Below are 229807 nucleotides of genomic sequence, written 5' to 3'. Positions count from 1 at the left end.
CTGGATCGCGCGTCAGGGAGCGGATGAGCTGCGGGGCGCCGATCTTGCCGGCGTCGATGGCGGCGCGACCCTCGGCAAAGGCCTGGTCCCAGCGCCGGTTGAACCCGACCTGGAGCGGCACGCCGGCCGAATGGGCCGCGGCAATCGCCCGGTCCGCATCTTCAAGGGTCAGGGCCATCGGCTTCTCGCAGAAGATCGCCTTGCCGGCTTCGGCAGCCTGCACCAGCACATTTGTATGGAACCGCGCGGGGGTGGCGATAACCACCGCATCGAGCCCCGGATGGGCAAGGAGTTCTGATACCTCAGCATATGCGGCGTCCACACCGAGCGTCTCTGCGAGCTTCGCTGCGGTGCCCGGCGCCGGATCTGCGATGGCGACAAGTTCCGCGTCCACCAGCCGGCGGGCGATGGATTGGCCATGGAAGGAGCCGATGCGGCCGGCGCCGATAAGGCCGACGTTGACGGACTTGATCTTGGGCATGGTTCGGGTCCTGTAGGATTGAAACGTCAGAGGGTGAATGCTGAGCGGAAGGCTTCGAGCGCGGCGTCGGAATCGCCGGCAGCCCAGGCTTCCAAGCCGACGGGACCGGCGTAGCCCATCGTCGTCAGCGCTTTGGCGACCCCTTTCCAGTTGACCTCGCCCGTGCCGGGTTCGCAGCGTCCCGGCACGTCGGCGACCTGGATCTCGCCAATCCATGGCAAGCACCTGCGGCACAGCTCGATCAGGTTCCCTTCGCCGATCTGGGCGTGATAGAGATCAAGGTTCAGGCGAAGACGGGGATGGTCGATGCTGGAAACGAGCGCCATCGTGTCCTCCGCGCGCCCGAACGGCACACCTGGGTGGTCGACCGGCAGGTTCAAATTCTCGAGAGTGAAGACGACATTCTCATCCTCCGCCAAGTCGACGATCCTGCGCAACGTGTCGCGCGCCTTCATCCACATCGCCCCCGTGACGACCTCTATCGGCTGAACCGGAAGGCCGCGGTCGCCAAGACCGGTGCCGTGAAGGTTCAGCCGCTGAACGCCGAGGCGCTTGCCGATCTCAGCAGTTTGGCGCGCCGTCCTCAGAAGTTCATCCGCGCCCTCGTCGTCGGTGAGCCGGCCAGTGAGATAGCCGTTCATGATGGTGAAAGTGGCGCCGGTCGCCTCCAGCTTGCGAATGTCATGTTCCGGCCAGTTCCAGAGACCGACGCCGAAACCCAGTTCCTTGAGCCGTGAGGCACGCCATTCGATGGGCCGATCGCGCCAGAGCATTTCGGCGCAAGCCGCCAATGGAAAGGGGGATGAGATGGAGTTGCTCATTGCGGGTTCTTCCCTGATCATGGGTATGAGTGTCCGTGGTCCGGCACGCAGGTGCTGGACCGAATTCGCTTTTTTGACGAGAGCGTCAAATCGTTCCGCCAAGCTCCTCGGAGATCGACTGAAGTTCCTTTCCTCCTTCAACCGTCCCCTCCACAGGAACGGACAAAACGAATACTACCGGGTGCAAAACGCTTGCTACCGGGTGCAAAGCAGGTGCATCATATGCAGGAATAAGCTAAAAGCAAGCATTCATTTCACCGGAATCAGAAAATGGAATGTTTATTCCATTTTCTTCGGGAGGCGTAATGCGCAAGCGGGCAACGGCAAAACAGGTGGCGGAGGCCGCAGGAGTATCGAAGTGGACGGTCATCAGGGCCTTCACACCCGGCGCGTCCATCACCGAGGAGAGTAAGCGGAAGGTGCTGGAGATGGCAGCCGCGCTCAACTACACGCCGAACCTTTTGGCGCGCAGTCTCGCGACCAACTCGACGCGCCAGGTGGCGGTGTTCGTCGACGATTTTGCCAACCCGCAAAAACTCCCTTTCCTCGAAACCTTGACGGAGCAGCTACAGGCGGCGGGGCTGGTTGCGATGCTCATCAACATCAACAATCACTTCGACCATGTGAACGCGCTACTCCATGCCGACCAGCGTCAGGTCGACGCCATCATTCTCTTCGGTACCGCGTTCCGCGATGAGACGCTGACCGACCTGCAGCTCGGCCATGGAATGCCTCCCATGTTCGTTCTGGCTCGAGACAGCCAGATCGACGGCGTCCCAGCCGTCGTATGCGACGCCGAACTGGCGCTTCGGGACATCGTCCGTCACCTTTATGAACGAGGCTATCGGCGACCCGGTTTCATGAGTGGGGCCGCCGCTCTCTCGACGGCGCTGAGGCGACGTCAGCATTACCTCGAGTTCTGGGCCCAGCACCGCATCCAAAACATCTCACTTCTTTCCGCAGACAGGTACAGTGCGGACGCGGGTGCGGCGTCCGTCCGGGCATATCTCGCGAGCACGCCGGCGAAAAAGCGGGTGGATGTCCTGATGTGCGAAAACGACATTCTCGCACTGGGAGCAATGGACGAGATTCGCGGAAACTTCGGACTGAAGATTCCCGAGGACATCGCTATCGTCGGCTTCGATAATTACGAACTCGGCGGATCATACGGATACGGACTGACAACCTACGAACAACCCAGGGAAGAGATGGTGCGGGCTGTCGTCAGCATGATTAAGGGCGCCGTCGAACCGGAGACTGTGACGCTGCCGGGCCGGCTCGTCGTCCGAAGTTCGACATAGTCGTCCGGGCGCTATGATACGGCCTGCGCGCCGGTGATCTCCACCAAAGAGCCGCACATGAACGCGGCCTCGTCAGAGGCGAGGAACGCGACGAGGGCCGCGACCTCTTCCGGACGGCCGATGCGGCCGTAGGGAACGAGCCTGTCGAGTTCGGCGATCGTCCGGCCGGAGCGCTTGACGCCGGCTTCGAGCATCGGCGTACGAATTTCGCCGGGGCACACGGCGTTGACGCGCACCTTGTCCGGCGCATAGTCGCGGGCGAGGTTCTGGGTGAAGGCGGCAACGGCCGCCTTCGTGGTGTTGTACGCGATGTGGTTCGGCGCGGGGTAAAGCCCCCATTGCGAGGCCGTGTTGATGATCGCGCCGCCACCGGCGGCGATCATATGCGGCAGGGCCGCGCGGCAGAGATGGAACATCGAATCCAGATTGACCGCGAAACTCAGCTGCCAGTCTTCATCCGAGAGCGCCAGCAGATTGCCGCGCCGGTTGATGCCGGCATTGTTGACCAGCACATCCAGCCGCCCCTTGATCGCAAAGGCTTTTTCGATAAGTTCCACACATTCCGGCTTGCGGGAGATGTCGGCCGCAATGGCGGTCGCCGATCCGCCCGCCGCCTCGATGAGCGACGCGACTTCGCCTGCGGCCTGAGCGTTGGCATCGGTCACCACCACCAGCGCGCCTTCCTCGGCCAACCTCTTCGATATGGCGGAGCCGATGCCACCGCCGCCACCGGTCACGACCGCGACCTTGCCATGAAATCTCTTCATCCCGTTCTCCTATCTGATGTAGCTGCCGCCATTGACGTCGAATGTCGCGCCGTTGACCGATGCCTGCGACGGACGAAGCAGGAAGGCGACCAGCTCGGCGATCTCGCCCGGCTCGGCCATCGCGCCGATCGGAATATCGCCAACCGCCGCCTCCTTGCCGTGCCTTGCCACGAAATCCTCGGCCATATCGGTGCGCACCCATCCCGGCGCGACGGAGACGGCGACCACTCCGTCGCGACCGAAGCTCCTCGCGATCGACTGTGTGAGATTGGTGAGCGCCGCCTTCGTCGCCCCATAAGGCATGGCGTCGGCGGCGTACCCGCGCTGACCGGCGCGGCTGGCCATATTGACGATCCGCCCGCCGCCATGCTGCTTGAAATGCACGAGCGCCTCTTTGCAGAGATCGGCCGCGGCAAAGAAATTCACCTGAAACTCTTTCTGCCAGGCTGCCCGCCAATCGGCCGGATCGGCATCGATCGAAATCTCGTTGCGGACCCCGGCATTGTTGACGACGGCATGGATCCGTCCCGCCGCCGAAAGCGCATCGCCCCAAAGCGCGAAGGCGCCGTCCGGACGGGAGAGGTCGGCCTGAACGATCAGGCCGTTTCCGCCAAGCTTGCAGAGCAGGGCTTCCGCACGTTGCCTGTCGCGGCCGTAATGGATGACCGGTCGCGCGCCTTCGGCCGAAAGGCGCTCGACGATGGCTGCGCCGATTCCGCCGGATGCCCCGGTGACGAGGACAGTCTGGCCGGCCAGAGGTTGAAGGTAAGACATTGCGGGCTCCTATCCGAGCAGGCCGACCTGCGGCCCCCATGTATCAGAGAGCGCAAAGCCCGCGGCGAAGGGATCGTCGTCGGACATACGCAGCTGCTCGCGGCCATAGACATAGGCGCGGCCGGTTATTCTCGGCAACACGGCGCGGCGGCCGCCCACCTCGGCTTCGCCGATCGCCTCCGCCAGAAACTCGCCGCCGATGATCGACCGGGACGTTCTCAAGTCTCCGACCGAGACTTCGCCACGGGCATAGAGCGTCGCCAGATTGGCCGAGCTGCCGGTTCCGCAGGGCGAGCGGTCGACGCGGCCGGGCTGCAGCGTCGTGCAGGTCCTGACCGCCCCGTCAGCCTCGCGCCCGCGGAACATCACATAGGCGATCTCGTTGACGCCGGTTAAAACGGGATGGGCGACAGAGACCTGCCCGGCAAGGAGCGACTTGAGCTCGATGCCGGCCTCTGCCAGCAGCCGGGCATTGGCCGGAGCGATATCGAGGCCGAGCTGGTCGACATCAACAAGCGCGTAATAGACGCCGCCGAAGGCGACATCGACCTTGATGCGGCCCCATTTCGGCGTCTCCACCTCACTGTCGAGCGCCTCGGCAAAACTCGGCACATTGTCGAGGCTGACCGAAAGGCAGCGGCCGTCGCGGCAGGTGGCGCGCGCGACGATCAGGCCGGCGGGCGTGTCCAGCCGCACCACCGTCTCCGGCTCCGACATCGGCACCCGGCCGCTTTCGAGCAGTGCGGTGACGACGCAAATGCAGTTGCTGCCGGACATCGGGTGGGCGCGGTCGGCCTGCAACACGATGAAGCCGGCATCGGCGTCGGCGCGGGTCGGCTCGACCAGCAGGTTCACCGACATGGCAACGTTGGCGCGCGGCTCGAAGGTGACAAAGCGGCGCAGGCTGTCGTCCACCGTGTTGATGTGGTTCATCTTGTCGAGCATGGTCGCGCCCGGTATTTCGGGCGCGCCTGCGACGATAACCTTGCCGATCTCGCCCTGGCAGTGGACCTGCAGCAGGTCGAGGCTGCGGTTCCAGTTCATTCGGCCGCCTCCGGCTTGATGTACCAGCCCCAGGGATCCTCGCCGACGAAGCGGGTGATCTGCTTGGTCTCGAGATAGTTGTCGAGGCCCCAGCGGCCAAGTTCGCGGCCGATGCCGGATTCCTTGTAGCCGCCCCAGGGCGCCTCGGTGAAGGTCGGCTGCGAGCAATTGATCCAGACGATGCCGGCGCGGAAGGCGGCGGCAACGCGCTCGGCCCTGATGTCGTCCTTCGACATGACAGCGGCGGCGAGGCCGAAACGGGAATCATTGGCGAGCTCGATCGCCTCTTCCTCGGTCCTGAACGGCCGGATGCAGACGACAGGCCCGAAGATCTCCTCCACCCAGGCGGCGCTGTCGAGCGGAACATCGGTCAGAACGGTCGGCTGGAGATAATAGCCCTTGTCGAATCCTTCCGGGCGGGCTCCACCGCAGGCGACCGTCGCACCGGCCTGCCGCGCCGCTTCGATCGCGGCAACAACCTGCTCGTGCTGGCGCTTGGAAACCAGCGGCCCAAGGAGAACGCCCTCGTCGAGACCGTTGCCGATCTTGATCTTCTTCGTCTCCTCGATCAGTCGTGCGAGCAGCCGCTCGTAGATGGTGTCCTGCACGAGGACCCGCGACGTTGCCGAGCAGACCTGACCCTGGTTCCAGAAAATGCCGAACATGATCCATTCGACAGCCTTGTCGATATCGGCGTCCTCGAAGACGACGAAGGGCGACTTGCCGCCGAGTTCGAGGCTGACCCGCTTGATGTCGCGGGCGGCCGCCGCCATGATCTTCGAGCCGACCGGCCCCGAGCCGGTAAAGGCGAGCTTGTCGACCTGCTTGTGATCGATGATCGCCTGGCCGGCGACCGACCCGGCGCCGGTCAAGATATTGAGCACGCCGGGCGGCAGCCCAGCTTCGTCGGCAACCACCGCCAGTTCAAGCGCCGTCAGCGATGTCAGCTCGGCGGGCTTCAGCACCACCGTGCAGCCGGCGGCCAGTGCCGGGGCGACTTTCCATGCCGCCATCAGCAGCGGATAGTTCCAGGGGATAATCGCGCCGGCGACACCGAGCGGCTCGCGTACCGCCTTGGAGGTAAAGCGCTGATCGGGAAGCGCGATCGTCTCCTCGGGATTGTTGTCGAGCTGTTCGGCGAGACCCGCGTAGAAATCGAAGCAGCCGGCGGCGTCGGCGACGTCCCAATCGGCCTCGGGGAACGGCTTGCCGTTGTCGAGGACCTCGAGGCGGGCGATCTCGGCCTGGCGGGCGCGGATGCCATCTGCGATGGCCCGGAGATATCGGGCGCGCTGGGCGCCCGTCAACTTCGGCCAGCCGTCCTTGTCGAAGGCCCGGCGCGCTGCCTTGACGGCAAGGTCGACATCCTCGGCCGTTGCGGCGCCGATCGTCTGGATCACCTCTTCCGTTGCCGGGTTCGTCACCGTGCAGACGCCGCCCTTGACCGGCTTCACCCACTGTCCATCAATGTAGAGTTCGCTTCGCATGTTCACTCCCTTTTGCCTTGCGTCGGCGCCGCGCTCAGAAGCGGTCGACGCGATAGGGTTTCATGTCCACGGGCGGTTCAACGCCCGTAACGAGATCGGCCATCAACCGGCCGGTCGTGGCGGCATAGGTCAGGCCGAGATGCCCATGGCCGGTCGCGTACCAAACGTTGCGGTGCTTGGCGGACAGTCCCATGACCGGCACGGTATCGGGCAGTGCCGGGCGATGCCCCATCCACTCCGTCACCCCTTCGGCCTTCAGCTCCGGCAATGCTTCCTGTGCCCGCTTCACCAGGATCTTTGCGCGCCGGTAATCCGGCGGGGCGTCGAGGCCGGCCATTTCGACCGTGCCGCCGACGCGGATGCCGCCCGCCGTCGGCGTCACCATGAAGGCGCGCGCCGGCCAGATGATCGAATGGCGCATCGAAATGCCGGGCTCCATGATCTGCGTGTGGTAGCCGCGCTCGGTTTCGAGCGGGATATGTTCACGCAGCAGCGCGGAAAGTCGGGCGGTGAAGGCACCGGCCGCGAGCACCACCTTCTCCGCCGCAAGGGTGCGCCCGTCCGCCAGACGCAGAGCCGAGACGCCGGCCTCGCTTTGCTCGAAGCCTGCGACGTCGGCCTCGACGATCCGGCCGCCGAGCGCCTGGAATTTTTCGATGAGGGCGGCGACGAGTTTGTACGGATCGGTGATCGACCGATTGTCGGGAAAGAGTACCGCCTTGCCAATCCTAGCGGTCAAGGCCGGCTCGAGATCCCGGATGGCGTTGCCGCCGAGGATTTCGTGCCGGAAGCCGAAACGCTCCAGAATATCGATATGTTCGCGATCCGCCCTGAATTCGGCGTCGTCAGTATAGAGGCTGAGGCAGCCCTCGGCCGTCAGCATATGCGCAAGACCGGTCTCCTTGAGCAGCACGTCAAGGTCTTCATAGACGCGGCCGCAGAGCACGGCGCCGGCCGCTTCCAGCTCCCTCAATTTTGAGGGGCGGCTGGCGGCGAGGAACCTCAGGAACCACGGCACCAGTTTCGGCAGATAGGCGGGCCGGATGCGCACCGGCCCCTCCGGGTCGAGCAGCCATTTCGGCATCTGCGCCCAGATGCCGGGACGCGAAGCCGGCATGAATTCGGTGACGGCGATGCTCGCCATATTGCCGTAGGAGGCGCCCATGCCGGGGGCAGCCCTGTCGATCAGGGTGACGTCGTTTCCCCGGCGCTGGAGTTCATAGGCGATGGTGGCGCCGATAATGCCGGCGCCGACGATCACGATGGATGACACGGCGAACCTCGTAAATTCAGAGATCCCGGGGCGGTTCGGCCGCCCCGGCCTGTTCCTGCTACCAGTTGAGGATCGGCTCCATCGCCGCCCTGAACTCGGCCTTTTCCTCCGAGGTCAGCTCGCCGAGCGGCGCGCGGCACGTCCCCACGGACAAGCCCTGCAGCTCGCAGCCATATTTGATCTTCTGCACGAACTTGCCGCTCTCCAGGATGTTCATCGCCCGATAGAGGGTCTTCATCATCTCGCGGGCTTTGCTGAGATCTCCCGCCTTGTAGGTTCGGTCGAGATCGCAGCACGCCTTGGCCATGCAGTTGGACGGACCGCAGATCCAGCTTTCCGCGCCCCAGAACATGAAATCTAGCGCGATATCGTCCGAGCCGCTGACGAGCTGGAGCTTGCCCTCATAGCGGCTGGCGATGTCGATGGCGCGCTGCAAAACGCCCGAGCTTTCTTTGATGCCGATCACCCGCGGATTATCGGCAAAATGATCCATCAGCTCGAAGCTGATGTCCGAACCATCCTTGGCCGGATAGGAATAGAGCACGAGGTTCACATCGACGGCACCGAGCACGGCTTCGTAGTGCTTGATGAGCTCCGCCTGCGTCGGACGGGTATAGAATGGCGGCGCCAGCAGGACCGTGTCATAGCCGATGTCGCGTGTCATCGCCGTCTGCTCGACCACCTCGCGGGTCGCCGGCGCATTGGTGCCGGCGATCAGAATTTCGCCCGGCCTGGCAAACTCCTTGACGAACTGCAGCACGTCACGGCGCTCTTCCCTGGATTGGCTGAAATATTCACCTGTGGACCCATTCGGAACCCAGCCGGTGACGCCTGCCTCACGCAGATGTGTCAGAAGCTTTTCGAACGCCTTGAAGTCAATCTTGTTGCTCGCGTCGAAGGGTGTGATGAGGGCGGGCATGACGCCGGAAAGTTTCATGGATTCTCCTGTCCTGGGAATGACGTTTTCAGATTGCGAGCTTCTTGAGGATGCGTCCCTCGATGAGGGAAACCGCCCGCGTCAGTGGGAAGGCAATGGCGAAGTAGATCAGCGCGACGACCGTCAGCACTTCGACCGGGCGGGCCGTGTTGTTCGAGATGTTCTGGCCGACGAACATCAGGTCCGCCATGCCGACGGCGGAGACGAGCGCGCTCTCCTTGAAGAGGCTGACGCAGTTCGACAGCAGCGTCGGAATGGCCCGCAGCACCGCCTGCGGCAGCACGACGTTGACGACCTGGGCGCTGCGCGGCAGGCCGAGTGCGACGCAGGCATCCAACTGCTCGCGGCCGATGGATTTGAGGCTGGCGCGGAAGGTCTCGCTGGTGATTGCGCCCATATAAAGTGTCAGCGCGATGACGCCGGAGGCCAGGTTCGAAAGCTCGACGCCGAGGATGAGCGGCAGGCAGAAGAATATCCAGAAAAGCTGGATCAGGACCGGCGTACCGCGGAAGAATTCGACATAGGCGCCGGAGACCGCTCGAAGCGCCAGATTGCCGGATGCTCGGGCAAGGCCGACGAGGAAGCCGAGAGAGCATCCGAGCACGATGCAGATGACCGTCAGTTTGATCGTCATCCAGAGACCGAGCAGCAGTGCGTGCTCGAAGCGCGGCAGGATCGAGAAGTCGAGCGTCATCATGCTGGCCTCCTAGCTGACGAGGATCTGGCGGCGGCGTTCGAGCAGGCCGACGATCTGGGTTATCGGGAAGGACACGGCGAAATAGATGAGTGCCACGACCGTGAAGGTCTCGATCGGGCGATAGGTCTCCGTCGCCAGAGTCTTGCCCTGGTACATCAGGTCCTGGATCGCCACGATCGCGACCAGCGCGCTCTGCTGGAAGATGACGATGCCGTTGGTCAGAAGCACCGGGATCGAGGCACGGAACGCCGTCGGGAAGACGATGTAGAGCACCCGCTGCAGTGGATTGAGACCGAGCGCGATGCCGGCATCGAGCTGCTCGCGCGGCACCGCCTGGATCGAGGCCCGGTAGGCCTCGGCATTGAACGCCATCAGATTGAGCCCGAGGGCCATGATGCCCATCGTCATCGGGTCGAGGAAGACGTCGAACAGCATCGGCACGCAGTAGAAGATCCAGACGATCTGGACGATCGCCGGCGTGCAGCGGAAGAATTCGACGAACAGCATGAACGGCAGCCGCACGATCTTGATCGAGCTCATGATCAGCAGCGCCAGTCCGAAGCCCAGGACGATGCCGAGGGCGTTCGCAGCCGCCGTCAGCTGCAGCGAAACCCACAGCCCCTGCAGCAGCGGAGCGATGGAGACGGCGTTGAAATCGAACGTGTAGTTCATCTGTGCCTCCTACTGTTTGATGTGGAAGACGCGGTCGATGAATTCCTTGGTGCGTTCCTCGCGCGGAGCGCCGAGCACCTGCTCGGGCGGGCCGTCCTCGACGACCACGCCGCCGGCGCAGAAGATGACGCGCGAGGCGATGTTCTTGGCGAACCACATGTCGTGGGTGACGATCATCATCGGCATGTCCTGGGCGGCGAGCTGCAGGATCACCTGCTCCACCTCGCTCACGAGTTCCGGATCGAGCGCCGAGGTAACCTCGTCGAACAGCATCAGCTTCGGATCGAGCATCAATGCGCGGGCGACGGCGACGCGCTGCTTCTGGCCGCCGGAAAGCTGTGCCGGATAGGCATTGGCCTTGGCGCCGAGCCCGAAGCGCTCGAGCAGAGCCTGGGCGCGAGCGGTCGCCTTCGACTTGCTTTCTCCGCGCACTTTGCAGGGTGCGAGGATCAGGTTCTGAATGACGCTCAGATGTGGAAACAGCGTGTAGTGCTGAAAGACCATGCCGATCGAGCGGCGGACATTGGTGTCGATCTGGGTCTTCCTGGCACCGCCATCGGAAGAAATATAGGCCTTGCCGTCGAATCTGACCGAGCCGCTGTCGATCTGCTCCAGGCCCATCATCACCCTGAGTAGCGTGCTCTTGCCGCCGCCGCTCGGACCGATGACGACGACGCGTTCGCCGCGCTTCATTTCAATGTCGATGCCTTTCAGCACCTGGATTGCTCCGTTGCCATAGCTTTTGTGGAGCGCCTGCATTTTCACGAGGGGAAGGCTGAAGGACGTGGTCATGGCCAATCTCCGATGATCGAAGCTGGAAGGGCCGGCGCGATCCCCGCACCGGCCCGGCGAGGTTACTTTGCGCCCTTGAGCACGTCGTCGACCGCCTTGCGGATCAGCTCATCGACGTGACCGGTGGCGACCTTCTCTTCGAGGAAAATATCGACCACTTCGACATCGGCGGCCGAAAGCTGATGCGGCAGACCGAAAGCGACACCCTGCTTGGCAAGAGCCGGCGTCGGGTTGAGCGCAACCGCCCAATCCGGGTTCGACTGGGTGAAGAGCTGATTGGTATCGGAGGCGTCGACCAGGATGTCGGCGCGCTTCGAGGTGACCGCCAGCCGGGTTTCGTCATTGCCGGGAAGGCGCATGATCGTGGCGTTCTTCACCGCAGCGGAAATGGCTTTGTCCTGCGCCGTGCCGGACATGACGGCGAGCGTCACGCCTGATTTGTCAATATCGGCCACCGAAGCGGCACCGGTGGTAATCTTCGGATTGTTTTTATTGTAGGCGAGCGAGATCTGGTACTCCATCGCCGGGATCGAGAACTGAACGGCCATGGCGCGAGTTGGTGTCCGGTTGAGCGCCAGCGACAGATCCCATTTGCCCGCCTGCAGACCGGCAACGATATTGTCCCAGGTGGTATCGACGAATTCAGGCTTCACCTTGAGGACGTCGGCAAATTCCTTGCAGAGATCGGCGAAGAAGCCGGTGTACTCGCCCGTCGCCGGATCGCGCATGACATAGGGCGGCGCAACGGCCGCGCCGCAGCGCAGCGTGCCTGCCTTCTGCACGCCCTGCCAATATCCGTCAGTGGTCTGGGCGTGTGCGGCGGTTGCGGAAAGACCTGCCATCAGGGCGAGCACGGGCAGCGCCCGCAAGGCGGACGTTATCAAAGAAAGCATTGGGCATTCCTCTTTTGCTGTGCGCGAAAGCGCGCGGTTCCACTCGTCGGCTCTGGCCGTTTCTATTGTTTTTTTGTCGGCTGCGTGTCGACTGGACAGAGCATGTCAACAGCGTGTCGACAAAGTCAAGCGGAAAAATTACATTGCCGACACGCTGTTTTTCTGGCCCAATGGGATCCGCGCCTGGAGAAAGGGACTTAAGTGTCTGATGAATCGGAAGTGAAACGCATCCGCGGGACCGGCTGGAAGAGCGTTTACGAAACGCTCCGCAACGAGATTTTGTCGCTTGCTTTGCCGCCCGGTCAGCTTCTCGACGAGATGACGCTTGCCGAACGCTTCGACATGTCGCGCTCGCCAGTGCGTGAAGCGCTGATCCGGCTCGGCGCCGACGAGTTGGTAGTGACGCTTTCCAACCGCAGCACGATCGTCGCGCCGATCGAAGTCGCGACCTTTCCCAAATATGTCGAGGCGCTCGACATCGCGCAGCGAATGAATACGCGGCTTGCCGCAGCGCTCCGGACCGAGGCCGACCTCAAGACCATCGCCAAGCGGCTGAAGATCTTCGAAGCGGCGGTTAAAACCGGCAATCATCTCGCCATGTCGGAGGCCAACAAGGAATTCCACATGGCGATCGCCCATGCCGGAAAAAATCAGTACCTCGCCTCCTTCTACGAGAAATTGCTGTCGCAGGGACAGCGCATGCTCCACCTGCATTTCGAATATCTGGAGCGGACCCATGAGGGCTATCTGCTGACCGACGAGCACACGCTGATGCTCGATGCCATCAGGGACAAGAACGTCGAGCTCGCCGATGAGCTCGCCCATGCCCATACGCGCCAATTCCAAGACAATTTCATCAACTTCATGCGCGAGAACTACACGACGGATGTCGCGTTGGGGCCGTTGCGGGCTGCGGAGTAACAGCGATGATCGACAGCATTGGATTCGTCGGCACCGGCGCCATCACCGAAGCCATGGTTCGCGGGCTTCTGGCCGCACCGGCTTACGCCTCCGAGGTCCACGTTTCACCGCGGAGCGCGCACATTGCCGCCACGCTGGCAGAAGAGTTCGCCTCGGTCAGGATTGCCGGGGACAACCAGACTGTCGTCGATCGCAGCGACATGGTGTTCCTGGCGATAAGGCCGCAGATCGCCGAGGAAGTCGTGCGGGCGCTGTCGTTCAGGACCGGCCAGACGGTCGTCAGCCTCGTCGCGGCGACGGAGCGGCAAGCCCTACTCGATTGGATCGGCGCCGATATCGATCTCGTCCAGGCCATCCCCCTGCCCTTCGTCGCACAGCGGCAAGGCGTTACCGCCATCTATCCCGCCAATGCCGCCATCGCGGCGCTGTTTGACACGCTCGGAACAGCCGTGCAATGTCAGTCGCGGAAGGAGTACGATCTCCTCGCGGCCGCAAGCGCTGTCATGTCGACCTATTTCGGCGTCATGGAGTCGATCACCGGCTGGCTGGAAAAAAGCGGCCTCGAAAGGGCAAAGGGCCAAGCCTACATCGCCCCACTGTTTGCAAGCCTGGCGCAGAAAGCCAACAACCCCGGCAACGAGCCGTTCAGCGCGCTGAGCCGCGAATTCGCCACCAAAGGCGGCCTGAACGAGCAGGTTCTTTCGGACTTCGACAAGCAGGGCGGTCTTGCCGCACTCACCGCCGCCCTCGACGGCGTGCTTGCCCGCATCGAGGGCCGCAGGAGCTGAGGCGCATGGCATCGGCATGGATGCGAACAGGTCTCGGCGCCGCCCTTGCAGCCGTCGCGGCCCTTCTCGGCGGAAGCGTCCTGGCGCATGCCGAGGCGGCAAGACCACCGGCCGTTTCCACCGTCATTCTCTCCCTCTCACCACGGACCATTCGTTGGGTCACCATCTACAAGGTTCCCGACCCCGCCGATCACGATCCCTATTACCATCTTGAAGTGATCGAGAAGGAGCGGCATACGCCACCCTGGCAATTCAAGCGGCTTGCCGCCCATCTCGTCGTGACGGCGGCGGCTTTGGACAGGAGCCGCCTGAGACGGAAAGCAAAGACCTATTTTTACAAGGACATCGAGTTCCGGATCGCCGACAAGGCCTGGCGTCAACAATCTCCGGCGCAAAGAGAGGCCATGGTTTGCCGCACGGCAATTCTCGAATGCATCGGCAGATCCGATTCAGAATAGATGTGACCTGCTAAATTAAAGAGTTAGAGCATGATGTCGTCCGAAAACCGCTCACACTTTTCGGCATCATGCTCTAGAACGTCGGCGGCGTGCAGGCGCTGATGACTTCGCAGGGCACCGGCCCGACGCAGCGGAACCGATGCGGCCGCCGGCTTTCGAAATAATAGGCATCCCCCGGCCCGAGGATACGCCGCTCGTCGTCGACGGTCACCTCAAGCCTTCCCGAGAGGACGATCCCGCCCTCCTCCCCCTCGTGAACAAGCGGAATCTTACCGGTGTCGGCGCCAGGCTGGTAACATTCCTTGAGCATTTGCAGGCTGCGCCCGAACAGGTTTTCTCCAACCTGCCTGTAGGAGATGGCGCCCTTGCCGATCTCCACCAGTTCTTCGGCCGCATAGAAAGCCTTCTTCGGACGCTCGGGCTCAAAGGCGAAGAACTCCGCCAGACCGATCGGGATACCGTCCAGAATCCGCTTCAAGGCCCCGACCGAAGGGTTGGAGGCGTTCGATTCGATCAGCGAAATCGTTGAATTGGGCACGCCGGTGCGCTTGGCCAGTTCACGCTGGGAAAGCTTATGAGCGATGCGCAGATGACGCAGGCGGCTGCCGATGTCGACTGACATGATGCGGTCCGTTTATGTTGTCCAGAATATCGAAAAACATATCCGCTCGTCTGTTCAGTTTCAATGACTTGTACCGCAGAAGAAAAGGACTTGTTTGACTGGGAGAAATTGCCATTCTCACCGCCAACCATAGGAGGCCAGCATGGACCAGATCAGCAAACCGAACGCGCCCATACTCGACAATTTCTGGATGCCGTTCACCGCGAACCGGCAGTTCAAGGCTACGCCGCGCCTCCTGGCCGCAGCGGAGGGCATGTATTACACCGACGTCGACGGGAACCAGGTACTGGACGGCACTGCCGGCCTCTGGTGCTGCAATGCCGGCCATGGCCGCAAGAAGATCGCCCAGGCAGTCGAACGGCAGCTTTCTACCATGGACTATGCTCCGACCTTCCAGATGGGCCATCCGATCGCCTTCGACTTCGCCGCCAAGCTGGCCGCGAACGCGCCGGGCGGACCGGACGGCAAGCTCGACCGGGTATTTTTCACGGGCTCAGGTTCGGAATCGGTCGATACGGCGCTGAAAATCGCCATCGCCTATCAGCGTGCCATCGGCCAGGGCACCCGCACGCGCATCATCGGGCGCGAGAAGGGTTATCACGGCGTCGGCTTCGGCGGCATTTCCGTCGGCGGCCTCGTCAACAACCGGCGGGTCTTTCCGCAGATACCGGCCGACCATATGCGCCATACGCTCGACGTCGAGCGCAATGCCTTTTCGAAGGGCCTTCCCGCCCACGGCGTGGAACTGTCCGACGATCTGGAGCGCCTGGTGCAGTTGCACGGCGCCGAAACCATTGCCGCCGTCATCGTCGAACCGATGTCGGGATCGGCGGGCGTCGTCCTGCCGCCGAAAGGCTATCTGGAAAAGCTGCGTGCAACCGCCGACAAGCACGGCATCCTGCTGATCTTCGACGAGGTCATCACCGGCTTCGGCCGTCTCGGCACGCCTTTCGCCGTCGATTATTTCGGCGTCGTGCCGGATCTCGTCACCACGGCAAAGGGGCTGACCAACGGGGCGATCCCGATGGGCGCAGTCTTTGCCAGCCGCAAGATCTATGACGGCCTGATGGTCGGCCCGGAAAATGCGATCGAACTCTTCCATGGCTATACCTATTCCGGCCATCCGGTCGCCTGCGCAGCCGGGCTTGCAACCCTCGAAATCTACGAGGAAGAAGGACTGCTGACGCGCGCGGCCGATCTGGCCGAGCACTGGCAGGAAGCCCTGCATTCGCTGAAAGGCCTCCCCAATGTCGTCGACATCCGTAATCTCGGCCTGGTCGGCGCGGTCGAATTGGCGCCTCGCAACGGCGCGCCGGGAACCCGGGCCTACGACGTCTTCGTCGACTGCTTCAACAAGGGCCTGCTGATCCGCGTGACCGGCGACATCATCGCGCTCTCGCCGCCGCTCATCATCGAGAAGAGCCAGATCGACACGATCGTCTCGACGATCGGCGATGCACTGAAGCGCGTGGTATAGACCTGCATCCGGTGTCCCTCGTCGGCGATTTGAATCGCCGACGGAACCGCCCGGCTGCAAGTATGGCGATCAGCGCTTGAGGGCCTGTGACGGCAGTTGACCGAAACGCTTCCGGTATTCTGCTGAAAATCGCCCGAGATGGGTAAATCCCCATCGGAGCGCGATGTCGGCGACGGCCTGTCGCGTGCCGGATTCGAGCAGATCGCGATGGGCGGCAAGCATCCGGATTTCATGCAGGTAGGCCATCGGCGTGGTATCTCTGAACTGCCGGAAACCCTGTTGCAAAGTGCGGACGCTGACCTTGGCTGCGGTCGCGATGTCGTTGAGCGAGATCGGCTCGGCGATATATTCCTGCATGAATTCGATCGCCCATTTCACATGGCGAGGAGCCGGGGCCGGAGCGGGAAGCGCAAGCGCCTCCGAATAGCGATGGGGACAGGTCTCCAGAAGCAGATAGATCGTCGCGTCGCAGAGTGCGTTCAGAGCCAGCGGCGACTGCAGCAGCGGCCCGTCGCCGCTGAGCCCATAATGGAGGTTCGCGGCGAGTTGCTGCAACACGAGCCCTGGACCGGTCGTCAGATCGATAGAGGGACGAAAATCCGTGTCGCCAATAATCGTTCGCTCGAACATCTGTGTCAGGTGCCTGTTGATCCTCGCTTGATCGATGAACAGGCCGAGATGACGGCGCGGGCCGAGCAGACGGGCACCCGAGACGCGGCCCGCCCCGAGAATGGCGCCGCGGCCGGGAACGGAATGGATATGCTCCTTGCCCGCATCGAAGAGGGCGTCCCCCTCCATCGGCAGGAATATGATGACCTTGCCACTGGGCGCCTCCCGCCGGATCGAGATTGTGCCTTCGTAGGCGCAGTCGGCAATGGCCAGCTCTTCCGTCGCGACGAAATTGCAGCGGTAGGCGATGGGTGCGTCGGCTTTCGCCTCAGCCTTGATCGGAGAGTTCGGCGTCGACAATATTTCCGAGAGTGCGTCCGGATCCGTGCCGCTGAACGCCGTCTCCCAAAACGGCGGGCTCTGCCTCGCCGGATCGTGGAGGGAGCTGCCATTGGCGGGCATAAGGGAACGACCGGACATTCATGACCTCGAAGACAAAGCCCATCGATAATAAGCGATGGCCGCAATCATTTCTTTGCATTTTGCGCCGTTTGACGGGTTTCAGCCATATCGATTGATGGCGAGATCCCGCGCGTCGATCTCAGGCGTGCGACCGCCGACCAGATCGCTGATCAGCCGCGCCGAACCGGTGCTCATCGTCCAGCCGAGCGTGCCGTGGCCGGTGTTGAGAAAGAGACCGCTGATCTTCGTCGGGCCGATGACCGGCGTGCCATCCGGCGTCATCGGGCGCAGGCCGGACCAGAAGGACGCCTTGGAAACATCGCCGCCGGGGAACAGATCGGTGACCGAATGTTCCAGCGTGCTGCGGCGGGCGAACCCGAGATCGTTGGTATAGCCCGAGATTTCAGCCATGCCGCCGACGCGGATGCGGTCCCCGAGCCGGGTGATTGCGATCTTGAAGGTTTCATCCATGACGGTCGATTCCGGAGCGCGCGTCGCGTCGGTGATCGGGATGGTGAGCGAATAGCCCTTCACCGGATAGACCGGCAATTTGATGCCGAAGGGCTTGAGCAGCAGCGGCGAATAGCTGCCGAGCGCAACCACCACCGCATCCGCACTCATCCGTTCGCGATCGGTGATGACGCCGCGTACGCGGCCGGCCTCGACATCCAGCGCCTTGATCGTCGTGTCATAGGCAAAGCGGACGCCGAGTGCCTCGGCTTTGGCCGCCAGCGCATTGGTGAATTTGAAGCAGTCGCCGGTTTCGTCCTTCGGCGTCAGCAGGCCGCCGACGATCTTGTCGCGCACGTGCTTCAATGCCGGCTCGAAGCGGATGCAGCCGTCCCGGTTCAGCACCTCATAGGGAATGCCGTCCGCCGCCAGCGCCTTGACGTCCTTGGCCGAGGCCTCGAGCTGCTGCTGCGTGCGGAAGAGCTGCAGCGTTCCCTGCATGCGTTCGTCATAGGCGATGCCGGTCTCGGCGCGAAGGTCGGCCAACGCGATGCGGCTGTAATCGGCAAGGCGCAGCATGCGGCTCTTGTTGATCGCGTAGCGCTCGGAGGTGCAGTTCGACAGCATCCTCGCCATCCAGGAGAGCATGGCCATGTCGAGCTTCGGGCGCAGGATGAGGGGCGCATGTTTCATGAACAGCCACTTCATCGCTTTCGCCGGAATGCCGGGCGCTGCCCATGGCGAGCAATAACCGAAGGAAACTTCGCCGGCATTGGCAAAGCTCGTTTCCAGCGCCGGGCCTGTCTGCCGATCGACGACCGTGACCTCATGGCCTGATTTGGCTAGCTGATAAGCGGATGTGACGCCGACGATACCGGCACCCAGAACAATGACTTTCATGATCTTCCCAAATGATGGAGCCGCCGGGCTCTCAGCGATATTGCCTGTCGTAACGATCGCCCAGAGCGGTTAGGATTTCGTAAGATATGGTGCCGGCATCGCCGGCGATGTCCTCGAGCGTCTGGTTCGGGCCAAGCACTTCGACCAGACTGCCCAGCGTCAGCGTGCCTTCGGGCAGTGCCGACACGTCGACGGTCACGCTGTCCATCGAGACCCGGCCGACGATCGGCAGGCGGATGCCGTTGACATAGACGGCGCCGCGGTCGCTGAGAGTCCGGGGCAGACCGTCGGCATAGCCGGCGGCGATGGTGGCGAGACGCATCTCCCGCTGGGTGACATGCGCGCCGCCATAGCCGACCTTGGTGCCTGCCGGCACGGTGCGGGTCTGCACCACGGCGACATCGAGGCTGACGACCGGCTCCATCGGGTTCGCCTCACCATTGTTGGGCGCGCCGCCGTAAAGCGCGATGCCGGGGCGGGCGAGCACACCATGATAGGCATCACCGAGGAAGACTCCGCCGGAATTGGCGAAGGACATGTCGAGGCCGGGAAATTCATCGGCAATGCGGGACATCTCGGCCAACTGTTCGCCGTTCTGGTCGCTCTCCATATCGTCGGCCGAAGCGAGATGGCTCATGATGAACAGGATTTCGACATTGCTGCCGTCGCCAAGCGCTGCCGCCAGTTCGGCTCGTTCTTCCCGGGGAAAGCCGAGCCGCGACATGCCGGTGTCGAATTGCAGCACGGCAGGCAGGCATCGCTTCAGCATCCGCGCCGTCGCCGACCATTGCCGCCACTGGGCCAGCGAGTTGACAACCGGCACGATGCCCCTCTCGGCGCCGGCGATCTCGTTGCCCGGCTGCAAGCCGTTCAGCACAAAAATCTGGGCGTCATGCGCAAGGGTCGGCCGCAGCCTGACCGCCTCGACGAACTGGGCGACGAAGAAATGCCGGCAGCCTTCGCCGTAGAGCGTTGCCGCGACCCGCTCGGCGCCGAGGCCGTAGGCGTCGGCCTTGACGACGGCTCCGGCGCGGACCGGCGCCAGCATCGATACGAGCTTGCGGTAGTTGCGGCCGAGCGCGGCAAGATCGATCGTCAGATGGCCCGTGGCTCCCTTTGCGGTCGTGGTGCGTGTGCGGGAAACCAAAATATCGCTATCCATGTCCATCCCTCTCGATCTCAGGAAAGTTTATGAAACAATGCGCGAAATTGCCTAGCATTCAGCAGCTTCTTACGGCATTATTTGCTTATTATCCGCATAATCGGCGAACTTTTGGTATAATCTATCATGACCGCTCTCGACTCGATCGATCGCAATATCCTGAGACTGCTGCGCCTCGACGCCCGCATGAGCAATGCCAAGCTCGCCGCCGAGATCGGCCTGTCGCCGTCCGCCTGCCTCAGGCGCATCAAGATCATGGAAAAGTCAGGGGTGATCCGCGGCTATACGGCGCTGGTGGACCCCGGCAATGCGGACGAGATGATCGCCGTGATCATCAACATCACGCTCGAGCGACAGACGGAGGACCATCTCGATCGCTTCGAGGCGGCGGTCCGCCGGCATCCCGAGATCCGGGAATGTTTTCTGATGACGGGCGGTTCCGACTATCTCCTGCGCGTGGAGGTCGCCAGTCCGGGCGAATTCGAGCGCATCCACAAGGAAATACTGTCGACCCTACCGGGCGTCCTCCGGATTCATTCCAGCTTCTCGATCCGCAATGTTCTGGCGACGCGCACCAGAGGCAGGCATTAAAACGCGATCACCAAACACGGCGTCGGTTTTGCCGCCATTCGAAATCCGGGTGGTCTGACTGCCTGCCAATGAAAGCCGAATTCCGGCTCGAAAACGATCCCTCTCTCCGTCTTGCGCGAAGGTTCGAGGCGGGGAGTTTTTGATTGCGCGACCGAGCACCATCAGCGGGCCTCTATCAATTCTCAACGCCGCAGCCTTGCGGATCGCTCGTCAGCGGCGGATTGTTGGGCTGCGGTGCCGGCTAGAGCCTGAATCTCTACGGAACAATCGGCAGCGTTCAGCGGTTTGGTAGCTTAAACGGGGAGGCTATCATGCGTGCTGTTCTGATCGCTGCTATATTCTCGCTGTCCTGCCTGCCTCACACAGCAAAGGCGTCGGAGTCGGGATTCTTGCGATCCCTGGCGGGCGATTGGCGCGGGACCGGTATGGTTCTCACCAAGATCGGCGGCACGAACTTCAATGTTTCCTGCACGCTCAAATCAGACGCGAGTGAATCCGCAGTCTCGATGAACGGGAAATGCCGCGGCCTTGCGGTTTTCACAAGAGCGTTCTCGGCCAACGTCAAGGCATTGGGACAACGATACACCGGCAACTACATCGGGCCATCGGGACAGCCTTCCAAACTGGTCGGCAGCAGGCAGGGCGACGCGCTCAATCTTCGAGTGACCTGGGCTCGCGTGGTCAATGGCGACCGAAACGCGACGTTGATGATCGAGAAAGTCGGACAGGACAGGCTTCGGCTTCAAACGGTCGATCAGGACCCGACGTCGGGCAAATCCGTGGTGACGAGACCGCATCGATTTGCAACGCCCCCCTGCAGCGGGAAGATAGGAATGTCCAGCCGGAGTGTCGGCGGGCGATGGGCATCCTGGCTGGTTTCAAACCGGCCATGCTTCCGGCATATCTGCTCGAAGGCACTATGTCCCTATCGGGACTTCGACTTCCGTCTTCGCTGCGGGTTCCCCGGTTAAGAAGACAACTTCGAAGACGAGCCCTTCGGACCTGTAATCCGATCTGGATTGCGCCTGCGCCTTGGAGGAAAAGGCCCGCTCTATGAGGACGGAGCCGAAGCCTCTTTTTGTCGGCGTCAAAACCGGCGGCCCGCCGGTTTCCGTCCATACAAGGAGGACGCGGCCGTCATCGTGCTTCCATTCGACGGCGACGGTTCCCTGCTCGCTTCCAAGGCTTCCGTACTTCGTTGCATTGGTCGCCAACTCGTGGAGCACGAGGGAAAGCGGCAGGGCGATATCGGCCGGAAGAATCACGTCGGGGCCATCGAGACGAATGCGTTCCTGCGAGGCGATGTGCGCCCGCAAGGCGGCGGAGATGATTTCCCGGATGGGGGCGGCCGACCCCTCCCGTGACAGGATGAGATCATATGTGCCGGCAAGTGCGGCGAGCCTTTCTGCAAAGGCGTTGTAGCTTTCCGGATTGGAGCGCGAAAAGGTCTGCCGGGCGATCGCCTGAACGAGAGCGAAGCCATTCTTGACCCGGTGCGCCATCTCGCGGACGAGCAGGGTTCGCTCCTCCTCCGCCTGTTCGTTCCGGCGTCTCCGCTCATCGAGTTCGTCGAGCAACCGGTCGAAGGTCGCGCCGACGATGTCCAGTTCGTCCGGCCCCGTCATGCCGGTGCGCGCCGTCGTCTGGCCATTGCGCCACTTCTCCATCACCTCCGCGATCCTGGAGATCGGCGCGAGAATGAAGCGGTTGCCGATGAAGATCGCGGCCAGAAAGGCGAAAAGTGCCCCGCCGATGATGGCGAGCGTATTCATCAGCGTCGCCCGGTTGATCGGCGCGAAAGCTTCCGGTTTCGAGAAGCCGGCGCTGACATAGAGGGGGCTGGACGGCAGCGCTATCGGGCGATAGCCGAGGATGCGCACGGTTCCGTCCTGGCTCGTCACCTCGATCACATCGGGCTGTTCAGCGTGGATCAGGTGCTGGTATTCGTCGGGTATGACCGTGCCGACGAACTGTTCCGGAAGGGGAACGCGCGCGACGATGGTTCCCTTGCCGTCGGCGATCGTCACCGCGTTACCGGGAGCGACGCCGCGCTCGGTGATGCGGTTTTGCAGCCAGTCCAGCCTGATACCGCTGACGATGAGGGCCTTGACGCTCTCGCCTTCGATCAAAGGCATTGCGAGCGGCAGGACGGGGCGGTCGGAAAGGCGGCTCTGCGTATAGGTGCCGACGGAAAAGTCTTTGGTCTCGAGCGTCTGCTTGAAGTAATCGCGATCGGAGAACACCACGCCGTCCGGAAAAGCCATGCTCCCGCAGACCGGCCGCCCGTCGAGCCTGACGACGAAGATGGTCCGGATGTTCGGAATGCTTTCGGCAACCGATTTGAGAGCCTCGTTGCACGCCTGGATGTCGAGATGCCGGACGGAAGGCATGGCGGACACCGACACCAGAAGGGCATGCAGGCCCTCCACGATCCGTTCGACTTCCGACGACGCCTGCCTTGCAGCCTGTGCTGCGGACGCGCGCACCTCTTCGTTGCGCTGATGGCGGAGCGCGACTTCGTTGTATGCGAGCATCGCGACCACGGGCGCCAGCGCCGCGACCGCAACTGCAACCAGCTTGAGTCTCATCCTGTTCCCTCTCGGACGAGGGTTCGTAGCATGATCGGGACGATCTGGCCCAGATCACGCAGGGAATCTTGTTTACAAAATATCAACATACGAATCAGGACATCCGGGCGTGCGCCTTGCCGAGCCTCCGATCGCGGCTACATAATCCAAGGATGAATGATGCCAAAAGCACGTCCTCCGAAGGTTCTGCCGCCGGATCCTTCTCGTTGCGGCCACTGAATGGTGCGATGGCCGATGAGGTCGAACGTCTTTTATCGGGCAGAACCCGCGATATCCGCCTGACGGGGGATCTGCGCCGCCGATATGACGAAAAGTCATGGCGGCAGACCGCGAAGGTCATCCGGTCCTGGATGATAGGGGTGGCATTCGTCGATATCCTGACGCTGGCGCTGAACGCTATTCTGCTTCCCCCACAGGTCGTGCTGTCGATGGTCGCTCCCGCCTGCCTTTTGCCGCCGGCGGCGATTTTGACAGCGCTCGTCTGGAGCAAGCCGCGCGCGGCGGTGGTACAGCGCGCATCGCTGCTTGTGGGAATGTGCCTTATTCTTCTATCGGTGGCACTTGTCGGCGTCTTTGCCGGCGGTGAATTTTACGAGCGGCATTTGAGCATCATGCTGTTCGTCGCGACGAGCGCAATCACCATCTTCAGCGTGCCGCTGGCGTGGACGGTTGCCATCGCCTGTTATGCCCTTTGTCTCTATTTCATCCTTCAATGGCACAACCCGATCCTGGACGCCGGCAGCGTCGCCGCCGCGACCCTGTTCTTTTCCTGCGGGATCATCGCCACCGTGGTTGCCCGGCGCACGATGAACATCCTGGCGCAGAAGACATTTCTGCTAGACTGCAGGGACCAGCGCCGGGTTGCAGAACTGGCCGATGCAAACGCCCGACTGGAGCGGCTGGCCAGAACCGATCCGCTGACGGGGATCGCCAACCGCCGCTGGATGATGGAAACGCTTGAGGGCCTGTGGCGCAACGACGGTGAAGCCGGCGTCGTCGCAGCCATGCTCATGTGCGATATCGATCACTTCAAGGCGCTGAACGATAAGCTCGGCCATGGCGAGGGCGACCGCTGCCTCGTCAAGGTTGCCGGCATCATCCAGAGCTGCGTGCGCGCCGATCGCGACCTGGTCTCGCGCCATGGCGGCGAGGAATTCCTGATCGTGCTTCCGGATGTCGACGAAGACGAAGCCATCGCGGTGGCCACGCGAATACGCGAGAGCGTGGAAGCCGCTGCCCTTCCGAATCCGTCCTCCGGTGTTGGCCCCTCGGTCACGTTGAGCGTCGGAGTCGCCTTGAAATCGGCGCTCGACACCGACATTTCGCTGGCCGCTCTCCAGCACGAGGCCGACATGGCTCTCTACCGCGCCAAGGAAGCCGGCCGGAACCAGGTCTGCGTCTTTCGCCGGCCGCACCAGGCTGCACCTTCCGCCACCGAGCAGATCGCCGCCCGACGCTAGAACAGGGTGTGGCCCGAATTCCGACCTGCCACCCGGCTGATCGACATTCATCGGATGACCAGGATCGCAACCATGGCAGCCGCCGAGACGAGGCTGGCAGCGTTGAGCCCGAAGATCAGATATCCCACTGCCTTTTGCCGATGACCGGGTTCCACATTTCCGAAGACGGCCGTCAGCCCGCCCGCGATCCAGCTCGCCAGCGTCAGAGCGCCGAGAAGAAGAGCCCACTGCGTTGCTATATCCATATCCTGCTCCCATGCGGTGCACGCCCGGCCAGGAATGCCTGCGCGGGTTCAGCGGTAACAGGCCGGGTCCGCTTTTGTTTCCGTGCGTGTCGCACTTTCACGTGAGCAACCCGCGATTTGCAGGCTCCGACACCCCCCAGAGCAATCAAGACTTGACGGCAACCGTATGTCTACATAATGTCTTCTAAAGAAATTATGAGGCAAGCTGAGATATGAATGCCGAAGTCGCCATTCCGGACCGCAAGTCCAGCCTCGAACTCGCACTGCGCAGGCGTATCCTGACGATGCAGCTGCCTCCGGGTGCGGTGCTTGATGAAGTGGCCTTGAGCGAGGAATTCGGGCTTTCACGTCCGCCGGTGCGCGAGCTGATGCGGCAGATGGCTGGCGAGGGCTATATCGAGCTTGAGGCGAACCGCGCCGCCCGTGTCAGCTCCATGAGCTACAACTCGCTGCGCGACTTTTTCCTGCTCGCGCCGATGATCTACATTACCGCCAACAAGCTCGCGGCCGAGAACCGGACGACTGCGGAACTGGAGGTTCTCAGAGAGATCCAGCGCGCCTTCCGGAAGGCGGTCGATGATTGCGATGTCGAGGGCCGGGTATTCTACAATGATCAGTTCCACCGCCAGATCGGCGAGATGGCTCACAATGTCTACGTCGTTCCGAGCCTGCGCCGCCTGCAGATCGACCACGCAAGGATCGGCAAGATCTTCTACCAGCACCCGAACACGCCGCGCATGCAGGAAGAACTGGAGTTGGCGTCGGCTCAGCACGACGAGATGATCGAGGTCATCGAGCGGCGTGACGCCGAGGCCTCCGGCGAGCTAGCGCGGCTCCATATCGAACTCTCCAGGCGGAACATGGCGATGTACGCCGCCCCTGAGGGACTGCAGGCGCCGACCCTCTAGGTCAGGCAATCAGACACGCAGCTCAAGACAATCCAGATCGACCTTCGGCCTAACGCAACGGGATTTCCATCAATGACCGCCTTTCCCTTTCCAGGACTCAATCTCGCAATCACCACCCCGTTCGACGATGCCGGCCGCATCGATTATGGACGGCTCGAAGTCAATGTCGAACACTATCTCGCCGCAGGCATCGACAGCTTCCTGTTCAGCTCGGGAACCGGCATGCATGTCTATCTCTCCAAACAAGAATCCGAGGAACTGGTCCGTCGCGGCGCGAAGATCGTCAATGGCCGCGCCAAGGTGATCGCCCAGGCCTCGGCGCTGCTGGTGGAAGATGTCGTCGAGCGGACCGCCCGCGCCCGCGACGCCGGCGCCGAAGGCGTCATGGTGCTTCCGCCCTTCTTCGAAGGGCCGACCGACGACCAGGGCATTCTCGATTTCTACGCCGAGGTCGCCAAGGCTGGCCTTCCGGTCATCGGCTATAACGTGCCCCAGGCGGTCGGCGTCGCCATCACGCCGGAGCTCTTGGATAAGCTGAACGACATTCCAGGCTTTTCAGCCGTCAAGGACAGCAGCGGGGATCTGGGAAAACAGGCAGCCCTCATACGCACCGGCCGCTTCGTCATGAACGGCGCCGACCCACTCGTCCCCTATGCGCTCTATGCCGGATGCGACGGCCTGATCTGGGGCGGCGCGAACTTCGCGCCGAAAACCTGCGTTGCGCTCGTTGCGGCGGCCGCTCAGCGCAAATGGGACGAGGTCCGCGCGCTCTGGAAAATCCTGGAGCCGGCCATGGGCCTGATCTGGGAGGGCGATTACGTGCAGTCCGTCTACGCAGCCGCCGAGCTGATCGGCTATGGCGCGGGCGCCCCGAGAAAGCCGCTGCGCGCCCTTGCCCCGGAAAAGCTTCCCGCTCTCCGGCACTCCCTCGAAACGCTTATGGAGCGGGAAGCGATCTGACGTGAGAGAGGCCGCAAAGAACGTCTTCGTCGCATCGAGGCTTCCCAAACGGGCGGGCCTGTCGGGATGGGTGGCGACGCTTGCGCCGCGCGCGCCGCGCCCGGCACTTTCCGAAGCGGTCAGCGTCGATGTCGCGATCATCGGCGGCGGCTTTGCCGGCCTGTCGGCGGCCCACCGCCTTTCGCGTCTCGACCCGACCGTCCGGGTCGCTGTTCTCGAAGCGGGCATTATCAGTGAAGGTCCGGCCGGCGCCAATTCCGGCTTCATCATCGACCTGCCCCACGAGGTTTCCTCCGACGATTTCAGCGGCGAGTTGGAAGGCAAGTTCCGCGACTCCGTGCTCCTGCAGCGTTCGGCCATTGCGCTCGCGACCGAACTCGCTGCCGAAAACGGCTGGGGAAGGAACTGTTCGACCCATGCGGCCGCTACAGCATCGCGATGAGCACGGAAGGCGACAAGCATCTCGAAGCCTATTCGCTGCAGCTTGGGAAAATGGGGGAAGCGCATCGCCTGCTCAAGGGGCAAGAGATCGAGGCAGTGACCGGATCGGGGGTCTTCACCTCCGCTCTGTTCTCGCCGGGCACCATCATCATCCAGCCGGCCGCCTATGTCAGAGGGGTGGCCGACTGTCTGAAGGAACCGGTGCGGCTGTTCGAGCGGACGCCGGCCCTGTCCTTCGAGCGCTCCGGCGATAGCTGGCTGGTGAAGACGCCGAAGGGATCGGTGCTGGCGGGCAAGATCATCCTCGCCAATAACGGCCATGCGGAAAGCTTCGGTTTCTTTCGCGGGCGTCTTCTGCATGTCTTTACCTATGCCTCCCTGACGGAGGAGTTCGATCCGGCAAGGCTTGGCGGCGAAAGGAAGTGGGCGGCGACCCCGGCGCTGCCGATGGGAACGACGGTGCGGCGCATCAACACCGGCGGCGGCGACCGGATCCTGGTGCGATCGCGCTACAGCTACAATCCGGGCATCGAGATCAGCGATGCCGCCATTCGCAGCGCCGGCCGTCTGCATGACAGCAAATTCGCCCGTCGTTTTCCTGGTCTCGCCGGTGTCGATATGCAGTATCGCTGGGGAGGCGCGATGGCGCTGACGCGCAACCATGTGCCGGCCTTCGGAGAAATCGAACGCGGCGTTTTCGCCGCCTGCGGCTGCAACGGCCTCGGCGCATCGAACTCCACCGCCGCCGGCATGGCCGCGGCCGAACGCGTGCTCGGGCACGATTCCGAACTCGGCCGTGTCTACAGCCGCCTGGCGGCACCGGTTTTACTGCCGCCACGGCCGCTGACGACAATCGGCGCGAAGATCCATCTCGCCTATCGCGAATGGCAGGCCGGGACGGAGTGAGGCGGAGCCGAGCCCTACGCTAAAACGTAAGCTGCACCTTACAGGCGGCCGTGCGATCGCCGGCAAGCGCGAAGGCTGCGGTGGCCTCTTCCAGCGGCAGGCTGTGGCTGATGATCGGCCGCACATCGATCTTGCGGGTTGAGATCAGCGCGACAGCGGTGGCGAACTCCTCGTGGAAGCGCTGCGTGCCGTGGATATGCAACTCCTTGCCGACGATGGCGTTGAGCGGGATCGGGATCTCTCCCGCGACCCCGACCTGCACGATCGTGCCGCGCGGCCGGATGGCCGCGATCGCACTGCGGATGGCCGGAGCGGCGGCCGAGCATTCGAAGACGAGGTCGAAATAGCCCTTGCCCGTCTCGAATTCGGCAAGTGCTGCCGCATCCCGGGAAACATTGATCGCGCGGCTGGCGCCCATCGCCTTCGCCCTCTCCAGCGCCGCGTCCGCAAGATCGGTCACCACGATCTCGGCGGCACCGTGATAGCGAGCGGCGGCAACCATCAGCGCGCCGATCGGGCCGGCACCAGTGATGAGGACGCGTTTGCCCATGATATCGCCGGCGCGTGATGCAGCGTGCAGGCAGACGGACAAGGGCTCGCTGCACGCGGCTTCCGCGGCCGTCGTCGCGGCACCCACTTCGAAGCATTGTTTGGCCGGCACGACCAGCCATTCCCGGAACATGCCCTGCTCATGCGGCAGGCGCATGGCGCTGCCCATGAAGCGCATCTCAAGGCAGTGGATCGGCAAGCCCTTCTCACAATATTCGCAATGTCTGCAGGGCTGGCTGGGATTGACCGCCACCAGCACGCCGGCTTTAAGGTCGACGCCCTCCCCCGCCTGGCTTACCGTTCCCGAGGCCTCGTGGCCTGGGATGATCGGCTCACGCACCCTGACCGGCCCAAAACCACCGTCCTGGTAATAATGCAGGTCGGAGCCGCAGATGCCTGCGGCTGCCATTTTGAGCAGCACCTCGCCTGGACCGGGGGCCGAAACGGTGTCGGTCTCGATCCTGAGATCGCCCTTCTGGTAAAGCCGTGCCAGACGTGTCTGCATCATATGCTCCTATCGCAGCAGCCCGAGCTGCTGCGGCAGCCAGAGCGACACGGCGGGGATGAAGGTAATCATAATCAGCGCCAGGAAGAGCGGCACCAGCCAGGGCAGGATCGCCATGGTGGTGCGTTCGACCGACAGTTTCGCGACCCTGGACAGCACGAAAAGCACCATGCCGAGCGGTGGATGCAACAGCCCGATCATCAGGTTCAGGGTCATGATCAGGCCGAACTGAACCGGATCGATGCCGAATTTGGCGACGATCGGCAGCAGGATCGGCACGAGGATGGTGATCGCTGCGATCGTATCCAGGAAGCAGCCGACGAAGAGCATCAGCAAGTTCACGAGGATCAGGAATACCCATTTATTGTCGGTGATCGACAGGATCGCATCCGACAGCAGCTGGGCGGCCTGGCTGACCGTCAGCAGCCATGCGAAGACCGAGGCGGCGGTGACGATGAAGAGAACCGATGCCGTCGTCTCGATCGTATCGAAGCTTGCCTTGGCGAGCGTCGAAAACGTCATGGTGCGGTAGCGTACCAGGCCGAGGAACAGCGACCAGAGCACGGCGGCAACCGCGGCCTCCGTCGGCGTGAACCAGCCCATCGTCATGCCGCCGATCAGGATGACCGGAGTCATCAGCGCCATGACGGCGGAAAAGCCGAAATACCAGTCGAGCGCCAGAAGCAAGAGAAGGGCGATGCCGGCCGCGGCATTCATCGATAGGCCGGCCCGCATCATCAGATAGATCGCCACAGGCACCATCAGGACAACGACGATTTCGATGCCAGCCGACAGCAGCTGCCTGATATCGAAGGGCGCGTCGGAGCCCCAGCGCTTCTTGTAGGCGAAGGCGGCAACGGTGATCATCATCAACAGCGTCATGACGACGCCGGGCAGGATACCGGCCATGAAAAGCGCGCCGATCGAGACGTTCGCCATCATGCCATAGATGACGAAGGGCAGCGACGGCGGGAAGATCGGCCCGAGCGTGGCAGAGGCCGCCGTCACGCCGACGGCAGCCTCGACGGGATAGCCGTGATCCTTCATCGCCTTGATCTCGATCGTGCCGATGCCGGCCGCATCGGCAAGTGCGGTGCCGGACATGCCGGAGAAGATGACGGAGCCAATGATATTGACCTGCGCCAGCCCGCCCTTCATCCAGCCGACGAGGGCGACCGCGAAGGAATAGATGCGGCCAGTCACACCCGCCGAGTTCATCAGATTGCCCGCCAGGATGAAGAAGGGAACGGCGAGCAGCGGGAAGCTTTCGACGCCGGCGATCATGCGCTGGGCGACGATAATGTCGGGCGCCACGCCGTAAAGGACGATATACAGCACGGATGCGACGGCCATCGAAATGGCGACCGGCACGCCGATCAGCATCAGCACCAGAAATGAACCAAGCAGCAGCAGCATCGGATCAACCCTCGACAGTCTGGAATTCTTCGGGGCGCTCCAGAACGGAGTAGCCGCGGCGCATATTGGCGATGAAGACGATGACCGCGCGGATCAGCATCAGCACGAAGGCGACGAGCACGGAGTAGAAGACGATGTTGCGCGGCAGCTCGACGGTAACCATCTGCTCGTCGGCGACGATATCGACATAGCGCCACATCAGGTGGCAGCCATAGGCGAAGAAGCCGATGCGGACGATGTCGACGAAAGTGGCGAGCACGCGCGCCAGCCCTGCCGGCATATAGTGATAGAACACGTCCACCTGGATATGCCGCGAGGTGCGCACGCACATGACGGCGCCTAAGAAGACGACCCCGATCAGGCAGTTGATCGCGATCTCCTCGGTCCATGCATAGCTGTCGTTCAGCACATAGCGCGTGAAGAACTGGAGGAAGACGCAGCCCGCCATCAGCCAGAAGACGATCAGCGTGATCCAGTCTTCAATGGCGTAGTCCGACATGTTCGCTGTCGGCGCGTGGCCCTCGAACTCGTGACCGATCTCCTCGGCCGTGATTGGCGTATGAATTTCTTGCGACATGATCGGCCTTTTCCGGTTGCGGAGGATGGGGCGCGGCGTGTAGGCGCGACCTTCGGTTTGTCGATAAGCCTTGTTCCTTGCTGGAGGCGTGGCCCCTCATCCGCCTGCCGGCACCGACCGGGGTCGAGCCACGGGTCTCGACCCGTCCTTCGGACCCCCGTAAACGGGGCGAAGGGGGTATGCGGCAACGTCTCCGTCCCTCGCCAACGTCTCGCAGGGCACGTCCCCTCTCCCCGTCAAAACGGGGAGAGGGTTAGGGTGAGGGGCGGCCGCAGGCGCGAACGGACCAGACCCTTACTGGATCGCGCGGATGGCTTCCCAATCGGCCTTCTCGTAGCCGAAGTCCTCGAACTTCACCTTTTCCATCACGTTCTTTTCGAAGTCTGATTTGTCGACCTCGGCAACGTTGAGACCCTTTTCCTTGAAGGTCGCGACGAGGCTGTTTTCCTTGCCGGCAATCGTCTTGGTCGTACGCTCGGCGGCCTCCTGCATCACCTCGCCGAAGATCTTCTTGTCCTCGTCGGAAAGCTTCGCCCACAGCTGTTTCGAGATCACGGTGTTGAGGTGATCGACGATATGGCCGGTCAGGATGATGTTCTTCTGGACTTCGTAGAACTTCTTCGCCTCGATCGTCGTCAGCGGATTTTCCTGCGCTTCGACCGTGCCGTTCTGCAGAGCGAGATAGACTTCGGCAAAGGCGATCGGCGTCGTGTTGGCGCCGCAGGCGCGCGGCATGGCGAGATAGGCCGGAACGTCGGGCACGCGGATCTTCAGGCCCTGCATGTCGGCGCATTTGGCAATCGGCTTGTTCGATGTCGTATGACGCGTGCCGTAATAGCTGACGGCAGCGATGTGATTGCCGGTCTTGTCTTCATAGCCTTTGGCGAGGCGCTTGAAGACATCGCTCTTGGTGTAGGCGATCAGGTGATCGGGGCCGCGGAAAATATAGGGGAAGTAAGTCACGCCGATCGGCTTGTAGTCGCGTGCGGCAAAGCTCGATCCCGAGATGATGATGTCGACCGTGCCGAGCTTGAGACCCTGATTGATGTCGGCTTCCTTGCCGAGCTGCGAGGCCGGATAGACCTCGATCTTGTAACGCCCGTCGGTGCGCTTGGCGATCTCTTCTGCAGCCCAAACGGAATCCGTGTGGAAGGGCTCGGAGGTTTCATAGACATGCGCCCATTTCAGTACCGTTTGGGCATGTGCGACCGCCGTCGTCGCCATGATCGCGGCTGCGGTGCAAAGTATCGTTGCTAGTCTGCTCTTCATCGCTCTCTCCTCCCGAGCTTGGGTTAAATCTTGTCGGTTCCTTTCGCGGGCGCCTTCTTGCGGCCACGCGCCTCCTCTCCCGAAAACTCCTCCCCGAAGCTCTCGGAAAACCTCTTCTGCGATAAGGTGAGATGGGCGCGCATGGCCGCCTTGGCGCCTGCCCCATCGCCGGCGGCGATCGCATCGCGAATGACCCGATGTTCGTCGACGGCGCTGCGCCATGTTCCCGGCCCCTCGAAGTGGCTGGCGAGCTTGGCAAAATAAGGGGTCATGCGCATGTCGAACATCTCGCCGGTCACACGGATCAGTGTCGCATTGCCGACGATGGCGGCAATGCCGGTGTGAAAGGCGCGATCGGCGGCAAGCACCGTGCTCGCATCGTTGACGCCGCCGCTCATGCGCGTCAGCGCTTCATCGAGCAGTGCGATGCCTTCCGGCCCGGCGCAGCCTGCCGCTTCTTCGGCAATGGCGCACTCGATGATGGCGCGCGCCTGCAGCAGCTCGAAGGGCCCTTCCACCGGCTCGCGCTCGTTTCCCGTCGCAGTCGCGGCATGCTGGCGCACCACGTAGATGCCGGATCCCATGCGGATATTGACGAGGCCCTCGACCTCCAGGACGATCAGCGCCTCGCGCACTGTTGGGCGCGACACCGACAGTTGCTCGGCCAGGTCGCGCTCGGCCGGCAGCCGCTGGCCGACGGCAAGTTCGCCGCGTGATATCATCAAACGAATCTGGTCCGCCACCTGCCGATAGAGGCGGCGCGATTCCACAGGTGAAAACATTTTGGCCTCCCCGGCGGTGCCTCCTCAAGCGCGCATCTGGTCAACTGGCCTGACCAATTGAGACATAGGTATCACCGTAGGGGTTGCGCGTCAATCCGCCGCATAAACGCAAAACACGAGCGTCCACAGACTGAGAAGAGTTCTGGGGTTCGGCCATTGCAGCGGCGTTTAATGCATGTCGCCGGAAAGTGTGCAGCGGTTCCCGGATAACGAGATGCATAAAAACAAAAAGCTAAGCGCGCCGCATGAATCAAGTTAACCGCGACGCGCTTTCGTATCGACGACAGGCTTCAATGCGCGGCGATCGGTGCGCGAGATGATTGATAGCGGATACCGGGAAGGTCGGGCCCGGATATGCCCGGAAGATTGTAGGCGTCGGCCGCGAAGCTTTCGAGGGCTATGCGATTGCGAACGATCACCAGGCCGCGGCTGGAATGAATGAGGCGCTCGCCTTCCAGAATATGTAAGGCATCGGTGACGCTCGATCGTCTCACGCCGAGCATGATCGCCAGATATTCGTGGGTGATCGCGATCTCTTCGCCGTCCAGGCGATCGTGGCACATCAGAATCCACTTCGCCAATCGCACGTCGATCTTGTGAACGGCATTGGAGAGCGCAGTGTGGGCGACCTGCGTGAAGAAGATATGGACGAAGTGCGAAAGCAGCGACAGGACTGCGGGTTGCTCGCGCAGGAACCCCGCCAAGGCAGCGGCTTCGACACGGCGTCCATGACCGGCGACCTGCATCGTCACCTGGAACGGCGATCGTTTCCCCTCCATGAGCAGGGTCGGCGGCGACACCCCGTCCCTGCCGACCAGGCCGACCTCCGCCCTTCTGCCCTCCGGACTCGTCGCCACCATCGAGGCGATACCGCTTTCCAGAAAGTAATAGTGACTGACCAGCATGCCGGTATGGACGAGATCGAGATCGCGCGGGAGGATGAGCGGTTCGAGAACCGTCTCCAGAGCCAGAAGCTCCGGAGCCGACAGATGCGCTAGGATGAGATTCTGGGTGTGGAGACGTCGCATGGCCCTGCCCTTTGGTTTGGCAAGAGCACACCGTCTCCCAGCCGCCAGCGCCGTGAAGTCTGCCAACGATGATGGGAATTATGGACCCCGGGCCGCCTGATTGCAAGGCGTATGACCCGGCCTCGCGTCGACGGCCGGACCGTGTCCGTCCGGCTTCTGGTCAACGAACTGGTGACGAATGCCTTCAAGCACGGCTATTCCGATATCGGCGGCGCTGTCTCCGTCATCGCGCGCAACGACTGCGGTGACATCCGCTCGCGTATCGGACAGTGGCAGGGGCCTGCCGCCGGAATTTTCATCAGACGAGAACGCCGGAAAAAGCCTGGGGATGAAGGTGGTGCGCGCGCTTGTGCAGCAGCTGGAGGGCGGAGCTTCAGATCGAAAGTCGTCGACCGGGCAGGGGTTTTGTCATCGATTGCCGAGAGATGCATAAGTACCCGCCTGACACATTGCTCTGTTGCAATTTACTCTTAATGCTATGATTTTTAACGAATAATCTTATTCTTCCCTCTCCACCGGTATTGTCAAAACCGCACAGAACCGCCCATCAATATGGCTATGCCGGCTGTTTTGACGCATAAGCTGTTCAATACCGCGATCATGAAGGCTGCTGGTATGAGCACGGGCTCCTCCCCGCAGGAGACCGTCCATGGCCGCAGCGGATCAGCGCAACAATCACAATCTGCTGTTGAAGGCCTTGCCTGCCGATGCCTTCGACATGCTGCTCGCCGCTGCGCAGGCAATCCAGCTGCCGGTGAAACATGTGCTGGTCGAGGCCGATCAGCCGATCGACCATGTGTGCTTCATCGAGGACGGTCTCGCATCGATGGTCGCTTCGAATGCCGAAGACGAGGCGGTCGAGGTCGGGCATATCGGCTACGAGGGCATGGCGGGGGCGCATATCCTCCTGAAGACAGATACGACGCCCAACCGGACCTTCATGCAGGTCGCCGGAACCGGGCTGCAGGTCTCTGTCGAGGACTTCGAACAGGTGCTGAAAGCCTTTCCCGAAATCAACGCCCTGTTCCTCAACTATGTGCATTGCTGCGACATCCAGCTGGCCCAGTCGGCCCTCGCCAACGGCCGCTACAACATGCATGAGCGGCTCGCCCGCTGGCTGCTGATGTGTCATGACCGGCTGGCCGGAAGCGACCTGCCGCTCACCCATGAATTTCTGGCGCTCATGCTCGGCGTTCGACGCTCCGGCGTAACCAACGAGCTGCATGTCATCGAAGGCCTGAGAGCCATCAAGTCGACCCGTGCCAATGTCAGGATTCTCGACCGGGAACGGCTGGAGGAGATTGCCGCCGGAAGCTATGGTGTGCCGGAACGCGAATATGAACGTCTGATCGGCCTACCGATCCGCCGGCCGGCCAAATCCGGATGATGTGAAATTAACCGGCCTGCGAACATCCGCATCCCAAACAATGAAATAGCGCAAGTCGTCTCAAGACCGCGTGGCGTATTGCTCTAATCCGAGCGCCGGACCGTCTCCACAAAGTGCACGATCAGAAGGACGCCTCCCAGTTCATCGCAGATATGGATCCGTCGCGCCGAGATGTCTTTTCCTGCAAGCACCGCCTGGCTCATCAGCGCCCTTGCATCCTGCACGGCTTCTCGTCTGGCATCGGCGAGCGTCGCCAGTTCCGAACCTTCCAAATCGACTACCACCGGGGCGTCCGACACGACGTTGAAATAAAACCTCGGGATGCGCTGCCTCACCGTCGCAGAATCAATGCCATAACGCGTGGCGCGCTTCCTCAGAAAAGAGCCCGCCTGTTACTCGGACAGCAACACTATCAGCGTCCTTCCCATCCGGGAAACCGATCAATGGCAATAACCGTTTCGGCTCGCAGACGCACCATCGTCGCCCGCAGTTGGAAGGGTTCCCGGATAATATCTTCCCAACAGTCGTCATCGGCTCCGGCGATCGATGTCATCGAAGCGCGGATCGTATGAAGCAGACGAAGGAGGATCGGGCGCGGATCGGGGGCGCCGTCGCAGAGTTTCCTGAAGTTCATCGACGATCTGTCTGAGAGCGATCTGCCGTTCCGGAAAGCTCAGACCGGAGGAACAGACCGAGAGGGAGGCTCGGAGAATTCTATCCATCCTGACGCTCTGACTGGCCCGCTTTCGCGGCTGGGCGCGAGACCGTTGGCCCATCCACGTGCATGTGGCGCATCAGGCCAGCGAGTTTATGCGGATTGCGAATGCCGCATTCGAACCAGGAGACAAGTTCCCGCGCAACATGTTGCGCTGCCGGACTGCCGATCCCGCATGATTTTTCCCGGCACCACTGCCTCAGCACTGCACTCAACATGGTTATGTCTTCAGGCTGCAGCGCCGGCTTCGTAATTCCCGAATGCTGGGTCATCCGCATTCCTCCCCAGTATGTAAGGAGATCCTAATCTTCGGATTTTCGATTTCAACTACGAGTACGGAAGCGTACCAATGCCGGCTTCCGTTCGATCCTTCCGCCGAGATGGTGGAACCGACGCGGCCGGATCAGGGCCGGCGAACCGCTTAACGCGCCAGATGCCTGCCGATCAGACGCCGGTATTCCTCCTCGGCAGACCGGATCCGTGCGCCTCTTCGATCAGTCCCCGCCGGTTGAGAATGGCGATCTGCCGCCGGTTCGCCGATTGGAAACCGCCGAGCACAACGGCGGCGCCGGTCATGCACTCGCGACCGACGATCCCCACTTCAATGTCGCGGCCGCCCGGAAATCTTGCCACGATCGAGGCAAGACCTGCCTCAAGCAGGTAAACGTCGCTAACCGGGGTATTCTCCGTTTCCAGGACCAAAGGACGTCCAGAGCGACAGGCTCCAGGTGAAGCAACAGAAGCTCGCGCTCTTGCGGCCCCATCGCGCATAAGAGTTCATTCCGGAAATTCAATTGCTCGTCGTCCATGTCAGTCCGCGCATCGATGTCGTTGTGGGCGAACCTAACCATCTAGAATCATTGAGCGTACAGAGGTACTTGGCGGCTTCTGCCCGCCAAGAATTTCCGTAGACGCCGGCAAACTCAGTTGATGAGCTTTGCGAACAGGCAGATCGGAGCCTGCCCGCAACTCATATGCCGGCATACCATTCGTAGCCGCGATCTTCCCAGAAGCCGCCATTGCCGCCATAAAGCCGACCGAGATCGGCCACCGCCTCAATGCGCGTCAGATATTTCGCCTGCTTGTAGCCGAGCTGCCGCTCGACCCTGAGCCTCAGCGGCGCTCCATGCGCCACTTCCAGGTCGCGGCCATTCATCGAATAGGCAAGGATCGTCTGCGGATGAAGCGCATCGACCAGATCGATGCTCTCATAATACCAGCCGCTGCCATCCAGCGTCTTTTCGTATTCGTCGGCGCAATGAAACACGATATAGCGCGCCTCGGGCTTCAGCCCGACCGATTGCAGCAAGGCGCCGAGCGGCAGGCCGATCCATTTGCCGATAGCGCTCCAGCCTTCGACGCAGTCGTGGCGGGTGATCTGGGTACGCGACGGCATCGCCTTCAGCTGCGCCAGCGAGAACTGCGACGGCTTTTCGACGAGACCGCCGACATCCAGTCTCCAGGTCGAGAACTGCCGGCTCATCCAGTCGAGATATTGCGGGTTATCGGGCATGCTGGTGCCGTTGGAGCGAAAGACCGGGGAGAGGTCCGTCTCGCTGAATTCGCGGGCCAGCGCGTTGTCGCCAAGCAGCAAGCGCTGCGTCTTCACGCTGAAGCCTTCGGCGATCTTCAACACCGACTTCGTCCGCTCGCTCTCGACCACTGCGTCGCAGCCGCTCAATCCCAATGCGGAGGCGGTGAGGGTCGAGCCGATCAGGAAGCGGCGGCGGGTGATCAGGCGGCTCATCATTCGTCTCCCTGTTCGATAGCGTAATAGCCGGTGATCATCGAGCGCAGATTGTTGAAGACACCCGACAGGATCACCATGGCGACATGCACCACAACGAAGGCGACGAGCGAGAAGGCGGTGAGGAAATGCAGGGTGCGGGCCGATTGCCGGCCGCCGAAGACATCGAGCAGCCAGGGCGCCACCGCGTTGAAGCCCGGCGACATGGTGAGACCCGTCGCAACCATCAGCGGCAACAGCAAAAAGATCACCGCAAGATAGGTCAGCTTCTGCAAAGTGTTGTAGTGGCGTGCCTCGGCTCCTTTCGGAAAACGCAGCCGGGCATGGCTGGCGACCTCATGCCCAAGATGGGCGAGCGTCAGTTCCTTGCCTTCAGGGGCGAGATCCCGGCGGAAATGCCGGCTGATCAGCCCATAGAGAAGATAGACGGAGCCGTTGAGAACGAAGAGCCAGGCGAAGAAGAAATGCCAGCGCCGGCCAGCCGATAGATCCTGGTAGCTTGGAAGCGTGAGCCAGCTTGGAAAACCTCTTGCTGTCGCCTCGCCATCGACATCCGAAAGACCGAGCACGCCTGTCGTATCGAAGGTGAGCGAACCGACATGCGTCAGCCCCTTCGCCTGGTCGCCGCCCTCGACGGCTTCCATGGCGATGAAGGACGGGTCGTTGTCGGCACCGTACTGGCCCCAATAGAGCGCCGGATGCGCATTGAATATCTGCAGACCGCTGAACAGCAGCACGGTGAGGCAGAACACATTCACCCAATGCGACAGGCGCACGGCAAGGCTGTGGCGGTAGATAAGCGTGCGGCCGGTTTTCGTGCCGGCATCGATCGTCGCCATGATGGTTCTCCGAAAGTCAGACGTTTCGAAAAGAGGGGACGCGGCCGCAGCAATCAAAAGTGCTACAGCGTCCTTTGCGCGTCTAAAAAGACGCGCGGCGCTGTAGAAAAGTTTCAGCGGCCGCGCAGACGCGAACGCTACTTCATCGCGTCGCAGGCCTTCATCATATCGGTCTTTTTCATCGCATCCTTTTCCATGCCGGCCTTGTGCATGCAGTCCGTCTTGGTGCCCGACATCTTCATGGCATCCTTCGACATGGCGCTGCTCTGCATCGTGTCCTTCTTCATCGTGTCCTTTTTCATCGTATCGGACTTCATGGCGTCTTCAGCCGAAGCGGCGCCGGCGAGCGAAAGACCGACGATGAAGGTGCAGGCTGCAAGGCTGGAAAAAAGCTTGGTCATGGAACTCTCCCGAAATGGATTTTCGTGTCCGCCGGCGGCCTGCCGATGGCTCACATTTGGCTATTCGGGGGAGCGTCGGGATGCGTTACAGCCTCACGCGCTTGTGATAGAGCTGTGATACCAACATTGTTTTCATCTTCCCTGTAACCGATCGGCAGCTTCCATCGAATGAAGTCTCTGACAGCATGACAACCGCCCATTCGGAAGAAGCCCTGAAAGCATTAATGCTTCTGTCCCTTGACGGGGACGAGGCGGCCTATCGGCGTTTGCTGGCGGCTTTGCGCCTGCTGCTTGTCGGTTATTACAGCCGCAGAATGGCGGCGGCGGCGAAAGCGGATATGGAAGACCTGGTTCAGGAGACATTGCTGGCGCTGCATTCGCGCCGATCCACCTATGACCGGGAAAGGCCATTCACGGCCTGGTTCTTCTCGATCGCCCGCTACAAGCTGATCGACCATCATCGCGGCCGCGGCGGACGCAGGCTCGCCGAGACCGAGCTTGGCGAGGAGATCGAAAGCGACTTCAGCGAGGATGCGCTGACGGCCAGCATGGATGTCGAGCGGTTGCTCCACGGGCTGTCACCGAGACAACGTGAGCTGATCCGGCAGGTGAAATTGGAGGGCCAGTCGGTCGCCGACACCGCAAGCCGCACGGGCCAGTCCGAATCGGCGGTGAAGGTCGGCATCCACCGGGCGCTGAAGGCGCTGGCAGAGAGAATGCGAGGCACATCGTGACAAAAACGGACGACCTCATCGAACGCCTGGCAGGTGACTTGAAGCCGGTGCCGAGCGATGCGCTGCGCCGCCGCTTCGCGCTCGGCATCGTGCCGGCGCTCGGGCTCTCCCTGCTGCTGATGCTGACCATTCTCGGTCCGCGGGTCGATATATCAGACGTGCTGATGCTGCCGGTCTTCTGGATCAAATCGGCCTATAATGCGCTGATTGCAGTCGTGGCGCTCCTCGCCGTCTATCGGCTTTCCCGCCCTGACGGTTCCGAGGGCCGTTTTTTCGATTTGCTTGCCTTAATCTTCGCCGCCATGGCGGCAGTCGCTGCCATCCAACTGATGATGGCTCCAACCGAGGCTTATCCGGTGCTGATCTTCGGCTCTTCGGCGCTCCATTGCCCGCTGCTGATCCTCGGCTTTGCCCTACCCGTCTATGCCGGCGCCGTCTGGGCGCTGCGCCAGGCGGCGCCAACCGATCTGCGGCTGACGGGCTTCGTCGCCGGCATTGCCGCGGGGGCCGCGGGCGCCTGGGTCTATTCGTGGTTCTGCACCGAGAACGGCATGCCCTTCGTGTTGATCTGGTATTCGCTGGGCATCCTGCTCACTGGCGCGCTCGGCGCCGTCACCGGCCCTCGCCTCCTCCGCTGGTAGATCCTTCGGTGCCGCCGGGCCTGAAAAGCCTTGCATAGAACGGGTCCTCTTGCGTCGATCGGGGGCATTGTTGTCGCGCGTTAGCGCGTCATTGCGCCGCCAGCGGCCAATAGATCGTCCGGCGTACCGACATCACGCTTCATCTTTGCATGGCGCGCCGCTGAGCGACCAGCCGGATCGGCATGTCGCTGTCGGAGCCCCGGCTGCCGTTCTCCACGCCCACCGTGCTTCTGTCGCCGTCCAACTGAAATTGATTGACCAGATGCCGCAGGCGGCCCGCCTCGGAGGACAGAGAGGCGGCGGCGGCCGTCGACTGCTCGACCATTGCCGCATTTTGCTGGGTCGCCTGGTCCATATGATTGACGGCGGTGTTGATCTCGGCAAGTCCGGTCGATTGCTCGCGCGCCGAGGTGGCAATCGCATCCATGAGCTGGTTTATCTGTATGACGTGCTCACCAATCGCTTTCAGCGACGTACCGGTTTCGAGAACCAGTTTGACGCCATTTTTGACGTCCGTCGAGGACTTCTGAATGAAGCCTTTGATCTCCTTGGCTGCTTGAGCAGCGCGTTGAGCAAGCTCACGGACTTCTTGTGCGACCACGGCAAAACCTTTGCCCGCCTCACCCGCACGGGCAGCTTCAACGCCGGCGTTGAGCGCCAGGAGGTTGGTCTGGAAGGCAATCTCATCGATCGCACCAATAATGTTCGATATCTGCTCCGAACTATCCTCGATGCGTCGCATGGCCTGTTCCGCCTCTGCTACGACAGTTGCCGACCGCTGAGCGCTGATATCGGCCTCCAGGGCCACATTGCGTGCCTCGTCGGTGCGTTTGGACGCCATCGTCACATTCGAGGTGATTTCGTCCAGGGCTGCGGCCGTCTCCTCGAGAGAGGCTGCTTGCTGTTCGGTACGTTTGGAAAGGTCCTGCGCAGCGGATGCGATCTCGCCGCTACCGCTATCTATGCTGTGTACCGTCTGGAGCACCGCCCCGATCGTCGTGCCCAATTGCCGGAGCGACGCGTTGAAGTCTTCGCGCAAGGTCTCGTATTCGGCGGCAAATTGATCCGAAAGCTGGAAGGATATGTCGCCTGCCGCAAGCCGTCGAAGGCCTCCACCCAAGGTCGTGGTTGCGAAGCGCAATTGTTCGGCCTCGCGTTCGGCGCGTTGCTGGGCTGCCGCGCGCACTGCCTCACTTTCGCTGCGGGAGAGAGCAGCTTCCTTCTCAAGCCTGACGACATTGAGAGCATTCTGGCGGAAGACTTCGACAGCACCGGCCATTTCCCCAACTTCGTCGGCGCGGCCGGCACCGGGTATGGCGCTATCAAGGTCACCGTTCGACAAACGCCTCATGGCCGATGCGATGCTTCGGATCGGGTTGGCGATGCCGAATACTGCAAAGGCGATACCAGCCATGGCGATGAGCACTGCCAGCGCTGCGATTGCGGCCGTCAACATGAAAGCGGACGTCGCGGAACCGTCGCTCGCGGCAACGAAGCCTTCGGCCTGGCCGAGAATGAAAGCAACCAGATCGCTGACGCCCTTATCCACTAGCACGGATTGCGGTTCCATATTCTCCTTGAAGAAGCGAGCCGCGTCGGATGCCTTGTCACTATTTTGCAGCGCAATCATCTGCTCTGCCAGCCCGCTATACTTGTCCAGTTCAGGCTTGATCTGATTGATCAGTTCGCGCCCGCGCTCGGTGCGGACACCCTTTTCGTATTCCGCAACAACTTTCTCAACCGCGGCCCGAGCGGTATCGATTTTCTGTTGTCCGGCCTTCAGTTCCTCCGCCGTATCTTCCAGGAGATACTGAGCGTAGACCAGTTTCAGATCGAGGAAGTTATCCTTGATCTCGCGCGCGGTCACAAGCCGGTGCATCCAGAAGGTCCCGATCTGCTCGGTATTGGCACGAAGCGTAGAAATCGTGCTCAGTGAGATGTAGGACAGACAAACCATGAAAAGGCTGATGATCGACAGCTTCACGATCAGGGCTTGCTTGATGCTCGGGCGCTTCATGCGGGTCTCCTCGAAGAGCTGGGACGACTGGCTTGCCGGTTGATGCAAAATCTCGCACCAGATTCAATAATTTAGTATTAACTAAACAATGGGCCCTGTTCGGTTTGCGGAAATCTTTTGCGCGGACAGTTACTTCCGCGTTCAATTCACGACGTCACGACCTCAAGTTACTGGAATCCCGCAGAAAAACAGCCATCGCGAGCAAAAATAACCCATGCTGAATCCTCTCGATACGATCGGGTGCTTGCGACGCGGTGTTGAGCAGAGATAATGGACCTATGCAGCAATCGGACAATCACCCTGCCGGAATTGAAATCGCGCTCTGGCAATATTCCAACAACGAACGCCACTGGAATTGCTGGATGGAGTCGCTTTCACAGGAGGAACGGGATCGGGCGGCGACCTACCGGTTCGAAGGAGATCGCGCCTCGTTCATGGCCGGCCGCTACCTCCTGCGACGGCTGTTGAGCTTATCTATCGGGACAGCGCCAGGCGAGCTGGTCTTGTCTGCGGACAAGGACGGCAAGCTGAGGCTCGATGGTCGTGATGCGCCGCAATTCAGCCTCGCCAATGCTGACGGGCTGGTGACGGTCGCTGTCGCTTCAGGATGTGATCACGTCGGAATAGACTGCGAACGCATCGACGTCGAGATCGAAGAGGCGGCGGTGGCTAGCTATTGCAGCGGGGACGAACGACGCTGGCTCGCGGAATTGTCTGCCCGCGAACGCGCGCAAGCGGCTGTCGCGCTCTGGACGCTCAAGGAGAGCCATCTGAAGGCGCTGGGCGTCGGGCTGCGCGAGGATCCTCGCAATATCGCTTTTGCCTGGAAGGATGGCGTCCCCGTCATGGTCGGCGGCGATCGCGATCGGCGATGGCACCACCGTCTCATCGAAAGCGGCAGCCGGCACGTCGTGGCGCTGGCTGCCTGCTCTCAATCCGGGCTCCCCGGCATTTCGACACGGATATTTCAGGACGACAGCATCCCGTCCGAATAGCCGGCTCTGAGCTGGTGCGGCATTGCGGACGCCGTCTCCGTTGCCCAGGCCAATTGCGCATTGTCCGGTTCCGCGTCGAAATGCTGCCGGCCGAGCAGCGTATTGACGATCGTCGCGCTGCGCCAAGCCATCAGGCTGAGCTGAGAGTCGGCGATACCGTGCGAGTATCGACCTGCATTCTGCGCCAGCAGCCGGTTTGCCCGCGGGCCTGTCCATTGCATCGTGTAATCGTCGTTGAGCATGGGATAGCCGTTTCTGTCGAGCGTTATCCGTTCACCCAGCGACGCGAGCGCATCCGGCAATCGGAACCGGTAGCCGGTTGCCAGCACCACCGCATCCGCATGCATCACCTCGATCCCGCCGTCGAATTGATTTCTGACGATGAGCCGATAGGCATTGCCGTTCCGTTCCATCTGGATCACGTCGCGGCTCGGCGACAGAGATGCGTTCAGCGTGCTCGGCTCGAGATAACGCAGCGCGTAGAGACGGCGGTAGATCGAATGAATCGTCGAAATCGACAGGCCGTCGCTGGTCAGGATCGAATTCTTCAAGGCTGCCTGCTTCTGTTCGCCGCCGAGCTTCAGATAGGCCTGCACATATTCAGGCGAAAAGACCTGGTTTGAAAACGGCGTGTCGTTGATCGGCTCGAAATTGTGTCGTCGGCTGATCCATGTAAGCTCTTTCATCGAACTCGGGTCCGCAAGCAAGGCTTCGACGACCTCGCCGCCGCTCTGGCCGCCGCCAACGACGACGATGCGGCCAGCACGCAGATCGGTGATACGCGATTTCGCCTCGCTGTTATGGAAGCAATCGGCACCCAGGAAGGGTTTTGCCCAGTCGGGCACGAAGGGCGAAGATCCCGTGCCGATCACCAGGTTCTTCGCTTCCTCCTGGCCGTTGTCGAAACGCAGGACGAAACGGTCGTCGCGGTGCTCGACATCGCGAATGTCAGTCCCAAAACGCAAACCCTCCACGCCCTTGGCGACCCAGGCGAGATAACGTGCGAATTCCTGCCGCGGAACGGCGTCATAATTGGCGTTGAGGAAGGCATAGAGCCTCTTATGCGCCACCAGATAGGAAACGAACGACCAGCGGCTGGTCGGCAGGACCGGCGTGACGAGGTCCTTCAGGAAGGACGATTGCAACTCGACGCCGGGCATCATCATGCCGGGATGCCAGTCGAATGCGTCCCGCCGCTCGAAGAAGCGGCTGCGAACTTCGGGCACCGATTCCAGCAGGCAGGCAAGGCTCAGATTGGAGGGTCCGATGCCGATGCCGGCAAGATCGAGCGGCTCGTTGACGGCATCCCTGCGGGTAAAAGCGACGGTCATGCGAAATCCTTCTCTGTTTCCTTGAGACGCAGGGCAAGCCTTGAATGGAAGGCGGGAGACCCGATCATGTGCAGATGGTTGGTGCCGGTGATGATTTCGGCCGCATGCGCCCGCGGCGACAGGCGGCGCCAGTCAATCAGGTTAAGGCCGCGATTGAGGCTGTCGTCGGCTGCCCAGGGATAGATCGGCACATCGTGAGGGACGAGCCGATGCTTGCGGAAGATCAGGGCATTGTCGATCAGCACCCAGAACGTATGCTCGCGGCTGCTGATGTCAGGCCCGTCGGTCGGAAGCGGATCCTTCTCGTCGCCGACGAAACGCAGGAACTGATCGTAGGTATCCGCGTCCATCGTCGACAACAGCCGGTCCCATTCGGGGCGCATCGCCGTTTTCTGCAGCCATGCCTGCACGTCCCGATGCAGCGCGTCGCGCTCGCCCGGCCGGAACCTCGGCTTGCCGCCGATCGCGAATTCAGAGCCGAGGTCGCAAACATCGACCATCGCCATCATCCTGACGTCGACCTCGTTGCCGAGCGTCCGGGCCGCCTCGTAGGCCAGAAGCCCGCCCCAGGACCAGCCGAGGAAGGTGCAAGGCGCGCCTTTGCTGTGGGTCCTGATATGATCGACATAGCTCTCGATGATCTCTTCGATCGGCGCGCCGACTTCCTTCTTTTCGGACAGCGAATGGCAAATGAAGCCGGTCGCCGGCTGGTCGGCGCCGAGATAATCGACCAGCTTCACATATTCGCGGGTGCTGACGAGAAGCCCCGGGAAGCAATAGAGCCGCGGCTTGGCGCCGGAAGCGCGCAGCACGATCACCTGCGACAGATCGCGTTCGGTCCCCTGCTCCATCACGCCGGCAAAGGCGCGGATGGTCGGATTATTGAAGATATCGGCGACGGTGAGCGGCGTTTTCGGCCGGCGCTGCCTGAGCTGCGAAAGAATGCGGATCGCGCCCAGCGAATTGCCGCCGATCGTGAAGAAATTATCCTCGACACTGATCGCTTCCAGCTTCAGAACCTGGCGCCAGACATCCAGTACCTCCTCTTCGAGTGTGGTCGCCGGCTCGACGATTTCGCGCCGGACCGGCTGGGGTGCGGGCAGCGCGAAGCGGTCGAGTTTGCTGTTCGGATTGGTCGGCATCTTTTCCAGTTCGACCACCGCCGCCGGCACCATGTAGGAAGGCAGGCTGCGTTCGAGGCCGGCGCGGACGGTCTCGACGTTCAACGTCTCGTCCTTCTTCGGAACGACATAGGCGACCAGCGCCTTCTCGCCGGCATCGTCATCGCGCAGCACGACCAGCGCTTCACCGACGCCGGGCTGCTGGAGGAGGGCCGCTTCGATCTCGCCGAGCTCGATGCGGTATCCCCGCAGTTTCACCTGATGGTCGACGCGGCCGACGAATTCGACGGTTCCGTCCTCACGCCAACGCGTCAGGTCGCCGGAGCGATAGAGCCGGCCGCCCTCCTTGGAGAATGGGTCGGGAATGAAGCGATCGGCCGTCGTATCCGGCTTGCCGAGATAACCGCGCGCAATGCCCTCGCCGCCGATGTAGAGTTCGCCGGTGACGCCGATCGGGCAAAGATTGAGATCGGGATCGAGCACATAGACGCGCCGCAGCCCGACGGCGCGGCCGAGCGGCGCATAGACGCCCTGGAACTTCGTACCGGCCCTCACCTTCCAGACCATCGGCGTCATGATGGTTTCTGTGGGACCGTAACCGTTGATCAGCCATTCCGCCTTCAGTGCCCGCGACAGAAGATCGAAGGTCGGTTGTGCAAGCCCCTCGCCGCCGAACGAGTAAAGCCGCATCGGCGGCGCCCCGTCGGTGATGTCAGCCCACTCCGCCAGCTGCTGCAGATAGGTTGTGGGAATGCTGGCATTGTTGGCGCCATGCTTGCGCATCGCCGTCAATGTCTCTTCCGGCGTCCAGAGCGGCTGATCGGGAAGGATGATGCTGCCGCCCTCCATCAACGGGTTCATCCACCGCTCATGGCCGCCATCCGAGCTGAAGGGCAGGAACGGCAGCTCACGAGATTCCGAGCTCATGCCGTAGACTCGCGAGGTGTTTTGCAGATGGTGCGTCAGCGGCCCGTGTTCGACGGCGACGCCCTTCGGCAATCCGGTCGAGCCCGACGTGTACATGACATAGGCGAGCTGATCCTTGTGCGTGGGACTATAGAGCGGCGTATCCGGCTCGCCGTCGAGGTCGATCTTGTCGAGTTCGAGAATAATGGCGTCGAGTTCTTCCGGCAGCCGATGGCGCAGCCAGCTATGGGTTAGGACGATCTTGACGCCCCCGTCGCGCAGGATGTGGTGGTTGCGTACCGGCGGGTGGTCGGGCTCGACGGGAATATAGGCGCCGCCGGCCTTCAGCGTTGCGAGAATGCCGACGATCGCCTCCGGCGAGCGCTTGATGAAGATGGCGACCGTCACCTCGGCGCGAACGCCGAGCTGCCGCAGCCGATGCCCGAGGCGGTTGGTGTTTGCTTCCAGCCAGCCATGGCTCCATTCCTCGTCACCGTAGACGATCGCGGTCTTCTCAGGCGTGCGGCGCGAATGGGCTGCGATCAGCTCATGCACCGGCCTGTCGTCGTTGACGGCATCATCCTCGTAAGGCGCCGACAGCCAGTCCAGCTCTTCGCTCCCCACCAGTTCGATATCCTTGATCCTCACATTCGGCTGGGCGACCATCTGTTCGAGTAGGAGGCCGAAATGCCTGGCGATGCGGGCAACCAGGGCGCCGTCATAAAGATCCTGCGCGTAGTCGATCAGCGCGGATGCGCCGCCCGAATGCGCCTCGACCACCAGGGAAAGCTCGCTGTCGGCGCGGGCGCCCGGCGGCTCCAGATTTGTGGCGTGGCTGGGCACCGCATAGCGTCCGCGGAATTCGAACAGCGCCTTGACCACGGCTTCCTGGGCGGCGGCTTCGTCGACGACCAGTTCCTGGGTGATGCGTTCCAGCGGCAGGAGCCGGCGTTGCCCCTCTTCGCTCGCCGACGAGATCGCCGCTATGATATCGTCGAGAGAATGTCTCGAGGTCAGCGACAGGATGATCGGGAGCACCTGCTCGGCACGGCCGCGGCTGGCAAAATGCTCCTTATGTGGCCGCGCAACGAGAAGGCCGGTCAGCAAAGCGTAGTTGCCGCTGTAGCGGGCCAGCAGGGCGCAGAAGGCGGCGTGAAGCACGCGCTCGACCGGAACGCCCTTCCCCGCCGCATCCCGTTCGAGTTTGCTCCAGAGGTCGGCCTCGATCGAAAATCGGTGCTGCGCGCGCGCCACGCCTGCCAGCCCGCCGCTGTTGAAGCGGGTGGGAAAAGTCGAGGCCGCATAGTCGAGACCGATGGTGTCGCGCCAATAGGCAAGCGCTTCCCGCGCTTCGTCCGTCTCCAGCCAATCGGCCTCCCGCGTCCCGGCCGAGATTTCCAGCGGATGCATGTCGCCAATGGGCTCGCCATCGAGAATTCGCGCCAGCGACCTGGCAAGAACGGATTTTTCGTGGTCGTCGCAGACAATCGGATGCAGCACGATCGTCAGCAGCGACTGCCCCTGGGCAAGCCGGATGATCTGGATGCGTGCACCGGGCTCCTCTAGCAGATCGAAGCGCTCGTCGCGGAAGGCTTTCCTTGCCGCCGACGCATCCGGCTCGGAAAGGGCCGCGCCGTCTCTGCCGAGGATCTCGATCGGCACCGCGCTCGATGCGCCGCGATATTGCTCGATCCGGCCGCCCGCCAGCCGGCGGAAGCGGCTAGCAAGCGACGCATTTTGCGCCATGAGCGCCCGGCAGGCGCCGACAATCATCTCGAGGTCGGTTGGCGGGCTCAAACGCAGCCCGATGATCTGGTCGGGAAAGACGGTGTAATTGCCGATCTGCTCCAGTGACCAGATGCGCTTCTGCGCGATCGTCAGCGGAAAGCTCTCGAAGACCGCATCCATTGCAGCATCGGTCGGGGAAGCATCGGCGAAATTTGTGATTTGCTTGTTCATCTTGGGGATCCGGACGTTATTCAGAGACGCGCATCGCCTGATATTGCCGAGCGCAGCGAGAGGGGACGCGGGTCCGTCCAGACGTCGCGGATATGGGCCAGGCATTTCTGACGTGAACCGGCAAAGCCGGCCGGCTCCCAGCCCGTGGGAATCCGCTTGTCCTGCGGCCAGACCGAGTAGTGGTGCTCGGTGTCGATGACGGCGATCCAGAGATCGTCGCGAGGCTCAAAACTGTCCATCGAAAGCTCCTGCGGTGATTGATGTCATGCGCAAATGACGAATTCCGATGGCTGCGGTTTAGAAAATTGCTGAGAATTTTTTTCTTCGTTCACCCCTAAATTCGCCCAGAGATGGATCGTCATTCTACCAAATCGGCAGAAGAGCGGGCTTCATGCTCGCCACATCAAAAGCCCGGTCGGTCAAGGAGAACATCATGGATTTCGACGCCGCCAAACAAAGGCGCGTTCTGCAGTCGCGCAGCTACATCAGCCTCGCACCCAATCTTATCCATCTGAAGACCGCGCACGGTCACCACGAGGCCGCATTCGAGGTCGAGGCCGACACCGCGACGCTGACCTTCTACCACGGCGATCCCGTGCGATCGGCCGAGCTTCTGATGGCGGCCGCCGAAGCCGTGACGGCGGAAGATCGCTCGATCAGATCAGTCGTCTTCGACGGGCATCAGGCGAGCCTCCCGCCGCATATTTCCGGCGCCGGCGGCACGCTGGATTCGGAGATCCTCTGGCAATGGCCGTCGCTCTGGCTGCCGCAGCTCAGCTACCCGCTGCCGCCGGTGCAGGAAATGACCGCCGGCCGTTATCATCCGCGCCGGCCGGCAAAGCCGAAGGGCACGGTCTACCGGCGATTCATTCCCTGGCTGGAACGCGACATCAGCTTCCGGGTGGCCGATCCCGAGACCGATCTTGCCGCCTTCCATCGCTGGATGAACGACGAGCAGGTCAATACGATCTGGGAGGATGCGGGCTCGCTCGACAGGCACCGGGAGATCCTGGAGGAGCGGATCGCCGATCCGCATGTCCTGCCGCTGATCGGCAGTTTCGCGGACATCCCCTTCGGTTATTTCGAGGTCTACTGGGCCAAGGAAAACCGGCTCGGCCCCTTCTACGATGCCGACGACTATGACCGCGGCTGGCATGTCGCGATCGGCGAACCCGATTATCGCGGCAAGAAATGGATCAGCGCCTGGCTTCCCTCGCTGATGCATTTCATCTTCCTAGACGATCCGCGCACGAAGCGCATCGTCGGCGAGCCGCGCGCCAGTCACGAGCAGCAGATCCGCAACCTCGATCGCTCGGGTTTCGCCAAGGTCAAGCATTTCAATTTTCCGCACAAGCGGGCGCTGCTCGTCATGCTGACCCGCGAGCGTTTTTTCGGCGACCATCTCTGGGTGCCCGCATCATGAACGATATGAGCGAGATGAGCGGCAGTCTTCGCAAACGGCGCCTCGCCCCGGAAGATCTTGCCAATCCTCAACTTCTCAGGCTGCTGCTGCGGCTAGGACTGCCGGCCATGTTCGGCCTGTCGATCAATGCCGCGCATCACACGATCAACATGGTCTTCGTGGGCATGATCGGCGAAGACCAGATCGCCGCGATCATGATCGTCCTGCCGATCCTGATGCTGATCGCCGCCTTCGGCGAAGGCATCGGCGTCGGCGTCGCAACCGAGGTCGGGCGGATGCTCGGCGCCGGCAACCGCTCGCGGGCCGGCGCCATTGCGTCGATCAGCCTTGCTGCCGGCGTCGCCTTCGGCGCGGCAAGTGCGCTCACACTCGTCGCCTTTCCGGATCTGCTGCTGTTCGGCGCCACGCCCGCGATCGAGCCGCTTGCGCAACATTACCTGATGATCATCGCGATCTCGGTCCCGCTGACGATGGCGCAGATCATTCTCGATTTCCTGGCGATCGCCGAGGGTAACGCCCGCTTCAGCATGTGGACGCTGGTCGCCTGCTTTGCCTTGAACATGATCCTCGACCCGATCATGATTTTCGGATTCGGCCTCGGCCTAGAAGGCGTTGCCATCGCCACCATCCTGTCCCAGCTCGTCGCGCTTTCCATCTATGGCGCCTACCACATCAGGCGGCTTGGGGCGGTCCGGCTGAGCCTCGACTGGCGGTTGGCCGACATCCGCACTCTCAGGCCCGTCCTTGCAGTCGGGGCGCCGACGACGCTGACCAGCCTTACGACGGCAGGCGCGATTGCGATCATGGTGTCGCTCGCCGCCACCTATCACGGAGAAGCCGGCATTGCCGGCATTGGGATTGCCTTGCGGCTGCTTGCGGTCGGAACACTTCCCGTTATCGGCATCTCGCTTGGGGCCCAGTCCATCCTAAGCTTTGCCTGGGGTCGAGGCGATATGGCCAGGGTGCTGTCGGCAACCCGCATCCTGACAGCGGTCACGAGTGCGGTGAGTGGCACCTGTGGGCTGACCGCGCTTGCCTTCTCCAAAGAGCTTGCCTCCTTCTTCACCAACGATGCGACAGCGATCGGGATAGCCGGGCAGGCGATCGTCGCAACCCATCTTCCGCTTCTGCTGTTCGGCCTGCGGCAAACGGTGCTGATCCTTTTCCAGGCGCAGGGCAGACCCAAGGCGGCGGTTGCCATCGGCCTGGCGCAGAACGGCTATCTGCTTTTTCCGCTGCTTGCGTTCCTGCCGCCCTTCTTCGGCTTTTCAGGCCTGCTGGCCGCGATGTTCCTGGCCTCGGCCCTGACCGGCCTGCTGTCCGCGGTCTGCCTGGTGAGATCGCTCAGCGCACTCCGGCAGCGCTCCACCAGCCGTCTGACCTCCATCCGTCCCTATCCAGCTTTTGTCCATGAGAGGATGACCATGAACCAATCGATCAATCCGCACGACCTTGGCGCCCATGCAGTCGCCGACGATCTCTTCACGCCCGTCGATCCGGCGGCATTCAACGCCGTGTCGCCGCCGATCTTCCAGACCTCGCTTTTCACCTATGACAGTTACGAGGCGATGGAGGATGTTTTCGCCGGCCGCACCCGCAACTACATCTATTCGCGCGGCGACAATCCGACCGTCCGCGAATTCGAACTCCTGGTCGCCCGCCTCGAGGGCGCCGAGGATGGGCGCGCCTTTTCGAGCGGAACGGCCGCCATCACCTCGACAATTCTGAGCCTGGTGCAGGCCGGCGACCGGGTCGTCGCCGTCCGCCACCTCTATAATGATGTCTACCGTCTTCTGGTTAAACTGCTCGACCGGCTCGGCGTCGCCGTCGATTTCGTCGATCCCGCCGACCACGACGAGGTCCGCAAGGCGCTCTCCGGCGCCAAGCTGCTCTATCTCGAAAACCCGACATCCTTCGTCTTCGAGCTGCAGGATATTGCGGCGCTGTCGGCCATGGCGAAGGAGGCGGGCGTTACCACCATCATCGACAATTCCTGGGCAACGCCGCTGTTTCAGAAGCCGATCCAGCACGGCGTCGATATCGTCATCCACGCCGCCTCGAAATATCTCGGCGGCCACAGCGATACGGTCGCCGGCGTCGTCGTCGGCTCGAAGGAGGCGATCGCGCGGATCAACGCGACCTCCTATCCCTATGTCGGCGCCAAGCTCTCGCCGTTCGAGGCCTGGCTGCTGCTGCGCGGCATGCGGACCCTGCGTGTCCGGCTGAAGGAACATGAGCGCAGCGGGCTTCTGCTGGCCGATCGGCTGAAACAGCATTCGGCGATCGCGCGCGTCCGTCACCCGGCCTTTCAGGATCATCCCGGTCGGGCGACGCTGTCGGGTTATGCCGGGCTGTTCGCCTTCGACCTCAATCCCGATATCGACGTCGCCCGTTTTGTGAATAGTCTCCGCGACATCCGCCTCGGCGTTAGCTGGGGGGACCCGAAACACTGGTGGTCCCCGCCAAGGTGGCGCTGCAGATCCCCGACCGGATGACTTCCTTCATCCGGTTCGGCGTGAGCGAGCAGACGGTTCGTTTCGCCGTTGGCCTGGAAGAGCCGGAACTGCTGTGGAACGATTTGCAGCAGGCGCTGCACGCTGCGAGACGTTAACAACTTGCCGGTGCGCATAATCGGGGCGCAGGAGGGGTTCGGCCATCGCGAGATGGCAATGCTCCTCCGCCGCCTTGATCATGAAGTTGACGAGGGTCCTTGAGACGCCGAGTTCGGCGGCAATATCCTTCTGCGGCACGCCGTTGAGGCGGTGCCGTATGAAGGCATCGTTGGTGCGCTTCGGCAAGGCCTCGAGCGAGGCAAGCACATCGCGCAGCGTCTCGGCGGCGACAAGCTGGTCGAGCACAGTTGGGATGGGAGCCGTGATCTCCTGAACCTGATCTATCGACCTATAGTTGTTCATCTGCTGACGGCGGCGGCGGCTTTCGTCGAGTGCGAGATTATAAACCATCCGAAAGGCGTAACCGATCGGGCAACGAATACCATCGGTTTTGACCCCGTAAGCTTTAATAACACCATCCTGAAAGATATCCTCAGAATATGACCTTGATTTAACAACGCTTTCAATCGTCTTAAGGAGCTTATCCTTGTTTTCGATCATAGCGTTGACAACGGCATTTCCATTCACATCGCGATGCAATGCTTGCATTGTCCCGTACCCTTTTTACAAATGGAAAACAGGCTTTGTCGTTACTGGTCGACGTAGTCGTGGCGCTCTTTTTTGCAGGAAAGTACACGATTTGATTGCAGTGTTTATTTTAAGGTGATAACAGGAGTCAAGTTTAAATCGACGGAGTGAAAGCGAGAAAAATGGGAAGGACAGTTGAGATCCTGACGGGCAAGGCGGAGCTCTGCCGATCGATCATGAGGGCTTTGCCCGACTGGTTTTCGGAACCCGAAGTCATCGAAGCGAGCGCCCAGGCGATCGAGGAGCTGCCGGTCTTCGGCTATATCGAAGCGGATGTCGTCACCGCGCTGATCGCCCTGAAGCCGCACCTGCCTGATGCCGTCGAAATCGCACTGATCGCGACACGCCCCGAACATCACGGCCGCGGCGCCGGACGTCATCTCATCGACGAAGCCGAACGTTTCAGCCATGAAGCGGGTGCCCGGTTGCTGACGGTCAAGACGCTCGCCCCGCGCGACCGCGAGGAACCGCAATTCGAGGCGACGCGGCGCTTCTACGACCGCAACGGCTTTATCAGGGCGGAGGTCTTTGCAAAGCTATGGCACGAGGATCACCCGTGCCTGTTCATGGTCAAGCCGCTTGCCGGCGTCCAGGCAGGTGAGACGACGCTTTGAGACGACGAGACTTTCTGCTTGGTGCGCTGGCAATGACCGGCGCACCCGCAACCGTGCGTGCCGGAGGCGGCGGCGTCGTTTCGCTCGACTACGGGCTGGCATCGACAATGCTTGCGCTCGGCGAGGCGCCGCGTGCCGTCGTTTCCTTGAGAAACTGGGGGAATGGGTGGTCACGCCGACGATGCCGGCCGGCGTCGTCGATCTCGGCACCACGTCGGAGATCAATCTCGAAGTCCTCACCAGCATCCGGCCGTCGCTCATTCTGAGCACCCCTTTCCTTGCGGCACTGGACGATAAACTGTCGCGGATCGCGCCGGTGGAGAGGTTCACCATTTATGCCGAGCACAACGAGGCACTCGACTGTTCCTACGCCGAAACGCTACGGCTCGGCACGATGATCGGACGGGCACAGGAAGCAAAGGCATTTCTATCCCATGCCGATGCCACCTTCGATCGGTTACGCGACCAGACGAAAAACCTGTCTGCGCCCCCCGTTGCCGTCATCAATTTCATCGACAACAGGCATGCGCGCATCTACGGCGGCCCCGGGCTTTTCAGTGGCGCCATGAAGCGCATCGGCCTTGAGAATGCCTGGAAAGGCGAGGCCAGTTACTGGGGATTTCAAACGATCGGCCTGGAACAGCTCGCCGAACTCGACCGGGAAGCGCATCTCATGATCGTTTCGCCGCTGCTTCCACCCGACGCCCTGATGCAGCTTTCCGACAGCCCGCTCTGGACCAGCCTTCCCTTCGTCAGGCGGCAGCGGATCTCGGTCATTCCAGGCGTTCTGATGTTCGGAATGGTGCAGGAGGCGCTGCGGTTTTCGACCCTGGTCGTCGATACGCTGGAGATCTCAGCCAGATGAAGGCCAGATTTTCTCCCTTCGGGGCGCCCGCACTTGCGGGCCTCCTGCTCTTTTCCGGGTTGGCCCTTGCCGTGCTGGAGGTTTGGACGGCGCTGCCTCATCTCAAGGCGGCGACCGACGGCTATGATGCCGAGCGTCTTCTTCTCCTCTATTCGACACTGCCGCGCATGGCGACAGCCCTGATCGCCGGCGCAGCACTCGCACTCTCCGGCGCGATCCTGCAACAGGTGCTGCGCAATCCGCTGGCCTCGCCGACGACGCTCGGTATTTCCACCGGCGCCAATCTGGCGTTGGTGTCCGTCATGCTCGCAGTTCCCTCACTGGCGGGATGGGGCCGGGACGCGGTCGCGCTTGCCGGAAGTGCCGCAGCCGCCTTCGCCATCTTTTCGATCAGCGCCCGGCATGGCTTCTCGCCCTTTTCCCTCATCCTGTCCGGTATGATCGTCGGCCTCTGGTGCGGGGCGGCGGCGGCCATCCTGGTGCTGATGAACGATCAGTATCTTTCCGGGATCTTCATCTGGGGCGCCGGATCGCTGTCGCAGCAAAGCTGGGTGATTCCGACATCGTTGCTGCCGAAGGTGGCGCTGCTCACCGCGCTTGCCCTTCTGGCCACAAGACCGTTGACGCTGAGCCAGATCGGCGATGCCGGCGCAACGAGCCTCGGTCTGCCGATCAAATGGGCCCGCGGTTTCATGCTGGCGATTGCCATTGCGCTCAGCGCCCTCGTCACCAGCGCCGTTGGCGTCATCGGCTTCATCGGGCTGGTCGCTCCGCAGATCGTGCGGCTTGCCGGCGCCAGGCGCATCCTCAGCCAGCTGATCTGGTCTCCCATTACAGGCGCCGGCCTTCTGCTCCTGACGGATCAGGCGATCAAGCTTGTTGCTCCAGGCGACTTCGTGCCGACGGGGGCGGTGACGGCATTGCTTGGCGGCCCGATCCTGATCGCTCTTCTCCCACGCCTTGCCACAGCCTCACGCGCGCTGCCCGGCGTGGCGTCACCACAACATGCAATCAACAACCAAACGGCATCCTTCGCTGCTCTGCTCGTCCTGGTCATCGCATTGGCGACTGCCGCGATCTTCTTCGGCCGCGCACCCGACGGCGCCTGGACATGGCTGCCAACCGCCGCGTGGGACGGAATCCTTCCCCTTCGGCTGCCGCGGGTCGCCGCCGCGTTCGGCGCCGGAACCGTGCTCGGCGTGACGGGCCTCATTCTGCAGCGGCTGACCGGAAACGAAATGGCAAGCCCCGAGGTGCTCGGCGTATCGGCGGGGGCGACGCTCGGCGTTGCGGCGGCCATGTTCGCCTTTGCGGCACCTGGCCTAACGATCCAGCTAGCCTTTGCCGGCGGCGGCGCCCTTGTTGTGCTGACCCTGATCTTCCTCCTGAGTGCGCATTCCGGCTTCGGCCCGAACCGTGTGCTGCTGGCGGGAATCGCCCTCGGCGCGATACTCGATGCCGGGATCGGCGTCCTTGCCGCAAGCGGCGATCCGCGCGGCCTGGCGCTCATCCGCTGGATGGCGGGCTCGACCTATTTCGTCGACAATGCGGTGGCGGCAAGCGCCCTTCTCATTGCGCTCGGCTGCCTGGCCGTAGCCTTTCTCACCAGCCGCTGGCTCGCCCTGCTGCAGCTTGGAACCGAGACGGCAAGCGAACTCGGCCTCAGGATCGTTCCCGCACGTGCGGTGCTATTCGGTCTCTCGGGGATCATGACTGCGGCGGCGACGCTCGTCGTCGGCCCATTGAGTTTCGTCGGCCTGATGGCGCCGCACCTTGCCCACGGGCTCGGCCTTCGCCGGCCCGCCGCCCAGCTCCTGGCCGCCGCCCTCATTGGGGCGGCCCTTCTCGTCCTCGCCGACTGGACGGGGCGCATGATCGCTTTTCCCTATCAGATCCCCGCCGGATTGATCTCGGCCCTTGTGGGAGCCCCGATGCTGCTGATCGTTCTGCGCCGGCGGTCGTGAGAAACTGACCGCCGTCCGCAGCACCAGCCTGCACCGATAAGGCTCCAGCAGGATGGCCTGACGGTATTAGCTCGCCAATGCCTCGGCATCGGCGCCTGCGGGAATGCGCAATGGAGAGGAAGGATCGGTCGCAGCGCGCCATACCGCCTCGGCAACGTCGCCGGGTTGTGTCAGGGCCGATTCAGACTGCTTCTCCCACGACGCGAATACGCCGGCAACGACCGATGAATAGGCTTCGGGGAAACCGCCCTGTTTCTGAAGCCGCGAGCGCGCCGTATCGCCGAACCGCGTCTGCGGCGCGCGTCCGGGAAGGACGATCCTCACACGCACGTTGAAGGCCTCAAGCTCGAGCGTGGCGGAACTCGGTAAAAGCGTTCACCGCGGCTTTGCTGGCCGTATAGACCGAGAGGAGCGGAAGCGGCTTAAGGGTTACGCTTGAGGTGACGTTGACGATGACCCCTTCCTGCCGCTCCCGCATCTGCGGCAAAACCGCCTGCGTCATCGCAATGGTTCCGAGCGTATTCGTCTCGAAAAGATCGCGGGCAGTCTCCATCGACGTCCCTTCAACCGCGTTGAGCCAGCCGATGCCGGCGTTGTTTACCAGCACGCCCACAGGACCGGCGGCGTCAAGCGCAGCATGTATGCTTTCAGGGCTCGTAACATCCAGCGCGAGGATCTTGAGATTTTGCGACGGCGGCAGAAGGTCTTGGTGCGGCGTTCGCATGGTGGCAACCACTTTCCAGCCCTGCGCGAGAAAGAAGCTGGCAATTTCCAGCCCGAAACCTGATGAGCAGCCGGTGATGAGAACGGTCTTCATATGTGTCTCCTGTCTATGCTGACGGCCGTAGATGTAGACGGCGGTATCGATACTGTATATCATGCATCGTCCATATTACATTATCCGGAGTATCGATGAGCGACCCTTTGGCGGACATCGTCACGCTGCTGCAGCCAGCTGCGCGGTATTCAAAGGTGGTCAGCGGCGCAGGGATGTGGCGCGTGGATCGCCAGGAGACTGGCCAGCCATTCTACTGCGTGGTCCTGGAGGGTGCCTCACAGCTCAGCGCAGAGGACGATCGGATTATTCTGCGGGAAGGCGACTTCGTACTGATCCCGGCGGCTCATTGCTTCACGATGTCGAGTCTGGGCGCTGAGTTGTCGCCCGGGATCGATCCCCTCACCGTGACAATGCTCCCGGACGAAACCCGCCACGGTGACCCCGAGGGTGCAGCGAATGCACGATTGCTCGTCGGCCATTTCTCTTTCGGCTCGCCTGATGCGGCGTTGCTGGTCTCCCTGCTGCCGCAAATCATCCATATCAGCGGCGATAACAGGCTGTCGGCGATCGTTCATCTCGTTACCGACGAGGCCCGTGCTGAGCGGCCGGGAAAGAACATGATCCTTGCGCGGCTGTTGGAAGTCCTGCTTGTCGAGGCGTTGCGGTCGGATGTCGGGGAGGAGACGCCTCGCGGAATTCTGCGAGGCCTCAAGGATGCACGTCTGGCCCTGGCCATCCGTCGACTGCATGAAGACCCAGCCAGGGAATGGACGGTGGAACAGCTTGCCGATGAGGCGGCCCTGTCGCGGTCGGCGTTTTTCACTCGCTTTCGGCACGCTATGGGCCTGGCGCCAATGGAATATCTCATATCGTGGCGCATGGCGCTCGCCAAAAATCTGCTGAGGCAGGACGGGATCGGAATTCAGGAGATAGCGCTGCGCATCGGCTATGGCTCCGCAAGTGCGTTCAGCACGGCCTTTACCCGCTTCGTCGGATTGCCGCCCTCGAGATATGCCGAGCAGGCACGGACCCTCGCGAACGCCGCCGCATAGCTCGGTTGACCGCCGATTGTTTGTCGATTTTTGCGGTGCTCCGGCCGCTCAAATCGCTGCTTGGCTCTTTCGAGAGCCTGATCACCCACCAGGCCGTCAAGGTCGACGGCCTGGTGGGCGACAAGATGATCGACAATCGAAGGCGCGCCGAGACGCCCTATTCGGCTCTGCAGCCCTACCTTACCACCGATACTTAAGCGTCCCCGTCATGTTGCGGCCCTGGCCAAGATAGCAGAAGCCCTCGTTGCAGACGGTGTCCCGTTCGTCGGCGATGTTGCGGATATTGAAGGCCGCCGTCAGGCCTTCGTATTTCTTGTCGACCGCGCCGAAATCATATGAGGTGGATGCGTCGATGTAGAAGCTCGAGGGGTTCTTCGACGTATTGGCTGTGTCCGTCCAGTTCTCGCTGACATAACGAACGCCCGCGCCGACAGACAGGCCATGGAACGGGTTGGTTTCCTGGAACGTATAATTGGCCCAGAGGCTCGCGACGTGCGAGGGTGTCAAGGCTGGCGTATTGCCCTCGTTTTCACCGCCTCCCGTCACTTCTGACTGGTTATAAGTGTAGGCCGCAATAAGATCCCAGCCATCGGCTACCGCCGCGCGGGCTTCGAGTTCGATGCCCTTCCCGGTCACTTCACCGATCGATCCATAGGCAAACAACAGCGGATCGACCAGCACCGGCTTGTTCTTTTCGACGATGTGATAGGCAACGGCCGACAGGAGGATGTCGGAGCCCGGCGGCTGGTATTTCACGCCGAGCTCGTACTGTTCACCCTCTGTCGGCGCCAGGATCTTGCCTGAGGTCGAACGGTTGGTCACCGGATCGAACGATGTGGCGTAGGAGACGAAGGGAGCAATGCCGTTATCGAAGAGGTAGAGGGCACCGGCTTGCCAGGAGAAGGCGTTCTTGTCGACCTCCTCCGAGCTGACCGCGGGCAAGGTCGCATCCCGCGTCTGGTTCACCCAGGTCTGCCGGCCACCGAGGTTGAAGCGCCAATTCCCGACCTCGATCTGATCCATGGCGTAAATGCCGAGCTGCCGCAGGTCGGCATCGGAAGCCAAGATGCTATAGTCCGGCGTGGCGCCCGAGACACCATAGGTCGGATTGGCGATATCGAAGTCGAACGCCGGATCAGCAGCACCGGCCCCGTAGCCAAAGCTCGACTGGAGATTGGTGTAGTCGAGCCCGAACAGAATCGTATGAGCCAACGGGCCCGTGTCGAACTTCGCTTCAAGCTGGTTGTCGACCTGGAAAACGTTCATTTCGTCGCGGATCGCATTCGTGCCGCGATGCGCGACAGTCCCGGTCCAGCTGGTCACGCCGAGATAGCGGGCCTCCAGGTCGAGATGCGAATAACGCAGGTTCTGCCGGAAGGTCAGGCCATTGTCGAATTCGTGTTCGAACTGATAGCCGACCTGCTGCTGCTTGACCTTCTGGTAGTCGTAGTCGGGATCGCTCGCCCTGAGCTCGTGGATCTTGCCGTCGAAGGTCGTGATCGCACCGACGTTGGAGTCGGTCTCGTCCGATTGCGCCAGGCCGTACACCGTGAAAGTCGTGCCCTCGTCAGGCTTCCAGGTAAACGACGGCGCCAGGAAATAGCGGTCGTCGGCAATGTCGAAATTGGTATCGCCACGACGAGCGAGGCCGACGATGCGATAGAGGAAATCGTCGTTGCCTTCGCTGATCGGCCCGCCGAAATCGAACATCCCCTGCACCCGATCCTTGGTGCCGTAGGTAATGCCAACCTCGCGGATCGGCTCCTCGGTCGGGAGCTTCGATATCTTGTTGACGAGGCCGCCCGGCGATCCCGCACCGTAGAGAACGGAAACCGGTCCCTTGATCACCTCGACGCGCTGGAGCTGATAGGGATCGGTGCGGAACATGCCATAATTGATATAGGGCTGGCGCAGGCTGTCACGAAAGTCCCCGACTGTCGTGATGTTGAAGCCGCGAATGTAGATCTGATCGAAGCGCGGATCGAAGCCGTTCGGCCCGGTCGTCACGCCGGCCGTATAGCGCACAGCCTCGATGATGCTTTGGGCGCCGCGCTGCTCGATTTCCTTCTCGGTGGTGACCGAGATGGAACGCGGCGTCTCGACGAGCGGCGTGCTGATCTTGGTCGCGCCCGAGCTGTTCTTGGCCGTAACCGACGTCCGGTCCGTCTTGCTATCAGAGGCTGCACCTTGAATAACGATCGGCTCCAGTGCCGTCGCGGTGTCACCTGTCGCCGCGCTCTGGGCGGCAGCCGGCGAGGCTGCAATACTGATCGCAACCAAAGCTGTCGTGGCAAACAGGCTATTTCTGTAAACTTGCGATACAATATTAGAAACGTTCAAAAAAACACGCGCCATTCTTGGTCCCTACCTCACGGATGCGGGCGGAACCTATGGAGCGGGGGGCCTCTTGTCAACATAAGATGATTATTTTCGTCACCTTTTAATCGACGAAATTACGGCTTTCGCCATTCCCGAAGAGGTTGTGCAGATCACTGGGCGCAGACCGCACCCTGGCTTGTGTTTCAACCGCCCAATCGAGACATCGAAGCGGAAGTTACTTTCCCGGGACAATGTTTTCAGAAGCCTCGCCCGCTGCAACGCCGGCATCCGTCTCACCTCGATCAGCCTGACCAATTGACAGATATCCTACAAGTATATATGTAGTGCGCATCTTATCGACGAAGCGAGAAAGCGACCCGGCATGACATTTAAATCGATGAAGCCGCTGACGCGCGCACCCCTGCTGCATGTCTCGGTGCAGGAAAGTCTGCGCGCCTATATCGACGACAATGGGCTGGCGCCCGGAACCCTGCTTCCGGCGGAAGGCGAGCTTGCCACCCAGCTCGGCGTCAGCCGCAATTCGCTGAGGGAGGGCATCAAGGCGCTGGAATCGCTCGGCGTGCTGGAGACACGGCGCGGCGTCGGCATTTTCGTGAAGGCGTTTTCCTTCGAGCCGCTTCTCGACAACCTCGCCTACGGCCTCGGCGGCGCCCTGCGGCAGATCGAGGAGGTGCTCGAAATCCGGCGCACGCTGGAGGTGGGACTGATCGGCAAGACGATCGATGTGATCGGCGAGGAGGACATCGGCGAACTGCGCGCCACCGTCGATCGAATGCGCGCCCATGCCGAGCGCGGCGAAACCTTTGCGGCAGACGACCAGCTGTTCCACCGGCTGCTGTTTCGCTGCCAGGACAACGAGACGCTCGTACGGCTGATCGATGTCTTCTGGCTCGCCTTCTACAAGGCGTCGGATTTCGTCAACCTCGAAAATACCGATCCGATGGCGACGTGGCGCGATCACGCCGCGATCGTCGATGCGATCGAGGCAAAGGATCTGGAGGAGGCGCGCCGGCGCCTGGATCGCCATTACGAGGGAATTGCCCGGGTGATCGCCAATAACAAGACAAGTGCAAACATGGGAGGAACGCATGAAAAGACTGTCTAGATTATCCGCTGTCGCGCTTGGCGCCCTGCTGTCGACAACAGCCATTCCGGCTCTTGTCGTTTCGGGCGCCGCGATTCAGGCTGAGGCCGCCACCCTGTCCGGCGGCTTCGATGTCGGTCCGGGAGGCTTCCAGGGCAACTTCAATCCGCTGGCGGCGACCGCCGGCTTCACCTGGCTCAGCATCTATTACGAACCGCTGATCACCTATGACGAGAAGTTGCAGAAAGTCGTCGGCGCGCTGGCGAACGCCTACGAGGTCAGCCCAGACCAGCTGACCTACACGTTCAAGCTCGCCGACGCCAAATGGCATGATGGCAAGCCCTTTACCGCCAAGGATGCGAAATTCACCCTGGGCCTTGCGACGGATGCGAAAACCGGCTCGGTGCTCGCGGCCCGGCTGAAGGGCATATCGTCCGTCGAGACGCCGGACGATCACACCGTCGTCATCAAGCTTAGCGCACCCAGCAGCAGTTTTCTCGACACGATGACCAAGGTGATGATGCTGCCCGAGCATGCGCTCGCCGCCATACCGGCCGACCAGTTGGCAAAGAACACCTGGTGGTCCACCGCGCCGATCGGCACCGGTCCCTTCAAATTCACCAAATACGTCTCGGATCAGTATGTCGAGCTTGCCGCAAACACCGATTATCGCGGTGGCAAACCGGCACTGGAGCGCGTCATCAATCGCTATTTCGCCAACCCGGCCGCAGCGATCGCGGCGCTGAGATCCGGCGAAATCCAGTTCACCTATGTCGATTCCAACGACGTGCCGACCTTCAAGGACAACAAGGACTTCAAGGTCATCGAAGGCAACTCTTTCGTGGTCAACTATCTGGGCTTCAACCACGATTCCCCGATCTGGAAGGATCTGCGCATCCGCCAGGCGGTGATGTATGCGATCAATCGCGATGCCATCATCCAGAGCCTCTATGGCGGCGCGGCCAAACCGGCCAACTGCGCTTATGTCGCCGAACAGCTGATACCCCAAGGCATCGACAGCTACGCCTACGATCCCGAGAAGGCCAAGCAACTGCTTAAGGAAGCCGGCTGGGATCAGATCAACGGCGGCAAGCCGATCACGCTTCTGACCTATTACACCACGCCGCTTGCCACCAACGTCCTTGCCGCAGTCCAGGCGATGCTTGCCCAGGTCGGTATCAACATCGTGCCGCGCGCCGTCGATGCGCCGACCTATAATAGCATCGTGCTCAATGCGACGCCGGATATTGCCCAGTTCCAAATGGTTTACGCCGGGCTGCAGAACGGGCCTGATGCCGGAAGCATCAATGTCGGCCTCAACGAGAAACAAATCCCTCCGGCAGGACCGAATGTCGCCAGAGTGCGTATGCCCGATCTCACCAAGGCGCTGGATAGCGCGCTTGCCGAGCCCGACAGCGCCAAGCGAGATGCGGCCTACCAGGACGTCTGCAGGGTGATGAACACCAACCTGCCCTGGGCGACGCTCTGGGTGGCAAACCGTTACGGCATCGTCTCGACCAAGGCGAAGGATTTTGTCTGGACGCCGGCGCCGGGCGGCGGCCCCTACCAGGCCGACCCGCAGAAATGGTCGATGGCCGAATAACGGTTTCCGCAAAGGCTCAAGGGTGGCTTCGGCCACCCTGACAGGACGGCCCAACAAGACGGCCCGACAGACGGATTGACGATGCTCCGATACAGTCTTAGACGCCTGATCATAGGAACAGGCATGCTCGTCGCCCTGAGCATGCTGATCTTCCTGCTGCTGCGCCTGACACCCGGCGATCCGATCGATGCCTATATCGATCCGAACCTGCCGATGTCGCCGTCGGATCTTGCCGATCTGCGCCGACGCCTCGGGCTCGACCAGCCCTTGCCCGTCCAGTATCTGGGCTGGCTGCAGCAGGCACTGGCGGGCAATCTCGGTTATTCGATCAAGCGTCTCGACCAGCCAGTTCTTGGTCTGGTACTGTCGCGGATCGGGCCGACGGTGCTGTTGATGGGCACCGCACTTGCCTTCGCCATCATAGCCGGCATCGCCTGCGGGGTGATCGGCGCCGTCCGCCGCAATTCGCTTGCCGATCTCTCCTTGTCGGTGACAGCGCTTGCCGGCATTTCGAGCCCTGCATTCCTCAGCGCGCTGATCGGCCTCTATATCTTCTCCGTCCGCCTGCACTGGATGCCGTCGGGCGGCATGCTGACGCCGGGCGAAGAATTCTCGCTCGGTGATCTCCTTCACCATCTGATCCTGCCGGCCGCTCTTCTGTCCGTTGCTCAAGGCGCATTGATCATGCGCTACATGCGCGCGTCGCTGCTCGAAGTCCTGAACCAGGATTACGTGCGCACGGCCCGCGCCAAGGGCGTTCGCGAGTTCTGGGTCATCAGCAAGCACGCGTTGCGCAATGCGCTTCTTCCCATCGTCACCCTGATCGGCTCCACCATCGGGCTTGCGATCGGCGGCGCCATCTTCATCGAGAGCGTTTTCAATTGGCCCGGCATGGGTCTTTTGCTCGTCGATGCCGTACAGACGCGCGACTACCCCGTCATCATGGGCGCGACGCTGATCATCGGCGCCTGCGTTATCACAGTCAACCTTCTGACCGACATCACCTATGCGGTCGTCGACCCGCGCATCAAGGTGGGCTGATCATGCTGGCACGCGCCCCCCAACGCCGCAGCCCGGGGCCGCTTGCCCGCGCCTCCAGCCGTTTCCTGCTCAACCGCGCAGCGGTTGCCGGCATCTGCATGGCCGTTCCGATGCTGCTGTTGATCCTCTCCTATCCGCTCTGGTGGGCTTTCCAGCCGAATGACATCGATCTTCTGGCGATGAATAGCGGCCCGACGGCCACCCACTGGTTCGGAACCGACGGCGTCGGCCGCGATGTCTTCGCGCGTGTGCTCGAAGGCGGCCGGATCTCGCTGCTGGTCGCCATCGCATCGACCGCGCTTTCGGCGGTCATCGGTTTTCTGTTTGGAGCGATCTCGGCACTTGCGGGCCGGTGGGCGGACGCCGTCTCGATGCGCTTCATCGATCTGGTGATGACCCTGCCGCCCGTCATCTTCCTGCTCGTGCTCGCTTCGATCGCCGGCACGGGAATCTGGCCGACGGTGCTGGTCATCTCACTGCTCTCCTGGCCGCTGCTGGCCCGGATGATCCGCTCCCGGCTGCTGGAATTGCGCGAGCGCGACTTCGTCCTGGCCGCTCGCGGCATGGGCGCCGGCATCGGACATCTGCTCTTCCGCCACGGCCTGCCGAACTCGATCGATATCCTCGTGGTCTACGCGACGCTGCAAATCGCCAATGCCATCCTGCTCGAGGCGGGCCTCTCCTTCCTCGGTCTCGGCATCGCGCCGCCGGCGGCTAGCTGGGGCAACATGCTGAACGCGGCCCGCTCGACCGCCGTGCTCGAACAATATCCGTGGCAATGGCTCTTTCCCGGCGGCGCGCTGATCCTTGCCGTGCTTGCGATCAACTTCATCGGCGATGGCCTCAGAGATGCCTTCGACCCGCGTACCGAATTGAACTGAACTGACAATCGAAAGAAGCGAAAATGACAAAATTCAAGGGTGTCGTCCCCCCGTCGTAACGCCGCTCAATCCGGATCTCACCGTCGACTACCTCTCCTATACCAGGGTACTCGAACATCTGATCGATGCCCGCTGCCACGGCGTATTCGTGCTCGGCTCGACCAGCGAAGTCATCTTCCATGACGAAAAGACCCGCCGCGAAATCATCGAGCATTCCGCCAAGGTGGTGAATGGCCGCGTGCCGCTGATCGTCGGCGTCATCGATCCGACCACCGATCGGGTCATCGCCCATTCGAAGGTCGCAAAGGCCGCCGGCGCCGACGCTGTGGTCGTGACCGCCCCGTTCTATACGGTCACCAGCCAGTCCGAGATCCTCGATCATTTCCGTTATGTCAGAGATGCGGTGGACGTTCCGCTGATCGCCTACGACATTCCGGTCTGCGTTCACGTCAAGCTGCAGCGCCAGACCGTGGTCACGCTCGCCAGGGAAGGCGCCATCATCGGCCTCAAGGATTCCAGCGGCGACGACGGCAACTTTCGTTATGCGCTCCTCGATCTCGCCGAGCACAAGGACGTCTTCCTGATGACCGGCTCCGAGATCGTCGTCGACACCGCCCTGCTGATGGGCGCCCACGGCGTCGTTCCCGGCATCGCCAATGTCGATCCGCACGGCTATGTCAGGCTCTGGGACGCCGCGCAGCGCGGCGACTGGGCCGCAGCCAGGAAAGAGCAGGAGCGGCTCTGCCGCCTGTTCGAAATCGTCTGGGTCGCCCAGGGCCGCGTCAGCGGCGGCGCAGCGGGCATCGGCGCGTTCAAGACCGCCATGCAAAGCCTCGGCATCATCGACAGCGCCGTCATGCCGCGACCGCGCGCCTCCCTCAACGATGCGGAAACCGCACGGATCGACGAGATACTGCGCGCAACCGGCCTGTTGAACTGAGCCGGCCGATGGAACAGGCGACCGAACCGGTGCTCGACATCAGGGGATTGCGAACGATCTTCCGCATCCGCGGCGGCGAGATCGCGGCGGTCAATGATATAGACCTGACCGTCGCCGCCGGCGAGACGCTGGCGCTCGTCGGCGAATCCGGCTCCGGCAAGTCCGTCACCAGCCTGTCGGTCATGCGGCTGCTGACGCGCAACATCGGTGTGATCGCCGCCGGCAGCATCCGATTGACGACGAGAAGCGGCACGGTCCGGGATCTTGTTTCGCTTGATGAAGAGAGCATGCGCAGGATCAGGGGCGACGAGATCGGCATGGTGTTCCAGGAGCCGATGTCGAGCCTCAATCCCGTTTTCACGATCGGCGACCAGATCGCCGAGCCGATCCGCATCCATCGCGGCGCGAACCGGAAGACGGCAATGAACGCAGCCGTCGCCTTGCTGGAAAGCGTCGGCATACCGGATGCCCGGCGCCGTGCCGGCCAATACCCGCACGAATTGTCGGGCGGCATGCGCCAGCGCGCCACCATCGCCATGGCGCTCGCCTGCGATCCGGCGCTGCTGATCGCCGATGAGCCGACCACGGCGCTCGACGTGACGATCCAGGCGCAAATCCTCGATCTGCTGCTCAAGCTGCAGCGCGAGCGCGGCATGGCCATGCTCTTCGTCACCCACAATCTCGGCGTGGTCGCCGAAATCGCCCATCGCGTCGCGGTGATGTATGCCGGAAGGATTGTCGAAGAAGGGCCAGTCGGCGAGGTTTTCCGCAATCCGAAGCACCCCTACACGATGGGCCTTCTTGCCTCCATGCCGCGCCTCGGCGACGCATCGCGGATGAAACAGGCGGGCGAAAAACTCTCTGCCATTCCCGGCATGGTCCCGAGCCTGATGAACATGCCGAGCGGCTGCGCCTTTTCCCCGCGCTGCAAATTCGCCATCGATGCCTGTCGCGCCGCGATTCCGGTACTCGAACAGGTCAATCCGCAACACCGCAGCCGCTGCATCAGATGGCAGGAGATCTAGATGAGCGCACCGTTGCTCTCCGTCCGCGACCTCTCGAAACATTATACGTCCCGCGGCACGCGGCTGAACATTCTCGAGGGCATCTCCTTCGACATCGGCAAGGGGGAGGTCGTCGGGCTTGTCGGCGAATCCGGCAGCGGAAAGACCACGATCGGGCGTTCCGTCCTTCGGCTGGTCGAACCTTCCTCAGGCAGTGTCCGCTTCGACGGGCAGGAGCTCACCGGACTTTCCGCCTCGGCGTTGAGGCGGCAACGGCCGCGCATGCAGTATATTTTCCAGGACCCTTTCGCCAGTTTGTCGCCGCGCATGACGATCGGCGAGATCCTGACGGAGGGCCTGAAGATCCAGGGGATCGGATCGACACGCGACAGGCTTGAACGAGCGCAAGCCGCGTTGGCCCAGGTCGATCTGCCTGCCGATGCGATCCATCGCTACGCGCATGAATTTTCCGGCGGCCAGCGCCAGCGCATCGGCATCGCCCGGGCATTGACCTTGTCGCCGGAATTCATCGTCGCCGACGAGCCGGTCTCGGCCCTCGACGTCTCGATCCAGGCGCAGGTGATCAACCTCTTGCGCGAGTTGCAGCAGCGGCTTGGGCTTACCATGCTGTTCATCTCGCATGACCTCGCCGTCGTCGAATATATTTGCGACCGGGTGATCGTGCTCTATCTCGGCCGCATCATGGAGATCGCGCCGAGTGCCGATCTCTATGCGAGACCGCAGCATCCTTATACGCGCGCGCTTCTCTCGGCGATCCCTTCACCCGATCCGGATGCCCGCCGTGACAGGCAGATCCTGAAAGGCGATATTCCAAGCCCGGCCGATCCGCCGAGCGGATGCGTCTTTCGCACGCGCTGTCCGAGTGCGCTCGATGCCTGTGCCGCCGCCGTTCCGCCATTGCGGGAAATCGCGCCCGGCCATTTCAAGGCCTGCATCCGCGACGACCTCAACTGATCCGTCATCTACAGCATGATGCCGAAAAGTGTGAGCGGTTTTCGGGCGAAATCATGCTCTAACTCTCTAATTTAGAACAGGATTCAGATCTTAGACCAACCTGGCCTAAAACCATCCTGTTCTGGGGAAAACAGATGAACGCGAAGACGCCACATCCGGCCATCGGCGGAAACTGGGCGAGCCTGCTTCTGCCGATCGCAGCCGACGACAGCATCGAATTCGATAAGCTCGGCGAAGAGATCGACATACTCATCGATGCCGGCGTCGACGGCATCTATTCGAACGGCACCGCCGGCGAATTCCACAATCAGACGGAGGAGGAATTCGACAGGATCCAGGCGATGCTGGCCGAACGCTGCAAGGCTTCCTCCACACCATTCGTGATCGGCGCCTGCCAGCCCGACCCGCGGATCATGCTCGATCGCCTCCGTCGCGCCGCGGTACTCGATCCCCGCGCCATTCAGGTCATATTGCCTGACTGGTGGCCGCTCACCGATGCCGAGGCGGTCGACTTCCTGAAACGAGCCGCCGAGGCGGCCGGCGGAATTGCGCTCATCCTCTACAATCCGCCGCATGCAAAACGGGTGCTGGCGCCAAAAGAGCTGAGCATGCTCTGCGCGGCAGTGCCTGAGCTTATCGGCATCAAGCTCGCCGATGGAGACGCTTCCTGGTATGCCGAAGCACGCCGGCATCTATCCGGGATTTCGCTCTTCGTCCCCGGCCATCATCTCGCCACCGGCATCAAGGAAGGGATCGCTGCCGGCTCCTTTTCCAATGTGGCCTGTCTTAGTCCGCGCGGTGCTCAGGCCTGGACGGTGTCGATGCGAAACGAACTCGACGCCGCCCTCGATCTGGAACGACGCATCTGCATGTTCATGGACACCCATATCGTCCCCTTTCGCCAGCAATTCGGCTATTCGAACGCTGCTCTTGACAAGCTTTTGAGCTGCATCGGCAATTGGGGACCCGTAGGCACCCGTCTGCGTTTTCCTTACCGTTCGATAGACACGGAAGAAGCGGTCAGGTTGCGACACATCGCCCGCTCCGAACTTCCCGATCTTTTCCTCTGAGTTTGCTTAAAGAAGGGGCTTTCCGATATGGCGCGGAACGAAAAGCTCTACCATCCCAGGCGGGCCGATATCTTGCTGGAGGCCTCCTTCAGCAGAACGATGAAGCGGTCGACATCGCTTTTTTGCGTGCGAAAGGCCGGGGCGCCGACATTCACCGCGGCGATCACGGATCCATCGAATGCCAGAACCGGCACCGAGACGGAGACGAGTTGCTCGCTGACTTCACCATAACTCACACAAAATCCCTGGCGGCGGATTTTATCCAATTCAGCAACCAGCTTGCCACGATCCGTGATCGTGCGCTTGGTCAGCCGCGGTAAAGTCTCGGGGATCATTTGCAACTGCACCTGGGGCTGGAGATAGGCGAGAAGCACCTTGTACGACCCCGCCGTGAGCGGCCGTCTTCGACCGATCATCGCCTGCACCCGCAAGTCGCGCATCGGTTCGAACTTTGCAATGCACAGGGATTCCCCATTGTCGATGATCCTGAGCTGGGTCGTTTCGTTCGCCTTCTGACCGACTTCTTCAAGGATAGGATTGGCTATTCGCACCAGATCAACCTGTGTCGATGCAGCGGTCCCGAGAATGATCGCAGTCGTCCCCAGCCGGTAAGTGCCTGTCTCGCTCTTCCGCACCAGGCCGCGACGTTCCAGTGTGCGTAACATGCGCAAAATTCTCGGCCTGGTTTCCCCGAGGTTCTGCGCCACCTCGGTCAGTCTGATATCTGGGTTTTTGGCGACATTCAGCAATACCTCGATGCAGACGTCAACAGATTGCACGATATCGCTTTTTGATGATTGTCTTTTGTCCATAGGATCAGAATTTTCTCCGCGACCAGGGCTGAAAGAATGGCAAAATTTCAGGTTACGACCATCGTAACGCGCTTGTTTTCCGTTTGACAGCCCCCTTGAGGCCCCCTTACCAATTTGTGTCAAGAGTGGACGGGAACCTGCTCGCACCGACCAACAAGGTCGGCCCAAAAACGCTAAACCGGGATGGAAGAAATGACCGCAAAAACGTTGACGCGGGCAGCGATCGGGCTGCTTGGAACGATTGCTATTCCTGCAATGGTCGTCGCACAGGAAGCCCCGCTGACAATCGGGATGTCGACGACGCCGACGACGCTGGATCCCCATGAAGACAGTTCGGCGCCAAACAATGCGACCTCCCGCCATATCTGGGACAGCCTCATAAACCTCACGGGAACGTCGGCAAATGCGCCGGAACTCGCCACCGAATGGAAGGTCGTCGACCCCACCCACTGGGAATTCAAGCTGCGGAAGGGCGTGAAATTCCATGACGGCAGCGAGTTCAACGCCGATGACGTCATTGCTTCGCTTCTGCGTGCCCGCGACAAGCCCAGCCAGAGCTTTGCTTCCTACACCCGCAATATTGTCAATGTCACGGCCACCGATCCCTATACCATCGTCGTCGAGACAAAGGTTCCGGATCCGATCCTGCTGAATTCCGTCAGCCGAATTCGCATTATCAGCGCCGATTGCAAGGAGGCGCCAGTCCAGGATTTCGACAACGGCAAGTGTGCAATCGGAACCGGGGCCTATTCCTTCGTCTCCTATTCGCCAGGCAGCAACCTGACCTTGAAGCGCAATGACAGCTATTTCGCTGGCCCCTCGCACTGGTCGAACGTCACGCTGCGCTTCCTGCCCGATGACGGCGCCCGTCTGGCATCGCTTCTTTCCGACGAGATCGACATTGTCGAAACCCTTCCTGCCGATGGAATGGCACGCGTGGAAGCGAGCGATAATCTGCAAGTCATCAACGGCCTGTCTTCCCGCTTCGTTTATCTTGGCCTCGATGTCAGCCGCGATGTTTCGCCTTTCGTGAAGGCTGCGGATAGCTCCGATCTCGACAAGAACCCGCTCAAGGATGAACGGGTGCGTCGCGCAATGCTGATGTCGATCAACCGGCCGGCAATCGTCGACCGCGTCATGCAGAAGAACGGCACGGTGGCCGACCAGTTCGTCGCCCAAGGCTATGCGGGCTATTCCGAAAAAGTCGAGAAGGTGGGTTATGATCCCGCCGCCGCCAAGGCGCTTCTGGCCGAGGCCGGTTATCCCGATGGCTTCAGCCTGACCCTGCATGGCCCCTCTGGCCGTTACGTCAAGGACGCCGAAGTTCTGCAGGCGGTCGGCCAGATGTTCACGCGCATCGGCATCAAATCGAAAGTCGAGGTGCTGCCCTGGTCGATGTATTCGGAAGCCTATTCAAAAGGCACCTACAGCACCTATTTCGGCTCCTGGGGTGTGAACACCGGCGAAACCACCAATCCGACTGTTGCGCTGGTCGCCACGCGCGACGAGAAAAAGGGACCGGCAGATATAATGGCGGCGGCGTGTCCGATCCGAAGATCGACGAGGTGCTGGCCAAGGCCAGTTCGACGCTCGATGAAGCCCAACGCGCGCCCCTTCTCGAGGAACTGTCGACCGAGACCTTCAACAACCTCTGGCTCCTGCCGATGCACTACGAAAACGTCGTGCTGGGCGCAAAGAAGACCGTGTCCTACACCCCGCGCGGCGACAAATATACGCTTGCTTACGACGTGAAGCCGGCGGACTAATGCATGCCGTCCAAAAGCGTGCCGCAGTTTTGGGACAAATAAAGATTTGAAGTGCGTCGCGTCGATCCATTCGATGCGACGCGGTTTAAAACAGCAGCATGGGGTCGCACCAGGGCCGTCCCTTTCTTCATCTCCCAGGAGACATTCATGCAGGAACTTGGAACGGGCGAAGCCGTCGCCCGGGCGAAGGCCATCTATGACTATGGCCAGACGGCCATCTTCGCCTCTCAGGCCGATCCCCGCCTCCATATGGTGCTTTATGTGCCACCGACGGCGGCAGACGGCCGCAAGCTCGACCTCCTGGTCGCGGTCCACGGCACCGGGCGCACGTCGGCCATCGACTTCCGCGACGGTTTTGCCGAATTCGGGCTCTACAACGACTGTGCCATCCTTTGCCCGATATTCCCGGTCGGCGTTCTCGGTGACGGTGCGCGTTCCGGCTACAAGTTCCTTGAGGAAGGCGACATCCGCTACGATCAGGTCGTCCTCGCCATGGTTGAGGAGATGGCCGACAAATACCGCCAGGACTGGTCAAAATTCGCCATGTTCGGCTTCTCCGGCGGCGGGCATTTCGTGCACCGTTTCGCAATCCTGCATCCGGAAAAGCTCTGGGCGGCATCCATCGGCGCACCTGGTTCCGTCACCCTTCTGGATCCGACGCGTGACTGGTGGGTCGGCATTCGGGATCTGGAGGCGCGCTTCGGCAAGTCCTTCCGGCTCGAAGATCTCGCCAAGGTTCCGGTGCATATGATCGTCGGCGATGCCGATCTGGAGACCTGGGAAATCACCCACAAGCCGGGCGGCAAATACTACATGGATGGCGCAAACGACGCCGGCAAGACGCGGCCGGAGCGCCTCGCCGCCCTGGCGAGTTCATTCCGCGAAGCGGGTGTCGATGTGACGTTCGATCGTGTTCCAGGCGTCTCTCACGACCGGATGAAAGTTCTGGGCCACGTCAAAGCCTTCCTGGCAAAGGTGCTCGAGGAGCGTCGCGCGAAATGAGAAATGCAACGATCGTAGCGCCTCAGCCGGAGGCAGTCGAAGCCGGTGCGGAAGTTCTCGAACGCGGCGGCAATGCCATCGACGCAGCACTCGCCTGTGCCTTCGTCCAAGGTGTGGTCGACCCGCAGATGGCTGGCATCGGCGGCTTCGGCTCCATGCATGTCTACATGCCGAAAAAGGGCGTACACGAGGTCCTCGAATTTTATGCGCGCGCGCCGTTGAAGGCCGCGCCGGACATGTGGCTCGACAAGATCAAGCACCAGAGCCGCGACGGTTTCGGCTATGTGCTTGAAGGCAATATTTCCGATATCGGCTATCTTGCCGTCTGCACCCCCGGCTCGCTCAAGGGCTATGAGACCGCGCTGCGCGACTATGGCACCTTCGATTGGGCCGATCTCATCAAGCCGGCTATCCGCCTTGCCCGTGACGGTTTCATGATCCGAAACCACATGCACTGGTATTGGGCCAAGGACCAGTCGAATGACGGTTTTGCCAACACGCTCGACAAGCTGCGCTTTTCTGAAACGGGCCGGAAAGTCTATTTCCACGACGACGGTACGCTGAAGAATGTCGGCGACCTGCTCGTCAACAAGGACATGGCAGAGACCCTCGAACGCATCGCGCGAAGCGGCGGCTCGGACATCTTCTATCATGGCGAACTGGCCGAGCAGATCGCCAACGATTTCAAGGCAAATGGCGGCTTGATCGATCGGGAGGATCTGGCGCGTTACGAATTGTCGAAGGTAGAGCCGGTTTGGGGCGACTACCGCGACAACCGCATCGCCACCTCACCTCCGCCAGGCTCAGGCTTCCCGATGCTGGAACTCCTGCATATCATGGAGCAGTTCGACGTCGGCTCGCTGCAGCATGGCAGCGCCGATCATGTCCGCATCCTGTTCGAAGCCATGAAGCGGATGACGATCGACAAGGACGCGCATATGGGCGATCCAGTCTATGTCGACGTGCCCTATGAGAAGCTGCTGTCGAAAGAGCATGCAAAGGCGCATGCCGGCGCGATCAAGGCCCGCGAGATCGCCAGTGTTTCGCGTCTTGATAGGTCGCAGCGCGACACCACCCACATCTCGGTGATCGACAAGGACGGCAATGCCGTCGCGATGACCCACACCCTCGGCAGTCCCTCGGGCGCGATCACTGACGGCCTCGGCTTCATGTACAATGGCACGATGAGCCGCTTTAATCCGCTTCCGGGCAAGCCCGGCTCCATCGCGCCCGGCAAGCGGCGTCCCAGCTCGGCGGCACCGACGATCGTCTTCAAGGGCGACGAGCCCAGCATCGTCATCGGAGCGCCAGGCGGCAGCTATATCGCGCCCGCCGTTGCGCAATGCCTGATGAACATGATCGATTTCGACATGTCCGTGCTCGAAGCCGTCTCGGCGCCGAGGATCGTAGGGGTGTCAAACACGATCGACATCTGCAATCGCATTCGACACTCTGTCGAAGACGATCTGCGGGCGCAGGGCTACCAGGTGGCGCGGTCGCCGCAGACATATGCGTTCGCCGCAGTCCACGCGATCAAGATCGACGGCGGCATCTCGAAAGGTGCGGCCGATCCGCAACGCGATGGGATGGCGATCTCCGTCGGCTAAGCATGTCGCGCAAAAGTGCGCGGCGGTATTGCGACAACGACGTGCGTAAAACAAAGACGTCGATTCAAAGTGTTACAGCGTCCTTTGCTGCTCTCGAAAAGACGCGCGGCGATGTAGGGAGAGGTTCAATGGTCACATCCATTATCAGGCGGTTGATACAGGCGCTGTTCGTCATTGTCGCGATGACGATCATTGTCTTCATCGGCGTCAATGTGATCGGCAACCCGGTCGACATCCTCATCAACCCGGACGCCAATCAGGCGGAGCGGGCACTCGTCATCGCGCATTACGGTCTGGATCAGCCGCTGTGGAAACAGTATCTGCTGTTTCTCCAAGGGCTTCTGCACGGGGACTTCGGCAACAGCTTCGTTTATGGGCGGCCGGCGCTGGGTCTGATCCTTGAACGTCTCCCGGCGACGCTCGAACTGGCGATCACGGCTCTTGTCATTGCACTGCTGTTCGGCTTGCCGCTTGGGCTGTATGCAGGGCTCTACCCTAATCGGATCTCCTCCAAGCTGATCATGAGCGGCTCGATTCTGGGCTTCTCGCTTCCGACCTTCTGGGTCGGTCTGATGCTGATCATGGTGTTTTCCGTCGAGCTCGGCTGGTTGCCGACGAATGGCCGCGGCCCGACGCAGGAACTGCTCGGCGCGCAATGGTCGTTTCTGACGGCAGACGGCATCCGGCACCTTTTATTGCCGGCCTTCAACCTGGCTCTGTTCAAGACGTCGCTCATTCTTCGGCTGACCCGTGCCGGCGTGCAGGAGGTCCTTCCCCAGGACTATGTGAAGTTTGCCCGCGCCAAGGGATTGCGAGAGCGGCGGATCATTTCCGTGCACGTTCTCAAGAACCTGATGATCCCGGTGGTGACGATTATCGGTCTCGAGTTCGGCTCGCTCATCGCCTTTTCGGTCGTCACCGAAAGCATCTTTGCGTGGCCGGGCATGGGCAAGCTGATCATCGACTCGATCAACCTTCTCGATCGCCCCGTCATCGTCGCCTACCTGATGATGATGGTGCTGCTCTTCGTCGTCCTCAACTTCATCATCGACATCTGCTATACCCTTCTGGATCCGCGGGTCCAGCTGGAAGGAAAGGCTTGACCCCATGGCCGAACCACACACGCAAGACACAAGCGCTCCAACGCCCGAACCCAGTCGTCTGTCGAAAGGGATCGCGGATTTCTTCAGCTCTCCGGCAGCCGCGATCGGCTTCCTCACGCTGGTGATCATCTGTTGCCTGGCGCTGTTTGCGCCATGGATATCACCGCAAAATCCCTATGATTTGATGCAGCTCGACATCATGGATGGACGACTGCCGCCGGGGTCCGAATCCATGACCGGGCTCGTCTATCACCTCGGTACCGACAGCCAGGGCCGCGATATCCTGTCCGGCATTTTCTACGGCCTGCGTACCTCCTTGCTGGTGGGCGTTCTGTCGGCTTTCGCCGCTGCCATCATCGGAACCTCAGCCGGCCTGTTCGCCGCTTACATGGGAGGGCGCACGGAAACCGCGATGATGCGGCTCGTCGACCTGCAGCTGTCGTTTCCCACAATATTGATGGCGCTCATGATGCTTGCCGTGCTTGGCAAGGGCGTGCCGAATGTCGTGATCGCACTGATCATTGCCGAGTGGGCGACCTATGCCCGAACCGTCCGCGGCACCGCTCTGGTCGAGCGCGAGAAGGAATATATCGAGGCGGCCCGGATGCTGCGCCTGCCCGGATGGCGCATCCTCTTCAGGCACCTGCTGCCGAACTGTCTTGCGCCGGTCATCGTCATCGCCACGATGCAGATCGCCCGGGCAATCGGTCTCGAAGCAACCTTATCCTTTCTTGGTCTCGGTGCATCCGTGACCGAGCCCTCGCTCGGCATGCTGATCTCGACGGGCTACCAGTATCTTCTGACGGGCCTCTACTGGATCAGCTTCTTTCCCGGCATTGCCCTTCTGGTCACGATCGCGGCGATCAATCTCGTCGGTGACCGGCTGCGCGATGTGCTCAACCCGAGGAACATGTCATGACTCCATTGCTGCAAGTGAGCAATCTTGTCACGGAATTCGGCGGCGGCAGGGGACGCCCCAGCCTTTGCGCCGTCAATGATGTGTCGTTCACGGTTGAACGCGGCAAGGTCCTGGGTCTCGTGGGAGAATCCGGATCCGGAAAGTCGGTGACCGGCTTCTCGATCATGCGGCTCCTCGATAAACCCGGCCGGGTTGCCGGCGGCCGGATCATCTTCGATGGCGCCGACATCGCGAAATATTCGGACGAAGAGATGCGGCAGCTGCGCGGCAAGCGGATCGCCATGGTATTCCAGGATCCGACGATGACGCTCAACCCGGTCCTGACGGTCGGGACGCAGATGGTGGAAGCCGTTCAGGCACACGAGCGAGTCCCGAAGGATGCCGCCCGGCAGCGGGCGCGGGATGCTTTGGCGCAGGTCGGAATACCAAGCCCTGAAGAGAGGCTTGCCGCCTATCCGCATCAATTTTCCGGCGGAATGCGCCAGCGCGTGGCGATTGCCATCGCGCTTCTTCACAAGCCGGACCTTATCATCGCCGATGAACCGACAACGGCGCTTGATGTGACGATCCAGAGCCAGATCATTTCCGAATTCCAGAAACTCACCGAAGAGGGAAATACGGCGGTGATCTGGATCACCCACGATCTGGCGATCGTTTCAAGATTGGCCGACGAGATCGCCGTCATGTATGCCGGCCGCCTCGTCGAGACCGGACCGGTGGGCAAGGTTCTGACTGATCCTCACCATCCCTACACTGCCGGTCTGATCGCGTCGGTGCCTTCGCAAAACAGACGCGGAGAGCCCCTTCACCAGATCCGCGGCATGACACCGGCCATCAACCGCCTCCCGCAGGGATGCAGTTTTCGTACGCGCTGTGATCGAGCAACCGACGGCTGTCTGGTCATGCCGGCGCTCATGCCGGAAGGCGACCGCTCTTTCCGCTGCATTCATCCCGTTACGAAAGAGATAGCATGATGACGGCGATCGCCACGCCCCTGATCGAAGCGAGGAACGTGTCGCAGCGCTTCGGAGCCAAGCCCGACCTCGCCGCCAAGATCGCGCTCAAGCTCAAGCTGGCCAAACCCGCGCCTGTCGTTCACGCGCTTGACAACGTCAGCCTCAGCATTCGGCCCGGAGAGGTTGTCGGCCTTGTCGGTGAAAGCGGCTGCGGGAAGTCGACGCTCGGCCGCGCCATTGCAGGGATCACCTCGCCGAGCCAGGGTCACATTCTCTGGAAGGGGATGGATCGAAGCGCTATGTCGAAAGGCGAGCAGCATCAGTTCGGTCTCGCCAGCCAAATGATTTTCCAGAACCCGATGGCGGCTCTCAATCCGCGCATGACCGTCGAGGAGCTTATCTGGGAGGCGCCTCGAACGCATGGGCTTGCCCGCTCGGCGGAGCGCGACGCCTATGTCGACAGATATTTGATGCTGGCTGGTTTCGACCCGGCTATGAAAAAGCGATACCCGCACCAGTTTTCCGGTGGCCAGCGGCAGCGCGTCAATATTGCGCGCGCGCTCGCCGTGCAGCCGAAATTCCTCGTCTGTGACGAAAGCGTTGCAGCGCTCGACGTTTCCATCCAGGCTCAGGTCATCAACCTGTTCATGGAACTTCGTGACAAGCTTGACCTGACCTATTTGTTCGTCAGTCATGATCTCGGCGTTGTGGAACATATTTCCGACCGCGTTGCGATCATGTATCTCGGCCGCATCGTCGAAGAGGCGCTCGTCGAGGAGGTTTTCAGGCGGCCCAATCATCCTTACACGAAAGCGCTCTTGGCCGAGGTGCCGCGCATCGAACCCGCCAAGCGACAGTTCAAGCCCGTCGATGGCGAGCTCCCCAGCCCGATAAACCCGCCGGAAGGCTGTCACTTCCATCCGAGATGCCCGTTTGCGATGGATCGCTGCCGTCTGGAAGTGCCGGTGAAAAAGGAAATTGCACCGGGGCACCTGTCGGCTTGCCATCTCAACGATGCATAACCCCTAACCAACGGGACTCGCTCCTGGAGCCGCGCGCGGTCGACCGCATGGCATCAGGACTGCTGACAAGGATCCATCCGTTCGAGTGGTCGCGAGTTTGCAGGGTGTAACGTTCTCCTCCCAAGTAACCGTTGAAGCAAATATATCCAGAAGACCGCAACTCGATCCAGGTCTTTAAGATGGAGAACAATTTTCTGTTGTCGCAAATGAAAAATCTGATTTACTGATACTCCGCTGCTTGGCTTTAAGGGGGATATTGCCGATGCCGGGGACCCGCAGGGAAATTTTGCTTGGTGGTTTGGCGTTACTTGGCGCCGGTGCGGTCGGCAGACCGGCATTCGCCGCGGCCTCGTCCTATTTTGATGGCACCATCGTCGACAATGGCGTGACGTTCCGAGGGACCAACTTCGCCAAGATCGACAGGAAATGGCACCGCCAGGTCGTCAAATATTTCAGCAGCGAGCCGATCGGCACCGTCGTCGTCGATACAAGGCACCATTTTCTCTACGTGATCATGGAGAACAAAACCGCCATTCGCTACGGAGTCGGCGTCGGCCGCGAGGGTTTTAAATGGTTCGGCCGCGCCACGATCGACGCCAAGTCGCTTTGGCCGCGCTGGACGCCGCCGCCGGAGATGCGCAAGCGCCATCCCGAACTGCCCGAATTCGTCGCAGGCGGTTCACCGAAGAACCCGCTCGGCCCCCGCGCCATGTATCTGCATCGCGACGGCGTCGACACCGGCTATCGCTTCCATGGCACACTCGAGCCCTGGAGCATCGGCAAGGATGCCTCCAGCGGCTGTATCCGCATGTTCAACGAAGACGCCATCGACCTTTACCAGCGTTGCCCGATCGGCACGGCCGTCCAGGTTCTGCCGCATATTGCCGACCAGGCCGAAAGCACCACGCAGGTCAGCCAAACAACCCCGGTCGAATAAGGAATATCACCTGATGTCTGCTACGACCGGATATACGAGCCGCCTTCTCGCCGCGGCCATGTTCCTCGCACTTGCCGCCTGCTCCACCACGAAGATCGCCTCCCTGGAAGAACCCACTGCAGCGCCGATGACCGGCCAGACCAACGATCCGGCGCCCGGTTTCGAAAACGTCGCAGCCGGCAGCGAAGAGGATTTTATCCTCACTGTCGGCCGGCGGATCTACTTCAAGCAGGACTCGGCCGTGCTCGATTCCGTCGCTATGGCAACCTTGGACAACCAGGCCGCCTGGCTCAACAGGAACCCGACCTGGCTGCTCAAGCTGCAGGGATTTGCCGACGATTCCGGTTCCGCTTCGAAGATGGAGACGCTGTCGCAGAAGCGCGCCGACGCGGCGATGGCCTATCTTGCCTCGAAGGGCGTCGATCCGAAGCGCATGTGGGCCAAGGGCTACGGCAACGATCGCGAAGTCCGCGACTGCACGGAGCGCTCCTGCAAGGTACAGAACCGACGCGTTGTCACCAATCTCCGCAGCCAGCCCGACGCGGTCTGATTGCAGGTCAGCAGCGGCCTCGTCGCCCGCCGTCAGTGAGACGGCAGCAGTACGTAGCTGGATGGGGACGACAGCTCGACGACGAACCTGATATCCGCGGCATTCGCCGCCACGATCAGCTGATAGTCACCGGGTTCGGCGCGGAAGGCGCCAGCCTCGACGTCGAAATAGGCGAGATCGCGCGGCAGGATCTTCATGGTGGCGGTGCCGGTCTCGCCAGGCTGCAGCGAAAGTTTTGCGAAGGCGCGCAGCTCCTTGTCCGGCCGCTTCACCTTGGTCTTCGGCGAACGCACATAGAGCTGCACCAGTTCGGATCCCGCCCGGTCGCCGGTATTGATCAGGTCGAGACTGACAGTCACGCCTTCGGCGCCCATTTCGGCGGCCGACAGCCGCGGTGCACCCCAGCTGAAGCGGGTATAGCCAAGGCCGAAACCGAAGGGGAAGAGCGGCTCGACGGCATGTGTATCGTGATGACGGTAGCCGACGAAAACGCCTTCGGCATAACGCACATGCCCATCCTTGCCGGGATAGACGGCGGGATCGCCTGTAATGGCGGAATTGTCGATTAGCGCCTTCGGGAAGGTCTGCGGCAGGCGCCCGCCGGGCTCGACATCGCCGAACAACACGTCGGCGACGGCATTGCCCAACTCCTGCCCCGGATACCAGATCTGCAGCACGGCGCGGACCTTGCCGAGCCAGGGCATTTCCACCGGGCCGCCGGTCTGCAGCACGACGACGGTGTTGGCATTGGCGGCGGCCACCCGCTCGATCAGTTCCTCCTGCCGGCCCGGAAGCCGCATATCGGGCAGATCAAGACCTTCCGTATCCCATTCGCCGTCGCGGCCGACGAAGAGAAGCGCCAAATCGGCATTGCGGGCCGTCTCGACGGCTGCCTCGATATCGGCCTCGCCGAGCGGTTTTTCCACACCGAAACGGACGGCGATAAGATTGATGCCCTCCCCGCTCGCGATGGACGGCTCATATTCGACGGTGACAGCATAGGCCCGGCCGGCTTCGAGCGCCACGCTGCCGCGCTGCTCGTCATTGGCTGTGCCGAAATAGTTTTCGCCGCGCGTCCAGCCCTCATGGCCGTCGACCATCAGTGCACCATCGACGAAGAGCCGCGCCAGGCCGGCATTGGTCATGCCGAAGACATGATCGCCACTTTCCTCCGGCACGAATTGCATGGTCATCCGGGTCGAGAAATCGGCAGGGTCGAGTTCGCCCGACGGCAGCTCGAACCAGAAGAATTCGCCCTTGTCGACGATCTCGACATGCAGCGGCTCGCCCTTGCAGCCGCGGCCCTTGAAATATTCGACGGTGATCTTGCCCTTGAACACGTCTATCAGGCGATTGTGGCGGCAGCCGACCGCGTGGCTGATGCTGTTGGCATTGGAAAGGGCGGCGCGAATACCTTCGAGCGGGCTGACCGTATAATGCGCCGCGATCTGTGCGCTGCCGCCGCCCATGACGCGTGCGCTTGCCGCATTGGGGCCGATCACGGCGATGCGGTCGAGCGAGGTCTTGGCAAGCGGCAGGATGCCGTCGTTCTTGAGGAGAACTGCGCCCTCGGCGCCGAGGCGCCGGATGAGCGCCCGATCCTCGGGCAGGTCGATTGCTCGCTCCGTCAGATCTGGCTTGCTCTTGAAAGCGCCGACCCGCTCGAGCAGAAGCAGCACGCGCCGCGCCGCCGCCCGCACGTTTTCGGCTTCGACCTTGCCCTCGCGCACGGCGGCAACCAATTTCTCGCCGCGGTCGCGCGCCGGACCCGGCATTTCGAGATCGAGACCGGCAATGATCGTCTCGGCGGTCGAATGCGAGCCGAACCAGTCGGACATGACGATACCTTGGAAACCCCACTCCTGGCGCAGCACCTTCGTCAGCAGCCAGTGATGCTCGCTCGTATAGGTGCCGTTGAGGCGGTTATAGGAGGACATGACCGCCATCACGCCGGCGCGGCGCACGGCCTGTTCGAAGGGCGGCAGGTAAATTTCGCGCAGCGACCGCTCATCGATATCGGAAGACATGGTCTGCCGCTCGATCTCGGATTCGTTGCCGGCGAAATGCTTGATCGTCGCCGCGATCCCCTCGCCCTGCACGCCGGCGATATAGGCGACGGCCAATTCGGCGGTCAGCATCGGATCTTCGGCATAACATTCGAAATTGCGGCCGTTGAGGCCGGAACGATGGATATTCACCGTGGGCGCGAGCAACACCGCGGCACCCTTGCTCTTTGCCTGGCGCGCAAGGGCTGCGCCCATCTGCGAGACGAGTTCGGGATTCCAGCTGGCGCCAAGCGCGATGCCGACGGGAAAGCACGTCGCCTTGACGCCTGCGACCAGCGAGCCGGCGCCGCGCGCGCCGTTCGGCCCGTCCGTCACCTTGATCTTCGGCACGCCGAGGCGCTCGACCGGAACGGTCGTCCAAAAATCGGCGCCGGATAACAGGGAGACCTGCTCCTCGAGCGTCATCTGGTCGAGAATGGAATCGATCATGCAAACCTCCCAAGGAAATTCTTAAACCTACCGATTACTCGGTATTTTTAAGATGTCAATCGCGCAAGCCTGATGTAAGGATGGAGAGCATGGGAGAAATCGGCCGAGGACCGGCTGATCGCCGCTCCAAGAGGCAGACAAGAGACGATGGCAGAATTGTCGGAACAGCAGACCGGAGAGGAAAAACGACGGCGCCGATCCCGCAAGGGAGAGACACGCCGCGCGGAAATCCTGACGGCGGCGATGCGGCGCTTTGCCGAGGACGGCTATCAGAATGCCGCGATCGGCGATATAGCCCGGGATGTCGGCCTGTCGCTGCCCGGCTTGCTGCACCACTTTCCCACAAAGGTCGATCTGCTGCTGGCAATCCTCGCGCAACGCGATCTCGAAAGTGCTGATTTCATCGAGCATTATCGCTCCGATCTCAGCGGCCTGCTCAAGGGCATGGTCGCCATCTTCCGCCGCAACGCCGACATGATCGAGGTCGTCAGGGCCTTCGCCATCCTGAATGCCGAGAGCCTTATGAAGGACCACCCCGCCAAGGCATGGTTTCTCGCGCGCGCCACCCAGATGCAGAACGACATCGCCGCGACCTTCGAACGGGCGATTGCCGACGGCGCGATTGACGCCAGGATCGACAGCAGGGCAATGGCCGCCGAACTGATCGCGGTGATGGACGGCCTGCAGATGCTCTGGCTGCGCGATCCCGACCGCTTCGACATGGTCGGCGGCTTGGAAGCCTATGTCGGCCGGCTGCTGACAAGCCTCAGCTTGGAAGGCTGACTGGAGCTATCTGCAAAGCGCGCCAGCCAAACCATCATGCAGCTTACGGCCTCATAGTATCTTTGCCCGACCAGCAGACCCGTATGTGTCGTCCCCTGAAGCCCCAGATACTCGCCGCCAATATGCCGCGCCGTCGCCCGGCCTCGGCGATCATCCTCTTCATCCTTGACGGCTGAGATGACCAGGCTGGGACAGGTGATTTTCCCGCCATCGACGGAAATCCCCTCCGCCCCGAAATGAAAGGAAAATGCGGCGAATGCCTTCGCCGATTCCATCGACAGGTACTTCCGCTGGAACGTGATATCGTCGAGCGTTTCATCGGCGCTGCTTTGCTCGTCGCGCGCCGGCGCCGGCACAACCAGACCCGGCATTCTGGGTGCAAGATGACGATAGGGCACCTCGTCATGCACTTGCCTGCAAATGCTGGAATCGATCAGCACCAGCCCGGCAATCCCGACGCTTTCCGCCAGTTTCTGGCTCAGTATCCCTCCCATGCTGAAGCCGATCACAACAGGTGGAGCTGCGCATTCCTCAGCGATTTCGGAGATCGCCTGGCGGATGTCGTCCAGGTAGTCCTCAAATTCGACCTTGGTCAAATCGACCGATCTGCTTTTGTAGTGGCCGCGCAAATTGATGCAGTAAGAATTCCATCCGGCCGATATGAAGTGAGGAAGGTGCTTGCTCCACATCCAGCTGCCGGTGAAGGCGCCGTGAACGAAAAGCAAAGGCGGTCGTGCGCGCTGCGACGAACTGTTGTTCCCCCGAAATATCTCCAGAAACAGCTCGTTCTCTCCAATGTATTTGCTGACGTGCTCAGGCAATTCTTTTGCATAGTCCTGCATGCTTCCACTCCTCTGGTGCGGGGCTGATACCGCTTGGCGACAAAGGATATTTCCTGCGCAATATTGATCAATGGCAGCTCACGGGCGTACATAAAGGACAAAATCTCTCTAATCGGGTGCCAAATGGAAAGCCTCGCGAGCGTTTTCGCCCTTGTCTATGCTGCTGAACAGCAGAGCTATGTCGGAGCCGCGCGCGTCGCCGGCGTTTCACCCTCCGCGATTGGAAAAGCGGTCGCGCGGCTCGAAAGCCGATTGGGCGTGCGGCTCTTCAACCGCACCACGCGCAGCATCAGCCTGACCGAGCAAGGAACCCTGCTCTACGAGCGCTACAAACGCATCATCGACGACATGCATGACGCGGAGGCCACGATCTCACGAAGCCGGGAACGTCCAAGGGGGCGCCTGCGCGTCAGCGTGCCGCATATCGTCGGGCATCACCTTCTCATGCCGATCCTGCCCTTTTTTGCCGAGCAGTTTCCGGAGATCGAACTGGACATCGATTTCGAAGACAAGGTCATCGACCTGGTCGCAGAGGGCCTGGATGTCGTCGTGCGCAGCGGTGAGCTTGCCGATGCACGATTGATTGCCCGCCATCTCGGCGACCAGCATTTCGTCGTTTGCGGAAGTCCCGATTATTTCAAGCGCCATGGACGACCGCAGACGCCGGATGACCTCTCCCAACATGCCTGCATTCACTTCAAATACCCATCCAGCGGCCGGCTTGCGCCGTGGGCATTCCGCTCACCATACGATCGGGTAATTTTCCCAAGGAACCTTACGTTCAACAACACGGATGCAGGTCTGCGGGCAGCACGGGACGGCTTGGGCCTTGCGCATCTGCCCGTCTACGTCGCAGAGTCCCATATGCGGGCCGGAAGTTTGGTCCCCGTCCTGACTTCCTTCATGGTGCCGTACGGTTCGCTCTCGCTCGTCTGGCCGTCCAATCGTCAGCTTTCACCAAAAGTCCGCGCTTTCGTGGATTTTGTAGTTACGAACTTTGCCGCCCGACCCGACGCTTTTCGACCGCCGGATGCGGCTGGCGTCTCATCCAATTCTAGGGGATAGCAGCTGCTTTCAGGAGCGCCCGCCAGTTCTTCAAATCATGGTGCGTTTGCCATCGGCCATTTAATTCCCGGCACGCATGGCGGTCAGGCGTCAGCCATTCTGCAGCTTCCAGGTCCGGATTTCGAACGGCATGATGTCGGCAGCTCCCTTCCGCTCCATCGGCTCTTCGAGAATGTTCAGCGGCTGCGATGCCGTCCATCCTGAAGGCGGGTCGAGGGCGAGCGTGCCGCGCCGGCCGGCCGGTTCGTAGAGGCGCAGGATGAGACCGTCGCCCTCTTCTGCCGGCTTCAGGCCTGAGAACGCGACGGGATTCCGGTGACCGCTAGCGGCGCAAAAGTGCCGGCGGAGAGGCCGCTGGCTTCAGCTGCGACAAGCGGTTGGTTGAGATCGATCGCCTCGTCGAGCACACCACCGTCATGCCAGGTGCCTTCGTGCGGCATCAGCGCATAGGTGAAGCTCTGCTCGCCTTCATCGGCCAGTGGATCCGGATAGATCGGCCCGCGCACCAGGCTCATGCCGATCACATTGCCGCGTGCGCTATGGCCGTATTTGGCATTGTTAAGCAGGGCGACACCGAAACCCGGCTCGCTGATATCGACGAAGCGATGGGCGACCGCCTCGAACATTGCCTGTTCCCAGGAGGTGTTGGTGTGCGTCGCGCGCTCGACGACGCCGAAGGCGCATTCGAACGTTGCCTTCCGCGACCGGACATCGACCGGGTTCAGGGTGCGCAGCAGGGTGCGGCGGTCATGCCAGTCGATCGCCGTTTCGATATCGAGCCGCTTCGCATTGGCACTGAGCACATAGGTCTGGGTGACGCTGGAATTCCGGTAGCGATGAACGACGCGGATTGCCGCGCGGTGCGGGCCGCTTTCGACAAGCGAAATGCTTTCCGGCGCCTCGAGACGGATGGCCTTTTCGGCATAATCGGCGTCGATATCCCAGGCGTCCCAATTGCGCGGCTTGTCGGCAGGATAGACCCAGAGCTGGTTGGCCGAACCATCGACCGCTTCGCGGCCGCTCGCCTTGTGGATGAGGCTCGCAACCGCCCCGTCCTTGCCGATGGTCACAGCGAGATAGTCGTTTTCGAGGCGATCCGGGCTGGCCGTCAGCCGGCCGGCCGGCCGAAGCACCTGCCGATCGAAGACCGCGACGGATAGAGGAGCGACGATATCGCCGGCCGAGATGACCGTGCCGTCGGCAAGCGTGGCGCTCACCGGCCGTGGCGCAAGCGACGGATTGACGACGACGAGCGCATTGCCGAGCCCGCCCTTCGGCAAATGGGCCGAGAGCGCCTGCAAGGCCTTTGCCTGCTCGGACTTGGCGTGGTCGATGACGCCACCCAGTTCCTGCTCCGCATCCTGATAAACCTCGCGGATGCTCGATCCCGGCAGGATGTCGTGGAATTCGTTCTTCAGCACCACGCGCCAATCCGCTTCGAGACTTTTCGGCTTTTCGCCCCCCAGCATATGGGCAAGTGAAGCGAGCGTTTCAGCGGTGATCAGCGCCCGTTCTGCCTGGCGGTGTTTGCGTTTGACGCCGCTTTGGCTCGTCAGCGTCGCGCGGTGCAGTTCGAGATAGATTTCGCCGTCCCAGACCGGAAGGTCCTTTTCGCCCGCGGTGCGATGCGCCTTTTCATAGAAGCTTTTGACGGTGCCCCAGCGCGCCTGCGGGATGGCCGGGAAATCGCGCAATTGCACTTCGCGCTCCACCATTTCAGGCGTCACGCCGCCGCCGCCATCGCCATAGCCGACAGCCAGAAGCGAAGTATCGTGCTGCGCCTTGCCGCGGAAATTCTTCCACGTCGGCAGATAGCAATCGGCCTGCACGAAGCCGTTATATCCCTGCATCGGATTGTCGAAAGTGTGAGTCAGCACCTGGCTGCCGTCGAGGCCCTTCCACCAGAAGAGATCGGAAGGGATATGGTTGGTCTCGCTCCAATTGACCTTGATGGTGAAGAAGCTGTCGATGCCGCCCTGTCTGAGGATCTGCGGCAGCGCGCCGGAGAAACCGAAGCAATCCGGCAGCCAGCACACCGTATGGCGCGTGCCGAAGGTCTTTTCGAAATAGCGCTGGCCGTAGAGCACCTGGCGGACAAGGCTTTCGCCGGTGGGCATATTGGTATCAGGCTCGACCCACATGCCGCCGACTGTTTCCCATTTACCTTCCGCGACCTTCTCCTTGATGCGTTCGAGAAGCTCCGGGTCTTCCTCTTCCATCTGCGCATAGTAGTGGGCGGTCGACTGGTTGAATCGGAAATCGGCCGAACGCTCCATCAGCGACAGTGCCGTGTTGAAGGTGCGCCGCATCTTCCGCCGCGTCTCGCGATAGGGCCAGAGCCAGGCGAGATCGATATGCGCATGACCGGTCAGCAGCAGCTCGCCATTTGGCGGAAAGCGCTTCTGCAGGTCCTTCAACCGCGCCGTCAGCGCTTCGAAGGCAGAGGCTGCCGAGGCGCTCTGCTCATCGCTCAGACCTGCCGGATTTACCGCAAGCTCCGGCAGCTCCCAGATCTTCTGCTGCATCACGGCATCGGCGGTGCGGGAGATATAAGCCGACGTATCCGACGGCCAGTCGAGGCTGCGCAGGGCCTGTTCGGCGGCATCCATCAGATGCGGCACGACTTCATGCTCGCCGAGCACATCGATCGCCTCGGAAACCTGCTTCAACAGAAGATGCAGGCGATGAGCCGGGCCGTCGAGCCAGATGAACCGGGCCTTGTTCAGCCGCGGCGCCCGGTTCGGCTCGCCGAACGGAAAGCGCGCAACGCTTTCCGTCGCAATCGAGAAACGGCGGCCTTTCACCGGGAATTCCTGATGATAGGGGTCGAGACCGAACGTTTCCGCCTCGCCATCAGGATAGCTCAGCGTGATCAGACTCTCGCCGCCGAGATCGAGCTGCAGACGGATATCTTCGAGCGGCCAGCTCTCCGGCGCCTCGGCGCTTACGGCAAAATGCACGACACCCTGGCGATGCGGCCAATCCTGCTGATGGCCGATCGGCTCACCCTCGAATGTCCAGCCGTCGATCGGGCTACTCTGCCGATCCCGCCAATGCGCCAGCTCGGCGATACGGACTTTCAGGCGGTCGAGGCGTTGGGCAATGGTTAGAGGCATGGTTTATCCTGTCAGAAATCAGCGGCGAACGATCTGGAATCATGGCTTTGGGGAGGTGAAGATTATGCGACAAAGATCGCAAATTGCCGGCCCTCCTCCCAGCGGGTCCTGCTGGACCTTAGATTAAGTAACTTTGATTTGCCGTCAAGTGTGGACGCGGTCATTGTGAAGCGAACCTGTCGACGTCCCAATCTCTTTGCACTTTTACACCTCCTTGATTCCAAATGTGCGCTAAGTGCTTTCAACCGTGGAAATCAAGCAAGTTTCTGGAACGGCGGGCTGCCACGGTGTAGAGGAGCGACGTCCGGTTCATTAGGAACGAAAGGCACAAACGCTGCAAGACTGCGATCAGTCATCAGGCAGTTCGAAGTGTTCGTGGGTTACCCAATAGATGCCTCAGGCGCTCGCATCTTGAACACCCTCCTGTTCGAGATGAAGTGAATACAGGCTCGCAAAGGGCTCGCGACGTTGTGTATCGGCGGTTGGGCATCGATCTGAACGGAGCGATGGCAGCTGCGATGGATTTGCAGCTGCTGACGATCGCGACATGGAAACCGCTACATTGTTTCCTTCCGCACGCAAATACGCGCTAGTTAGCCTAATCTCTTAAAACAACATTCATACCCTGTTGATACAGGCGAGCCCCGAATAAGGGACCGTTCTCTAATGCTTGCAATCGCGTACTGGAACCTGGGTAAGCGAGCCCAAGTTCAGCATGTGGTCGATCTGACCTTCGAATTGACCGAGTTCTCCGAGCCTATCGGGACCACACGGGGAAGCTATTATCGGGCTGTCAGAAACGGGGAGGATCTCGGTACAGAGCCTAAGGGCCGCTCTCGGAACTGCGTTTTCGGTATACGCTAGCGACTACAAATCCTTTATATGCATCTCGAAATTGGCGTCAGGACAACTTACATCGGAATTCGAGGAGGAGCATGCTTGGCCCTTCCTGCTGCACCGAGGCGCTGGCCAGACGCTCGAAACGCATTGTTTGTGGTTTGTTCATAGGCCGTCACCATTTGGAAAATTTAATCCCCGGACCTACTCCACTCTCGACGCCGCCAAGCTTCGGCAGCGCGTTGAAGTAAGGGAGGCTGAGCAGGCGATTGCAAAGTCCATACTGATTGGCGACTTCAATAGCGACCCATACTGCGATTCCATGGTTGCCGCAGGTGCACTCAATTCTGCTATGTGTAGGAATATCGCCTCTCACATGCGTTTCCGCACTGAAGGAAAAGGGCGATATCAGAAAAAGATCCCAATGTTTTACAATGCGATGTGGGCAAACCTGGGGATCAGACCTCAACAGCACAGCCTGGCTCCTTCTTCAATGACGGGGACATATCGGATTCCACGATTTGGCACGCATTAGACCAAGTTCTTATTAGGCCTTCATTGATCCCCACACTGCCAACCGGGACGCCAAAATATTTGACGAATATAAGAGCGACGAACCTGCTGAAGCCACAGTCAAACGGAATCGACACTACAATCTCTGATCACCTTCCTGTGGTCGTCACAATGAAAATTTGAGTTTCGAGCATGGTCAGTTACAGCGGCGATCAGCATACTTCGGATAGGCTCTTGTCGCTTCTCCGAGCTCAGGCAGACAAACTGGTGGCGCTTTGGTCAAACACGATCCAGTTTGATGTCAGACATGAGCTTGAATCAGTTACCGCCCTCACAACACTGGTGGCGTGGCCGGGTTGGCATCCAGAATCGGCTTTTGACTTCCTGACAATAAGATCGTTTGACGGCGATGTTCCGGCGATATGCATATCGCCATTCGAGGATACGCCCAGGAAAGTAGTCTCAGTCCCCGAACTCGTTGAATACATCAACACGGCGCTTAACTCCTCTGCCGCAGTTGAGGTGCTCAACGCGATGTCGGAACGAGCATATGAGAGCTATCGCAATAAGACTGAACTGCACCGGCAAGATCATTTCGAAAAGGTGCAAGTCGGACACCCGTTCCTCGATAGCCGAGGTCGCCTTTGCGCGAAATTGTCTGTTAATGGCGTCTCAGGCTTCATAAAGGCAGCTACACTTAAAAAACTGGCAATACCGCCCGGTGAAGCCGGTAGCGCCTATGGCTTCAGAGATAGGGAAGACTTCTTTGCAAAGCTGACCCTACTTGGTCCTGCAAGAGTGAGGCTAACCGAAAAGGAAGTCTCTGAACTAGTTGAATGGGCTCGCTACATCTTGTCGCTCAATATCAGAATGTAGGACCTGGCAGCAGTATAGGACCGGGATCATACTGGATGGCTATTTCAGTTTTCCGATCCATGCGCCTATGAATCTTTTGTGAAGATCGTCTTCGACGGTGACAGCCAGATTAGCCCTGAGCGGTCACATAGAAGGTACGTCGAACACGCGCCGTCCGTCGACTGTTTGGATCAGCTGGCTTTCGGGCGAACCGTCGCCCTGTGAACAATTGCTGCGGCGTCCAAGCCGTCTCTCGAGGTCGAACATTAATGCAAGCGATGATCCGGAAGGTGGGATCAGGACTGCGCTTACGGTTTTCGCGCTTTGCTGGAACAACCAGCATTCTTAAAGCTGCCGGAGGAGGAAATCTCGCTGTCCAGCTTCGAGATTGGGTTTTCAGGCGTCACGAGTGACGTGCCCGTATCCCTGAATGTGGGCCCGGCAGGACTTGAACCTGCAACCAATCGGTTATGAGCCGACGGCTCTAACCAATTGAGCTGCAGGCCCCACACCCAGAGGCTTAGGACAGGCCAGAGGGATTCGCAAGTTCGCTCTAACCCGATTGAAAGAGACACCCGGACTACATTTTGCGTGCATCAATAGACTGCCAGATCCCGCATCGGCTCCTCAACATCATCGAAGAGGATGAGCTCGTAACCGCGATCGGCAGCGTACGCGAAAGAACGCCATAGATCGTTGAACCGTCGGTTCCCGAAATTGAACGCCGCGTCTTCATCAACGTGGAATATCCAGCCCGTATTTCCAAATGGCCCGCCAACTGTGAGCCACTCTTTTTGATCATGAGACATCAGAAACCGCTTGGTGGCCGCGGACAAATGTGAGGTGCTCAAGCAAAGAAGTTTGCGCAAGTCGAAATTCCCGATGACCTGCCACGGGTAATTTCCTCCAGGATAGATTAGAGTCCGGCCTGTTAAAGGACGGACGAATGAAGAAGCAGCGATTTACGGAAGAGCAGATTATTGCGGTGCTGAAGGAGCAGGAGGCTGGCGCGAAAGCAGCCGACCTCTGCCGCAAGCACGGGATTTCAGAAGCAACGTTTTATAATTGGAAAGCCAAGTACGGCGGCATGGAAGTCTCCGAAGCGAAGCGTCTGAAGGCGCTTGAGGACGAGAATGCCAGGCTAAAGAAGTTGCTCGCCGAGCAGATGCTGGATGCAGCCGCACTCCGCGAGCTTCTTGCAAAAAAATGGTAGGGCCTGCCGCCAAGCGTGACGCCGTCACGCATCTGAAGACCGTCATGGGTCTTTCGGAACGGCGGGCCTGCCAGATCATATCCGCCGACCGCAAGACGATCCGCTATCAGTCGAACCGACCGCCGGAAACCGAGTTGCGGGTGAAGCTGCGCGACCTCGCCAATGAGCGTCGACGTTTCGGCTACCGGCGACTGTTCGTCCTGCTTCGGCGGGAGGGAGAGCCGTCCGGGGTCAACCGCATCTACCGGCTCTATCGCGAGGAAGGGCTTTCAGTACGCAAGCGCAAAGCCCGGCGGCGTGCGGTCGGCACGCGTGCGCCGATCCTGGTCGAAGCGAAGGCCAATGCCCGATGGTCGCTGGATTTCGTCCACGACCAGTTCGCCTGCGGAAGGAGGTTTCGCGTGCTCAACATCGTCGATGACGTGACGCGCGAATGCCTGGCAGCAATTCCGGACACCTCGATCTCCGGCCGCCGCGTCGCACGGGAGCTGACGACGCTGATCGAACGACGCGGCAAGCCCGGAATGATCGTCTCCGACAACGGCACCGAACTCACGTCGAATGCTATCCTTGCCTGGTCGAAAGATCATAAGGTCGAATGGCACTACATCGCGCCGGGAAAGCCGATGCAGAACGGCTATATCGAGAGTTTCAACGGGCGAATGCGTGACGAGCTGCTCAACGAAAGCCTCTTCTTCGGCCTCGATCATGCCCGAAGCGCCATTGCTGAATGGGCCGACGATTACAATCCTGTTTCATAACACCCATCTTTCTATGTCATTGAAGGGAATAGGTTTTCCTGATCTGGAGGCGATCCCGCGGGGTGGCGAGGGTTCTTCCGGGCACGATCGAGAATCTGACGTGCTTGCGGGGTCGCGAGTTTGGAACGGCTGAAGATCCATGGGCCATCGGGTAGCGGATGAGCCCCCTTAATATCGCCAGCCTCGGCCGCCAGACGCAGCGTCTTTGGCGATATCCCGAGTAACTTCGCCGCACCGCCCAGATTAAGCCATGGCTCAACCCCGTCGATCTGCGGACGGAAGACCGGAATCTTGCGATATGACCTCAGCGCGGTGACCCGCTCCCGTGTCCAGCGATTGCCATTGCCGGTCGTCAGTCCGTTGCGATTGAGGACACCGGCAATCACATCATCATTGGCGATCAAGACGAGCTGTTTCACAGCGTCGACAATGTCGTCAGGGGTCGCGTTTCTTTGGCCACGGTGTCGCTTCGGCAGGCGCAGTTCGGTGTGGACGCCTCCAACCCAATGAATGACGAGGACGATCTCAGAGGTTCCATCATCGAGATCGGCGACCACTTCATTGATGAGCGTGCGCACGATGCGCTTCTTCAGCCTTGCATCGGTTGTCGGCGCCGTCCAGACGGCGCGAAGGTTTCCCGCAAGTGCGGTTACCTGTGATGCGGACATGGGGAACGGATGCGGCGTAATTGTCCGATGTTTGGCAATCTTGGCCTCGATCTCACCGACGCCAGTCAGCGCCTTGTTCCAGCGTGCTTCCAGCTCCGACGTCACCAGCCTATTCTCCGGATCAGCCGCGTCATATTGCCGGAATGCCCGGTCGGCTACATAGCGTGCTGCCTCGAGCTCGCGCATCAGGGCATCCTGAACCTGATCGCGTTGGTTGGCCATATTGCGTTCCGCCTCGACGGCGGCGGCAATGGCTCCTGGCTCGACCACGCCGAGAAGTGCCTCTTCGATCGCGTCATCGACCCGCAGACCGCCGAAGGCGATGCAACGTGGTTCGCCGTTGTCGAGCAACCCTCGCCAACAGGAATAGCGCGGGATGTTATGGTTGGCTCCTGTGTAACGAACCGTCAGCTTCCGGCCGCACCTTTTGCAGCGGAACAGGCCGGCAAGCAGAGCGTCGCCATGCTTCGGCGCTCCATGATGGCGACTGGCCGGTACATTGTCGCTGACCATCTTGCGGATCTCCTCCGCCCGTTCCCAACTGATGTAACCTTCGTGCGCGTCCGGGATCAGGGCAAGCCATTCATCACGCGCCTTGCGGCGAATTCCAGATCGGCCATCGTATCCCGGTACGGAACGACTCTTACCATAAGCATAAGCGCCGCCGTAGATCGGGTTCGCAATCATCCGGTGGATGGTGGCATAATTTGGCCTGCGCCAGATGACGTCACCGTTGGCGCACCTGACGGGCAGGTCCACCCCCTGCTCAAGGAACCATAGCAAGGCCTGCCGGGCACTCCCGAGTTCGGTGACCTTGTTGAAGACGAGTGCGATGGCTTCCTGGATGCGTCGGTCTGGATCCTTCTCGATCCTATCACCGGCCTTTACGAAGCCGGCCGGAACAGTGACGACGAGTTCACCGCGGCGAGCCTTCTCATAGCGGGCGGAAAGGGAACGCTGACGCAAGAGATCGAGTTCATACTCGTTGAGGCTGCCCTTCAAACCCAGGAGCAGGCGGTCGTTGCCCTGGCGGGGCGCATAAACTGCTTCCTGGTCGACCAGGACGGTATCGACAACGCGGCACATCTCGATGAGTTGCTGCCAATCGCGGCTGTTCCGGGCGAAGCGCGATACCTCACGCGCGGCCACGGCGCCAACCTTGCCAAGGCAGACTTCCGCCACCATCCGATCAAATCCAGCGCGGGTCACGCCGCCGGCGGCCGAACGACCAAGGTCGTCATCCACCGTCTCTATCTGTGACCACCCAAGCGCTGCCAGACGGTCGCGCATGGCGTACTGGAGGGCGCTGCTCTCTCGATTGTGCAGAACCTGGTGAGCCGAGGATTGCCGAACATAGAGGATGGCCTTCCGCTCCAGATGATGCGGCCCGATCTTCTCATGCATCATGACCGGCCTCCTTCTGTTGGGAGGCATGTCCGCACTTTGCGTGATCGACGAACAGCCGCACGATGAGCACCGTCAACGCTTGGCGGGTCTCCTCCGGCAACTCCGACCATTGCGGCGTCCCTGCCGTCTTCCCCCGCTGCGGGGCCGAGAACAGATCGAACTGGCATGTCATGGGCTGGCGAGGCATGAACATCTCTCCGAACTCGTTTCGTGAGAGACCAATGCTGCGCCCATTACCGAAGATTGCGATGACGCATCAGCGTCCTTCAGCAATCTTGCCAAAGTATGCAGGCTTGCGAGATCGACGTGCGGGACCGCCAAGCTGCGCCAACAACCACTCACTGATCGGTCGAACATCCACGACGGGACCTCAAGAAGTCGACCAGAAGAAGAACCAGAAAGGCTGCAGCGGAAAATATGCGTCCCTTTGGACACCGCATCATGCACGTGAACGAGCCGTCCGGACCAGGGATGCCACGGATACATAAGCTCGCGAACCTCGGTCCCGTGGGTGTTCTGTCGTCGTGTTGTACAACCATTTCCGGCCGCACTCATCGCTCGGATACCAAACCCCGGCAGACTTTGCCGGGACCATCGCCGCAACCGGCTCCAACGCTGCGCGAGATGAAAGCTTCGCGTTTCCGCCGGTTGCTCACACCGCGCCACTTGGCGTATTCAAAACCGCCGGGGCTCTAGTCGCCGCTGGATGAAAGTTCAGTGGCAGGTCACCGAATGCATCGAGATTAATGGTGCGTACGCGGCGGGACGAAGTCAACGTTAGCCTTTGCATTGGCAATTTGAGGTCGCTATTTCGGAAAGCCGTTGGGAACCGAACTGAAGCCAGATCCCTAGAGGCACACTGGCACATGGGTCAGATCGCACGGACCTAATTTTTACATCGCGCATTTCAGAGCGATTGCCACATTGAATCTGGCAGTACGTGGAGCTTGCGCCGTCATGGTCCTGGTCCGTCCATCGTTGACCACCTTCACGGGATTGCCTTCGACGGCAGATGCTGCTGGCCGCCGGGTGTCAGCGAAAGGGCGCAATAGGGGTTGAAGTCGACCGTCCCGTCCAGACGGCCCAGGGCTCACCGAAAATGGTAGAGAATTACAAGAATTCGTCAATCCTCGCGACGAATTCGGGTCCTTGGTACGGCCGCTCCGGCCATGTCTGGCAGAGTTGACAACCTTCGGATTTGCCAACCAGATAAAGTGCGGATGATAAAGCGATGGGGAGGTCAGATCCGGCTTCATCCTCTAGAGCACGTCTCGAGAACCATCGCGATTTATCGTCCAAGAGGTCAAGGGTCATTTGGTTAAACTTGGCCACAACAGCCTCAGCTGCGGCGACTCCCTTGACCCGAACAAACGCGGTTGTTGTAGCGTCCAGACTGGTGCTGTAGACCGGAACCTGTTCATGTGCGGCCGAGAGCTGAGGATATGGGTGTCGTAGGCCGTGCCAATTGCGTTGCCAGCGATCTTGGGCCGCGAGTACCGTCCTCCTCGGGACCTCGACGAACATGGCGCCATCGATAGGTCCGATGGCTGTGAATTTGGTCGAAAAACTAGCTCTCTGGCGGTAGCGGTCAGGTACGTCAGAGAACCACTCGTCATCTTTGCCGTTGAGCGTGTTCGAGCAATTATTGTCTAGAATCCGCTCTGCTTGTTCATGACTGGTTGCTTTGATGTGAAGGTTGCCTTGCAGCAGAATTTCGATTGCATAGATGTTCATTTCCCAATGTCCAAAACGAGAGAATTAATATGGTTGAGCGCGAAATCGGCGCTCTTGGTACCCAAAGCGGCGAGCACGCGACGCTATTTAGACCAGCCGCCTGGGACGCCTATGCTAGTCCGGCCACCGCTGCTCAAGTCCGCAGCCTTCAGAAGCTCCGATGACCTTGATTGCTGACGACAAGACGACTGGTAAAGCCGCCATCTCGTCATCGTCGAAGCCAAGCTTCGAGAACCACAGCCAGTATCCCATCTGCAGTTCGACGTGGAATTGCTGCTGGAACTTCGAAGTGATGATCCTTGCCTCTTGCCGCGACTCGGCTTTGATGAACGCTGTAGCCGTGAGATCGACGTCGGTGGTGAACACTGGCACTTTGTTGAATTCTTCCGCGCGTTCAGCGAATGGAACTACCACATCACGAGAACCGAGAACGAAGCTTCGCTGCGCAAGCTCTACGTCTCTTTCCGTGACCTCGACGAGTTGCGATCCGGGGAAAGTCGCATTTAGGGTGAGAGATGATGCGAAACTAACCCGAGGAACGTGCTCGAATGACACGTCCGAAAACCAAGCGCGATGCCGCGCATCGATGGTATTCGAACTGAGCCGGTCGAGTATCTTCTGTGCTTTTTGGAGGGTGGACGCCTTTATGTAAACCGTGCCGTAAACCAGGACTTCAATCGCGTAAAAACTCATACCGCTATTCCGAACTCGAACGGTAAAATGGTCAGGCGAACTGATCTGCCTGTCAACTGACCTAGTTCACTCTAAATCTTGGCCCTCATCTCATTCAGGTCAGATTGAATTGACCACGTTCCTCGTACGCGCGGGCCTAAGCCTTTTTGCAGACGTGTTCGAATAGCCGTTTAGACATCTTGGCTTCGCGGAGAAATAGTCGTTTGCTTCCGAACGCCGATCGACACAGTATTGAAACTACCTAAGCAGAGCGCCTGACAGATGGATTGCACTGACCCCCCAAATTGCTCCTACACCGAGAAGGAAAAGGAGCACTGGTCGAAACCGATACGGGCACAAGCATTGGAGTTGGCAATATCTGCCGTTAGCGAGGCTTGGGCGATCCTCGATGTAGAATTACAAAAAGATGGCTTCGACGATCGAATTCCGCCGTTTGAAGGCGGCTCGCGCTATGCTTACTATTGCGATCTGGATACTCAAACACTTGAGGATTCGGATTCTGTCTACTTCAACTCGCCGGACAGAAAACGCAAAACCGACGACCGGGATCTACGATATTTCGAGACTTGCTTTCAGGTTCACGACTACTTTTCTCCTCGCATTAAAGCGTTAGCTTTGAGGACTTTGGCTAAAGACCTTGTGAGCGTGGCTTCTGTCATGCGCGAAGAGGATCTGCAGGATGCCCTGAACCGGATTGCCTTGAACAGTGACGGCTCAGTCAATGTATTTTCCACCTACGAAAATTACCATCCATATTTTCCGTTGGATTGAGTGAAACCTGGACGGCGCTTCAGGCAAATCAGGGAAGAGATTACATGAAGCCATTGTTCGAAGTTGGCCAGGGGGTAAGGCCTGCCGACGCGGCGGTCCTGTCGGTCTACCACCGCCGTACTCCGTTCCCACCATCTATTCGGGAGCGAAGGAAACGACCGACAGCCTGTCCGCAACTCGCGCATTCCGATTGACTTCCACCAGCCGATTGTTCAACTAAAACTCGTGTTTTGGTTGAGGGGCTCAAATGCGATTCGTGGGAAATATCATCTGGTTTGTCTTCGGGGGCGCTGTACTTTCCCTGATGTGGTTACTCGGAGCCGTGCTCTTCGCGCTCACGATCGTGGGCTTGCCGCTGTCGCGTGGAGCTATTGAGATGGCTAAGCTGTCAGCGTTTCCTTTTGGCAAGGAAGTCGTTCACGTTCGTGAGCTCGACGGGAAAGGCGTCACTGCCGTGACCGCGCTGACAGGAACGATTGGTTTCGTCGTAAATGTCATCTGGGCCTGCACCTTCGGTATCGGCTTGTTCGTCGGTCATTTGGTCGCTGGCGTGATCAACTGCATTTTCATCATCACCATCCCGTTCGGACTTCAATCGTTCAAGCTCGCTGGTCTCAGCTTCTGGCCAGTGGGCCGCCGGGTGGTATCCGTCGAAATGGCGCGGATCGCGCGAGAGCACAACGCCCAGGAAAAGTTCAACAAGATCCGTGCAAAGAGTGGCGGCACAAGCGTTATGGCCGCAAAATGAGCCGGTCACCGCCGCTCGAAAACAATATGAAGTGGGGCCTCGTTTTTGGCGCAGTGCTTGCCTTCAACGGTGCGGCGCACGCGGACTCCATTCCACGGTACGATCCTCCAAGCTACTGTTCTAAGGTATCCGAGGTGAGTGGCGGATCGCGCACCATCTACAATGGGTGCCTTTCAATGGAACAGGAAGCCTACGATACGCTCAAGTCGTCGTGGGGCCAGATCGCAGAAAGCGCGAAGAGCTACTGCGACGAGGTCGCGCGATCGAGTGACTCCTCGTACAGCATCCTAAAGGGTTGCATCGACATGGAAGCGGATGCATCGTCTTCGGAGCCGGAGTTCAGGTATTGAACAGGACATCGTTGCTCACCGCCGCGCTGCTCACGTCCTCCCCCTTCTTGCTTGCTGCGAGCGCCTCGGCCGCCGAACCTGTCATTGTGACGTGCAAATTTGAAAAGCTCCCTCTGATGATTCTGACTTTTCGGGGCGGGATGGGAGCGTCCGATAACACCTTGCAGATGGGTCAATCGAAACCAGTCCCGCTGAGCGTTGGATCTAGCCTGATGTCGGCGGAATACGGCACGCAGTCCTTCACATTTTCGCTGCGACTACCGGCAAATGTCTCAGTGAGCGCTCCGAAACAAAATACGCTAACCTATTACGGGGACTGCATCAGCACGCTCCAGCCAAATTGAAGTCGATGCCTCCAGGAGTTGAAAGCCAGGTCCACGCCCCTTCATTGCGTGAAAAAAGCCCGTCAAAAGAAACCATCCCAAGGCGGCGAGCATCTTGCCCATTCACATGCGGACGAGCTAGCTTGCGAGACGACGCGAAGCACCCTCCTCCTCAAGGGCTCTGATCCTCTCTGCCGTTACGACTGCACCTTGGTCGAGCTCATCGGTGACCTTGAGCAACAGCTCTCGTTCAGCCATCAGAATTTCCCGCGCACGGCTGAGCTCAACCTGCAGAATTTCATCAATTTTCCGGGCTGACGTCGAGTTCGCTACGACGGCGGCGACTACTTGAGGACTAACCTCGGTCGCCCGTTGGACAAGACTATCGCCCATTCCGACCTGCACCTCGATTTTTGTCGCAAGCGCCGTTGCCCGAGCCAGATCGCTTTCGGAACCCATCCCAGCTCCCTCGCCGTGCGAGCCAATCAGAAGCTGTTCCGCTGCGATGCCAGCGAGTAGCAGGCAGATCTCGTCCACGTAGGACTGTCGACCCCGAAACCGAAGCGCAGAGTTCTGAAATACCGAGCCACCTGCTCTCTGGATGTTTACACTTGGGTTCAGTTGATCGGCGATCTCGACGAATAGGAACTCGCCGCAACTCAGACGTCGGCCAACAATTGCATGACCGGCCTCGTGGATAGCAAAGATTTCCGAAAGTCACCGGCGAGAGGGACAAGCTCCGGTAAGTTGGCTGTCAAATCCGACAGATTCAGCGGCTCTCGTCGCAAGCGTGCGGCGCGTTTGGCATCACGAACCAACTTGGCAAGGTCAGCGCCGGTCATTCCTCGTGTCTGCATAGCAAGCGCCGTCCGGTCATATGTAAACGGCACTTCACCGATCAGACTTTCAATGATGGCGATTTGATCGTTAGCGTCCGGCAATGGAATGGCGACATGTTTGTCGAGGCGGCCAGCTCTACGGATCGCTGGATCAATATCCGACGGATTGTTCGTCGCGCCGATGACGACCACCCCTTCCCGCCCCCCTGCTCCATCCAAGCACTCGAGGAATGCGTTCACCACCTGCGTAGAGTAGGACTTGTTATCATGGTCGAAGCTTTCGCGATCGCCGAAGCTGTCGAGTTCGTCCACGAACATGATGCTCGGCGCGTCTGCTTTCGCCCGGGCGAAATCCGACCTCCTCAACTTGAGAAGATCGCCGAGATGTCCCTTGGCTTGCCACTGCCCTAGTGAGGACGCGACAAACGTGACGCCACAGGTTTTCGCCAGGGCTTGGGCGAAGATGGTTTTGCCAACACCTGGAGGCCCACTGAGCAGCAGCCCACGGTCGACATCGTCCCACGACAAGATCCCTGCCCGCCAGTCAGCCAGATCCTTAGCGAGTTGGAGACCCCACTCCTTAGCTGGACCGTAGCCATGCATGTCCTCCAGCCGAGGCGTTGCACGGAGTTCTGCCCGTTTGACCGGCTCGGGGTCGGCAATGGCCTCGGCGCGTGCCTCTCGCCGTAATCGACGTAAGGTCTCATCCACTGGACGCCACGGTCTCAGGGCGATGACAAGATCCTTGATAGGATATTTTAGCAATCGTTTGGCTTGCCCATAGCTGACCTTCATATCTAGGATCTCGCCACATGCGGCCTTCAGGTCGCCGGGTCGCACGGGTTCGATATCCACAATCCAGTCGAGTGCAAGTCGTAGATTTCTAGGGATATCTTCTCTGTTTGGGCAGATCACGAGAGCCTTTGGTCGGCCTTCGCATTCATTCTTAAATTTTCTCTCATTGTCCAACAAAGTGTCTCCCTGGCTGAACCAGCACGAGGCAACCGGGCCAAAATTCGTCTCGTCCTCCTCACCGAATAAAACCAGCCGAGCTGCATTGATGTGCTCATGGGGATCTGAGTTGTCCGGACTGATGAGCACCAGGACACCGACGTCAGCCGTCACGAAGCTCGGGATTTTCTTCAACGCGCGTTGCGTTGTCAGGTGAAGGGCGAAGTCTTTTACGGTCGCACGGACGCGTTCATTTCGCGTTGGGCTTTTCTGAGACATAGTTACACCACGGATTGGACAGCAGGGATTGACGCAGAGGAATCAGAGTTCCTGTGTGGCCTGCTATCCGTCCCGCTGTAACTGCCTGGGTTTCGTCCGTGTTGACGAGCCAACTCCCCCAATCCGCGATAGTCCACCAACCACATCGGAAATGATGGCCTGATCAGAGATTGGGCTACGGTATGGATAAGGGAAAGCCTGGATAGCTGTGACCGCAAAACCGCGATCAGAAACAGAGATGCTCATCATGAACCCTCAACGAAAAACAGCGATGAAACCCACAGGCGGGAGTTCAGCGATCTATTCGTATCAAGGTTCGAGCGAGAATATCCATACGAGAACGAATAGAGAACTGATCCAGGCGCGTCAAGCTCAAACTCGTACTTTCTGGGGCGTTATTCGCGCCACCTGCTTGGACGGTAAATTTCGCTCAGCAGAACAGCAGCCCCGACTTTTGCCGTTAAAGGCCAAGATCCTTGTGGAGCTCTTCTCCGTCGTCATTGGATGGACGCAGCCCTGCCTGTTCGCTCGAAACCCATGTCCAGCTCATAACGAATGCACCGTCGTCGCCGCCGCGAGATATGATCGTGTCCAAATCGACCTCGAGATCGTCGCTGATTTGCACCGCTGCGGCGAATGCCGCAGTGTCTGGATCCACTGGCTTTCGCAGTTTTTCTGCCAGTGGCCCTTCCGGAATAGATTTCAGAATCTGATCGAGTTCATCTTTTTCGAGGCGTATCCACATCGGTCTAGCTCAATTGCACTGCTGCCAGTGTGCTTCTCACTTCTGTGGGCCGCAACGGTGGATGTAAGGCACCAAGTGCTCTCGCATACCGAGTCTCTACCGGCACCCTTGATGTGAGACCGACAACGCGCAATGCGGCGGACAGAGCATAGCTGGGATGCAAAAAGTGGGATTGCTAGACTCAGGCTTGATAGGTAATCAACCGCCTCACGCGGACGGCCTGCCGATCACTCGGTTTTTGCCGTCGGTAGCAACATACGGGCGCTCCCCAAATCGGGTCGAGCGCCCGTTGTGTTTGATCGCATGGGAGCGAATAATTCTGCAGCCCAGCAGATTCCGCAATCTAATGCCCTTCAAAACTAAGTAGGCACGGGCCAACGGGGCTATTTTTGTGCCGCAAATCAACTCCAGGACTTGTAGTGCCAACAGGCACAGTAAAGTGGTTCAACTCCGAAAAAGGGTATAAATGCACTGATTCAACGGAAAATCAGTTCGATGTTACAAAGAGATTGGCGCGGAGCACGTTCCGTCTGTATTGAACCGGGCGTCACGATGCGCTTGTGCCCAGACACGACGGTAGGCCAAGCACATCGACTTCGACGCTCGGGTAAATTTTCTCTTTCACCAATTGAAGGGCGTTCACGTTGCCTTCGATGGGCAACAACCCAGCATCGCCGGGGAGCGCTGGCAACTGTTCCTCGGCCGAGAACCTGAACAATGTGATGTGAGCTATTCGCGGCGGCTTTGGACGCCAATCTTCGAACCAGATGGCGTCTGAAACAGCTGAGCGAAGCCGTTGCAGCTCTGGTGTGTTTAAGCATGGAATGTTGACCCCTCTGGCGGGGTGATACTTATCCAATTTTGACCCCCCTTGGATTTCATCCGACCATCCGGCTTTTGCCAGTGGATGGGGTGGGGAGTTGAAGAGAGTGGATACGATTGCCCGTGTCCGACGAGCCTTCCATGTTCAGGGCTGGTCGGTGAAGAAGATCACCAGAGAGCTGAATGTTTCGCGTAATACGGTTCGCAAAATCCTGCGTTCTGATGCGACTGATTTTGTCTACAAACGAGAACATCAACCGTTGCCCAGGATCGGAGCCTGGAAGGGTGATATTGAACGGTTCCTCATTGCCAACGAAGGCAAGGCATCGCGCGAACGGCTGACGCTGATCCGGATTTACGAGGAGGTTCGGGCACTCGGCTACGACGGCAGTTATGACGCGATCCGGCGATATGCCAAGACCTGGGCGAAGAACCGGGGAGCCGTGACGGCGGAAGCCTATGTGCCCCTCTATTACGCGCCGGGCGAAGCCTACCAGTTCGACTGGAGCCACGAGATCATTCTGATCAACGGGGTGACTACGACCGTGAAGGTCGCGCATGTCCGGCTCTGCCACAGCCGGATGATGTTCGCCCGAGCCTATATGCGTGAGAGCCAGGAGATGGTGTTCGATGCCCATGACAAGGCCTTCGCCTTCTTCCGTGGCACCTGTACGCGCGGCATCTACGATAACATGAAGACTGCGGTCGAGGCGGTGTTCGTCGGCAAGGAGCGACAATACAATCGCCGCTTCCTGCAGATGTGTAGCCACTATCTGGTCCATCCCGTTGCCTGCACGCCCGCATCCGGATGGGAGAAGGGACAGGTCGAGAACCAGGTCGGACTGGTTCGAGAACGCTTCTTCACACCACGTCTTCGGGTTAAAAGCCTGGAAGAGCTGAACGTCTGGCTGCTCGATAAGTGCATCGCTTACGCCAAGGCACACCGTCATCCTGAACAGACCGAGCGAATGATCTGGCAGGTGTTCGAGGAGGAACGCGGCAGCCTCGTGCATTACGTCGGGCCGTTCGATGGTTTCCACAGCGTCCCGGCCTCGGTGTCGAAGACCTGCACGGTCCGTTTCGACAACAACAAATACTCCGTCCTCTCGACTGCGGTCGGCCGCCCTGTTGAGGTTCACGCCTATGCCGAGAAGATCGTCATCAGGCAGGACGGCGTGAACGTCGGTGAGCATCCGCGTTGCTTTGGCCGTGGCGAGACGATCTACGATCCCTGGCATTATGTACCCGTTCTGGCTCGCAAACCCGGCGCTTTGCGCAATGGTGCGCCGTTCAGGGACTGGGTGTTGCCAGCGGCGATGGAGAAGGTCCGCAAGCGCCTGAAGAGCGTCCACGACGGTGATCGGCAAATGGTCACAATCCTTGCATGCGTTCCCACCGATGGTCTGACGGCCGTCGATGCGGCCTGTCAGGAGGCGCTGGACCAAGGCGTCTGCTCGGCCTCGGTGATCATCAACATTCTGGCTCGTAGTCGTGACCCGGCTCCGGCCGCAACCCTGCAAACCCCGGATGCGCTTCGATTGACCCATGAACCGGTCGCCGACTGCGCACGCTATGACAGCCTCAGGAGGGCAAGCTGATGGAACGCACACAGGTTCTCGAACTGATGAGCACGCTGAAGCTCTATGGAATGCGCAGCGCCTACGACGAGGTCATGGGCAACGGCATCAAACGGCAGCACGAACCGCCGCGCATTGTCGGTGATCTCTTGCAGTCGGAGATCGCCGAGAAGCAGGCCCGCTCCATTCGCTACCAACTCAGCATCGCCAAGCTGCCCCTCGCTAAGGACATCGACGATTTCGACTTCACCGATACGCCGGTCAATGAATCCCTGGTGCGGGAGCTGGCTACCGGCACCTTCGTCGCCGATCAGCGTAACGTCGTCCTCGTCGGCGGCACGGGAACCGGAAAGAGCCATCTCGCCATCGCGATTGCCCGTGCACTGATCCGCAACGGAACACGCGGGCGCTTCTTCAACGTCGTCGATCTGGTCAATCGGCTGGAAACGGAAACGCGCAGCGGCAAGCAAGGGCGGACGGCCGACTATCTCAATCGTCTCGACTTCATCATCCTCGACGAACTCGGATACCTGCCATTTGCCCTGGCCGGCGGCCAACTCCTATTCCATCTGATCAGCAGGCTCTACGAGCGCACGTCGATCATTGTCACCACGAACCTGGCGTTCGGTGAATGGCCGACGGTGTTCGGCGATGCCAAGATGACGACGGCACTTCTCGACCGCCTGACGCACCATTGTGAGATCGTCGAGACCGGAAACGAATCCTGGCGCTTCAAGAACCGCTCTCAAAGCTAAAGCCGAAGAGCCCCATCACCCGCACTTGGCCTACCCTCTGCAACCCCGGCCAGCGCCGGGCAGGCCAAGCGCTGATCTACAGCACAGGGGGGTCAAAATTGGATAAGCAAAAGGGGTCAATGTTCGGTGCTGATTGACACCTTTACGGATTTTTTGGTCGCATCGCTATGGGAAATGAAAACCGCTCGGTATGGCTCATTGTTCTTTTCCCTCTCCCTCAGAGCGCTGACCGCTTTCAACATGAGGCACAGAGTTCTTGCCGGTACCAGCTGCGCCTTCGATGCGGTGAGGCCCTACGATTTTCGCTTCAATGAAGCTTTTTTGCTGCGATGTCAGCATAGGCAGCCATTCATCGAACCCTCTAAAGATCGAAGAATTTCCATCGCTGGGATTATCAAGAAACGAAACCTGGAGTTCTTTGACGCCGACTGCGGCTGTGGAATCGTCAGTCGCCTTACGGACGGTCTCCCTAAATCGCGGCAGTGCCTCGAAGGCCTTTCTAAAGTTTGTAAGTTCGGCGGTCTCTTTTGCCGCCTCCCCCAATTCATAGCCTGCCTTATAGACTAGCAGGAAGTTTCCAGCGACGCCGCGTTTCTCCAGCCGATTAGTCATCGGCTCTCGCTCAATTACGATGCGGAAGGGTGTGGGGCGATACTGAAAAGGGAATAAGACCGACTTCGAAGTACCGGAGATCATTTTCTCCGAATGCGTCAGGCTCAGACCGTTCCAAATCTTCTTGATGAACCTCAAGAGTTTTTGAGTGGCAAAAAGCGCCTCCGACTCGTTTAAGCTGTCAAAGACCCTCGCCTGCTCGATGTCGATAACTACGAACTTGGAGTCCTTTGACACTTTCGGGCTGAATAAGGCAATTCCATCAGCGTCTGTGATCATCGAAAGTGTAGCCGATAACGTAGCCGACCGGACTTGGCCGCGCAGAATTGCCGCAAATGTCTTTCCTTGCTCAAACTCGGTAGACTGCAACGTCCTACTGGAAACAATTTCGTCGACTGCAGCATCGTCAATGATCAAAAACTTCATTTTGTAACCCCTGCACGGTTTGGAATTCGCTGGCGTAGAACGCTCACCAGCTCGGGATCAGGATCGTCTAGACCAATGCGTCCAAACATCAGGGAGAAGCTCTGCAAGAGGTGTTCGATTTCGGGCGACGGAATTTGGCTGATCGGCATGGCGAAGTCGTCGCGGGAGAAGCTGAGACAATTAGCGGTGGATAGTGCTGCGTCCTTCTCAAACCGGCTTTGCTCAAGCCCCTCTGCAATTAGCATTGCAAGATTTCGCGGGACGAATGTCGCTTCTCGAAGCAGCGCTACGTAACCGTCCCTCGCCTCGCCAGGATACACACTCGGTAGAAAATAGTACCCTCCGACCTTATGCTTGATAAGTTCATCAATCACGCCGGATTTCAGACTTTCAAATCGAGCGAAGAAACCGGCGTGGTCCATCGAAAAACCGGACGACGCAAGGTCGTAGTCGCCAATCAAATCTTCAAATTTTTCTCTCTCTTTCTTTTTCAAATCCGCGAATGTGGTTGATAGCAATTCGCGCAACGTCTGCGAAATCAACACACTCTCTGCGACTGACTGCGCCTTCAGAAAGTTCCTGATCTTACCCAAAGCCTCCTTCTCAGCGCGATCCCTGATGATGTCCAAGCCATCAACCATCAGCCAATCATCCAGGGTCACAACTGGAATATAGTTCAAAACTGGAAACTTTGCCTGATCGATATCACAACGAGCCGTTATAACCAGACCATAAACGTGTTGGTTATGGTACCGCTCGGCCCTGGCGCAGGTGAAGATGGTGCCTTGGTCGAGCTTGCCAATGCGTGCGTCAGTAAGTTTCATCGGGTTCAATAAGGAAGGATGCGAAATTTCTTACGCATGTTGTGGATCATAAGTTGAAAAAGGACTAGCGCTTTCCGCGAAATCAATCAATCACCGGCTTTACTGCACGCAGCTTGCCTCCTTCAGGAGCGGCCGATTTAAGCGAAAGTCGAAGGTGGCCCGGCGAACGCACCTATGACCAGCACCATCAATGAATGCGGGTGCCGCAGTTGCTGCACGATCATCATATCTCTGCCCCTGACGACATTCGATTCTCAGCACGGAATTATCCCCGCAACGGGCGAGCACCACATCGATTGGGCACATGAAGCCTTATCGTTGGGACCTTCTACGATTCTCTTCATTTTTGAGGTGATGGCGTATTCCTTGTCCCGCGAAAGGCTCGTCCGAAAACCGTCCGATGATGTGAAGATGGACATGGGGGACGGTCTGCCCCGCAACCTGTCCGATGTTCCATCCGACATTGTAACCTTTCGGCTCCTGCTCATCGAGGAGCAGCTTGGCCCTGCTGAGAAGATCGAATGTGTCGAGCCACTCGTGTTGAGTTAAGTCGAACGCCGTCGCAACGTGTCGCAAGGGAATGATCATCCCCGCGCATTGCAGCACCGGGTCAAGGCTCCGAATGAAATACGCGCTGCGGTTTTCCAGCAGGGTAGCGTCCTTGCCAGAACGATTGGAGGGGCAGAAGGGGCAGCTTGAGATCATGGTTGGTGGCCTCAAATAACGTTCGCCTTGCCCGTTGACGGCGAGCTACAAACAGGGAATCCGGCCACTCAAAAGAGCTTCAGAGATTTGACGAAGTGCTTCACCGGTGCACACGGCAGCTGCGGCTCAAGATAAGCTAATTCCTCGCGGAAGAAATACCGCCGATTGATAACCTCTGGAACAAAGGCCAATGCTCGGTAAGACCAATTCAAGAAGCCTAGCGGCTCTCCAAGTTCCATCACCGCATGATGCTCCCCAACATGGCCTGGCTCTTCTGTTAATCCACGGCTATTGAACATATGGCGGAACGACAAATCTTCGATCTTGGTGACCGGTAGATAGGTTTCGGCATTTTTTGGCTCAGCGGTTCCAATGCAGTATGGCCGACCACCCGCCGATGCCTCTGCTTGGGCTGCAACGAAAAAACCATCAAAGCCAAATAGAAAAAACAGTGCAATTGCGGCAATCAGACCAACAAGCACCCGGCCAAAAACTCTCATGAAACACCGCGTCAAAAATGGCTGCAGAACGATGTATGCAGTCTCGCACGGGAACGCAACGCACAGGTACTTTATTGCCGAAACCTCCAGCGTGCAGTTCGTGCCCGTCGTACGGCCGACGATGTGACGTGGTCCCATTCGTGACCTCGCCGGTCCGACCGTGTCCATTAGAGAAGAATTCTAGGTCCTGTTGACAAAGCGAGGTTGGGCGCTTGCGAGTAATCGTGATCCGGATATGTACAGCAGATGACAACCGCTCCGTGCCCGGTCTACCTTTTTAGAAGCTCAGGTTTCGCCCCGTCCAGCGACACCGTGATTAGTGTTGCACCTCTGAACCGTGTCGTCGCAGTTTACGGCAATGGAGGCGTTGTTGGCGAGGGCGGCCTGTCTTCCTCATTCGGTGGTGCAGCGGTCTTCAAGAACGACGCCTCCGGGGAACTCTTCATCGGCGTGTGGGGAGCCCGTAATGCCTCGCGTTTTCGCAGCGAGCTACGGGCTCACATGCAAATTGCCGTTATCAAGGAAGCGCCAGACGCTCGGCTTGCTTTCTGGGGTGCGGAGAAAAAGCGCCCTAAAAGGCCCTCGCGCACATGAGAGGCAGCCATATTTTTGACTGAGGCGAGACTCGCCGTTCTTTCAGGTTGAAAGCAGGATGCTCTCTTTGCGCCCTCACGTCTGAAGACGGAGCGTGTGGGTTTGACCACCAGGATCACCGGCTAAAGTAGGAGGAGCTTGATGGCGACCTGGGCAGCAATTCTCGTCGGGCTTTGCATCGGATCGTGCGTACTTGTGCTGCTCATGATTTGGACAATTAGATCAAGCTTTTCAAACTCCCCATCTCGCCTCCCTGATCCCCATGAGAACTCCAACGAGGCGTACGACAACAACATCCGATAGCAACATCGCGCCATGAGCAACAACGGACCGGCCCACGTCGGCCCCTCCGGACATATGCTACGGAACGAACGCCAGCAGATCGATTATCCGCCAGCCCATAAGACCTGCGCAAAGCCCGGCAATAGCGCCGACAGGCATGAACATGAGCACGCCGAGTATCCCAGCTAGTTGATAACCCAACCAGCCGCCAATGATCAGCCCCATGGTGCTCAGTAAGGTAGTTATCGTCTGGTGCAGTCTGGTCATACGTCAAACCTAGACACGGGATTGGCCGTGTTCAATGGCGGGAACGGACCGAAAGCAGGTGATGGCCCTCAGCACCTTCGGGCCCACGCCAGCCGGTCGTTGCAATCTGTTTTCAAATCTCGTCATCTCAGCATGCTGCCGTCGTCCGTCATCGCAACACAGGCCGACGCAGCCCAGGGCGCTCCGACATGAGGTCGTCGAGCGCCCGTTCTTTTTGCAGGCGGCAACCCGCGACGAAGCAGCCATCGGTCATATTTTTCAATCCAGATTTAAGATACACGCGTATATTGCGGTTGGGGACTACAGTATCCGAACCTTGAGGGGTCGAGGACCATGTGCTGGAACACATCGTCGGCATTCACGCCGGTCGGGCTAGCTCTGCGCGGTCCGACAACACACAATGATCGTATGTACGCTCGGCGATGCGGCACATATCCTCATCAAGGATTGGCCATCCGATGACGGCGAGGAATATGTCGCCGCCGTCAAAGCCTGCGTCGATGCAATCAGCGGGCAAATTGCTCCAGAACAATTCCGAGAAGCGCTATTGCGTGCGGCCGATGAGGCGGGCATCGCTGCTTTAACTGTCGTTCATCGATGACAATCGGTAGGAAAGCGGCTGGCCGAGATCCGCATGACGGGGAAACGGCGTTGAGACCGATGCCGATCGGGGCTCCGCATAGCCGTAGTCCTTTAAGCGGCAGCTGATCCAGCTGAGGTTACTTCTCGACGCGGTTCCTGGCAGTCATGGCAACGAAGTCCGCGCCATAGTTAAATGGCTGATCGGACGTGCAAGAATAATGGAGCACCACGTCACGCGTTTGGTTGAAGTTGTGCTTCCGAGGTTGGAGCCATCCAGCCAAATCGATCAACTTGCGCTGGCGCACTGACGGAGTGTTGGGCTCGATAGTGCCGTCCCATACGACCACATTTTGTCCTTCGTCAAAGTTTTCGATGGCGATAACCTCATGACAGGACCTGTCCGTTATTGTAGCAGATCGGAACTCCGCCCCTATGTATTCACTTCCCTCGAAGCGTACAGGCGCAAGCCACTGCACCTTATGCTGAGATGTGCCGGAAATAGGTTTAGAACCAAATCGCATGGCGATTCCATCGGCCGCGTGCGTCCAATTGTCTTCGGATTCATCACCGAGATTTGTACCAGACTCGATGAAGGTCTCATCTATGAAATGATCGATACCTGGAGATGGTGTCCATGCTCCGTAATGACGAAACTTTGGTTCGCCTGGTCTCCATGCGATGCGCTGACTGAAAGAAGGCGTGGCAAAGCACTGACCAGTTTCGGCATCAAAGCAATAGTAGTCAATTTTGGCCCGCCACTGCCAATGGAGTGCTGTCATCGGTGGTAAAAGAAGCGAAATGGCGTGAGAGCAATTGCCTTGGCATTGGGCAGACGATTGCGTTGGAACACCAGCTAAAATCTCATTCGTCGGGCGAATTTCATATTCGATAGTAGAGCGGCTGCAAAGGCGGATTGGATCAAAGGTGCCCCCAATTTTCGCCGTAGCATACGGGAAGTCGTCAGCCGCTCCCTGCCAGGGGCTGTTCTTGATTGGGTCTAGGAGGTGTTGCTCGCTCTTGAAAGCCGCATCACCGTACATTCCCAACGGGCAGTTTGATCCCGACGCGTTGGCGTGAAAAGCAAAGGTGAGTGCTGCGCCAACCACCCAAAGTGATAATCTCATTTTTTAGACCCTCTCAACCCGGCCCTATAATCCGCCAGGCTATCGATTTGCACAACCGGGATCCTTGAACATTCCCCCAAAAGGTGCATTTGAATTGAGTGAATTTCACACCAGCTCAACCGTGAAATCAGGATCGAACCCCACACCTGGATACCCTCTAGGATTTGCAACTACTAGCGATTGCATCACGAATGGCGGCCGACCGCCAGCATGCGGCAGAAGAACCCAAGGCTCCCGGCAGTCGTGAAGCCGGGTCCCGCAAATCCGCTTGGAACCCGCGCGATCTATCTTGCTGACCGACTCCTCCGCATCCAGGCACCAACGACCCCTCCTCCATCGGCACCAATGCATCCAGCGGCTACTTTCGGATGTACCGTCAGGACGTCGAGGAGCTTTACGAGATGGTCCAGCCGGGGACGCAAGTGATCGTTCAGCGGTGATAAGGATCGGTGCGGTAGCAGCCCGAGAGGTTCCTCGCCAGCCGAGGGTGAACGATTTCGAGCGAGCTTTGCCAAGCAATGATCTAACCGCTGGGCCAAATGTCACTGCTGTCGGCGTCTCGGCCACGTCTTTAGTATGGAGCCGCATACCAGCTAACAGAAAACAACCCGCACGCCGGTCAGCTTAACTTCTACTATTTTTTTACTGATGCACGATACACCGGCCATTCAACCTGGGGAGTATCATGGCATCTGGCCTTACTGACATGGAAGAACTGTTGGGCAGGGTATCAAATCCTGCAATTGCTGATTACTTGAAAGAGGCGTTAGCGTGCTATGGCACGGGAGCCCACCGAGCGTGCATCGTAATGACGTTCATCGCAGTATTCGAGGACCTCAGAACGAAAACAAAGCTGCTGGCAACGCTCAACACGCAAGCGAGGGCGATATCCAGAGACATAGAGACTTTGGCAAATGGCCAGAAGCCTTTCGAGACGAAACTCGTCGAAAGGCTCCAATCGAACGAACTGATCAGCGAATTGCAGGGGCAACGCCTAAAGCAGATCATCTCCCACAGAAATAAAGCGGCCCACCCCTCGGGCCACCACGCCTCCGCCGAAGAGGCGCGGTACGTTTTCTTTGAGGCAATCGACAAATACTTGCGCCATCCTGCATTGAGCACAAATCATGCGGTTGACCGCATTATCGAACGGTTTTCTGAAGCAAACTATTTTCCTGACAACAATATGACGAACATTCGCGCGGTCGTGAGGGAGGAAGTCAGCGGAATTCATCCTGAGGCGTACGACTATCTGGCAATCAAAGTCGTCGGGCACATTGGCAGCGCAGATGCGACGGCAAATAAAAACGCTCGCTTTTTCATGTCAGGAATGGCGGCAATTGACGAGTCAGCCATGAGGAAGGTCGTTATGGAACAGTTCGTTGCGAAAAAGTCCAGCGACCCCGTATTTGGGGACGAGATCGCAGCGACGTTGTCTTCTGGTCCCAAAATGATCGAGATCGCCAACTCAACAACGAAGTCCCGACTAAACTCACTGATCGAGAAGGTGACGGAGGGCACTGAAAGCACCGTCCCAATCACAAGGATGAAGCATCCGATCACTCTCATCGGCGCAATGATTTCGAAACTCGATGAGTCGACTGTCTTTCCGACATTTCAGGGATCAGTCGACAAAATTCTCGATAAATACTGGAGAAACCCAACCATAATCGACGCGGTCAGCAGTTCTACAAAAGCCTTCAAGCAGTTACGAAGGCTATATCTTGAAAAGGCTGGATCATCGGATTTTGCGACGGCAAATGATTTTGCAGCGGCGCTTCCGGATCTCGACCAAAAACTGGCCGAGAAAGCGCCTCGGCAATTTGCGGTACAGGTGCTCGGATCTGTGTGTGTAGCAGCGCAAACAGGCGCCTACAAAGCAAAGCCACTTCGATCTAGCAAGTTTGCCTCCATCGGAGCACTCAGAGCTAAAGCCATTGATTACATCGACGAAAAGCCAGACCAGGCCACCAAGGCACTCAAGAAGATTGGTATCGGCGGGACGGCAGCCGACTTCAAGGCGGATTATTTGGCGCCGCCCGACGCCGACCAAGACTAGCAGCAGGTTCTCGACCGAGGTCGCCTCCTGACAGGGCGTGTAAGGTGCGTATGAGGCTCAGGGGGTATAAACGTGTGATCGATGCGTATTAGCTATTGAAGCTTCGGAAGCGAACCAGAGACCCGTCATCGACAGCCTCTTTTCCACCTAAGAGCAGCGGCTGGTACAGGAAGTCTGACCTCGGTTCTGTCCCCACAACCAAACTAACACAAAACCCAGTTGACGGTTGGGCTCACTTGGCCGGAGGCGCGGTGCTGTTCTGCCAAAGACATACCTGGTAATGGGAACTTCAACGTTATTGCCGAGCATCTGCAGTGCGACGTCGGCCTGGAAAACCGCGTCATCTCAGTTGGCCCGCGAGCCATCGGCGGCTGCCGTTGGTTCGGCAATGCTTCCTATTCGGAGTGGAGACGGAGTGGATCGAGACTACCGCAAGCCGATCATTTTCATCGATTTCGATGGCACCATCTGCCACGATCGGTACTGGCGCAGCCTTCCCCCGTCAAGCAGAACAAGTTGCAAACCTACTTGTTTCAGAAGAACCGCCATATTGTCTTCGAGTGGATGCGAGGACTTCACACCGCGGAAGAGGTCAACGGTATGGTCGCCGCCGCACTCGACATGCCCTTCGACAAAGTATGGGAGATTTTCGTGGCAGATTGCCAGTCGATGCAGGTTTCGCTGGTCACTCTTGCCCGCCTCTCGCGCCTTAGACTGGTCGCCAATGTTATCCTTGTGACCGGAAACATGGACAGTTTTTCCCGCTTTACGGTGCCAGCCCTTCGGCTCGACCAACACTTCGATGCGATCAGCAATTCCTATAACGAAGGCAGGCTGAAGACGGATGATGGTGGCGCCTTGTTCATGCAGTATGCCGACCAGTTCAGCGCCTCGATTCTGGATTGCGTTGTCATCGATGATTCCGAGGAAGTCTGCTCGACTTTCGCCCAGCTCGGTGGAACGCCGCTGCGCGTGACTGCGGAGCGCACGACGGACGCCATCCTAGACGATTTGCTGCTGTCCTGAATACGAACGCACTACAATGGCCCGCATTCGCCCGGAATGTGCCAGGTTTGGGTCTCTCCCTGCGACCCACCGGGCGCCTTCGCCTCGTTCACGCCGGGAGCAATGGATCGCTGAATGGCAGCTATCAGATTCACTTGGTTTAAGTGCGGGCAGCCGTAACGAGGTCGAGAGTCGAGAAAGTGACGCCAGTCCGGTCCGGGCGAATCCTTCTTCACCTGTCCGGTCGGCAGGCTGACACAAGATCTCGGCAACAGATCCACGTGCTGTCGAGACTACCTTTCGGTATGGCATTAACAATATCGGTTCACTGTGAACGCCGGAATTCGTATGTTTTAGTGTGCGAAAACTCGTTGAGTTATTCTATTCGCGCTCAACCTGTGATCTAAGTTTCCGCAATTGTTATTCCAGCATACGATCGAATTGACCTGATGAATAAAACTACCTGGCTTCGCGACCTCGTACGCTTTCTTCCGCTAAAGAGCCAGTTCGTACTGTCTGGCAATGTACGTGACCTTCAGGCCTATGAGATCGCGCAGGACACCGTAGCGGCATTGCCTCTGGGCCTCTGCCTGCAGCGAGAGCTACAATCGTGTGGCTATCGCGACGTCATCTCGTTTTCGCCAACGGTGGGTTTTGGACTGCCGGGTGTGACAAATGAAGCAGAACTTGCCCAAGTTATGATGCGGAACGGCTTAGGAAGTGAAAATCCCAAGACAATGGGATTGGAGATGCTTGGACAGCTCCTTGGCTCATTCACTGCGGCAACCGGTGAACCTGCCGCACTTATCGTCGATTTCGCGTCACGGCTGGTGAACCGGTCCGATGCATTGACGATCGCCGAGCACACTCTATTCACCCAGGCGCAGATTCTTTGTCATGCGGCAAAATCCCGACCAGCAGGTCCAGATCGGAAGCCATTTTACAATTCGATTATCTGGATAGTCGAACGCGATTCCGATCTCCCCGATTGGCTAACTGTCGATAATCCCAAGCTCCGGACTATCCCCGTAGCAGTCCCCGATAGTCTCACTCGAAAATCCTTATCGCAAACCCTGCTCAAATCCTTACCTGCCGCTCAGCAGGCTTCAGAAGGGCAATTAGCTCAGTGGGCCGAGACATTTGTCAACCTGACTGAAGGGCTGTTGCTCTCAGATATGAATTCCATTGCCCAACTTGGTCGGAACGAAGGATTGAAAGCCAGCGAGATCGCTGATGCCGTTCGCCGGTATAAAGTCGGCGTCACGGACGACCCTTGGCGCAAGATCGATAGGACTAAGATCGCAGGGGCCGAAGAGTTCATTCGCTCTCGCGTAAAAGGCCAAGATCATGCGGCAATGCATATGCTCGATATTGTCAAACGGGCTGTGACAGGGGTCGGGCGCTCTTCCACCAACGGGCGTCCGCGTGGCGTTGCCTTCCTCGCTGGGCCGACCGGCGTCGGGAAGACTGAGCTGGCAAAGACGATTACCAGCCTCCTCTTCGGCGACGAGTCCGCATACATTCGTTTCGACATGTCGGAATTCAGCGCGGAGCATGCGGATCAACGGTTGATTGGCGCCCCACCAGGCTACGTGGGCTATGACGCCGGTGGCGAGCTAACGAATGCAATTCGCGAAAAGCCATTCAGCGTGGTGCTGTTTGACGAGATCGAGAAAGCGCATCCCCGCATTCTCGACAAGTTTTTGCAGGTTTTGGACGACGGTGTGCTGACGTCAGGCCGCGGCGACAGAGTTTACTTCTCCGAAGCGATTATCTTGTTCACGTCCAATCTCGGCATCTATCGGACCGATGCAAGCGGCGCTCGTATCCAGAACGTTTCGTCCGATGAGACACATGAAGTAGTGACCGCGAAGGTCAGGGAAGAGATCGATCGCCATTTCAAGCTCACCCTCAACCGACCAGAGATACTGAACCGCATCGGCGAGAACGTCATTGTCTTTGATTTCATCCGTCCGCAGATCGCTGATGCCATCTTTGACGGCATGGTTGCGAACTTGCTCGAAAGCACACGCTCGATTGGTTTCGATATTTCCATCACCGATAAAGCGAAGACCGTGCTGAAAGAGATGTGTCTGCGTGATCTGTCTAACGGCGGTCGTGGTGTTCGCAACATGGTGGAAGCACATCTAGCTAATCCATTGTCGCGAGCGCTGTTTGACACCGGAGAGGTTGGCGGCACCTTCCGTATCGAAGAACTCTCAACCGGAGCTGTAACGTCGATCACGCTCGAGCGGGAACAGCGACCATCATGACGGCTATCGCCATCTCTCGAATTCATTTTCCGGTCACGACGCTGGGACCGGGCAATCGCATCGGGATATGGCTACAAGGATGTTCAATTCGGTGCCCCGGATGTATCTCGGCAGACACTTGGGCAACAGGCAGCGGAAAGACGACTGTCGAGGACGTCCTATTCGTGATCGCTCAGTGGCTGCCCGAAATCGATGGCGTGACGGTCTCTGGCGGCGAACCATTTGATCAGCCGGAAGCTCTCCGAGACCTACTTAGGCAGATCCGCCTCCGGACCAATGCTGATGTGCTCGTCTTCTCAGGCTATCCAATTGAGAAAATTGCGGACCAACTCGACGATATGGCCGGGCTGATTGATGCGTTGATCTCCGATCCCTGACTCAATCGAAGCTCCGCAGACGCTAGCCCTCCGGGGAAGCGACAATCAGCGTTTGAACATCTTAACTCCGCTCGGAAATGCCAAGTTCTCGTCGTATCAGCGGGAAGCTGCGTCCTCCGACCGGAAGTTCGACCTGATGATGGATGATGCAGGTCAGGTCTGGATGGCCGGGATCCCGGGACGCGATGACTTCAAACGGCTCACTGAAATTCTGTCCGCCCAAGATCACAAGATTTTCACAACACAAGACCGCTCCGCGGGAGCACCGAGACGCAAAGCCAATGATTAGATTTTGTCCGAACTGCAAGACAGAACGTCCACTCAGCGAGTTCTACTGCCAAACCGTCCTTGAAGATGGCGCGACTTGCAATTGGGATCTAACCGCGGTCTCCGTCAGAGAACCAGGCAAAGGTGAGGCCACCAGTACGGAATCCTCTTCTCCTGTTCACACGCAGGTACCTGCCCTACGGACGTGCCCAAATGGACACGCCGTCGACGAGGGCGATCTAATCTGTATGGCTTGCGGAGCGGAGATCTCAGACGAGGTTCCACCCATCGAACCTGTCACGTTAGAAACTCCTCCTGAAGACGCACCAACCGCGGAGGTAATCGCGACGGAGATTGCCGGTTGGACAATAGAGAGCCGCTTGCCATCGATCAGTACAGTCCGAGAGCGTTTCCTGGCAATCGAACCGGAAACAGGAAAACGAGGCATACTGACGCTTTACGCGGACGGATCTGAGCCGGATCCGTCGGTCTATGACGCCATTCGAAACATGCCCGACGACCACCTCCCCCAAGTTTATGAGGTCGGCCGTTGGCACGACCGAGCGTTTGAGATTTCCGAGGAAATCACCGGCGGGAGCCTCGAAGAGGCGCAACTCGATGGCGCCAATCTTGGCGTGGTCAACTCGGTCGTGTTTGAGATTGGTAAAGCCTTGGGGTCGTTCTCACAGGCGGGCTTGCGCCATCGCGACATCACCCCTGCGAACATCCTGAATTCGGACCAGAGATCCTCTCGATCTCGTCGTCGCCGGTTTCGGATCGGCGAGATTATCTGACTACGACTTGGATATAGTCGCGCCTCTGGAAACGACCCGCTATATGGCACCTGAAGCTATCGCAGGTGGGGTGGCGGCGGCTTCCGACTGGTGGAGCCTTGGTATGATCACGCTCGAGATCGTAACCGCGGGCGCGTGCTTCGAAGGAGTGAACCCTCAGGCATTTCTAATTCACGTCCTGACCAAGGGTGTCACCGTTCCCGAAGGTTTGGACCCATCGATCGAGCGCCTTCTGAAAGGTCTCCTCGCGCGGGATCATCGCGAACGTTGGCAATGGAATGAATTGCGGGCTTGGTACGCGGGCGAGTTTGTCGAACTGCCTGCAGAAGTCGTTGACGAGACTGATACCGTTGGCAAGGCAGCCATCGCCCTGGCAGGAAAATCGTATTCAAAGGCTACAAGTTACGCCTTGGCAGCCGCAGAGCCAGGAAATTGGGACGAGGCTCGGACCCATGCCGCACGCGGCGTCATCGCCGCTTGGGCGGAAGACGCAGGATTTGATGATGCGGTTCAATCAGCGTTGAGGCGCCTCGCGCATACGGACGGACTGTCGGACGACCTACGCCTTTCGATGGCGCTGAAGACACTCTATCCGGCAATGCCTCTCATCGTGAAGGGCAATATCGTCACCCCCGGTTGGCTGCTTGACCATCCTGCCGAGGGTACAGACCTTATATTCGGGCCATCAGCTGAAATCCTGGCACGCCTCGGCGTCGAGGAATGGCTGCAGCGCTTGAAGCAGCGAGGCATTTCAGTTCGAGAGAAGGCTCGTCAGTTTTCGATCACGCTGAATGAAGAGGATTTGCAGGTCCACCTTCTGTCGAGCTCAAAGGCTCGCCTCGCGGCGCTTTGGACTGAGAAACGACGGATTCTGCCTGATACCGATCATCCTGGCCTCAACTCCCTCATTGAAAGACGCCAGACGACGGACGAGGACTTCATTCTCTTGTTGGCTGCAGACGTCGGCCAGTTCCGATCTGTCGACGAAATTCTGGATGAAGCGCAGGCAACGGCTGAACGCGCTGGAGTTCCGTCGTTCGAAAGGGAGCAAGCCCGTGACCTCCTGAGCCGGTCTCGAAGAGATTTGCACGCGCTTGTTGATCGGCGGCTCGCAGGTTTCGCACGCTCAGGCATCGAACGGGTTGACGAATGGGCGGATCAGTTCCGGCTGGACAGACGCATCAGCCTCGACCGCACCCTAGTTCTCCTTTCTGTTCCCGAGGAACATTGGCTAGAGCCGCCAAAACAGCACTATGTGTCGACTCTCCTCGAATACTTCTCGAAGAAGATTTCGGGAAGCATCCTGCGTGGACCGCTGACGAGAATGGTCATTGGCAAGACGACGCCCCGCGTTGATCTTACCGAGCTCGGGACCGAGCGTAAGCCTGCAGCGGCCATGCTAGATCTCATGCTCTCCCGAACAGATCGTTCTGAGGACCTCGATCCTGCGGCATTCGGCCAATCGGAAACGCTGGAGCGGCGGTTGCGATCACTGCACTCGCACTCGACACTCTACAAACGCGATACGGGCATCGACGGACTTTACCTTGGCTTTCCGTTCCTTATCCATCGTGACGATCGCAAAAAGCCAAAGATCGCTCCCATCCTGCTTTGGCCCGTCAAGGTCACCCCAGAGGTTGGCAATCGCGGTCACGCGACCATCGCCTTCGACCGTGACCGCGACGAAGTACGTCTCAACCCAGCGTTTGAAGGCATGATTGGCATCGACGCGTCGCGACGCTGGCAAGAGGCCGCGAACGATCTCCTTGGACGGGCAACATTAACCGCGGCGGATGTGGTCGATGGTTTTGGTGGGCTTTCCAAAATCGAGGGCCGATCACTATCGAAACTTCCGAGCAAAGACACGGATGCGGATTTCGGACATGACGTTATCTCTTGTTCGGCCGTTCTGTTCCATCTGGCATATATGGGCCAGGCGATCGTGGAAGATTTGCGCCAGTTGAAAAGCAAGCAGCTGGGTGGCAGTGCGTTGGAAACCGCGCTCAAAGTTACGGATGAACCACCGCAATCCGCGCCCCGTGAAAAGCCGTCAGAAATGGATCGTTTCTTCACAGTTGCGAGCGATCCGTCCCAAGAAGCGGCCGTCATTGAAGCGCGATATGCCCCAGGGCTTCTAATTGAAGGCCCGCCTGGCACCGGCAAAAGCCAGACTATCGTGAACATGGTGGCTGACGCGATTGGCCGGAAGAAGAGTCTCCTTGTAATCTGCCAGAAGCAAGCCGCGCTCGAAGTTGTAAAAAAGCGCTTGGAAGCTGAAGGACTCGAAGATCGCATCTTCATGGTCACAGATATCAACCGAGATCGCGAACCTATCATCCAGGCAATTCGAGATCAGTTGGAGGCCCATCACAACAACCAGTCCAACCAGGGATGGAAGCGTGATCGCCAGAATTTGGCGACGAGAATTCAAGCCGTCGAGAATGATCTGAACGGCCATCACGCTGCGCTTCATACAATCGACGACCATTCCGGGCTATCGTATCGGGCTCTACTTGGCGACCTTATAGAGATTGAGACCCCAAAGGTCCCGATGGATGTCCCGGCGCTCCGGCGACTGCTTGGCCCATTTAGCCCGACCGAGATTGCAGAGTTCGCAGAGGCGTGTGGCCCGCAGGCACGCTACTGGTTGCCAGCGAACTATGAAGGCAATTCCCTCGTCGTTCTGAAGACATTCAATCCAGATCCGGCCAACACCGCTTCCTTTGACGAAGACCTCCAAGCGTTTATCCGCAGTGAGAGCGATCGTTTGGATGTTTTCACGCGTACGGCCCAGGCGCTGTCTATGAAAGACCCCGCACCGTATCGAAGCTGGCTTGACGAAAACGATCGCGAGTTCACGGAGCTCGACCAGATTGAACGCAACGAGCTCGCTCGCTGGTACCGGCTGTGTACATTCGAAAACGGAACTAGCAAAGCTTCTATTGCCGAGGCCCGGCTGCGGCATATTCACGACGCCATTGGCGACTTAAGAGGCTCAGTTCCTCTAGAACCGTTCCGCAAGCAAACCTTGGCGCTGTCAGACGCCGACCTTAAGGCTTGGGCGGCTGACGCCCAGGTCCTGACCACTCCCCCGTCCTTCTTCGGAAAAATAAATCCATTCCGCTGGCTACGTCTACGCAAGACGAAGTCGTTCCTCCAGTCGGCCGGATTACCTCCGGAGATCGCAGCGTTCGATGCGGCCTTGCGGTGGGAGCAGCAACTCCGCCCCCTACGGCAGGACCTCGCACAGACCTTGCGTCCATTTGGTGAAGCGAATGTCGTCTCTGATGACCTTGTCGCAAACGATCTAGCAGCCGTAGCAGTCCACAGAGCTGACGCGATCGCGAGTGCTCAAGCCCTGGCAAACAAGGTTTTCCAGTACCCTGTTCCCTCACAGTTAGAGGCCGTCGTCGCGAAGGCGTCACTTGCCGAGTATCAAAGCCTGAGGGATAGCGCACATCAGGCATTCGAGCGATACGAGGCCAAGCAGTTCAGCCGTGCGTCGCTGGAAAACGCGGCGCAATGGTTCGACCCGAAGTGGGTATCCGAGCGGCTGAAAACCATTGAAGATGATGGGCAGAATGGCGGAGTGATCGCTTCAATTTTGGAAGCTCGCCCAACTCTCGAAGCCTACCAGAGATTTCGGATCAGAGCGAATGGCCTGCCGCAGGCGGCACTTGATATTTTCAAGCTTTTGCGCCCCAAAAGCGCCGAACTCGAACGCCTGCCCGGTTCGGCCCTGGACGACGAAGTTCGAAAGATCGTCAAACGCGAGGCGATGCTCGCTTGGAAAACCAAGCTCGAAAACGACGATCCCCGCCTGCTCTACGAGGCCGCTGAGCTGCAGGCCAAGATCAGATCGGTTGGCGAAGCGGAGAAGGCCATGCGGCGGGCAAACCGCCAGATGCTGACGCAGGGTATTGACCCTGCCCGGGTCGCGTCGCCACGAGATTGGGAGCCAATCACTCGGCTTCGCGGACAGCGAGCACAGCGACTGCGCGAATTCCTTGAGAAGGGACCAGACCTTGGCCTCATGGAGTTGCGCCCCGTTTGGCTGATGAACCCGGATGTGGCGAGCCGAGTGCTCCCACTACGAAAGAACATGTTCGACACGGTCATCTATGACGAGGCATCGCAGATGCCTGTCGAGTATGCCCTTCCCACCCTTTTCCGCGGTGAAGTCGTGGTCATCAGTGGTGACGAGAAACAGATGCCGCCAACCGCATTCTTCGCCAGCCGAGTTGAGAATGACGAAGCAGACGTTTTCGATGGAGAGGAGCTTGATGAAGATGCGACAGAGGTCGAGCGCGAGACGTACAACGAAACGTGGAACCGTCGCGAAATCAAGGATTGCCCCGATCTCCTGCAGCTCGGAAAATCTGTTCTTCCGACTACGACCCTTCAGATTCACTACCGCTCAGCGTATCGCGAGCTGATTGGGTTCTCCAATAGCTCCTTCTATGGCAACAGATTGAGCGTACCCGTGCGGCATCCAGATGAGGAAATCTTAAGGGCAAAGCCGATCGAGGTCATACGCGCCGACGGGATTTACAGCGATCAGACCAACGAAATCGAAGCGCGTCGCATAGTTCAGGTCCTGGCAGATATCTGGCGCAGGCCGGGGAACACGCCGACCGTCGGCGTTGTGACCTTCAACCGCAAACAGGCTGACCTGATCGAGGAGATCCTTGAGAAGCAAGCTGAGAGGGACGATTGGTTCCGAAACATGGTTGCGCGAGAGCGAGATCGTGTTGAGCGTGGTGAAGACGTAGGCTTCTTCGTTAAGAACGTCGAAAACGTCCAAGGCGACGAACGCGATTACATCATTTTCTCGTCGACCTTTGGAAAGAACGCGCAGGGAAGCTTCCGAAGGAACTTTGGTGTCTTGGGGCAGAAGGGTGGCGAGCGTCGTCTGAACGTTGCGGTAACCCGCGCACGGATCAAGGTGATCATGGTGACATCGATGCCCATCGGTGATGTTTCCGATATGTTGAGCAGTCGCCGGAAGCCAACGATCCCGCGTGATTATCTCCAAGGCTATCTCGAGTACGCTCGGTCAATGTCAGATGGCGACTTCAAGAATGGTCGTAGCTTACTGGATCGAATGCTGACTGAGCGGAGCGGGTCGCAAAATCGAGATGGATCAGATCTCGACGGATTTGCTGCATCGGTGGCGGCATACCTTGCTGAACTGGGCGTAACTACCGACCAAGTAAATGATGGAAGCGCGTTTAGCCTGGATTTTGCTGTGGAAGACCCGAAGACCGGTCTCTATGGCCTTGGCATCGAGTGCGATGCACCGCGCCACAGAATTCTAGATAGCGCTAGAGCGCGGGAAATTTGGCGGCCGTCCGTTCTCGGTCGCTCTATCCCCGTCATCCATCGCATTTCATCACATGGCTGGTACCACGCTCGCGAAGAAGAAAAGCAGCGTCTGCGCGATGCTGTCCAATCGGCGATCTTCAGGGAGGCGGCCGAATGAGCGGTCCCAAAGTCGTTCGGGTTATCACCCGAGAAGAGATAATCGCGATCTGCCAAGGTCATATCGCTGCGCTGGTAGCTGCGTTCGAGCAATGGCAGCGGGTCGGCAAGCGGAATGAAATCGTGGATGCGGAAGACATACGGCTGGCCCAAAGTAGGATCTCTGCGATGGGCGACCTTCTCGCAATGGATAAGTTCGCTGAGCTTCAAAAGCAGGCGCCTCTCGAAATCGCATTCCTAAAAGCTGACATGGAAACACGAATCGAACGGGCTGCCGAAAAGACTGCGCGGGACCGCAACGAGGGCAAGCGAAGGCTTCGCGCGGCGAATTCGTTGGCGATGGCCCTGTCAGAAAAAGGGTTTGCAGTTCCCCCTGCTCTGTCCAATCCAGGATCTTGCTCTCAAGACGAACTTCAGGCCGCTGTCACCCAGGGATTTGCACTCTTGGCGCCATCGAGCTTGCCCAGCGAGATCACGGATCGACAGCGCGAACTGGCAGCCAAGTTGGGCGAAGGAGAAGCGCATCCGACACTTGCAGATTGGCTGGCAACCCAACATCCCTCCGCGGTCGAGGATCCGCGATTGGCCGACCTCGAGCGTCGATATGAAGAATTGCGAGCACTTGATCCGGAACGCGCAAGCAAACTGAGCGATCGGGTGGAAAAAGTATCAAGCGACAGATCGTCCAGACGCTCGCTGTTGATCGACAGCTTGGCATTGGACATTGCCGCCGAACGGCGGACCGCGACTGACGAAGCGGATGCACTTGTAAAGCTGCGTGCAATGGAAGCTCAGCTTAAAAACATCCAGACACCGGCTTCAGCCTCACAGCTCGCGAAAATAAACAACCTGCTGAACGGGTCTTCGACGGTCGCCGAGCTCTCGAACATGATCGCTACCGCAACCGCAACCCTTCAAACGATAATTCAGGAGCGAGCGGAACAGGATCGGCGCAGCGCGATCCTCGCTGGTCTCAGTGAACTCGGATACGAAGTCATAGAGGGGATGCAGACAGCCTGGGTTGAGAACGGCCGGGTCGTTCTGAAGAGCAATAAAAGACCTGGGTACGGAGTGGAGATCGGTGGAAACCCCAATAGTGGCATTCAGCTACGCACGGTTGGCTTCGCCGCCTCAGCCGATCCCCGCGATGCAATCGCCGACATATCCGCTGAGACTGAGTTTTGCGGAGATTTTTCGGTACTGCAGGCCAAGCTAGCCGCGAGTGGGGAGAATTGGTGGTGGTGAAGGCACTGGGTGTCGGAACAACGGCCGTCAAAAGAATATCTGCGGTCCCAGAAAACGAAATATCGGACACGAACGCGCGGGGCACCGCTCCCACTGTTCGACGATCATAAGTAACTTGCAGCCACTAGACTGCCCTTACTAAATCCACATGGACCGGCCTGTCGCGAAACATCATATTATCCTTTCGGTCGTTCTTGATACAGCGTGTTCGTCGCGACCACGAGAGTATGGCACTCATGGAGGAAGTCAAGATCGCGTGAAAGCTGCACAGGCCTATCTGAGCGACCGCATCGGAGGCTAAACGGCAAAAACTGCTAGTCCGCGATCAGCTGACAATACTCGTCGTGCGGCCTGCCTTTTTAGCTGTTTGAGAACAGCTTCATTTGCGCCGACAGAATTTTCCTCTGACACTGGAAGGCATCGAAACAGAGATATCGAAGTGCAAATGGACATCCTTCAGCCTCTCCCTGAAACTCTGCGCCTCTCCGAGCTGATCGACAGTGGCTATTCGCAATGTTTCGGCATCCAGTTAAGCCACGACTATCAGATGGACGATTCCGATTTCTTTCTTTTCGATGAGCTAGATAGGGAAAGGTGGGGTGACACCCTATTGACCTTTGACGCGCAGACTTTGCTTTCTAAAGATGGATCACCGGTCAGAGGCTACGCAAGCGAGTGGCAAGGCGATCATCATCGTTTGATTTGCGTCGGAACTGTCGATGCGAAGAAGATAACCGTCAATCCTGATGAGCTTCTGGCGACTTCGCTGGGATTGAAACGCAAGAGGCCCAGAACCGTCTTGACGCGACGGCCTCGTGCTCACCTCTGAAAATCCGCTGCCCGGCGGTCAAAAGTGCTAGTCGTCCTTCAAGCTGACCGGCAACGCAATGGCCAGCTGCCTACCTCGCGAGCGACTGAAACTAGTGTTTTTCAAGGCCCGTTCTCTTCGATGTCTTTGTAGCAAGCGTCGAGAGGACCGATCTCTCGCTTCGAGATTTCGCTCCAAATTCCATTCGCGAAGTCGAAATACTCCATGATGCATTTGCCGCTGTCATATGAGCCCCACTGCGCCACCATCAGGCGGCTGTCGAGCTGGTATTTGAGTGTGAGATACATATTGTCTTCACCACCTCGCGGAAACGAATACGGTTGACCGGTTTTGTTGCTAGCGACGATCACCGCTGAGCAGCCCGTGCCGCAGCCGAACTGAATGACCGAAAACTCACCCGCAAAACCCGGTCCCCCAGCCATACCTTCGCGGATCCGGGTGCGGAAGTCCCTGAAGTGAGCGTTCTTCCCAGCAAAATCAGGCTTCGCGGTCTTTCCGCGATAAACGCGCTCCACCGGGAAGTCGGTGGCATCTGGTTTCTTGAAAGCCGCCGGTGAGGATTTCGACTCCTGACTAGGATTGTTTCCCGGCCAGTCGATGGCGGTATAGTTGGGCGACGTGAGTTTATCGCTGCCCCAGATCGTTTCGAGATAATCCTTTTCGCCGACGATGATCGCTTCAAGAATTGCTATGTCGCCAACGTTTTGGTTTGAGCCCTTTTCCTTGATGGATTTTACGGTCGCAGCGGAAACACTAGTCACGAACGTGGCGATAGTGCCCGAACCGTTTACCTCGTACGAATTGAAAAGCGCGAGTCCGCCGTCCGGGGTTGGAGTTGCGGGAGGACGATCCTTGAAACTCATCCCGTTGCTTCCGAGCTTGGTGCGGATCTCGCTGAGGGTGGTCTTGCCGAATTTGAACCCTTCGAAGTCCGAGAAGGCTCCGGCCGTTTCGCCTCCCCAATCCGTCTCCAGGTAGACGATCTTGCCGGAGGCTCGATGGTACGTAACAGAAAGCTCGTTGCCGCCTGAAAGCTTGTACTTCTCAATCGTGTGGGGACCCATCGCCTCGGTCGCGACCGGACGGCTACCTATGCTGTCAAGTTGCTGTCGATCGCCACCAACTGATACGCCGGACATCGACTGAGCAGAGGCTGCCGATGCCGTGGAAATCACAAGGGCGGAAAGAGCCGCTGCGAAAAGATGTTTCATCGAGTGCGGGTCCCCTGCCGGTAAAGATCAATCGGATACTGAGACGTCGATCCAGCGGCCAGCGCCCTGGCTGCCGTAAATATCCACGTCAATCCAGACATTCCCGCGAACTATCATGTTGGCGGCGTCCCTTGTCATTGTGCCGTTGCGAAGCATCTGTTCAAGCGCTTGGCGGTTGACCGGATCTGCAAAGAACGAATCCGTCTCGTCACCGCGGTCGCGTACACCGTACTGATGGAAATTTGCTCGGTCCTGCCGAATGATCTGCCACGGCTGCGTCAGTCTCACGCCGTTTGAGTTAAACAGGTCCGCCTCACCGATATAGGCTCGGTAGCTTTCGACCAGGCCGTTCCGATGTGTTGCAGTGACCCTTGCCTGAGCACGCGCAGTTCCGCTCATGGCCGCTACGCCAAATAGTATCAACAAAAGTTTTTGCATGATGCCCTCTTTCGAGGACGTTCGTACTCAGAGCTGTAAGAATTGACTAGACGAAAAAGCGCACCTGGTTAACACCGACACTGAGAGCCGCCTGGATCAAACCTTAGCGCACCCTCTTCGGGCATAGCTCCTTGAACTGGTCGATTGCAACGGGATAGCCGCTGGCCATGGTCCCATCGAGCGGCTGATTGGTATCCGGGTCGATCAACACAAAGTCATTTCCCATCGTGCCAGCGTTCGTGGCGGTATTTCGCCCGAAAAAGACGTAAGTTTGCCCTGTAATCGTTGTGAAGCGTCCGGTTTTGCAGTCGCCTGTGAACTTGTTTTGAAGATCGATAGCCAGCTCGTCTTGGATGCATTTGTCCGTCACGTTCTGAACGAAGTCACGACAAAACGCGACGGCATCCTCTCGGCGGTGTTCTACTTGGATGACCGCCCGGGACGTATCGATGCCAGAGCGCGACACCACCGAAACCTGCATCCCGGCCCGAGTGCCGTAGTAAACCCTGTCTTTCCGATCACCGTCCACCGGCTCACCCAGGATGATTGACTTGTAAGTACCTACGGCCTTTGTCATCGTCATCTTCAAGCAATCCATGTCCGCGCCACACGCCCGCCGTTCCGCCAACAAGGACCGCGACAATGGTTTGACGACCGCTGGCGCCTGTCTGCGAGCCTCCCTGAAGCCCGCTGCCATCGCGTCATCCAGGCCCGAAAGCTCATCGTTGGAGCAAATAGCATGCTCTTCAGCACTGGACGCCTTTCGGCAATCAAAACTGGCCGCGTCAGCCGGGTTCGCTCCAAATGTGGCGGCGAGGATCACGCCGATGAAAACCAACGCCACAACAAGGAAGGGGCGCTCGACTGCGCGTCTTCTCGTCGACAGGAAAGCTTTAGCCATCGCCGTCATTGATCCCGCCTCAGGTGGAATTTGCTGTCGTCAGATACGCAGCCGTGCTTTTCCAGAGTCATCGTGCACCCATCGGCACCGCCGATGATCACCGGTTGGATCTCAGAAATCTGCCAGGCATCGACCTTCGTCTTCTTGACGCCCGCAGCGCCGTCCAGGCCGATGAAACTTCGCATGCCAACTTCCTCGACCCCAATCGCCCTAACAGAGCATGCCGATCGACCACGCTCAACTGCAATTTCTCGGCTATTGCAAAGCGCAACGTTCTACCCTGACAATCGATTGACCGCATTTCGATCAATCACACATGAACGTCGCCTCCCCCTCCGCGATCGCTGGAAAGGTCGCAGGCCAATTCTTCACTCCCGAAACCGTCGCGAAATCCTTGGTAAAATGGGTCGTTCGAGTGCCCAGCGATCGCTTGCTTGACCCGTCGTGTGGTGATGGCGCAATTCTCGCCCACCACACCAGCTCTAGGGGCATCGAACAAGACCCCTACTCCACTTGGGTCGCCCGCGAGCGGCTGCCCCTGGTACCGATCGATAACGTCGATTTCTTCGCGTGGGCGGAAAGCACCTCCGAGCGCTTCGAATGCGCCGCCGGAAATCCGCCTTTCATCCGCTACCAGAATTTCAAGGGCCTTTCGAAAGCAGCAGCAACCTCGATCTGCCTGGCCAACGGCGTGACGCTGAGCGGTCTCAGTTCCGCGTGGGCACCGTTTCTCGTTGCCACGGCATCGTTGCTTCACGGGGGTGGCCGGATGGCTTTTGTCGTGCCCGCTGAAATCGGCCACGCGCCTTACGCCGTGCCGCTCTTGGACTATCTCCTCGCAAATTTCTCGAAGGTCCAGGTTGTCGCCGTTAAGAACAAGCTTTTCCGTCGGCTCTCGGAGGACTGCTGGCTCCTCTGTTGCGAGGGACGCAGCGGGAAAACCGACCACATCCACTTTTCGTACTTGGATCGATTTGAAGGTTCTTCCGTGCCCCCAGATGGAGAGGCTCATTATTGGAAAGATGTAAAAAGGAAGTGGCGGGGCCGATTGCGGCCGCTTCTGCTCTCTGCCGAGGCCAGAGGGGCGTATCTTGCGGTCGCCGACGATCCACGCGCCTATAGGTTTGGTGAGTTCGCTAAGATCGGCATTGGATACATAAGCGGTGCCAATGATTTCTTTCATCTTTCGCCATCCCAAGCCGCCGAGCATCAGATACCGGATGAGTTTCTGGTGCCGACTGTCCGGCGCGGAAAGTTTCTGACCGGCGATGTAATCGATGATGAGAAGTTTTCGGCATGGAAGGCTGCGGATGAAGCTTGTACGCTCCTCCTTATTCCGCCGACGAAAGAGCTTCCGGAAGCAATCACCAGATATCTCGACAGCGAACGGGGGCTAGAAGCGCGGCGCTCGTATAAGTGTCGTATCCGCCCTTTCTGGTACTCAGTGCCGGGCGTCATCCGGCCCGACTACTTTCTCCAGTACATGGCCGGATCGGAGGTACGGCTCGCGCGAAACGATGCCGCCGCCGCCTGCACCAACAGTATCCACGCCGTTCAAATCACGGACGGCCAAAAGGCGGCGAGCGCCCTTCCGCAATGGACGTCGGCGCTAACGAAGCTCAGCTGTGAGCTTGAAGGACATCCATTGGGCGGCGGCATGTTGAAACTGGAGCCACGCGAAGCATCAAGGCTTCTCTTCGAACCAGCTTGCAGGCCGACCGAATTATTCCGGGATGCTATTGAGGTCATGAGGCAATGGCGCCATAGCGCGACGTAGGCGGCCCCCTTTAGGCAGCTAAGGACGCTTGCTGCCTTAGCGGACGGATTTCGTCTCGGTGGAGGGCTGACTCGTTGTCGCGAAGAAGAGCTTCGCGCATTAGGATAATCAATCGCGCGAAACGCCGCGTTGCCATGAACCCTGCCCTAGCTGGTGGTGCCAGCCCCTTACTCATCTCCGTCGGGAATAAACAACTCATCCCTTACCGACATGACCGATGTCACTGCGGTGACGTGACGGTTCAGGTGCCGGTCCACCATGCGTCTGACGTCGCCTCCAATTCGGCGGGGCACAAGGATCAGTTCGGCGTCGAGAGCAGAACATAGAGCATTGAGAGTGGCGACCTCTGGATTTGCTTTCCCTGCCTCGATCTTTGATACCTTGCTCTGACTCGTCCCGGCAAGGTCGGCCAGCTTAGTTTGGCTCATCTGGATGGCCTTTCGAAAGTCCCGAAAAGTCCGCAGGTCTAATCCGAAAATCATCGCCAGCCTCCAAAGTTACGCCGTATACGGTATATTCTGAGCCAATTATACCTTTTATGGCATGTTTCCATCCAAGGTCGCCGCTGCATAATCGGCGTGCGGGCCGTACCGCCAGGCGATTTGCCACCAGAACGCAGGCGGGATAGCCACGACGTTTCGAACATCCGCGGCAACGCCGAATGCGGAACCAACCGAAATCAGAACTTGAAGCAAAACCGGTTTCCGGTCTCTGCGTTCACCGCACACATAGCGTAGCCTTCCGCAAAGTTCATCGACGCCTCTTTGCCGTTGATCCTTAGCTGCTTACCCTGTCGTTGCACGATAGTTTTGTTTCCGGTGGGCCACGTAAACTCCCATTTGCTCGCCTTCTGGCCATCGGCGCCGGTGGAATTCGCGAAGCGCACCGAGCATTTCTCCTGCTCGGTCTCGCCTGAAGCGCTGAAGATGGCACAAGTCGCGGGAGCAGCGCCATCTTCCGCGTTCACCGCTGCACCTTCAAGCTGGCCCAGGCTGAGACCTGGCTTGAGAAGCGACACTCGTGGGATCGATTGTGCTCTTTCTGCAAAGTTTTCGGGAGTGCACTGACCTTGCCCGACCGACACGTTGTACATGCCGTTATAGCCGCATCCCTGGACGTAGCCATTCTTGAGCCCGATCAAACATCGAGCTTCTGAGTAGCCCTCGTCTTCACTTGTGACAGCGAATAAACGTCCCAGTGGACCGTCGGAGACCAATTTGACGATCCCGTCACCGGCTCCATTCGTCCCGAGCTGCAGGCGCAGCCGCTGATAGTCAGTGTCCTTGCCGATTAGACCTACCTGCCAATGGAAGCCGTTCTCGCAGGCGTAGTAAGCCTGGGCCTCGGTCAATCCGGTACTTTCGCCTACTCCGAACAATTCGATCTCGAAGCGCCCGGCCTTATCCACCGTATCGATATAGTAGAGGTCGTTGCCGATATGGCTCAGCATCGCCTGGATGAGATCGGGCTTCATCATCGTTGAATTCGACCAAGGAACCTGATTGTTCGCCAGCACCATGAGTTGGGTGATGGACTCGATGGCCGCGTCGTGAGCAATGGCCAGCGCCTTGACGTTTATCATCTCGTCGGAATCAATCGCCAAGTAGGGGCGATGGAACCCAAGTTTTCCCGCAACATTGAGCTTTCGGTTGACGAAGTTCACCTCCGGCCCTTGTGCTATTCCATCATGAACATCACGGAGCATATCGAATAGCACTCGTCCCCTTTGTCGATAACGGTCCCGATGCCTGTCTTGTAAATGAAATCTGCCAACTTCACGCCCTCGACGACACTCCCGCCCGGGCTGTTGAGGCAGAGCGTATCGTGCGAGGAGCTTTCCCCATCAATACCTTTGAAATTTCCCGAAGCTAAATTCTTCAACCGGGCCAAATCTCCATCGACGATTTCACCCTCAAGGCGAAGGACGCAGATGTCTGTGGCAGATTTCATCACCTCAGCGGCACGCGCACTTTCGGTGGCAAAAAGTCCCAGCGCAACAAGGAATGCCACAACCCAAGCTGCAGTCGAACGACCGGCAAACAATATCATCATACCCTCACCCCAAAAGCCGGGCGACTGTATGTCGCCACAACTCCATCGCGCAATCACTTCCCTCTCAATCAACAGGGCTTCAGACCTCCATGCTTGGACAGGAGCAGTCTTAACTCCAAGTTCACCGCCTTTAAAAACTCCGGTGCGGCGACGGCGGGATCATCGCGAGCTATTAACGGCCACCCGGTAGGTGTCGAACTGCAGGTGGCAGAGCGAGAGTCCGTTTATGAACAGATACGAAATTGAAGAGCGCGACGGCGGTTGGACTGTCGTGGACCATATCGCCAGACCGCCCGACTCCGGCCTAACCCTCCGTACCCGGCTGGAGGCACAGGCACTCGCAGATTTTCGGAACGGTATAACCACGCCCACTGCCGAGCGCGTCCGGCCGCGCCTGCAAAAAATGCGTCTCCTATGGAGAGCGCTAGTGGGCGCTGGCCGTTGACCAACTTCATCCGCGGGACATAACCTCATCCTCGAACACTCGCCGCGCTTCGACATCCGAAGGAAAGTATGAGGCCAGCCGACCATCACGGATACGCCGTCGAACATTGTAGGTTGGATCACCGTCCACCGGCTCATCGCCAAGGATGGCAGCTGCCTCGGCAGGAAGGATTGCCTCCTCCCTTGGCAGTGGAACGCCGAGCTGAAGTGCGATCTCATCGATCGTATCGCCCTCCTCCAGAATAAGCATTTCTATCGCCGTGCTCGTCGCCAAAAATCCCTGCGACCAACTCCAGAGAATGTCGTGCTCTGTCACCGGATGGGCGTGGTTGAAATCACCGACTAAATAGTAGTCGGGACGCGGAACGACCCTTTCGAGGTTTCGCAGGACCTTGATGCTGGCATCAGTGTATTCGAAGTCTGCAGCGGCCTCGTTTTCTAGTAAACGAGCTTCGTCAAATTTCTCCTGAACAGACGCGACGCTATCGAGAGCCCTACGTAGTCTCGCGTGGGCGACCGAATACGATTGTTGCGCCTCCACCTGTCCGTACGCCCTGGCTTCGAGCGCAATTGACGCCACGCGATCCAGCGCTTCCGCAACTGCGGTTCGAATATCGGAGAACTCTTCCTCGACCTGATCGCGTTTGCTCTTAAGGAGCTGGGGTCGCACTCGCGCCTCCAGATCCTTGATGCGCTTGTGCAGCGCTTCCTCGCTCGGTGGCGCGATGCCGTGTCTCTGCGCCAACTGCAGCAGCTCAGCGGTCGTGACCTTCAAGATCAGAAGAGCAGTCGAGATGGTCAGTTCGGCGTTGCTCCAAAGACGAAGGACCTCCAATTGTCCGCCTACGGTGCTGACGTCGATGTTAAACGGGTACTGGGCCATCAGTCGTCCTCATCCGGCAGGTCGGTCCACACACCTTTGATTTCGTCCAATCCGAGCACGGTTCCCGAATCTGAATTCAAGGCTTTCAGTTCGAGGTCGGCGAAGTACGGGACCTCGATACCGTAGGCTGTCATCCTCTCGAATGCTTCCTCTCCTGTGATGCCCAACCTTCGGCTAGCGCTGCGAAGGCTCAGAGCCCCCAAGGACCAGCCTTCTAAGGTTGTGCGCTCATACTCGGGATGGCCCTTTTCGAACCGGCCGCCATCCTCCGCTCGATAGATCTCGACTGCTTTGAGGATGCAACGGATCGCATTTTCGTCCGACATGTACCCGGCCTCAAAACCGGTCTTGTTTGGCCAATGCTCCTCGTACCACCATTTTGCGCCTTTGGTACCATTCTCGTTTCCGCCAGCTTCAAACCGCCAGTACGATCCACGCGCTCGCAAATAGAAATAGCTGCCGTCAAACTCACCTTGAGCTTGGACAGGGCAATATCCCGCGAGTTCGTCCAACCTGAAGTTCGACAGGCTTTCAAGTCTTTCTCGGGTTTCTGGACTGAGTTTTAGTCGCTGTAAATCGAATGGTGCATCCGCGTCCTCCGGCTCAAAAATGAAATCGAAGTCAATCGCTCGGACGACCTCGAACAGGCTAGGAAGCTTGGCCCGTTCCATCGGTCGCCACTGGTCACCCTCACGAACAAACCCTTCGTTGTCGGCAGCCCGCTCGATTGCCTGGCGCTGCTCATGGGAGGCATCGATAAATTTGACGGTGAAGGTGGGAGTGCCGTTGTTCCACTCCGTCCGCCAATGAAGAGTGGGCTTAGCCATCATCATTCCCCTCCTCCACCTTAGTATCGACAACGAAGCCCAGCCGAAAACCACTGGTGCCGAACTCCCCTACATAACCCCTGGGATTGCACAGGACACGGGTATCGCCTTCGACATAGTCGGCGAAGCGGTGGATGTGACCATGTACCCAGAAATGTGGCCGCCTGGCGTGGATGACATTGGACAGGTCCGACGCAAAGGCTGCGTTCGAAATGTGACCGGTGAAGCGTGGATCCAGCGACTGGTGCGAGATCGCGTGGTGTGTGAGCACCACTGTTGTACCTTTGAACGGCTTGGCGATTTCGTTTTCGATGTAGGCTCGGCTCTCTTCATGACGAGAAATCATCTCGTCCGCAGTGATGAGACCACTTTCGTCTCCCACTCGCGCGTCGGATCGATAGATCAGCCGAAAATCGAGCAAGTATCGCATACACTCCCGAACGGCCAAGTCGCGCCTGGCCCGCACCGGTAAATGCCCAGAATCGTGCGCCGCGATCGCGAAGTCTGTCCACAATGTCGCGCCAACGATACGCAGGTCGCCGCGATGGAACGTGTCGTTCTCCAGGATGTGGACATTGGTTCCAACCGTCCATCTTCGGGAGTATTCCAACGCGCGATCGATCGACGAACCATAATAGTCATGGTTCCCAAGGACAGCGACCACCGGCATGTGCGGCGCGATCTCTGCATGCAGGAAATCGATGGCACGTTCAATGTCGCCTGCGATATCGCCAGCGCAGATGCAGATGTCGGCCCGAGGAACGCTCAGCTGCCTGCGGTGAAGCAGATCGAGTGGTGACGAATGGATGTCGCTAATTACCCAGGCCTTCATCGCCGCACCTCCTTCTCGGCAGGTGCTCGCGTACTACCGCGTGTTTCCAAACCCTCTCCCGAAGGCGGGTTACTCAAAGAGATTGTTCCGCTACTCTCCACCTCATTTCGCAATTCATCTAAGCGTTTGGGCAGAACGGCCCCAATCTCCTCCAACTCTCTGGTCAGAGCAATTAATAGTGGACGATGCGCGGCTACGATCGCTTCGGCACGAGCCATTTCTTGACGCAGGATCCCTTCAACTCGGTCCATCAACCACGGTGCGCTCTGCGCTCCGAAGTCTTCCCAGCCCGCGCTTTTGCCAAAATGATGCAATCGAGCGCCCATCCCAGCCTTAGTTTCCATCTGCAAGGCGAGATCCGTGGCAATGGCCAGATCGCTCGTTGGCCCGATACCGCACCCGTCGCTATGACTTCCAAGGATCAGCCGCTCAGCAGCGATTCCCGCAAGTCGAAGGCAGATTTCATCGCGGTATCGTTGCTCATTGCGAATATGTACGGTCGGGAATTCGAAGCTCGCGCCACCTGCCGATTGGATTTCGATCCTTGGATTAATCTGACGGACCACCGAAACGCCGACGAATTGCCCGAGCCCTAACGCATTCCCTACAACGGTATGGCCCGCCTCGTGAACAGCAACAGCATGTCGATATTCACCCTCAATCCTGATGACGGGCGGGAGTTGCGAAATGAGATCGGCTACGGTGACGTCTCGGTCTTCGCGCCTCGCCCGCTTCTTTGCATCCCGGACCATTCGCGCAAGGTCGGCTCCCGACATCCCTTCAGTCTGCGGACCGAGTAAGCCAAGGTCTGGAAAGTCCGGGTCTTCGAGCATTTGTGCGAGAATAACGATGCGATCTGCCGAACTGGGCATTCCGATCTTGACGTGCCGATCCAGCCTGCCTGATCGGCGGATGGCGGTGTCAATCTTCTCTGGAAAGTTGGTGGCGCCAATGACGACGAGTCCGTCCCGGTTGGCCGATCCATCCAAGGCTTCCAGCAGAGCATTCACCACTTGGATGGAATATGATGCATACTCCCCGGTGAAGGTGTTTCTGTCCCCAATAGAATCGAGTTCGTCGAGCAAGAGGATGCTAGGTGCCTTGTCGATGGCGCACGCGAATTCAGCCCGCATCGCCTTGAGAAGGTCGCCTAGATGACCCGTCGCCTGCCATTGTACGACCGATGTCGCGACGAAATTGACACCGCAAGTCTCGGCAAGTGCCCGAGCGAAGATCGTCTTCCCCACGCCGGGCGGCCCACTCAGAAGAAGTCCTCGGTCCACATCTGACCATTTCAGCTTGCCTGCCTGCCACGACTTGAGATCCTTGGCTAGTTGAAGCCCCCACTCCTTGGCAGCACCATATCCATGGAGGTTCTCAAGGCGCGGCGGGCTCTCCTCGATGGGCTTGCCTTCCGGCTCGATCGATGAGACCGAACTCAGACGCCGGATTGTATCGGCCGCCGAGCTATTTCGCCTGAGTGCAGCAAGCATAAGGTCTCGCGGGAATGCCAGCAGGCGCCTGGCCTGCTTGGCGGTGATGTTGAGCTTCAATACCTTTGCGCACGCCTCTCGTAGATCGTTCTCGTTGATGGGCTCCAGATCGATGAACGTATCGGCGGTGACAGAAATGACCGGCGGTAGGTTGCGGGTCTCCGAGATGACGATGGCTCGCTCGCGCGTTGAGCACTTATCGTAGAATTCCGATTTCATCCGTTCTGGCTTGTCCGTCGCGCTGATGCACGCATAGCCAACGTGGTCCCAGTTGTCTCGCTCGATCCCTTGATACAAATAGGCGACTGCGCACGCCTTATAATCAGCGGCTGGCTTTCCTCTGGGCGTGACCAGTACCACAATGCCTGGGCCGCCCAGATGGAAAGCTCTGAATCCTGCGAGTGCCCGCTCGAAGGTTCGATAAAGTGTGTAATGATTGATGGACGAATTGATCTTCTCATTGGTGGTGCCAATAGGCATAGCTCATCCTCCACTGCTCGCGGCAGCGTCAAAAGTTTCCAGAAGGTTTTCGGGGATTAGTCGCGCTTACGGCGCACTATGGTCTCTGGCCCAATGAGCCGTTCATCGAGATCCATGGTGACGAACCGCTGCAGAACCATGGATGCCAACCCGGCGACGGGCTTTGTTTCGCGGAACACGACAAGCGCTTCTGCAACGGTCAGGCTTGAGTATTCGTCCAGTGCGGCAAGCAGCCTGATGCGGTCCGACAGAGCCGCTTCATGCCGCGCGTAGCGCAGTAGGTCTTTTGCATTCTTCAATCGGATGCGTGGAAGGGCTGAAGCCGGGACCGCCTCGTATGGGAAGCCAGCATCGATGGATTTTGCCTTTGCCCAAGCCGGTGCTCCATCATCTCGGACGCCATCAATGGCAAACCGCAGATCAGTTCTTTCGACCATAAAATCCGGTTTGTAGACCTGACCATCTTTGGATAGCGAAAGGGACCGGCATGACCACGACAGGACATCGTCGTCGACGTCCAGCAGGCACGCGATGTCTCGTGCCAACTGATCTCTGAACAGCACTGGCCCTACGCAACGAACCGTGCTGAGCGGATAGAAAATTTGGACAGAATTATTCTGCGCGAAATCGCGCGACGAAGAGACGCTCATCATGAACCCTCGAAAACACACAAAGCAACAGCCTCCGCAATTGCGAAGCAGTTCAGCGTGCTATTCGTATCTGGGTTCGAGCAATAATCTTCATATCGAACAAATACGGAACAAAAATCTGGCTGTCAATTAGAAAATGCGGTCACTGTGTTAATGGCCGGACTTCATTTAGCCGTTGAAAAAGCGGTTACACTCCGACTTCATCAACCTCGGTGAAGTCGGAGTGTGTGACCGTGTGAAAGACTCGAAGTCGTCAAGTCACTTGGCTGTCGCTGCCTCTTCGATGATCTTCGCAACCTTCTCTGGATGGGAAACCATGACAACGTGCGAAGCGCCCTTAACTACGATGGTGTCCTTGGACTTCGCGCGTTCCGCCATCCAAGCAATTGCTTTCGGCGGGATGTTTTTGTCGGCGTCACCGTAGATGAACCAGGACGGGATGTTCTTCCACGCGGCATTCACGGACTTCTCCCCAAGGGCAGCCGACGTGACGGGGCGCTGGGTTGCCGCCATCAATTTCGCAGAAGCTTCTGGAATGTCGGCAGCAAACTGGCTATGGAATTTGTCCTGCTGGATATACAGGTCCTCGCCTCCATCATTTAACGCTACCGGTGCCGCAAGCGTGCCACCAAGTGTGCTCCCAGGAAACTTGCCTGAGAGGTCGATTGCGGATTCGCCGGTGTCTGGCGCGAAGGCAGAGACGAAGACCAGCGACTTTACTTTGGACGGGTCCGCGGCCTCGGAGATGACCGATCCGCCGTACGAGTGACCGACCAGAACCACCGGCATCTTAAAGCTGGCGACGAGATGGCGCACATAGTCGCCATCGGATTTAACACCTCGGAGAGGATTCGCGACCGCTGTGACGGTATATCCATCAGCTTCCAGTTTTTTGATCACCCCGTTCCAGCTTGATGCCTCCGCGAACGCGCCGTGGACGAGGACGATTGCTGGCTTTTCGGCGGCATTCGCCGAACCGGTCATAGCGAGTGCCGCGGCGCTGAGCAGCACGGCAGTTAACAACTTGATCATGGTAAACTCCTTTGCTTTAGGGAACTTGGTTTGGTGAGGCAGACCTTGCTTTTGCAGGTTTACCCGTTTGTGGAACGAAGGGTCTCAAAAAGGAACCACACCCTCATCTCGCCTTGGTCGATCCAGTTTTCGAGAAGGCTGGCGGTCGCGACATCGCGATATTCGTCGCAGAGTTCATGCAGGGCCCGCATCCTAGCGATGAGAACGCCGTTGTCATCCCGTAGCTCGGCGAGCATCTCATGCGGGTGAACAAATTCTGCGTCGTTGTCGGTGATACGCTGCTGTCGCGCTATATCGCCGATGGAACGCAGTGTCGTACCGCCGAGCTTTCGAACTCGTTCGGCCAAAGGGTCCGTAATGGCGAAGAGTTCTTCGCCATGGGTATCAAGGAGCAGGTGATAGCTCCGAAAATTCGGTCCCGACATGTGCCAGTGAAAATTCTTGGTCTTAATATAAAGCGCGAAGACGTCAGCTAGCAGCGTTGTGGCAGCAGCAGAAATGTCCTTCACCGCTTCCTCGCCCAACCCAGTCGGCGTTTTAAGCGCAGCGGCGCGATGCAAGTTATCGATCTGGTCCATTGAAAACTCCTTCTGCGTTTCTCGAGTTCATTCCATTCTGCCCGATGCCATTGGATCGCTTGCTGGGAATGACTCCAGCAGCGCCTCATCGACGAGTTCATCAGCAGTGGTGCGCTTTGCCTGGGGCCACTCAGGTGGCATATCGGCCATCTCGGGCATGACTTCGATGCCATCGCGGACCTCGGCTCGACTGTCGAAATTTTTGCTGTCCATTTCGAGATCTCCTTTTGCCTCTGGTGATCTTTGCGAAATGCGATGAAAATATCTTGGACATTTCAGCTCCTCCGCCGTCTGCAAGGGCGCCTTATCACTCTCGAAGATTCATGGCTGACGGCCTATCTGCGGATGTCGAGGTGACCTTGCCCCCAAGTTTTATCCAATTTTGAGTTCGCTCCAGCGGTTTTTGGTTGCGGTATTCGAGGCGGTAGCGGCGGGTTGCGGTGCGGAGCCGTTCCGGCTGCGCAGCACCGCATCACGTCGCGGGTTGATTGTCTGAGCGAACTCGGCAGGTGTCAGCCAGCCAAGGCCTGAATGCGGGCGTTGATCGTTGTAATCGCTACGCCAGTTTGAAAGCGCAGACCGGGCGCAGCCGCCCGTTGAAGCTTTCGATAAAAGCGTTCTGGATAGGCTTGCCAGGCGCAATGTAATGCCAGTCAACCTTGGTCCGGTCCGCCTATTGCAGGATCGCGTTGCTGGTGAACTCGCTGCCGTTGTCGCTGACGATCATCCTCGGCTTGCCGCGCTCCTCGATAGTCCGGTCAAGCTCCCGTGCGACGCGAAGACCGGAAAGCGATGTATCGGCGACGAGCGTCAGGCACTCCCTCGTGCAATCATCCACGACGGTCAGAATCCGCAACCTGCGCCCATCGGTGAACTGATCCGACACGAAGTCTAGCGACCAACGATCATTGGCCACCATCGGCACCAGCATCGGCGCTCGCGTGCCTATCGCTCGCTTGCGACCGCCGCGCTTGCGCACCGTCAGTTTCTCCTCCCGATAGAGCCGGAAGAGCCTCTTGTGGTTCACGAGGTGACCCTCCCGCCGGAGCAGCACATGAATGCGTCGATATCCAAAGCGGCGGCGTTCATGCGCCAACACCTTCATTCGCTCGCGAAGCTCATGATCATCTTCGCGCCTGGTCTCGTAACGGACCGTCATTCGGTAAAAACCAATGGCTTTACACGCCCGCCGTTCACTCATCTCATGATGGCTCAACAGATGCGCGACAGCTTTCCGCTTGGCCGCGGGCGTCACCACTTCTTTCCCAAAAGGTCTTTCAAAGCGGCATTGTCGAGCATGGCATCTGCCAGAAGCCGCTTCAGCTTCGTGTTCTCGTCCTCCAGCGTCTTCAGCCGCTTGGCTTCGGATACCTCCATGCCGCCGAATTTGGCCTTCCATTTTTAGATGCTAGCATCGCTGACGCCATGCTTGCGGCAAAGCTCCGAGACCGGCGTGCCAGCCTCGTGCTCCTTCAGAATGCCGATGATCTGTTCGTCTGTGAAACGGTTGCGCTTCATTCTCTGGTCCTCTCAATGGGCCAGAGCTTACTTCAAAATGGATTATTTCAATGGGGCAAGGTCAGAGGCACCGAGCGACCAGATTGCGGTCTCGACCCGCCAGCTAACCATCCTTTTCTGGGCCCCTTACCCGACCAAAAAGAAGCGGCGCCCCAGAAGGCGCCGCGTGGATAGGTGCGTTAGGAGATCACTCGGCTGCTTGTTGATGTTCAATCATCACGTCGTCATCCTCGACCGTTGTCCGCGGCGAATATCTCGATCGAAGAACCACGTAAAAGACCGGCGTAAGAAATAGTCCGAAGACCGTTACACCCAGCATGCCACTAAAGACCGCAGTTCCAAGTGACTGACGCATTTCTGCACCGGGGCCCTCCGCTATTGCTAGCGGCAGCACTCCGAAGATGAAGGCCAAGGCGGTCATCAAGATCGGCCGGAGGCGTAGGTGGCTGGCCTCAACTGCGGCCTCAACCGCAGACTTACCGTTTTCCTGAGCCTGACGAGCGAACTCGACGATCAGGATTGCGTTCTTGGCCGCGAGACCAATCAGCACAACAAAGCCAATCTGGGTCAAGACGTTGTTGTCCATGCCTCTCAGGTAAACACCTGTAAGGGCTCCAAGAACCGCGAGCGGAACGATCAGAATGATTGCCAAGGGAAGCACCCAGCTCTCATACTGCGCCGACAGCGCCAGGAAAACGAACACCACGGAAAGGGCGAAGATCCAGGTCGCGCTGCCTCCGATATGCGTTTCCTGATAAGCAAGCTCGGTCCATTCGAACGTGGTGCCTGGCGGAAGGACCTGCGCCGCAATGCCTTGCATCTTGGCAATCGCTTCCCCTGTCGAGACGCCGGGAGCGGCATTTCCCTGCAGCGGGACGGAAACGTACATGTTGTACCGCTGCACCAATGTGGGTCCACTTGCCTCCTTTATATTTGCGAGGGTTCCGAGCGGCACCAGAGCGCCGGTTGCGGAACGCACTTTCAGATCAAGCATGTCGTCCTTCTCAAGCCTGAACTTCTTGTCTGCTTGAGCCCGGACTTGATAGACGCGTCCAAAAGCGTTGAAATCGTTGACATATGATACGCCAAGGTTGCTCGACAGCGTTTCGAAGATATTAGGGATTGGAACATTCAAGAACTGCGCCTTATCCCGATCAATCGACAAGAAGTATTGGGGGCTTGATTCTGAGAAGGTCGTGAAAACTCCGGTCAAGCCCGGCGTCTTGTTGGCCGTCACCATCATCTGTCTTGCCAGCGCCAGCGCACGCGTCATGCTGGAACTGTCCTGGTCCATCACCTGCATCTTGAAGCCACCCGAATTCCCGATGCCCTGCACGGGCGGCGGTGGAATGGCGATGATGAAGGCCTCGTCGACAGCCTGGAGGTTTTTGTAAAGCGTTTGAATAATCTTTGTTGACGTGTCCCCGCTCTTCAATCGTTCGTCGAATGATTTGAACGGTGTGAAAATCACGCCTGCATTGGATGCATTGGTGAAGGTTGCGCCGCTGAACCCAGCGAACTGAACGGCGTTAGCAACGCCTGGGGTCGCCCTCGCGATTTCACCCGCTTTTTTGATGACCGCATCGGTTCGTTCTAGCGAAGCTCCATCGGGAAGCTCGACGACGACGATTGCATAGCCCTGGTCCATGATCGGGATGAAGCCACTTGGCACCTTCGTGCTCAAGAACCATGTGGCGACCAACAAACATGGGAAGACGATCAAGGCACAAGTCAGTCCGGTTTTCGTGCTAACGATATGACGGATGCTCGTTGAATAGGCACTACTCACTCTGTCAAAGCCGCGGTTGAAGAGCTCGGCCGACTTATGACCGATTCTTCCCGCGATGCTTCGCTTTGCAGATTCGTGTTCATGCCTCTTCAGCACCAGTGCTGCCAGAGCGGGAGACAACGTCAGCGAGTTGACTGCCGAGATCGCCGTTGCGATCGAGATGGTCACTGCGAACTGCTTATAGAACTGTCCGGAAATTCCCGGAATGAAGGCGGTCGGCACAAATACGGCGATAAGCACGAGCGAGATAGCGACGACGGCCGTCCCGACCTCGTCCATCGTCCGATGAGCTGCCCGCCGCGGACTCATACCCGCGGCGAGGTTTCGTTCAACGTTTTCCACTACGACAATCGCGTCGTCGACCACAATGCCGATCGCGAGCACCAATCCGAACAGTGTCAGCATGTTCAGAGACATGCCAAACGCCGCGAGGAAGGCGAATGTACCGACAAGAGAGACCGGGATGGCAACGATCGGCACTATCGCGGTTCGCCAGGACTGGAGGAAGATGAGAACCACGAGCGCGACGAGGACAATCGCTTCGCCGATGGTGCGGTAAACCTCATCGATCGAAGAAGCCACGAAGTCGGTGGTGTCGTAGATGATGCGATACTCAAGACCAGGCGGGAACTGAGCTGACAGGTCCTTCATGATAGATTTGATCTGAGCTGCCGTTTCCAGCGCGTTCGTCCCTGGCCGGGCAAAGATGCCCATACCGACGGCTGGCTTGTTGTTCACATAGGCGTTGGTAACGTAGTCGCGGGCTCCAAGCTCAATGCGAGCAACATCCTCGAGCTTCACGAGGCGCCCGTCGGGTGTCGACTTGACGATGACATATCGAAATTGTCGGGCGTCGGAGAAGCGGCCATCTGTCCTGACGGTATACTGAAACGGATTGTCGACCGCTGCCGGAGGAGCTCCGATCGAGCCGCCGGACACCTGAACATTCTGGTCACGCAGAGCACTCACGACGTCGTTCGATGTCATGCCGTAAGAGGACAGCTTTTCCGGGTCCAGCCAGATGCGCATAGCGTATTGGCGTTCACCGAAGATTTGAATATCGCCGACACCCTGCAGGCGTACGAGCACATCTCGAACGCGGTTTCTCGCGTAGTTGGAGGTGTAGAGCTGATCATACCTTCCGTTGGGAGAAAGCAGGTGGACCACCATCAGGAGGTCAGGCGAGCTTTTGTTCGTCGTCACCCCCAGTCGCTGGACTTCTTGCGGAAGTCTTGGGAGCGCAATCGCAACACGGTTTTGGACGAGAACCTGCGCCTTATCCAGATCGGTACCCAACGCAAACGTAATTGTAAGGGTCATCGCGCCGTCGGCACTCGAATAGGACGACATGTACAGCATGTCTTCCACGCCGTTGACTTCCTGCTCAATCGGCGTGGACACCGTGTCGGCTATCGTCTGAGAATCCGCGCCTGGGTAGGAGGTGCGGACGACGATTGTTGGGGGTGCGATTTCCGGATACTGCGCGACTGGCAGTTCGAAATAGGCAATTGAACCCACGATAATCAGCAGGAGCGAAATGACTGACGCAAAGATCGGCCTGTCGATAAAGAAGTGTGCGAACCGCATCTCAGCTACTCCGCATTCACGGCGGTCAGTGGTGCTGACTCAACCGGATCTTTGTTTTCAGGCGGAAGGGTAGTTTCTTTCGGATCGACCTTAACGCCTGGGCGGACGCGAACGACGCCCCTCACAACCAGACTCTCGCTACCGTCGAGGCCGCTTCTGACAACACGGTATCCGTCGATTTTCGGACCTGGCCGGATGGCTTTTGTCGACACGACATTGTCCTTGCCAACGACGAAGACAACGCGTTCGTCTTGATCCGAGCTAATGGCCTCGTCCGGTATCAAAATCGCCTTGTATGAATTTGAACCTTCAAGCTCGACCCTGCCGAACAACCCTGGCTGAAGCACGAAATCAGGATTTGCAAACCTGGCGCGGGCGCGAAGCGTTCCGGTTGCCGCGTCGACCTGATTTTCAGCAAAATCGAGCGTGCCGGTATAGGCCGTCCCGTCCCGGTCGCCCAGTCTAACCGAGACCTTCAAACCTCCGCCACCGCTCTGCAGGACGGAGCCGTTTTTGCGGGCGGTTTCGGCGTAGCTGAGAAGGCGACGTTCATCGATGTCGAAATAGAAGTCGATCGGGTCAAGCATGACGATCGACGTGAGGACTGTCTGGTCTGCGGTGACCAAGTTGCCGACGGAAATCATATGGCGGTCGATGCGGCCGCTCAGTGGCGCAACAATCCGGCTGTAGGTCATGTCGAGCTCAGCGCGGTCGACACTCGCTTGAGACCCTTGGAGATTTGCTTGCGCCGAGTCCAGTTCCCTCCGCCGATCGTCGAGGGTCGCAACCGTCTGGCTCCCCGACTTAACCAGAGCGTTAACGCGATCGAATTGGGCCTGCGCATAGGTTAAGCCTGCATTTGCTACAGCGAGGCTGGCCTTAGCTTGGCTCAAAGCAGTCACAAAGGGACGTTGGTCGACTTTGAACAGTTCATCACCGTCCTTGACCAACTGGCCGTCTTTGAAAGCAATGCTCTGCAGATAGCCACCGACGCGCGAACGGATATCGACCTGTTCGGCGGCTCGAAACCGGCCAATAAATTCATCCCTATCTGTCACGTCGCGAACCAGAGGCTTCGCTACAACCACCTGCGGAGCTGCCTCTTGGGCATTGACGAAGTCCCTCAGAGCTACCGTCCATCCGGCCATACAAAGCGATAATACAAGAATTCGGGCTTTCATTTTCCACCTCACAAGTTGCAGCGTAACAAGGGCTGACGCCGACCTCACATGAATGCGGGTCTGGCATTGTGAAAGCAGACTGACAGCACCGCAGTGCCAGTTATTGTACAATCAACGACTAATGTCCGGTCTTAGAACTGCGCTCTTGACCAAGACAGGTCCACGTCTCAAATATGGTGTATGCGGCACTTTAAGACGGAGCGATTAATGCGATCTGTGGGCTTTATTCTTGAAGACGGTTTTCAGGTCATGGGGCTTGCCGCCCTTTCGGCGTTTGAGTTCGCCAATCAGGATCAGGGTACGGAGGCCTATAAGCTGGCGGTAATGTCTGAGAAGGGAGGCACCGTTCGATCGTCGCTGAAGATTGGCGTGGAGACCGAACCCCTTGGTGATTTTCCCGACACGCTGATGGTTGTTGGCGAGCTGACCCCAAGCCCCTCTTCCCCAGTGTTGCGAGATTACATCTTCAAGGCGGGCACAGAATCGCGGCGAGTTGCCGGGCTTTGCACCGGAGCTTTTCTGCTGGCCGAAGCGGGACTGCTGGATGGGAAGGTGGCGACTACGCATTGGGCACACGCTCGCGACCTCCAGAGACGGTTTCCCTTGGCGCATGTCGATGAGGATCGAATTTTCACGCACGATGGAAATATCTGGACATCCGCGGGCATGAGCTCGGCGATCGATCTCACGCTGGCTCTGATCGAGGACGACTTTGACGCGGCCGTTTCACGGTCGATTGCGAGGAAGCTCGTCGTCTATCACAGGCGGCCTGGAGGCCAGTCGCAGTTCTCGGCGCTCTTGGAGCTTGAGCCAAGGTCCGACCGAATTCGTCGCGCCTTGATTTATGCGAAGGAACATCTCCGCAATCCATTGACGGTTGAGGAGCTGGCGGAGGCCGTCAGTTTGAGCCCAAGACAGTTCAGTCGCCTTTTTAGGGAGGAGACTGGCCAATCGCCAGCGAAAGCGGTCGAGATGTTACGTCTCGAGGCCGCGAAAGCCATGTTGGAAGACGGTCGCCACCCAATGGAGATTGTAGCTCGCGACACGGGATTTTCCGATCGAGACCGGATGCGCCGCGCGTTTCTTCGCACACTGGGACAACCACCACAAAGCTTGAAGCGGGCATTAAAGCTCATGGATGGCGAAGATGTCGAGTTAGCGGACGCATGAGTCAAAGTCCTAAAACGACGGATACCTGTCATATGAGACAAGCTGAACTTTGGCTACAATGGGTCCAGCAAGAGGTACGTCGGGAGCCAAAAAATGCCTTCAGGGCCAGAGATCCACTCAGTCCAAACCAAGCATGGTGAAATTGCTATCCGGACCAATGGCCCAGAAAGGGGCACGCCGCTTGTCCTCCTTCCTCGTTTCAGAGCCACAATGGACGATTGGGATCCGGCGTTCATCAAATCGCTTTCCCGCGACCACCAAGTCGTGCGGTTTGACAATCCGGGCGTCGGTTTGTCTCAGGGCAGTTCGCTCAACAGCATAAAATCCATGGCCAGCGTTGCCGCCGAGGTAATTCTCCAAGTCGCACCGCGTCATGCTGATGTTTTGGGTTGGTCTCTCGGGGGCGCGGTCGCCCAGCAGCTTGCCTTGGATTATCCCCACCTATTGCGTCGGATGATCCTTGTCGGAGCGACGCCAGGCGCAATCGCCGAAGGACCGCGCCAACAACCCCGTGTTGCTACCGTTTTGGCGAAGCAGGAAAACGACGAACAAGACTTTCTCTACCTCTTTTATCCCGAGACGGAAGCTGCGGTGTCATGCGGTCGAACCTCGATCCGCCGGATCGCAAACCAGCCCTACAGATCTCCAGGAGTAAGCGCCCTCGCCTTTATGGAGCAAGTTCAAGCCTTCACGCGCTGGCCAGGGATACTACATCGAGCAAGAGAACTTAAATTGCCAATACTCGTCGTGGCAGGCGCACACGATATTGTGGCCCCCGCCTATTGTTCGTTTGTCCTGTCTCAGCAGGTCCCTGACGCGAAATTCATCGTTTACCCAGAACTCGGGTCACGCGTCGCTCTTTCAACATGCCGAAGAATTCGTTGAGGACGCAACGCGCTTCCTCGAAGCGTAAACGAAATATCGAATGTCCGAAATCGCCGTTTCAATGACATTTGAGCCAGCGCGATTTTCCGCCATCATCCTCCCATCGAAACCCGGTTGCCCAGCCAGAAAGTTGGCACCGAAAATAGATGGAGCGATTTATGAAAATGACTGGCAACACAATCTTCATCACGGGCGGCACTTCGGGGATTGGACGCGCCCTTGCTGAAGCGTTTCACAAGCTTGGCAACAAGGTGATCATCGCCGGGCGCCGCAAGGCCCTGCTTGATGAAGTCTCGGCCGCCAATCCAGGGATCGACGGGATCGAGCTGAATATTGCCGACGCTGCGGATATCGAGAGGGTGGCTACAAAGCTGATCTCGGAATATCCGAAACTCAACGTGCTCATCAACAATGCGGGTATCATGCCGTTCGACGATCCGGCAGGCAAAATCGACGATTCCGTTTTGCAGAAGATCATCGAGACAAATCTTCTTGGCCCAATTCGCCTGACTTCGGCGCTTGTCGACCACCTTAAGGCTCAACCGGACGCGACGATCATTCACAACACGTCAGTTCTTGCCTTCGTTCCGCTCGCTGGCAACGCCGTGTACTCCTCGACCAAGGCTGCGCTGCATTCCTATTCGCTGTCCCAGCGTTTTGCGTTGCGTGACACGAACGTGAAGGTTCAAGAGATCGCTCCGCCGTGGGTCGACACAGATCTTGTTAAGAAGAGCGGCGATCCACGGGCAATGCCGCTGGACGTGTTTATCGAAAAAACCATGGCGGGGCTCGCCACCGAGGCTCCAGAGGTCTTCGTCGAAGAAATCACGGCTCTCCGCGACAACCCTGGCCTGAAAGAACATCAACTCGTTCACGACTTCAACGCGGCCCTCGTGGCAGATCCAATCCCTGTTTGAGCATCGGACCGTAACGATCGGCCTTCCCGCGGTTAGACGGGAAGGCCGAGAAGAATGCAGTTAAGGGTACCTCACCATGTCTGACCGACTGAATCTGACACCCAAGATTCCCACTGAGACACTTTCCCGGACGCTGGAAACCCCTGAGCCAACGCCGTCCTTGATGCCTGCCTATTTTCTAGCTCTTGGAACCTTCGCGATAGGCACAGAGGGTTTCATGATCGCACCTTTGTTGCCGACGATTGCCTCTGATCTCGGCATGAGCCTGTCAGCGACCGCGATGCTCGTGGTTGTCTTCACGATCACTTTGGCCATAAGTTCCCCGATCACCACAGTGATTACTGGACGTCTAAATCGCCGTGACACATTGTTAGTTGCCATGACCATTTTCGCCGTGGGCAACTTCGTGGCAGCATTCTCGGCAACGTTCTCCACCCTTCTAGTTGCTCGCTTACTTATGGCCGTGGCAGCAGGACTATACGTTCCGAGCGCGAACGCTCTGGCTGGTACAATCGCCGGGCCTGCTCGAAGAGGAAGAGCGCTTGCTATCGTCAGTGGTGGCATGACCATCGCGATCGCTTTGGGGTTACCGCTTGGAGCCCTGGTCGGTCACGCCTTTGGATGGAGGACGACGTTTCTCGCTGTCGCTGTTATGGGCCTTGTGGCGATCGTCGGTATTATCGTGGGGATCGTCCGCACGGCAGGTGAAGGCATGTCCGTCGCAAGTTTGTCGGAGCGCGTGGGCGTCATTCGGCAAGCCCCAATTCTCAAATTGCTTGCCGTCACTCTGTTCTGGTCAATTGGCGCCTATACCGCCTACCCTTACATCGCACCATACCTCACCACGGTCTTGGGTTTCGGTACCTCAGGAATTGGCGCCACGGTCTCAATGTGGGGATTTGCGGCAGCGGTAGGTGTCACGACTGGTGGCGGCCTGAATGACCGGTTCGGATCAGGAAGAGTCGTGACGGCGTCACTCATTCTGCTCGGCTGTTCCTTCACTGTTTTGGCAACGGTGACCGTCCTTGGTCCAGCAGCGGCTTTAGTACCTGCCTTAGTGGCTATCGGCGTCTGGGGTTTCAGCGTCTGGTCCTTCTTCCCCGCTCAGATGGCCAGATTGATTGCGGCATCGTCCCCTTCTCAGGCTTCGGTATCCCTATCCCTGAATACTTCGACAATGTATCTAGGCTTCTCGATCGGAAGTGCGCTCGGTGCGGGGATTATTGGCCTCGACGCTGTGTGGGCCATTGGTGTTGCTGCTGCTGTCGCAGAAGCAATCTCGCTAGCGCTAAACTACCTTTTCGCGAGGAAATAGCACTGGCATTGAGGGCATAATTTCCCTGATACCCAAACATCAGCCTTTTGCCTGTCGGCCCGACAAACTCAGTTGTCGGGCCGATTGCTGTGTCACTGGCGACCAGCTGCATCGAGGGATGCGAACTCATCGTCACTAAGTTTGATGCCTGCCGCAGCGACATTTTCTTCTAGGTGGCTTACCTTCGACGTGCCCGGAATCGGGATAATTACGGGGCTTCGTTTCAGCACCCACGCCAATGCGATCTGGCTTGGGGTCGCTTCGTGGTTCTCAGCAATAATGTCAAGCACGGAGCCACGCTTGGTGAGTTGGCCAGCTGCCAGCGGGAACCACGGGATAAAGCCGATCCCATTCTGCTCGCAGTAATCAAGAACGTCCTCGCTGGACCGATCGACCAGATTGTATCGGTTTTGAACCGTTGAAACTTTGAAATATTTAGAAGCCGCCTCGATCTCCTCGACTGAGACCTCGCTCAGGCCTGCATTCAAAATCACGCCAGTGTCGAGCAGGCTTCGGATGGCGACAAACTGTTCATTGCGTGGGACACGCGGGTCGATCCGATGCAGCTGCCACAGCCCAATCTTCTCGACGCCAAGTCGCTCGCGACTTTCGTGAGCACGTGCAACTAGCTTTTCGGGGCGGCCATCCGGCGCCCACTGATCGGGGCCGGGACGGGTCAACCCGGCTTTCGTGGCAATCAACAGCCCATTGTAAGGGTGGAGAGCTTTTCGGATGAGCTCTTCTGAAACGCCAGGCCCATAGGAATCGGCCGTGTCAATGAAGTTGACGCCCAACTCTGGTAATTTCTTGAGTGTCCGTTCGACTTCATCTGGGTCTTGTGGCTGACCCCAAACTCCTCGACCGGTGATCCGCATTCCGCCGAAACCCAACCGATTGACCACCGTCGAGCCTATAGCAAAAGTTCCGGCTGCGGCTGCATTTGATTTCTTATCTGACATTGCTGAGATCTCTCAATTGCGAAGATTTTTGACGGCCCGACAGGCACTTCCCCCCTCGTACAGGCGCTGGCCCGGGCTTTATTGTAAGATTGGAGCGTTTTGGGTTGGGTATGAACTGCCAACCAGTCGTTGGGGTGCCGGATATTACAATCGATCCAAACAGCACTGCATCAAGGTCCGCTTACAATCAGAATACATCCTCGTGTGTCGAGCGGAGAAGACAATGCGATTTGAAGCGACAACCTCTTTGGCGGTTCAGGCGACCGGGCCAGCCGAAATTGAATTGACGCGCAGGGAACTACGGAACCCTCCCGCAGAAAGCGTGCGGATCTTCGAATGAGCGACAACGTAACGACCTTGTCGCCGACGTCAGCCAAGGCGCCACCATCACCTGTCTCGAACCTTCCTCCAAGCCAGCCCAGCCTGTTAGCGAGGCTTTTCATACCGGCCACGGCAGTAATACTGGCTGTGGCTGGTGTTGCGTACGCAAACGCGAACTGGAATAGCTGGACTGCCTCCGCGGCAACGCAGGCGACGGATGACGCTGCCGTTGGAGCAGATTTCAGCACCATGAGCGCACGGGTCTCCGGAAATATTCGGTCGATCGCCGTTGATGACTATCAGCCGGTCAAAAAAGGGGACCTGATAGTAGAGATCGATCCCAGCGAATACGACGCGGCACTCGCCCTTGCGACAGCAAATTTAGAGGCGGCAAAAGCGTCACGCGTCAACCTTGGCAACCAGGAAAACCTGCAACGCGCCGTGATCAAGGCCGCTGAGGCGCAAAACGCATCCGCACTTGCGGTGGAGGAACAGACACGTCTCGAATTTGAACGACAGAAGAACCTTGGCCAAGCAAGCACGGAGCAGCGCCTCCAACAGGCTCAGGCATCGTTTCTCCAGGCGCAAGCCTCTGTCGCGTCAACTGCCGCCGCGATCGAACAGCAATGGGCTCAACTCCAAGTCCTGCAAGGTCAAGAGCCATTGTTGGATGCGCAGATAGATGCGCAGGAAGCCAACGTCACTACCGCCCAGCTCCACCAAAGGTACTCGCGCATCTACGCGCCTTTCGACGGCGTGGTTGGCAAAAAGTCGGTCCACCTTGGCGACTTCGTGGGCATCGGCGGCAGTATCGTTGCGGTCGTTCCAATCCCTAATGTGTACGTAACCGCAAACTTTAAAGAAACACAGCTTAGCAGGATGAGCACGGGGCAACTCGTTGATGTCCGCATTGACACTTTTCCCGGCAAAATCCTGCAGGGTAGAGTCGGAAAGCTTTCACCCGCGAGCGGCTCAACGTTCGCGCTGCTGCCGCCAGACAATGCGACTGGCAATTATACGAAAGTCGTCCAACGGGTTCCCGTTCGGATCGAATTTATAAGCGGCCAACCACTCGTTCGATCCCTACGCCCAGGGATGTCTGCTGTCGTGACGGTTTCCACTCCGGACACCAACCCATGAATGGCGCCGCCTCGACCGTGCTGGGGCCCTTATCACAAGACACGACGACGAAACGGCCGATACTCATCGTTGCGGCTCTTCTGTTGGCCGCATTTGTGGTGGGTTTCGATACCCGCGTCTTCACGGTCGGCCTTCCCGACTTACGAGGAGCGTACGGTTTTGGCACCGACGAAGGTGCTTGGTTAGCGACCGCAGCCAACGCGCCCCAGATATTTATCGCATCGGCCGTCGCTTGGTTGATGACGGTCTATGGCGTTCGCAGGGTGATGATACCTTCAAGCCTCGTTTACGCGGCGCTCTCTTGTGCAATTCCATCGATCCATAACCACGACCTTTTGTTCGCCGCACACATTGGTCGAGCGTTGCTTCTTGGCGTCTTCGTACCCGCCACGCTGATGATCATCTTCCGCAACCTTGCTCCTAAATACTGGATCATCGGCCTTGGGATCTACACACTTCGTATTCCGCTGTCCCAGAGCTTGGGATTCGCACTGGTCGGATACTACGGGGACGTCCTGGGATGGCAGTGGCTCTACTGGCAGGATGTGCTTGTCGCTCCGTTGATCGCTTTGCTTTTGGTGTTGGGCGCTCCAAGGGAGCCGATCGACAAGTCACTTTTGGCAAACGCAGATTGGGGCGGAATGCTCCTACTCGGCGCGTCGATGACATTCATCTATATCGCGCTGGACCAAGGAAACCGGTTGGACTGGCTTGAATCGGGGCTGATCGAGGCATTGTTTCTTGCTGGAGGGCTTCTATTTCTCGTCTTCCTCATAAACGAAAGCGTCGTGTCGAGGCCATGGGCGCATGCCAGCGTTCTCGGTTCCCGCAATGTTATTCTTGGTCTGGCCGTTGTCACTGTCTTTACGTTCGCGAGCAGTGCTGGAAGCACCCTCATCCCGGGAATAATGCAGACGGTGGGGGGACTGCGCCCGTTCCAGATAAGCGGCGTTTTCATTCTTTATGCAGTAATGCCGGTGGCAATAATCGTCATGCTCTCTGGATTCGCTCTGACGTACTTTGATGCGCGAGTGGTCTTGATCGTGGGGTTGTCTGCAAGCGGCGTCGCTGCTCTTATCGGATCACAGGTCACCTCGGATTGGTACCCCGACAGTTTCGGGCTGATCGTGCTGTTGCACACTACTGGCCAGGTTCTGACGTTCTACGCATCGTTTGTTTTCCTGGTTGGAAATTCAGATCCAAAACGCTCGACCGCGATGTCGGCATACATTCAGGTCGCTCGCCTTGGAAGCGCTGAGCTTGCGGCTGGCCTGATGGGGACGTGGATTCGCCGAAGGGAGCAGTTCCATTCAAATATTCTCGGAGCCCACCTGGCAAATGACAATCCGCTGTATGGTCGAAGCCTAGCCGCTTTGAGCAACGCGCTGGGTCACAACGGCGGTGGAACCGCGAAAGCTGTCGGCACACTATCCGCGGCCGTCCGATCGCAATCCTACGTTTTGGCCTACAGCGACTGCTTCATCATTGCATTCTGGTTTTCCGTCGCTGGGCTGGTCCTGGTAGCGCTTATGAATGCTTCACCGCCCAGCCCACTGAGCCCGCGTCCGATCCTGAAGCCCACACATCAATGAGCGACGTGGCTAGCGAACTCCAGTTAAGGGCCTGCAATTTCCGTAAGGTATCGAATGATCGCTAAGAGCGACCGCTCGTTGGTGTGTGATTTGCTACGCCACACCAGATAGTTCGACTGCAGCAGTTCGTGATCGTAAGCGCCATCCCGTTCGCACCTTTCCCCGAACCGTATTGTAGATCGCTACTTAGCAATCTAACTCAGTATAGATCGGAATCAGTTGACACAGCAACTTTCAGATTCTGCCTTTTAAATATGCACGACCCGCTTTTCCCAATGTTGGTCTCAATTTCGGTCCAGCCCAAGCCGCTCTAAAACGGACGGAGTTCAGGCGCACAGCAGAGATACAAAACATCGCGGCCATTCGAGATTGCAAGTCGCTCCGCTGCCTTAACGAGCGCCGACCCAACCCGGTGTTTTCTGAAGTCGTTTTCTACCCAGACCGCAGCGATCCACGGCGTCAGGTTTGGTCTCTCGACCAAGTCGGATTTGATTAAGGAGATTGTACCGACAAACATATCGCCAGTGTGCGCGATCAACGTGAATTCGTCATCTGAAGCCTTAATCCTTTGAAGTTTTTGAACCACTTGTTTTAACGTCAACCCTCTGTGCTTGGACCAGGCATGCCATATTCTGTTTGCCGCCGTTTCCAGCATGTCGGCTCTGTTTCGCAGGTTGGCAATAGCAATCTCGGCCGACATTCTTTCTCCCTGATCCGTTTAATAAATATTGCAAGAAATCAGGGATAATGGCTCTAAAAAAAGTTGAAATTCAATGAGTTTTACGACCTAGCTCGGCATACAAAGACATCCCGAACTGGGGAGGCTCCGGTTGCGTCACGGGTGGTTTGGGTCGTCCCGGTGAATAATGAACGCCAGACGGAAACGGCGACGAGAGCAAGGAACGCAACGAGCAAACCCGCGTCTTAAAGGCAGCTTTGAATCCCGCTTCCGCTCATCTGGGAATCCACTGTGGCAACATGACCTAGTAGTTTACTCCCGTGCTTTCGCAACATCATCTGCTGTAACGGCGCCCTTCTTCCCACCAAGTTCGCCGATGACGAAGTTCGCCAACGCTGCGATCTCCGCGTCATTGTAGATCGCCCCAAACGCGGGCATCGTCCGACCCGGCGCTACCATACTGTCTGAAGATCCTTGAAGGACAACCCGGATAAAATTGCTGCCGTCGACATCAGCCAACGCATGGGCGCCAATTATATTGGCCCGGCTGTTCACCAGTCCGTCACCGCCGAGCCCGTGACAGCTCACGCACGCGCCAGCAAAGATCCGCGAGCCAAGGGTCTCGTCCGAATTTTTGGACGAACTGTCCTGGATCGAGCTCTTACGCTTCACACGAACCTTCTCGTCGCTTTCGATTGGGGGAACCGTCCGAAGATATGCGACTATAGCCTCGATGTCCGACGTTGGGAGCTTGCTCAAGCTGAGGCCGACCGCTTCACGCATCGGACCGCCCGCGGGCCCGTGCCCGTTGGCATGCCCCTTGGATAAGAAGGATGCAATCTCACCGTCTGTCCAGAGTCCGATGCCGCTATCCGGATCGGACGTGATGTTCCAGGCTTTCCAGCCATCCACTTCGCTGCCCGATAACGCTTCGCTCTGTTTGCGCTGGAACATCAGTCCTCTCGGCGTATGGCACTCGCCGCAGTGCTCGAGCGCCTCCACGAGATATGCTCCCCTATTCCATTGCTCATCCTTTGATGGATTACTCTCGAAAGGACGAGACGGGAGAAAGAGGAGGTTCCAACCGCGCATAAGCCAACGTTGATTAAAGGGAAACGCAAGCGAGTTTGATGGCGCGTCCTCGCTCACAGGTGCCAGTGTGCGCAGATACGCCCGGACCGCCAAGATGTCGTCAGTCGTCATCAGGGCGTAGGACGCATACGGAAACGCGGGATATAAGTTTTCGCCGTGAGCCCCTACCCCGGACCGCACCGCACGGACGAACTCGGCGTCACTCCAGGCACCGATCCCATGCTCTGGATCTGTCGTTATATTCGATGAGTAGATAGTCCCGAACGGCAGTTTGAAGGGCAAGCCTCCGGCAAACGGTTTCCCGCCTTTCGTAGTGTGACAGGCAGCACAATCCGCCGCGATCGTCAGATGTTCGCCTCGTGCAATCAGGGCTGCGCCGGTGGGCTGCAGTGCACTCGCCGAAACATCTGGCAGGGAATGTGGCCAGAAGAAAAAGAAACCGGCGCCCGCCCCACCCACGCATACCACAGCCGCAGCGGCAATTATCAGCTTCTGAAAACGCTTCATTCCAACCGCTCCCGTGGCAATTTACTGCCGCGATTGCTCAGCTTTCAGGGCGTGACTATCGTCGAGTACGGGTGGAGTCCAACCCCGTCGAACCAAGTCGTTGTACGCCGTGCGGTTGCCGAGCATCGCATTTTCGATGACTTTCCCGATGTCATTAAACCCGGCGATGAAGTCAGGATTGTCAGATACGGGCGTGACGCCATCAAAAAGGGGCGCCATCCGCTTCAATCCAGCGAGGTCTTGTTCGATAAACACGTTTCTTCTCTTTTCGACCTCGTAGGGGTGCATTCCCAACGACCTCAATGTCAGGACCGCGGCCTCTAAAGAACTACCGAAAAGCTCTCGAACGATGTGATCCGCGCCAGCATCGGAAAGGCGATAGTAGTGCAGCCGATCGTAAGCCCTGGCGACAATCTTGATATTGGGGTTGGTTCGTCGAGCGTAGGTCACGATCTCAACCGCGCGATCTGGATCGTCAATTGCAACAACGATGACGTCCGCTTTCGCGAGGCCCGCCGAGTCAAGGAGGTCTGGCCGCCCCGCGTCTCCAAAAAATGACCGGATTCCGAACTTTCGCAGATCATCAACCACTTCTGCGCGGAAATCGAGCACGACCGGCTTGTGTCCGTTCGCCAACAGCATCCGATTTACAATTTGGCCGAAGCGTCCAAGTCCAGCGACGATGACGGTGCCCTCTTCGGGCTCGTCGTCGGCCCGGGCCGCACCTCGACTGTCGAGCAAGGTCACGATGCGGTCAAACAGGATGAACAGACCGGGCGTCAGGACCATCCCCAACGTGATAACAAGTATCAAAATCGAGACTATCTCTTCCGAAAAGATACTTCGTTCTCGTCCCAATGAAAGCAACACAAAGCCAAATTCACCCGCTTGGGCGAGGCCGAGAGCAAATAGCCAGGCTGCCGACGCCCGAAGTCGGAATAGCCGTGCCAATGGCAGGAGAACGCCAACCTTGATCAACATCATCGCCAACGTCGCAACGAGGACGATCGCCCAATGCTGCAACAGTATCGAAAGGTCGATCTTTGCACCGATCGTCATAAAGAAAAGGCCGAGCAGAAGCCCTTTGAAGGGCTCGATATCGTTCTGAAGTTCGTGCTTAAACTCGCTGTTGGCCAACACGACGCCTGCGAGGAAGGCGCCTAAAGCCGGGGAAAGGCCCACGGCGGACATCAGGGCCGCTATGGCAACGACTACTAACAGGGCGGCAGCTGTGAAAACTTCCCGAAGGCCTAGTTGTGCTATCGCGCGAAAGACGGGCCGCGAGAGGTAGTGTCCGGCGGCCACAACGAAGACAACTGCTCCCAGAGTCAGAAGTGCAGATGCCCACCCCGGTAGCGTCGCAAAGAATGTTTCTCCATGAGCACTGTTGGCGACAGTGGTGACAGAAGAAAGCATAGGAATGCAAGCCAGCATAGGAATGACCGCCAAATCCTGGAAAAGCAGGACTGCAAAGCTCGCCCTTCCACCGTCGGACTCCAGGAGCCCTTTTTCTTCAAGGGTTTGCAGAACGATTGCCGTAGACGATAATGAGACGACACAGCCGAACAATGCGCTTTGCTGCCAAGAGAAACCTAACGACGTTCCGACGAAGCAGACCGCCAAGAGCGTCATAACGACTTGCAGGCCGCCCAAGCCGACGAGCTTGCCTCTCAGCCGCCAGACCATCTGCGGATCGATTTCCAGCCCAATCAGAAAAAGCATCATCACGATGCCGAATTCCGAGAATTGTTCGAGGTAATCAGATCCTGCCCCAGAGACGTGAAGGATAGGACCGACAATCACTCCCGCGGCGATGTAGCCCACAACTGAACCGAGCCCAAGCCTCCGCGAGATGATGACGGCGGAGACGGCTGCGGCGAGATATGCCAGGGCATAGAACGTTAAACCCTCCATAGCCTAATGCTCCGCCATGATCGGCAAATCAGCCGGGAATATCGTGTCGCGGGTCATCGCCTCATCCAGATCAAGCTGGTTGGTTGTTATCAAGCTTAAGAGGGCGCCGTATGATGCCACATGTCGCTGCGCCTCCGGCGTGCCGATGTGATTGGCGGCGTGAAGGACAAATGGAGGCAGGAACTTCATTCCGCAGAGCGTCGCGGTTTGCTGCAAAGGCAGCAGGAACTGGCGCAGTGGGTAATTATTGCCTCCAGTTGCCGAGTAGTCGGTCTCACGACCGCCTGTGGTGACGCTTATGAGCGCGAATTTGTCAGCCAGTAGCTTCCCCTGTGGACCATAGGCGAACCCGTATTCCAACACGAGATCCTGCCACTCTTTCAGAAGCGAGGGCGTCGAATACCAGTAGATCGGGAATTGGAAGACAATGACATCGTGGTCCAGCAAGCGTTTCTGCTCGCGATCAATATTAATCTGAAAACGAGGATATTCCTCATAGAGATCAACGAACGTCAAATCGTCGACTCTACGGGCCACATCGGCCATTGCGAGATTAATACTCGATTTCCGTTGTGCGGGATGCGCAAACAGAACTAGGACACGCATGCTGGTACCTTCTCTTGTCACACAATTGCGCGAGCCGATCCGCCACCACCTCGAAAGGTGGTGTTTCATCGTCCTAAAGGGTTGGTCTCTCCAATTATTGGACGATCCGGCAGGAGCGAGCGAAGACATGCGCCGCACTCGATTTTGACAAGAATTCTCCACCCACTTGGTTAGCCTCCAACGCGTCAAAGAAAGGAGGCTACGATGCCCGAAACACTTACAATTACTGAGATGAGGTCAGATCCATTAATAGCGCTGCTGAACAGAGCCGATGGTATCGACCCCGGCAGTTTCGTGAAGCTGCTCGATGAGGCCGCGCAGAAATTGAATAAATACGGGGGTTCCGGCCGGGTTGGGCCTGCATTATGGCATCGCAAGTAGGTGGTCGAGGATTGAGCATTTCTACCACATATCCCGGCCGAGAGGCTTCGCGTTCGTCACCCGCGGTCCGTTATCTGATGGCTTTCTAACGCGCCACACGTCTGCGAAAGAACGTGATCTCGAACGGTGCTTCGGAAACCCTACCCCACGGGCCCGTCGGTTTTGTCATCCGTTTCGCATGCGTACCCCGTTATTGCTCGTGGCATGGCTCCAAGTCGATTTCAGGCATCGATTTGTTGGCGCATATTTATAGCGGGGCCGGTTTATGATTCCACCACATCGACCTCTGGTGACCTGGCGAGAAATGAGTCAGTATTCTACCAGGCTGAAGAGGGAAAACTCGCTTCAAACCTGTGAATTAGAACTTCTTGAAAGACCGGCCCAAGACCTGTAAGGGCAGACGCGGCGGTGCAGAACCTGAAACTGAAAAAAGCCAAGCTGAATCTTGGGGGCGGCATGTCAGTCTTATATTTCGATAGCTTCGAGCTAGATATCGAAAATCGGAGGCTGTCTGCGGATGGGAAAGCACTCCGCCTTGGGAGTCGAGCCTTCGATATTCTCGCCGCACTTGCCACGCGGGCCGGACAGGTCGTCAGTAAAGAAGAGCTTATTCGGACGGTTTGGCCAACCACAATCGTGGAAGAAGGAGCGCTGAGAGTCCATCTCGTCTCGCTTCGGAAGTCACTCGGGGATGAAGCTCGGAAATTTATCGAAAATGTGCCTAGCCGAGGATACCAGTTTCTACCGGCTGTCAGAGTAAGTCCTTCCGCGACGACAAACCGTCCAGCGAATCCGATCGATAAGTCGACATTGCCGAGAACGGCTACCAAGCTCCTTGGTAGGGAAGATTTTATACGAACGACCGCTGAGTTTTTTAAGACAACGAGGCTCCTTACGATTGCTGGTGCAGGCGGCATAGGCAAAACATCGGTCGCGATAGCGGTAGCCAGAGTGCTAAGCGAGCAGTATCGTGTGCTGTTCTTGGATCTCGCCGCCCATTCCACTGGCGAGACATTGCTGCCATCGCTGGCGAGCCAGTTGGGACTAAGTGTCTACGGATCGAATGTTCTCCCAGCGATTATCGGCGAGTTGCAAAAGAGCGCCACCCTCTTGGTTTTTGATAACTGCGAGCATGTTGTTGACGAAGCCGCTCGCGCCGCCGAGGAAATTTTAAAGGCTTCGCCATTGACCACTATTTTGGCGACAAGCCGGGAGCCATTGCGGGCGTCTCTTGAGCGCGTGCGGCAACTTCCACCTTTGGAGGTTCCCCCTGAGGGTTCATCGGCCGTAAACCCATCAGAATATGCTGGATTAGAACTTTTCATTTCTCTCGCAGGCCTCGTGGCCGATGAAAGTGACTTTGCACGCCCCGAAGCAATGACTTTGGCGGCCGATATCGTCCGCAGGCTCGATGGAATACCCTTGGCTATCGAACTCGCAGCTGCGCGAGCGTTCGATATGGATCTCGAAAGTCTTCATCGCTCGGTCGCGGACCCGCTGGCTCTGTTACGGCGAGGTCGTCGTACCGCACCGCCCCGTCAACAAACGCTAAGAGCCGCTTTGGACTGGAGCTACAACACGCTGGAGCCCACCCAAAAGGACCTGTTAGATCGGCTTTCTGTTTTTGCTGGTCCATTCACTGCGGACCACGCAAGGTGGGTTGCTGCGGAGGATGTCTCCGACGAAGAATTCTACGATGCCTTTGACGGGTTGTTTCTAAAGTCTTTGCTCAACGTCTCCGCCGCAGGCGGCAACTATCGGCTCTTGGTCACCACAAGGGAATATGCGGCGACCAAACTCGCCAACTCCGGTTTTGATCAATTCTGCAAATTGGCTCACGCCAAGCTTTGCCGCGCTCGGCTTGCTGAAGCTGAGCGCGATTGGACCGTTCTCGATACGGGTAGTTGGCTCAACGAACACGGAGGCTTGGTTCACGAGCTCCGAAGCGCACTAGAGTGGGCATTTTCCGAAGGCGGCGAGACGCGAGCCGGAATTGATCTTGTGGCCAGTTCCAACATCATTTGGACCCAGCTCGGCCTGATGGCTGAGCAGCTCACGCACCTTGAACGCGCCCTCGCCTACTTCGATCAGCTAGACGGGGTCGACGCACTTACCGAGATGAACCTACGGGTCTCTCATGGCGGCACCTTATACCACATCAAGAGCTCAGAACGTGACCAGGAAGCAATCGAAGAGTTTTCGAAAGCCAAATCCATTGCCGAGAATTTGCGTGACCACATGAACACACTCCGCGCGGTCGGAGGAATGACGGCAATCCACACTATGAATGGTGACTACGTCGAGGCGATATCACTGGCACACCGTTTCAACGACCTCTTTGGGAACGTACTGCCGAATGCAGCGAGCCGCCTCCTTGCTCACAACTTCCATTACATCGGAAACTTTGACGCCGGGTTGAAACACGCGCAAACTGCACTCGAACTCGCAAGGGGAGGTGTCCGCGGGACTTCTCAACAACGGAGCGAGTTATGATCAGCGCATCAGTGCTTTATCGACGGTCGTCAGAACTCTGTGGGTTCAGGGAAAGCTTTCAGAGGCGAGGACCTTGCTTGCCTCGACATTTGACGAAGCTAGCGCATTAGATCACGCCATCTCGTACTGCCTCTTCCTTTCAGTTTCCGCATGTCCAACTGCGTTTGGCATGGGAGACCATGATCTTGGAGTTCGGCTTCTCAGCCATCTAGCCGAAAAAGCAACGAAGAACTCCCTCCTTCGGTGGCAAGAATGGGCCACGACGTTCCATCATGTCGCTAAAGCCGTCCAGTTGGGCAACTCGGACGAGTTCAATCAAAGCCTTAGGAATGCGAAGGGTGCTCGGTTCGAAAATTGCCTTATGGCAGGCGGTCACCTCGCCGATGACGACACGTTGGATCGTGCGCTTTCAAAGAATGCAGGGTGGTGCCGTGCGGAATTGTACCGATTGAAGGGAGAGCGACTTCTTCGTGAAAATGCTCAAGATGGCCGGGACCTAATACGTCGTGGATACGATCTTGCAACGGAACAAGGCGCAAAGTTTTGGGCACTTAGATCTGCGACCAGTCTCGCAAAACACGCGGCGGAACCTCATGGTCAGGCAGAGCGCGAGAGGCTAGCGGAGATACTTTCCTTTTTCGAGGGTGAAGCTTTGTCCTTGGACGTCTCCGAAGCACGTAAATTCGCATAGTCTCCAGCCATCTGTCACAGCCGAAACTTACAAGATCGTATAAGCATCCGCGGCGCATTATCGGATCACACTCGATCAGGATTAGCATATGCGACACGATCAACAGCATAGCTATTCGACAGGGTTGCCACTGCTGGTCATCAAATCAGCAGTGTTCTCAATCGCGCTCTATGCAATCCTCGGAAAGGCAGGTTGCGCACCACACCCAGGTTCCCGCCCGCTACCGGAACCTTCTTAATTAATCGGCGATGAATTCCAGCGACTTAGAGAGAATTTCGAATGCATATCACCTATCACATTGGCCCCCATGACGGTGGTTTTGCGTACCGTCTTGATGACGTTTGGTCAGAGCCCTTCAATACACATGACGATGCCTTGACGGCTGCAAGGATTGCCGCGCGGCGACAGCAGATAGCAGGCCGCGACACCGAAATCGCTTTTGAGACGACCGACGGCAAATGGCATCGCGAATATTCCCTTGGCACCGACAGACCTGAGACTGAGGTCGTCGACGGCTAGCCAGATGCCTGCTCGTTCGGAACAAAGTAAGACCAAGAACTCTGATCCAGCTCGCATCGTCAGCGAGATTGCCCGGGTTAACTCCTTGCAATCGCGTTTCCGCTCGATGTTGAAGGGCTATAACTTTCGTTACTTTCTGTTCGGGACTTTCCCGGCGCCAGGGCGCCCACTGTTTGCCGACAACGTTCTGGCGACCAACTGGCCCACCGATCTGCTGGACGCCTACAAATTTCGAAACCTATTGACTGAAAGTCCGCTTATCAGGAGGCTTGAGCGGACCGTCCTTCCAGTGCGGACGATGCCACTACTTCTGGCCCGAGCCCCTCACCCGGGTCACAGACCTCCAGACGGGATTTTCATCAACGAGGGATTCTCGTTCACGTTTGCGGTTGCACTCTCAGATTCAGAACAGCGACGTTACGTTTGTCTAATGTCTGGTCGGCGAAAGGTCGAACGCCACGAAGAGGTGGCGATGCTTATGATGGCACTTTTGGGAGCGGTAAACTCATATAGTTCGCGTCCGCGGGCAACTGAAGTTTTGACACCTCGCGAGAAAGAATGCCTCCGATGGGCCAGCGCGGGTAAAACGAGCCGCGAAATCGGGCAAATACTTGCGCTGTCCAATCACACAATCGATGGCTATCTCAGAGCCGCCATGGAAAAGCTCGATGCAGTAACGCGCACACAAGCTGTGGCAATGGCGTCTAGGCTTGGGTTGATCTGAAAGCGGATTGATTACGAGGTGCTTGGCACCCCTGCAAACGGCATATGCGATTGGCGCTTGCCAAGCCACATCGCGAGCGGACCACGCTTGCAGATTATCTAAAGGATGGGCGCGATGAGATGGCTCGTACTAGGTTTATGAAAACCCGGGGGTAGGCACGACGGCGCGTGACAGCACTTGCGTCCGCTAGAACGAGGCGGCTATCGATTATCTGCATTGGTGATTTGCGCGGGGCGGAAGAGCCACGATCACCGGCCGGGACCATGCGCCTCAGCAGTAGCAATCCTCCCGACGATATCAGCATAGCTCTCACTGACGTATATACCGTAGGGGCCGCGGTCTCCGATAGGAACCGACGTTTGGATAACCGTGCTGCCGCCGCTTACCACAACAGCCACGATATGGTTCACGTTGATGGTTACTTGACCGCCGATATTGGTGGACGTCGCATTGATGAAGGCCAATTGATTCTGCGATGGTTGGTTTTTCTGCCCCTGCACTGCTATCGTTGATTTACGGGAGTCAGTCCGCTTTTCCACCAATCAACGCTGTCCCTGGTCATAAGTACGACCGACTGGCCGGTCTTTTGAACCAGCGTAGAAGCCAATCTCTCCGCAGCCTCAAGGTCATCCATCTCCTCGACCCACGGATCTTGCCCGTCGATTGGCGGGCAGTAAACCAGTACGTCATCTGAATCGCCTGGCGCGATGATGATTACTCGGCGCATCACGCTTGAGGCGTCATAGGTGAAATAATATCTCATTTTTTCTCCGCCAGGATTCACGGCCCACGCCGGGTTCACATCCGAGACCAGTGAAAGCTGATGGTAACAGTCGATCGCCGTTCGGTAGTTGCTACTCCGCCTTCTTCAACGAAGTCAGCGGGAATTTCCCGTTGCTTCCACGGAGACTTGTCGGCCACGAACCTGTCGCGGTTTGCGCTAGGGTGTTCTTCGTAGCCGTAACGATCGACATTGGCTACCGTCATCTTTGATCCTCAAGACTTCAAGACCACGACATCGCCATTGCTCCGGCCTCGCGGGCCGCAGGGGTGTCGCCGAACGATACTGCCATCGTCAATCCGCGCCCGCTCTATGTCGGCACGGCGGCTGAGCGAGCAGCAGATCCGTACAGGCCAGGAACTTCCTAGCAATGGCAAAGCCAGGGTGAGCTAAACGGATAGCTCGGAACGGCATTTTAAGCCTCCATGGGTGGTTAGAAGGGGTGATAAGAACAGAAAGCGTCGATTACCGGATTCGCTGGACGAAGGACGCGATCACTTCTGCAGCGTATTCAGGCACCTGATGTTGGGGTGCATGACCGGCCTGCGGTACCGTTACGATGTGAAGCGACTGCCAAAAGGTCGATACCTCGAACCAATTGTCTACCGGACAAGCGATGTCGTGGTCGCCACTGACGACGATGATCGGATGGCGTCCAGCGGCCATATCCTCCATCTGCTGCCCGTTCGGGTCCGGGAAAATGGTGGTACGGTCCTTTGCTTCACTCAGAAGCTTCATGAACGTTGCCTCCTGAATTATGGGCGAGCGGTCATTTTTTCGAGCAGCTATTCGTTCGTGAGACAGTCGCGCAGCCTCTTTGCTCCGAGGAGATTCAGGCTCGAAAAACAAAATTGCTTCGTCGGCAAGGTCGTTTACAGGCTTCATGGCGGTCTTCATGAAGAGTGGGTCTCCGCTGATCTTGGAATGGCCTGGAGGGGCAGTTCCAATCAAAACCAGATGGGAGACCAGTTCCGGATACGTCAGGCTGAAGACTTGAGCTACGACACCTCCGAGCGACCAGCCGCCCATCACAACCTTCTTGTATCCAAGGAAATCGATCAGGTCCTTGGCGTCCTTCGCCAGGGAGGCTCGGTCGTAGGTTGGTTCTCCAGTGGATGCACCCAAGCCGGTATAGTCGAAGGTGATAACAGTGAAGTCCTTGGCCAACTCGTCGAGAAACAGGGGGTCCCAGGCATCAAGTGTACCCCTGAAACGGACCGCAAGAACGAGTGGCGTTCCCTGCCCGATCAAACGGTAGGCAATGCGTCGCCCGTCCAAGTCCGCGTACTTCGTCTCGGTGTTTGTAGCGTTTTCCAAAGTCATTGATCTCGGTCCTATTAATCGATGTCACGCGGCTTTGCGAACAACGAGCTGATGCCGGTACATTCGCAAACAGCATATTCAGCCCCTCGGTGATGGTTGGATGGGCGAATATCCCGTCGCGAAGCGTTGTGAAGGGCAGACCACCAAGCATCGCCATTTGAACGACGCTCATTACTTCGCCTGCGTTCACGCCGAGCATGCTGAAACCAAGGATCTTGTCGGAATCGACCGCAACGAGCGCTTTCATGAACCCCTTGCGTTGTGAGAGGGTCCTTGCTCGCGGCACGACATCCATCGGAAGCCTCGCGACGCGGTACTCAATGCCTTCCTTGAGCGCTTCCGCTTCGTTCATCCCGATCCGAGCAAATTCCGGATCGATAAAGACGCAGTACGGGATCATTCGACCCTTTGTGGTTCGGTTGCCACCCGTCATCGTGCTCTTGACCACGCGGTAGTCATCGAGGGACGCATGGGTGAACATAGGAGTTCCGGCAACCTCACCCATCGCCCAGACGCCATCGGCGGTCGTCCGAAGATGGTCGTCAACCTTGATGAAACCTCGGTCGTCGACTTCGATACCCGCCAGTTCGAGCCCGATGCCCGCTGTTCGGGGACGTCGGCCCGAGGCGACGAGGATGTGCGATCCCGCGAATACTCGACCATCCGCGCTACGGACAGTGACACTCTCGCCTGAGCGCCCGCTAACGGAGAGGTCGTAGGCGCTGAGCGCCACCTCTATCCCCTCGCCATTGAGGATCTTCAGAATGCCTTCGCTGACGTCTGTGTCTTCCCGCGGAGCAAGCCGAGGTCCCCGCTCAAGTATCGTGACTTCTGAACCCAGGCGACGGAAGGCCTGGCCCAGCTCCATTCCAATGTAGCCACCGCCGATTACGATCAACTTCGTTGGAAGGTCGCCAAGCTGCAGAGCTTCAACGTGGGTGATCGGAGATGCGTCCGCGAGACCCGGAAGGTCTGGTACGTCTGCTGTCGTTCCCAAATTGATGAAAACTTGCTCGCCCGAAACAGTTCTCGTTCCAGACGCGGTCTTAACCTGAATGGTTTTCGGGGCGATGAACTTACCCCAGCCCAATACGAGGTCGAACCCACTTGCGTCGAAACCGGCTTGGTTAGTGGCAACCATCTCTGCCACGACACGCGCGGTGCGATCGCGAACAAGATCGAGACTGCTGCGGACGTTGTCGGCGGTGATCCCGAACTCGGAAATCCCCTTCATGGAATGCGCGACTTCGGCGCTACGGATAAGTGTCTTGCTTGGAATGCAAGCAATGTTGATGCACGAGCCTCCAATGAGACCCACCTCAACGACCGCTACCTTCTTGCCCGCCTTTGCTTGGTCCATGGCCAGCGTCTTGCCAGCTTTGCCACCGCCAAAGATCAAAATGTCGAATCTGTCGACCGAATTCATGGTGCACCTCGTTTCTTCGATGACCCCATGAAGCGGAAAAATCTCAACGCGGTCTTGTAAAATTCGGCCTCTAGCCGCCTCACAGCGTTCATAGCCATCAGCGCCGAGACAAGCATCCGTCGTCCACACAAAAGCCGGATCGTCAAAGACCGGAGCGGGCTCATTTGCGAGTTTTGGGCGAATTCAATCGCGGCCAAGGTGCCGAAAATGAGGAGTATTCACATGGCTGACGGCATCTTTATCAAAGAGAAGATCGACCACCTGTCCGTCGATGGCGTGTCGGTACGATACGTGAAGGCGGGAAAGGAAAACGGCGTCCCGTTGCTTCTGACGGCTCCATGGCCGGAGAGCATCTTTGCTTTCAATCTCGTTTGGTCGGACCTCTGCAAACTCGGACCCGTCGTCGCGGTAGATCTCCCAGGATTCGGTCAATCTAACGCCCGAGAAGATTTGATGTCGCCGGAGGCGATGGGTAACTTCGTGATAAACCTCATGGCTGCTTTCGGAATCGAGCGGGCGCACGTTATCGCACCCGACGTGGGTACCTTGGCCACGCTGTTCGCCGCATCCAAGCGGCCAGACCTTTTCGAGAGCATCGTTGCAGGCAGCGGAGGCGCCAGCATGCCCCTGCTGGGCGAGTCGTTGGCACAGGTGGTGGCATCGAAAAAAGCCGCTTATGTCGGCTCCGACGGCGGCGAACAGGTCGTGAAATTCGTTTCAGGCTCAGCGAGAGTTACAATCCCAACGGAAATCCTCGCGGACTACCGACGGTCTTCTGAGGGCCAACGCTGGAACGAAGCTGCAGAGTTCGTTCGGGCCTATTCCACCGACTTGCCCCGGCTCGAAAAGCTCCTTCCCGACATTCAGACGCCAGTTTTGGTTATTTCCGGCAAAGACGACCCGCTTGTTCCCCCGTCAAATGGGGACTTCCTGGCAGAACTTCTTCCCCACAGCCGGGCCGAGATCGTCGAGGCAGGTCATTTCGTTTGGGAAGATGCCTCGGCGGACTATGCACGACTGGTCTCAAGCTGGATTATGGACGGTTACAGGTCGGTATAAATGGAGCGTGCAAGTTTGAGTTGCCGACGTTCTTCACCCACTTTGTGATCCGAATTCCGCGGCGACAGCATCTTACAAGAATGTGGCTCGCGCTCAGTCATTTTAAGCCAATTGCTCTCAAGGAGAATCCTTATGCAGACTGCTGCAACGCATATCGGCGGAGTTGTGCCAGCGCTAGGCGAGGTACCCGCTTTCGCGCCAGGCGATCGCGTAACGATCGCTACCCGCTCGCCTGTTGGGCACTACCGCATGCCAACTTACCTGCGCGGGAAACTCGGAAACGTAGAGGCAGTCATCCCTACGATGGCCGTCGATAACGAAGAAGAGGCCTATGGACGCAACGCCGGTTCCAAAGGGCACTACTACCGCATCGCCATCCCGATGACGGAGATTTGGTCCGACTACGTGGGCTCGCCCAACGACGGCTTGAGAATTGAGATTTTCGAAAATTGGCTGGAAAGGATTTGAGATGACCGACCACGGCCACGATCATGATCATGATCATGATCACCCTCACGAGGCTATCACGGCCGACGAGCATCCTGGATACTACGAGATAATGGAAACCGCAGTCAGAGAACTGCTGGTTGAACGCAAGCTTTTCGGTGCCGACGAGATCAGAAGGCAGATCGAAGTCCTCGAACTCTCGAACTCCCGCACTCGGCGCCAAGGTCGTCGCCAGGGCTTGGCTGGATCCCGCTTACAAGGAACGGCTCCTGGAAAACGGACGCACCGCCTGCGAAGAACTGGGCATCACATTCTATGACGATACCCAACTGATCGTGCTTGAGAACACGGCGGACGTCCACAATCTGATCGTCTGCACCTTGTGCTCCTGCTATCCCCGGCCCGTCCTTGGTCTGCCACCAGACTGGTACAAACTGAAGCCGTACCGAGCTCGCGCCGTCCATGAACCGAGAGCGGTGCTGGAGGAGTTCGGCACTCACATCCCGGACGACGTTGAGATCCGCGTCAGCGACTCGACGGCTGTCATCCGCTACCTGGTCCTGCCCTTGCGTGTGATTAGGCATGGAATAAGGACCCCGCATTTGGGGTGATCGGCGTCCAAACGGGACCCCCATCTGCGATGGGGTTACAACAGCCTCCGGTTTCATCGGAGGCTTTTTGTTTGGATGCTTATTGTGGAAACAATTCTGAAGATACGACGGCTGGCCCATGTGCAAGGCAAGTCGATCAAGGCGATCTGCCGGGAGTTGGGCATATCGCGGAAAGTGGTGCGGAAGGTTTTGCGCACCGATGAGACGGAGTTCAAATACGAGCGAGCCCGTCAACCTCAGCCGAAGCTCGGACCATGGCGCGAACAACTCGATCGGATATTGCTTGCCAATGAGGCCAAGGCTTCCCGCGAGCGCCTGACGCTGATCCGGATATACGAGGATTTACGCGACCTCGGCTATGAAGGCGGTTACGACACCGTTCGGCGTTATGCGAGGACATGGTCGAAAGAGCGCGGGGCCGTGACGGCGGAAGCCTATGTCCCGCTTTATTACGCGCCCGGCGAAGCCTACCAGTTCGACTGGAGCCACGAGATTGTCGTACTGAACGGCGTGACGACAACGGTGAAGGTGGCTCATGTCCGGCTTTGCCACAGCCGAATGATGTTTGTGAGGGCCTATCCGCGAGAGACGCAGGAGATGGTCTTCGACGCCCATGACAAGGCGTTCGCGTTCTTCGGCGGAGCCTGCACGCGCGGCATCTATGATAATATGAAGACGGCGGTGGAGACGGTCTTCGTTGGCAAGGAACGGCAATATAACCGTCGTTTCCTGCAGATGTGCAGCCATTTCCTTGTCGAGCCGGTGGCCTGCACGCCGGCGTCCGGCTGGGAGAAGGGCCAGGTCGAGAACCAGGTCAATCTGGTGAGAGAGCGCTTCTTCACCCCACGTCTGCGCTTCAAATCCTACGATGAGCTGAACGGCTGGCTGCTGGACAAGTGCATCAGCTATGCCCGCGCCCATAAGCATGTCGATCAGACGGAGCACACGATCTGGGAGGTGTTCGATGCGGAGCGGCCGCATATGATCAGTTATCCCGGCAAGTTCGATGGCTTCCACGCCGTCCAGGCCTCGATCGGCAAGACCTGCCTCGTGCGTTTCGACAACAACAAATACTCGGTGCTGTCCACCGCGGTCGGTCGCCCGGCAGAGGTACATGCCTATGCCGACCGCATCGTCATCCGGCAAGATGGCATCGAGATCGGTCAGCACGACCGCTGCTTCGGCCGCGGCGAGACGATCTATAATCCATGGCATTACGTTCCGGTCCTGACCCGCAAGCCGGGAGCCCTACGCAACGGCGCCCCGTTCCATGACTGGGTTTTGCCCGCCGCCATGGAGAAGGTGCGCCGCCGGTTGAAGGCCATGCATGACGGCGACCGGCAGATGGTGGCGATCCTGGAATGTGTCGGTGAGGCCGGGCTTCCCACCGTTGAAGCAGCCTGCCAGGAGGCGCTCGATCAGGGCGTGTTCTCATCCGCCGTCATCATCAACATTCTGGCCCGTAAGCGTGATCCGCAACCGGCCGCCATCCTTTCCATTCCCGATGCGCTTCGCCTGACCCATGAGCCTCTGGCCGATTGCGCACGTTACGACAGCCTCAGGAGGGCAAGCTGATATGGAACGATCCCAAATCCTCGACATGATGGGCACGCTGAAGCTGTTTGGCATGCGCAGCGCATACGACGAGACAATGGCTTCCGGCATCAAACGCCAGCATGAACCGCCCCGTATTGTCGGTGACTTGTTGCAGTCAGAGATTGCTGAGAAGCAGGCCCGGTCGATCAAATACCAGATCGCCATCGCCAAATTGCCGCTGGCCAAGGATATCAACGACTTTGACTTCACCGATACACCGGTCAATGAAGGGTTAGTGCGCCAGCTCGCGACCGGGGCGTTCCTCGCCGAGCAACACAATGTTGTTCTGGTCGGCGGGACCGGCACAGGGAAGTCCCATCTGTCCATCGCGCTTGCCCGTGCTCTTATCCGCAACGGAGCGCGGGGCCGGTTCTTCAATGTTGTCGATCTCGTCAATCGGCTTGAGACAGAAGCACGCAATGGCAAACAGGGGCGGCTTGCCGACTTCATCACCAGGCTCGACTTCGTCATCATGGACGAACTCGGCTATCTCCCGTTCGCTCAGGCCGGCGGCCAGCTTCTCTTCCATTTGATCAGCAGGCTTTACGAGCGGACGTCGGTCATCGTCACGACCAACCTAGCCTTCGGAGAATGGCCCGCTGTGTTCGGCGACGCCAAGATGACCGCCGCTCTTCTCGACAGGCTCACCCACCATTGCGAGATCCTGGAAACCGGAAATGAATCCTGGCGCTTCAAAAACCGCTCTCAAAGCTAAAGCCGAAAAGACAACCAACCCGCGCCCGCAGGCCCCTGCGCTAAATGAAAAGCTCCGGGCCTACGCGCGCTGACCCTATGCAACCAGAGGCAGGGGTCACTTTTGGGAGCCGATAAGGGGTCCCGTTACCAAGCCGATTGACACCCTTGCGCCCAGCAGGGACAGAAGCTCTGACCGAGGAAGAACTTGCCGACCTCGTCACACGCGACGCTATGATTGGCGTGATCCCTGTAAGCTACGAAAAGGAGGCCGCGTGATGGGCTCAGAGCTACTTGTCAAAAAACTACCGAACGATATCGGCGGCGAGGCGGCCGGAAAAATCGAGCGAATTGAGCACGAGCTTCTTCCCTGGGAGAAGCGTTGCCACGCCCTGGCTGACGTCCTCGACTTTCACAAGATAGTCAATACCGAGGAAAAGCGCCGCGGTGTTGAGGCACTCGGCTCCGAAATGGTCGGCAAGCTCTCCTACTATGAACGATGGATCGCGGCATTTGCCAACATCCTCTTCCAGAAGGGCATTCTGACGCCCGGGGAACTCGCAGTCAAAATGGAAGAGGTCGAAGGGCGTTGGCTCTCAAGTCAGCAATCGGCATCCTGAAATGGCCGAGACCGCTCCCTCCACAGACATCCGGTGCTTTTTCGAGCGCGACCCCGCCCTGTCTCTTTTTAGACGGGCCTTTGTGGAGAGCGTGGGAACCGGGCTTCTTGCGATTGCCATGGTCGGGTCTGGCCTCGCGGTCTCGACGTTCGCGAAAGCTCAGCCGTTGGCAGCATCGCTCACAATTGCGATTGCGATCGCTGGATCCCTGGTTGGCTTGATCGTTGCCCTGGGGAAGGTATCGGGCGGCCATTACAATCCCCTGATATCATTCGCTCAGTGGCTTGGCGGTGAGCGCAAGGGCGACTGCACCATAGGCTACGTCATCGCTCAAATTATTGGCGGCTTTGTCGGGGCATTGGTAGCTGGACAGATGTTTGGAAGCCCGTTTCGGACGGTCTCTCCTGAATTTCCCTCCTTCGGGATGCTCCTCAGCGAGTTAGTAGCCTCTGCTGGACTGATGACAATCGTCTTGGGATGCGCTCGCAGCAGCAGATGGGACACCGGCCCCTTCGCCGTCGGCTCTTGGTTGGTCGCCGCGATACTCGCCACTCCATCCACCTCTTATGCCAACCCAGCGGTGACGCTAGCCGCCGCCTTCGCTTCAGGGCCTGTTGCCTTGGCACCCATTACTGCCATCGCTTTCGTCGCAGCCCAGGTGATGGGGATGGCCGTGGCGATCGGCATCAATAGGATGGCCTTCGGCTCCACCTCTGAGCCTGCAGGAAACGCCGCACTCGCTGGCTCTTCCCAGGAGAAGCTCACATGGCGCCCGGGTTAACTGTTCTGAAGGCCCATACTCGCCCAGCCGATACGATGGCGGCATTCGAGCGGGCGATTGTCGCACGAGGGATGAAGGTTTTTGCTCGAATAGACTTCGCTGCCGACGCGGAAGCCGCGGGATTGCAGTTGGGCCCGACTTTGCTGACGATATTTGGCAATCCGAAAATCGGTACCGAATTGCTCCAGCTCAACCAGCTGGCGGGCATCGATCTGCCATTGAAGGCATTGGCTTGGAGCACCCCCGACGGCCATTGGCTTTCGTACAACGAGCCGTCTTTCGTCGCCGAGCGGCACGAATTGCATGCAAAAGCCGTCATCCTCAAAATGAGCGAGGCGCTTGCTGGCGCCGCTGATGAAGCCGTCAACACCGTCCCGCCCTCGCTGGACGAAAGCACCATGGGAGTAAGAAAATGACCGCTATTACCATTAATGCAGGTGCCAAGGCGCCTGCAACCACTTCTTGCTCCGCGCCGTCATAGCGCCCCCTGAATCAAGACGGGCTAAATATGGTTCTAGTTTCCCGGCGATACATTGGGATCATTTGGATACCGACCCTCCGAATTTTGGTTGCGGGGGAACGGCACCATCTGGTTCAATGACGAAATGAACGGCAATGAATTTCATGAAAGTGTTCGATCTTCTCGACGACAAAACACGGCCAAAGGCCCCACCAGTTCCCGGCGCGACGCTCGCACATCGAATCACAGGCCGGAAGCTGGCGATGATTCACGAAATGCACATTGTTGCTCTCGATGAGACCAGGGCGATGATGGACATGGTCGGAGCCGGTGAAATCGCTGCTGGAGAATTGGCCGAGCACATCGATTCACTCGAGCTTTTGAAGAACTACAGAGCTTTCGGCAATCTGTGCGGCCGCGAATGCCAGTTCCTGGATTTTCACCACCGAGCAGAGGACGAAGAATTCTTTCCGGTTCTCCATGCGAATGGAGACGAGGGAATGAAGCGAGTTGTCGAACGCCTTGGGGACGAGCATCGGATAATTGGCCAGATCCTGGACGAGCTCTCGGCCAATGTTGCGCTGATTTTGGCGCAACCCGGCCCCGACACCTTCTCCGTGACCAAAACGACGTTTGACGTCCTCTACAAGGTAATTCGCTCGCATTTCAGCTACGAACAGGCGGAGCTGGAAGAAGCCCTTGGTTTCTACAGGATTCCTCTTTAGCGAGACCACTCTTCAGAAGATCCGAACCGGACCCTTAAGGTCCCTTGACGCCAGAAAGGTAGCCAGATGGCACTTAAGTTGAACGTTATAATCGGCAGCACTCGCCCGGGCCGCAACGGTCCGACGGTGGCAAAATGGGTCGAACAATTCGCCAAGGAACACGGCCAGTTCGACGTCGAGCTGGTGGATCTTGCAGATTTCGCCCTGCCGCTTCTGGATGAACCAGCCCATCCGGCAATGCGCAAGTATGAGCACGAACATACTAAGCGGTGGAGCGAAAGCGTAGCCTCAGCTGACGCGTTTTTGTTTGTTGCGCCGGAGTATGACTACTTCGTTTCGGCAGCCCTCGTGAATGCAATCCAGTACCTCTTCCACGAGTGGACCTACAAGCCAGCAGCAATCGTCAGCTATGGCGGCGTTTCCGGCGGCCTACGCGGCTCCCAGGAACTTCGTCAGTTGCTAGGAAACGTGAACGTGGTGGCAATCAACCAGCCGGTTCCGGTCCCTTTCTACACCCAGTTCATCAACGACGAAGGCATTTTCACCCCTAACGAAGCAGTCATCTCTGGAACGACCACGCTCTTGGGAGAACTGCACAAGTGGGCGGTGGCCCTGAAGCCAATGCGTCAGCCCGCCCAGTAATTTATCGGTCGAGGAAAAATCGTACCATCAGGGAGCGCTTCTTCACTACATCATCAAAACTGGCGTTGCACTGCGCGGGACGTTCGGATCTCGCGCGAAGTTCGCCGAGTAATGCTGAACCTCAAAGCCCGCCCGTTGATAATTCCTGAAGCTCGTGCCCAACGGACTGTCGACGGTCGCAGGTCGGCCAGTCTCGGCCATTGCGATGACGGCTCCCTTGTCCCCGACATCGCGTAACCGCCGCACTATCACTGCCGACTGGAGGCCTTTGCCTCTCGCGGTGACAAGAGTTGCATCAATGCCAAACCATGCTCCAGCAGATCCGACGAAAGCCGCTCCTGCTGCGCAAGGCTCTTCATCAACGTATGCGACATAGCAGGTCCACCTGTCCCGGTTAGCAAGCGCCTTGAACCACTCGAAGGTCGCCGTTGGAAAGCCATACCCCGCGTTGATCACGTTTGCGAAGTCGGTCGCCTTGCGGCCGCCGTCGGCTATTTCGATCCTGGGTTCGTTCGGCACAATGTGAGGGACCGTTTTGGAGAAGAATTTTATCCAACCACTGTCCTTCTGTATGATCCCCATTCGGGACAGAGCGGCACTGGAAGCGTTGAAGCCATCCTCGTCAACTTGGATTACCCACGTTTTCGATGCGTTGCGATCCAGCCATCGCAACCCTTCTGCCATCTCCCTTTCGTTAGCCGACCACTGCGGACCAATGGCAAATCCGCGATTGAAGGGGACGGCAGGAAGCTCACGGCAGGCTAGAAAGCACGCATTGTCGCTCCGGAAAGTCTCGATCCCCAACTGCTTCCGAACCGACGGCGGTGCGGCATTCAGCATGTCCATCCATGCTTCGGCCTCGATCGCCCGGATTATCCTCGAGGTGTTTGCCTGAATTTTCCTTGGCTGGATGTTCATACGGTTCTCTCGTGTTCTCCTCTCAGCGAGAAAGAACTATTTCTCAACGAGTTCAAGGCGAAAGCCGAGGCTTCCCGTAAACATGCTGTTTAGGAAAGCGTCCTTATCGACGTCGTGCCGACCTCTTATGGTCCGCAAAAATCATGGAGCAATCGATGTCTGAAAAAAGCGCCGCTATCTTTTCAAATCCGCTCGATGGAGTGCGGGTCGAAGCTTTTGGCACCAACATTATAAGGATGTTAGGCGAAGCTAGCGGAGCCGCGATGTCGATCATGGAAGTCATACTCCATCCCGGCGACGGTACGCCTCTCCACCTTCATGAACGGGAAGACGAGACCTTTCGTGTTTTGAGCGGCACCGTGGGCTTCTGGTGCGGTGACAAACATCAGAGGCTTGTATCGGATGGGATCGCATTTCTGCCCCGCGGAATGTTGATTTCCACTGAGAGCTGACCCGGCGTTTCCACCGAGAAGTGACCCGCCTTTAGGTATCGTTTGTGTTGGTCGTGGTGGTCAAGTTCCTTCGTTTCTCCTTCGTTGTTTTGGGCTCATGCGCCGAGCTGTTCTTGAAGCGGAAGCTGTCGTTTCCGGTTTCCAGGATGTGGCAGTGGTGGGTAAGCCGGTCGAGCAGCGCGGTCGTCATCTTGGCGTCGCCGAACACGCTGGCCCATTCACTGAAGCTCAGGTTGGTGGTGATGATGACGCTGGTGCGCTCGTAGAGTTTGCTCAGCAGATGGAAGAGCAATGCACCGCCTGAGGCGCTGAACGGCAGGTATCCCAGCTCGTCGAGAATGACGAGATCGGAATGGACGAGTCGATTAGCGATCTGCCCAGACCGACCCTGCGCCTTCTCTTGCTCGAGAGCGTTGACCAGTTCGACCGTTGAGAAGAACCGGACCCGTTTATGGTGATGTTCGATGGCCTGGACACCGATCGCGGTGGCAATGTGTGTCTTGCCCGTGCCGGGACCGCCGACCAGAACGATGTTGTTGGCGTCGTCGAGGAAGTCGCAGCGATGAAGCTGTTGCACGAGCGCCTCGTTGATCTCGCTGCTGGCGAAGTCGAAGCCGTTCAGATCACGGTAAGCCGGGAAGCGTGCGGTTTTGAGCTGATATGCGGTCGATCGGACCTCTCGTTCCGCAGTCTCCGCCTTGAGAAGCTGGGACAGGATCGGAATGGCAGCCTCAAACGCCGGCGATCCCTGCTCGGTCAGATCACCGACGGCGTGGGCCATGCCGTGCATCTTCAGTTGCCGTAGCATGATGACGATCGCGCCGCTTGCCGGATTATGACGCATGGCGAACCTCCGTCTTTCTCAAGGTATCGTATCGTTCGACATTGGCCTTGGGCTCATTGGTGAGCGTCAGTGCCTGAGGTGCGTCGAGGGTCGGCGGCGTGAAGGATTTGCCGTCGACCAGGCGATGCAGCAGGTTCAACACATGCGTCTTGGTCGGAACGCCGGACTTCAGCGCCATGTCGACGGCCGAGAGCACTGCCTGTTCGTCGTGCTGGAGAACAAGTGCCAGGATATCGACCATCTCGCGGTCGCCACCTGGCTTCTTGAGCAGATATTGTTGCAAGGTCCGGAATGCGTCTGGAAGCTCGGCGAACGGTGCGCCGTTGCGAAGAGCGCCGGGCTTTCGCTGCACCACCGCCAGATAATGCCGCCAGTCATAGATGGTCTGCCCCGGTCGATCATGGGAACGATCGATGACGCGACGGTGCTCGCAAACGATCTGACCTTCTGCCGCGACGACGACACGATCCGGGTAGACTCGAAGGCTCACCGGTCGATTGGCAAAGGATGCCGGAACGCTGTAGCGGTTGCGCTCCAGATGCACGAGGCAGGTTGGCGTGACCCGCTTCGTATATTCGACAAACCCGTCGAACGGCCTGGAAACGGGCATCAAAGCTGGTGTTTCCTCTGCCCATATGTCGGCGATGGTGCCACGCATCTGACCATGCGGGGTCTGTGCCCAGAACTCCTTGCAACGCTGCTCAAGCCAGTCATTCAGGGCTTCCAGTGATGGAAAGCGCGGGACCGGTTGGAAGAAGCGATGACGCGCATCCTGAACGTTCTTCTCGACCTGTCCTTTCTCCCAGCCGGAGGCCGGATTGCAGAACTCGGGCTCGAACACGTAGTGGCTGGCCATTGCCATGAAGCGGACGTTGACGTCGCGCTCCTTGCCACGGCCGACCTTGTCGATTGCAGTCTTCATATTGTCGTAGATGCCGCGGCCAGGAATGCCGCCGAAGACGCGGAACGCGTGATTATGGGCATCGAACAGCATCTCATGCGTCTGCAGGAGATAGGCTCGGACGATGAAAGCCCTGGAGTAGCTCAGCTTCGTATGCGCCACCTGCAGCTTGGTGCGCTCATTGCCGATGATCGCCCAGTCTTCCGACCAGTCGAACTGGAAGGCTTCACCAGGCTCGAACGCCAAGGGCACAAACGTGCCGCGGCCTGTCGTCTGCAATTCCCTCTGCCGATCATCACGCCATTCCCGAGCAAATGCCGCCACGCGATTGTAGGAGCCCTCGTAGCCGAGGCTGACCAGGTCAGCATGTAATTGTTTCATCGTCCGCTTCTGTTTGCGGCCCTTCTTGGATTCCGTCTTCAACCAAGCTGACAATCGATCCGCAAACTGGTCAAGCTTGCTCGGTCGCTCCGGAACGTTGAACTTCGGCTCCACGCCGCCGGCACGCAGGTATTTGCGGATGGTATTCCGGGACAGGCCGGTCCTGCGGCAAATCTCCCGGATCGATAGATGCTCTCGAAAATGCCAGCGTCGGATTACGCTCAGTAATGCCATGTCGATCACTCCAGAGCCCCCGCTGAAAGCATGCGAGGGACGGTTGAAACATGGGTCAATTCTCAATGGAAATATCTGGCTGCGCCGGGTCAGCTCTCAGTGGAAATCAACACCCGCGGAATTCCCCATCGGATAGAGAATGTCGGCGACGACGAGGCTAGGCTTATGGTCATATTGACACCTGGAGGGTTTGAGCAATTCTTCGTCGAAATCGCTTCAGACTCCGGTGAAGCGCCCGAAACAATTGCAGAGCGGTTTGGCCTGCGTTTTCTGTAATCGAACTTGCGTCTCTAAAGGACCGAAATGTCGCTTCCACTCATAGCATTCATCGTTGTCGCCTTCTGCTGGAGGATCGCGACAGTATTCATCTCCGCCCGTCACGAACGAGCCTTAAAAGCTCACGGAGCAATTGAATACGGCGCGTTGAACAGCATCATGCTGGCTGTCTTCCATGTGCTGTATTACCTCTCTGCGATCTTCGAGGCATCATTGCGCTCGGGCAACCAAAACTCAACATTGTCGATTGTTGGGGTGGCCATCTACATCGCAGCCGCGTTGGTGTTGGTGTCTGTCATACGGTCACTCGGCGATCTTTGGACGATCAAGATCATCCTCAGCGGTACACATCGTTTGGTGAAGAGCGGCCTGTTTTCATTCGTTCGGCATCCGAACTACTTCTTGAACATCCTCCCAGAGCTAATCGGGTTCGGGCTTGCGCTCAACGCCTTCTGGACGCCCGTTATCGGTCTTCCACTTTATCTGATACCACTTACGATCCGCATCCGGCAGGAAGAGGCCGTAATGACGCAGCGATTCTCGTCCTACTGTTAGGGCCGTCGCTACAAGCAAACAGGGCACGATGACAGAGAGTGGAGACCCGACAAGGGGTAATACAAGTAACGCGGGCGGCAGCGAAGATCTGCCACCTTTGACGGCCGAGAGTACGGCGAAGCTGGCGCAGCTGATGACGGACGTTATACAGGCGGCCTGTGAGGGAGCCTCAGCTTCTGGGCTCATGCCGTCCGACGAGACAAAGAAACTCCTGCTAAAGCGGGTCTCGCCCAAAAACGCTCTCAACTTTGATAGCCTCGAGAGATACTGGGTCGTCCTTCTTGATGAACTCTCCCAGATTCTCGACCGAATTCTGGCGTATCCGTACGTTGTTCAATATCGGAAAGTCCTTAAATCCGCTCCGAGGGAGCTTTTAATGGCCTGGCAGATCCACAGCCAGAGCCTTCGGTCGGGTGAGCTTTACATTGTCCAAGATCGGACTTGCGAGTTCCTAAAATTTCTAAGCCATGTCGGGAGAGACTGCGGCATCACAATTTCGGATCAGACAAAGACGTTTGAAAAGGCCTTCAAAAAGACCTTTGAGCGGAGGCTTCGTGAGCGCCATCGCGTCGTTCACGCTCACGAACGCCCCTCGTGGGAATCGCGCATCATTTCCCTCAGCGGCCAGACATCCCCCTTGCCTGAAGACGCCATCAAAGCGCTCTTAATGGAAACATTTGAAAAAACCATGCCTACTTTGCAGCGCGTTTCTTCTCAGCTAGGCAAGGAGCCGCCCATGTCTGTGGCGGCGGTAGAAAAAATACACGAAGAGGGGGCCGTTAAGGAAGCTCGCCTGATGCTGGACTTGGTGGCCAAGGCACTTTTATCGACTATCGGCCTGATGAAATAGCCATTGATGGTCGTCACGAAGGCTCCAACGCGTGCCGAAGAGCCTTTGAAAGGTGCGCAACAAGTGCCTTTACTTTTGCATTGATATGCCGATTGGCAGGAAAAACAGCGTTGATCTCTAGTTTGGCGGTCACCCAATCGTCCAATATCTGGACCAGTTGACCGTCACGAAGCTCGTCAGCTACCAAATAACGAGGCAGTAGGGTTATACCTGCGCCCCGTATCGCTGCTTCTTTCAGTCCAATGCTATCGTTCGCTTCGATCCGAGGCGGGATCGAAACTTTCTCGTGCTGTTCAGATTTTTGAAAGTGCCATTCCCTGCCCCAACGCAAAGGGGAAAAATGGAGAAGGCGATGATCTAGAAGATCGGTCGGCACGACAATGTCAGGTCGATCTTTGAGATAGCCGGGAGAAGCGCAGACCACCAAGCTCGTCGACGCGAGCCGACGTACGATTAAGCTCTGCTCATTGGCGATTGTACTCCGAACGGCCAAATCCATCCCGCGTTCAACCAGATCGACAGGCTCGAGCGAGAAGTCCATAAAAATGTCGATGTCAGGATAAAGCTGAGAAAATTCGGCAACGGCGCCCGATAGATACCTTTGCCCGAGATCAGGTGAGACAGAGAGCCGGATTTGCCCTGACGTCCCGTCGTGCAGAGCCTTTGCATTGATTTCAGCCTTATTTACCTGTCCAAGCAGGTCACCAAGGGACTGCCGATAGGTGTCACCCGCTTCAGTGAGAGCCACGCTCCTGGTGTTCCTCTGGAAGAGGCGTACACCCAATCGCTTCTCCAGCTCCTGCAGCTGCACACTGACCGTCGCCTTTGACATGCCAAGCTGCTCGGCGGCCCGCGAGAAATTGAGTGTTTCGGCAACCTTCAGAAATACGGAAACACCGGCGAGAGGATCGAGTGACTTCATAACGGACGAGTTTGATAGAAAGCCATTCGGTCTGGTACTCTCCTGGCCCGCGAGCGAATTGGCGAATCCCGTCGTGTCGCGCAATTTAAGCGCTTACCGCCTCTTCATCCAGAAAATGAGCGCCCCGAGCTGGCTCTTCACGTAGTTGCGGGCGTGCCGAAATTTCCTTAAGCAAACCTCCTACCCCCAGTCGACTGATATCCAAGCCATCGAGGTGATCGCCCGCGATCAACCTGTCCAGGACCCAATCCAGTCCGTTTTCCGACGAGCTGCGAGCGCAACCAGGCGCACCGATCACAGGAATATCGCCGACTCTGCCGAGAACCAGGAGATTGCCTGGGTCCACAGGCATGCCAACGCGTTCGACCACACCACCTGCCAAACGTATGGCTTCTGGAATTACGTCGTTTTTGTCGACAACGGCGGAAGCCCCAAAGACGACAATCATGTGGTCACTGGGCGGGCGCGTCTCGATCTCTACTCTCAACGCAGCGGCAACTGCCTCCGCGGAATGAGCCACCCGTGTTTCGGACAGAAGGAGGCTGTTCCTCTCCATGAGTCGACCACCAAGGATGCGAGCTGTCTTGCTCATCGTTTTTTCGGATAGGCTGGGCAACTGGGTGGCGACCAAGCTGGCCGTGTGGCGACGGAACGGCATGACCTTGATCATGCATCCTGTCTTGGCGACCGCTGCCGCAGCTTCGACAGCTAACCGTGGAACTGCGAGCGGGATGATCTTCACGGTGGCGATCATTTCTCCGGCCGTTACGGAGATGCGATCTGCCAAGGAAGCCAACGTGATGGCGTGGTCAATGCTGTTAAAGATGTCGACCAACTTTTTGTCGGCGACGAAAAGTCCATTTTCCTGGCTATAGAAGTTCATCCGACCACCCACGGCCGGGGCAATGCTCATGTATTCTGCACCAATCGCCCTACTAACAAGATCTGCCGCACTCTCCTCGTCAACCTCATCGGGTTCGATACGGTGTGCCGTGACCAGTGAGATTCCCGAAGAGACCAGGAAACTTAGATTTTCCCGGGTAAGCTTGTGTCCCTTTTTAAAAGTTCTGCCTTCCGCACTGACCTTGTGTGCCAGGATAGCTCCGAGAGCTGTTTTGGTTTCGATCATGCCGAACATCAAATCAGCTCCCTACCTACCCTGCCCGCCTGAAAAGCGATGACTTCGGCGAGGATCGAGACAGCGATCTCCGCTGGCGAGCGAGCACCGATGTCCAAGCCAATGGGCGCTCGGATAGACAGCAGTTGCTCACGCGAGAATCCATAACTTTGGAATCGATCAAGACGAGCAGCGTGTGTCTTTCTGCTTCCGAGAGCACCGACATAAAAGCAGCCGTGCGAGAGCGCAGCAACAATCGCCGGGTCATCGATTTTCGGATCGTGGGTGACCGCAATGACTGCAGTCGATCTATCGAGTTGAATGGCAGCGAACGCCTCCTCCGGCCAAAGCGAGTATATCGTCGCACCGGGAAATCTTGCGGCGGAAGCAAACGCTTCACGAGGGTCGATGACTAGAACTTCCGAGCCTGTTGCAGATGCCATTGGGGCGAGGTGCTGGGTTATGTGGACGGCCCCGACGACTACGATGCGCCTTTTGGGCGCGTGAACTCTGAGAAAGTAGTTTTCCGTTCCCACCGAGACCCGGCGAGAGACCCCGTCATTCAAGGCGATCTCGATCTCAAAGCGCAGGGGATCGTTCTCTGGAATTCGATCCAGATGAAGAGTTTGGTTGCCCGATCTTAGGTCGACAATCTCGACAATCGGCGTTCGACTGGCCCTGAGCTTGTTTGTCTTTGCAAGTTCGGAGAATTGCATCAGTCGACCCTCTCCACGTAGACTTCGATTCTGCCCCCGCATGAAAGGCCGACCCGCCACGCAGTTTCGTCTGCCACGCCGAAATCAAGAAGAGTGGGACGGCCGGTCTCAATCACCGACATCGCTTGAGTGATGACCTCGCCCTCAACACAGCCGCCCGAGACTGACCCCTCAAAGTTGCCGTCCTGATCGATAACCAAACAGCTGCCGACTGGTCTCGGTGCAGATCCCCATGTCTTCAAGACTGTCGCGACAGCAACCTGTCGGCCAGAAAGAAACCACTCCTCCGCCAATCGCAACGGATCCATTTCCAATCTCCAGAAATTTCGTCGAGGGGTGTAGCAGGCCGCGCTTGAATGCGCGGCCTGCAGTCTTGCCGCACTAGGCTAGTGCCTCGGCAAGCGGCAAGGAGCGAATCCGCTTTCCTGTTGCCGCAAAGATCGCGTTGCCAAGTGCACCAGCTGCGGCGGCCGTTCCAGCCTCGCCGACACCTCCTGGCGCTTCGCCACTTTTGATCTGATAGACCTCGATCTTGGGTGCCTCGTTGATACGGAGTACCCGATAGGTGTCGAAGTTCGTCTGATCGACAGCACCGTCGGTGAAGGTGACCTGATTGAACATCGCGCTGCTCAGGCCAAAGATCACTCCGCCCTCCATCTGGGCGACAACGGTGTCTGGGTTGATCACAACGCCGCAATCAACCGCGATGACCGAGCGAACGAGGCGAACCTCCTTTTCGTCGGTGATCTCGATTTCCAGGATGTGCGCGAGATAGCTTCCAAAAGCCACTTGAAGGCTGATGCCCTTGCCCCTTCCCGGCGGCAATGCTTGACCCCAGCCTGCTTTCTCGGCAGCAAGGTTCAGTACCGCAAGTGCTCGCGGATTCTTCGTGAGCATCTTCCGGCGAAACTCAAGCGGGTCCTGCTTTGTCGCGGTCGCCATCTCATCCACAAAGCTCTCGACTACAAAGAGATTGTGCGTTGCCCCGACACCTCTCCACCAGCTGGTGTTAACACCCGCTGGCTCGTCGCGAACATAATCCGCAAAAACGGCCTCTTCATCGTAGGGGGTCTCCGACGCGCAATCGACGGCATCGGGATCGATGCCATTCTTGAACGCTGCTGGCGCCCACCGTGCGAAGATGGAGGACCCCGTCACCCGATGCGTGCGGCCAATCATGCGGCCGTCCTTGTCGAGGCCTGCGGCCACCCGATCGTAGTAATATGGCCGGTAATAGTCGTGCGTCATGTCCTGTTCGCGCGTCCAGACCAGTTTGACCGGGTAGCGGGTGTCCTTCAGGAGTTTGGCCGCCAGCTCTATCGTGTCGACGTCCAAGCGGCGTCCAAACGCTCCACCCATCAGCTGATTGTTCACGGTGACTTTTTCGGGCGGTAGCCCTGTGATGTCCGCGACTGCCTTTTGTGTGCGGACAGGCACCTGTGTGCCTACCCAGACCTCCGCCCGGTCGTCCTGAATATGCAGGGTGCAATTCAGGGGTTCCATCGGTGAATGCGATAGGAACGGCGAACGGTAAATCGCCGAAAGCTTTGTTGGGGCGTTTGCGATTACGTCAACCGCTTTATTTTCGTCACGGATGACGACCCCCGGCTGTTGCGATACCTGGTCCATCTTGGCGACAATAGTGTCCACCGTGACGGCGCCGTTTTCACCCGCGTCCCATTCGATATTGAGGGCATCCAGGCCTTGCTTCGCCGCCCACATGTGTTCGCCGATCACCGCAACAGCGGCATTATCGGCGGTCACGATGTCGAGGACACCTTTCACGGCGCGAGCCGCAGCTTCATTCATTTTTGTGAAACGGCCACCGGTCACCGGAGATATCGCCAGCGTCGCATATTTCATGCCGGGGACCCTGATATCCATACCGTAGACGACCGAACCGTTGACTTTGCCGGGAGTGTCGAGCCTCTTTGCTCGCGTTCCGATGACTTTGAACTGAGACGGGTCCTTCAATGGAACGTCGGCTGGAACGGGCAGCTTTGCCGCCTCGGCCGCAATGTCATAGTAGGTCGACGATTGATTTGAAGCGTCGTGGTAGATCGTCCCCTCATGGACCCGACATTGCGCTGGATCGACCCGCCACTTGGCGGCCGCCGCTCCAACAAGCATGATACGCGCCGTAGCGGCTGCCTGCCGTAGCCGCATCCAGTCGGAACGAGTTGATGTCGATCCACCCGTCGCCTGGTCGTACAGGATGGGATCCATATATTTCGAAAGGTCCGGCGGAGCGGCTTCCACTTTCAACTGGTCAAGCCGAAGCTCTAGCTCCTCTGCCATCAACATCGCGCTGGATGTATAAATACCCTGCCCTACCTCCGTGTGTGGCATGATCAGGGTGATCCCGTTTTCATCAATTTTCACGAAGGCATTGGGCGTGAAGGCGGCCTCTTCAGAGGAACTCGCTGGGCCGGTTGCTCGCCCCATCCGTGGCAGTTGAACCGCCAGCACAAGACCTCCGGTCGCCAGGACGGTACCTTTGAGGAAGCCGCGACGGGAATGAAGATTGTTGATCATGTCAGTCCCCTCTATGCCGCTGCAGTGTGGATCGCGTCGCGGATCCGGACATAAGTGCCACAACGGCAAATATTGCCTGCCATTGCCTCATCGATGTCCGAGTCTGTCGGCTTCGCATTGCTATTAAGAAGCGCCGTTGCCGACATGATCTGGCCGGACTGACAGTACCCGCACTGGACAACCTCCTTTTCGAGCCACGCTGTCTGGATTTTGCGCCCGTTTTCGGTCTCACCGACGCCCTCGATCGTGGTGATCTGTTGAGCATCGATCATATCCATGGTTGTCTGACAGGATCGAACTGCCATGTTGTCTATCAGGACGGTACAGGCTCCGCATTGGGCGATGCCGCAGCCGTATTTGGTTCCGGTCATGCCGAGCACGTCTCTCAAAACCCAGAGCAGTGGCATGTCGTCCGGGACATCGACTTCATGTGTTTTGCCGTTGATGGTGATCGTCTTCATTGGTCTAACCTTCCTGGGTCTCTATTGCGCTGTCAGTGTTTTCAGGTAGCTGATGACATCTGCTCGATCCTGGTCTTTCGGGATTGATGCGCTCATGCGGGTCCCCTTGACCACGGCGGCTGGCGCTTTAAGGAAGGCGTCGAGAGTAGGCTCATCCCAAGTGAGACCAGACCCCTTCAAAGCAGCGGAATAGTTGTACCCAGCGATGCTTCCAGCAGGGCGACCGACAACATTCAGAAGGCCCGGACCCACCTTGTTTTGCTCGGTCGTCGCGTGACAGGCACTACAGCGGGCAAAGACCTTTTTGCCCTTGTCTGGATCTCCATCGGCTTGGACCGACGAGGCCCCAAGCACTGTCATTCCCACGGCAATCATGACGGCCTGCAACTTTTCCATGGTTCCTCCTTTGGAAAATCGGAATGCGAAAGGGGCAGCAATCTTGCCACCCTTGGTGAATTCGACTGTTAAGTGGCACTTCTAGGCTGCCTAATCCTCGCACTTGCGTAGGTAGCAATGAGAAGAGCGATACCTTCCCCAATCACGCCTGTGATGCCCAGGTCACCGACACCGCCCCGCGAAAGCACGACGGATCCGATGGCGCTGCCAACGGCAAAGCCCAGGTACATGAATGACGTGCTGAGTGAGACTGCGATTGGGACTGCAGGCTGACCGACCTGAATCAAAGTGGCAATCTGTGCCGGATAGAACGCCCAGATCGCGATACCCCAAAAAGCAACCGCAATGACCGTCGGAACAATGGCCTGATCGGGCGTCAGAACTCTTGCAAAGAAAATAAGCGAGACGAAAACTAACACCGCAAGGATCAGGCTTGCGGCGACGACCGGTCTTGCTCCCATCAGATCATTCAGGGTGCCACCAAGTGCGATGCCGATTGCAGCGCCGATCCCCCATACCGAGACAACGGCGCTAATTCCATTTGGGCCAAGGCCATCGACCTGGTTCAGATACGGAGCGATGTAGGTCCAGACCGAATAGGTCCCGAGCGCCCAGAAGAAGATCACAGCCAGTTCCCGGAAGACCTGGGGTCGTTTAACGATCGCGAGGCGCTCGGCGACCGACGCAATGCGCATTTCGGTGCCATCGGTACGAGGCAGCTTTGCAACCAGCGCGACCACTGCGATGATCGACAGGGCCGCGACGCCGAGGAAAGTAACCCGCCACCCAAGGGCGTTTCCTACGAGTGAGCCAATAGGCAGCCCGATTGCGATTGCTATAGTCAAACCACCGTTCAAGATGGCAAGGGCCCGTCCCCGTTTTTCTGGCACAACTAAGGCGCCCATCAACGCGTTGGCGTTCGGGGTGTAGAGTCCCGCCGCCATGGCCAATAGGACACGAGCAGAAAAAATTCCCCAGTATCCTTGGGATGCCCAGGCCACCAAATTAGCCAGCGCGAAAGCCGCCATTGTCAGGACGAGCAGTCGTTTGCGGTCGACCCGTCCAAACAGGATGGTTAGGAGCGGCGATGTGATCGCCAAGGTAAGGGTGAAGACGGTAACGAGGCTACCCAGTTCCGAAACCGGGAGTGAAAGATCCTCTCCCATTTCCGGCAGAAGGGGAACAATCATGAACCCCTCCGTGCCAATGGCAAAGGTGCCTAATGCCATAATGTAGGCTGGCGCGAGCGACTGACCTGCCGCGCGTTCGCTTGAAATAGAAGTCATTTGGATCGCCTCTGCGCCAGCCAGCGGTTACGATGCTGCCTTGATGAAAGTCATCACGTCAGCATTGAACTTTTCAGCCTGCGTCTGAGCCAGACCGTGAGGCGCACCCGGATAGACCTTGAGTGTCGCATTCTTGACGATCTTTGCGCTCTTGAGGCCAGCTGCGGCGATCGGCACGATCTGATCGTCGTCCCCATGAATGATGAGGGTCGGCTTGTCGATTTTCCTGAGATCGTCCGTGTAGTCGACCTCCGAAAATTCGCGAATGCAATCGTATTCGCCCTTGATTCCGCCTTCCATTCCCATCAGCCAGAAGGTTTCACGGAGGCCTTCGTTGACCTTGGCGCCCTCGCGATTGAAGCCATAGAAAGGGATCGTCAGATCCTTGTAGAACTGCGAGCGATCGGTCGCAGTGCCCTTTCGGATGCCGTCGAAGGCTTCAATGGGAGTGCCTTCGGGATTGGCATCGGTTTTGAGCATGAGGGGCGGGACTGCGCCGACCAGCACCACTTTTGAAACTCGCTTCGTGCCGTGGCGGCCAATGTAATGTGCGACTTCGCCGCCACCGGTGGAGTGGCCGATCATGACCAAATCCTTCAGATCGAGATGCTCGATGACCTCAGCGAGGTCGTCGGCATACTGATCCATATTGTTACCGGTCCAGGGCTGATCAGATTTTCCATGGCCACGACGGTCGTGAGCAATGACTCGGAAGCCATTCATGCCGAAATACAGCATCTGTGCGTCCCAGGCGTCACTCGAAAGTGGCCAGCCGTGCGAGAAAGAATCGGCTGCCCCTTGCCCCAATCCTTGTAAGCGATTTTGGTACCGTCTTTCGTCGTGACAAAGTTCATGTACTGGTTTCCTTGTTTTGTTTTGACTGCAGCTTGAGTCTCGTGCGGCATGCCGACTGCAAATGAAGCGGTTACGGCGGCACCGGCCAGCAGCGTATGGCGGCGGCTGATGAGAAATTCATTGGACATTTTCGTTCCTCTCGTCAGGAGATAAGCGCCTCTAATCAGGCGTTTGCGGATGCGTGTACGTCTGCCGAGCCAAGGCGACGCCACGAAGCCGGAGTGTGTTGAGTGGTGCACTTGCCAGCGCTCAGGCGCCGCCATTTGAGCGGGGTGACACCAACCAGACGCTTGAACACCTTCGAGAGATGCGCTTGGTCACTCAGACCACACGCCTGGGCGATTTGGCTCAGCGGCTCATCGGTCGAAGAAATGAGATATTTCGCGGCATCAACGCGGCGGCTCAAAACGTAGTCGTAGGGCGAGCGGCCGAAGGAGACCTTGAAACCCTTCGAGAACCGGCTCGCGCTCAAGCGGACTTGGTCGCCCAGCTCCTGGACACGGATGCAGCCATCGATGTTCTCATCGATATAGCGGACTACCTTGTTCTTCTGCCAATCGGAAAGGCCCGCAACGGTCTTGTGGGAATTCCGGCGGGGGCCGTGCGCCATGTCAGCGAGCCGAACACGACTTTCTGGACGGAGATCGATTGCGGTGTCCTGAGGTCCGAGACCCCAGACGCGTTCACCGCCCGGGCCTACGAGGAATGGTATGAATGAAACCGTTCGTGTCATGGCAGTGTCCTTTCTGCTTCGATGGCTGAAAGGTAGCTGCAGGCTGCCCCGTAACACGAGCTAAGCGATGTTAAGAGATGTTAGGGCGTTAACGACCCGGAGCGCGTTCCGTTAACAAGTCCGATTCGTGATCGCGGTAGCCCGCTACTTGAAGGTCCGCGTGGGCGCCCGATGGTACAATAATCAGTTCCAGGGCGAGCCTATATGTGAAGCTAGGCGGATAGGGAGCTTCAAGCACCAAATGCAACAGGATGACGTCACTTTGGATGGACGGACTGATAGTCTTCGGCCCCTGGCTGGACAAGTAGCGCTTTTAACCCGAGCGGATGAAGGGGTCGGCATGGCCACTGCTGCCGCGCTAGCTCAGTGCGGCGCCAATCTGGCATTGACGCTTATTGACACGGAGGTTGAGTCTGCTTCGCTGGACGAACTCCGCCGCATTGGCTGTAAAGTCGTGGTGTTTAGAGCACCCACGGATTGTAGTTCGACACAGCATACCCAGCTGGTTCGACAGGTTATCGCGGAATTTGGCAAGATTGACGTCTTGGTCGCTAACTCTGAGTATCGTGTTCAATGGCAAGTTGACGACGATGACCTCGATGAGGACCAGGTTGAGCTGCAATATTCTATGAACGTCAAATCTAACATCGCGCTGATTCGAGCAGTGATACGGGTCATGACCAGTGGTGGGCGCGTTATTGCCCTTGGTTCTAGCCTCGCGGATCGTGTCGGAACCCCGGGCCTTGCCGATTTTGCGGCAACTCGTGCCGCGTTGGCCGCCTTCTGCAAGGGCGCGGCGCATGATCTGGGACCACGCGGAATCTCGATTAACGTCGTCCAGATGGGCGCCATCGCTTTCGACGCCGTTGCAGTTTCACCGGACATCATCGAATCCGAACGTGCTTCAACTGCCCTCAAGAGGCTTGGAACGCCATCGGAAGTGGCAAGTGCAATCACATTTCTTGCTGGGCCGAGCGCCTCTTTCATCACAGGCAGCGTGTTGAACGTCGACGGTGGGTATAACGCATAGCCCGCTTGTTCACGCAGAGGTTCGTTGAACCCATGAACCAGTTGGTTTATAGGCCATTCTAATATCAAGAATGGGCTGAGCATGAGAGTGGCATCCTTACAAGCGTTGGACCTTTCAGCTTCAGCAGCGGGTGAAAACGACCGCGTTTTGTTAGTTTCTTGGCCGACCAGGTCCAGCGACTCATGACTGTACTAAGATTTGGTCGTTTCGAACTCGATATTGCTCATCGTAGCCTCTCCGAGTCGGGAAAAATCCTTCACCTTGGCGGGCGTGCTTTCGACATTTTGGCCGTTTTAGTTGCACGAGCTGGGCAGATCATCAGTAAAGATGAACTGATTAGAGCCGTTTGGACGTCCACGACCGTCGACGAAGGCGCTCTGCGCGTCCATATGGTGACGCTCCGAAAGTTGTTGGGGGATAGAGAGGCCGGGCGGTATATCGAAAATATCCCTGGACGTGGCTACGCCTTTGTCATGCCGGTCCAATCTGTTGAAGACGGCGAGAGCAGCAGCAATGTGCAGCCGGTTGCGATCCCAAAAGCAAACATCTCAAGCAATCTACCTCGTCTCGCTGGACGATTGATCGGCCGGGAGACTTTCGTTGAGGAGACCGCACGACTTCTGGCCTCTAGCCGCCTGGTCACGATCGCTGGTGCTGGAGGAATTGGAAAAACATCCGTGGCTCTCGCTATTGGCGAGATCCTGAGCGAGTCGCGGCCGGTGCTGTTTGTAGATCTTGCTGCGCTCACCGACGGGCGGCTCATCATGCCGACACTTGCTTCGCTGCTTGGAGTCACAGTGTTTTCGGACGACGCCGAGCCCGCCGTGTTGCGGGCATTGGAAGATAGCAATGTTCTGCTTGTTTTCGACAACTGCGAGCACCTTATTCTCGAGGCCGCGTCTTCGACCGAAGACATTCTGACTGCCACGCCTAACGTATCGATCCTGGCTACCAGCCGTGAACCCCTGCGCGTTTCAGGCGAGAGGATCCGGCAACTGCCTTCGCTGGTCATTCCGCCGGAGGACGCCACCAACGCTGATTGGTCCTCGTTTTCAGCGATGGAACTCTTTATCGACAGGATGATGCTTTCATCTGACGTTGAAAGTTTTGATCGGCCTGAGGATTTTGAAACCGCTGCGTCAATCGTCAGGCGGCTTGATGGAATTCCGCTGGCGATCGAATTTGCAGCCTCTCGCGTCGCTCACCTGGGGCTTGCCAATCTTGCCAACTCCCTGGATGACCCGCTGACCGTGTTGCGACGGGGGCGCCGTACCGCCCCACCCCGCCAACAGACCCTGCGAGCCACGTTGGACTGGAGCTTCGATAGCCTGACGCCCACCGAGAAATCGCTTTTCGAATACGTTGCCGTGTTTGCTGGTTCATTCTCGTCGGATGCGGCTCTCTCTGTTAGCGGCGGCCGTCTCTCCGAGGACGACTTCTACGAGGCTTTCGACGGTCTGTTCCTGAAGTCATTCCTATCCGTGAGCGCCGGAGACGGAAGCTATCGACTTCTCGAAACGACCAGGCGTTATGGTCTTGAGAAGCTGGAGAAGAGTGGTCAGTCCGATGCGATCAGAGCCGCACACGCTGTCTATTGTGAAAAGGAGCTGCAAAGCGCGGAAGCCGATTGGAAGGTTCTGGCCACTCCGCAGTGGATGCGACGCTACTCATCTCTGATCAATGACGTCCGAGCTGCGATACAGTGGAGCGTCGACCATGAACGCGACGCGGATTTCGCGATACGTCTCTCGGCGAGGTCAACGGTTCTGTGGGCGCAACTCGGCCTCATGAACGAACAAACGAAGGTAGTCGAGCAAGCCTTGGCCAGACTTCCAGGTTCGAAGCACGTAGGGACACGCATCGAACTGGAGCTTCGGATATCGAGGGGTGGAGCGTTATTCCACGTTCGGGGCTTCCCTGCCGACCCTGAAGCCTTGGCGGAATTCGATCGCAGTGCCGAGATCGCGGAAGCGCTGGGCGACACGTCCACGTTCATCAGAGCTACGGCTGGCCGAGCCTCCATATGGGTTTCAAACGCGCGATACGCTGAAGCTATCGATATGGCGCTCAAACTTGGAATTCGGTTTCCCGAGATGTCACTCGGATCTTTCAGCCGGATGCTTGAGCACGGATACTTCTTCCATGGCAACCTCAAGTTAGCCTCTGATCATGTAGAAGGATCCCTTCGGGATGCTGAAGGGTCTCTGCGACGGACCCTAAACGATGGTGTCGGTTTCGATCAGCGCATCATTTCCCGAGCAGTGCTGATTTTCGTGAAATTCTTGCAGGGTGACACCTCTGAAGCATTCAGAGAACTCGACTCCGCCATGGAAGAGGCCCGTGCTCTCGATTATTCGATATCAACGTGTTTGCTCTTGTTTTTGACGGCATCGCCGATCGCTTTCTTGTCTGGCGATCACAAGCGAGCGGGTGAGTATCTAGATATCGCGGAGACACTCACCAAAAAGCATGCCCTCCACAGATGGTCGCTGTGGGTGGCCGCCTATCGTTCCCTTATCTCTGATGGCATTCAACGACCAGAAACCGAAGAAATTTTCCATTCGGCAGTCGGAATGAGGTTAGAATACCTGCTCGTCCTGGCAGGCGTTCGTGCGCCGTTAGAGGCCCTGGATCGCGGCATAAAAGGAGAAGGCGGCTGGTGCCGTCCCGAACTACTGCGGATAAAAGCCAAGGTATTAAACGAGTCCGACCCACTTCAAGCCCAGTCGCTGATCAAAGCTGCCCTGGATGAAGCGCGGCGGATGGAAGCCCCCTTCTGGGAATTGAGGGCGGCCAACACAGCCTATGAACTGGCGGGACCTGATCAGGAGATCACGGCGCGTGCAAAGATCAAGAGCACTCTCGATAGAGTCGATGGAGCCTATTTGACCGCAGATATTGCAAAGGCACGGGAGATTCTCGACGTGGGTGATCTCTGACGGACGGGACGACCGCCCGCCAGAAAAAGACGATCAACTTAGCGAGGAATCGGATTGTCGATCAGGCTTTGGTTGAACTGCGTGAAGAAAACGTGTTCGCCGGAACCGGGGTTGTCGCGCAGCGGTTTGACGATGTCGACCACAATTTCAGGCGAGTCGCTCGCAAGCTTTGTCATGGTCTCCTTGACGAAAGCTTCCAGCGGCATCGCCCGAGGATCGCCACTCTTCTTGATCAGATCGGTATCAACCCAGGGCGGAGCGATCTCCTGCACCGAAACAGACGTCTCGCGAAGGGCGAAGCGCAGCGACAGCGAATACGAGTGCAATGCTGCTTTCGTGGAAGAGTAAACGGCATTGTAGGCGATCGGCACGTAGGCGAGCACCGACGTGTTGTTGATGATCACGGCGTCTGCCTTGGTCTTGAGATGCTCGATTAGTGCAGACGTCATCCGGATCGGACCGAGAAGGTTGGTGTTTACGATGCTTTGGAGACCTGTCTCATCGATCGGACGCGCGGCGTCATCAAACGGCATGATGCCAGCATTGTTGACCAGGACGTTGAGGCCTGGGTAGTCCGCAATAATGCGCTTTGTCACCGAGTTGATGCTTTCGACATCGGTTATGTCCAGCTCGTAAGCCGCCATCCCAGGATTGGCGTTGATGACGTCATCGAGATATGACTTTCGGCGCCCTGAAATGATCACTTGGTTCCCGAGCTTGTGGAAGGCTTCAGCGAGCCCGCGACCGATGCCGGAACCGCCGCCAGTGATCAAAATGGTGTTTCCCTTAAGGTTCATTGCTATTCTCCCTGGAATAATTGAGCGATGCCGCCCGGCCCTATTCAGGACCGGCGCAGCGTTGGATCGACCAGTCTGGCGGAGAAAAGGCGCTTGGGTCTGCTGGCCCGTGCGCCGTCGCTGCAATCCGTGTTGGCTCGACAACATCAAGATCGAGCAACGGGGAGAAATTGCGAGTTAAGGCTTGCTAAGAGTTATTAGGGTCCTTAACGCCTATTGAGCGGGAATATGCACAATTTCGGAAACCGCTGCAGGGTCGCCTGAAGGCGCGATTGGAAGGACGATTTCGAATATCGCGCCGCCTTCGCCGTGGTTCCTAGCAGACAACGACCCACCATGGGCTTCAACGATCGTCTTGCAGATTGCGAGGCCCATCCCCATTCCATCACCCTTCGTTGTGAAGAATGGAGTGAACACCTTCGCAATATTAGCTTCATCTATGCCTGTGCCGTGATCCCTTACCGATAGCTTTAAAAACTCTGAGCCATCGCAATGAATTTGCAGCGTGATCTCGCGCGAGGCGTCAGGCACATCCTTCATTGCATGAAGGCCGTTCGTGATCAGATTTGCGATGACCTGCTGCAGCTCAACCTTATCGGCGACCACGGCGCCGCTCCTCGCGAAATCAATCCGAACCGTCGTCGCGCTGCTGGTCGTCTCCCTCTCCAGTAAGCTCACGACATCCACGACGAGTTCGCCCAGATCCAGGGTCTCAGGCCGCTTGCCACCACCCTTCAGCCTCTCGCGGGTTCTCTGGATAATCTGGCTAGCCCTGACGCTGTGTTCGACAGCTCTTTCCGCGGCCTTGGTCGCGGCCGCCAGATCGGGCGGGTTCGTTTGAAGCCACCGAACGCACGCTTGGGCAAACATGACAACCGCACCGATCGGCTGATTGACCTCATGAGCAATCGATGCCGAAATTGCGCCGACAGTTGCAACACGGCTCGCGCGTGCGAGTTCGGCTTGAGCAACCAGCAATGCTTCCCTCGCCTGTTCGCGTTGGGTCACGTCGATCATGGCGCAGGCGACACGGTCATAGGCCGCGGCATCATCTGGGAAAGCGATATAGAAAACCACGATCACTTCACGCCCGTCGAGGCGCAAAAGCTTGGTTTCGATCTCCAGATTATGAACCTGGTTCGACATCGCCGTAACGATTGAAACAGCGAGATCATTGCGAGGCGGTAGGAAACGGTCAATTGATCCCAGAACGTCGCCACGGGACGCGCAGCCCAGTAGCGGGACCGTTGCTTCATTGACGTCAGCAAAGCGTATCAGCTGTGCGCATTCATTGCCAAAGCCAGGATCCGACGCAAGAAGTGCAGAGATATCGAGCCTATCGTTGCGCATTTTTTCGATGCGTTGATATAGTTCGGCGAGATCAACCTCACATAGTGAGACGTGCGACTGTTCAAAGATCGAACGGTAGCGCTTTTCACTCTGCGCTAGCGCACCGAGCGTACGGCGCCTTGCGCTGGCATCGAACGCGACCCAACTCATTCCGCCGGTGATGGCGAGATAGAACCCAACGGCCACGAGACCGCTGTAATCCGCGAGCGCCTGGGCCGCCACCGGCGAGAAAGCACCGCCGATAATACCCCCAATGTTAAAGGCGATGGACGTTCCAGTGTACCGAACCCGGGCAGGAAAGAGCCCCGGAAGCCAAGCTCCCAACGGTCCGTTTACGAAGCCCATCGAGAACAGCGAAAACGCAAGGAACAGGAAAATGACGAAAAGCGATCCGCTGCCCAGCATTGGAGCCAAGGCAATACCCGAAACAATAGTTCCGAAGCAGCCGTAGATAAGAACACGCTCAGGCTCCATGCGATCTGAAAGCCAACAAGCAAGGACGATGGCGGCGGCCATGAAACCGATCGCGCCTAGCTCGACCATCAGGAAGGTTGGTCGAGAGTAGCCGAGCGTCGATGTTCCGTAGCCAAGCGCGAATGCTGTTACGGTGTAATATAGCGAAAAGCATGCGACCACGCCGAAAACGCCAGCAACGACGGCGCCCATGTGGTCGCGAAGGACCTCGAACAATGGCACGTTTGCTGGCTGCGCCTCAGCCATTGCCTCCTGGAATTCCGGCGTCTCTACTAGATTGAACCGGACCCAAAGCCCCATTCCGACCAGAGGAGCACTTGCAAGGAAGGGTACTCGCCACCCCCAGTCGACAAACTGCTCCGGTGATAGAGCGAGCGTTAGGCACAGAAACAAACCATTGGCGAGAACGAAGCCGATCGGCGCACCGAGCGGCGCAAACATGGCGAAACGAGCTTTCCAACCAGGCGGCGCGTTCTCCAGCGCGAGCAAAACAGCGCCAGTCCACTCGCCGCCGAGTGCCAAGCCCTGTCCGAATCGAAGCATGCACAAAAGAAGAGGAGCCAGCCAGCCAACCACAGCGTAAGTCGGCAGCAGGCCGATTGCCGCTGTGGAGATCCCCATCATGAGTAGCGATGCCATCAAGGTAGTCTTGCGGCCAACCCGATCGCCGAAATGTCCGAAAACAGCTCCACCGACCGGGCGGGCAATAAAGGCGATGCCGAAGCTCGCATAAGCGCCTATTAGCTCCAAAGAGCTGACCGAAGCTGGAAAAAACAGCGGACCGAAAATCAAGCTGGCAGCCGTGGCGTATATGTAGAAGTCGTAAAATTCGACAGAAGTCCCGATGAGGCTGGATAACAGGACCCGAACCGTCATTGGCCGGTCAATGCTCGGACGAAAACTCCTTGCGGGCGTCAAAATCGCGCTATCGATCATAAAACTGTAAGCCGTCCCTGGAGTTGTCGCCAAAATGCGTCACTCGCTCCCGTAGGCTTACGATTTTTCGTAGTCAATGTTGGACCCTCAAAACCGACACCAATGGATAGGGTTGGCTCGCTACGGTCAGCGACGCATTCATATTGACGGGTTCGATCCGCAAAAGCTATGTGTCGAGTTGGACACGAAATGCTTCTAAAGGGTTTAACCAATGACGACGCGCCCATTCAAATCCGCGGCGGTTAGCCCACCCGATAGTTCGGCCGCGTTGGTTATTGTCGTCGATGATGACGATGGTATGCGAGAAGGTCTTCGAGAGATCCTGCAATCGGTGGGGATTGAGACCCTTGGCTTTGGATCAACTGCGGAACTATTGGGTGAAGCACTTCCTGATCGTCCCGGCTGCCTCGTCCTCGATGTCAGGTTGCCGGGCCTAAGTGGGCTCGATCTGCAAACCAAGCTCAATGCATTGGGCAATCAGCTGCCGATCATATTCATGACAGGGTATGGGGACGTCCCAATGAGCGTCAGGGCGATGAAAGCTGGTGCAGTGGACTTCCTGACCAAGCCCTTTCGCGACCAAGAAATGCTGGACGCTGTGGCGATTGCCATTGAGAAGGACCGGGCCCGACGCTTAGAGGTTTCGGCGAACTCTGAAGTTACCGCCTTGGCCGCAACGCTCACCCCTCGCGAAAAGCAGGTGATGGCGGCCGTTGCCACGGGCCTTCTAAACAAGCAGATCGCTCACGAGCTGGGACTTAGTGAGATCACGGTCAAGATTCACCGCGGAAACGTCATGCGGAAGATGAAAGCCACATCAATCGCCGATCTGATCCGTAAGGTAGACAGCCTGCAACCTGCCAGCGTCGGTTAGCGAGATCTATCGAGTAAGTTTTCCGCCTGCTATGATAAGATCTTCTACGGTGTCCACGTCGAGGCTGGCCGCGGCGCCGATCTCAACTTCGATGATCGAGACGCCAGAGTTCTGAATGATCTGACGAGCGCCGATATCGCCTTTCAACTCCATCACAGAGACACGCAGCGACTGCGGGAGAATAGTTGGATTTCCGCGTTTGCCATGAAAAGTGGCGCGGACAATAGCCTTGCCGTCAGAATTCTCAAAAGCCTGGATCAGCATCGCAAGGTGGTCGGCTGTAAGGCCCGGCATGTCCGCTAACATGATGAGAACCCCATCAGCCGACATAACCTTGGAGGCCGAAAATCCGGCGATCAATGAGGTCGCCATACCATTACGGTAATGTGGATTGTAGATAGTCTCAACTGGGATACCTGATAAGGCGGCAGAGATTTCATCGTGCCGATGACCCACCACCACAGCAACCGAGCTGGCGCCGCTCCCCAGCGCCACAATGGCTGAGCGGCGAACGAGGGGAACATTGTCAAACTCTGCCAAGAGCTTGTGCTTTCCGCCCTCGCCCATTCTGCTGGCCGTTCCGGCGGCGAGCAGGACAACCGCGACCGAAAATCGCTTCGCAGAAGTCGGCGCAACCCTCACACCTTCAGCCTTCGATACACTTCACGAGGTCATCTGCAAGGATGGGCTTTTGCAGCAGAGCTTGCGCTCCACCGGCAAGAGCCTTCCGGATGATGCTTTCGTCCTTCAGGGCCGTCATCATCACTATTCGCATGTCGGGGTGTTTTTTTCGAACAATGTCCAAAAGTTCGAAACCGCTCATGCCGGGCATATTGATGTCTGACAAGAGCAAGGTGAGACCCTCCTTTTGATCGAAGGTCAGGAATGACTCACCTGACGGGAATGGCAACGGCTCGTAACCCATCGCCTCCAGGAAGCCGCTTGTTGCCTCAAGGAGCACTTCGTCGTCATCGACGATCGCTACGGATTTCTTAACGGCAGACACTGGGCTTTTCCTTTCACGGCTGCCGATGCAGCCTCGCGGCGACAGTAGGACTTTTCCGAGCCCTCCGAAATCATACGATGGTTTGTAGTTTATGTACTGCTAATGAAGCGTATTCCCGCCAACGGATACGACCCACTCGCGCCGACGCTGATTTCTGACAGGTGTACCAATCACTTCGCAGCCGACATTGTTCCGAGAGCGGCTTCCGGCCCGCATGATCTTGCTTCTCTGGAACGGAGATAGAATGCCCTGATAGACGATCTCGTCGGTGAGGTCTGGAAAATGGATCGGGCTGCGCTCGTATGCAGTCTCCGAGGGCGTATCAAAGACCAAGCCGCTTCCGTATGCTGCAGCTTTCATGATGCCAGAAGAGCGTGTGATGGTGCCGAGATAGACATTCATAATTAAATTCCTTGGGCTGATTTGTGGATGAGCAAGAGATGCCCTGTTCCCGTCCAGGTTTCGATTGAACGGTGGTTTCGGCGCCCCAAACCATTGTATGGGGTAACGAAAGCTGATCCCGAGATCTGCGCCATCATGTCCCCGCCCTTGTTCAGAACAACGCTTTGTAATCGCTGCAGAAAGATCCTGTTGCGCGGCTCCAAAGCGACGCCGATACCTATACCGGCGTATAGGGTGACTGCACCTTGGTTGTGATTGAAGCATCCCTTTCATCAGGTAGCCTCTCACGTCATCACCGGTACCGTGATCGCCATTTGAAACGGTCGCATATCGACAATGACCTGGGAGAACACAATGAACAGCTCGTCTTTCGGCGAATTCGCATTCGACCTCCAAGCTCGACAGGTCACCCACCTGGGAGAGCGCGTGCACCTGGGGTCACGAGCGTTCGATATCTTCGCTTCGCTTGCGAGCCGCCCGGGCGAGATCGTAACGAAAGACGAGATCATCAAGTCGGTATGGGGCAGCACGCATGTCGACGAGGGAGCGCTGCGCGTTCACCTGGTCGCCCTTAGAAAAGCATTCGACGACAAGGGCGCCACCGGCATTATCCGAAACGTCGCGGGGAAGGGTTACGTTTTTGCCGCCTCTGTGACGCGCAAGCCTCCCTTGGACACACCGGTGCAACAGGCTCAGGAGGGCAATCTGCCCTGGCCACGCCGACCATTGGTCGGTCGCGATGCAGTTTTGGCCCGGTGGGCACATGAGCGTCACCGTTTGGCGACCATCGTCGGCCCCGGAGGTTCTGGAAAGACTGCACTTGCCATCGCGATTGGGAACCTCCTGCGACTGGAAAAGAAGGTGTTCTATGTCGACCTAACTGAGGCTCGCGACGAAGGAGACTTACTCTCGGCTGTAGGAAAGGCGCTACTACAGCACTCGCGCACTACATTGACGGTCGCGAGAATCGCTGATGCGGTAGGCGATGACGACATCATGCTTATTCTGGATGGCTGCGAACACATCGTGGACGACGTCGCAACGTTCGCCGAAACATTTGTCGCCAGCACGGGCTCTGCCATGGTTCTCGCGACCAGTCGCGAACCACTACGCAGCCTTGGCGAACGCGTCAGGCACCTAACTGGACTCGACCTCCCAGGAAATGACGATGCGGAATGCTTGGAAGCCTCCCCGCCCTCTCTTACTTTCTAGAAGAAGCCTTGGCTGCGGGCGCTGAGATCAATACTGCTGACCCACTGACACTCAGACTTGCTGCCAATATTGCCCGTCGATTGGATGGCCTGCCGCTCGCGCTCGAACTCGCAGCGCACCGGGTAAGGGACCTTGGCATTTCTGGTCTCGACGCAGCACTACATGAGCCTCTGGCAGTTCTTCGCTTTGGCCGCCGGACTGCGCCCGAGAGACACAAGTCCCTACGTGCGAATTTGGATTGGAGCTACAGGTCTTTGACTTCAGAAGAACGGGACGCGTTTTGCACGCTTGCGAGCACTGAGACGACCGGGTCGCGCCATCGCCGCATCGATGACGAGGCGATGGAAGGGTTGATTTCGAAGTCCCTGCTGAAATCTTCCTCTGGGACCCATGCCTGGTTCCTATCTGAGGCATCGGCACAATTCGCCGCCGAATTAGTCGCGAAGCAAGGTCGTGACAACTTCGGAATGCCGGGAATTCCTGGCCGTAACCCGCATCCAACTCCTGAAATGGGTTCGGGACCAAGGCCAAGCTGATTCAATCGGCTCAGATTCATGAACCTGCACCCCTCAATTTTCAGCTACTATTAGCTCGCGGGGCTTGAAGGCTGACGGCTGCGTTCGTATCCCCTCTTGAAAAGGGAGACGACAATGGCACCGTCTGTGAGGGAACGGATCTTGGCGGCTGGTCTGGAGCGCTTTCACGCGCTTGGATATGAGGGTTGTGGCGTCCAGGAAATTTCTGACACCGCAGGAGTTCCAAAGGGGAGCTTCTATAACCATTTCAAATCGAAGGAGGAGTTGGCGGTCGCGGTGTTGGAACAATACGCGGCTTCCTCTCAAAGGGAAATTCTCCTCGACGCCAACCTCGCACCCATAGATCGGATACGACGCCACTTCGAATTTTGCCTGGCGCGTCATCAGCAAAACGGTTTTGACCGCGGTTGCCTGATTGCCAATCTAACCGCGGAGAACTCGACGGCGGTTCCTGATTTACAAGCAGCTCTGCGGTCGGATCTCGACAGATGGACAGAGAGCTTGGCAGCAGCCGTGAAAGCAGCACAAGAAATCGGACAAGTTCGTGCCGATATCGAGGCGAGTGATCTCGCTCGATTTTTGGTGAGCAGCTGGGAAGGTTGTGAACTCCGCACGAAGCTAACCGGCGACCGTGGTCCGCTGGATGACTTCTTCAAAATGGCCTTTGCATTGCTCAGCAATGTAGGTCCGCATCAACTGTAGAAAGGCCCCCAAAATGTTAAACGGTAGCTTGCTCATCGGTGGAACCGCCCGGATGGGCAAAGGAAAGTCGTTCTTTGCAGTCGAGGCTGCGACCGGCAACAGCTTGCCCGTCGAATTCGCAGGTGCCACGCTCGATGAGGTGAACGAAGCTTCGGCCCTGGCATGGGAAGCATTTCCAAGCTTCAGCGAAACTGGCCTCGAAACGCGAGCCGCTTTCCTTGACCGTGTTGCTTTAGAAATTGAGGCAATCGGTGACGACTTGATCGTGCGGGCCATGGCTGAGACCGGCCTCCCAAGGGGTCGTCTCGAAGGCGAGCGGGCCAGGACCGTCGGTCAACTTCGACTGTTCGCCAAGGAAGTAAGGGCTGGCCGCTTCCAAGAGCTACGATTTGATGCTGGCGATCCGACCCGGAAGCCCGTTCCCAAGCCTGAACTGAGACTTCGAAACGTCGCCTTGGGTCCAGTCGCTGTTTTCGGTGCGTCAAATTTTCCATTGGCGTTCTCTGTTGCAGGCGGCGACACGGCATCCGCGCTGGCGGCTGGCTGCCCGGTTATTGTCAAAGCCCACTCTGCGCACCCCGGAACCTCCGAGCTGGTTGGGCATGCCGTACAAAAGGCTGTATCCGACAGTGGTCTGCATCCGGGGACCTTCGCGATGCTGTTCGATACCGGCTTTGAAGTCGGACAGGCACTTGTCGCCGATCATCGGATCAAGGCGGTCGGCTTCACGGGGTCCAGACGCGGTGGTATGGCACTGGTGAAGATCGCATCAGAGCGCAAGCAGCCGATTCCGGTCTACGCCGAAATGAGCAGCATCAACCCAGTCATCCTATTTCCCAATGCGTTGCAGCAAAGGGGAGCGGACATTGGGAAGGCGTTCGCAGGATCGCTCGTCTTGGGTGCTGGTCAGTTTTGCACGAACCCCGGTTTGTTGATCGCGATTGACGGTCCCGGCCTTGACGCCTTCAAAGATGCGGCGCGGGCGGCACTTGCGGAGACACCGGCGCAAACAATGCTGACCGGCGGGATCTTCAAAGCTTACTGTGAAGCGGTACAGCGACTGGCGTCTCACTCTTCGGTGGCGGAGCTTGCTCGCGGACAGGATGGCAAGGAATTTCAGGCCGCTACGGTACTTTTTGAGACCGACGCTTCATCGTTCCTCGCTCACCCCGAACTGCAGGAAGAGGTCTTCGGTGCGGCAGGCTTGATCGTCAAATGCTCGGATGAACGCCAGGTCTTGGAGGTCCTCGATAATCTGGAGGGTCAGCTGACGATTGCGCTGCAAGTTGACGAGGCCGACCACCCCGCAGCCCAAGTGATCGTCCCGCGCCTCCAACAGCTGGCAGGGAGATTGCTGATCAATGGCTTTGGCACCGGCGTCGAAGTCTCGCCTGCAATGGTCCACGGAGGTCCCTTCCCGGCAACATCCGATGGACGCTCCACGTCGGTCGGAACACTGGCGATATATCGTTTCCTGCGCCCGGTCTCCTATCAGGACTTCCCGGACGTCTTGCTGCCGTCGGCTCTCCAGAACTCAGGCACAGGAAAGTAACATCCTCGCCTCGAAGGATGCCCATGACGAGCTTGACCGTAGCTTGATGGGCATCCCTACACATCAGGCGACTGCTTCATGCTCCTTCCGTGCGGCGGACCACACTTCCTTCGCCGCATCGAGGTTCATCCATGCGATGCCAAGGCCCACGATCAGGTCCGGCCATGGCGAGCGCCACAGGTAGAGCGTGACGGCTCCTGCGGCGATAATAGCGACGTTGGCAATGGCGTCATTGCGGGCGGAGAGGAAAGCCGCCTTGGTAAGTGAACCACTTGCATCACGGTAAGCCGCCAGCAGGTAGGCGCACGAGAGGTTGACCACGAGTGCGCCGAGGCCAGTCAGGCTGAGCGCAAGTGGTTCCGGTGGGACGGGGATTTCGAACTTCTGCCATGCGATCCACAGAAAAGCGACGGCCGGAGCGAGGAGTATGACCGACATGGCCATTCCGGCATGTGCGCGGTTCCTCGCCGACCATGCCATTGCCACGAAGATCAGCAGATTGACGGATGCATCCTCGAAGAAGTCGGCGCTGTCCGCCAGAAGTGATGCCGATCCAATCCTCAGTGCGACGACGAACTCGACTCCAAAATACGCCAGGTTCGCGAGCGCGACGATCAGAACAATCCGCCGAATTGCGTTATCCATGAACCATTGCTCCTATTGTGGGGTCGATCAGTGGCTTCCTCCGCGGAATTGTCAACTTCCGCCGCACAGCGGGTCGCGACAGGCTCGCCGAGAAAATTCGGCACCTCTTTCGAATGAGATTCGAATGCGCAAGCCGGGTGCCAACGCCTTCTCTTTGCTCAGCAATATAATGGCTGCTCCCGGGTATCTCGACCTTAACATCACTTAATATGCCTTAACTCGCGTGATTGGCACCCGGCAGGCAGTATCTCCTCGGAAACACACACGGCTCGAGCCGCATCACCGAGGAAGGAATACAGCATGTCCGCCACATTGGAGACAGCACCTACCGAATACGTCGAGGCTGGGGGCATACGGTTCGCCTATCGCCGTCTTGGGTCGAAGACCGGCGTGCCGCTCGTCTTTATGCAGCACTTCACCGGAACAATGGACGCTTGGGATCCCATCGTTGCCAATTCACTTGCAGCGGATCGCCCGGTGGTGATCTTCAACAATGCTGGCGTCGGGACATCTGGCGGCAAGACGCCCGACAACGTCGATCAGATGGCGACCGACGCTGAGAACTTCATCAACGCACTTGGCCTTGGTGAAGTAGATCTCCTTGGCTTCTCGCTCGGCGGTTTCTTGGCGCAGGTCATGGCCGCCCGTTCCGCCGTCAAGGTCCGCAAAATCATCTTGGCTGGCACCGCACCAAAGGGAGGAGAAGAGCACCTCATGGAGGTCGTCCAGGACGCGTTTTCCAAAAATGCTCCTGATGTGCGCCTCCCCCTCTTCTTCCCGCCGTCAGACGCAAGCCAGGCAGCTGCGAGAGCCTTCGTTGCCCGTGCTACCGTCCGCAAGAACGATCGTGACCCCGAGAGCGGCGAAGACGTCAGCAATCCTCAGGCCGCTTCAATTATCGGCTGGTGCGCTGAGCAAGACCCGGATCACGCCTCCCTGAAGGCAATCAAACAGCCTGCTCTGATCGTCCACGGAAGCGACGACACCATGTTCCCGTCGATCAACGCGTACGAGATGTTCAAGAACATGAGCACGGCCACCCTGATCATCTATCCGGACTCTGGCCACGGTGCGCTATTCCAGTACCCAGAGACCTTCGTCGCCCACGTCAAAACATTCCTGGACGCCTGATCGCGCCACACACAAGGAGAAATACTATGAACGCACTCGCACAGAAGATTATCGACGCCCACGGTGGTCTCGATCAGTGGAAAAAGTTCTCTCAGCTGTCCGCTCACCTCGTCCAAGGCGGCGCCCTTTGGACACTGAAGGGCCAGGCTGGAAAGCTTGATGAAACGAACGTCACCGTCGGTCTCGGCGATGAATGGGCATCGCACTCCCCTCTGGGTCCCGAGGCGAAAGTCACACGCTTCGAACCAGGCAAGGTCACCATCAAGGACAACGGCGGGAATATCGTCGGCGAACTCGAAAGCCCTCGCGCGTCGTTCGCTGGCCACACCTTGGAAACACCCTGGTCTGAGGAGCAGCTTGCCTACTTCGCCGGGATCGCCATGTGGACCTATCTCAATATGCCGTTCCTGCTCGCGGCGCCGGGGGTCGAAACCGAAGAACTCGGTGACTGGACGGAGAAAGGCGAGACCTGGAAGCGCCTGAAGGTGACGTTCCCGAAAGAAATCGCGACCCACAGCACCGTCCAGACGCTCTACATCGATGAATCCGGTCTGCTGAAACGTCACGACTACGACGTCGAGATCGCTGGCAACACACCTGGTGCACATTACATCAGCGACTATACCGAAGTTCAGGGGATCAAGTTCCCGACCGTGCGCCGTATCTTTCCACGCCAGCCCGATGGACAATCCATGGCCGAGCCTTTGGTCGTTTCCATCGATCTCTCTGACATCAAACTAAGTTGATCGCCCGGCGGGCGAGGCACCGCCCTCGCCCGCCCTCAACGGTCGCACGCGGTGTTCGACCTGCAATCGGCCGCTCGTCACAAGCCGCACGAGTCATCACCGTACCCGATCTCACAATCGCACTAACTGCACCCAGCCGCTGCTGGGTGCGGTGTCGCCCCGATCCCTCAGCGCACTGGATAACAGCATGAGTGTCCTCGACCTCTCCCTCGCCAGAGCCATGATCGAAAAAGCCGAACATGCGGCCAACCAGATCGGCGTTAAGTCCACAATCGTCATTCTCGATGGTGGTGGAGACCTGGTCGCCATGGCGCGGATGGACATGGCGTGGCCAGGAGCATTCGACCTGGCGATCGGCAAAGCCCGGACTGCCAGGGCGTTTCACGCCCCGTCCGCTGCCTTCGTTCCAATGATCCAGCCAGGACAATCGCTATTCGCTGTCAGCTCGGTCAATGGCGGGGCTTTCGTCATCCTTGGTGGGGGCATTCCGATCCTTCTCGATGGCAACGTGGCCGGAGCCGTTGGCGTCAGCGGTGGCTCCATCGAACAGGACATTGCCGTTGCTGAAGCTGCGCTTCAAGCTCTTCCAAACCCAAACTAGCAGAAGAAATCCAATGACTAGCCTCGTAGACATTGCCGTCGAAGCACACGGTGGAATGGACCGGTTTCCTTGCCGCCAAGCTTCACCAAGGTGGCGTCTTGTGGGGTCTTAAAGGCAAAGCCGACGTCCTCGTTAGAAGGAACGCGTCTCGCACGCGGCTTTTTACTGCCCAGAATCCGAAGGTTTTGCGGCCCCTCGTTTTGGTTGGGGGATCCAAAACGAGGGGCCGCGACGCGAATGCGGCTTGGAGAGCATTCGCAGCAAGGGGCTTGCCCTCACGACCAGCGGCTAGCGGGAGGGCGGTCCCGGGCGGCTGATGAGACGAATGTACCCAATTGCGCGACCAATTCTTTGACAATCCGATCCTGTCACTACGCTTCCTACCCACTCCCACTCCCACTCAAGCGCTACGCGAGCTGAAGCATCAACGACGCGGCGGCGAAATCATCCAAGATTTGACCCCGTCCGGCGCTTAGAGAAAGAACCTATGAAAAACTTTAGCGAAGCAGTTCTCCCACACCTTCCGTCGTTGAGGCGTTTTGCGCGAGGCCACTGTCCGGACGTGGATGCAGCGGATGTCCTCGTGCTCACCACTCTTAAGAAATTGCGAGCTCGGTGGCTGTGGATGGGACACTCAAATGTACGCCTCAATGCTCTTAGGTTGATGTGTGGCCTGGTGGACGGGAAAGCGTCGGCAACGCCGTCCGCTGACTATCCTGAAAACTATGGGCAAAAGGTCATCGGACCAGCGATCGCTTTGTCAAAACTCGCGCCGGTCCAACGAAGCTCGATCCTTTTGACTTCGGTAGAGCGGCTCTCTCATCGCGAGGCTGCGCAGGTCCTGGATATTTCGGAGGGCGAGCTTCTACGTTTGCTGCCGCAAGCGCGGGAGCAGCTCAGGCTCATCGTTGAAGCCCCAATCCGGCAAACGCTCATCAAAAGGCCTTACCTGCGGAGGGTGAAGTGACAATTCGGGTAATCACAGAAGCAGACCTTCAATGCTTCATCGACCACAGTCTTGCTCCAGAGAAAAAGATTGAAGTCGAGACCTATCTCCATGGCGATCTGAGCGCCGCCCAGCGTGTGGGCGCCTATGAACGTCAGGCCGAGGCTCTTCGTCGAACGCTTGACCCCGTCGGGGCTGAAGACGTACCCGCAAGCTTAAACAATGCACTCCATAACGCGGGATATCAGCTACCGCGTCAGACGGCGCTCGTCCTTGGGACGGTGGCAGGAATTTTTATCGGGGCCTTAGCCGGGTGGATCTCCCGCCCGTTGCTAGAAGCAGGCACTTCGATACAATCTCCCGGTCAATTACAACAACCAATCGGATGGGGGTCCCCATGAGTACGTGCAACCATGGATCTAGCGTACACAGAGTGAAACCTCGCACATTGGGCTGCGAGGAATGCCTGGAGATTGGTCAAGGCTGGGTACACCTCAGGCTCTGCCGGGAATGCGGCCATGTCGGATGTTGCGATGATTCCATCGGTCATCATGCCACCAAGCATTTTCAGGAGACCGGCCACCCGATAATCGAAGGCTACGACCCTCCCGAAGGTTGGGGCTGGTGCTTTGTCGACGAGACCATCGTCGAACTTCCCGATCGGACACCACATCCGGGGCCTATTCCCAAATTCTATTGAAGCCGGAGCGGCGGAGCATTCTCATGGCAAATTCGAATAATCGCGCGGAACAGATGTTTCCAGTCTTGAGCCCGACGCAGATGATATCGGCCCGGAGGTTCGCCAGCGGGGAACCTCACCACTTTTCTGCAGGCGAGATAGTGGTGCATTTCGGCGAAAAAGACGCGCCAGTCTGGCTGGTGCTTGAAGGAAGCTTGGACGTATTTCGACACGACGGCCTTTCGCATGAATTGAATGTGGTGACCCATTCGCCCGGCCAGTTCACAGGCGAGGTCAGTCAACTGGCAGGTCGACCTTCATTGGTGAGAGGCGTCGCCGGTGCGGAGGGGTGCGTTGCGCTACCCTACGACGGATCACACCTCCGGGCGTTGGTTATTGGTTCAGCCGACATTGGCGAATTGGTGATGCGAGCCTTTATCCTTCGTCGAGTTGCTTTGATCGACACCGGAGGTGCTGGTTCGATCCTAATTGGCACCCCTGGAAGCGCCGCAATCACTCGTCTGCAGGGATTTCTCACGCGCAGCGGCTATCCTCACTTGGTTCTCGACGCCTCAGCGGACGAGAGTGGCCGTGAGCTAGTCAAAAAGCTTGGCGTCTCGGCCGACGCCTTGCCTGTCATGGTTTGCCCTAGCGGCAGTGTGCTCAACAATCCAAGCAATCAGGAAGCCGCTCTTTGTCTTGGGATCACACCGGACATCAACACGGACGTCCTGTACGACGTTGCAGTCGTCGGGGCAGGCCCCGCTGGATTGGCTACATCGGTCTACGCCGCATCCGAAGGCTTGAAAGTGATAGTGCTGGATGAACGAGCTGTTGGCGGCCAAGCCGGGGCGTCGGCTCGGATCGAGAACTACCTTGGCTTTCCAACGGGAATATCGGGACAAGCTCTCGCTGGCAGAGCGTTCAACCAAGCCCTCAAGTTTGGTGCAGAGATCGCGCTGCCAATCGAAGTTCGAAAATTCGTGCCCGCATCAGATGGTTATCACTCCTTGGAACTGGATGACGGTCGGTCCGTTCGGGCCAAAACTGTCGTAATCGCGTCAGGTGCTCGGTACCGCCGACCAGCCGTCGCGGACATTGATAAATTCGAGGGATCGGGGATTTCCTACTGGGCCACATCTGTTGAAGCCCGCCTCTGCCAAGGTGAAGAGATCGCGCTTGTTGGCGGCGGCAATTCCGCGGGACAGGCGGTCGCCTACCTGGCGCCGCAGGTAAAGAAGCTGCATCTCGTTGCCCGCCGCCCCCTGGAAGAAACCATGTCTCAGTATTTGGTGGACCGCATCGGGCAGCTACCAAATGTCGAAATACATATGGGCTGCGAGATCGACGCTGTATCCGGCGACACCCGCTCTGAGCTTTCTGGAGCCGTCGTCAGGAACAACGCGACGGGTGAAAAGCGAGATCTCGAGCTGCGCCATATGTTCCTCTTCATCGGCGCGGATCCCAACGCCGGGTGGCTGGTCGAGCATGTGAAGCGCGATCGCTCTGGCTTTATTCTCACAGGCCCCGAGACTACCGGCGCCAACGACGGTCAACGCACATCTCTTGAAACTAGCCTTCGAAATCTTTTCGCGATTGGCGACGTCAGGTCCGGTTCAACGAAGCGCGTCGCTGCCGCTGTCGGTGAAGGCGCAGCCGTCGTATCCCAAATCCATGCTGCATTGAAGGCATTCGCCTAACACACAGGTGGCTCGACGACCATTTTATCTCAGGAGGCCGCTCCGATCGCGGCTGAGAAAAGGCTGGAGCCGTCGACATGAACCGGCGCCATACCCCGTCGATCCGGATGCAGGACCTGGGGTCTTCTTGACTGCATGAAGAGTCGACGCACTTTGTCCTTTGTCTGCTGACGTTCATTGCCGGAGAGGTTCCCGATGCCGAAAAGCACAAAAAAGGAGCTGCCGAAATTTCCTTGGCCGGAGGTCGAAGTGGGAGATTGGGCTGGAGAATTCGCCCAACGCCCATCCGGCTCCATCGGCCAGCACATCCAACCTGGACCTCCGGAGATGTCAGTCGAATTTACATACCTCATAGTGGGCGCGGTCGTGATCTCGCCTCGCACAAAAATGCGGTGGCCTGCGGTCGTTTCGTTCTGGGTACGCACTCCGCTAACGCCGCAGCGCGTCGAAGCTGGGTTTATGTTCAAGTCAGAAAACATGCCGTCCTTCAACCTTGGGCTTGAGGTTACAAGGCAGCAATTTACCGAAATGGTGTGGCTCTTTAGCCAGAAACTCCTGAACAACTTCTATTTCAACGTCGGGCACGGAGCCGAAAACCATTGGCCAGTCAAAAGCTGGGGTGCCAGCTTTCAGCTGTAGCCCTGTAAACACAAGCCCGGAGATAGACCCACACCCGTTGTTGGCGGGTAGTTTTTCCGCTCGTCGCATGGAATACGATCCGACTTCCGAATTCGGGTCCTCTGAAGACTTCGGAAAACACCACATCGGGATTGATGACTGCCGGATCGTACAATACTTCGAGAGACGGCCCGTTACGGATCCATCGATCCCGACAATCGTAGAAACGTTACCTTAGACCACAGTACAGGTGACATCGCCGTTGAGAGTGGTACGATTCTTGCGGATTGGGGGCTTTGCGATCGGGATGACATCAACACACTTTTTCAATGGTCGAACGGACAACGGGTACGGCACCGTCCTTGCTGCTGTGGCGCTGGTTCTTGCTGGGACCATCTTTTACATCGACACATTCACCAAGATTGAAGGCGCAATCGCGGTCCTCTATGTAATCGCTCTCCTTCTACTTGGGGATATCCTAACTGCCCGTGGCCATGTGACCGGGTGCGTGGTGGCGGTCGTGCTTGCTGCCGCGTCCTACGTCTACGCTCACAGCGACGCGCTTATCGACCTGCAATCGTTGCTTCGGCTCAGCGTCGCTCTGGCCGCACTAGTCATCACGACGTCTCTGCTGATGCGAAATGAAGCGTCACGGTCCGAGCTAATCGCCACTAACGCCGCACTTCGCGAGAGCGAGAGTAGATATCGAGCTATCTTTGACCGCACGAAAGTTGCACTCTGGGAACGCGACTACTCCTCTGTTCGAGAGATTTTGCTCTCGCTGAAGGCGCAGGGGGTCGACGACATTCGAGAATATGCGCGACAACAGCCAGAAATCGTCGATAGATGCGTCGCCGCGGTTCGTACCGTGGCGGCGAACGAGGCGGCGGTCGAACTATTGGGTCGAAATGCAATTGATCAAACGCCGGGATCGCTGCGACGGATCCTGCCGCCCGGCGATGAAACCTTTCTTGACCTGATGGAAGCAATGTTCCAGGGGCGCCGCTCATTTTCCGACAGCGTGACTGTGGTCGGTGACGATGGCGAAAAGAAGCTTGTTCTTCTAACGGTCAGCTTTCCGGAGGATGCCACCGCGTTCAACCGCGTGGTCACGGGCATGGTAGACATCACACAGCGTGAGCTTGCTCAAAAGGCGTTGCAGGATGCGCGAGCAGAACTTGCGGCATCGTCGAGAACAGCCGCGATCGGCGCTCTCTCGACGTCGTTGGCCCATGAGTGTTGGTTTCCACGCGGAACTGAGCCGGTTTTTCCACCGAGAAGTGAGCCACCTCTAAGTATGGTTTTCTGATCATGCTTTGGTCAATGGGTTGGCCTTTTCTCCTCTCTTTTGTGCCGCGGCGGCCGAGCTGGCTTTGAAGCGGAAGCTGTCGTTCCCGGTTTCCAGGATATGGCAACGGTGGGTCAGGCGATCGAGCAGAGCGGTCGTCATCTTGGCGTCGCCGAAGACCGTGGCCCATTCGCTGAAGCTGAGATTGGTGGTGATGATGACGCTGGTGCGCTCGTAAAGCTTGCTCAAGAGGTGGAAGAGCAGCGCTCCACCCGAAGCACTGAACGGAAGGTATCCCAGCTCATCGAGGATCAGCAGATCGAGGCGAACCAGTGTCTCGGCGATCTGGCCTGCTTTTCCTTTGGCCTTCTCCTGCTCGAGCCCATTGACCAATTCGATGGTCGAGAAGAAGCGGACCTTTCGGCGATGATGCTCGATCGCCTGGACACCGAGGGCGGTCGCGACATGTGTTTTGCCTGTGCCCGGCCCGCCGACAAGCACGATATTCTGCGCTCCGTCGATGAACTCGCATCGGTTTAGTTGGCGCACCGTCGCTTCGTTGACTTCGCTGGCGGCGAAGTCGTATCCGGAGATGTCTTTGTAGGCCGGGAAGCGGGCAGCCTTCATATGATAGGCGATGGAGCGGACCTCGCGTTCGGCCATTTCGGCTTTCAGCAATTGGGACAGGATCGGCACGGCTGCATCAAACGCTGGAGCCCCTTGCTCGATCAGGTCCGTGACGGCTTGAGACATGCCATACATCTTCAGGCTACGCAGCATGATGACGACGGCGGCGCTGGCAGGATCATGACGCATGACGACCTCCTACGATCCGGACCCGCAGACCGTCATAGCGTTCTACATTGGCCTTGGGTTCAAGCAGCAAGGTCAGCGCCTGTGGCGTGTCGATGTCAGGACCATCAGTCGTCTTCCCATCGATCAGACGATGCAGCAGGTTCAGCACATGCGTCTTGGTCGCGACGCCTTGATCCAGAGCCAGTTCCACAGCCCTGACGACAACCTGTTCGTCGTGATGAAGAACCAGAGCGAGGATGTCGGCCATCTCCCGATCACCACCGGGGCGGCGAAGCATCTGATCCTGCAGTTGTCGAAAGCCCGGCGGCAATTCCAGGAAGGGTGCGCCATTGCGCAAAGCACCGGGCTTGCGCTGGATGACGGCAAGGTAATGCCGCCAGTCATAAATCGTCCGTGGTGGTTTGTCGTGGCTGCGTTCTATGATCCGCGGATGTTCGCAGAGGATATTGCCCTCGGCTGCAACGACCAGCCGCTCGGGATAAATCCGCAGGCTGACGGGCCGGTTCGCAAATGATGCAGGCACACTGTAACGATTACGCTCGAAGGTGATCAAGCATGTCGGTGAGACGCGCTTGCTCTGCTCGACGAAGCCGTCAAACATGGCGGGCAATGCCATTAAGGCAGGCTGCTCATCACCCCAAACATCTGCGATCGAACCGGACAAGGTGCCATGCGGTGTCTCGCGCCACAGGTCCTGGCAATGCTGTTCCAGCCATGCGTTCAACGCCGCTAAATCTGGAAAGTCCGGCATCTGTTGCCACAGCCGTGGTCGGGCATCCTGGACGTTCTTCTCGACCTGGCCTTTCTCCCAGCCTGCGGCGGGATTGCAGAACTCGGGCGCAAAGACGTAGTGGTTCGTCATCGCCTGGAAGCGGACGTTGACCTGCCGTTCCTTGCCGCGGCCAACACGATCGACCGCGGTCTTCATGTTATCATAGATGCCGCGACCAGGTACGCCGCCGAACACGCGGAACCCGTGCCAGTGAGCGTCGAAGAGCATCTCGTGCGTCTGCAGCAGGTAAGCTCTGACCAGAAAGGCGCGACTGTGTGATAGCTTGATATGGGCGACCTGAAGCTTCGTGCGCTCGCCGCCGATTACGGCATAGTCCTCACTCCAATCGAATTGGAATGCTTCGCCTGGGCGGAAAGACAGCGGAACGAATATGCCGCGGCCCGCCGTCTGCTGCTCAACCCGCCACTCACGGGCGAACGCGGCGACCCGTCCATAGGAGCCGGTAAAGCCGAGAACCACCAGATCGGCATGAAGCTGCTTCAGCGTTCGGCGCTGCTTGCGCGACCTTCCGGCCTCGGTCTGCAGCCAGCCAGCAAGTTTGTCGGCAAAAGGATCAAGCTTGCTCGGTCGTTCCGGTACCGTGAACGTCGGCTCGATCGTACCGGCACTCAAATACTTCGCGATCGTGTTGCGTGACAGTCCAGTGCGCCGGCTGATCTCGCGGATCGACTGCTTCTCGCGCAGCGCCATCCGACGGATGATGTTTAAAAGTCCCATGTGGATCACTCCGTTGCCCCCGTCGCTCTCCGCGTTGGGGGAAGGTTCACATGGCTCAATTCTCAATGGAAATTATGCGCCTAACCGGCTCAGTTCTGCGTGGAAACCAACACCCATGAGCTTAACCAGCCGCTTGGCGCGATAATTGTGAGTGCACAAACGCTGGTCAGATGGCTGGACCGCGATCCACCCGATCTTGCCGCCGCAAAGCGGGCAACGGACCGGATTGTTCGAGATGGCGAGCGAGCAAGCGAGATCATAAAGCAAACACGGAGCAGGATCGAACAGACACAGAGCGAACCAACGAGCGTGGACCTCGTGCATCTAGTCGAGGAGACATGCGCGATTATGGACGCGGAGTTTGACGGGCATCGGGTGAAGCACAAGATCATCGCTTCCAAGTCCGTTCCGCAGGTCATCGCCATGCGGATCGAGCTCCAGCAGGTTCTGATAAACCTCGTAACGAATGCAATCCAGGCTCTTGCCAACTCCCGGCAGGCAAATCCGCAGGTGAATATCGAGGTCCGCCCCGGGGATGGCGATCAGGTCGTGATCTCGGTTGCCGACAATGGTCCCGGCATCGCGGAAGACGCCGTTGATAAGCTCTTCGCGCCCTTCTTCACCACCAAAGAGACAGGGATGGGAATTGGCTTGTCTGTCTGCAAGACCTTCGTAGAGGCGATAGGCGGAAGATTGACCGCTCGAAACAACGCTTCGGGCGGCGCGGTGTTCGAACTTTCTCTTCCACTGGTCGGAGCTAAAAAGCATGAAACGCAATACGCATGAACAGGTCGCACCGACGGTCTATTTGTTGGATGACGACCACTCGATACGTGAATCTTTGAGCGACCTGTTTCTATCCGTAGGCATCCCTGCCCGAAGTTTTGGATCTTCTAAGGAATTCCTTGAGGGGGCAGACGTCGCAGCGCCTGGCTGCATCCTGCTTGATGTCCGACTTCCTGGGGTCAGCGGTCTGGATTTTTATCGCGAACTCAATCGCATTGGTAGCAAGCTACCCGTGATTTTCCTCACCGGGTACGGCGATATTCCGATGGGCATCCAGGCAATGAAGGACGGAGCAGTAGACTTTCTCACCAAGCCATTCCGCGACCAGGACGTCCTTGACGCGGTGACCGTCGCATTGGCGAGGGATGCGGCGGCTCGAGAAGCCGTCGCCGCCACCCAGGATGTCCGGCGGCTGTTGGAAAGTCTGACACCGCGAGAACGCGAGGTTTTAACAGCAGTGAACAAGGGATTGATGAACAAACAAATCGCATACCAGCTGGGCATCAGTGAGGTGACGGTGAAACTGCATCGCGGTAGCGTTATGAGGAAGATGCAGGTCCGAACGCTCGCAGATCTCCTCAAAAAGATGCACCAAATCACCGGAACCTAGACCCAGGTGTGGTATCGAAGCGCTCGGCGAGAGCGCATAACTCAATCCGTGTCCAACTTTCACATTCAGGCTTCCGAAATTGCCCATTTCCAAGACCATCGCGGTCGTTGACGACGATCTTGCCATCCGCGAGGCACTCGACGACCTCATGGTGTCCTGTGGATACGAGAGCCGTTTATTTTCGTCAGCCGAAGACTATCTTGCGGCGCCCGATCGCGAGAATGTTGATTGTATGCTCCTAGATGTCGACATGCCCGGCGGCTTGAGCGGCCTGGATTTGCAAAAGATCCTGAGCACGGATCAAAAGCGGCCGCCGATCATTTTCGTCACATCGTATCTTGACGGACGTACTAAAGCCCAGGCGATGGACGGCGGAGCATTTGCATTCCTCGGCAAGCCCGTCGACGTGAAGGCTCTCCTAGCCCATGTGGAATCCGCGCTGCAGTTATAAGAATGCTGGTCTGGAAACCTGTTTTCAGGCCTGACAGTGAGGTTCGAGCGGGGGCAGCTTTTGCTGCTCAAGCCGGTAACGCTCACCCCAGTCCCGCAGGCTCAACATTACGGGCGCTAGAGTTCGCGCCAAATCGGTCACCTCGTACTCTACGCGCGGGGGAACAACCGGGAAAACGTGGCGTGTCACCAATCCATCCTCTTCAAGCTCACGCAGTTGAAGTGTGAGCATGCGTTGAGTCGCGCTCGGGATCAGCCTCGTGAGTTCCATAAACCGCTTCTTTCCCATCAGAAGATTGAAGAGGATTAGAGGCTTCCATACACCGCCGATGACAGACAGCGTCAGTTCGACCGCACAGTCGCTCTTCGGATTTAGGCGTTTAGGTCTCACAAGATCCTCCGTGGGCGATACTTACAAAAATGGTAGTATGAGCTATAATTGTGGGTTCTTTCAATGATCGCCGCAAGCCCCTAAAAGTCATGGCAATTATCAATCGAAAGGAACGTACCATGACATTTCGGGCTATCCTTGCTAATCGTGCGACCGACGGCGCCGTCACGACCTCGGTCGAAGTCTTGGATGATCGGATACTTAACGATGGGGACGTCAAGGTTGCGGTTGAGTGGTCGAATGTGAACTACAAGGACGCGGTCGCTATCCTGACCCCTCGGATCATCAAGTCCTTTCCACTAGTCCCGGGCATCGATTTTGCTGGCACTGTCGCAAGCTCGCGCGACGGCCGTTTCAAAGTTGGGGACAAGGTTGTCGCGACTGGATGGGGGCTCAGCCAAGATCATCACGGAGGCTATGCGCAGCAAGCAAGCGTCAAGGGCGATTGGCTGGTAAAACTGCCAGGGTCGATCAGCACGCGCGATGCCATGGCAATCGGAACCGCAGGCTTTACGGCGATGTTGAGCGTACTTGCGCTCGAACATAGCGGGATCAATCCCGAGCGTGGAGACATCCTTGTGACCGGCGCGTCCGGTGGCGTCGGTTCTGTTTCGATCGCCATCCTGGCCGAGTTGGGCTATCGGGTGACTGCTTCGAGTGGCAAGTCCGTTGAGGCTGACTACCTGAAGTCGCTCGGTGCTTCCGAAGTTATGGATCGAGCCCTGCTCTCGGAGGACGGTCCGCCACTGGGGGCCGATCGTTGGGCGGGCGCTGTCGATGCGGTCGGTGGCAAGACCCTTGTAAATATCTTGAGCCAGACCAAGTACCGCGGTGCCGTGACAACCTGCGGCTTTGTAGGCGGAATGGAGCTTCCAGCTTCGATATTGCCCTTTATTTTGCGGGGTATCACTCTTTGTGGGATCGATTCCGTCAATGCGCCACAGTCTCTACGTGAGGTAGCGTGGAAACGCTTGGCGACCGATCTGGATCTTAGGAAACTCGGCTCCATGGTGAGCGAGGTCGGGCTTAATGAAGTCAGGGGCGTTGCCGAAAACATGCTTCAAGGCAAGGTTCGCGGCCGTACGCTAGTCGACGTGAACCGCTGAGAGACTCGACAGGTGCACCAGGTTGTGACCATACTCGCCCTCGGGTTGAAATTCACTGAACTTCGTCGGGGGACGTTTTCATGGACCTTCTCATCAACCGCAGGGGGTTGCTGTTAGCGGTGCCCGCCGGATTGTTGTCGAGCTGCGGGCTAGGTGCAAACACCGCAGATGTAAGCCGGACTGTCGCATTCGAGATTCGAGAGCCTTGTGCGGCAGATAAAACATGACATTGGGACCTATATATACCGACACCAAAATGACAAGTCAGCAGTGGGAAGCGGGAAAGTTTGCGCTGGCGCGGTGGATTTCATCGTATCGAAAGTAGCGATAACGGTCACTGCTAAAGTCGATCAAACAACGTCCGGAAGTGGTGGACTGCAGGTCCCAGTAAACCTTGCAACATTGGACGGCAGTGTCGGCGTATCTAGGGTGTTAAACGATACGATCACCACGAAGCTTTCAATTTTCCCGTTAACAGCGGCAGCCGATGCCGAGATCGAAGACGAAAGCTCGAAGAAACAGCGCATCATTAACCCACCACCGGCGCCCCCGGAGTTTCGCGGAACGCCAATCGCGGACGCGCTCGACAAGCTTCGGCAGGATCTTATCGCAACTTCTGACACCGCACCGTGCTTCAATTTCGGCCAGGGTGAACAGAACGACAATACGGTTCAGTGGGCCTTCAGCGTTTCCGACAAAATTGAAGGAAGCGGCAAGTTTACCCTCGTCCTATTTTCAGTAGGCGCGGATGGCTCGCGTACAAAGACTTTCGCAAACACGATTGATGTTACCTTTGTCGGAACAGGCGAAGGCTTCGGCTGAGAGGCACCGCAATGTTAGGATGTAGATAGGTTATCGCGAGCCAGAAGAGACTCGAACGAGAAGCTTCCCAAAGTTTTTGCCCGAAAGCATCCCGATGAATGCATCGGGCGCGTTCTCCAAGCCGTCAACGATATCTTCGCGGTACTTGATCTTCCCTGACGCAACAAGCGGTCCGATTTCCTGCCGGAAGGCGGTGTAGTGTTCCTTGACGAACTCGGTGTTGATGAAGCCTCGCATCAGCAGGCTTCGTCTCAGCACGGCGGACATCGTGGCAGGCAGCTTGTCATGGTCTGATGAGCTCGCACCGTTGTAGTTAGCGATCAACCCGCAAACGGGGACACGTCCATAAAGGTTCATCAGCGGCAGAACGGCGTCCCACACCGGACCTCCAACGTTTTCGAAATAGACGTCAATACCGTCTGGGCATGCGTTTGCGAGATCGGACGCAAAACCCTTAGATCGATGATCGACAACTGCATCGAAGCCGAGCTCGTCTCTCACATAGGCACACTTCTCCTGGCCGCCCGCGATGCCGACGGCCCTTGCACCTGCTAACTTCGCGATTTGCCCCACCAAGGATCCTACCGGCCCTGAGGCCGCGGCGACAACAACCGTCTCGCCCTTTTTGGGCTGCCCAATCACTTTCATGCCGCTATAAGCCGTGAACCCCGGCATTCCGAGCACACCGATGGCCGTGGTCACTGGTGCTCCGTGGGTATCGACATGCTGTATGGACTTCCCGTTTAGAACGGCGTCCGTGCACCATCCAGTCCGAGCACGGACGATTTCACCAGGTTTGAAGTCCTGGTGTCTGGAGCGAGTCACTTCGCACACCGTCTCCCCCTCCATGACGCCGTCGATCGCCACTGGCGCGGCATACGATTTCGCGTCGCTCATGCGGCCGCGCATGTAAGGATCTAAAGAGAGGTAGAGCACGCGAAGTGCCACTTCGCCTTCCTGCACTTCGGGCAACTCGCGGTCTTCAAGCCGGAAGTTCTTCGAGGTTGGGGACCCTGAAGGTCGGCTGGCGAGGACGATCTGTCGTGCAGTGGTCATGGGCATTTCCCTCGTGAACTCGATTACCGACCGATAGATTGCATCATGTCGCCAGAAGGCAAGACCTCAGAATTGAGTTACAGGCCCGCCAGATTTTGCGCTGGCGCTGCGGTGCTGAAACCTTACTTAGGTCAAAGATCAGCGACAAATTCATTAGCGTCAGAAAACACCACTGCAGCAATACCTGGCGGAGAGGTCGACTTCCAACCAGCACGCGACTCTCGCTTTATGGTGATGAAAACGGCACTTATTCGGCCACGGCATATGTAGCCACAATCGTTCCACCCGTGACGAATGCGGACTTACTGTCAGCGGAGAATGACAGGCCTATCGGCCCCCAACCCGGCTGCCGCACTTTCTGAATCACTTTACCAGATGTCATCGAAATCAATGCAAGTGCGGCTCCTTGCTCGTCCGGGAGCGATATCAAACCCCAGCGGCCATCTGGGCTGACGGCCGGATGCAAACTCCGGGAAAAATACGAAGCAGTGCCAGAAATCGTCCATTTCACGAGACCGGTTGGGAGGTCCCGGAATTCAGCGATCATTCCCGATTGTGGTATGGGCTGGGGGCAACGGTCTGATAGTTCACACACCCAACCCGTCGCGCTCAAATTGCCCATCATCAGGACGCTCGAGGCATCGCTCGAAAGAACGAACGGCGACCACTGAGCAGTCTGCGGCAAAGGAACGATTTTCGGTGATTGGCCTTGAACCCAGAGCAACCATTTGCTGGGTCCCCATTTCACGAGGACGTGTGCCCTCCCGGATGGGTCGATCTTGGATTTAACAGCTTCCAGGCTTCTTTGATCGGCTAGCCCTGGCACGTTTGCCTTTTCCACGGCTTGTAAAATCGCTCCCGTATTAGCGTCAACGAAGGCAAGCGTTTGCTTATGCTCGTCTTCCTTTTCGTCGTCACGCTCGTACATCCCAAAGCCCGCGAGTGCTAACCCCGAACCATCGATCCAGTAAAGCTCATCGAGTGCGCCACCTGGATGAGTGAGTTCGGGCAGCTTCGCCTGTGAGCCATCCACGCGAAAGAGATATGGCCGCAGAGAACTATACGAGACGCTGCCTGCCACGGTCGTCTCACGCTTCACGCCGATAACTGACGAGGAGTCATCCAGCCAAGTAAAGGGAGCCGTCAGTGTGAAGAGGTCTCCAGGAAGTTTTTCATTCACCGTATGAGCGCGACCACCACGCGTCACATCACCGAGCCACAAACCTTTCCAGGAACCGAACGCGTAAACAAGCTCGCCGTTTGGCGACAGCGCAGGCGGGACCATCCTCGGCCAACCTTCGGGGATCGGCGTGCACCGCAAGGTCTTCAACTTCATCGGACCGGCGGGCGTCGGCTCAAGCATGGCGAGAGTGGGACCCCAATTGTCGCCGTAGCAGCCAATCTGTTCAGGAGCAGCGATGACCCCATCGACAGCCCCAAATGCCGCGATTGCTGATCCTATGGTAACGGCAATTACTGACGCTGCTTTCAAATTCATCCAATCCCCGCTCCAAGCCAATTCGCATACACTTCGCTGTTACCGATGGTGTTTCAAGGCTTCCTTGCTCGCCGCTAAGCCACTAGCTGTTCCAAATAATTGTTTCCGGGACTTCGCAAAGGCAACCTAGCAGGCCAGCAATCAAATGCCTTCTCAGCTAGCGTCAATAAACCTAGATAGGTGGTTTCCCTGATCTCGGAAAATCCTAACGGAGAGGGGCAACGTGGGACGGAACACCGGTTACGAACCTGGAGTTCCGAAGTCCATCAGCCGAACGTGAAGACCTCGATGGGCTTCGTTACACCTCGAAGCTCAAATGATCCCAGCCCCTCCATCCGCGCATCCTTCCCCACGGCCTCAACGAAATCAGCGGACAGCAGAACCGTCTTCTTGATGGTCTTAGTAAGCTTCTCCAGCCTCGAAGCGATGTTCACGGCGGGTCCGATGACGGTGAAATCCAACCTCTTTCGGGATCCAATATTGCCGTACATGACATCACCAACATGGACCCCCATTCCATACCGCAGCGCCGGATGGCCCTTTTGAACGTGGAGGTCATTCATCGCTGACATGTTCGCTCGCGCCTCGGTAACGGCTGCCAAGAGGGACTCACAAGCCTGCGGATTGCTCAAAGGAAAAATAGCGAGTAGGCCATCACCCATGAACTTAAGAATTTCGCCGCCCTTCTGCTCGATAGGGTCCGATACGGCGTCGAAATAGCTGTTTAGCAATTCGATGACGTCGTCGCGCGGCCACATGTCAGAAATTGACGTGAAGTCGCGCAGATCGCATATCAGGACTGCAGCACGAACGGTTGTGCCGCTCCCTCGCCGGGTCGCACCAGCCAAGATTTGTTCGCTGGCATGCGGGCCGACATAAGTCTCCAAGAGTGTTCGAGCCAACCGGTTCTTGAGCCTGATCTCGCTCACTAGGGCTAGCGCAGGCAAGATATCCTTGAGAAGCTGGATATCTGCCTCCGAGAAACCGCCAGCTCCGTCACTGGCGAATGTCACAGATTGCCTTTTCCCGAGCGTATGCTCCACGCCCAAGGCGAGGTAGTCGGTGAGACCTTCCTCCAGAAGTTCATCATAGACCGGATACCAAGGCGCCTGGCCGCGGTTCTCTGAAATTCGATGGCGGACAACATCGGCACCCTCGTCCAACTCCCGAATTGGACTGTTTTGATAACGGCCGGTGTCTTCGATCCCGTAATCAAAGGTGATGATCGCGGCCTTGCTATCGCCTATCCGCCATAGGATTCGTGCTCCCTGCCACTGCGGATTGTAGGTGTTCAGAAACAATGTAGCTCTAGCGACAGGCGTCCCGGCACTTCGAAGACGCTCGCAGAGTTCCGTGAAGATGTCGTCGATGAAGCGCTCGCGACTGGTGCCGTTGACCAGCCATTCCAGTGTTTCATCACGGTTATGTGGCCAACCGATAGGTTTGTATTCCGACATGATGTGGTCATTTCAAATGAGACGAGGAACCAACGAACCCTACTCGCACGCTTCTGCGTCAAGGCCCGCGCCGCATCCCTACCTCGTTTTCCTGACCTCGACAAAGGAGAATTCTGGTGAGCTTTATCCTCTGAAGGCAGGAGATAAACGCGCGGTTTAACATCAAGTGACCTGAGGGCCGCCCGCTCCAAGTAGCCGAAGCAGCCAAGTCCGGAGCGCGTACGTCACCCAATCCGAAATCATCGTCAATCGGGATAAGGGCTTCTCTATCCAAATCCATTGACGGAGAACGTCATCTGGTAGCTGAACAGACCTTCCATCTGGCAAACCTACGGCGGTTCCGGGAAAGGTTCGAGCGGTTGACAATGCTTTCTCCCGTTGACCGGACGGTCGACATTTTCTATGACCCCGCCGCCGTGCTCCTCGAGGCGGCAAAGGGAGGGCCTGGTCTGACGAGGGATCAGGCCTTTGCCACTCGGCGGCTGCGCCTTTAAGCTGGGTTGCCAGAACCCTTGCTCCTCGATCGCGAGGATCAAACCATTCGCCCCCGAACTTCGCCATGAAGGCTTCGGCGCCGACCTTCGTGGCGAAGCAATGTATGTTGGAATGCTGATCCTCGTGAAAGACTGTGTGACCCCGGCTGCAGCGCATTAGCCGATTGCAGTAGAGAGCCTGTTCCTCGCCAAGTTTGCCTTTAGAGAGCTCAGCTAGGAGCGCCACCTGGAACGGCCATCCTCGGTCAATCGCCGCAGGGGTCAATTCGCCTTTCCGTCGCGCCATGACTGCTTACTCCCTTTCTGAGATGTGCGCGAAGCCATACAGCGACGCCTGTTGACTCCATAGCGGAAGAGAACATAATGAGAACACTCAAATAGTTCAAAGGGTATGTGGGCGGTTCAATGTCCGTTAAGTTCGCGACTCCATCGGCAGAATTAGACTACGAAGTTGAGGCAGCACTCGCCTTCCATGATGACGATGCAAAAGCGACTGTCGCCACATTGCTCAGCGACATTAAGCATCTGCGGTTCCAGCTCGCCCTGGCTCAGAGCGCAATGAGTTACGGCATGACTCGGGGCTGGTCGCCCAAATTCGATAGGGAGGCCTAGATGCTGGATAAAACCAGACCATCCCGGCCAAACTTTGAAACCGCCTTCAAGCGATGGTGGGATGGACAGCCTGCTTCATACCGCAACCGCATTGACGCTAGCGCAGCCAGGACAAGCTTCCGGGCAGGATACGCGACTGGCCGGAACGCTGATTTGGACAGGTACGTATTCACCGCCGGACGCCTTCGCATCACGGTGTGGGGTTCAGGTATGCTCGACGCCAAACGAAAAGCATTGGCGGAAGCCGAATTTCGCGCAGCCAAAAATGGATGGCCCACGCCAAAAGGCGGCTGGGTCCTAAAGGAGCTTAGATGAGCGGCACCGATCGTCCCACTCTTCAACGAGCCCCTGCCCTAGTCGCGAGGAAGTGTCACTGCGGCGACTGGGCTGGCTTTCGCTTCGGCAAATCAGAGCAGCAGGAATGGTGGTGCTGGAAGCACTACCCATACAAGACGTCCGCTCGGCTGGAGGCAGCAGAGATTGCCAGTATGCTTTCGAAAAAAGTGGCTCGAGGTTGAAATACCAGAACCCGCAACGCCTTCCCCTTCCGACATTCTGCGTCGTAGATGAGGAAAGTGATAAGCCAGCGCCTATATAGAGAATCGCGACCTTTAGAGGATTACGATGGAGCGGATGGCGATGAATGCTGAAAAGCGGTCTGAGTGGTTTTCGTCGCTTGCGCAAAAACATGGCGTAAGCAGCGACACTATTCGGCAATTGTACGGAGCCATGGTCGCCGGTGGCGGTAATCAAGCGCAGTTCAACCTGCCGGAACTCGGTGGTATGGGCCAATGGTCGGCGGGCGGCATGATCATGGTTGGAGACATGTTCAATCATGCGCTCAAGTCCAAGGTCCTGGACCTTTGCTTAGATTTGAGCGCCGCCGCACGCACGGACGCCGAGGCCCAACCCCGATTCTATCAAAGTCAGCAACAGGGGGATCACGCTGAGCACACTTTCGGTCGCTGGTATCCACACGATCTTGGAATACCCGCCTCCGCTGGATCTCAGAATTCGATGCGGTATGCCTTTTTCCCGTCTGCCAGAAGACTGGCACTCAGTGACGGTAACCGCACGACGATCTACGATACCGATGATCACGAAATCACTGGCTTCTCGCAGCAGCAGGGAACCGGGCAAGATGTGTCCTTTTCCTCTCAACACGGACGCATCGCGCTATCCACCCTCCGGAAGGTCTCCGAGGAAGCTGAGCCACTTCGGAGCCTTCCAGTCGAGAAACGTGAAGAAAATGAACTCCGGATCAACAAAGCAAGCGCTGCCGCCAGACCAAAATTCGAGAGCGATGACGTGATCGGCAAAATAGAGCGGCTTGCGGCGCTTCATGCAAAAGGTATTCTGACCGACGACGAATTCGCGACGAAGAAGGCCGAACTGTTGTCACGCATTTGATCGAAGCCGGATCTTGGTAGATTATATCGTATGGGGGGCGTAACACGCTCCGATGTGACGGCGATCAACCGGTCTCTCGTTGAGAGTGACGGCCATCGGGTTGAATTCAGCTTCGGAAATCACGATCTCCAGTTGGTGATTGGAGCCCGACAATGCTTTACCTCTGCCTCGCCCTCGGCACCATGTTTCTGACCTTCTCCGTCGGGCGTTACCTCTCCGCGAGGACGCGGCTTATCGAGAAGACAATTGACGAAACCATTGCCCGTAAACTTTCGGAGTCCCAATTAAAATCGAACTTGCCCGCATGAAGGAAGAGAACGGAGTGATGCGCAATCTGCTGATCGACATGGTTGAAAACGAAACGTCGCTCTCCCAGACAACGCACATGTCCAAGGTAGATAAGGCCCGCGCCGAGAATTCCCGCAGGTTGCGCCGCCGAGAAATATTCGGTGAAGCGATTTTCACGCTGCAGCGAACGCAAAACACGCAGAGCACGGCACCGTACTTGAAGATCCGCGGCTGAAATCGACGTTGGTGGTATTTTCTCTAATTGACGGAACTCGGGCACCTACCGGTCCACAAGGCATCTAATCGTAGACAGCGATCACCTTTTGACGGCACTGAAGCGAACGACAAGTCGGGACGGCTGGATTGACTTTGTTATCGATTTTCGGCGCTGAGCGATCCCTATCTCCTTGAACCGATCGACCCGCCATTTGTAAGGAACGCACGGCCCTTGTCGGAAACGGTCTCAGAAGAGATCTTCACGGAAAACACGTCGTTGCCTAGCTGCACCCGCAAGCCGTTGACGGCACGCACTTTCTCAAGGAAATCTATGATTTCCTTGTCGCCCTCACCCAGCACCAGAATTTCCTTGGACGGCATTTGCGTGAATCGTTCCGCATTTCTCAAAGGTTTCCTTAGCACGGAATTCGATTCCTGTAGAGTTGCCTTCCAGCATGTCGCGCCGCCTCCAAAAGCACCCCTGAAATTTCGCCAAGGCCGTTAACGAGCAGTTAACCATACTCTCCGCACCCTTTGCGCGTGAGGGACGCGCCATGAAAACAGCATTTCTGCTTGATACGTGCGTGATCAGTGAGACTGCCCTGCCCCGTCCGAGAGAAAGCGTCATCGCCTTCCTCGCCACGGCTGACAACTACTTCATACCCGCGGGCGCTCTCATGGAGCTGCAAATGGGGATCACAAAGATTTGTGCCACCAACCCGATAAAAGCTGTCGAGCTGAGTGCTTGGTATCATGGGCTCGTGCGAGCCGGGATACCAATTGTCGAGACAGACAGGGAAGTAAGCGAGACTTGGGGCGTTCTATCCGCTGATCCCAGGCTCCAACGGCTGAGCAACGGTGGCAACGGGAAGAAACCTCGCGGTGGCCAAGACCTTCATATCGCCGCAGCCGCCCTAGTCCGACGATTGCCAATTGCCACAATGAACGTCAGCGATTTCATGCTGATAAATGACTGCTATCCGCTGCCGGGGATATACGACCCTTTGGAAAATCGCTGGCACGCACGGATGAAACCGCTGGCGGAGAGGTTTCCAATCGAGCCCGCCACCGAACCTATTCAAAACGTTCGGCGGTTAGTGCCTTCACTCCGATGATTGAAATCGGCAACATGAGGAGCCGGTGAAATCGACCACCGCTCATCGCACTCCGTCACAGCGATGATGCTTTGGCCAGTCTCGCATAGCGCTTGATTTGCCCAGATTCGGTTTCAAAGGCTGCCGATTATTGGCAGTTTAATATCTAGCTCTCCCGGCAGCTGAGAGCTTGCGGTCGGTCAAGCTGGCCTAACAAATCTTCCTGCCGCAACCAAAAGTTTACCGAACTCTTTGGCCTAGTGGAAATCTTCTTTTGGCAGTTTGCCCTCGTCTGGAATGAAGGTGCGACCCATGGCAAAGAAGGCAGCGAAGCAAAAGATATCGAAAGCCGCAAGGCTCAATAGACCGCTCGGAAGAGAAGAGCGACTCGTCCGAGCGCAAGAGCACATGGCGCGAATTCGTAGCGCCATAAGATTACAAATCTCTACGATCGTTGATGAAATCGATGTTCTGACGAGAGAAGGACGCGCTAACGTCGAAGTCCTCATGAAGGATTTTGGCTTCACTGACGCCGAATACAACACGTTCTCGAACATCACATCACTCCTCGCAAAGTTGGAAAAAGAGGTCGATGAAGGAGATCTCCACTTCGACAACTATCGTGCGCTTCTTGCAATCGATGAAGAGTCTCACGGGCACGCCGCTCAGATCATCAAGAAGGATCCGGCCGTCACGCACGACGAGATCATGCACATCTCCGACCAACTGGCCCACCGTAGACTGCCACAGGGAGAGCGAGCCTTCAAAAAGAGCCGGGAAGCATTCAATGATGCGTTTGCCGTCGGAAATCGCGCCGTCGAATCCAGCTTCAGGCGCACCGCTACAGAACTTTTCGGGATGATGAGCAAGCATTCCCGCCGCTCGTCTTACGTCAAAAGGACGGCCAGGCGCTTTGAAAAACTTACCGGTTCCCGTCGCTACTCTTTCTTCTTCGAAAGCCAATCAGCTCTATTGGCTGACATCATTAAAACGTCAGGCGAGCTTCTGACCATGGTTAGGTCCCTGTTCCCTGACAGCCCTGCTCCAGTCAGGGAATGGGCAGGGCTCGCCAATCACTCGCCGATAAAAGCCTACCTTGCACAGGCACACCACTCTCTTCAGGTCATGTCCAACCCTGATTTCAACGGGCGGATGCCCGGTGATGGGTCGATCCATTATGAATGGTCATCCTTTGACGCTATCAGATTTCTTGCGGAGCTGGCGCCGGAATACGAATTCGGCTTGAAGGAAGAGATCGATCCACGCGACGTGCGCAAACTAAATGCCATCGATCTCTGCGCAAATGCAGGGGGGCAAGCCTTAGGCATCGAGGCCGCAGGATACTACATGCATGGGTTGGTGGATCGAGACGAAGACACTATCCGAACCCTCCAGTCGAACCGTCGAAGGTGGAATGCTGTCAAGGCAGACATTGCCGCTCCCCTCATTCCCGCAGACCTCGACGCTTGGCGTGGGACAAACAAACGTGCAGCCAACCTGGATCTTGTCTCAGGCTCCTTCCCGATCTCACCGTTCGCCTATCACGCGGAAAGAGACGGCGAACTGTTCACGTCTGCTCTGAGGATCATCGAGAAGCTAAATCCTAAGGGGTTCTTCTTCGAAACCGATCTTGCATTCAACGCGCACCGTAACGATGTTTTCCGCCAAGATCTGATCACCAGTTTTTGGAATCTTGGATATGAAACCAAAAAGTGGACGCTGTCTGCCAATGAGTTCGGCGTTCCACAAGATCGAACTCGCATGTATTTTGTTGGGATCAAAAGGGGTCTCGGCAGCTTACCTCCTCCAACACGATCGACCGTTGCAACTGTTGGGCCAGCAATTTGGACAGCGGCCTTTCCAGATTTGAGCCCACACGGTGTCTATGAGGTCAAGAAGGAACTCAAACTTTTGATCAGGAAGGCAGACGCTGTTGAAAAGCCTCAGCAACAAAGTGAGCAGCAGATCGCCTACGACGGCTGGGCCAAGGCTTGGGCCAGCCGGTACGGCGCCGAGTTAGCCCCCGACATGGACAAGCATCGAGTTCAGCCGCGTGGCATGTCGGCCCATCTATGGCGTAACGCCGGGTTTGATCCACAGCGTCGAGATCTTCCGCGCCTTGGTGACAGATTAGTAATGAACTACGGCAAGCGTCTCCCATTGCTGCCGTTGTCTGTTCCTCTCTTGCAGCGTCTGCAAGTGATGCCAGACGATTGGCGATTCGAAGGGGACGAACAGTCGAAGTTGCAGCAGGTGTGCAGTGTCCGTCCTCCCGTGGTTTCACTCGCCATCGCTCGCGAAATCCACCGAGCCATCACGAGCCAGGCTGTCGATCTTGATCATCCCGCCGCATGGAAGATTACCAGCGGAAAAGAGCGGTTCATCCCTGGCTTCGCAATTGGCGCGGGAACTAACCACCCTGACCCGTTGTCTGATCGAGCCCAGAAGTATGCGGAGGAGCAGAGGGAGAGGGAGAGGGAGCAGATGCTGTTTGAAGATAGCCTTTATTGTAATGATGATGATGAGGAGGAGGAGGAAGGAGATGCTTGATTATCACCAGCGGCTCGAAAACTTTATGTCTTCTTGAATTCGCGCAGTGATCAGGTCCAGCATGCCATGGCGATCGGCCGGATCAAAAAGTCCGGCCGTCTTCCCGTCGATCAGAACCTTGACCCGGCTCTTTCCAAACTCAAAACGCCACTTCCTATCCGAGGCATCATCAAACTCCAGGGACTCACCCTTTCGGCCAGACGAGCAGTAAATCTTGAATTCCCCGTAGAGCGACAATCGATCCGCGATCGCCTCGAACGCGACTGCAAGGTTCTGGTTCTTCGTGACTTTATTCTCGATGCTCGGGTAGCGAACAACCCCTATCTTTGCAATGATCCCGGAGAGCTGAGCAAAATCGTTCTCAATAACGCCCGTGAACCTGTACGACGCGTTGTTCATATGTTCGTAGAACGTCCACCCATCGCTACCGACCTCGACTGCTGCCCACCTTTCAAAAAAAGCAGTGCAGCTCTTCAGCCTAAGGGGAGTTCCCGGTAGCAATACTGAGCCTGTGATCATGATATCAAGCGGGACGTAGCGGTCCTTTGCCTCGAAAGCAACGATTTGCCCACCCTGCAATCGCTTGGCCTTTGCCTCAACACCCAGCTCGCGCAGCTGCGGTCCAAGACGCTCGTTGATTTCATCCAGCAGCTCTGTGAGGGCATTCTTCATTTGGGCGCACCTTTTTTCGTATGCGTCATTTTTTTTCGCCCGACTGCAAGGGACAAGACTGTGAACCGGATGCGAGCGCCGTCCGACGTTAACCATAATTAAGAATTTATTAAAATTTTATCATCTTGCCCTTGGAGTTACTCCGGCTAGCTGCCATTATGAGCTTAGCTAATGTCTGGAGACAAAGCCCTATGTCGTTGTTTCGAATAGAAAACATCAGCGCGAACCGCTGATGAGAACGTTCAGACCCTAAGGGTCTTCGACGACATCTTACCGGCGACGCGCGACTGTTAGCGCCCCTGAGTCAATGGCCGGAACCAATCTCATGAACATCCAATTCTTCCGACGCTCGTCGGCGGCTGCGTCCACGTCAGCGCCTTCGTCAAGCCGTGTTGGCAAATATATCGATCTAAACGTTTGCAGATTTAATAAGCCATCTGTGTTTTGGTGCCCTCTATAGCACTCCAAGTTTCGGCGCAGAGCCGTGACACCGATCCATGCGATCTCGTCACGTCCTGTTTCGGAACGGCTGCGTAACCACGTTGCTCAAAGGAGAAGACTACCATGGCAACTTACCGAGGCTTGTTCCCGCAAGATTTGAACCCGGCTGAAGTCGAACGCTGCTTCGCACGAGGTGCGACCATCGAAGAACTTTCGTTCGACTTCGACAGCGCCGAAGACGGTTGCCTCGAGACGACCGACTACCCTAGCGAACATCCGCTCCTCCAGAAGTAATTGTAGAGGGTCTCACGATGTCCAAAACCTTTCCCGCTTCAATCGCAACGGCGTCTCCTTCTACATCCCGCCGCCGCCGGAAACGGCCGAGTCTTGCACGGGTATCACAGTATCGCGTAGTGCCACACGAACGTCAGGGAGACGGTTGGCTGTGCGGCCTTATCCCTGAAGACTTCATCAGCGATAACGGGCCG

The 229807-nt window shown here is 58.2% G+C and carries 201 protein-coding genes, 1 tRNA gene and 21 pseudogenes (2 of these 223 only partly in view); 111 read left to right on the top strand and 112 right to left on the bottom strand.

The window, feature by feature from the left end:
• Together MF410_RS31665 and MF410_RS31660 are read right to left on the bottom strand one after the other, a co-directional pair.
• Window positions 1-481, bottom strand: partial view of a Gfo/Idh/MocA family oxidoreductase gene (locus tag MF410_RS31665; RefSeq protein WP_131710642.1) — the beginning only. It extends 539 nt beyond the left edge of the window; only the first 481 of its 1020 coding nucleotides appear in the window; its start codon is at window positions 479-481; the stop codon falls past the left edge of the window.
• A gap of 26 nt (window positions 482-507) precedes the next feature.
• Complete coding sequence (locus MF410_RS31660; protein WP_131710641.1) at window positions 508-1302, bottom strand: TIM barrel protein; 795 nt, start codon at window positions 1300-1302, stop codon at window positions 508-510.
• 305 nt (window positions 1303-1607) lie between these two features.
• Between MF410_RS31660 and MF410_RS31655 the strand changes: the two genes are divergently transcribed.
• On the top strand, window positions 1608-2603 hold the full coding sequence (locus MF410_RS31655) for a LacI family DNA-binding transcriptional regulator (RefSeq protein ID WP_239620871.1): 996 nt from the start codon (window positions 1608-1610) through the stop codon (window positions 2601-2603).
• 11 nt (window positions 2604-2614) lie between these two features.
• Here the strand turns inward: MF410_RS31655 and MF410_RS31650 are convergent, their stop codons facing one another.
• The 10 genes from MF410_RS31650 to MF410_RS31605 form a co-directional block, all read right to left on the bottom strand.
• Window positions 2615-3370: an SDR family NAD(P)-dependent oxidoreductase gene (locus MF410_RS31650; protein ID WP_131710640.1), complete on the bottom strand. Its 756-nt coding sequence runs from the start codon at window positions 3368-3370 to the stop codon at window positions 2615-2617.
• 9 nt (window positions 3371-3379) lie between these two features.
• Window positions 3380-4144: an SDR family oxidoreductase gene (locus tag MF410_RS31645; RefSeq protein WP_239620869.1), complete on the bottom strand. Its 765-nt coding sequence runs from the start codon at window positions 4142-4144 to the stop codon at window positions 3380-3382.
• Window positions 4145-4153: 9 nt separating this feature from the next.
• The gene (locus MF410_RS31640) at window positions 4154-5188 is read right to left on the bottom strand and encodes a proline racemase family protein (protein WP_183781510.1); all 1035 of its coding nucleotides are present in this window, start codon (window positions 5186-5188) and stop codon (window positions 4154-4156) included.
• Complete coding sequence (locus MF410_RS31635) at window positions 5185-6675, bottom strand: aldehyde dehydrogenase family protein (protein WP_222135106.1); 1491 nt, start codon at window positions 6673-6675, stop codon at window positions 5185-5187. Before MF410_RS31635 ends, MF410_RS31640 begins: the two co-directional genes overlap by 4 nt.
• A 34-nt stretch (window positions 6676-6709) precedes the next feature.
• The gene (locus MF410_RS31630) at window positions 6710-7948 is read right to left on the bottom strand and encodes an FAD-binding oxidoreductase (RefSeq protein WP_222135107.1); all 1239 of its coding nucleotides are present in this window, start codon (window positions 7946-7948) and stop codon (window positions 6710-6712) included.
• 58 nt (window positions 7949-8006) lie between these two features.
• Window positions 8007-8885, bottom strand: a complete 879-nt coding sequence (locus tag MF410_RS31625) for a dihydrodipicolinate synthase family protein (protein ID WP_222135108.1) — start codon at window positions 8883-8885, stop codon at window positions 8007-8009.
• A 28-nt stretch (window positions 8886-8913) separates the two neighbouring features.
• Entirely contained in the window at window positions 8914-9582 is a 669-nt protein-coding gene (locus tag MF410_RS31620; protein WP_183781518.1) for an amino acid ABC transporter permease, read from the bottom strand.
• A gap of 9 nt (window positions 9583-9591) precedes the next feature.
• Window positions 9592-10254, bottom strand: coding sequence for an amino acid ABC transporter permease (locus tag MF410_RS31615; protein ID WP_222135109.1), 663 nt, complete (start codon window positions 10252-10254; stop codon window positions 9592-9594).
• Window positions 10255-10263: 9 nt separating this feature from the next.
• Window positions 10264-11046 carry an amino acid ABC transporter ATP-binding protein gene (locus tag MF410_RS31610; protein ID WP_097624330.1) on the bottom strand — a complete coding sequence of 261 codons (783 nt, stop codon included), beginning with the start codon at window positions 11044-11046 and terminating at the stop codon, window positions 10264-10266.
• A 62-nt stretch (window positions 11047-11108) separates the two neighbouring features.
• Entirely contained in the window at window positions 11109-11939 is an 831-nt protein-coding gene (locus MF410_RS31605; RefSeq protein WP_097624329.1) for a transporter substrate-binding domain-containing protein, read from the bottom strand.
• A 201-nt stretch (window positions 11940-12140) separates the two neighbouring features.
• On the opposite strand from MF410_RS31605, the gene MF410_RS31600 reads away from it, so the two are divergent.
• Genes MF410_RS31600 through MF410_RS31590 form a run of 3 tightly spaced genes read left to right on the top strand, consistent with a single transcriptional unit; the run spans window position 12141 to window position 14106 of the window.
• A complete protein-coding gene (locus MF410_RS31600; protein WP_003592247.1) occupies window positions 12141-12860 on the top strand; it encodes a GntR family transcriptional regulator in 720 nt (239 codons plus the stop codon).
• A gap of 5 nt (window positions 12861-12865) precedes the next feature.
• Window positions 12866-13648, top strand: a complete 783-nt coding sequence (locus tag MF410_RS31595; protein WP_097624328.1) for a pyrroline-5-carboxylate reductase — start codon at window positions 12866-12868, stop codon at window positions 13646-13648.
• 5 nt (window positions 13649-13653) lie between these two features.
• Window positions 13654-14106, top strand: coding sequence for a DUF5086 family protein (locus MF410_RS31590; protein ID WP_239620868.1), 453 nt, complete (start codon window positions 13654-13656; stop codon window positions 14104-14106).
• A gap of 73 nt (window positions 14107-14179) precedes the next feature.
• Here MF410_RS31590 and MF410_RS31585 read toward each other — a convergent pair whose 3' ends face one another.
• Window positions 14180-14728 carry a cupin domain-containing protein gene (locus tag MF410_RS31585; protein ID WP_054184486.1) on the bottom strand — a complete coding sequence of 183 codons (549 nt, stop codon included), beginning with the start codon at window positions 14726-14728 and terminating at the stop codon, window positions 14180-14182.
• A 142-nt stretch (window positions 14729-14870) separates the two neighbouring features.
• Between MF410_RS31585 and MF410_RS31580 the strand changes: the two genes are divergently transcribed.
• The gene (locus MF410_RS31580) at window positions 14871-16205 is read left to right on the top strand and encodes an aspartate aminotransferase family protein (RefSeq protein ID WP_239620867.1); all 1335 of its coding nucleotides are present in this window, start codon (window positions 14871-14873) and stop codon (window positions 16203-16205) included.
• Window positions 16206-16274: 69 nt separating this feature from the next.
• Here the strand turns inward: MF410_RS31580 and MF410_RS31575 are convergent, their stop codons facing one another.
• From MF410_RS31575 to alr, 3 genes are all read right to left on the bottom strand, one after another.
• Complete coding sequence (locus MF410_RS31575; RefSeq protein WP_222135111.1) at window positions 16275-17294, bottom strand: AraC family transcriptional regulator; 1020 nt, start codon at window positions 17292-17294, stop codon at window positions 16275-16277.
• 81 nt (window positions 17295-17375) lie between these two features.
• A complete protein-coding gene (locus MF410_RS31570) occupies window positions 17376-18626 on the bottom strand; it encodes a D-amino acid dehydrogenase (RefSeq protein ID WP_222135112.1) in 1251 nt (416 codons plus the stop codon).
• A 31-nt stretch (window positions 18627-18657) separates the two neighbouring features.
• Window positions 18658-19788 carry an alanine racemase gene (gene alr / locus MF410_RS31565; RefSeq protein WP_222135113.1) on the bottom strand — a complete coding sequence of 377 codons (1131 nt, stop codon included), beginning with the start codon at window positions 19786-19788 and terminating at the stop codon, window positions 18658-18660.
• Window positions 19789-19914: 126 nt separating this feature from the next.
• Between alr and MF410_RS31560 the strand changes: the two genes are divergently transcribed.
• Entirely contained in the window at window positions 19915-20379 is a 465-nt protein-coding gene (locus MF410_RS31560) for an Lrp/AsnC family transcriptional regulator (protein ID WP_097624323.1), read from the top strand.
• 311 nt (window positions 20380-20690) lie between these two features.
• A pseudogene (locus MF410_RS31555) lies at window positions 20691-21210 on the top strand (hypothetical protein).
• A gap of 86 nt (window positions 21211-21296) precedes the next feature.
• Here the strand turns inward: MF410_RS31555 and MF410_RS31550 are convergent.
• Complete coding sequence (locus MF410_RS31550) at window positions 21297-22967, bottom strand: HWE histidine kinase domain-containing protein (RefSeq protein ID WP_222135114.1); 1671 nt, start codon at window positions 22965-22967, stop codon at window positions 21297-21299.
• A 152-nt stretch (window positions 22968-23119) separates the two neighbouring features.
• Here MF410_RS31550 and MF410_RS31545 point away from each other — a divergent pair, with 152 nt between their 5' ends.
• On the top strand, window positions 23120-24427 hold the full coding sequence (locus MF410_RS31545; protein WP_239620866.1) for a GGDEF domain-containing protein: 1308 nt from the start codon (window positions 23120-23122) through the stop codon (window positions 24425-24427).
• A 47-nt stretch (window positions 24428-24474) separates the two neighbouring features.
• On the opposite strand, the gene MF410_RS31540 is transcribed toward MF410_RS31545, so the two are convergent.
• The gene (locus tag MF410_RS31540; RefSeq protein ID WP_222148688.1) at window positions 24475-24672 is read right to left on the bottom strand and encodes a hypothetical protein; all 198 of its coding nucleotides are present in this window, start codon (window positions 24670-24672) and stop codon (window positions 24475-24477) included.
• Between the two features lie 212 nt (window positions 24673-24884).
• On the opposite strand from MF410_RS31540, the gene MF410_RS31535 reads away from it, so the two are divergent.
• The 3 genes and pseudogenes from MF410_RS31535 (at window position 24885) to MF410_RS31525 (ending at window position 27887) form a co-directional block, all read left to right on the top strand.
• Window positions 24885-25580 (top strand): GntR family transcriptional regulator, encoded by a 696-nt coding sequence (locus tag MF410_RS31535; protein WP_097624319.1) that lies wholly within the window; start codon window positions 24885-24887, stop codon window positions 25578-25580.
• 72 nt (window positions 25581-25652) lie between these two features.
• Window positions 25653-26540: a dihydrodipicolinate synthase family protein gene (locus tag MF410_RS31530; RefSeq protein WP_239620865.1), complete on the top strand. Its 888-nt coding sequence runs from the start codon at window positions 25653-25655 to the stop codon at window positions 26538-26540.
• Between the two features lies 1 nt (window position 26541).
• Window positions 26542-27887 (top strand): annotated as a pseudogene (locus tag MF410_RS31525) (FAD-binding oxidoreductase).
• A gap of 19 nt (window positions 27888-27906) precedes the next feature.
• Here MF410_RS31525 and MF410_RS31520 read toward each other — a convergent pair.
• The 6 genes from MF410_RS31520 to MF410_RS31495 form a co-directional block, all read right to left on the bottom strand.
• The gene (locus tag MF410_RS31520; protein ID WP_097624496.1) at window positions 27907-28941 is read right to left on the bottom strand and encodes an L-idonate 5-dehydrogenase; all 1035 of its coding nucleotides are present in this window, start codon (window positions 28939-28941) and stop codon (window positions 27907-27909) included.
• 9 nt (window positions 28942-28950) lie between these two features.
• Window positions 28951-30357, bottom strand: a complete 1407-nt coding sequence (locus tag MF410_RS31515) for a TRAP transporter large permease (RefSeq protein ID WP_222148691.1) — start codon at window positions 30355-30357, stop codon at window positions 28951-28953.
• Window positions 30358-30361: 4 nt separating this feature from the next.
• The gene (locus MF410_RS31510) at window positions 30362-30934 is read right to left on the bottom strand and encodes a TRAP transporter small permease (RefSeq protein WP_003592221.1); all 573 of its coding nucleotides are present in this window, start codon (window positions 30932-30934) and stop codon (window positions 30362-30364) included.
• Window positions 30935-31228: 294 nt separating this feature from the next.
• Window positions 31229-32203 carry a sialic acid TRAP transporter substrate-binding protein SiaP gene (locus tag MF410_RS31505; protein ID WP_097624315.1) on the bottom strand — a complete coding sequence of 325 codons (975 nt, stop codon included), beginning with the start codon at window positions 32201-32203 and terminating at the stop codon, window positions 31229-31231.
• Window positions 32204-32226: 23 nt separating this feature from the next.
• Window positions 32227-32985 (bottom strand): FadR/GntR family transcriptional regulator, encoded by a 759-nt coding sequence (locus MF410_RS31500; RefSeq protein WP_183781530.1) that lies wholly within the window; start codon window positions 32983-32985, stop codon window positions 32227-32229.
• Between the two features lie 290 nt (window positions 32986-33275).
• Window positions 33276-34013, bottom strand: a complete 738-nt coding sequence (locus MF410_RS31495; protein ID WP_097624313.1) for a Crp/Fnr family transcriptional regulator — start codon at window positions 34011-34013, stop codon at window positions 33276-33278.
• 649 nt (window positions 34014-34662) lie between these two features.
• Between MF410_RS31495 and MF410_RS31490 the strand changes: the two genes are divergently transcribed.
• Entirely contained in the window at window positions 34663-35400 is a 738-nt protein-coding gene (locus MF410_RS31490; protein ID WP_097624311.1) for a Crp/Fnr family transcriptional regulator, read from the top strand.
• An 83-nt stretch (window positions 35401-35483) separates the two neighbouring features.
• Here MF410_RS31490 and MF410_RS31485 read toward each other — a convergent pair whose 3' ends face one another.
• From MF410_RS31485 to MF410_RS31460, 6 genes are all read right to left on the bottom strand, one after another.
• Window positions 35484-35735 (bottom strand): hypothetical protein, encoded by a 252-nt coding sequence (locus tag MF410_RS31485; RefSeq protein WP_239620864.1) that lies wholly within the window; start codon window positions 35733-35735, stop codon window positions 35484-35486.
• Window positions 35736-36114: 379 nt separating this feature from the next.
• Entirely contained in the window at window positions 36115-36387 is a 273-nt protein-coding gene (locus tag MF410_RS31480) for a hypothetical protein (protein ID WP_183781533.1), read from the bottom strand.
• 172 nt (window positions 36388-36559) lie between these two features.
• Entirely contained in the window at window positions 36560-36817 is a 258-nt protein-coding gene (locus MF410_RS31475) for a hypothetical protein (protein WP_239620863.1), read from the bottom strand.
• Window positions 36818-37085: 268 nt separating this feature from the next.
• The gene (locus tag MF410_RS31470) at window positions 37086-37862 is read right to left on the bottom strand and encodes a molybdopterin-binding protein (protein WP_183781536.1); all 777 of its coding nucleotides are present in this window, start codon (window positions 37860-37862) and stop codon (window positions 37086-37088) included.
• Window positions 37862-38701, bottom strand: a complete 840-nt coding sequence (locus MF410_RS31465) for a cytochrome b/b6 domain-containing protein (protein WP_097624307.1) — start codon at window positions 38699-38701, stop codon at window positions 37862-37864. Before MF410_RS31465 ends, MF410_RS31470 begins: the two co-directional genes overlap by 1 nt.
• Before the next feature lie 137 nt (window positions 38702-38838).
• A complete protein-coding gene (locus MF410_RS31460; protein WP_131710622.1) occupies window positions 38839-39102 on the bottom strand; it encodes a pentapeptide MXKDX repeat protein in 264 nt (87 codons plus the stop codon).
• 185 nt (window positions 39103-39287) lie between these two features.
• Here MF410_RS31460 and MF410_RS31455 point away from each other — a divergent pair, with 185 nt between their 5' ends.
• On the top strand, window positions 39288-39836 hold the full coding sequence (locus MF410_RS31455) for a sigma-70 family RNA polymerase sigma factor (RefSeq protein ID WP_131710621.1): 549 nt from the start codon (window positions 39288-39290) through the stop codon (window positions 39834-39836).
• Entirely contained in the window at window positions 39833-40477 is a 645-nt protein-coding gene (locus MF410_RS31450; protein WP_097624304.1) for an NrsF family protein, read from the top strand. Before MF410_RS31455 ends, MF410_RS31450 begins: the two co-directional genes overlap by 4 nt.
• A gap of 139 nt (window positions 40478-40616) precedes the next feature.
• On the opposite strand, the gene MF410_RS31445 is transcribed toward MF410_RS31450, so the two are convergent.
• Complete coding sequence (locus MF410_RS31445; RefSeq protein ID WP_183854281.1) at window positions 40617-42494, bottom strand: HAMP domain-containing methyl-accepting chemotaxis protein; 1878 nt, start codon at window positions 42492-42494, stop codon at window positions 40617-40619.
• Window positions 42495-42772: 278 nt separating this feature from the next.
• Here MF410_RS31445 and MF410_RS31440 point away from each other — a divergent pair, with 278 nt between their 5' ends.
• Window positions 42773-43489: a 4'-phosphopantetheinyl transferase superfamily protein gene (locus MF410_RS31440; protein ID WP_222148693.1), complete on the top strand. Its 717-nt coding sequence runs from the start codon at window positions 42773-42775 to the stop codon at window positions 43487-43489.
• Here MF410_RS31440 and MF410_RS31435 read toward each other — a convergent pair.
• The 3 genes from MF410_RS31435 to MF410_RS31425 are packed head-to-tail and all read right to left on the bottom strand — an operon-like array spanning window position 43462 to window position 49045.
• Complete coding sequence (locus MF410_RS31435) at window positions 43462-44820, bottom strand: SidA/IucD/PvdA family monooxygenase (RefSeq protein ID WP_222148694.1); 1359 nt, start codon at window positions 44818-44820, stop codon at window positions 43462-43464. The two genes, MF410_RS31440 and MF410_RS31435, sit on opposite strands and share 28 nt — an antisense overlap.
• Complete coding sequence (locus MF410_RS31430) at window positions 44817-48806, bottom strand: amino acid adenylation domain-containing protein (RefSeq protein WP_239620861.1); 3990 nt, start codon at window positions 48804-48806, stop codon at window positions 44817-44819. Before MF410_RS31430 ends, MF410_RS31435 begins: the two co-directional genes overlap by 4 nt.
• A gap of 20 nt (window positions 48807-48826) precedes the next feature.
• Complete coding sequence (locus MF410_RS31425) at window positions 48827-49045, bottom strand: MbtH family NRPS accessory protein (protein ID WP_222135122.1); 219 nt, start codon at window positions 49043-49045, stop codon at window positions 48827-48829.
• 194 nt (window positions 49046-49239) lie between these two features.
• On the opposite strand from MF410_RS31425, the gene MF410_RS31420 reads away from it, so the two are divergent.
• The 3 genes and pseudogenes from MF410_RS31420 (at window position 49240) to MF410_RS31410 (ending at window position 52840) form a co-directional block, all read left to right on the top strand.
• Window positions 49240-50229: a GNAT family N-acetyltransferase gene (locus tag MF410_RS31420; protein WP_179867084.1), complete on the top strand. Its 990-nt coding sequence runs from the start codon at window positions 49240-49242 to the stop codon at window positions 50227-50229.
• Window positions 50226-51635 (top strand): annotated as a pseudogene (locus MF410_RS31415) (MATE family efflux transporter); the annotation flags it as partial. The gene MF410_RS31420 and the pseudogene MF410_RS31415, both read left to right, overlap by 4 nt.
• 18 nt (window positions 51636-51653) lie before the next feature.
• A pseudogene (locus MF410_RS31410) lies at window positions 51654-52840 on the top strand (PLP-dependent transferase).
• Here MF410_RS31410 and MF410_RS31405 read toward each other — a convergent pair.
• Complete coding sequence (locus tag MF410_RS31405) at window positions 52731-53390, bottom strand: sigma-70 family RNA polymerase sigma factor (RefSeq protein WP_239620858.1); 660 nt, start codon at window positions 53388-53390, stop codon at window positions 52731-52733. The pseudogene MF410_RS31410 and the gene MF410_RS31405 overlap by 110 nt on opposite strands.
• Window positions 53391-53551: 161 nt before the next feature.
• Here MF410_RS31405 and MF410_RS31400 point away from each other — a divergent pair, with 161 nt between their 5' ends.
• The 3 genes from MF410_RS31400 (at window position 53552) to fhuB (ending at window position 56872) form a co-directional block, all read left to right on the top strand.
• Window positions 53552-54043, top strand: a complete 492-nt coding sequence (locus MF410_RS31400; protein ID WP_097624295.1) for a GNAT family N-acetyltransferase — start codon at window positions 53552-53554, stop codon at window positions 54041-54043.
• Between the two features lie 166 nt (window positions 54044-54209).
• Window positions 54210-54908, top strand: coding sequence for an ABC transporter substrate-binding protein (locus tag MF410_RS31395; RefSeq protein ID WP_239620857.1), 699 nt, complete (start codon window positions 54210-54212; stop codon window positions 54906-54908).
• Entirely contained in the window at window positions 54905-56872 is a 1968-nt protein-coding gene (fhuB, locus tag MF410_RS31390; RefSeq protein WP_222148698.1) for a Fe(3+)-hydroxamate ABC transporter permease FhuB, read from the top strand. The genes MF410_RS31395 and fhuB overlap by 4 nt, the downstream gene beginning before the upstream one ends.
• A 66-nt stretch (window positions 56873-56938) precedes the next feature.
• On the opposite strand, the pseudogene MF410_RS31385 reads toward fhuB, so the two are convergent.
• Window positions 56939-57689 (bottom strand): annotated as a pseudogene (locus MF410_RS31385) (SDR family oxidoreductase).
• Between the two features lie 95 nt (window positions 57690-57784).
• Between MF410_RS31385 and MF410_RS31380 the strand changes: the two are divergent.
• Both MF410_RS31380 and MF410_RS31375 read left to right on the top strand, forming a co-directional pair.
• Entirely contained in the window at window positions 57785-58702 is a 918-nt protein-coding gene (locus MF410_RS31380) for an AraC family transcriptional regulator (RefSeq protein WP_097624291.1), read from the top strand.
• A 35-nt stretch (window positions 58703-58737) separates the two neighbouring features.
• Window positions 58738-58899: a hypothetical protein gene (locus tag MF410_RS31375; RefSeq protein ID WP_179867065.1), complete on the top strand. Its 162-nt coding sequence runs from the start codon at window positions 58738-58740 to the stop codon at window positions 58897-58899.
• On the opposite strand, the gene MF410_RS31370 is transcribed toward MF410_RS31375, so the two are convergent.
• Complete coding sequence (locus MF410_RS31370) at window positions 58883-61057, bottom strand: TonB-dependent siderophore receptor (RefSeq protein WP_239620856.1); 2175 nt, start codon at window positions 61055-61057, stop codon at window positions 58883-58885. The genes MF410_RS31375 and MF410_RS31370 overlap by 17 nt on opposite strands.
• 346 nt (window positions 61058-61403) lie before the next feature.
• Between MF410_RS31370 and MF410_RS31365 the strand changes: the two genes are divergently transcribed.
• The 8 genes and pseudogenes from MF410_RS31365 to MF410_RS31330 all read left to right on the top strand — a co-directional run bounded on the left by MF410_RS31365 (window position 61404) and on the right by MF410_RS31330 (window position 69640).
• Window positions 61404-62147 (top strand): FadR/GntR family transcriptional regulator, encoded by a 744-nt coding sequence (locus tag MF410_RS31365; RefSeq protein ID WP_239620855.1) that lies wholly within the window; start codon window positions 61404-61406, stop codon window positions 62145-62147.
• Window positions 62131-63729, top strand: coding sequence for an ABC transporter substrate-binding protein (locus MF410_RS31360; RefSeq protein WP_239620854.1), 1599 nt, complete (start codon window positions 62131-62133; stop codon window positions 63727-63729). Before MF410_RS31365 ends, MF410_RS31360 begins: the two co-directional genes overlap by 17 nt.
• A gap of 81 nt (window positions 63730-63810) precedes the next feature.
• Window positions 63811-64770 (top strand): ABC transporter permease, encoded by a 960-nt coding sequence (locus tag MF410_RS31355; RefSeq protein ID WP_097624287.1) that lies wholly within the window; start codon window positions 63811-63813, stop codon window positions 64768-64770.
• A 2-nt stretch (window positions 64771-64772) separates the two neighbouring features.
• Window positions 64773-65651, top strand: coding sequence for an ABC transporter permease (locus MF410_RS31350; protein WP_183781557.1), 879 nt, complete (start codon window positions 64773-64775; stop codon window positions 65649-65651).
• Window positions 65652-65674: 23 nt separating this feature from the next.
• Window positions 65675-66591, top strand: a pseudogene (locus tag MF410_RS31345) (dihydrodipicolinate synthase family protein).
• A gap of 8 nt (window positions 66592-66599) precedes the next feature.
• The gene (locus MF410_RS31340; RefSeq protein WP_239620853.1) at window positions 66600-67616 is read left to right on the top strand and encodes an ABC transporter ATP-binding protein; all 1017 of its coding nucleotides are present in this window, start codon (window positions 66600-66602) and stop codon (window positions 67614-67616) included.
• Window positions 67617-68570 carry an oligopeptide/dipeptide ABC transporter ATP-binding protein gene (locus MF410_RS31335; RefSeq protein WP_239620851.1) on the top strand — a complete coding sequence of 318 codons (954 nt, stop codon included), beginning with the start codon at window positions 67617-67619 and terminating at the stop codon, window positions 68568-68570.
• A gap of 134 nt (window positions 68571-68704) precedes the next feature.
• Window positions 68705-69640 (top strand): dihydrodipicolinate synthase family protein, encoded by a 936-nt coding sequence (locus MF410_RS31330; RefSeq protein WP_239620849.1) that lies wholly within the window; start codon window positions 68705-68707, stop codon window positions 69638-69640.
• A 47-nt stretch (window positions 69641-69687) separates the two neighbouring features.
• Here the strand turns inward: MF410_RS31330 and MF410_RS31325 are convergent, their stop codons facing one another.
• The gene (locus MF410_RS31325) at window positions 69688-70452 is read right to left on the bottom strand and encodes an IclR family transcriptional regulator (protein WP_239620848.1); all 765 of its coding nucleotides are present in this window, start codon (window positions 70450-70452) and stop codon (window positions 69688-69690) included.
• A gap of 192 nt (window positions 70453-70644) precedes the next feature.
• On the opposite strand from MF410_RS31325, the pseudogene MF410_RS31320 reads away from it, so the two are divergent.
• The 9 genes and pseudogenes from MF410_RS31320 to MF410_RS31280 all read left to right on the top strand — a co-directional run bounded on the left by MF410_RS31320 (window position 70645) and on the right by MF410_RS31280 (window position 80314).
• Window positions 70645-72218: pseudogene (locus MF410_RS31320) on the top strand (ABC transporter substrate-binding protein).
• Between the two features lie 147 nt (window positions 72219-72365).
• Window positions 72366-73220 carry an alpha/beta hydrolase gene (locus tag MF410_RS31315; RefSeq protein ID WP_183854249.1) on the top strand — a complete coding sequence of 285 codons (855 nt, stop codon included), beginning with the start codon at window positions 72366-72368 and terminating at the stop codon, window positions 73218-73220.
• Window positions 73217-74827, top strand: coding sequence for a gamma-glutamyltransferase (gene ggt / locus MF410_RS31310; protein WP_239620847.1), 1611 nt, complete (start codon window positions 73217-73219; stop codon window positions 74825-74827). The genes MF410_RS31315 and ggt overlap by 4 nt, the downstream gene beginning before the upstream one ends.
• A gap of 128 nt (window positions 74828-74955) precedes the next feature.
• Window positions 74956-75930, top strand: coding sequence for an ABC transporter permease (locus MF410_RS31305; protein WP_239620846.1), 975 nt, complete (start codon window positions 74956-74958; stop codon window positions 75928-75930).
• 4 nt (window positions 75931-75934) lie between these two features.
• On the top strand, window positions 75935-76849 hold the full coding sequence (locus MF410_RS31300; protein ID WP_239620845.1) for an ABC transporter permease: 915 nt from the start codon (window positions 75935-75937) through the stop codon (window positions 76847-76849).
• Window positions 76846-77823, top strand: coding sequence for an ABC transporter ATP-binding protein (locus tag MF410_RS31295; protein WP_239620842.1), 978 nt, complete (start codon window positions 76846-76848; stop codon window positions 77821-77823). The genes MF410_RS31300 and MF410_RS31295 overlap by 4 nt, the downstream gene beginning before the upstream one ends.
• Window positions 77823-78827: an ABC transporter ATP-binding protein gene (locus MF410_RS31290; protein WP_239621027.1), complete on the top strand. Its 1005-nt coding sequence runs from the start codon at window positions 77823-77825 to the stop codon at window positions 78825-78827. The genes MF410_RS31295 and MF410_RS31290 overlap by 1 nt, the downstream gene beginning before the upstream one ends.
• Window positions 78828-79089: 262 nt before the next feature.
• Window positions 79090-79764 (top strand): L,D-transpeptidase, encoded by a 675-nt coding sequence (locus tag MF410_RS31285; protein WP_097624281.1) that lies wholly within the window; start codon window positions 79090-79092, stop codon window positions 79762-79764.
• Between the two features lie 13 nt (window positions 79765-79777).
• Complete coding sequence (locus tag MF410_RS31280) at window positions 79778-80314, top strand: OmpA family protein (RefSeq protein WP_097624280.1); 537 nt, start codon at window positions 79778-79780, stop codon at window positions 80312-80314.
• 32 nt (window positions 80315-80346) lie between these two features.
• On the opposite strand, the gene MF410_RS31275 is transcribed toward MF410_RS31280, so the two are convergent.
• Complete coding sequence (locus MF410_RS31275) at window positions 80347-82809, bottom strand: beta-glucosidase (protein WP_239620839.1); 2463 nt, start codon at window positions 82807-82809, stop codon at window positions 80347-80349.
• A 147-nt stretch (window positions 82810-82956) separates the two neighbouring features.
• Here MF410_RS31275 and MF410_RS31270 point away from each other — a divergent pair, with 147 nt between their 5' ends.
• Window positions 82957-83592 (top strand): TetR/AcrR family transcriptional regulator, encoded by a 636-nt coding sequence (locus MF410_RS31270; protein WP_097624278.1) that lies wholly within the window; start codon window positions 82957-82959, stop codon window positions 83590-83592.
• On the opposite strand, the gene MF410_RS31265 is transcribed toward MF410_RS31270, so the two are convergent.
• On the bottom strand, window positions 83550-84434 hold the full coding sequence (locus MF410_RS31265) for an alpha/beta fold hydrolase (RefSeq protein WP_097624277.1): 885 nt from the start codon (window positions 84432-84434) through the stop codon (window positions 83550-83552). The two genes, MF410_RS31270 and MF410_RS31265, sit on opposite strands and share 43 nt — an antisense overlap.
• Window positions 84435-84557: 123 nt before the next feature.
• Between MF410_RS31265 and MF410_RS31260 the strand changes: the two genes are divergently transcribed.
• Complete coding sequence (locus tag MF410_RS31260; RefSeq protein ID WP_097624276.1) at window positions 84558-85499, top strand: LysR family transcriptional regulator; 942 nt, start codon at window positions 84558-84560, stop codon at window positions 85497-85499.
• Window positions 85500-85589: 90 nt separating this feature from the next.
• Here the strand turns inward: MF410_RS31260 and MF410_RS31255 are convergent.
• Window positions 85590-88615 (bottom strand): annotated as a pseudogene (locus MF410_RS31255) (glycoside hydrolase family 38 C-terminal domain-containing protein).
• 369 nt (window positions 88616-88984) lie between these two features.
• On the opposite strand from MF410_RS31255, the pseudogene MF410_RS31250 reads away from it, so the two are divergent.
• Together MF410_RS31250 and MF410_RS31245 are read left to right on the top strand one after the other, a co-directional pair.
• Window positions 88985-89053: pseudogene (locus MF410_RS31250) on the top strand (hypothetical protein); the annotation flags it as partial.
• Window positions 89054-90157: 1104 nt separating this feature from the next.
• The gene (locus MF410_RS31245) at window positions 90158-90841 is read left to right on the top strand and encodes a hypothetical protein (RefSeq protein WP_125851274.1); all 684 of its coding nucleotides are present in this window, start codon (window positions 90158-90160) and stop codon (window positions 90839-90841) included.
• Between the two features lie 412 nt (window positions 90842-91253).
• Here MF410_RS31245 and MF410_RS31240 read toward each other — a convergent pair.
• Window positions 91254-91327, bottom strand: a tRNA-Ile gene (locus MF410_RS31240).
• An 89-nt stretch (window positions 91328-91416) separates the two neighbouring features.
• Window positions 91417-91689 carry a hypothetical protein gene (locus MF410_RS31235; protein WP_125851244.1) on the bottom strand — a complete coding sequence of 91 codons (273 nt, stop codon included), beginning with the start codon at window positions 91687-91689 and terminating at the stop codon, window positions 91417-91419.
• Between the two features lie 77 nt (window positions 91690-91766).
• Between MF410_RS31235 and MF410_RS31230 the strand changes: the two are divergent.
• Window positions 91767-92782, top strand: a pseudogene (locus tag MF410_RS31230) (IS3 family transposase); the annotation flags it as partial.
• Window positions 92783-92805: 23 nt separating this feature from the next.
• Here MF410_RS31230 and MF410_RS31225 read toward each other — a convergent pair.
• Window positions 92806-94869, bottom strand: coding sequence for a recombinase family protein (locus MF410_RS31225; protein ID WP_239620837.1), 2064 nt, complete (start codon window positions 94867-94869; stop codon window positions 92806-92808).
• The gene (locus MF410_RS31220) at window positions 94859-95056 is read right to left on the bottom strand and encodes a hypothetical protein (RefSeq protein WP_065283532.1); all 198 of its coding nucleotides are present in this window, start codon (window positions 95054-95056) and stop codon (window positions 94859-94861) included. The genes MF410_RS31225 and MF410_RS31220 overlap by 11 nt, the downstream gene beginning before the upstream one ends.
• Window positions 95057-95399: 343 nt before the next feature.
• Here MF410_RS31220 and MF410_RS31215 point away from each other — a divergent pair.
• Window positions 95400-95579 (top strand): annotated as a pseudogene (locus tag MF410_RS31215) (IS3 family transposase); the annotation flags it as partial.
• Between the two features lie 400 nt (window positions 95580-95979).
• Here the strand turns inward: MF410_RS31215 and MF410_RS31210 are convergent.
• Together MF410_RS31210 and MF410_RS31205 are read right to left on the bottom strand one after the other, a co-directional pair.
• Complete coding sequence (locus MF410_RS31210; protein WP_125851242.1) at window positions 95980-96603, bottom strand: hypothetical protein; 624 nt, start codon at window positions 96601-96603, stop codon at window positions 95980-95982.
• A gap of 114 nt (window positions 96604-96717) precedes the next feature.
• Window positions 96718-97296, bottom strand: coding sequence for a hypothetical protein (locus MF410_RS31205; protein WP_125851240.1), 579 nt, complete (start codon window positions 97294-97296; stop codon window positions 96718-96720).
• 261 nt (window positions 97297-97557) lie between these two features.
• Here MF410_RS31205 and MF410_RS31200 point away from each other — a divergent pair, with 261 nt between their 5' ends.
• Window positions 97558-98067 carry a hypothetical protein gene (locus MF410_RS31200; protein ID WP_125851228.1) on the top strand — a complete coding sequence of 170 codons (510 nt, stop codon included), beginning with the start codon at window positions 97558-97560 and terminating at the stop codon, window positions 98065-98067.
• Between the two features lie 247 nt (window positions 98068-98314).
• A complete protein-coding gene (locus tag MF410_RS31195) occupies window positions 98315-98815 on the top strand; it encodes a YccF family protein (RefSeq protein ID WP_125851226.1) in 501 nt (166 codons plus the stop codon).
• Between the two features lie 811 nt (window positions 98816-99626).
• Here MF410_RS31195 and MF410_RS31190 read toward each other — a convergent pair.
• From MF410_RS31190 to MF410_RS31175, 4 genes and pseudogenes are all read right to left on the bottom strand, one after another.
• The gene (locus MF410_RS31190) at window positions 99627-100151 is read right to left on the bottom strand and encodes a hypothetical protein (RefSeq protein ID WP_210276407.1); all 525 of its coding nucleotides are present in this window, start codon (window positions 100149-100151) and stop codon (window positions 99627-99629) included.
• Window positions 100148-101557, bottom strand: a complete 1410-nt coding sequence (locus MF410_RS31185; RefSeq protein ID WP_239620834.1) for an ATP-binding protein — start codon at window positions 101555-101557, stop codon at window positions 100148-100150. The genes MF410_RS31190 and MF410_RS31185 overlap by 4 nt, the downstream gene beginning before the upstream one ends.
• A 460-nt stretch (window positions 101558-102017) precedes the next feature.
• A complete protein-coding gene (locus tag MF410_RS31180; RefSeq protein ID WP_125849259.1) occupies window positions 102018-102302 on the bottom strand; it encodes a hypothetical protein in 285 nt (94 codons plus the stop codon).
• A gap of 547 nt (window positions 102303-102849) precedes the next feature.
• Window positions 102850-103110: pseudogene (locus MF410_RS31175) on the bottom strand (hypothetical protein); the annotation flags it as partial.
• Window positions 103111-103222: 112 nt separating this feature from the next.
• Between MF410_RS31175 and istA (MF410_RS31170) the strand changes: the two are divergent.
• Together istA (MF410_RS31170) and istB (MF410_RS31165) are read left to right on the top strand one after the other, a co-directional pair.
• A pseudogene (gene istA / locus MF410_RS31170) lies at window positions 103223-104716 on the top strand (IS21 family transposase); the annotation flags it as partial.
• A 5-nt stretch (window positions 104717-104721) separates the two neighbouring features.
• The gene (gene istB / locus MF410_RS31165) at window positions 104722-105456 is read left to right on the top strand and encodes an IS21-like element helper ATPase IstB (protein WP_017996675.1); all 735 of its coding nucleotides are present in this window, start codon (window positions 104722-104724) and stop codon (window positions 105454-105456) included.
• Between the two features lie 195 nt (window positions 105457-105651).
• Here the strand turns inward: istB (MF410_RS31165) and MF410_RS31160 are convergent, their stop codons facing one another.
• The 5 genes from MF410_RS31160 to MF410_RS31140 all read right to left on the bottom strand — a co-directional run bounded on the left by MF410_RS31160 (window position 105652) and on the right by MF410_RS31140 (window position 109666).
• On the bottom strand, window positions 105652-106494 hold the full coding sequence (locus tag MF410_RS31160; RefSeq protein WP_239620832.1) for a hypothetical protein: 843 nt from the start codon (window positions 106492-106494) through the stop codon (window positions 105652-105654).
• Entirely contained in the window at window positions 106491-107318 is an 828-nt protein-coding gene (locus tag MF410_RS31155; RefSeq protein ID WP_130696029.1) for a hypothetical protein, read from the bottom strand. The genes MF410_RS31160 and MF410_RS31155 overlap by 4 nt, the downstream gene beginning before the upstream one ends.
• 312 nt (window positions 107319-107630) lie before the next feature.
• Entirely contained in the window at window positions 107631-108023 is a 393-nt protein-coding gene (locus MF410_RS31150; RefSeq protein WP_130696030.1) for an HIT domain-containing protein, read from the bottom strand.
• A gap of 68 nt (window positions 108024-108091) precedes the next feature.
• Window positions 108092-108523, bottom strand: coding sequence for a hypothetical protein (locus MF410_RS31145; RefSeq protein WP_130696031.1), 432 nt, complete (start codon window positions 108521-108523; stop codon window positions 108092-108094).
• A 954-nt stretch (window positions 108524-109477) separates the two neighbouring features.
• The gene (locus tag MF410_RS31140; protein WP_130696032.1) at window positions 109478-109666 is read right to left on the bottom strand and encodes a hypothetical protein; all 189 of its coding nucleotides are present in this window, start codon (window positions 109664-109666) and stop codon (window positions 109478-109480) included.
• Window positions 109667-109999: 333 nt separating this feature from the next.
• On the opposite strand from MF410_RS31140, the pseudogene MF410_RS31135 reads away from it, so the two are divergent.
• Window positions 110000-110267 (top strand): annotated as a pseudogene (locus tag MF410_RS31135) (DUF982 domain-containing protein).
• Window positions 110268-110385: 118 nt separating this feature from the next.
• Here the strand turns inward: MF410_RS31135 and MF410_RS31130 are convergent.
• A complete protein-coding gene (locus MF410_RS31130; protein ID WP_239620829.1) occupies window positions 110386-111372 on the bottom strand; it encodes a hypothetical protein in 987 nt (328 codons plus the stop codon).
• A 177-nt stretch (window positions 111373-111549) separates the two neighbouring features.
• On the opposite strand from MF410_RS31130, the pseudogene MF410_RS31125 reads away from it, so the two are divergent.
• The 8 genes and pseudogenes from MF410_RS31125 to MF410_RS31090 form a co-directional block, all read left to right on the top strand.
• Window positions 111550-111812, top strand: a pseudogene (locus tag MF410_RS31125) (L,D-transpeptidase); the annotation flags it as partial.
• A gap of 245 nt (window positions 111813-112057) precedes the next feature.
• Window positions 112058-113431: a hypothetical protein gene (locus tag MF410_RS31120; RefSeq protein ID WP_130696034.1), complete on the top strand. Its 1374-nt coding sequence runs from the start codon at window positions 112058-112060 to the stop codon at window positions 113429-113431.
• Window positions 113432-113650: 219 nt separating this feature from the next.
• Entirely contained in the window at window positions 113651-114457 is an 807-nt protein-coding gene (locus MF410_RS31115; RefSeq protein ID WP_239620828.1) for a hypothetical protein, read from the top strand.
• A 428-nt stretch (window positions 114458-114885) separates the two neighbouring features.
• Entirely contained in the window at window positions 114886-116709 is a 1824-nt protein-coding gene (locus MF410_RS31110) for an AAA family ATPase (protein WP_125849263.1), read from the top strand.
• Window positions 116706-117375 (top strand): annotated as a pseudogene (locus MF410_RS31105) (4Fe-4S single cluster domain-containing protein). Before MF410_RS31110 ends, MF410_RS31105 begins: the two are co-directional and overlap by 4 nt.
• Window positions 117368-123629 (top strand): annotated as a pseudogene (locus MF410_RS31100) (AAA domain-containing protein). The pseudogenes MF410_RS31105 and MF410_RS31100 overlap by 8 nt, the downstream one beginning before the upstream one ends.
• The gene (locus MF410_RS31095) at window positions 123626-124873 is read left to right on the top strand and encodes a hypothetical protein (protein ID WP_239620827.1); all 1248 of its coding nucleotides are present in this window, start codon (window positions 123626-123628) and stop codon (window positions 124871-124873) included. Before MF410_RS31100 ends, MF410_RS31095 begins: the two are co-directional and overlap by 4 nt.
• A 445-nt stretch (window positions 124874-125318) precedes the next feature.
• A complete protein-coding gene (locus MF410_RS31090; RefSeq protein WP_130696037.1) occupies window positions 125319-125702 on the top strand; it encodes a hypothetical protein in 384 nt (127 codons plus the stop codon).
• Between the two features lie 101 nt (window positions 125703-125803).
• Here the strand turns inward: MF410_RS31090 and MF410_RS31085 are convergent, their stop codons facing one another.
• The 4 genes from MF410_RS31085 to MF410_RS31070 form a co-directional block, all read right to left on the bottom strand.
• The gene (locus tag MF410_RS31085; RefSeq protein ID WP_130696038.1) at window positions 125804-126913 is read right to left on the bottom strand and encodes a hypothetical protein; all 1110 of its coding nucleotides are present in this window, start codon (window positions 126911-126913) and stop codon (window positions 125804-125806) included.
• A 27-nt stretch (window positions 126914-126940) separates the two neighbouring features.
• Window positions 126941-127351, bottom strand: a complete 411-nt coding sequence (locus MF410_RS31080) for a hypothetical protein (RefSeq protein ID WP_130696039.1) — start codon at window positions 127349-127351, stop codon at window positions 126941-126943.
• Between the two features lie 103 nt (window positions 127352-127454).
• The gene (locus MF410_RS31075) at window positions 127455-128261 is read right to left on the bottom strand and encodes a hypothetical protein (RefSeq protein WP_130696040.1); all 807 of its coding nucleotides are present in this window, start codon (window positions 128259-128261) and stop codon (window positions 127455-127457) included.
• Window positions 128258-128437: a hypothetical protein gene (locus MF410_RS31070; protein ID WP_130696041.1), complete on the bottom strand. Its 180-nt coding sequence runs from the start codon at window positions 128435-128437 to the stop codon at window positions 128258-128260. The genes MF410_RS31075 and MF410_RS31070 overlap by 4 nt, the downstream gene beginning before the upstream one ends.
• Before the next feature lie 131 nt (window positions 128438-128568).
• Between MF410_RS31070 and MF410_RS31065 the strand changes: the two genes are divergently transcribed.
• Window positions 128569-130029 (top strand): N-6 DNA methylase, encoded by a 1461-nt coding sequence (locus MF410_RS31065; RefSeq protein ID WP_130696042.1) that lies wholly within the window; start codon window positions 128569-128571, stop codon window positions 130027-130029.
• Between the two features lie 167 nt (window positions 130030-130196).
• Here MF410_RS31065 and MF410_RS31060 read toward each other — a convergent pair whose 3' ends face one another.
• From MF410_RS31060 to MF410_RS30995, 14 genes and pseudogenes are all read right to left on the bottom strand, one after another.
• Window positions 130197-130511, bottom strand: coding sequence for a helix-turn-helix transcriptional regulator (locus MF410_RS31060; RefSeq protein ID WP_130696043.1), 315 nt, complete (start codon window positions 130509-130511; stop codon window positions 130197-130199).
• A 197-nt stretch (window positions 130512-130708) separates the two neighbouring features.
• A complete protein-coding gene (locus MF410_RS31055; protein WP_239620826.1) occupies window positions 130709-131692 on the bottom strand; it encodes a hypothetical protein in 984 nt (327 codons plus the stop codon).
• A 14-nt stretch (window positions 131693-131706) separates the two neighbouring features.
• Window positions 131707-132081 carry a hypothetical protein gene (locus MF410_RS31050; protein WP_130712200.1) on the bottom strand — a complete coding sequence of 125 codons (375 nt, stop codon included), beginning with the start codon at window positions 132079-132081 and terminating at the stop codon, window positions 131707-131709.
• Between the two features lie 451 nt (window positions 132082-132532).
• Window positions 132533-133408 (bottom strand): hypothetical protein, encoded by an 876-nt coding sequence (locus tag MF410_RS31045; protein WP_239620825.1) that lies wholly within the window; start codon window positions 133406-133408, stop codon window positions 132533-132535.
• The gene (locus tag MF410_RS31040) at window positions 133408-134241 is read right to left on the bottom strand and encodes a hypothetical protein (protein WP_130712198.1); all 834 of its coding nucleotides are present in this window, start codon (window positions 134239-134241) and stop codon (window positions 133408-133410) included. Before MF410_RS31040 ends, MF410_RS31045 begins: the two co-directional genes overlap by 1 nt.
• A complete protein-coding gene (locus tag MF410_RS31035; protein ID WP_130696049.1) occupies window positions 134228-135067 on the bottom strand; it encodes a metallophosphoesterase in 840 nt (279 codons plus the stop codon). The genes MF410_RS31040 and MF410_RS31035 overlap by 14 nt, the downstream gene beginning before the upstream one ends.
• Complete coding sequence (locus tag MF410_RS31030; RefSeq protein WP_130696050.1) at window positions 135064-137040, bottom strand: AAA family ATPase; 1977 nt, start codon at window positions 137038-137040, stop codon at window positions 135064-135066. The genes MF410_RS31035 and MF410_RS31030 overlap by 4 nt, the downstream gene beginning before the upstream one ends.
• Window positions 137041-137096: 56 nt before the next feature.
• Window positions 137097-137693, bottom strand: coding sequence for a hypothetical protein (locus MF410_RS31025; RefSeq protein WP_130696051.1), 597 nt, complete (start codon window positions 137691-137693; stop codon window positions 137097-137099).
• Between the two features lie 255 nt (window positions 137694-137948).
• Complete coding sequence (locus MF410_RS31020; protein ID WP_130696052.1) at window positions 137949-138722, bottom strand: alpha/beta hydrolase; 774 nt, start codon at window positions 138720-138722, stop codon at window positions 137949-137951.
• A 59-nt stretch (window positions 138723-138781) separates the two neighbouring features.
• Complete coding sequence (locus MF410_RS31015) at window positions 138782-139300, bottom strand: DNA starvation/stationary phase protection protein (protein WP_130696053.1); 519 nt, start codon at window positions 139298-139300, stop codon at window positions 138782-138784.
• A 27-nt stretch (window positions 139301-139327) separates the two neighbouring features.
• On the bottom strand, window positions 139328-139513 hold the full coding sequence (locus tag MF410_RS31010) for a hypothetical protein (protein ID WP_130696054.1): 186 nt from the start codon (window positions 139511-139513) through the stop codon (window positions 139328-139330).
• 159 nt (window positions 139514-139672) lie between these two features.
• Window positions 139673-140818 (bottom strand): annotated as a pseudogene (locus tag MF410_RS31005) (IS3 family transposase).
• 187 nt (window positions 140819-141005) lie between these two features.
• Entirely contained in the window at window positions 141006-144194 is a 3189-nt protein-coding gene (locus MF410_RS31000) for a multidrug efflux RND transporter permease subunit (protein WP_130696058.1), read from the bottom strand.
• Window positions 144195-144199: 5 nt separating this feature from the next.
• Window positions 144200-145342: an efflux RND transporter periplasmic adaptor subunit gene (locus tag MF410_RS30995; protein ID WP_130696157.1), complete on the bottom strand. Its 1143-nt coding sequence runs from the start codon at window positions 145340-145342 to the stop codon at window positions 144200-144202.
• Window positions 145343-145582: 240 nt separating this feature from the next.
• Here MF410_RS30995 and MF410_RS30990 point away from each other — a divergent pair, with 240 nt between their 5' ends.
• The 4 genes from MF410_RS30990 (at window position 145583) to MF410_RS30975 (ending at window position 149662) form a co-directional block, all read left to right on the top strand.
• Window positions 145583-146545 carry a GlxA family transcriptional regulator gene (locus MF410_RS30990; protein WP_125849269.1) on the top strand — a complete coding sequence of 321 codons (963 nt, stop codon included), beginning with the start codon at window positions 145583-145585 and terminating at the stop codon, window positions 146543-146545.
• Between the two features lie 210 nt (window positions 146546-146755).
• Window positions 146756-147430, top strand: a complete 675-nt coding sequence (locus MF410_RS30985; RefSeq protein ID WP_239620824.1) for an alpha/beta hydrolase — start codon at window positions 146756-146758, stop codon at window positions 147428-147430.
• Window positions 147431-147588: 158 nt separating this feature from the next.
• A complete protein-coding gene (locus MF410_RS30980) occupies window positions 147589-148347 on the top strand; it encodes an SDR family NAD(P)-dependent oxidoreductase (RefSeq protein ID WP_125849273.1) in 759 nt (252 codons plus the stop codon).
• A gap of 163 nt (window positions 148348-148510) precedes the next feature.
• Window positions 148511-149662 carry an MFS transporter gene (locus MF410_RS30975; RefSeq protein WP_125849407.1) on the top strand — a complete coding sequence of 384 codons (1152 nt, stop codon included), beginning with the start codon at window positions 148511-148513 and terminating at the stop codon, window positions 149660-149662.
• Between the two features lie 92 nt (window positions 149663-149754).
• Here MF410_RS30975 and MF410_RS30970 read toward each other — a convergent pair whose 3' ends face one another.
• Window positions 149755-150621: an aldo/keto reductase gene (locus tag MF410_RS30970; protein ID WP_125849275.1), complete on the bottom strand. Its 867-nt coding sequence runs from the start codon at window positions 150619-150621 to the stop codon at window positions 149755-149757.
• A gap of 336 nt (window positions 150622-150957) precedes the next feature.
• Between MF410_RS30970 and MF410_RS30965 the strand changes: the two genes are divergently transcribed.
• Window positions 150958-152082 (top strand): HlyD family secretion protein, encoded by a 1125-nt coding sequence (locus tag MF410_RS30965; RefSeq protein WP_125849277.1) that lies wholly within the window; start codon window positions 150958-150960, stop codon window positions 152080-152082.
• The gene (locus MF410_RS30960; RefSeq protein WP_125849279.1) at window positions 152079-153674 is read left to right on the top strand and encodes an MFS transporter; all 1596 of its coding nucleotides are present in this window, start codon (window positions 152079-152081) and stop codon (window positions 153672-153674) included. The genes MF410_RS30965 and MF410_RS30960 overlap by 4 nt, the downstream gene beginning before the upstream one ends.
• Window positions 153675-153984: 310 nt before the next feature.
• Here the strand turns inward: MF410_RS30960 and MF410_RS30955 are convergent, their stop codons facing one another.
• The 4 genes from MF410_RS30955 to MF410_RS30940 form a co-directional block, all read right to left on the bottom strand.
• The gene (locus tag MF410_RS30955) at window positions 153985-154374 is read right to left on the bottom strand and encodes a GNAT family N-acetyltransferase (RefSeq protein WP_125849281.1); all 390 of its coding nucleotides are present in this window, start codon (window positions 154372-154374) and stop codon (window positions 153985-153987) included.
• Window positions 154375-154665: 291 nt separating this feature from the next.
• On the bottom strand, window positions 154666-155952 hold the full coding sequence (locus tag MF410_RS30950; RefSeq protein WP_125849283.1) for a cytochrome c: 1287 nt from the start codon (window positions 155950-155952) through the stop codon (window positions 154666-154668).
• Between the two features lie 21 nt (window positions 155953-155973).
• Window positions 155974-157866, bottom strand: a complete 1893-nt coding sequence (locus tag MF410_RS30945; protein WP_125849285.1) for a monovalent cation:proton antiporter-2 (CPA2) family protein — start codon at window positions 157864-157866, stop codon at window positions 155974-155976.
• Window positions 157867-157869: 3 nt separating this feature from the next.
• A complete protein-coding gene (locus MF410_RS30940; RefSeq protein ID WP_125849287.1) occupies window positions 157870-158472 on the bottom strand; it encodes an NAD(P)H-dependent oxidoreductase in 603 nt (200 codons plus the stop codon).
• A gap of 204 nt (window positions 158473-158676) precedes the next feature.
• Between MF410_RS30940 and MF410_RS30935 the strand changes: the two genes are divergently transcribed.
• The 4 genes from MF410_RS30935 to MF410_RS30920 all read left to right on the top strand — a co-directional run bounded on the left by MF410_RS30935 (window position 158677) and on the right by MF410_RS30920 (window position 163280).
• The gene (locus MF410_RS30935) at window positions 158677-158853 is read left to right on the top strand and encodes a hypothetical protein (protein ID WP_165405085.1); all 177 of its coding nucleotides are present in this window, start codon (window positions 158677-158679) and stop codon (window positions 158851-158853) included.
• Window positions 158854-159261: 408 nt separating this feature from the next.
• Complete coding sequence (locus MF410_RS30930) at window positions 159262-161346, top strand: winged helix-turn-helix domain-containing protein (protein ID WP_239620821.1); 2085 nt, start codon at window positions 159262-159264, stop codon at window positions 161344-161346.
• 970 nt (window positions 161347-162316) lie between these two features.
• Window positions 162317-162556, top strand: coding sequence for a DUF2188 domain-containing protein (locus MF410_RS30925; RefSeq protein ID WP_125849289.1), 240 nt, complete (start codon window positions 162317-162319; stop codon window positions 162554-162556).
• Window positions 162557-162560: 4 nt separating this feature from the next.
• On the top strand, window positions 162561-163280 hold the full coding sequence (locus MF410_RS30920) for a LuxR family transcriptional regulator (RefSeq protein WP_239620819.1): 720 nt from the start codon (window positions 162561-162563) through the stop codon (window positions 163278-163280).
• Between the two features lie 248 nt (window positions 163281-163528).
• On the opposite strand, the gene MF410_RS30915 is transcribed toward MF410_RS30920, so the two are convergent.
• The 4 genes from MF410_RS30915 to MF410_RS30900 form a co-directional block, all read right to left on the bottom strand.
• Entirely contained in the window at window positions 163529-163744 is a 216-nt protein-coding gene (locus tag MF410_RS30915; protein WP_125849293.1) for a hypothetical protein, read from the bottom strand.
• Between the two features lie 38 nt (window positions 163745-163782).
• The gene (locus tag MF410_RS30910) at window positions 163783-164043 is read right to left on the bottom strand and encodes a hypothetical protein (protein WP_125849295.1); all 261 of its coding nucleotides are present in this window, start codon (window positions 164041-164043) and stop codon (window positions 163783-163785) included.
• 483 nt (window positions 164044-164526) lie between these two features.
• Window positions 164527-165339, bottom strand: a complete 813-nt coding sequence (locus MF410_RS30905) for an alpha/beta hydrolase (RefSeq protein WP_275593042.1) — start codon at window positions 165337-165339, stop codon at window positions 164527-164529.
• A complete protein-coding gene (locus tag MF410_RS30900; RefSeq protein ID WP_239620813.1) occupies window positions 165257-166810 on the bottom strand; it encodes an FAD-dependent oxidoreductase in 1554 nt (517 codons plus the stop codon). The genes MF410_RS30905 and MF410_RS30900 overlap by 83 nt, the downstream gene beginning before the upstream one ends.
• A 222-nt stretch (window positions 166811-167032) precedes the next feature.
• On the opposite strand from MF410_RS30900, the gene MF410_RS30895 reads away from it, so the two are divergent.
• The 11 genes and pseudogenes from MF410_RS30895 to MF410_RS30845 all read left to right on the top strand — a co-directional run bounded on the left by MF410_RS30895 (window position 167033) and on the right by MF410_RS30845 (window position 174444).
• The gene (locus MF410_RS30895) at window positions 167033-167869 is read left to right on the top strand and encodes an alpha/beta hydrolase (protein WP_125849303.1); all 837 of its coding nucleotides are present in this window, start codon (window positions 167033-167035) and stop codon (window positions 167867-167869) included.
• A 132-nt stretch (window positions 167870-168001) separates the two neighbouring features.
• Complete coding sequence (locus MF410_RS30890; RefSeq protein ID WP_125849305.1) at window positions 168002-168337, top strand: SH3-like domain-containing protein; 336 nt, start codon at window positions 168002-168004, stop codon at window positions 168335-168337.
• A 1-nt stretch (window position 168338) separates the two neighbouring features.
• Window positions 168339-168888, top strand: a pseudogene (locus tag MF410_RS30885) (nitrile hydratase subunit alpha); the annotation flags it as partial.
• 114 nt (window positions 168889-169002) lie between these two features.
• Window positions 169003-170502 (top strand): IS21 family transposase, encoded by a 1500-nt coding sequence (gene istA, locus MF410_RS30880; protein ID WP_222135254.1) that lies wholly within the window; start codon window positions 169003-169005, stop codon window positions 170500-170502.
• A 1-nt stretch (window position 170503) separates the two neighbouring features.
• Window positions 170504-171238, top strand: coding sequence for an IS21-like element helper ATPase IstB (gene istB, locus MF410_RS30875; protein ID WP_222135253.1), 735 nt, complete (start codon window positions 170504-170506; stop codon window positions 171236-171238).
• A gap of 143 nt (window positions 171239-171381) precedes the next feature.
• A pseudogene (locus MF410_RS30870) lies at window positions 171382-171495 on the top strand (nitrile hydratase subunit alpha); the annotation flags it as partial.
• The gene (locus MF410_RS30865; RefSeq protein ID WP_171378187.1) at window positions 171495-171836 is read left to right on the top strand and encodes an SH3-like domain-containing protein; all 342 of its coding nucleotides are present in this window, start codon (window positions 171495-171497) and stop codon (window positions 171834-171836) included. The pseudogene MF410_RS30870 and the gene MF410_RS30865, both read left to right, overlap by 1 nt.
• Window position 171837: 1 nt before the next feature.
• Window positions 171838-172617 (top strand): aquaporin, encoded by a 780-nt coding sequence (locus tag MF410_RS30860; RefSeq protein WP_239620811.1) that lies wholly within the window; start codon window positions 171838-171840, stop codon window positions 172615-172617.
• Window positions 172602-173033 (top strand): DUF302 domain-containing protein, encoded by a 432-nt coding sequence (locus tag MF410_RS30855; protein WP_239620809.1) that lies wholly within the window; start codon window positions 172602-172604, stop codon window positions 173031-173033. The genes MF410_RS30860 and MF410_RS30855 overlap by 16 nt, the downstream gene beginning before the upstream one ends.
• A gap of 199 nt (window positions 173034-173232) precedes the next feature.
• Window positions 173233-173802, top strand: a complete 570-nt coding sequence (locus MF410_RS30850; RefSeq protein ID WP_239620808.1) for a hemerythrin domain-containing protein — start codon at window positions 173233-173235, stop codon at window positions 173800-173802.
• A 66-nt stretch (window positions 173803-173868) separates the two neighbouring features.
• Window positions 173869-174444, top strand: coding sequence for an NAD(P)H-dependent oxidoreductase (locus MF410_RS30845; RefSeq protein WP_125849315.1), 576 nt, complete (start codon window positions 173869-173871; stop codon window positions 174442-174444).
• Between the two features lie 45 nt (window positions 174445-174489).
• Here the strand turns inward: MF410_RS30845 and MF410_RS30840 are convergent, their stop codons facing one another.
• The gene (locus MF410_RS30840; RefSeq protein ID WP_125849317.1) at window positions 174490-175362 is read right to left on the bottom strand and encodes a hypothetical protein; all 873 of its coding nucleotides are present in this window, start codon (window positions 175360-175362) and stop codon (window positions 174490-174492) included.
• 155 nt (window positions 175363-175517) lie between these two features.
• Between MF410_RS30840 and MF410_RS30835 the strand changes: the two genes are divergently transcribed.
• Entirely contained in the window at window positions 175518-175814 is a 297-nt protein-coding gene (locus MF410_RS30835) for a cupin domain-containing protein (protein WP_239620807.1), read from the top strand.
• Between the two features lie 31 nt (window positions 175815-175845).
• Here the strand turns inward: MF410_RS30835 and istB (MF410_RS30830) are convergent, their stop codons facing one another.
• On the bottom strand, window positions 175846-176658 hold the full coding sequence (istB, locus tag MF410_RS30830; protein WP_130660431.1) for an IS21-like element helper ATPase IstB: 813 nt from the start codon (window positions 176656-176658) through the stop codon (window positions 175846-175848).
• Window positions 176648-178174 carry an IS21 family transposase gene (gene istA / locus MF410_RS30825; protein ID WP_130713392.1) on the bottom strand — a complete coding sequence of 509 codons (1527 nt, stop codon included), beginning with the start codon at window positions 178172-178174 and terminating at the stop codon, window positions 176648-176650. The genes istB (MF410_RS30830) and istA (MF410_RS30825) overlap by 11 nt, the downstream gene beginning before the upstream one ends.
• A gap of 99 nt (window positions 178175-178273) precedes the next feature.
• On the opposite strand from istA (MF410_RS30825), the gene MF410_RS30820 reads away from it, so the two are divergent.
• From MF410_RS30820 to MF410_RS30810, 3 genes are all read left to right on the top strand, one after another.
• Window positions 178274-178450: a hypothetical protein gene (locus MF410_RS30820; protein ID WP_239620806.1), complete on the top strand. Its 177-nt coding sequence runs from the start codon at window positions 178274-178276 to the stop codon at window positions 178448-178450.
• A gap of 27 nt (window positions 178451-178477) precedes the next feature.
• Entirely contained in the window at window positions 178478-179005 is a 528-nt protein-coding gene (locus MF410_RS30815) for an isoprenylcysteine carboxylmethyltransferase family protein (protein WP_125849321.1), read from the top strand.
• A 133-nt stretch (window positions 179006-179138) separates the two neighbouring features.
• A complete protein-coding gene (locus MF410_RS30810; RefSeq protein WP_125849323.1) occupies window positions 179139-179855 on the top strand; it encodes a hypothetical protein in 717 nt (238 codons plus the stop codon).
• 13 nt (window positions 179856-179868) lie between these two features.
• Here MF410_RS30810 and MF410_RS30805 read toward each other — a convergent pair whose 3' ends face one another.
• From MF410_RS30805 to MF410_RS30760, 10 genes and pseudogenes are all read right to left on the bottom strand, one after another.
• Window positions 179869-180777 carry a LysR family transcriptional regulator gene (locus tag MF410_RS30805; RefSeq protein WP_125849325.1) on the bottom strand — a complete coding sequence of 303 codons (909 nt, stop codon included), beginning with the start codon at window positions 180775-180777 and terminating at the stop codon, window positions 179869-179871.
• A gap of 85 nt (window positions 180778-180862) precedes the next feature.
• Window positions 180863-181915, bottom strand: a complete 1053-nt coding sequence (locus MF410_RS30800) for a molybdopterin-binding protein (protein ID WP_125849327.1) — start codon at window positions 181913-181915, stop codon at window positions 180863-180865.
• Window positions 181915-182610: an XdhC family protein gene (locus MF410_RS30795; RefSeq protein WP_125849329.1), complete on the bottom strand. Its 696-nt coding sequence runs from the start codon at window positions 182608-182610 to the stop codon at window positions 181915-181917. The genes MF410_RS30800 and MF410_RS30795 overlap by 1 nt, the downstream gene beginning before the upstream one ends.
• Window positions 182610-182918: an XdhC family protein gene (locus MF410_RS30790; RefSeq protein WP_125849331.1), complete on the bottom strand. Its 309-nt coding sequence runs from the start codon at window positions 182916-182918 to the stop codon at window positions 182610-182612. Before MF410_RS30790 ends, MF410_RS30795 begins: the two co-directional genes overlap by 1 nt.
• Before the next feature lie 73 nt (window positions 182919-182991).
• Window positions 182992-185145, bottom strand: a complete 2154-nt coding sequence (locus tag MF410_RS30785; protein ID WP_125849333.1) for a molybdopterin cofactor-binding domain-containing protein — start codon at window positions 185143-185145, stop codon at window positions 182992-182994.
• A gap of 11 nt (window positions 185146-185156) precedes the next feature.
• Entirely contained in the window at window positions 185157-185606 is a 450-nt protein-coding gene (locus tag MF410_RS30780) for a (2Fe-2S)-binding protein (RefSeq protein ID WP_017965601.1), read from the bottom strand.
• Between the two features lie 21 nt (window positions 185607-185627).
• The gene (locus MF410_RS30775) at window positions 185628-186002 is read right to left on the bottom strand and encodes a cytochrome c family protein (protein ID WP_125849335.1); all 375 of its coding nucleotides are present in this window, start codon (window positions 186000-186002) and stop codon (window positions 185628-185630) included.
• A 68-nt stretch (window positions 186003-186070) separates the two neighbouring features.
• Window positions 186071-187288: an MFS transporter gene (locus MF410_RS30770; protein WP_239620805.1), complete on the bottom strand. Its 1218-nt coding sequence runs from the start codon at window positions 187286-187288 to the stop codon at window positions 186071-186073.
• Between the two features lie 27 nt (window positions 187289-187315).
• Window positions 187316-188142, bottom strand: a pseudogene (locus tag MF410_RS30765) (alpha/beta hydrolase).
• A 164-nt stretch (window positions 188143-188306) separates the two neighbouring features.
• Window positions 188307-188753: an AraC family transcriptional regulator gene (locus tag MF410_RS30760; protein ID WP_125849339.1), complete on the bottom strand. Its 447-nt coding sequence runs from the start codon at window positions 188751-188753 to the stop codon at window positions 188307-188309.
• A gap of 364 nt (window positions 188754-189117) precedes the next feature.
• Here MF410_RS30760 and MF410_RS30755 point away from each other — a divergent pair, with 364 nt between their 5' ends.
• A complete protein-coding gene (locus MF410_RS30755) occupies window positions 189118-189906 on the top strand; it encodes an SDR family oxidoreductase (RefSeq protein ID WP_125849341.1) in 789 nt (262 codons plus the stop codon).
• A 158-nt stretch (window positions 189907-190064) separates the two neighbouring features.
• A complete protein-coding gene (locus MF410_RS30750; protein ID WP_239620803.1) occupies window positions 190065-192845 on the top strand; it encodes a winged helix-turn-helix domain-containing protein in 2781 nt (926 codons plus the stop codon).
• A 38-nt stretch (window positions 192846-192883) separates the two neighbouring features.
• On the opposite strand, the gene MF410_RS30745 is transcribed toward MF410_RS30750, so the two are convergent.
• Both MF410_RS30745 and MF410_RS30740 read right to left on the bottom strand, forming a co-directional pair.
• The gene (locus tag MF410_RS30745) at window positions 192884-193642 is read right to left on the bottom strand and encodes an SDR family NAD(P)-dependent oxidoreductase (RefSeq protein ID WP_125849343.1); all 759 of its coding nucleotides are present in this window, start codon (window positions 193640-193642) and stop codon (window positions 192884-192886) included.
• 213 nt (window positions 193643-193855) lie between these two features.
• Window positions 193856-196402 carry an MFS transporter gene (locus MF410_RS30740; RefSeq protein ID WP_239620800.1) on the bottom strand — a complete coding sequence of 849 codons (2547 nt, stop codon included), beginning with the start codon at window positions 196400-196402 and terminating at the stop codon, window positions 193856-193858.
• 211 nt (window positions 196403-196613) lie between these two features.
• Here MF410_RS30740 and MF410_RS30735 point away from each other — a divergent pair, with 211 nt between their 5' ends.
• Complete coding sequence (locus tag MF410_RS30735) at window positions 196614-197276, top strand: response regulator transcription factor (RefSeq protein WP_125849345.1); 663 nt, start codon at window positions 196614-196616, stop codon at window positions 197274-197276.
• Window positions 197277-197282: 6 nt separating this feature from the next.
• On the opposite strand, the gene MF410_RS30730 is transcribed toward MF410_RS30735, so the two are convergent.
• The 3 genes from MF410_RS30730 to MF410_RS30720 all read right to left on the bottom strand — a co-directional run bounded on the left by MF410_RS30730 (window position 197283) and on the right by MF410_RS30720 (window position 198684).
• Window positions 197283-197918 carry a nucleotidyltransferase family protein gene (locus tag MF410_RS30730; protein ID WP_239620797.1) on the bottom strand — a complete coding sequence of 212 codons (636 nt, stop codon included), beginning with the start codon at window positions 197916-197918 and terminating at the stop codon, window positions 197283-197285.
• A gap of 4 nt (window positions 197919-197922) precedes the next feature.
• Window positions 197923-198282: a response regulator gene (locus MF410_RS30725; protein ID WP_125849349.1), complete on the bottom strand. Its 360-nt coding sequence runs from the start codon at window positions 198280-198282 to the stop codon at window positions 197923-197925.
• A gap of 99 nt (window positions 198283-198381) precedes the next feature.
• Window positions 198382-198684 (bottom strand): hypothetical protein, encoded by a 303-nt coding sequence (locus MF410_RS30720; protein ID WP_125849351.1) that lies wholly within the window; start codon window positions 198682-198684, stop codon window positions 198382-198384.
• Between the two features lie 354 nt (window positions 198685-199038).
• Here MF410_RS30720 and MF410_RS30715 point away from each other — a divergent pair, with 354 nt between their 5' ends.
• From MF410_RS30715 to MF410_RS30700, 4 genes are all read left to right on the top strand, one after another.
• Complete coding sequence (locus MF410_RS30715; protein WP_239620795.1) at window positions 199039-199896, top strand: winged helix-turn-helix domain-containing protein; 858 nt, start codon at window positions 199039-199041, stop codon at window positions 199894-199896.
• Window positions 199860-200432 (top strand): hypothetical protein, encoded by a 573-nt coding sequence (locus tag MF410_RS30710; protein ID WP_239620793.1) that lies wholly within the window; start codon window positions 199860-199862, stop codon window positions 200430-200432. Before MF410_RS30715 ends, MF410_RS30710 begins: the two co-directional genes overlap by 37 nt.
• A 114-nt stretch (window positions 200433-200546) precedes the next feature.
• A complete protein-coding gene (locus MF410_RS30705; RefSeq protein ID WP_239620791.1) occupies window positions 200547-201134 on the top strand; it encodes a TetR/AcrR family transcriptional regulator in 588 nt (195 codons plus the stop codon).
• 52 nt (window positions 201135-201186) lie between these two features.
• Entirely contained in the window at window positions 201187-202686 is a 1500-nt protein-coding gene (locus tag MF410_RS30700) for an aldehyde dehydrogenase (NADP(+)) (protein ID WP_125849357.1), read from the top strand.
• A gap of 63 nt (window positions 202687-202749) precedes the next feature.
• On the opposite strand, the gene MF410_RS30695 is transcribed toward MF410_RS30700, so the two are convergent.
• Entirely contained in the window at window positions 202750-203331 is a 582-nt protein-coding gene (locus MF410_RS30695; RefSeq protein WP_125849359.1) for a cation transporter, read from the bottom strand.
• 300 nt (window positions 203332-203631) lie between these two features.
• Here MF410_RS30695 and MF410_RS30690 point away from each other — a divergent pair, with 300 nt between their 5' ends.
• The 8 genes from MF410_RS30690 to MF410_RS30655 all read left to right on the top strand — a co-directional run bounded on the left by MF410_RS30690 (window position 203632) and on the right by MF410_RS30655 (window position 211061).
• Entirely contained in the window at window positions 203632-204462 is an 831-nt protein-coding gene (locus tag MF410_RS30690; protein ID WP_125849361.1) for an alpha/beta hydrolase, read from the top strand.
• A 26-nt stretch (window positions 204463-204488) separates the two neighbouring features.
• Window positions 204489-205208 (top strand): hypothetical protein, encoded by a 720-nt coding sequence (locus tag MF410_RS30685; RefSeq protein WP_125849363.1) that lies wholly within the window; start codon window positions 204489-204491, stop codon window positions 205206-205208.
• Window positions 205209-205395: 187 nt separating this feature from the next.
• Window positions 205396-205809, top strand: coding sequence for a heme-binding protein (locus MF410_RS30680; protein WP_125849365.1), 414 nt, complete (start codon window positions 205396-205398; stop codon window positions 205807-205809).
• A 487-nt stretch (window positions 205810-206296) separates the two neighbouring features.
• Window positions 206297-206776, top strand: a complete 480-nt coding sequence (locus MF410_RS30675) for a sigma factor-like helix-turn-helix DNA-binding protein (RefSeq protein WP_125849367.1) — start codon at window positions 206297-206299, stop codon at window positions 206774-206776.
• 376 nt (window positions 206777-207152) lie between these two features.
• Window positions 207153-207455 (top strand): UBP-type zinc finger domain-containing protein, encoded by a 303-nt coding sequence (locus tag MF410_RS30670; RefSeq protein WP_125849370.1) that lies wholly within the window; start codon window positions 207153-207155, stop codon window positions 207453-207455.
• Window positions 207456-207478: 23 nt separating this feature from the next.
• Entirely contained in the window at window positions 207479-209134 is a 1656-nt protein-coding gene (locus MF410_RS30665; protein WP_125849372.1) for an FAD-dependent oxidoreductase, read from the top strand.
• A gap of 195 nt (window positions 209135-209329) precedes the next feature.
• Window positions 209330-209773, top strand: coding sequence for a hypothetical protein (locus tag MF410_RS30660; protein ID WP_125849374.1), 444 nt, complete (start codon window positions 209330-209332; stop codon window positions 209771-209773).
• A 286-nt stretch (window positions 209774-210059) separates the two neighbouring features.
• Window positions 210060-211061, top strand: coding sequence for a PAS domain-containing protein (locus MF410_RS30655; RefSeq protein WP_239620789.1), 1002 nt, complete (start codon window positions 210060-210062; stop codon window positions 211059-211061).
• Here MF410_RS30655 and istB (MF410_RS30650) read toward each other — a convergent pair whose 3' ends face one another.
• A complete protein-coding gene (istB, locus tag MF410_RS30650; RefSeq protein ID WP_096772310.1) occupies window positions 211062-211856 on the bottom strand; it encodes an IS21-like element helper ATPase IstB in 795 nt (264 codons plus the stop codon).
• Entirely contained in the window at window positions 211846-213366 is a 1521-nt protein-coding gene (gene istA, locus MF410_RS30645; protein WP_141399585.1) for an IS21 family transposase, read from the bottom strand. The genes istB (MF410_RS30650) and istA (MF410_RS30645) overlap by 11 nt, the downstream gene beginning before the upstream one ends.
• Window positions 213367-213465: 99 nt before the next feature.
• Here istA (MF410_RS30645) and MF410_RS30640 point away from each other — a divergent pair, with 99 nt between their 5' ends.
• The 3 genes from MF410_RS30640 to MF410_RS30630 all read left to right on the top strand — a co-directional run bounded on the left by MF410_RS30640 (window position 213466) and on the right by MF410_RS30630 (window position 215213).
• On the top strand, window positions 213466-214152 hold the full coding sequence (locus MF410_RS30640) for an ATP-binding protein (protein ID WP_239620787.1): 687 nt from the start codon (window positions 213466-213468) through the stop codon (window positions 214150-214152).
• Window positions 214133-214762: a response regulator transcription factor gene (locus tag MF410_RS30635; protein WP_125849379.1), complete on the top strand. Its 630-nt coding sequence runs from the start codon at window positions 214133-214135 to the stop codon at window positions 214760-214762. The genes MF410_RS30640 and MF410_RS30635 overlap by 20 nt, the downstream gene beginning before the upstream one ends.
• A gap of 79 nt (window positions 214763-214841) precedes the next feature.
• Window positions 214842-215213 carry a response regulator gene (locus MF410_RS30630; RefSeq protein WP_125849381.1) on the top strand — a complete coding sequence of 124 codons (372 nt, stop codon included), beginning with the start codon at window positions 214842-214844 and terminating at the stop codon, window positions 215211-215213.
• Between the two features lie 24 nt (window positions 215214-215237).
• On the opposite strand, the gene MF410_RS30625 is transcribed toward MF410_RS30630, so the two are convergent.
• Entirely contained in the window at window positions 215238-215603 is a 366-nt protein-coding gene (locus MF410_RS30625; protein WP_125849383.1) for a helix-turn-helix domain-containing protein, read from the bottom strand.
• 119 nt (window positions 215604-215722) lie between these two features.
• On the opposite strand from MF410_RS30625, the gene MF410_RS30620 reads away from it, so the two are divergent.
• Both MF410_RS30620 and MF410_RS30615 read left to right on the top strand, forming a co-directional pair.
• A complete protein-coding gene (locus MF410_RS30620) occupies window positions 215723-216709 on the top strand; it encodes an MDR family oxidoreductase (protein ID WP_125849425.1) in 987 nt (328 codons plus the stop codon).
• Window positions 216710-216916: 207 nt separating this feature from the next.
• Complete coding sequence (locus tag MF410_RS30615; RefSeq protein ID WP_130742793.1) at window positions 216917-217531, top strand: hypothetical protein; 615 nt, start codon at window positions 216917-216919, stop codon at window positions 217529-217531.
• Between the two features lie 30 nt (window positions 217532-217561).
• Here the strand turns inward: MF410_RS30615 and MF410_RS30610 are convergent, their stop codons facing one another.
• The 3 genes from MF410_RS30610 to MF410_RS30600 form a co-directional block, all read right to left on the bottom strand.
• A complete protein-coding gene (locus MF410_RS30610; RefSeq protein WP_239620785.1) occupies window positions 217562-218587 on the bottom strand; it encodes an NADP-dependent oxidoreductase in 1026 nt (341 codons plus the stop codon).
• Between the two features lie 247 nt (window positions 218588-218834).
• Window positions 218835-220085, bottom strand: a complete 1251-nt coding sequence (locus MF410_RS30605; protein WP_130696064.1) for a hypothetical protein — start codon at window positions 220083-220085, stop codon at window positions 218835-218837.
• Window positions 220086-220351: 266 nt separating this feature from the next.
• Window positions 220352-221542, bottom strand: coding sequence for an adenylate/guanylate cyclase domain-containing protein (locus MF410_RS30600; protein WP_125849391.1), 1191 nt, complete (start codon window positions 221540-221542; stop codon window positions 220352-220354).
• Window positions 221543-222441: 899 nt separating this feature from the next.
• Between MF410_RS30600 and MF410_RS30595 the strand changes: the two genes are divergently transcribed.
• From MF410_RS30595 to MF410_RS30580, 3 genes are all read left to right on the top strand, one after another.
• On the top strand, window positions 222442-222648 hold the full coding sequence (locus tag MF410_RS30595; protein ID WP_003561743.1) for a hypothetical protein: 207 nt from the start codon (window positions 222442-222444) through the stop codon (window positions 222646-222648).
• 639 nt (window positions 222649-223287) lie between these two features.
• Entirely contained in the window at window positions 223288-224058 is a 771-nt protein-coding gene (locus MF410_RS30585) for an SHOCT domain-containing protein (protein WP_239620783.1), read from the top strand.
• Between the two features lie 304 nt (window positions 224059-224362).
• The gene (locus MF410_RS30580) at window positions 224363-224581 is read left to right on the top strand and encodes a hypothetical protein (RefSeq protein WP_239620781.1); all 219 of its coding nucleotides are present in this window, start codon (window positions 224363-224365) and stop codon (window positions 224579-224581) included.
• 164 nt (window positions 224582-224745) lie between these two features.
• Here MF410_RS30580 and MF410_RS30575 read toward each other — a convergent pair whose 3' ends face one another.
• Complete coding sequence (locus tag MF410_RS30575; RefSeq protein ID WP_125849399.1) at window positions 224746-224943, bottom strand: hypothetical protein; 198 nt, start codon at window positions 224941-224943, stop codon at window positions 224746-224748.
• A gap of 173 nt (window positions 224944-225116) precedes the next feature.
• Between MF410_RS30575 and MF410_RS30570 the strand changes: the two genes are divergently transcribed.
• Both MF410_RS30570 and MF410_RS30565 read left to right on the top strand, forming a co-directional pair.
• Window positions 225117-225677, top strand: a complete 561-nt coding sequence (locus MF410_RS30570) for a PIN domain-containing protein (protein ID WP_239620780.1) — start codon at window positions 225117-225119, stop codon at window positions 225675-225677.
• 291 nt (window positions 225678-225968) lie between these two features.
• Window positions 225969-228206, top strand: coding sequence for a DNA cytosine methyltransferase (locus tag MF410_RS30565; RefSeq protein ID WP_165405089.1), 2238 nt, complete (start codon window positions 225969-225971; stop codon window positions 228204-228206).
• Between the two features lie 3 nt (window positions 228207-228209).
• On the opposite strand, the gene MF410_RS30560 is transcribed toward MF410_RS30565, so the two are convergent.
• Window positions 228210-228878: a hypothetical protein gene (locus MF410_RS30560; RefSeq protein ID WP_130696066.1), complete on the bottom strand. Its 669-nt coding sequence runs from the start codon at window positions 228876-228878 to the stop codon at window positions 228210-228212.
• 564 nt (window positions 228879-229442) lie between these two features.
• On the opposite strand from MF410_RS30560, the gene MF410_RS30555 reads away from it, so the two are divergent.
• A complete protein-coding gene (locus MF410_RS30555) occupies window positions 229443-229613 on the top strand; it encodes a hypothetical protein (protein WP_165405090.1) in 171 nt (56 codons plus the stop codon).
• 104 nt (window positions 229614-229717) lie between these two features.
• Here MF410_RS30555 and MF410_RS30550 read toward each other — a convergent pair whose 3' ends face one another.
• Window positions 229718-229807, bottom strand: partial view of a hypothetical protein gene (locus MF410_RS30550; protein ID WP_130696067.1) — the 3' end only. Its footprint extends 186 nt past the window's final position; the window shows 90 of its 276 coding nt (coding positions 187-276); its start codon lies off the right edge, out of view — the gene reads right to left on this strand; its stop codon occupies window positions 229718-229720.

The organism is Rhizobium sp. C104 (assembly GCF_022354505.1).
GTDB lineage: Bacteria > Pseudomonadota > Alphaproteobacteria > Rhizobiales > Rhizobiaceae > Rhizobium > Rhizobium redzepovicii.
Note: the sequence above shows the minus strand (reverse complement) of the source record. Positions and strands in the feature narration are given on the sequence as shown.

What these genes read in the sequence shown, in the direction of transcription:
- MF410_RS30940 (WP_125849287.1), bottom strand. Translation starts at nt 158,472, where the DNA reads ATGCGTGTCCTAGTTCTGTTTGCGCATCCCGCACAACGGAAATCGAGT.
- MF410_RS31635 (WP_222135106.1), bottom strand. Translation starts at nt 6,675, where the DNA reads ATGCGAAGCGAACTCTACATTGATGGACAGTGGGTGAAGCCGGTCAAG.
- MF410_RS30700 (WP_125849357.1), top strand. Translation starts at nt 201,187, where the DNA reads ATGGGCAAAGGAAAGTCGTTCTTTGCAGTCGAGGCTGCGACCGGCAAC.
- MF410_RS31490 (WP_097624311.1), top strand. Translation starts at nt 34,663, where the DNA reads ATGGCCGCAGCGGATCAGCGCAACAATCACAATCTGCTGTTGAAGGCC.
- MF410_RS31595 (WP_097624328.1), top strand. Translation starts at nt 12,866, where the DNA reads ATGATCGACAGCATTGGATTCGTCGGCACCGGCGCCATCACCGAAGCC.
- MF410_RS31545 (WP_239620866.1), top strand. Translation starts at nt 23,120, where the DNA reads ATGAATGATGCCAAAAGCACGTCCTCCGAAGGTTCTGCCGCCGGATCC.
- MF410_RS31150 (WP_130696030.1), bottom strand. Translation starts at nt 108,023, where the DNA reads ATGATCTCAAGCTGCCCCTTCTGCCCCTCCAATCGTTCTGGCAAGGAC.
- fhuB (WP_222148698.1), top strand. Translation starts at nt 54,905, where the DNA reads ATGAAGGCCAGATTTTCTCCCTTCGGGGCGCCCGCACTTGCGGGCCTC.
- MF410_RS31585 (WP_054184486.1), bottom strand. Translation starts at nt 14,728, where the DNA reads ATGTCAGTCGACATCGGCAGCCGCCTGCGTCATCTGCGCATCGCTCAT.
- MF410_RS31495 (WP_097624313.1), bottom strand. Translation starts at nt 34,013, where the DNA reads ATGCGACGTCTCCACACCCAGAATCTCATCCTAGCGCATCTGTCGGCT.
- MF410_RS31245 (WP_125851274.1), top strand. Translation starts at nt 90,158, where the DNA reads ATGGTCAGTTACAGCGGCGATCAGCATACTTCGGATAGGCTCTTGTCG.
- MF410_RS30775 (WP_125849335.1), bottom strand. Translation starts at nt 186,002, where the DNA reads ATGGAAAAGTTGCAGGCCGTCATGATTGCCGTGGGAATGACAGTGCTT.
- MF410_RS30840 (WP_125849317.1), bottom strand. Translation starts at nt 175,362, where the DNA reads ATGAACATCCAGCCAAGGAAAATTCAGGCAAACACCTCGAGGATAATC.
- MF410_RS31440 (WP_222148693.1), top strand. Translation starts at nt 42,773, where the DNA reads ATGCAGCAATCGGACAATCACCCTGCCGGAATTGAAATCGCGCTCTGG.
- MF410_RS30575 (WP_125849399.1), bottom strand. Translation starts at nt 224,943, where the DNA reads ATGCCGTCCAAGGAAATTCTGGTGCTGGGTGAGGGCGACAAGGAAATC.
- MF410_RS31265 (WP_097624277.1), bottom strand. Translation starts at nt 84,434, where the DNA reads ATGCAGGACTATGCAAAAGAATTGCCTGAGCACGTCAGCAAATACATT.
- MF410_RS31080 (WP_130696039.1), bottom strand. Translation starts at nt 127,351, where the DNA reads ATGCAAAAACTTTTGTTGATACTATTTGGCGTAGCGGCCATGAGCGGA.
- MF410_RS30715 (WP_239620795.1), top strand. Translation starts at nt 199,039, where the DNA reads ATGAACAGCTCGTCTTTCGGCGAATTCGCATTCGACCTCCAAGCTCGA.
- MF410_RS31530 (WP_239620865.1), top strand. Translation starts at nt 25,653, where the DNA reads ATGACCGCCTTTCCCTTTCCAGGACTCAATCTCGCAATCACCACCCCG.
- MF410_RS30595 (WP_003561743.1), top strand. Translation starts at nt 222,442, where the DNA reads ATGTCCGTTAAGTTCGCGACTCCATCGGCAGAATTAGACTACGAAGTT.
- MF410_RS31605 (WP_097624329.1), bottom strand. Translation starts at nt 11,939, where the DNA reads ATGCTTTCTTTGATAACGTCCGCCTTGCGGGCGCTGCCCGTGCTCGCC.
- MF410_RS31420 (WP_179867084.1), top strand. Translation starts at nt 49,240, where the DNA reads ATGGATTTCGACGCCGCCAAACAAAGGCGCGTTCTGCAGTCGCGCAGC.
- MF410_RS30960 (WP_125849279.1), top strand. Translation starts at nt 152,079, where the DNA reads ATGAATGGCGCCGCCTCGACCGTGCTGGGGCCCTTATCACAAGACACG.
- MF410_RS30705 (WP_239620791.1), top strand. Translation starts at nt 200,547, where the DNA reads ATGGCACCGTCTGTGAGGGAACGGATCTTGGCGGCTGGTCTGGAGCGC.
- MF410_RS30995 (WP_130696157.1), bottom strand. Translation starts at nt 145,342, where the DNA reads ATGGCCGGATGGACGGTAGCTCTGAGGGACTTCGTCAATGCCCAAGAG.
- MF410_RS31430 (WP_239620861.1), bottom strand. Translation starts at nt 48,806, where the DNA reads ATGAACAAGCAAATCACAAATTTCGCCGATGCTTCCCCGACCGATGCT.
- istA (WP_141399585.1), bottom strand. Translation starts at nt 213,366, where the DNA reads ATGGGACTTTTAAACATCATCCGTCGGATGGCGCTGCGCGAGAAGCAG.
- MF410_RS31360 (WP_239620854.1), top strand. Translation starts at nt 62,131, where the DNA reads ATGAAAAGACTGTCTAGATTATCCGCTGTCGCGCTTGGCGCCCTGCTG.
- MF410_RS31160 (WP_239620832.1), bottom strand. Translation starts at nt 106,494, where the DNA reads ATGAAGTTTTTGATCATTGACGATGCTGCAGTCGACGAAATTGTTTCC.
- MF410_RS31505 (WP_097624315.1), bottom strand. Translation starts at nt 32,203, where the DNA reads ATGAAGAGCAGACTAGCAACGATACTTTGCACCGCAGCCGCGATCATG.
- MF410_RS31280 (WP_097624280.1), top strand. Translation starts at nt 79,778, where the DNA reads ATGTCTGCTACGACCGGATATACGAGCCGCCTTCTCGCCGCGGCCATG.
- MF410_RS30920 (WP_239620819.1), top strand. Translation starts at nt 162,561, where the DNA reads ATGCCTGCTCGTTCGGAACAAAGTAAGACCAAGAACTCTGATCCAGCT.
- MF410_RS31580 (WP_239620867.1), top strand. Translation starts at nt 14,871, where the DNA reads ATGGACCAGATCAGCAAACCGAACGCGCCCATACTCGACAATTTCTGG.
- MF410_RS30720 (WP_125849351.1), bottom strand. Translation starts at nt 198,684, where the DNA reads ATGAATGTCTATCTCGGCACCATCACACGCTCTTCTGGCATCATGAAA.
- MF410_RS31065 (WP_130696042.1), top strand. Translation starts at nt 128,569, where the DNA reads ATGAACGTCGCCTCCCCCTCCGCGATCGCTGGAAAGGTCGCAGGCCAA.
- MF410_RS31480 (WP_183781533.1), bottom strand. Translation starts at nt 36,387, where the DNA reads ATGACCCAGCATTCGGGAATTACGAAGCCGGCGCTGCAGCCTGAAGAC.
- MF410_RS31640 (WP_183781510.1), bottom strand. Translation starts at nt 5,188, where the DNA reads ATGAACTGGAACCGCAGCCTCGACCTGCTGCAGGTCCACTGCCAGGGC.
- MF410_RS31405 (WP_239620858.1), bottom strand. Translation starts at nt 53,390, where the DNA reads ATGCAAGCATTGCATCGCGATGTGAATGGAAATGCCGTTGTCAACGCT.
- MF410_RS31195 (WP_125851226.1), top strand. Translation starts at nt 98,315, where the DNA reads ATGCGATTCGTGGGAAATATCATCTGGTTTGTCTTCGGGGGCGCTGTA.
- istB (WP_096772310.1), bottom strand. Translation starts at nt 211,856, where the DNA reads ATGCGTCATGATCCTGCCAGCGCCGCCGTCGTCATCATGCTGCGTAGC.
- MF410_RS31130 (WP_239620829.1), bottom strand. Translation starts at nt 111,372, where the DNA reads ATGAGATTATCACTTTGGGTGGTTGGCGCAGCACTCACCTTTGCTTTT.
- MF410_RS31335 (WP_239620851.1), top strand. Translation starts at nt 67,617, where the DNA reads ATGAGCGCACCGTTGCTCTCCGTCCGCGACCTCTCGAAACATTATACG.
- MF410_RS31575 (WP_222135111.1), bottom strand. Translation starts at nt 17,294, where the DNA reads ATGTCCGGTCGTTCCCTTATGCCCGCCAATGGCAGCTCCCTCCACGAT.
- MF410_RS31515 (WP_222148691.1), bottom strand. Translation starts at nt 30,357, where the DNA reads ATGCTGCTGCTGCTTGGTTCATTTCTGGTGCTGATGCTGATCGGCGTG.
- MF410_RS31470 (WP_183781536.1), bottom strand. Translation starts at nt 37,862, where the DNA reads ATGAGCCGCCTGATCACCCGCCGCCGCTTCCTGATCGGCTCGACCCTC.
- MF410_RS30745 (WP_125849343.1), bottom strand. Translation starts at nt 193,642, where the DNA reads ATGAACCTTAAGGGAAACACCATTTTGATCACTGGCGGCGGTTCCGGC.
- MF410_RS31370 (WP_239620856.1), bottom strand. Translation starts at nt 61,057, where the DNA reads ATGGCGCGTGTTTTTTTGAACGTTTCTAATATTGTATCGCAAGTTTAC.
- MF410_RS30675 (WP_125849367.1), top strand. Translation starts at nt 206,297, where the DNA reads ATGAAAAACTTTAGCGAAGCAGTTCTCCCACACCTTCCGTCGTTGAGG.
- MF410_RS30955 (WP_125849281.1), bottom strand. Translation starts at nt 154,374, where the DNA reads ATGTCGGCCGAGATTGCTATTGCCAACCTGCGAAACAGAGCCGACATG.
- MF410_RS31510 (WP_003592221.1), bottom strand. Translation starts at nt 30,934, where the DNA reads ATGTCGCAAGAAATTCATACGCCAATCACGGCCGAGGAGATCGGTCAC.
- MF410_RS31550 (WP_222135114.1), bottom strand. Translation starts at nt 22,967, where the DNA reads ATGAGACTCAAGCTGGTTGCAGTTGCGGTCGCGGCGCTGGCGCCCGTG.
- MF410_RS30855 (WP_239620809.1), top strand. Translation starts at nt 172,602, where the DNA reads ATGGCGCCCGGGTTAACTGTTCTGAAGGCCCATACTCGCCCAGCCGAT.
- istB (WP_130660431.1), bottom strand. Translation starts at nt 176,658, where the DNA reads ATGCGTCATAATCCGGCAAGCGGCGCGATCGTCATCATGCTACGGCAA.
- MF410_RS30800 (WP_125849327.1), bottom strand. Translation starts at nt 181,915, where the DNA reads ATGTTCGGCATGATCGAAACCAAAACAGCTCTCGGAGCTATCCTGGCA.
- MF410_RS31570 (WP_222135112.1), bottom strand. Translation starts at nt 18,626, where the DNA reads ATGAAAGTCATTGTTCTGGGTGCCGGTATCGTCGGCGTCACATCCGCT.
- MF410_RS31270 (WP_097624278.1), top strand. Translation starts at nt 82,957, where the DNA reads ATGGCAGAATTGTCGGAACAGCAGACCGGAGAGGAAAAACGACGGCGC.
- MF410_RS31185 (WP_239620834.1), bottom strand. Translation starts at nt 101,557, where the DNA reads ATGTCTCAGAAAAGCCCAACGCGAAATGAACGCGTCCGTGCGACCGTA.
- ggt (WP_239620847.1), top strand. Translation starts at nt 73,217, where the DNA reads ATGAGAAATGCAACGATCGTAGCGCCTCAGCCGGAGGCAGTCGAAGCC.
- MF410_RS31020 (WP_130696052.1), bottom strand. Translation starts at nt 138,722, where the DNA reads ATGATCAAGTTGTTAACTGCCGTGCTGCTCAGCGCCGCGGCACTCGCT.
- MF410_RS30945 (WP_125849285.1), bottom strand. Translation starts at nt 157,866, where the DNA reads ATGGAGGGTTTAACGTTCTATGCCCTGGCATATCTCGCCGCAGCCGTC.
- MF410_RS31355 (WP_097624287.1), top strand. Translation starts at nt 63,811, where the DNA reads ATGCTCCGATACAGTCTTAGACGCCTGATCATAGGAACAGGCATGCTC.
- MF410_RS31155 (WP_130696029.1), bottom strand. Translation starts at nt 107,318, where the DNA reads ATGAAACTTACTGACGCACGCATTGGCAAGCTCGACCAAGGCACCATC.
- MF410_RS30605 (WP_130696064.1), bottom strand. Translation starts at nt 220,085, where the DNA reads ATGAATTTGAAAGCAGCGTCAGTAATTGCCGTTACCATAGGATCAGCA.
- MF410_RS31045 (WP_239620825.1), bottom strand. Translation starts at nt 133,408, where the DNA reads ATGGCCCAGTACCCGTTTAACATCGACGTCAGCACCGTAGGCGGACAA.
- MF410_RS31090 (WP_130696037.1), top strand. Translation starts at nt 125,319, where the DNA reads ATGGACATCCTTCAGCCTCTCCCTGAAACTCTGCGCCTCTCCGAGCTG.
- MF410_RS31350 (WP_183781557.1), top strand. Translation starts at nt 64,773, where the DNA reads ATGCTGGCACGCGCCCCCCAACGCCGCAGCCCGGGGCCGCTTGCCCGC.
- MF410_RS30850 (WP_239620808.1), top strand. Translation starts at nt 173,233, where the DNA reads ATGAATTTCATGAAAGTGTTCGATCTTCTCGACGACAAAACACGGCCA.
- MF410_RS31200 (WP_125851228.1), top strand. Translation starts at nt 97,558, where the DNA reads ATGGATTGCACTGACCCCCCAAATTGCTCCTACACCGAGAAGGAAAAG.
- MF410_RS30845 (WP_125849315.1), top strand. Translation starts at nt 173,869, where the DNA reads ATGGCACTTAAGTTGAACGTTATAATCGGCAGCACTCGCCCGGGCCGC.
- MF410_RS30610 (WP_239620785.1), bottom strand. Translation starts at nt 218,587, where the DNA reads ATGACCACTGCACGACAGATCGTCCTCGCCAGCCGACCTTCAGGGTCC.
- MF410_RS31285 (WP_097624281.1), top strand. Translation starts at nt 79,090, where the DNA reads ATGCCGGGGACCCGCAGGGAAATTTTGCTTGGTGGTTTGGCGTTACTT.
- MF410_RS30580 (WP_239620781.1), top strand. Translation starts at nt 224,363, where the DNA reads ATGAAGGAAGAGAACGGAGTGATGCGCAATCTGCTGATCGACATGGTT.
- MF410_RS30975 (WP_125849407.1), top strand. Translation starts at nt 148,511, where the DNA reads ATGCCTGCCTATTTTCTAGCTCTTGGAACCTTCGCGATAGGCACAGAG.
- MF410_RS30710 (WP_239620793.1), top strand. Translation starts at nt 199,860, where the DNA reads ATGCTTGGAAGCCTCCCCGCCCTCTCTTACTTTCTAGAAGAAGCCTTG.
- MF410_RS31140 (WP_130696032.1), bottom strand. Translation starts at nt 109,666, where the DNA reads ATGACCAGACTGCACCAGACGATAACTACCTTACTGAGCACCATGGGG.
- MF410_RS31085 (WP_130696038.1), bottom strand. Translation starts at nt 126,913, where the DNA reads ATGAAACATCTTTTCGCAGCGGCTCTTTCCGCCCTTGTGATTTCCACG.
- MF410_RS31220 (WP_065283532.1), bottom strand. Translation starts at nt 95,056, where the DNA reads ATGCCTCGCCAGCCCATGACATGCCAGTTCGATCTGTTCTCGGCCCCG.
- MF410_RS30665 (WP_125849372.1), top strand. Translation starts at nt 207,479, where the DNA reads ATGGCAAATTCGAATAATCGCGCGGAACAGATGTTTCCAGTCTTGAGC.
- MF410_RS31070 (WP_130696041.1), bottom strand. Translation starts at nt 128,437, where the DNA reads ATGCGAAGTTTCATCGGCCTGGACGGCGCTGCGGGCGTCAAGAAGACG.
- MF410_RS30620 (WP_125849425.1), top strand. Translation starts at nt 215,723, where the DNA reads ATGACATTTCGGGCTATCCTTGCTAATCGTGCGACCGACGGCGCCGTC.
- MF410_RS31590 (WP_239620868.1), top strand. Translation starts at nt 13,654, where the DNA reads ATGGCATCGGCATGGATGCGAACAGGTCTCGGCGCCGCCCTTGCAGCC.
- istB (WP_017996675.1), top strand. Translation starts at nt 104,722, where the DNA reads ATGGAACGCACACAGGTTCTCGAACTGATGAGCACGCTGAAGCTCTAT.
- MF410_RS30795 (WP_125849329.1), bottom strand. Translation starts at nt 182,610, where the DNA reads ATGCAATTCTCCGAACTTGCAAAGACAAACAAGCTCAGGGCCAGTCGA.
- MF410_RS30910 (WP_125849295.1), bottom strand. Translation starts at nt 164,043, where the DNA reads ATGAGATATTATTTCACCTATGACGCCTCAAGCGTGATGCGCCGAGTA.
- MF410_RS31655 (WP_239620871.1), top strand. Translation starts at nt 1,608, where the DNA reads ATGCGCAAGCGGGCAACGGCAAAACAGGTGGCGGAGGCCGCAGGAGTA.
- MF410_RS31275 (WP_239620839.1), bottom strand. Translation starts at nt 82,809, where the DNA reads ATGATCGATTCCATTCTCGACCAGATGACGCTCGAGGAGCAGGTCTCC.
- MF410_RS31425 (WP_222135122.1), bottom strand. Translation starts at nt 49,045, where the DNA reads ATGGACAGTTTTGAGCCTCGCGACGATCTCTGGATCGCCGTCATCGAC.
- MF410_RS30890 (WP_125849305.1), top strand. Translation starts at nt 168,002, where the DNA reads ATGCAGACTGCTGCAACGCATATCGGCGGAGTTGTGCCAGCGCTAGGC.
- MF410_RS31645 (WP_239620869.1), bottom strand. Translation starts at nt 4,144, where the DNA reads ATGTCTTACCTTCAACCTCTGGCCGGCCAGACTGTCCTCGTCACCGGG.
- MF410_RS31435 (WP_222148694.1), bottom strand. Translation starts at nt 44,820, where the DNA reads ATGACCGTCGCTTTTACCCGCAGGGATGCCGTCAACGAGCCGCTCGAT.
- MF410_RS30680 (WP_125849365.1), top strand. Translation starts at nt 205,396, where the DNA reads ATGAGTGTCCTCGACCTCTCCCTCGCCAGAGCCATGATCGAAAAAGCC.
- MF410_RS31180 (WP_125849259.1), bottom strand. Translation starts at nt 102,302, where the DNA reads ATGTGGATACGCCTCGAAAAAGATGAACTCGATCAGATTCTGAAATCT.
- MF410_RS30860 (WP_239620811.1), top strand. Translation starts at nt 171,838, where the DNA reads ATGGCCGAGACCGCTCCCTCCACAGACATCCGGTGCTTTTTCGAGCGC.
- MF410_RS31120 (WP_130696034.1), top strand. Translation starts at nt 112,058, where the DNA reads ATGGCATCTGGCCTTACTGACATGGAAGAACTGTTGGGCAGGGTATCA.
- MF410_RS31615 (WP_222135109.1), bottom strand. Translation starts at nt 10,254, where the DNA reads ATGAACTACACGTTCGATTTCAACGCCGTCTCCATCGCTCCGCTGCTG.
- MF410_RS30835 (WP_239620807.1), top strand. Translation starts at nt 175,518, where the DNA reads ATGTCTGAAAAAAGCGCCGCTATCTTTTCAAATCCGCTCGATGGAGTG.
- MF410_RS30760 (WP_125849339.1), bottom strand. Translation starts at nt 188,753, where the DNA reads ATGGCGCACGGCCCCCGCCGGAATTCCCACAAGACCGTTGCGGGCCTT.
- MF410_RS31025 (WP_130696051.1), bottom strand. Translation starts at nt 137,693, where the DNA reads ATGATGAGCGTCTCTTCGTCGCGCGATTTCGCGCAGAATAATTCTGTC.
- MF410_RS30600 (WP_125849391.1), bottom strand. Translation starts at nt 221,542, where the DNA reads ATGTCGGAATACAAACCTATCGGTTGGCCACATAACCGTGATGAAACA.
- MF410_RS31300 (WP_239620845.1), top strand. Translation starts at nt 75,935, where the DNA reads ATGGCCGAACCACACACGCAAGACACAAGCGCTCCAACGCCCGAACCC.
- MF410_RS30670 (WP_125849370.1), top strand. Translation starts at nt 207,153, where the DNA reads ATGAGTACGTGCAACCATGGATCTAGCGTACACAGAGTGAAACCTCGC.
- MF410_RS30555 (WP_165405090.1), top strand. Translation starts at nt 229,443, where the DNA reads ATGGCAACTTACCGAGGCTTGTTCCCGCAAGATTTGAACCCGGCTGAA.
- MF410_RS31380 (WP_097624291.1), top strand. Translation starts at nt 57,785, where the DNA reads ATGAGCGACCCTTTGGCGGACATCGTCACGCTGCTGCAGCCAGCTGCG.
- MF410_RS30950 (WP_125849283.1), bottom strand. Translation starts at nt 155,952, where the DNA reads ATGAAGCGTTTTCAGAAGCTGATAATTGCCGCTGCGGCTGTGGTATGC.
- MF410_RS31015 (WP_130696053.1), bottom strand. Translation starts at nt 139,300, where the DNA reads ATGGACCAGATCGATAACTTGCATCGCGCCGCTGCGCTTAAAACGCCG.
- MF410_RS30690 (WP_125849361.1), top strand. Translation starts at nt 203,632, where the DNA reads ATGTCCGCCACATTGGAGACAGCACCTACCGAATACGTCGAGGCTGGG.
- istA (WP_222135254.1), top strand. Translation starts at nt 169,003, where the DNA reads ATGCTTATTGTGGAAACAATTCTGAAGATACGACGGCTGGCCCATGTG.
- MF410_RS30985 (WP_239620824.1), top strand. Translation starts at nt 146,756, where the DNA reads ATGGACGATTGGGATCCGGCGTTCATCAAATCGCTTTCCCGCGACCAC.
- MF410_RS31260 (WP_097624276.1), top strand. Translation starts at nt 84,558, where the DNA reads ATGGAAAGCCTCGCGAGCGTTTTCGCCCTTGTCTATGCTGCTGAACAG.
- MF410_RS30585 (WP_239620783.1), top strand. Translation starts at nt 223,288, where the DNA reads ATGAATGCTGAAAAGCGGTCTGAGTGGTTTTCGTCGCTTGCGCAAAAA.
- MF410_RS30980 (WP_125849273.1), top strand. Translation starts at nt 147,589, where the DNA reads ATGAAAATGACTGGCAACACAATCTTCATCACGGGCGGCACTTCGGGG.
- MF410_RS30560 (WP_130696066.1), bottom strand. Translation starts at nt 228,878, where the DNA reads ATGAAGAATGCCCTCACAGAGCTGCTGGATGAAATCAACGAGCGTCTT.
- MF410_RS31060 (WP_130696043.1), bottom strand. Translation starts at nt 130,511, where the DNA reads ATGATTTTCGGATTAGACCTGCGGACTTTTCGGGACTTTCGAAAGGCC.
- MF410_RS31295 (WP_239620842.1), top strand. Translation starts at nt 76,846, where the DNA reads ATGACTCCATTGCTGCAAGTGAGCAATCTTGTCACGGAATTCGGCGGC.
- MF410_RS30815 (WP_125849321.1), top strand. Translation starts at nt 178,478, where the DNA reads ATGTCGCTTCCACTCATAGCATTCATCGTTGTCGCCTTCTGCTGGAGG.
- MF410_RS30810 (WP_125849323.1), top strand. Translation starts at nt 179,139, where the DNA reads ATGACGGACGTTATACAGGCGGCCTGTGAGGGAGCCTCAGCTTCTGGG.
- MF410_RS31315 (WP_183854249.1), top strand. Translation starts at nt 72,366, where the DNA reads ATGCAGGAACTTGGAACGGGCGAAGCCGTCGCCCGGGCGAAGGCCATC.
- MF410_RS30970 (WP_125849275.1), bottom strand. Translation starts at nt 150,621, where the DNA reads ATGTCAGATAAGAAATCAAATGCAGCCGCAGCCGGAACTTTTGCTATA.
- MF410_RS31660 (WP_131710641.1), bottom strand. Translation starts at nt 1,302, where the DNA reads ATGAGCAACTCCATCTCATCCCCCTTTCCATTGGCGGCTTGCGCCGAA.
- istB (WP_222135253.1), top strand. Translation starts at nt 170,504, where the DNA reads ATGGAACGATCCCAAATCCTCGACATGATGGGCACGCTGAAGCTGTTT.
- MF410_RS30660 (WP_125849374.1), top strand. Translation starts at nt 209,330, where the DNA reads ATGCCGAAAAGCACAAAAAAGGAGCTGCCGAAATTTCCTTGGCCGGAG.
- MF410_RS31400 (WP_097624295.1), top strand. Translation starts at nt 53,552, where the DNA reads ATGGGAAGGACAGTTGAGATCCTGACGGGCAAGGCGGAGCTCTGCCGA.
- MF410_RS30735 (WP_125849345.1), top strand. Translation starts at nt 196,614, where the DNA reads ATGACGACGCGCCCATTCAAATCCGCGGCGGTTAGCCCACCCGATAGT.
- MF410_RS31290 (WP_239621027.1), top strand. Translation starts at nt 77,823, where the DNA reads ATGACGGCGATCGCCACGCCCCTGATCGAAGCGAGGAACGTGTCGCAG.
- MF410_RS31365 (WP_239620855.1), top strand. Translation starts at nt 61,404, where the DNA reads ATGACATTTAAATCGATGAAGCCGCTGACGCGCGCACCCCTGCTGCAT.
- MF410_RS30925 (WP_125849289.1), top strand. Translation starts at nt 162,317, where the DNA reads ATGCATATCACCTATCACATTGGCCCCCATGACGGTGGTTTTGCGTAC.
- MF410_RS30990 (WP_125849269.1), top strand. Translation starts at nt 145,583, where the DNA reads ATGCGATCTGTGGGCTTTATTCTTGAAGACGGTTTTCAGGTCATGGGG.
- MF410_RS31010 (WP_130696054.1), bottom strand. Translation starts at nt 139,513, where the DNA reads ATGGACAGCAAAAATTTCGACAGTCGAGCCGAGGTCCGCGATGGCATC.
- MF410_RS31305 (WP_239620846.1), top strand. Translation starts at nt 74,956, where the DNA reads ATGGTCACATCCATTATCAGGCGGTTGATACAGGCGCTGTTCGTCATT.
- MF410_RS31445 (WP_183854281.1), bottom strand. Translation starts at nt 42,494, where the DNA reads ATGAAGCGCCCGAGCATCAAGCAAGCCCTGATCGTGAAGCTGTCGATC.
- MF410_RS30635 (WP_125849379.1), top strand. Translation starts at nt 214,133, where the DNA reads ATGAAACGCAATACGCATGAACAGGTCGCACCGACGGTCTATTTGTTG.
- MF410_RS31110 (WP_125849263.1), top strand. Translation starts at nt 114,886, where the DNA reads ATGAATAAAACTACCTGGCTTCGCGACCTCGTACGCTTTCTTCCGCTA.
- MF410_RS31330 (WP_239620849.1), top strand. Translation starts at nt 68,705, where the DNA reads ATGAACGCGAAGACGCCACATCCGGCCATCGGCGGAAACTGGGCGAGC.
- MF410_RS31145 (WP_130696031.1), bottom strand. Translation starts at nt 108,523, where the DNA reads ATGAGAGTTTTTGGCCGGGTGCTTGTTGGTCTGATTGCCGCAATTGCA.
- MF410_RS30565 (WP_165405089.1), top strand. Translation starts at nt 225,969, where the DNA reads ATGGCAAAGAAGGCAGCGAAGCAAAAGATATCGAAAGCCGCAAGGCTC.
- MF410_RS31465 (WP_097624307.1), bottom strand. Translation starts at nt 38,701, where the DNA reads ATGGCGACGATCGATGCCGGCACGAAAACCGGCCGCACGCTTATCTAC.
- MF410_RS30900 (WP_239620813.1), bottom strand. Translation starts at nt 166,810, where the DNA reads ATGAATTCGGTCGACAGATTCGACATTTTGATCTTTGGCGGTGGCAAA.
- MF410_RS31340 (WP_239620853.1), top strand. Translation starts at nt 66,600, where the DNA reads ATGGAACAGGCGACCGAACCGGTGCTCGACATCAGGGGATTGCGAACG.
- MF410_RS31520 (WP_097624496.1), bottom strand. Translation starts at nt 28,941, where the DNA reads ATGCAGACACGTCTGGCACGGCTTTACCAGAAGGGCGATCTCAGGATC.
- MF410_RS30935 (WP_165405085.1), top strand. Translation starts at nt 158,677, where the DNA reads ATGCCCGAAACACTTACAATTACTGAGATGAGGTCAGATCCATTAATA.
- MF410_RS31560 (WP_097624323.1), top strand. Translation starts at nt 19,915, where the DNA reads ATGACCGCTCTCGACTCGATCGATCGCAATATCCTGAGACTGCTGCGC.
- MF410_RS31040 (WP_130712198.1), bottom strand. Translation starts at nt 134,241, where the DNA reads ATGATGATGGCTAAGCCCACTCTTCATTGGCGGACGGAGTGGAACAAC.
- MF410_RS31095 (WP_239620827.1), top strand. Translation starts at nt 123,626, where the DNA reads ATGAGCGGTCCCAAAGTCGTTCGGGTTATCACCCGAGAAGAGATAATC.
- MF410_RS31540 (WP_222148688.1), bottom strand. Translation starts at nt 24,672, where the DNA reads ATGGATATAGCAACGCAGTGGGCTCTTCTTCTCGGCGCTCTGACGCTG.
- MF410_RS30780 (WP_017965601.1), bottom strand. Translation starts at nt 185,606, where the DNA reads ATGAAGACGATCACCATCAACGGCAAAACACATGAAGTCGATGTCCCG.
- MF410_RS30570 (WP_239620780.1), top strand. Translation starts at nt 225,117, where the DNA reads ATGAAAACAGCATTTCTGCTTGATACGTGCGTGATCAGTGAGACTGCC.
- MF410_RS31000 (WP_130696058.1), bottom strand. Translation starts at nt 144,194, where the DNA reads ATGCGGTTCGCACACTTCTTTATCGACAGGCCGATCTTTGCGTCAGTC.
- MF410_RS31205 (WP_125851240.1), bottom strand. Translation starts at nt 97,296, where the DNA reads ATGAGTTTTTACGCGATTGAAGTCCTGGTTTACGGCACGGTTTACATA.
- MF410_RS31050 (WP_130712200.1), bottom strand. Translation starts at nt 132,081, where the DNA reads ATGATGATATTGTTTGCCGGTCGTTCGACTGCAGCTTGGGTTGTGGCA.
- MF410_RS31325 (WP_239620848.1), bottom strand. Translation starts at nt 70,452, where the DNA reads ATGGACAAAAGACAATCATCAAAAAGCGATATCGTGCAATCTGTTGAC.
- MF410_RS30740 (WP_239620800.1), bottom strand. Translation starts at nt 196,402, where the DNA reads ATGATCGATAGCGCGATTTTGACGCCCGCAAGGAGTTTTCGTCCGAGC.
- MF410_RS31455 (WP_131710621.1), top strand. Translation starts at nt 39,288, where the DNA reads ATGACAACCGCCCATTCGGAAGAAGCCCTGAAAGCATTAATGCTTCTG.
- MF410_RS30865 (WP_171378187.1), top strand. Translation starts at nt 171,495, where the DNA reads ATGGGCTCAGAGCTACTTGTCAAAAAACTACCGAACGATATCGGCGGC.
- MF410_RS31610 (WP_097624330.1), bottom strand. Translation starts at nt 11,046, where the DNA reads ATGACCACGTCCTTCAGCCTTCCCCTCGTGAAAATGCAGGCGCTCCAC.
- MF410_RS31030 (WP_130696050.1), bottom strand. Translation starts at nt 137,040, where the DNA reads ATGCCTATTGGCACCACCAATGAGAAGATCAATTCGTCCATCAATCAT.
- MF410_RS30685 (WP_125849363.1), top strand. Translation starts at nt 204,489, where the DNA reads ATGAACGCACTCGCACAGAAGATTATCGACGCCCACGGTGGTCTCGAT.
- MF410_RS31535 (WP_097624319.1), top strand. Translation starts at nt 24,885, where the DNA reads ATGAATGCCGAAGTCGCCATTCCGGACCGCAAGTCCAGCCTCGAACTC.
- MF410_RS31035 (WP_130696049.1), bottom strand. Translation starts at nt 135,067, where the DNA reads ATGAAGGCCTGGGTAATTAGCGACATCCATTCGTCACCACTCGATCTG.
- MF410_RS30785 (WP_125849333.1), bottom strand. Translation starts at nt 185,145, where the DNA reads ATGATCAACAATCTTCATTCCCGTCGCGGCTTCCTCAAAGGTACCGTC.
- MF410_RS31210 (WP_125851242.1), bottom strand. Translation starts at nt 96,603, where the DNA reads ATGAACATCTATGCAATCGAAATTCTGCTGCAAGGCAACCTTCACATC.
- MF410_RS30770 (WP_239620805.1), bottom strand. Translation starts at nt 187,288, where the DNA reads ATGACTTCTATTTCAAGCGAACGCGCGGCAGGTCAGTCGCTCGCGCCA.
- MF410_RS31460 (WP_131710622.1), bottom strand. Translation starts at nt 39,102, where the DNA reads ATGACCAAGCTTTTTTCCAGCCTTGCAGCCTGCACCTTCATCGTCGGT.
- MF410_RS30895 (WP_125849303.1), top strand. Translation starts at nt 167,033, where the DNA reads ATGGCTGACGGCATCTTTATCAAAGAGAAGATCGACCACCTGTCCGTC.
- alr (WP_222135113.1), bottom strand. Translation starts at nt 19,788, where the DNA reads ATGGATAGCGATATTTTGGTTTCCCGCACACGCACCACGACCGCAAAG.
- MF410_RS31625 (WP_222135108.1), bottom strand. Translation starts at nt 8,885, where the DNA reads ATGAAACTTTCCGGCGTCATGCCCGCCCTCATCACACCCTTCGACGCG.
- MF410_RS30965 (WP_125849277.1), top strand. Translation starts at nt 150,958, where the DNA reads ATGAGCGACAACGTAACGACCTTGTCGCCGACGTCAGCCAAGGCGCCA.
- MF410_RS30695 (WP_125849359.1), bottom strand. Translation starts at nt 203,331, where the DNA reads ATGGATAACGCAATTCGGCGGATTGTTCTGATCGTCGCGCTCGCGAAC.
- MF410_RS31075 (WP_130696040.1), bottom strand. Translation starts at nt 128,261, where the DNA reads ATGACGGCGATGGCTAAAGCTTTCCTGTCGACGAGAAGACGCGCAGTC.
- MF410_RS31225 (WP_239620837.1), bottom strand. Translation starts at nt 94,869, where the DNA reads ATGATGCATGAGAAGATCGGGCCGCATCATCTGGAGCGGAAGGCCATC.
- MF410_RS30790 (WP_125849331.1), bottom strand. Translation starts at nt 182,918, where the DNA reads ATGGATCCGTTGCGATTGGCGGAGGAGTGGTTTCTTTCTGGCCGACAG.
- MF410_RS30755 (WP_125849341.1), top strand. Translation starts at nt 189,118, where the DNA reads ATGCAACAGGATGACGTCACTTTGGATGGACGGACTGATAGTCTTCGG.
- MF410_RS31650 (WP_131710640.1), bottom strand. Translation starts at nt 3,370, where the DNA reads ATGAAGAGATTTCATGGCAAGGTCGCGGTCGTGACCGGTGGCGGCGGT.
- MF410_RS31620 (WP_183781518.1), bottom strand. Translation starts at nt 9,582, where the DNA reads ATGATGACGCTCGACTTCTCGATCCTGCCGCGCTTCGAGCACGCACTG.
- MF410_RS30655 (WP_239620789.1), top strand. Translation starts at nt 210,060, where the DNA reads ATGACATCAACACACTTTTTCAATGGTCGAACGGACAACGGGTACGGC.
- MF410_RS30805 (WP_125849325.1), bottom strand. Translation starts at nt 180,777, where the DNA reads ATGAAGTCACTCGATCCTCTCGCCGGTGTTTCCGTATTTCTGAAGGTT.
- istA (WP_130713392.1), bottom strand. Translation starts at nt 178,174, where the DNA reads ATGGCATTACTGAGCGTAATCCGACGCTGGCATTTTCGAGAGCATCTA.
- MF410_RS31500 (WP_183781530.1), bottom strand. Translation starts at nt 32,985, where the DNA reads ATGTTTTCACCTGTGGAATCGCGCCGCCTCTATCGGCAGGTGGCGGAC.